Annotated in this window: 209 protein-coding genes and 1 tRNA gene (2 of these 210 cut by a window edge); 136 read left to right on the forward strand and 74 right to left on the reverse strand. The window is 63.5% G+C overall.

The features are described from left to right. From polA to OIN59_RS06440, 5 genes are all read left to right on the forward strand, one after another. A protein-coding gene (gene polA / locus OIN59_RS06420; protein ID WP_274108284.1) for a DNA polymerase I crosses the window boundary here: on the forward strand, positions 1-1,817 show its 3' portion. Its footprint begins 982 nt before the window's first position; only the last 1,817 of its 2,799 coding nucleotides appear in the window; the start codon falls outside the window, past its left edge; it ends in the stop codon at positions 1,815-1,817. A gap of 292 nt (positions 1,818-2,109) precedes the next feature. Next, positions 2,110-2,397, forward strand: coding sequence for a hypothetical protein (locus OIN59_RS06425; RefSeq protein WP_274108286.1), 288 nt, complete (start codon positions 2,110-2,112; stop codon positions 2,395-2,397). Between the two features lie 147 nt (positions 2,398-2,544). Then, positions 2,545-3,456: a glutathione-dependent disulfide-bond oxidoreductase gene (yghU, locus tag OIN59_RS06430; protein WP_274108288.1), complete on the forward strand. Its 912-nt coding sequence runs from the start codon at positions 2,545-2,547 to the stop codon at positions 3,454-3,456. Between the two features lie 20 nt (positions 3,457-3,476). Then, complete coding sequence (locus OIN59_RS06435; RefSeq protein ID WP_274108290.1) at positions 3,477-4,109, forward strand: glutathione S-transferase family protein; 633 nt, start codon at positions 3,477-3,479, stop codon at positions 4,107-4,109. Between the two features lie 97 nt (positions 4,110-4,206). Then, entirely contained in the window at positions 4,207-5,136 is a 930-nt protein-coding gene (locus tag OIN59_RS06440; RefSeq protein WP_274108292.1) for a LysR family transcriptional regulator, read from the forward strand. A 68-nt stretch (positions 5,137-5,204) separates the two neighbouring features. Here the strand turns inward: OIN59_RS06440 and OIN59_RS06445 are convergent, their stop codons facing one another. After that, positions 5,205-6,419, reverse strand: coding sequence for a D-amino acid dehydrogenase (locus OIN59_RS06445; protein ID WP_274108294.1), 1,215 nt, complete (start codon positions 6,417-6,419; stop codon positions 5,205-5,207). Positions 6,420-6,770: 351 nt separating this feature from the next. Here OIN59_RS06445 and OIN59_RS06450 point away from each other — a divergent pair, with 351 nt between their 5' ends. Next, positions 6,771-7,661: an amino acid ABC transporter substrate-binding protein gene (locus OIN59_RS06450; RefSeq protein ID WP_274108296.1), complete on the forward strand. Its 891-nt coding sequence runs from the start codon at positions 6,771-6,773 to the stop codon at positions 7,659-7,661. Between the two features lie 11 nt (positions 7,662-7,672). Then, positions 7,673-8,461: an aspartate/glutamate racemase family protein gene (locus tag OIN59_RS06455; protein ID WP_274109048.1), complete on the forward strand. Its 789-nt coding sequence runs from the start codon at positions 7,673-7,675 to the stop codon at positions 8,459-8,461. Positions 8,462-8,511: 50 nt separating this feature from the next. Here OIN59_RS06455 and OIN59_RS06460 read toward each other — a convergent pair whose 3' ends face one another. Together OIN59_RS06460 and OIN59_RS06465 are read right to left on the reverse strand one after the other, a co-directional pair. Next, entirely contained in the window at positions 8,512-9,402 is an 891-nt protein-coding gene (locus OIN59_RS06460) for an NAD-dependent epimerase/dehydratase family protein (RefSeq protein WP_274108298.1), read from the reverse strand. Positions 9,403-9,495: 93 nt separating this feature from the next. Further along, positions 9,496-11,769: a sensor domain-containing diguanylate cyclase gene (locus tag OIN59_RS06465; RefSeq protein WP_274108300.1), complete on the reverse strand. Its 2,274-nt coding sequence runs from the start codon at positions 11,767-11,769 to the stop codon at positions 9,496-9,498. A 376-nt stretch (positions 11,770-12,145) separates the two neighbouring features. Here OIN59_RS06465 and OIN59_RS06470 point away from each other — a divergent pair, with 376 nt between their 5' ends. Then, positions 12,146-13,042 (forward strand): dienelactone hydrolase family protein, encoded by an 897-nt coding sequence (locus OIN59_RS06470; RefSeq protein ID WP_274108301.1) that lies wholly within the window; start codon positions 12,146-12,148, stop codon positions 13,040-13,042. 133 nt (positions 13,043-13,175) lie between these two features. Beyond that, positions 13,176-14,012, forward strand: a complete 837-nt coding sequence (locus OIN59_RS06475; RefSeq protein ID WP_274108303.1) for a ZIP family metal transporter — start codon at positions 13,176-13,178, stop codon at positions 14,010-14,012. 31 nt (positions 14,013-14,043) lie between these two features. On the opposite strand, the gene OIN59_RS06480 is transcribed toward OIN59_RS06475, so the two are convergent. Continuing rightward, positions 14,044-14,985, reverse strand: coding sequence for a LysR family transcriptional regulator (locus tag OIN59_RS06480; protein ID WP_274108305.1), 942 nt, complete (start codon positions 14,983-14,985; stop codon positions 14,044-14,046). 69 nt (positions 14,986-15,054) lie between these two features. On the opposite strand from OIN59_RS06480, the gene add reads away from it, so the two are divergent. From add to arsA, 3 genes are all read left to right on the forward strand, one after another. After that, the gene (add, locus tag OIN59_RS06485; protein ID WP_274108307.1) at positions 15,055-16,140 is read left to right on the forward strand and encodes an adenosine deaminase; all 1,086 of its coding nucleotides are present in this window, start codon (positions 15,055-15,057) and stop codon (positions 16,138-16,140) included. 12 nt (positions 16,141-16,152) lie between these two features. Continuing rightward, on the forward strand, positions 16,153-17,196 hold the full coding sequence (locus OIN59_RS06490) for a Bug family tripartite tricarboxylate transporter substrate binding protein (protein WP_274108309.1): 1,044 nt from the start codon (positions 16,153-16,155) through the stop codon (positions 17,194-17,196). Positions 17,197-17,333: 137 nt separating this feature from the next. Then, positions 17,334-19,157: an arsenical pump-driving ATPase gene (arsA, locus tag OIN59_RS06495; protein WP_274108311.1), complete on the forward strand. Its 1,824-nt coding sequence runs from the start codon at positions 17,334-17,336 to the stop codon at positions 19,155-19,157. Between the two features lie 73 nt (positions 19,158-19,230). Here arsA and OIN59_RS06500 read toward each other — a convergent pair whose 3' ends face one another. Both OIN59_RS06500 and OIN59_RS06505 read right to left on the reverse strand, forming a co-directional pair. Further along, complete coding sequence (locus OIN59_RS06500; RefSeq protein WP_274108313.1) at positions 19,231-19,980, reverse strand: LytR/AlgR family response regulator transcription factor; 750 nt, start codon at positions 19,978-19,980, stop codon at positions 19,231-19,233. After that, positions 19,961-21,211 carry a sensor histidine kinase gene (locus tag OIN59_RS06505; protein WP_274108315.1) on the reverse strand — a complete coding sequence of 417 codons (1,251 nt, stop codon included), beginning with the start codon at positions 21,209-21,211 and terminating at the stop codon, positions 19,961-19,963. The genes OIN59_RS06500 and OIN59_RS06505 overlap by 20 nt, the downstream gene beginning before the upstream one ends. A 52-nt stretch (positions 21,212-21,263) precedes the next feature. Between OIN59_RS06505 and argH the strand changes: the two genes are divergently transcribed. From argH to OIN59_RS06520, 3 genes are all read left to right on the forward strand, one after another. Further along, entirely contained in the window at positions 21,264-22,751 is a 1,488-nt protein-coding gene (argH, locus tag OIN59_RS06510) for an argininosuccinate lyase (RefSeq protein WP_274108317.1), read from the forward strand. 185 nt (positions 22,752-22,936) lie between these two features. After that, a complete protein-coding gene (locus OIN59_RS06515) occupies positions 22,937-23,926 on the forward strand; it encodes a Bug family tripartite tricarboxylate transporter substrate binding protein (RefSeq protein WP_274108319.1) in 990 nt (329 codons plus the stop codon). A 177-nt stretch (positions 23,927-24,103) separates the two neighbouring features. Continuing rightward, positions 24,104-25,579 (forward strand): diguanylate cyclase domain-containing protein, encoded by a 1,476-nt coding sequence (locus OIN59_RS06520; protein ID WP_274108321.1) that lies wholly within the window; start codon positions 24,104-24,106, stop codon positions 25,577-25,579. A gap of 204 nt (positions 25,580-25,783) precedes the next feature. Here OIN59_RS06520 and OIN59_RS06525 read toward each other — a convergent pair whose 3' ends face one another. Then, complete coding sequence (locus OIN59_RS06525; protein ID WP_274108323.1) at positions 25,784-27,907, reverse strand: catalase; 2,124 nt, start codon at positions 27,905-27,907, stop codon at positions 25,784-25,786. A gap of 221 nt (positions 27,908-28,128) precedes the next feature. Here OIN59_RS06525 and OIN59_RS06530 point away from each other — a divergent pair, with 221 nt between their 5' ends. The 11 genes from OIN59_RS06530 to OIN59_RS06580 all read left to right on the forward strand — a co-directional run bounded on the left by OIN59_RS06530 (position 28,129) and on the right by OIN59_RS06580 (position 45,377). Beyond that, positions 28,129-34,113, forward strand: a complete 5,985-nt coding sequence (locus tag OIN59_RS06530) for an alpha-2-macroglobulin family protein (RefSeq protein WP_274109050.1) — start codon at positions 28,129-28,131, stop codon at positions 34,111-34,113. Between the two features lie 55 nt (positions 34,114-34,168). Continuing rightward, entirely contained in the window at positions 34,169-34,537 is a 369-nt protein-coding gene (locus OIN59_RS06535; protein ID WP_274108325.1) for a hypothetical protein, read from the forward strand. A 55-nt stretch (positions 34,538-34,592) separates the two neighbouring features. Next, the gene (locus OIN59_RS06540; RefSeq protein WP_274108327.1) at positions 34,593-35,462 is read left to right on the forward strand and encodes a methylglyoxal synthase; all 870 of its coding nucleotides are present in this window, start codon (positions 34,593-34,595) and stop codon (positions 35,460-35,462) included. A 60-nt stretch (positions 35,463-35,522) separates the two neighbouring features. After that, positions 35,523-37,826, forward strand: a complete 2,304-nt coding sequence (gene pbpC / locus OIN59_RS06545) for a penicillin-binding protein 1C (RefSeq protein WP_274108329.1) — start codon at positions 35,523-35,525, stop codon at positions 37,824-37,826. An 84-nt stretch (positions 37,827-37,910) separates the two neighbouring features. Beyond that, on the forward strand, positions 37,911-40,199 hold the full coding sequence (locus OIN59_RS06550) for a sensor domain-containing diguanylate cyclase (RefSeq protein WP_274108331.1): 2,289 nt from the start codon (positions 37,911-37,913) through the stop codon (positions 40,197-40,199). Between the two features lie 154 nt (positions 40,200-40,353). Then, positions 40,354-41,517, forward strand: a complete 1,164-nt coding sequence (locus OIN59_RS06555) for an alpha-hydroxy acid oxidase (RefSeq protein ID WP_274108333.1) — start codon at positions 40,354-40,356, stop codon at positions 41,515-41,517. 149 nt (positions 41,518-41,666) lie between these two features. Continuing rightward, positions 41,667-42,242, forward strand: coding sequence for an RNA polymerase sigma factor (locus OIN59_RS06560; RefSeq protein WP_274108335.1), 576 nt, complete (start codon positions 41,667-41,669; stop codon positions 42,240-42,242). A 7-nt stretch (positions 42,243-42,249) separates the two neighbouring features. Continuing rightward, positions 42,250-43,041, forward strand: a complete 792-nt coding sequence (locus tag OIN59_RS06565) for an anti-sigma factor (protein ID WP_274108337.1) — start codon at positions 42,250-42,252, stop codon at positions 43,039-43,041. A gap of 141 nt (positions 43,042-43,182) precedes the next feature. Continuing rightward, positions 43,183-44,127 carry a DUF3034 family protein gene (locus OIN59_RS06570; protein WP_274108339.1) on the forward strand — a complete coding sequence of 315 codons (945 nt, stop codon included), beginning with the start codon at positions 43,183-43,185 and terminating at the stop codon, positions 44,125-44,127. A 10-nt stretch (positions 44,128-44,137) separates the two neighbouring features. Then, the gene (locus OIN59_RS06575; protein ID WP_274108340.1) at positions 44,138-44,608 is read left to right on the forward strand and encodes a group I truncated hemoglobin; all 471 of its coding nucleotides are present in this window, start codon (positions 44,138-44,140) and stop codon (positions 44,606-44,608) included. Between the two features lie 79 nt (positions 44,609-44,687). Next, positions 44,688-45,377, forward strand: a complete 690-nt coding sequence (locus OIN59_RS06580; protein WP_274108342.1) for a cupredoxin domain-containing protein — start codon at positions 44,688-44,690, stop codon at positions 45,375-45,377. Between the two features lie 136 nt (positions 45,378-45,513). Here the strand turns inward: OIN59_RS06580 and OIN59_RS06585 are convergent, their stop codons facing one another. From OIN59_RS06585 to OIN59_RS06620, 8 genes are all read right to left on the reverse strand, one after another. After that, on the reverse strand, positions 45,514-46,497 hold the full coding sequence (locus tag OIN59_RS06585; protein ID WP_274108344.1) for a c-type cytochrome: 984 nt from the start codon (positions 46,495-46,497) through the stop codon (positions 45,514-45,516). A gap of 193 nt (positions 46,498-46,690) precedes the next feature. Next, positions 46,691-47,761, reverse strand: a complete 1,071-nt coding sequence (locus OIN59_RS06590; RefSeq protein ID WP_274108346.1) for an ABC transporter substrate-binding protein — start codon at positions 47,759-47,761, stop codon at positions 46,691-46,693. A gap of 50 nt (positions 47,762-47,811) precedes the next feature. Beyond that, positions 47,812-48,969, reverse strand: a complete 1,158-nt coding sequence (locus tag OIN59_RS06595) for an NAD(P)/FAD-dependent oxidoreductase (protein WP_274108348.1) — start codon at positions 48,967-48,969, stop codon at positions 47,812-47,814. Continuing rightward, positions 48,966-50,366 carry an FAD/NAD(P)-dependent oxidoreductase gene (locus OIN59_RS06600; protein WP_274108350.1) on the reverse strand — a complete coding sequence of 467 codons (1,401 nt, stop codon included), beginning with the start codon at positions 50,364-50,366 and terminating at the stop codon, positions 48,966-48,968. Before OIN59_RS06600 ends, OIN59_RS06595 begins: the two co-directional genes overlap by 4 nt. Continuing rightward, the gene (locus tag OIN59_RS06605) at positions 50,363-50,659 is read right to left on the reverse strand and encodes a (2Fe-2S)-binding protein (RefSeq protein ID WP_228896682.1); all 297 of its coding nucleotides are present in this window, start codon (positions 50,657-50,659) and stop codon (positions 50,363-50,365) included. The genes OIN59_RS06600 and OIN59_RS06605 overlap by 4 nt, the downstream gene beginning before the upstream one ends. A gap of 15 nt (positions 50,660-50,674) precedes the next feature. After that, complete coding sequence (locus OIN59_RS06610) at positions 50,675-51,469, reverse strand: ABC transporter permease (protein ID WP_274108353.1); 795 nt, start codon at positions 51,467-51,469, stop codon at positions 50,675-50,677. 4 nt (positions 51,470-51,473) lie between these two features. Then, positions 51,474-52,346, reverse strand: coding sequence for an ABC transporter permease (locus tag OIN59_RS06615; protein WP_274108355.1), 873 nt, complete (start codon positions 52,344-52,346; stop codon positions 51,474-51,476). Beyond that, a complete protein-coding gene (locus OIN59_RS06620; protein ID WP_274108357.1) occupies positions 52,343-53,452 on the reverse strand; it encodes an ABC transporter ATP-binding protein in 1,110 nt (369 codons plus the stop codon). Before OIN59_RS06620 ends, OIN59_RS06615 begins: the two co-directional genes overlap by 4 nt. A 285-nt stretch (positions 53,453-53,737) precedes the next feature. On the opposite strand from OIN59_RS06620, the gene OIN59_RS06625 reads away from it, so the two are divergent. From OIN59_RS06625 to OIN59_RS06635, 3 genes are all read left to right on the forward strand, one after another. Further along, a complete protein-coding gene (locus tag OIN59_RS06625; RefSeq protein ID WP_274108359.1) occupies positions 53,738-54,619 on the forward strand; it encodes an IclR family transcriptional regulator in 882 nt (293 codons plus the stop codon). A 234-nt stretch (positions 54,620-54,853) separates the two neighbouring features. Continuing rightward, entirely contained in the window at positions 54,854-55,240 is a 387-nt protein-coding gene (locus OIN59_RS06630; RefSeq protein WP_274108361.1) for a TipAS antibiotic-recognition domain-containing protein, read from the forward strand. Positions 55,241-55,256: 16 nt separating this feature from the next. Continuing rightward, a complete protein-coding gene (locus OIN59_RS06635; RefSeq protein WP_274108363.1) occupies positions 55,257-55,898 on the forward strand; it encodes a GNAT family N-acetyltransferase in 642 nt (213 codons plus the stop codon). A 16-nt stretch (positions 55,899-55,914) separates the two neighbouring features. On the opposite strand, the gene OIN59_RS06640 is transcribed toward OIN59_RS06635, so the two are convergent. Continuing rightward, positions 55,915-56,601 (reverse strand): DUF4336 domain-containing protein, encoded by a 687-nt coding sequence (locus OIN59_RS06640; protein ID WP_274108365.1) that lies wholly within the window; start codon positions 56,599-56,601, stop codon positions 55,915-55,917. Positions 56,602-56,861: 260 nt separating this feature from the next. On the opposite strand from OIN59_RS06640, the gene OIN59_RS06645 reads away from it, so the two are divergent. Next, on the forward strand, positions 56,862-57,347 hold the full coding sequence (locus OIN59_RS06645; protein WP_274108367.1) for a hypothetical protein: 486 nt from the start codon (positions 56,862-56,864) through the stop codon (positions 57,345-57,347). A 146-nt stretch (positions 57,348-57,493) separates the two neighbouring features. On the opposite strand, the gene OIN59_RS06650 is transcribed toward OIN59_RS06645, so the two are convergent. After that, a complete protein-coding gene (locus OIN59_RS06650; RefSeq protein ID WP_274108369.1) occupies positions 57,494-57,877 on the reverse strand; it encodes a hypothetical protein in 384 nt (127 codons plus the stop codon). 203 nt (positions 57,878-58,080) lie between these two features. Continuing rightward, the gene (locus OIN59_RS06655; protein ID WP_274108371.1) at positions 58,081-58,992 is read right to left on the reverse strand and encodes a LysR family transcriptional regulator; all 912 of its coding nucleotides are present in this window, start codon (positions 58,990-58,992) and stop codon (positions 58,081-58,083) included. Between the two features lie 255 nt (positions 58,993-59,247). On the opposite strand from OIN59_RS06655, the gene amaB reads away from it, so the two are divergent. The 5 genes from amaB to OIN59_RS06680 all read left to right on the forward strand — a co-directional run bounded on the left by amaB (position 59,248) and on the right by OIN59_RS06680 (position 65,929). Further along, a complete protein-coding gene (gene amaB / locus OIN59_RS06660) occupies positions 59,248-60,783 on the forward strand; it encodes an L-piperidine-6-carboxylate dehydrogenase (RefSeq protein ID WP_274108372.1) in 1,536 nt (511 codons plus the stop codon). Between the two features lie 23 nt (positions 60,784-60,806). Further along, the gene (locus OIN59_RS06665) at positions 60,807-62,003 is read left to right on the forward strand and encodes an NAD(P)/FAD-dependent oxidoreductase (protein ID WP_274108374.1); all 1,197 of its coding nucleotides are present in this window, start codon (positions 60,807-60,809) and stop codon (positions 62,001-62,003) included. Positions 62,004-62,079: 76 nt separating this feature from the next. Then, positions 62,080-62,997, forward strand: coding sequence for an amino acid ABC transporter substrate-binding protein (locus tag OIN59_RS06670; protein WP_274108376.1), 918 nt, complete (start codon positions 62,080-62,082; stop codon positions 62,995-62,997). Then, positions 62,994-64,220, forward strand: a complete 1,227-nt coding sequence (locus OIN59_RS06675; RefSeq protein ID WP_274108378.1) for a pyridoxal phosphate-dependent aminotransferase — start codon at positions 62,994-62,996, stop codon at positions 64,218-64,220. Before OIN59_RS06670 ends, OIN59_RS06675 begins: the two co-directional genes overlap by 4 nt. 23 nt (positions 64,221-64,243) lie before the next feature. Continuing rightward, entirely contained in the window at positions 64,244-65,929 is a 1,686-nt protein-coding gene (locus OIN59_RS06680) for a thiamine pyrophosphate-binding protein (RefSeq protein ID WP_274108380.1), read from the forward strand. Positions 65,930-65,987: 58 nt separating this feature from the next. Here the strand turns inward: OIN59_RS06680 and OIN59_RS06685 are convergent, their stop codons facing one another. Continuing rightward, complete coding sequence (locus tag OIN59_RS06685) at positions 65,988-66,869, reverse strand: LysR family transcriptional regulator (RefSeq protein ID WP_274108382.1); 882 nt, start codon at positions 66,867-66,869, stop codon at positions 65,988-65,990. 159 nt (positions 66,870-67,028) lie between these two features. Here OIN59_RS06685 and OIN59_RS06690 point away from each other — a divergent pair, with 159 nt between their 5' ends. The 4 genes from OIN59_RS06690 to OIN59_RS06705 all read left to right on the forward strand — a co-directional run bounded on the left by OIN59_RS06690 (position 67,029) and on the right by OIN59_RS06705 (position 71,511). Next, positions 67,029-67,952 carry a DMT family transporter gene (locus OIN59_RS06690; RefSeq protein ID WP_274108384.1) on the forward strand — a complete coding sequence of 308 codons (924 nt, stop codon included), beginning with the start codon at positions 67,029-67,031 and terminating at the stop codon, positions 67,950-67,952. A gap of 19 nt (positions 67,953-67,971) precedes the next feature. After that, positions 67,972-69,309: a Y-family DNA polymerase gene (locus OIN59_RS06695; protein ID WP_456057486.1), complete on the forward strand. Its 1,338-nt coding sequence runs from the start codon at positions 67,972-67,974 to the stop codon at positions 69,307-69,309. 146 nt (positions 69,310-69,455) lie between these two features. Continuing rightward, a complete protein-coding gene (locus OIN59_RS06700; RefSeq protein ID WP_274108386.1) occupies positions 69,456-69,722 on the forward strand; it encodes a hypothetical protein in 267 nt (88 codons plus the stop codon). A 220-nt stretch (positions 69,723-69,942) separates the two neighbouring features. Then, complete coding sequence (locus tag OIN59_RS06705) at positions 69,943-71,511, forward strand: methyl-accepting chemotaxis protein (protein ID WP_274108388.1); 1,569 nt, start codon at positions 69,943-69,945, stop codon at positions 71,509-71,511. Positions 71,512-71,535: 24 nt separating this feature from the next. Here the strand turns inward: OIN59_RS06705 and queF are convergent, their stop codons facing one another. The 4 genes from queF to OIN59_RS06725 form a co-directional block, all read right to left on the reverse strand. After that, on the reverse strand, positions 71,536-72,381 hold the full coding sequence (gene queF, locus OIN59_RS06710; RefSeq protein WP_274108389.1) for an NADPH-dependent 7-cyano-7-deazaguanine reductase QueF: 846 nt from the start codon (positions 72,379-72,381) through the stop codon (positions 71,536-71,538). A gap of 57 nt (positions 72,382-72,438) precedes the next feature. Next, positions 72,439-73,350 carry a 2OG-Fe(II) oxygenase gene (locus OIN59_RS06715; RefSeq protein WP_274108391.1) on the reverse strand — a complete coding sequence of 304 codons (912 nt, stop codon included), beginning with the start codon at positions 73,348-73,350 and terminating at the stop codon, positions 72,439-72,441. Positions 73,351-73,384: 34 nt separating this feature from the next. Next, a complete protein-coding gene (yaaA, locus tag OIN59_RS06720; protein WP_274108393.1) occupies positions 73,385-74,170 on the reverse strand; it encodes a peroxide stress protein YaaA in 786 nt (261 codons plus the stop codon). A 228-nt stretch (positions 74,171-74,398) separates the two neighbouring features. Continuing rightward, positions 74,399-77,548, reverse strand: a complete 3,150-nt coding sequence (locus OIN59_RS06725) for an Rne/Rng family ribonuclease (protein WP_274108395.1) — start codon at positions 77,546-77,548, stop codon at positions 74,399-74,401. Between the two features lie 598 nt (positions 77,549-78,146). Between OIN59_RS06725 and OIN59_RS06730 the strand changes: the two genes are divergently transcribed. From OIN59_RS06730 to OIN59_RS06745, 4 genes are all read left to right on the forward strand, one after another. Beyond that, a complete protein-coding gene (locus OIN59_RS06730) occupies positions 78,147-79,148 on the forward strand; it encodes an RluA family pseudouridine synthase (RefSeq protein WP_274108397.1) in 1,002 nt (333 codons plus the stop codon). A gap of 25 nt (positions 79,149-79,173) precedes the next feature. Next, positions 79,174-79,848, forward strand: coding sequence for an HAD family hydrolase (locus tag OIN59_RS06735; protein ID WP_274108399.1), 675 nt, complete (start codon positions 79,174-79,176; stop codon positions 79,846-79,848). Positions 79,849-79,875: 27 nt separating this feature from the next. Further along, on the forward strand, positions 79,876-80,253 hold the full coding sequence (locus OIN59_RS06740; protein WP_274108401.1) for a Rieske (2Fe-2S) protein: 378 nt from the start codon (positions 79,876-79,878) through the stop codon (positions 80,251-80,253). A 92-nt stretch (positions 80,254-80,345) separates the two neighbouring features. Next, on the forward strand, positions 80,346-81,392 hold the full coding sequence (locus OIN59_RS06745) for a S49 family peptidase (protein ID WP_274108403.1): 1,047 nt from the start codon (positions 80,346-80,348) through the stop codon (positions 81,390-81,392). A 265-nt stretch (positions 81,393-81,657) separates the two neighbouring features. Here OIN59_RS06745 and OIN59_RS06750 read toward each other — a convergent pair whose 3' ends face one another. Both OIN59_RS06750 and OIN59_RS06755 read right to left on the reverse strand, forming a co-directional pair. Beyond that, positions 81,658-82,434, reverse strand: a complete 777-nt coding sequence (locus tag OIN59_RS06750; RefSeq protein WP_274108405.1) for an SAM-dependent methyltransferase — start codon at positions 82,432-82,434, stop codon at positions 81,658-81,660. Then, entirely contained in the window at positions 82,431-83,030 is a 600-nt protein-coding gene (locus OIN59_RS06755; RefSeq protein ID WP_274108407.1) for a Maf family nucleotide pyrophosphatase, read from the reverse strand. The genes OIN59_RS06750 and OIN59_RS06755 overlap by 4 nt, the downstream gene beginning before the upstream one ends. Before the next feature lie 25 nt (positions 83,031-83,055). Between OIN59_RS06755 and OIN59_RS06760 the strand changes: the two genes are divergently transcribed. The 21 genes from OIN59_RS06760 (at position 83,056) to nagZ (ending at position 102,729) form a co-directional block, all read left to right on the forward strand. Beyond that, a complete protein-coding gene (locus OIN59_RS06760; protein ID WP_274108409.1) occupies positions 83,056-83,604 on the forward strand; it encodes a YceD family protein in 549 nt (182 codons plus the stop codon). 111 nt (positions 83,605-83,715) lie between these two features. Then, positions 83,716-83,898 (forward strand): 50S ribosomal protein L32, encoded by a 183-nt coding sequence (gene rpmF, locus OIN59_RS06765; protein ID WP_005794249.1) that lies wholly within the window; start codon positions 83,716-83,718, stop codon positions 83,896-83,898. A gap of 107 nt (positions 83,899-84,005) precedes the next feature. Further along, complete coding sequence (gene plsX / locus OIN59_RS06770; protein WP_274108449.1) at positions 84,006-85,058, forward strand: phosphate acyltransferase PlsX; 1,053 nt, start codon at positions 84,006-84,008, stop codon at positions 85,056-85,058. Then, positions 85,058-86,035: a beta-ketoacyl-ACP synthase III gene (locus OIN59_RS06775; protein ID WP_274108451.1), complete on the forward strand. Its 978-nt coding sequence runs from the start codon at positions 85,058-85,060 to the stop codon at positions 86,033-86,035. Before plsX ends, OIN59_RS06775 begins: the two co-directional genes overlap by 1 nt. A gap of 59 nt (positions 86,036-86,094) precedes the next feature. Further along, positions 86,095-87,045: an ACP S-malonyltransferase gene (gene fabD / locus OIN59_RS06780; protein WP_274108453.1), complete on the forward strand. Its 951-nt coding sequence runs from the start codon at positions 86,095-86,097 to the stop codon at positions 87,043-87,045. Next, on the forward strand, positions 87,042-87,791 hold the full coding sequence (gene fabG / locus OIN59_RS06785) for a 3-oxoacyl-ACP reductase FabG (RefSeq protein WP_274108455.1): 750 nt from the start codon (positions 87,042-87,044) through the stop codon (positions 87,789-87,791). The genes fabD and fabG overlap by 4 nt, the downstream gene beginning before the upstream one ends. A gap of 103 nt (positions 87,792-87,894) precedes the next feature. Beyond that, positions 87,895-88,134 (forward strand): acyl carrier protein, encoded by a 240-nt coding sequence (gene acpP, locus OIN59_RS06790; protein WP_003058049.1) that lies wholly within the window; start codon positions 87,895-87,897, stop codon positions 88,132-88,134. A gap of 48 nt (positions 88,135-88,182) precedes the next feature. Continuing rightward, positions 88,183-89,427, forward strand: coding sequence for a beta-ketoacyl-ACP synthase II (gene fabF / locus OIN59_RS06795; protein ID WP_274108509.1), 1,245 nt, complete (start codon positions 88,183-88,185; stop codon positions 89,425-89,427). Positions 89,428-90,070: 643 nt separating this feature from the next. Beyond that, on the forward strand, positions 90,071-90,697 hold the full coding sequence (gene rpoE, locus OIN59_RS06800; protein WP_056646232.1) for an RNA polymerase sigma factor RpoE: 627 nt from the start codon (positions 90,071-90,073) through the stop codon (positions 90,695-90,697). 9 nt (positions 90,698-90,706) lie between these two features. Continuing rightward, positions 90,707-91,357, forward strand: a complete 651-nt coding sequence (locus OIN59_RS06805; protein WP_274108512.1) for a sigma-E factor negative regulatory protein — start codon at positions 90,707-90,709, stop codon at positions 91,355-91,357. Positions 91,358-91,393: 36 nt separating this feature from the next. Next, positions 91,394-92,455: a MucB/RseB C-terminal domain-containing protein gene (locus tag OIN59_RS06810; protein WP_274108514.1), complete on the forward strand. Its 1,062-nt coding sequence runs from the start codon at positions 91,394-91,396 to the stop codon at positions 92,453-92,455. Positions 92,456-92,615: 160 nt separating this feature from the next. Next, positions 92,616-94,085 carry a Do family serine endopeptidase gene (locus OIN59_RS06815; RefSeq protein WP_274108516.1) on the forward strand — a complete coding sequence of 490 codons (1,470 nt, stop codon included), beginning with the start codon at positions 92,616-92,618 and terminating at the stop codon, positions 94,083-94,085. Between the two features lie 511 nt (positions 94,086-94,596). Then, positions 94,597-96,405, forward strand: a complete 1,809-nt coding sequence (gene lepA, locus OIN59_RS06820) for a translation elongation factor 4 (protein WP_121943428.1) — start codon at positions 94,597-94,599, stop codon at positions 96,403-96,405. After that, entirely contained in the window at positions 96,405-97,379 is a 975-nt protein-coding gene (gene lepB, locus OIN59_RS06825; protein ID WP_274108519.1) for a signal peptidase I, read from the forward strand. The genes lepA and lepB overlap by 1 nt, the downstream gene beginning before the upstream one ends. Positions 97,380-97,416: 37 nt before the next feature. Continuing rightward, positions 97,417-97,779, forward strand: a complete 363-nt coding sequence (locus OIN59_RS06830) for a DUF4845 domain-containing protein (protein WP_274108522.1) — start codon at positions 97,417-97,419, stop codon at positions 97,777-97,779. Further along, positions 97,780-98,463 carry a ribonuclease III gene (rnc, locus tag OIN59_RS06835; protein WP_274108524.1) on the forward strand — a complete coding sequence of 228 codons (684 nt, stop codon included), beginning with the start codon at positions 97,780-97,782 and terminating at the stop codon, positions 98,461-98,463. Next, complete coding sequence (gene era, locus OIN59_RS06840) at positions 98,460-99,464, forward strand: GTPase Era (RefSeq protein ID WP_274108526.1); 1,005 nt, start codon at positions 98,460-98,462, stop codon at positions 99,462-99,464. The genes rnc and era overlap by 4 nt, the downstream gene beginning before the upstream one ends. Positions 99,465-99,563: 99 nt before the next feature. After that, complete coding sequence (gene recO / locus OIN59_RS06845; protein ID WP_274108528.1) at positions 99,564-100,328, forward strand: DNA repair protein RecO; 765 nt, start codon at positions 99,564-99,566, stop codon at positions 100,326-100,328. Continuing rightward, complete coding sequence (locus OIN59_RS06850; protein WP_274108530.1) at positions 100,325-101,107, forward strand: pyridoxine 5'-phosphate synthase; 783 nt, start codon at positions 100,325-100,327, stop codon at positions 101,105-101,107. The genes recO and OIN59_RS06850 overlap by 4 nt, the downstream gene beginning before the upstream one ends. 58 nt (positions 101,108-101,165) lie before the next feature. Further along, positions 101,166-101,567, forward strand: a complete 402-nt coding sequence (gene acpS / locus OIN59_RS06855; protein ID WP_274108531.1) for a holo-ACP synthase — start codon at positions 101,166-101,168, stop codon at positions 101,565-101,567. 70 nt (positions 101,568-101,637) lie between these two features. After that, positions 101,638-102,729 carry a beta-N-acetylhexosaminidase gene (nagZ, locus tag OIN59_RS06860; RefSeq protein ID WP_274108533.1) on the forward strand — a complete coding sequence of 364 codons (1,092 nt, stop codon included), beginning with the start codon at positions 101,638-101,640 and terminating at the stop codon, positions 102,727-102,729. A gap of 60 nt (positions 102,730-102,789) precedes the next feature. On the opposite strand, the gene OIN59_RS06865 is transcribed toward nagZ, so the two are convergent. The 3 genes from OIN59_RS06865 to lysS all read right to left on the reverse strand — a co-directional run bounded on the left by OIN59_RS06865 (position 102,790) and on the right by lysS (position 106,161). Beyond that, positions 102,790-103,449 (reverse strand): mechanosensitive ion channel family protein, encoded by a 660-nt coding sequence (locus tag OIN59_RS06865; protein ID WP_274108535.1) that lies wholly within the window; start codon positions 103,447-103,449, stop codon positions 102,790-102,792. Positions 103,450-103,511: 62 nt separating this feature from the next. After that, positions 103,512-104,546: a GGDEF domain-containing protein gene (locus tag OIN59_RS06870; RefSeq protein ID WP_407655066.1), complete on the reverse strand. Its 1,035-nt coding sequence runs from the start codon at positions 104,544-104,546 to the stop codon at positions 103,512-103,514. A 70-nt stretch (positions 104,547-104,616) separates the two neighbouring features. Next, positions 104,617-106,161 carry a lysine--tRNA ligase gene (gene lysS / locus OIN59_RS06875; protein WP_274108537.1) on the reverse strand — a complete coding sequence of 515 codons (1,545 nt, stop codon included), beginning with the start codon at positions 106,159-106,161 and terminating at the stop codon, positions 104,617-104,619. A 119-nt stretch (positions 106,162-106,280) separates the two neighbouring features. Between lysS and OIN59_RS06880 the strand changes: the two genes are divergently transcribed. From OIN59_RS06880 to OIN59_RS06970, 19 genes are all read left to right on the forward strand, one after another. After that, positions 106,281-107,807 (forward strand): lipid II flippase MurJ, encoded by a 1,527-nt coding sequence (locus tag OIN59_RS06880; RefSeq protein WP_274108539.1) that lies wholly within the window; start codon positions 106,281-106,283, stop codon positions 107,805-107,807. A 13-nt stretch (positions 107,808-107,820) separates the two neighbouring features. After that, complete coding sequence (locus OIN59_RS06885; protein WP_274108541.1) at positions 107,821-108,654, forward strand: aldolase/citrate lyase family protein; 834 nt, start codon at positions 107,821-107,823, stop codon at positions 108,652-108,654. Next, positions 108,651-109,205: a sugar transferase gene (locus OIN59_RS06890; protein WP_274108542.1), complete on the forward strand. Its 555-nt coding sequence runs from the start codon at positions 108,651-108,653 to the stop codon at positions 109,203-109,205. The genes OIN59_RS06885 and OIN59_RS06890 overlap by 4 nt, the downstream gene beginning before the upstream one ends. Before the next feature lie 180 nt (positions 109,206-109,385). Next, positions 109,386-110,762, forward strand: a complete 1,377-nt coding sequence (gcvPA, locus tag OIN59_RS06895) for an aminomethyl-transferring glycine dehydrogenase subunit GcvPA (protein ID WP_274108544.1) — start codon at positions 109,386-109,388, stop codon at positions 110,760-110,762. Position 110,763: 1 nt separating this feature from the next. Beyond that, complete coding sequence (gene gcvPB, locus OIN59_RS06900) at positions 110,764-112,188, forward strand: aminomethyl-transferring glycine dehydrogenase subunit GcvPB (protein ID WP_274108546.1); 1,425 nt, start codon at positions 110,764-110,766, stop codon at positions 112,186-112,188. A 9-nt stretch (positions 112,189-112,197) separates the two neighbouring features. Continuing rightward, entirely contained in the window at positions 112,198-113,952 is a 1,755-nt protein-coding gene (gene asnB / locus OIN59_RS06905; protein WP_274108548.1) for an asparagine synthase (glutamine-hydrolyzing), read from the forward strand. A 27-nt stretch (positions 113,953-113,979) separates the two neighbouring features. Beyond that, on the forward strand, positions 113,980-115,287 hold the full coding sequence (glnT, locus tag OIN59_RS06910) for a type III glutamate--ammonia ligase (RefSeq protein ID WP_274108550.1): 1,308 nt from the start codon (positions 113,980-113,982) through the stop codon (positions 115,285-115,287). Between the two features lie 365 nt (positions 115,288-115,652). Then, positions 115,653-116,840, forward strand: coding sequence for a UDP-glycosyltransferase (locus OIN59_RS06915; RefSeq protein ID WP_274108552.1), 1,188 nt, complete (start codon positions 115,653-115,655; stop codon positions 116,838-116,840). Positions 116,841-116,907: 67 nt separating this feature from the next. Further along, positions 116,908-118,224, forward strand: coding sequence for an N-acetyl sugar amidotransferase (locus OIN59_RS06920; protein ID WP_274108554.1), 1,317 nt, complete (start codon positions 116,908-116,910; stop codon positions 118,222-118,224). Positions 118,225-118,233: 9 nt separating this feature from the next. Then, on the forward strand, positions 118,234-118,989 hold the full coding sequence (gene hisF, locus OIN59_RS06925) for an imidazole glycerol phosphate synthase subunit HisF (protein ID WP_274108556.1): 756 nt from the start codon (positions 118,234-118,236) through the stop codon (positions 118,987-118,989). Next, positions 118,986-119,636 (forward strand): imidazole glycerol phosphate synthase subunit HisH, encoded by a 651-nt coding sequence (gene hisH, locus OIN59_RS06930; RefSeq protein ID WP_274108558.1) that lies wholly within the window; start codon positions 118,986-118,988, stop codon positions 119,634-119,636. The genes hisF and hisH overlap by 4 nt, the downstream gene beginning before the upstream one ends. Continuing rightward, positions 119,636-120,610 (forward strand): Gfo/Idh/MocA family protein, encoded by a 975-nt coding sequence (locus tag OIN59_RS06935; RefSeq protein ID WP_274108559.1) that lies wholly within the window; start codon positions 119,636-119,638, stop codon positions 120,608-120,610. The genes hisH and OIN59_RS06935 overlap by 1 nt, the downstream gene beginning before the upstream one ends. Next, positions 120,607-121,296 carry an acylneuraminate cytidylyltransferase family protein gene (locus OIN59_RS06940; protein WP_274108560.1) on the forward strand — a complete coding sequence of 230 codons (690 nt, stop codon included), beginning with the start codon at positions 120,607-120,609 and terminating at the stop codon, positions 121,294-121,296. Before OIN59_RS06935 ends, OIN59_RS06940 begins: the two co-directional genes overlap by 4 nt. Beyond that, positions 121,293-122,081 carry an SDR family oxidoreductase gene (locus tag OIN59_RS06945; RefSeq protein ID WP_274108562.1) on the forward strand — a complete coding sequence of 263 codons (789 nt, stop codon included), beginning with the start codon at positions 121,293-121,295 and terminating at the stop codon, positions 122,079-122,081. The genes OIN59_RS06940 and OIN59_RS06945 overlap by 4 nt, the downstream gene beginning before the upstream one ends. After that, positions 122,075-123,109, forward strand: a complete 1,035-nt coding sequence (locus OIN59_RS06950; protein WP_274109057.1) for an N-acetylneuraminate synthase family protein — start codon at positions 122,075-122,077, stop codon at positions 123,107-123,109. The genes OIN59_RS06945 and OIN59_RS06950 overlap by 7 nt, the downstream gene beginning before the upstream one ends. After that, positions 123,106-124,260, forward strand: coding sequence for a UDP-N-acetylglucosamine 2-epimerase (gene neuC, locus OIN59_RS06955; protein ID WP_274108564.1), 1,155 nt, complete (start codon positions 123,106-123,108; stop codon positions 124,258-124,260). Before OIN59_RS06950 ends, neuC begins: the two co-directional genes overlap by 4 nt. Further along, a complete protein-coding gene (locus OIN59_RS06960) occupies positions 124,250-124,882 on the forward strand; it encodes an acetyltransferase (RefSeq protein ID WP_274108566.1) in 633 nt (210 codons plus the stop codon). The genes neuC and OIN59_RS06960 overlap by 11 nt, the downstream gene beginning before the upstream one ends. Beyond that, on the forward strand, positions 124,879-126,384 hold the full coding sequence (locus OIN59_RS06965) for an aminotransferase class I/II-fold pyridoxal phosphate-dependent enzyme (RefSeq protein ID WP_274108568.1): 1,506 nt from the start codon (positions 124,879-124,881) through the stop codon (positions 126,382-126,384). The genes OIN59_RS06960 and OIN59_RS06965 overlap by 4 nt, the downstream gene beginning before the upstream one ends. Beyond that, positions 126,371-128,179 (forward strand): polysaccharide biosynthesis protein, encoded by a 1,809-nt coding sequence (locus OIN59_RS06970; RefSeq protein WP_274108570.1) that lies wholly within the window; start codon positions 126,371-126,373, stop codon positions 128,177-128,179. The genes OIN59_RS06965 and OIN59_RS06970 overlap by 14 nt, the downstream gene beginning before the upstream one ends. 21 nt (positions 128,180-128,200) lie before the next feature. Here OIN59_RS06970 and OIN59_RS06975 read toward each other — a convergent pair whose 3' ends face one another. Continuing rightward, positions 128,201-128,836, reverse strand: a complete 636-nt coding sequence (locus OIN59_RS06975) for an LON peptidase substrate-binding domain-containing protein (protein WP_274108572.1) — start codon at positions 128,834-128,836, stop codon at positions 128,201-128,203. An 80-nt stretch (positions 128,837-128,916) separates the two neighbouring features. Between OIN59_RS06975 and OIN59_RS06980 the strand changes: the two genes are divergently transcribed. Next, entirely contained in the window at positions 128,917-129,468 is a 552-nt protein-coding gene (locus OIN59_RS06980) for a YggT family protein (protein WP_274108574.1), read from the forward strand. A gap of 107 nt (positions 129,469-129,575) precedes the next feature. Here the strand turns inward: OIN59_RS06980 and accD are convergent, their stop codons facing one another. From accD to grpE, 16 genes are all read right to left on the reverse strand, one after another. Then, on the reverse strand, positions 129,576-130,448 hold the full coding sequence (gene accD / locus OIN59_RS06985; protein ID WP_274108576.1) for an acetyl-CoA carboxylase, carboxyltransferase subunit beta: 873 nt from the start codon (positions 130,446-130,448) through the stop codon (positions 129,576-129,578). Positions 130,449-130,563: 115 nt separating this feature from the next. Beyond that, positions 130,564-131,373, reverse strand: coding sequence for a tryptophan synthase subunit alpha (gene trpA, locus OIN59_RS06990; protein WP_274108578.1), 810 nt, complete (start codon positions 131,371-131,373; stop codon positions 130,564-130,566). After that, the gene (trpB, locus tag OIN59_RS06995) at positions 131,374-132,657 is read right to left on the reverse strand and encodes a tryptophan synthase subunit beta (protein ID WP_274108580.1); all 1,284 of its coding nucleotides are present in this window, start codon (positions 132,655-132,657) and stop codon (positions 131,374-131,376) included. Further along, complete coding sequence (locus OIN59_RS07000) at positions 132,635-133,435, reverse strand: phosphoribosylanthranilate isomerase (protein WP_274108582.1); 801 nt, start codon at positions 133,433-133,435, stop codon at positions 132,635-132,637. Before OIN59_RS07000 ends, trpB begins: the two co-directional genes overlap by 23 nt. Then, a complete protein-coding gene (truA, locus tag OIN59_RS07005) occupies positions 133,432-134,253 on the reverse strand; it encodes a tRNA pseudouridine(38-40) synthase TruA (RefSeq protein ID WP_274108584.1) in 822 nt (273 codons plus the stop codon). Before truA ends, OIN59_RS07000 begins: the two co-directional genes overlap by 4 nt. 53 nt (positions 134,254-134,306) lie before the next feature. Continuing rightward, positions 134,307-136,910 carry a FimV/HubP family polar landmark protein gene (locus tag OIN59_RS07010; protein ID WP_274108586.1) on the reverse strand — a complete coding sequence of 868 codons (2,604 nt, stop codon included), beginning with the start codon at positions 136,908-136,910 and terminating at the stop codon, positions 134,307-134,309. A gap of 289 nt (positions 136,911-137,199) precedes the next feature. Then, positions 137,200-138,330 carry an aspartate-semialdehyde dehydrogenase gene (gene asd, locus OIN59_RS07015; protein WP_274108588.1) on the reverse strand — a complete coding sequence of 377 codons (1,131 nt, stop codon included), beginning with the start codon at positions 138,328-138,330 and terminating at the stop codon, positions 137,200-137,202. A gap of 395 nt (positions 138,331-138,725) precedes the next feature. Further along, entirely contained in the window at positions 138,726-139,799 is a 1,074-nt protein-coding gene (gene leuB, locus OIN59_RS07020) for a 3-isopropylmalate dehydrogenase (protein ID WP_274108589.1), read from the reverse strand. Between the two features lie 89 nt (positions 139,800-139,888). Further along, a complete protein-coding gene (leuD, locus tag OIN59_RS07025) occupies positions 139,889-140,539 on the reverse strand; it encodes a 3-isopropylmalate dehydratase small subunit (protein ID WP_274108591.1) in 651 nt (216 codons plus the stop codon). Between the two features lie 11 nt (positions 140,540-140,550). Next, a complete protein-coding gene (locus OIN59_RS07030) occupies positions 140,551-140,676 on the reverse strand; it encodes an entericidin A/B family lipoprotein (protein ID WP_005795904.1) in 126 nt (41 codons plus the stop codon). A gap of 69 nt (positions 140,677-140,745) precedes the next feature. Next, positions 140,746-142,167: a 3-isopropylmalate dehydratase large subunit gene (gene leuC / locus OIN59_RS07035; protein ID WP_274108593.1), complete on the reverse strand. Its 1,422-nt coding sequence runs from the start codon at positions 142,165-142,167 to the stop codon at positions 140,746-140,748. Between the two features lie 21 nt (positions 142,168-142,188). Next, a complete protein-coding gene (locus OIN59_RS07040) occupies positions 142,189-143,166 on the reverse strand; it encodes a LysR family transcriptional regulator (RefSeq protein ID WP_274108595.1) in 978 nt (325 codons plus the stop codon). Between the two features lie 224 nt (positions 143,167-143,390). Continuing rightward, positions 143,391-144,755 (reverse strand): MBL fold metallo-hydrolase, encoded by a 1,365-nt coding sequence (locus tag OIN59_RS07045; RefSeq protein ID WP_274108597.1) that lies wholly within the window; start codon positions 144,753-144,755, stop codon positions 143,391-143,393. 153 nt (positions 144,756-144,908) lie between these two features. After that, complete coding sequence (gene dnaJ / locus OIN59_RS07050; RefSeq protein WP_108626873.1) at positions 144,909-146,054, reverse strand: molecular chaperone DnaJ; 1,146 nt, start codon at positions 146,052-146,054, stop codon at positions 144,909-144,911. An 84-nt stretch (positions 146,055-146,138) separates the two neighbouring features. Further along, positions 146,139-148,091 (reverse strand): molecular chaperone DnaK, encoded by a 1,953-nt coding sequence (dnaK, locus tag OIN59_RS07055; RefSeq protein WP_274108600.1) that lies wholly within the window; start codon positions 148,089-148,091, stop codon positions 146,139-146,141. Positions 148,092-148,184: 93 nt separating this feature from the next. Continuing rightward, positions 148,185-148,736 (reverse strand): nucleotide exchange factor GrpE, encoded by a 552-nt coding sequence (grpE, locus tag OIN59_RS07060; RefSeq protein ID WP_274108602.1) that lies wholly within the window; start codon positions 148,734-148,736, stop codon positions 148,185-148,187. Between the two features lie 310 nt (positions 148,737-149,046). Here grpE and rpsF point away from each other — a divergent pair, with 310 nt between their 5' ends. From rpsF to dnaB, 5 genes are all read left to right on the forward strand, one after another. Continuing rightward, positions 149,047-149,454, forward strand: coding sequence for a 30S ribosomal protein S6 (rpsF, locus tag OIN59_RS07065; protein WP_055399389.1), 408 nt, complete (start codon positions 149,047-149,049; stop codon positions 149,452-149,454). A 14-nt stretch (positions 149,455-149,468) separates the two neighbouring features. Further along, the gene (gene priB, locus OIN59_RS07070) at positions 149,469-149,759 is read left to right on the forward strand and encodes a primosomal replication protein N (RefSeq protein ID WP_274108604.1); all 291 of its coding nucleotides are present in this window, start codon (positions 149,469-149,471) and stop codon (positions 149,757-149,759) included. Positions 149,760-149,776: 17 nt separating this feature from the next. Continuing rightward, a complete protein-coding gene (gene rpsR / locus OIN59_RS07075) occupies positions 149,777-150,058 on the forward strand; it encodes a 30S ribosomal protein S18 (protein ID WP_005795932.1) in 282 nt (93 codons plus the stop codon). Positions 150,059-150,070: 12 nt separating this feature from the next. Next, positions 150,071-150,523, forward strand: a complete 453-nt coding sequence (rplI, locus tag OIN59_RS07080) for a 50S ribosomal protein L9 (protein WP_010463838.1) — start codon at positions 150,071-150,073, stop codon at positions 150,521-150,523. Positions 150,524-150,707: 184 nt separating this feature from the next. Then, positions 150,708-152,123: a replicative DNA helicase gene (gene dnaB / locus OIN59_RS07085; protein WP_274108607.1), complete on the forward strand. Its 1,416-nt coding sequence runs from the start codon at positions 150,708-150,710 to the stop codon at positions 152,121-152,123. 92 nt (positions 152,124-152,215) lie between these two features. Here dnaB and OIN59_RS07090 read toward each other — a convergent pair whose 3' ends face one another. The 4 genes from OIN59_RS07090 to OIN59_RS07105 all read right to left on the reverse strand — a co-directional run bounded on the left by OIN59_RS07090 (position 152,216) and on the right by OIN59_RS07105 (position 155,694). Continuing rightward, positions 152,216-152,602: a hypothetical protein gene (locus tag OIN59_RS07090; protein ID WP_274108609.1), complete on the reverse strand. Its 387-nt coding sequence runs from the start codon at positions 152,600-152,602 to the stop codon at positions 152,216-152,218. Between the two features lies 1 nt (position 152,603). Beyond that, positions 152,604-154,364, reverse strand: a complete 1,761-nt coding sequence (locus OIN59_RS07095) for a PhoH family protein (RefSeq protein WP_274108611.1) — start codon at positions 154,362-154,364, stop codon at positions 152,604-152,606. 240 nt (positions 154,365-154,604) lie between these two features. Then, a complete protein-coding gene (locus OIN59_RS07100; RefSeq protein WP_274108613.1) occupies positions 154,605-155,090 on the reverse strand; it encodes a peroxiredoxin in 486 nt (161 codons plus the stop codon). Between the two features lie 232 nt (positions 155,091-155,322). Further along, the gene (locus OIN59_RS07105) at positions 155,323-155,694 is read right to left on the reverse strand and encodes an Mth938-like domain-containing protein (RefSeq protein ID WP_274108615.1); all 372 of its coding nucleotides are present in this window, start codon (positions 155,692-155,694) and stop codon (positions 155,323-155,325) included. Between the two features lie 149 nt (positions 155,695-155,843). Between OIN59_RS07105 and OIN59_RS07110 the strand changes: the two genes are divergently transcribed. The 7 genes from OIN59_RS07110 to moaD all read left to right on the forward strand — a co-directional run bounded on the left by OIN59_RS07110 (position 155,844) and on the right by moaD (position 163,213). Continuing rightward, positions 155,844-157,088 (forward strand): pyridoxal phosphate-dependent aminotransferase, encoded by a 1,245-nt coding sequence (locus tag OIN59_RS07110; protein ID WP_274108617.1) that lies wholly within the window; start codon positions 155,844-155,846, stop codon positions 157,086-157,088. A gap of 39 nt (positions 157,089-157,127) precedes the next feature. Next, positions 157,128-158,156 carry a DUF1176 domain-containing protein gene (locus OIN59_RS07115; protein ID WP_274108619.1) on the forward strand — a complete coding sequence of 343 codons (1,029 nt, stop codon included), beginning with the start codon at positions 157,128-157,130 and terminating at the stop codon, positions 158,154-158,156. Between the two features lie 71 nt (positions 158,157-158,227). Continuing rightward, positions 158,228-159,562 carry a homoserine dehydrogenase gene (locus OIN59_RS07120; protein WP_274108621.1) on the forward strand — a complete coding sequence of 445 codons (1,335 nt, stop codon included), beginning with the start codon at positions 158,228-158,230 and terminating at the stop codon, positions 159,560-159,562. Next, positions 159,562-161,001: a threonine synthase gene (gene thrC, locus OIN59_RS07125; RefSeq protein ID WP_274108623.1), complete on the forward strand. Its 1,440-nt coding sequence runs from the start codon at positions 159,562-159,564 to the stop codon at positions 160,999-161,001. Before OIN59_RS07120 ends, thrC begins: the two co-directional genes overlap by 1 nt. A 135-nt stretch (positions 161,002-161,136) precedes the next feature. Continuing rightward, positions 161,137-161,706 (forward strand): molybdopterin-guanine dinucleotide biosynthesis protein B, encoded by a 570-nt coding sequence (gene mobB / locus OIN59_RS07130; protein ID WP_274108625.1) that lies wholly within the window; start codon positions 161,137-161,139, stop codon positions 161,704-161,706. Further along, on the forward strand, positions 161,691-162,965 hold the full coding sequence (locus OIN59_RS07135) for a molybdopterin molybdotransferase MoeA (RefSeq protein ID WP_274108627.1): 1,275 nt from the start codon (positions 161,691-161,693) through the stop codon (positions 162,963-162,965). Before mobB ends, OIN59_RS07135 begins: the two co-directional genes overlap by 16 nt. Further along, positions 162,962-163,213 (forward strand): molybdopterin converting factor subunit 1, encoded by a 252-nt coding sequence (gene moaD, locus OIN59_RS07140; RefSeq protein ID WP_274108629.1) that lies wholly within the window; start codon positions 162,962-162,964, stop codon positions 163,211-163,213. The genes OIN59_RS07135 and moaD overlap by 4 nt, the downstream gene beginning before the upstream one ends. On the opposite strand, the gene dapA is transcribed toward moaD, so the two are convergent. From dapA to OIN59_RS07155, 3 genes are all read right to left on the reverse strand, one after another. Further along, entirely contained in the window at positions 163,200-164,123 is a 924-nt protein-coding gene (gene dapA, locus OIN59_RS07145) for a 4-hydroxy-tetrahydrodipicolinate synthase (protein WP_274108631.1), read from the reverse strand. The genes moaD and dapA overlap by 14 nt on opposite strands. Before the next feature lie 283 nt (positions 164,124-164,406). Beyond that, entirely contained in the window at positions 164,407-164,769 is a 363-nt protein-coding gene (locus OIN59_RS07150) for a hypothetical protein (protein WP_274108633.1), read from the reverse strand. Positions 164,770-164,778: 9 nt separating this feature from the next. Beyond that, complete coding sequence (locus OIN59_RS07155; protein WP_274108635.1) at positions 164,779-165,033, reverse strand: hypothetical protein; 255 nt, start codon at positions 165,031-165,033, stop codon at positions 164,779-164,781. 89 nt (positions 165,034-165,122) lie between these two features. Between OIN59_RS07155 and OIN59_RS07160 the strand changes: the two genes are divergently transcribed. From OIN59_RS07160 to OIN59_RS07275, 24 genes are all read left to right on the forward strand, one after another. Further along, the gene (locus tag OIN59_RS07160; RefSeq protein ID WP_274108637.1) at positions 165,123-165,353 is read left to right on the forward strand and encodes a hypothetical protein; all 231 of its coding nucleotides are present in this window, start codon (positions 165,123-165,125) and stop codon (positions 165,351-165,353) included. Between the two features lie 48 nt (positions 165,354-165,401). Beyond that, positions 165,402-165,878, forward strand: coding sequence for a molybdenum cofactor biosynthesis protein MoaE (locus tag OIN59_RS07165; RefSeq protein ID WP_274108639.1), 477 nt, complete (start codon positions 165,402-165,404; stop codon positions 165,876-165,878). A gap of 741 nt (positions 165,879-166,619) precedes the next feature. Continuing rightward, positions 166,620-166,886 carry a 30S ribosomal protein S15 gene (rpsO, locus tag OIN59_RS07170; RefSeq protein ID WP_005793232.1) on the forward strand — a complete coding sequence of 89 codons (267 nt, stop codon included), beginning with the start codon at positions 166,620-166,622 and terminating at the stop codon, positions 166,884-166,886. Positions 166,887-167,093: 207 nt separating this feature from the next. Next, entirely contained in the window at positions 167,094-169,337 is a 2,244-nt protein-coding gene (gene pnp / locus OIN59_RS07175; protein WP_274108655.1) for a polyribonucleotide nucleotidyltransferase, read from the forward strand. 95 nt (positions 169,338-169,432) lie between these two features. After that, positions 169,433-170,419 carry an NAD(P)H-quinone oxidoreductase gene (locus OIN59_RS07180; RefSeq protein WP_274109059.1) on the forward strand — a complete coding sequence of 329 codons (987 nt, stop codon included), beginning with the start codon at positions 169,433-169,435 and terminating at the stop codon, positions 170,417-170,419. Positions 170,420-170,421: 2 nt separating this feature from the next. Beyond that, positions 170,422-171,171 carry a triose-phosphate isomerase gene (gene tpiA, locus OIN59_RS07185; protein ID WP_274108657.1) on the forward strand — a complete coding sequence of 250 codons (750 nt, stop codon included), beginning with the start codon at positions 170,422-170,424 and terminating at the stop codon, positions 171,169-171,171. Positions 171,172-171,213: 42 nt separating this feature from the next. Next, positions 171,214-171,579 (forward strand): preprotein translocase subunit SecG, encoded by a 366-nt coding sequence (secG, locus tag OIN59_RS07190; RefSeq protein WP_274108659.1) that lies wholly within the window; start codon positions 171,214-171,216, stop codon positions 171,577-171,579. A 115-nt stretch (positions 171,580-171,694) separates the two neighbouring features. Then, a tRNA-Leu gene (locus tag OIN59_RS07195) sits at positions 171,695-171,779 on the forward strand. A 73-nt stretch (positions 171,780-171,852) separates the two neighbouring features. Then, positions 171,853-172,212 carry an NADH-quinone oxidoreductase subunit A gene (locus tag OIN59_RS07200; RefSeq protein ID WP_274108661.1) on the forward strand — a complete coding sequence of 120 codons (360 nt, stop codon included), beginning with the start codon at positions 171,853-171,855 and terminating at the stop codon, positions 172,210-172,212. A 24-nt stretch (positions 172,213-172,236) separates the two neighbouring features. Next, a complete protein-coding gene (locus OIN59_RS07205) occupies positions 172,237-172,716 on the forward strand; it encodes a NuoB/complex I 20 kDa subunit family protein (protein WP_007849129.1) in 480 nt (159 codons plus the stop codon). A gap of 10 nt (positions 172,717-172,726) precedes the next feature. Next, positions 172,727-173,335 carry an NADH-quinone oxidoreductase subunit C gene (locus OIN59_RS07210; RefSeq protein ID WP_274109061.1) on the forward strand — a complete coding sequence of 203 codons (609 nt, stop codon included), beginning with the start codon at positions 172,727-172,729 and terminating at the stop codon, positions 173,333-173,335. A 27-nt stretch (positions 173,336-173,362) separates the two neighbouring features. After that, positions 173,363-174,616 carry an NADH-quinone oxidoreductase subunit D gene (locus OIN59_RS07215; RefSeq protein WP_274108669.1) on the forward strand — a complete coding sequence of 418 codons (1,254 nt, stop codon included), beginning with the start codon at positions 173,363-173,365 and terminating at the stop codon, positions 174,614-174,616. Then, the gene (nuoE, locus tag OIN59_RS07220; RefSeq protein ID WP_274108671.1) at positions 174,613-175,101 is read left to right on the forward strand and encodes an NADH-quinone oxidoreductase subunit NuoE; all 489 of its coding nucleotides are present in this window, start codon (positions 174,613-174,615) and stop codon (positions 175,099-175,101) included. Before OIN59_RS07215 ends, nuoE begins: the two co-directional genes overlap by 4 nt. Beyond that, complete coding sequence (nuoF, locus tag OIN59_RS07225) at positions 175,101-176,456, forward strand: NADH-quinone oxidoreductase subunit NuoF (protein WP_274108673.1); 1,356 nt, start codon at positions 175,101-175,103, stop codon at positions 176,454-176,456. The genes nuoE and nuoF overlap by 1 nt, the downstream gene beginning before the upstream one ends. Positions 176,457-176,470: 14 nt before the next feature. Continuing rightward, positions 176,471-178,603 (forward strand): NADH-quinone oxidoreductase subunit NuoG, encoded by a 2,133-nt coding sequence (gene nuoG / locus OIN59_RS07230; RefSeq protein WP_274108675.1) that lies wholly within the window; start codon positions 176,471-176,473, stop codon positions 178,601-178,603. Next, entirely contained in the window at positions 178,600-179,682 is a 1,083-nt protein-coding gene (gene nuoH, locus OIN59_RS07235) for an NADH-quinone oxidoreductase subunit NuoH (RefSeq protein WP_274108678.1), read from the forward strand. The genes nuoG and nuoH overlap by 4 nt, the downstream gene beginning before the upstream one ends. A 12-nt stretch (positions 179,683-179,694) precedes the next feature. After that, entirely contained in the window at positions 179,695-180,207 is a 513-nt protein-coding gene (gene nuoI / locus OIN59_RS07240; protein ID WP_274108680.1) for an NADH-quinone oxidoreductase subunit NuoI, read from the forward strand. Positions 180,208-180,257: 50 nt separating this feature from the next. Further along, positions 180,258-180,926 (forward strand): NADH-quinone oxidoreductase subunit J, encoded by a 669-nt coding sequence (locus OIN59_RS07245; protein ID WP_274108683.1) that lies wholly within the window; start codon positions 180,258-180,260, stop codon positions 180,924-180,926. Further along, positions 180,923-181,231, forward strand: a complete 309-nt coding sequence (nuoK, locus tag OIN59_RS07250) for an NADH-quinone oxidoreductase subunit NuoK (RefSeq protein ID WP_005793248.1) — start codon at positions 180,923-180,925, stop codon at positions 181,229-181,231. Before OIN59_RS07245 ends, nuoK begins: the two co-directional genes overlap by 4 nt. 31 nt (positions 181,232-181,262) lie before the next feature. Then, a complete protein-coding gene (gene nuoL, locus OIN59_RS07255) occupies positions 181,263-183,302 on the forward strand; it encodes an NADH-quinone oxidoreductase subunit L (RefSeq protein WP_274108688.1) in 2,040 nt (679 codons plus the stop codon). 12 nt (positions 183,303-183,314) lie between these two features. Next, positions 183,315-184,790 (forward strand): NADH-quinone oxidoreductase subunit M, encoded by a 1,476-nt coding sequence (locus OIN59_RS07260; protein WP_274108690.1) that lies wholly within the window; start codon positions 183,315-183,317, stop codon positions 184,788-184,790. Positions 184,791-184,819: 29 nt separating this feature from the next. Next, positions 184,820-186,313 carry an NADH-quinone oxidoreductase subunit NuoN gene (gene nuoN / locus OIN59_RS07265; RefSeq protein ID WP_274108692.1) on the forward strand — a complete coding sequence of 498 codons (1,494 nt, stop codon included), beginning with the start codon at positions 184,820-184,822 and terminating at the stop codon, positions 186,311-186,313. A gap of 73 nt (positions 186,314-186,386) precedes the next feature. Beyond that, positions 186,387-186,692 (forward strand): DUF2818 family protein, encoded by a 306-nt coding sequence (locus OIN59_RS07270; RefSeq protein ID WP_274108694.1) that lies wholly within the window; start codon positions 186,387-186,389, stop codon positions 186,690-186,692. Positions 186,693-186,856: 164 nt separating this feature from the next. Beyond that, the gene (locus tag OIN59_RS07275; protein ID WP_274108696.1) at positions 186,857-187,342 is read left to right on the forward strand and encodes a DUF1178 family protein; all 486 of its coding nucleotides are present in this window, start codon (positions 186,857-186,859) and stop codon (positions 187,340-187,342) included. A gap of 50 nt (positions 187,343-187,392) precedes the next feature. On the opposite strand, the gene OIN59_RS07280 is transcribed toward OIN59_RS07275, so the two are convergent. Then, on the reverse strand, positions 187,393-189,228 hold the full coding sequence (locus OIN59_RS07280; protein ID WP_274108698.1) for an ABC transporter transmembrane domain-containing protein: 1,836 nt from the start codon (positions 189,226-189,228) through the stop codon (positions 187,393-187,395). A 374-nt stretch (positions 189,229-189,602) separates the two neighbouring features. On the opposite strand from OIN59_RS07280, the gene OIN59_RS07285 reads away from it, so the two are divergent. The 5 genes from OIN59_RS07285 to OIN59_RS07305 all read left to right on the forward strand — a co-directional run bounded on the left by OIN59_RS07285 (position 189,603) and on the right by OIN59_RS07305 (position 194,376). Further along, entirely contained in the window at positions 189,603-190,373 is a 771-nt protein-coding gene (locus OIN59_RS07285) for an ABC transporter ATP-binding protein (RefSeq protein WP_015013285.1), read from the forward strand. After that, a complete protein-coding gene (locus OIN59_RS07290; RefSeq protein WP_274108701.1) occupies positions 190,373-191,086 on the forward strand; it encodes an ABC transporter ATP-binding protein in 714 nt (237 codons plus the stop codon). The genes OIN59_RS07285 and OIN59_RS07290 overlap by 1 nt, the downstream gene beginning before the upstream one ends. Positions 191,087-191,147: 61 nt before the next feature. Then, positions 191,148-192,344: an ABC transporter substrate-binding protein gene (locus OIN59_RS07295; protein WP_274108703.1), complete on the forward strand. Its 1,197-nt coding sequence runs from the start codon at positions 191,148-191,150 to the stop codon at positions 192,342-192,344. 133 nt (positions 192,345-192,477) lie between these two features. Continuing rightward, positions 192,478-193,362 (forward strand): branched-chain amino acid ABC transporter permease, encoded by an 885-nt coding sequence (locus OIN59_RS07300; RefSeq protein ID WP_274108705.1) that lies wholly within the window; start codon positions 192,478-192,480, stop codon positions 193,360-193,362. A 12-nt stretch (positions 193,363-193,374) separates the two neighbouring features. Further along, complete coding sequence (locus OIN59_RS07305; RefSeq protein ID WP_274108707.1) at positions 193,375-194,376, forward strand: branched-chain amino acid ABC transporter permease; 1,002 nt, start codon at positions 193,375-193,377, stop codon at positions 194,374-194,376. 59 nt (positions 194,377-194,435) lie between these two features. Here the strand turns inward: OIN59_RS07305 and OIN59_RS07310 are convergent, their stop codons facing one another. The 4 genes from OIN59_RS07310 to OIN59_RS07325 all read right to left on the reverse strand — a co-directional run bounded on the left by OIN59_RS07310 (position 194,436) and on the right by OIN59_RS07325 (position 200,781). Then, on the reverse strand, positions 194,436-195,605 hold the full coding sequence (locus tag OIN59_RS07310; RefSeq protein ID WP_407655067.1) for a lipocalin-like domain-containing protein: 1,170 nt from the start codon (positions 195,603-195,605) through the stop codon (positions 194,436-194,438). A gap of 20 nt (positions 195,606-195,625) precedes the next feature. After that, entirely contained in the window at positions 195,626-196,681 is a 1,056-nt protein-coding gene (locus OIN59_RS07315; RefSeq protein WP_274108709.1) for a PLP-dependent cysteine synthase family protein, read from the reverse strand. A 151-nt stretch (positions 196,682-196,832) separates the two neighbouring features. Beyond that, the gene (locus tag OIN59_RS07320) at positions 196,833-197,780 is read right to left on the reverse strand and encodes a hypothetical protein (protein ID WP_274108711.1); all 948 of its coding nucleotides are present in this window, start codon (positions 197,778-197,780) and stop codon (positions 196,833-196,835) included. Positions 197,781-198,120: 340 nt separating this feature from the next. Beyond that, positions 198,121-200,781 (reverse strand): FtsX-like permease family protein, encoded by a 2,661-nt coding sequence (locus tag OIN59_RS07325; protein WP_274108713.1) that lies wholly within the window; start codon positions 200,779-200,781, stop codon positions 198,121-198,123. 170 nt (positions 200,782-200,951) lie between these two features. On the opposite strand from OIN59_RS07325, the gene OIN59_RS07330 reads away from it, so the two are divergent. Beyond that, positions 200,952-201,380, forward strand: a complete 429-nt coding sequence (locus OIN59_RS07330; protein WP_274108715.1) for an Hsp20/alpha crystallin family protein — start codon at positions 200,952-200,954, stop codon at positions 201,378-201,380. 47 nt (positions 201,381-201,427) lie between these two features. On the opposite strand, the gene OIN59_RS07335 is transcribed toward OIN59_RS07330, so the two are convergent. The 3 genes from OIN59_RS07335 to OIN59_RS07345 are packed head-to-tail and all read right to left on the reverse strand — an operon-like array spanning position 201,428 to position 204,304. Beyond that, positions 201,428-202,078 (reverse strand): ABC transporter ATP-binding protein, encoded by a 651-nt coding sequence (locus OIN59_RS07335; RefSeq protein WP_274108718.1) that lies wholly within the window; start codon positions 202,076-202,078, stop codon positions 201,428-201,430. Beyond that, positions 202,075-203,076 (reverse strand): tRNA (adenosine(37)-N6)-dimethylallyltransferase MiaA, encoded by a 1,002-nt coding sequence (gene miaA, locus OIN59_RS07340; RefSeq protein ID WP_274108720.1) that lies wholly within the window; start codon positions 203,074-203,076, stop codon positions 202,075-202,077. The genes OIN59_RS07335 and miaA overlap by 4 nt, the downstream gene beginning before the upstream one ends. Next, positions 203,063-204,304: a multidrug effflux MFS transporter gene (locus tag OIN59_RS07345; RefSeq protein WP_274108722.1), complete on the reverse strand. Its 1,242-nt coding sequence runs from the start codon at positions 204,302-204,304 to the stop codon at positions 203,063-203,065. Before OIN59_RS07345 ends, miaA begins: the two co-directional genes overlap by 14 nt. A 307-nt stretch (positions 204,305-204,611) precedes the next feature. Between OIN59_RS07345 and OIN59_RS07350 the strand changes: the two genes are divergently transcribed. Further along, a complete protein-coding gene (locus OIN59_RS07350) occupies positions 204,612-205,901 on the forward strand; it encodes a serine hydrolase domain-containing protein (protein ID WP_274109064.1) in 1,290 nt (429 codons plus the stop codon). A gap of 23 nt (positions 205,902-205,924) precedes the next feature. On the opposite strand, the gene OIN59_RS07355 is transcribed toward OIN59_RS07350, so the two are convergent. From OIN59_RS07355 to gdhA, 3 genes are all read right to left on the reverse strand, one after another. After that, positions 205,925-206,758 carry an alpha/beta hydrolase gene (locus tag OIN59_RS07355; RefSeq protein WP_274108724.1) on the reverse strand — a complete coding sequence of 278 codons (834 nt, stop codon included), beginning with the start codon at positions 206,756-206,758 and terminating at the stop codon, positions 205,925-205,927. Positions 206,759-206,852: 94 nt separating this feature from the next. Then, a complete protein-coding gene (locus tag OIN59_RS07360; RefSeq protein WP_274108726.1) occupies positions 206,853-207,986 on the reverse strand; it encodes a PilT/PilU family type 4a pilus ATPase in 1,134 nt (377 codons plus the stop codon). Between the two features lie 133 nt (positions 207,987-208,119). Continuing rightward, positions 208,120-209,463, reverse strand: coding sequence for an NADP-specific glutamate dehydrogenase (gdhA, locus tag OIN59_RS07365; protein ID WP_274108728.1), 1,344 nt, complete (start codon positions 209,461-209,463; stop codon positions 208,120-208,122). 276 nt (positions 209,464-209,739) lie between these two features. On the opposite strand from gdhA, the gene OIN59_RS07370 reads away from it, so the two are divergent. After that, positions 209,740-210,903 (forward strand): glycerophosphodiester phosphodiesterase, encoded by a 1,164-nt coding sequence (locus tag OIN59_RS07370; RefSeq protein WP_274108730.1) that lies wholly within the window; start codon positions 209,740-209,742, stop codon positions 210,901-210,903. An 89-nt stretch (positions 210,904-210,992) separates the two neighbouring features. Here the strand turns inward: OIN59_RS07370 and OIN59_RS07375 are convergent, their stop codons facing one another. Both OIN59_RS07375 and mutL read right to left on the reverse strand, forming a co-directional pair. Then, complete coding sequence (locus tag OIN59_RS07375; RefSeq protein ID WP_274108732.1) at positions 210,993-211,682, reverse strand: hypothetical protein; 690 nt, start codon at positions 211,680-211,682, stop codon at positions 210,993-210,995. 67 nt (positions 211,683-211,749) lie between these two features. Then, positions 211,750-213,819 carry a DNA mismatch repair endonuclease MutL gene (gene mutL, locus OIN59_RS07380; RefSeq protein ID WP_407655070.1) on the reverse strand — a complete coding sequence of 690 codons (2,070 nt, stop codon included), beginning with the start codon at positions 213,817-213,819 and terminating at the stop codon, positions 211,750-211,752. Between the two features lie 98 nt (positions 213,820-213,917). Here mutL and OIN59_RS07385 point away from each other — a divergent pair, with 98 nt between their 5' ends. Next, on the forward strand, positions 213,918-214,565 hold the full coding sequence (locus OIN59_RS07385) for a DedA family protein (RefSeq protein ID WP_274108736.1): 648 nt from the start codon (positions 213,918-213,920) through the stop codon (positions 214,563-214,565). A 113-nt stretch (positions 214,566-214,678) separates the two neighbouring features. On the opposite strand, the gene OIN59_RS07390 is transcribed toward OIN59_RS07385, so the two are convergent. Next, positions 214,679-214,918, reverse strand: a complete 240-nt coding sequence (locus OIN59_RS07390; RefSeq protein ID WP_274108738.1) for a glycine zipper 2TM domain-containing protein — start codon at positions 214,916-214,918, stop codon at positions 214,679-214,681. Between the two features lie 244 nt (positions 214,919-215,162). Here OIN59_RS07390 and OIN59_RS07395 point away from each other — a divergent pair, with 244 nt between their 5' ends. Further along, on the forward strand, positions 215,163-216,743 hold the full coding sequence (locus tag OIN59_RS07395; protein WP_274108740.1) for a methyl-accepting chemotaxis protein: 1,581 nt from the start codon (positions 215,163-215,165) through the stop codon (positions 216,741-216,743). A gap of 36 nt (positions 216,744-216,779) precedes the next feature. Here the strand turns inward: OIN59_RS07395 and OIN59_RS07400 are convergent, their stop codons facing one another. The 3 genes from OIN59_RS07400 to tsaE form a co-directional block, all read right to left on the reverse strand. After that, positions 216,780-217,121, reverse strand: a complete 342-nt coding sequence (locus OIN59_RS07400) for a cupin domain-containing protein (RefSeq protein ID WP_274108742.1) — start codon at positions 217,119-217,121, stop codon at positions 216,780-216,782. Positions 217,122-217,240: 119 nt separating this feature from the next. Beyond that, positions 217,241-218,707, reverse strand: a complete 1,467-nt coding sequence (locus tag OIN59_RS07405; protein ID WP_274108744.1) for an N-acetylmuramoyl-L-alanine amidase — start codon at positions 218,705-218,707, stop codon at positions 217,241-217,243. Between the two features lie 6 nt (positions 218,708-218,713). After that, positions 218,714-219,241, reverse strand: a complete 528-nt coding sequence (gene tsaE / locus OIN59_RS07410) for a tRNA (adenosine(37)-N6)-threonylcarbamoyltransferase complex ATPase subunit type 1 TsaE (protein WP_407655068.1) — start codon at positions 219,239-219,241, stop codon at positions 218,714-218,716. A gap of 12 nt (positions 219,242-219,253) precedes the next feature. Between tsaE and queG the strand changes: the two genes are divergently transcribed. Beyond that, on the forward strand, positions 219,254-220,303 hold the full coding sequence (gene queG, locus OIN59_RS07415; protein ID WP_274108746.1) for a tRNA epoxyqueuosine(34) reductase QueG: 1,050 nt from the start codon (positions 219,254-219,256) through the stop codon (positions 220,301-220,303). A 95-nt stretch (positions 220,304-220,398) separates the two neighbouring features. On the opposite strand, the gene OIN59_RS07420 is transcribed toward queG, so the two are convergent. Together OIN59_RS07420 and OIN59_RS07425 are read right to left on the reverse strand one after the other, a co-directional pair. Continuing rightward, on the reverse strand, positions 220,399-221,046 hold the full coding sequence (locus tag OIN59_RS07420) for a GDSL-type esterase/lipase family protein (protein WP_274108748.1): 648 nt from the start codon (positions 221,044-221,046) through the stop codon (positions 220,399-220,401). Next, entirely contained in the window at positions 221,043-221,948 is a 906-nt protein-coding gene (locus tag OIN59_RS07425; protein ID WP_274108750.1) for an AEC family transporter, read from the reverse strand. The genes OIN59_RS07420 and OIN59_RS07425 overlap by 4 nt, the downstream gene beginning before the upstream one ends. A gap of 186 nt (positions 221,949-222,134) precedes the next feature. Between OIN59_RS07425 and OIN59_RS07430 the strand changes: the two genes are divergently transcribed. From OIN59_RS07430 to OIN59_RS07440, 3 genes are all read left to right on the forward strand, one after another. Continuing rightward, positions 222,135-223,100: a tripartite tricarboxylate transporter substrate binding protein BugE gene (locus OIN59_RS07430; protein WP_274108752.1), complete on the forward strand. Its 966-nt coding sequence runs from the start codon at positions 222,135-222,137 to the stop codon at positions 223,098-223,100. 93 nt (positions 223,101-223,193) lie between these two features. Beyond that, entirely contained in the window at positions 223,194-224,093 is a 900-nt protein-coding gene (gene xerD, locus OIN59_RS07435) for a site-specific tyrosine recombinase XerD (protein ID WP_274108754.1), read from the forward strand. A 54-nt stretch (positions 224,094-224,147) separates the two neighbouring features. Next, on the forward strand, positions 224,148-225,113 hold the full coding sequence (locus OIN59_RS07440; RefSeq protein WP_274108755.1) for a Bug family tripartite tricarboxylate transporter substrate binding protein: 966 nt from the start codon (positions 224,148-224,150) through the stop codon (positions 225,111-225,113). Between the two features lie 89 nt (positions 225,114-225,202). Here OIN59_RS07440 and OIN59_RS07445 read toward each other — a convergent pair whose 3' ends face one another. From OIN59_RS07445 to OIN59_RS07455, 3 genes are all read right to left on the reverse strand, one after another. After that, on the reverse strand, positions 225,203-226,483 hold the full coding sequence (locus OIN59_RS07445; RefSeq protein WP_274109068.1) for an EAL and HDOD domain-containing protein: 1,281 nt from the start codon (positions 226,481-226,483) through the stop codon (positions 225,203-225,205). A gap of 102 nt (positions 226,484-226,585) precedes the next feature. Further along, on the reverse strand, positions 226,586-227,851 hold the full coding sequence (locus OIN59_RS07450) for an EAL and HDOD domain-containing protein (protein ID WP_274108757.1): 1,266 nt from the start codon (positions 227,849-227,851) through the stop codon (positions 226,586-226,588). A 102-nt stretch (positions 227,852-227,953) separates the two neighbouring features. Further along, positions 227,954-228,757 (reverse strand): ferritin-like domain-containing protein, encoded by an 804-nt coding sequence (locus tag OIN59_RS07455; RefSeq protein ID WP_274108759.1) that lies wholly within the window; start codon positions 228,755-228,757, stop codon positions 227,954-227,956. Between the two features lie 113 nt (positions 228,758-228,870). Between OIN59_RS07455 and OIN59_RS07460 the strand changes: the two genes are divergently transcribed. Both OIN59_RS07460 and hslO read left to right on the forward strand, forming a co-directional pair. Then, positions 228,871-229,395: a gamma carbonic anhydrase family protein gene (locus OIN59_RS07460; protein WP_274108761.1), complete on the forward strand. Its 525-nt coding sequence runs from the start codon at positions 228,871-228,873 to the stop codon at positions 229,393-229,395. 35 nt (positions 229,396-229,430) lie between these two features. Next, positions 229,431-229,488 carry the 5' portion of an Hsp33 family molecular chaperone HslO gene (gene hslO / locus OIN59_RS07465; RefSeq protein ID WP_274108763.1) on the forward strand. It continues 935 nt past the right edge of the window, so the window shows 58 of its 993 coding nt (coding positions 1-58); the start codon lies at positions 229,431-229,433; its stop codon lies off the right edge, out of view.

The following is a 229,488-nucleotide window of genomic DNA, read 5'->3' on the forward strand; positions in this document are numbered from 1 at the left end:
AAGCCCTGCACCGCACCGTGGTGTACGACACCATCCTCAACTGGGCCGACTTTGACCAGTGGCTGGAGCGCCTGCACAAAGCCCCGCTGGCGGCCATCGACACCGAGACCGACTCTCTCGACGAAATGCGCGCGCAAATCGTCGGCATCAGCTTCAGCGTGCAGCCCGGCGAAGCCGCCTACATCCCCCTGCGGCACGAAGGCCCCGACGCCCCCGCGCAACTACCGCTGGATGAAGTGCTCACCCGCCTCAAGCCCTGGTTGCAAGACCCCAAGCACCACAAGCTGGGCCAGCACATCAAATACGACCGCCATGTGTTCGCCAACCACGGCATCGAGGTGCAGGGCTACGCGCACGACACCATGCTGCAAAGCTACGTGCTCGAAGTGCACAAGCCCCACAACCTGACCAGCCTGGCCGAGCGCCACACCGGCCGCAAAGGCATCACCTACGAAGACCTGTGCGGCAAAGGCGCGCACCAGATTCCATTTGCGCAAGTGCCGGTGGACAAAGCCGCTGCGTATTCGTGCGAAGACTCTGACCAGACCCTGGACGTGCACAACGCCCTGTGGCCCCTGCTGCAGGCCGATGACAAACTGCGCTTCATCTACGAGCTGGAGATTGCCAGCAGCGAAGCCCTGTACCGCATCGAACGCAACGGCGTGCTGATCGACGCCCCCACGCTGGCCGCACAAAGCCACGAACTGGGCCAGCGCATCTTGCAGCTAGAAACCGAGGCGTACGAGATTGCAGGCCAGCCCTTTAACCTGAGCAGCCCCAAGCAGCTGGGCGAAATCTTTTTCGACAAGCTGGGCATGCCCGTGGTGAAGAAGACCGCCACCGGCGCCCGCAGCACCGACGAAGAAGTGCTGGAAAAGCTGGCCGAGGACTACCCCCTGCCCGCCAAGCTGCTGGAGCACCGGGGCCTGGTCAAGCTCAAAGGCACCTACACCGACAAGCTCGCCCAACTGGCCCTGCCACGCACAGGCCGCGTGCACACCCACTACGCACAGGCCGTGGCCGTCACAGGCCGCTTGTCCAGCAACGACCCCAACCTGCAGAACATCCCCATCCGCACCCCCGAAGGCCGCCGCGTGCGCGAGGCCTTTGTGGCCCCTGCAGGCCGCGTGATTGCGAGTGCCGACTACTCCCAGATCGAGCTGCGCATCATGGCCCACCTGAGCGGCGACCACTCGCTGCTGCACGCCTTCCACGCCGGTCTGGACGTTCACCGCGCCACCGCTGCCGAAGTGTTTGGCGTGGAGGTCGATCAGGTCACCAGCGAGCAACGCCGCTACGCCAAGGTCATTAACTTTGGCCTCATCTACGGCATGAGCAGCTTTGGCCTGGCCAAGAACTTGGGTATCGAAACCAAGGCCGCAGCCGCCTACATCGACAAATACTTCCAGCGCTACCCCGGCGTGAAGCAGTACATGGACGACACCAAGGCCGCCGCCAAATCCATGGGCTACGTCGAAACCGTGTTTGGCCGCCGCCTGTACCTGCCCGAAATCAACTCCCCCAACGGCCCCCGCCGCGCCGGAGCCGAGCGCGCCGCCATCAACGCGCCCATGCAAGGCACGGCGGCAGACCTCATCAAGCTGGCCATGGTGGCCGTGCAAAAAGAGCTGGACGCCCACAAGCCGGATATCAAGATGATCATGCAGGTGCACGACGAACTGGTGTTCGAACTGCCCGAGAGCGAGGTGGACTGGCTCAAGACCCACATCCCGCGCCTGATGGCGGAGGTGGCGGCGCTGAAGGTGCCGTTATTGGCTGAGGTGGGGGTGGGGGCGAATTGGGATAAGGCGCACTGAAGCGGGCAGCCTGGCGTGTGGGGCAGGAATTTGAGTTTTTTGCCTCTGGCGCCTGTCTGGTAAGCGCTGGATGCTATTAAATCTGAAGTGATTGCCTCCTGCGCTTTTCTTCCTTCTCACCGTGGGTAAAGTGCCTGCCCCTCGTGTGGCCCAAGCGGTGATGTTCAACCCTGCTCCCGGTAGCGCGTATCACGGGTATGTTGGTCAGATCCCTTTGGCACTCGCATTGACCAACCTCGCCTTCGTTTCGTGAAACAAACCTATGCTGCGATTGGGTATGCAACCGAAAAACATGACTTCGCAAGAACAGAAGAAAAGCATCGAGCAGTCTTTGAAAAAATTCAAAGAGCTCAGAAGAAATCTCAGCCCGGATGCCAGCGTTGACAAAAAACGATATCTCGACGAGATGATCTTGATGGGCGAAAAAGCGCTGGGCGGTGTGGTTCAGCACAGCCGAAAGGCCCACCAACACGTGTCGCCGTTTTCCTTGAGCTGGCGGCGGGTGGGGCAGCGTCTGCTTCTGATTGCTGTGGTATCGATCGTGACATTTGGTGCCTACGCTTTCTTGGGCTGGGTGTGACCTGAGTTTTGCCATCACAAACCCCGGGGTAACCCCCTCCGCAGCGCATTCGCCCCAGCCCGGCGGCGAATCAATCGCATCGCTAAACTCATCTGGCAACCGCTGGCGCCCCCGCCACTGTCCCCCTCATTTGCCTGGAGTCCTCGCATGCCTGATTCTTCGACTTACACCCCCCCCGCCATCTGGCAATGGAACAAGGAAAACGGCGGCCATTTCGCCAGCATTAACCGGCCGATTGCCGGTGCCACGCACGATAAGGAACTGCCCGTAGGCCGCCACCCGATGCAGCTGTATTCGCTGGGCACGCCCAATGGCGTGAAGGTGACGGTGATGCTGGAAGAGCTGCTGGCACTGGGCCACAGCGGGGCGGAGTACGACGCGTGGCTGATCCGTATCAACGAGGGTGAGCAGTTTGGCAGCGGGTTTGTGTCTATCAACCCCAACTCCAAGATCCCGGCCCTGCTGGACCGCACCGACGCCGCCACCCCGGTGCGGGTGTTCGAGTCCGGCGCCATCCTGATGTACCTGGCCGAGAAGTTTGGCAATGCCTTCTTGCCCAAGGACGGTGCGGCGCGGGCGGAGTGTCTCTCGTGGCTGTTCTGGCAGATGGGCAGTGCGCCGTTTCTGGGTGGCGGGTTTGGGCATTTTTATGCCTATGCACCGGAGAAGTACGAGTACCCGATCAACCGGTATGCGATGGAGGTCAAGCGCCAGCTTGATGTGCTCAACCAGCGTCTGGCCGTCAATGAGTATGTGGCGGGTAGCGAATACACGGTGGCGGATATCGCGGTCTGGCCCTGGTATGGCCTGCTGGTGAAGGGCCAGGCCTACAACGCGGGCGAGTTTTTGCAGGTGCATGAATACACGCATGTGGTGCGCTGGGCCGACCAGGTGGCCAAGCGCCCGGCGGTGCAGCGGGGTCGCAAGGTCAACCGCGTCAATGGCGACCTGGCCAACCAGTTGCGCGAGCGGCATGACGCCAGCGACTTTGACACCAAGACGCAGGACAAGGTCGAAGCGGCAGCGTCGGCCAGCGCATCGTCGTCACCCGCACGGTGAGTGTTTCGCAAGGCGTCACCATGATCACTTTGTACGACTGCGCTACTGCGCCCAGCCCGCGCCGTGTGCGCATTTTGTTGGCAGAAAAGGGCGTGGCCCACGATACCGTGCAGGTGGATCTGCGCAATGGCGAGCAACTGGGCGAGGCGTATCGCCAGATCAACTCGCAGTGCACGGTGCCTGCATTGCGCACCGAAGACGGCTTGCTGCTGACCGACAACGCGGCGATCACCGCGTATGCGGAGGCGCGCTATCCGCAACCGGCTCTGCTGGGCGAAACGCCCGCAGAAAAGGCCGAGATCGCCAGCTGGAACTGGCGCATGGAGTTCGAGGGCCTGCAGGCTATTGCCGAGGCACTGCGCAACAGCGCGCCCGCCATGGCCAACCGGGCCTTGCCCGGCGCGGTGGACTACCCACAAATCCCGGCCCTGGCCGATCGTGGGCTGGTGCGTGTGGGGCAGTTCTTTCAGCTGCTCAATGAGCGCTTGGCGGGCCGCGACTTCATTGCCACCGACCGCTTCAGCGTGGCCGACATCACGGCCGTGGTGGCGGTGGACTTTGCGCGTGTGGTCAAGCACAAGCCCGGCGAGCAGCACCCGCACCTGCTGCGCTGGCGTGCTGCCATGGCCGCGCGGCCGTCGATGTCGCTTTAGCTACAAGCGCGTGCGAGTCGCGCGGTTGGAGTGCGCGATTTCGCAATGGGTACATGCAAGGATTGCGCTTGCGGCCCATTCCTTGCATCGTCAGCATATGCGCCTTCGCCACATAGAAGTCTTCAACGCCGTCATGCTCACCGGCAGCGTGAGCGCGGCGGCCCGCCTCATCAACGTCACGCAGCCTGCGGTCAGCCGCATCCTGGCGCATGCTGAATTGCAACTGGGCTTTCCGCTGTTCCATCGGCTCAAGGGCAAGCTGGTGCCCACCACCGAGGCACAGACGTTGTACCCGCACATCGAACGCCTGTTCACCCAGCTCGATGATGTGCAGCGCCTGGCCAACAGCCTCAAGAGCGACCGGCGTGAAGGTGAGCTGCACATCCTGAGCGTGCTGGCGCTGAGCTACGAGGTGCTGCCGCGCGCATTGCGTTTCTTCAGGCAAAAGCACCCGGATGTACAGGTGACCATCGATGCGCTGCACTCGCCCCAGATCGTCTCGGCCCTGGTGCTGCAGGAGGCGGATGTGGGCTTTGTGTTTAGCGCCATTGCCCACCCCGCGCTCACGCAGGAGCACTTGGCCGATGGCCGCATGGTGTGTGTGGCGCCCAAGGGCATGCTCAGTGCTGCGCTGGTGGTGGCCGGGGTGGTGCATCTTGCCGATCTGGCCGGCACGCCGGTGGTGCGGCTGGATGTGCGCGACCCCATCGGCACGCTGGTCAACCACGCGTGCCGAGAGGCGAGCGTGGGTTTGCAGACGGCGTTCACGGTGCAGACCTACCATGCTGCGTTGGCGCTGGCACACCACGGCCACGCGGTGGCAGTGGTGGACACCTGCACCGCCGCATCGGCCGACCGCAGCAAGGTCGATGTGCTGGCGCTGGCGCCACACATTGCCGTGCCCATCAAGTCGTTGCGTACCGTCAATCGCCCCAGCTCATTGCTGGCCAGTGCCATGACGCAGTGTATGCGCCAGGCGGTGGGCGAGACGCTGGAGGCGGTAGGCCTGCAGCCCGAGGTGGAGTGAACACGTCCTCGGCTGGGGAGGGGCGTTGCGGAGCTACCGACCGACGGAGTCGGTGCCGTGAATGCAGCTCAGGCGGGCGCCAGCAACTCGGCCACTTGTGCAGCAGTGCCAAACGCCAACGTGAACCCCAAAGAACCATGGCCTGTGTTGAGCAGCAGGTTGTCGGGTGCACCCGCCCACCGGCCCACCACCGGCAGCCCGGTGGGCGTGGCAGGGCGCATGCCGGTCCAGGCATGCAGGTCTCCGCCCTGGTTGCAGCCCGGGAACACAGCGCGTGTGGCATCGCGCAGGGTGTGAATGCGTGCGGCGGGTATGCGGGCATCGTGCCCCACCAGTTCGGCCATGCCAGCCACCCGCAGGCGCTGGCCAATGCGTGCAAACACCACCTTGCGCGCTGCGTCGGTCACGTTGACGCGTGGCGCGGCGGATGGTGCAGGGCTGGTGTCGAGTGTGACGCTGTAGCCCTTGAGCGGGTACACCGGCAAGCTGAACCCCAACGTCCGCGCCACCTGGTGGCTGCCACTGCCCAGGGCCAGCACAAACTGCTGTGCTTCGATGGTGCCCGCGCTGGTGTCTACGGCGGTGATGCGGGAACCCTGGCGCACAAAACCACGGACCGTGGTGCCCAGCACAAATCGCACTCCCCGCGCAGCCAGCACGGCCTGCAAGCCTTGGCAGACCATGAGACAGTCGGCCGCGCATTCGCTGGGCGTATAGATGGCACCGGCGATGTGTGCCTGGTAGTGCTGCAGCGCGGGCTCGATCTCGACACAGCGCTGGGCCGACACCGCCTGTTGTTGGCTGCCCCAGGTGCGCTGCAGGTCCATCTGCCGCTGTGCAGCGGCCAGGCCTGCAGCGGTGTCGTACAGCACCAGCTTGCCGGTGGCAGAAAAGTCGCAGGCCATGGGCTCTGCCTGCAGCATGGCTTCGAGCCGGTGGCGGCTGAGGGCGGCCAGGGCTAGCAGCTGCGCAGTGCTGCGCTCGGAGGTCTGTCGGTTGCACGCGCGCAGAAACTCCAGCCCCCAGCGCCACTGATGAGGGTCCCACTGCAGGCGCAGCTTGAGCGGGGAGCGTGGCGACAGCAACAGCCGGGGCAGTTGCCGCCAGATGCTGGCGTCCGCCAGGGGTTGCACATAGCTGTAGCTCAGTTGCGCGCCATTGCCACCGCTGGCGCCTGCGCCGGGCTGTGCCTGGTCGATGACGGTGACCTGCATGCCACGTTGCTGGAGTTCATACGCCGTGGCCAGGCCGACAATGCCTGCGCCCAATACACATACCTGCATCGGAAAGAGTGGAAAGTTGGGAGGAGATGCCAACGAATGTAGGGCGCGATGCGCGCGCTGAACAATGCCAAAGCAGCGCCCTGCTATGTCGGCAAGTTATGTGCTTGTAGGCACTCCGAAGACCGCAAAGGGGATTGAGCTGGGAGGCGCCTGATGGACTGATGCAATGGCCCGAATGCGGGCATGGCGGGCCATGATGGTGCATGGGACCGCACCGAAACGAAGCCATAACTTTTCATCATGGTGGACCCGTGCAAATGAATTGTTCAAGACCGCCGCGAGTTTTTACAGTGCCCCTGCGTCTTGCATTTTTTGTCCACCCGTTCATCTGCTTTTTGCAAAGGGATTCCCATGAAGCTTTCCGCTGTCACCGCTGCTGCCCTCGTGGTCGCCGGTGTGCTGGCCAGTACCGTGACCAGCGCCGACACCCTCAAGAAGATTGCCGACAACGGCAAGATCACGCTGGCCTACCGCGAGTCGTCCGTGCCCTTCAGCTACCTGGCGGGCCCTGGCAACCCGGTGGGTATGTCGGTGGACATCTCCAACGCCGTGGTCGATGCGGTGAAGAAGCGGTTGAACAACCCTGCCATCAAGGTGGAGCTGCAGGCCGTCACCTCGCAGAACCGCATTCCGCTGCTGACCAATGGCACCGTGGACCTGGAGTGCGGATCGACCACCAACAACACGGCCCGTGGCAAGGACGTGCAATTTGCCATCAACTATTTCTACACCGGCACCCGGCTGCTGACCAAGAAGGAATCGGGCGTCAAGAACTACGCCGACCTGGCCAAGAAGAAGGTGGCCAGCACCTCGGGCACCACCAACGCGCAGGTGATCCGCAAGTACAACCGCGACAACAACCTGGACATGGACATCGTGCTGGGCAAGGACCACGAGGACTCGCTGCTGCTGGTGGACACCGGCCGGGCAGAGGCCTTTGCGATGGACGACATCCTGCTGTTTGGCCTGATGGGCAACACACGCAACCCCGCCGACTGGGTGGTGGTGGGCGACTCGCTGCAGGTTGAGCCCTATGCCTGCATGTTGCGCAAGGACGACCCGCAGTTTCAGGCTCTAGTCAATGGCGTGATCGGCGGGATGATGAAGTCGGGTGAGTTCGACAAGCTCTACACCAAGTGGTTCATGTCGTCGGTGCCCCCGCGCGGCCAGAACCTGAGCCTGCCCATGAGCAAGGAGCTGCGCGACAACCTGGTGGCCCAGAGCGACAAGCCTGCGCTGTGACGACCGTGAGCATGTTGCCATGCACCTCGCTTCCGCAGGCCCCGCAGGTGGTGGGCATTCTGGGCGGTATGGGGCCTGCTGCGGGCGCCGACTTTGTGCGCCTGTTTGTGCAGGCCTGCACCGATCGCATGGGGGCCCTGGGCATCCCCGTGCATGACCAGGCCTACCCCGAGCATTGGCTGGCGCAGGTGCCCATCCCTGACCGCACGGCGGCCTTGCACGACACCCGCCCCGGTGCCCACCAGCCTGCCGACCCGATGCTCCAGGCCACGGGCCGCCTGGCGGCGCTGGGCGCGCGGGTGGTGGCCATCGCCTGCAACACGGCGCACGCCTGGCATGGCCTGCTGCAGCAGCGCTTTCCGCAGATGACGGTGCTGCATGGTGTGCAGGAGGTGGCTGCAGACCTGGCGCTGCGCCATGTGCATGGTGTGGGCTTGCTGGCCACGCAGGGGGCCTATGAGGCAGGCTTGTACCAGCGCGAGCTGAAGCACCGCGACATTGATTGCTTTGTGCCAGAGCCCCCGGAGCGCGACCAACTGATGCAAGGCATCTACGACGGTGTGAAGGCTGGCAACTATGCGCTGGCTCGCCAGCGGTTCGAGTCCGTGTCGCTGGTGCTGCAGCAGCGTTATGGGGTCTCCACGCTCATCATGGGCTGCACGGAGATTCCGCTGGCATTGTCAGAGCACCCCCGACTGGAGGGGCTGACGCTGGTCAACCCGTCCCTGGTGCTGGCGGCCGCTCTGGCGCGGCATGCGTACGGAAACGTTGCCCAGGACTTTCTGCCCGCTGCCCAGTGATGGGGGGGCACGGGGGCGGGCCGTGCGGGTCTCCTGATTCCGCGGACGGGTCAGCGCCAGGCGGTTGCCACCAGCTGGCTGTAGTGCACTGCCTTGCGGCCCAGCAGTTGCTCGAACACTGCGGGGTTGCCCACGTTGTCGCTGCCCAGCATGTTCAGGGTTTCAGTGCACCAGGGCACACCGGGTACCGCGTCGCCCAGGCGGGCGCTCAGCTGGGTCATTGGGTCGGGCAGGCGAAGCACGTGGGCCTTGCCATGGCCCAGTTGCTGGCGCAGGCTGGCAATGAAGTCGCCCATGCTCAGGGCCTCGGGCCCGGTGCACTCGATGATGCCCTGGGTGGCGATGGCAGGCCCCAGCAGCGCAACGATGGCGGCGGCCAGGTCGTGCACCGACACCGGCTGCACCCGCGCCGTGAGCATAGGGCCGGGTAACAGTGCGACTGGCAGGCGTGCCAGGTTCATGAACAGCGCGCTGCTGTCACCGCCTTTGCCAAACACCACGCTGGGGCGCAGGATGGCGGGGTGCAATGCCCCTTGCCGGGCCAACGCCAGCAGGTGCGTGTCTGCCGCACGCTTGGTGGTGGCATAGCGGGTGGCACTGCCTTCAATGCCCAAGGCCGAGACGTGGACCACGCGCCGTACGCCTGCCTGGGCGCAGGCGTCAAACAGCGCGACCGGCGTGTGCTGGTGCACGGCATCAATGGGGCGTGCACGGCTGTCGCGCAGCACCCCCACAGCATTCACCACGGCATCGATACCCGCCAAGCGCGGCAGCCAGGCCTGGGCCGAGGTGTCCCGCGCAAAGTCCATGGGCACTTGCAAGGCGCCGGGCGACCGGTGCCGGGGCGATACGCCGCCGTGCACCTGGTGTCCTGCACGGGTGAGTGCGGCAGCCACGGTGCGGCCCACAAAACCGGTGGAGCCGGTGAGCAAAATGTTCATCAGCGTTGTCCTGCGAAGAAGGTGAAGCGTGCAAAAACCGGAAGGCCCGGCGCGGACCTGCTCAGGCTGTCGCCACCCCTGCAGGCAACACGATCACTGCGCAGGCGTGAAGACCTCGAAGCGGTTGCGGCCCCCGCGCTTGGCGCGATACAGGGCGGCATCGGCCGCGCGCACCAGTGTGTCAGAAGGGGTGCCGGGGCGTGGCACCAGGTCGGCAATGCCCATGCTGAGCGTGATGTAGGGCGCTGTAGGGGAGCGGGGGTGGGTCAGTGCGGCCTCGCTCAGGCTGGCCATGCAGCGTTCGGCCACCGTTACTGCCTCAGACAGTGGCACATCCGGCAGCAGCAGCACAAACTCTTCGCCGCCGTAGCGCGCGGCCACCTCGTCGGCACGGCGGATGGTGCCTTGCAGCAGCTGGGCGACACGGCGCAGGCATTCGTCACCGGCCAGGTGGCCGTAGTGGTCGTTGTAGAGCTTGAAATGGTCGATGTCGATCAGGATCACGGCCAGCGGCAGCTGGTGCCGTCCGCAGCGCATCCACTCGGTGGCCAGCCGCTCGTCAAAGCGTCGGCGGTTGCTGATGCCGGTCACCCCGTCGGTGGTGGACAGCAGGGCCAGCTTGGCGTTGGCGGCAGCCAGCTCCTGCTCTTTGCGCACCAGTTGCGTCACGTCGGTGCGCACCCCCGCAATGCCGCCTTGGGGTGTGCGCCGTTCGTCTGCCTGCAACCAGCGGCCTTCGGGCAGGCGCTGCAGCACGGCGTGGTTGGCGGACCGGTGGTCGGCCATGCGCTGAGCCAGCCAGGTTTCTTCGTTGCCGATGGCGTCGGGGTACTGGCCGCGTTCGGCCCCATAGCGCGCAATTTGTTCAAACGTGTTGCCGGGCACGATCAAGGGGGCAGAGATCGGGTACAGGCGCCGGTACTGGGCGTTGCAGACGACCAGTTTGTCGTCGGCATCGAACAGTGCAAACCCTTCGGGCAGTGATTCAACAGCGTCTTGCAGTAGCTGGCGGGCTTGCTGGGCGGCTTGTTGGGCTGCCTCCAGCGCCTGGCGCTGCTCGATGAGGTTGGTGATGTCCAGGCGCACGGCCACCACGTAGTTTTCGGGGGTGCGGGTTTCGTAGATGTTGATCCAGCGGCCATCGCTCAGGCGCTGCACCAAGGTAGAGGTGCTGCTGCCATGTTCCGACAGGCGCTCGGCGATCCAGGCCTCTTCGCGCCCCTGCGCCGACGGGATCAGCCCGCGCGAGACCGAATAGCGCAGGATGTCCGCAAAACCCTTGCCCAGGTGGTCCACGTAGTTGATGTGCGGATACATGCGCGACAGCTGCTGGTTGTAGAGCACCAGCCGGTCCTGTTCGTCAAAGATTTCGATGCCCACGGGCAGGGCCTCTACCGCGCGCTCCAGCAGCTGGCGCATGCGCTGGCTCTCGTGGCGGGCAGCCTCGACCTTCTGGCGCTGTTCGATCAGATCGCTGATGTCCAGGCGCACACATACCGTCATGCCCGAAGGGGTTCGGCATTCGTGCATGTGCATCCATGTGCCGTTGGGGTAGTGGTGCACCTCGGGGCCGGGCCGGTGGCCCCGGATGGCCAGCTCGTGGGCCAGCCACAGTTCTTCCTGGCCCTTGGCCTCCTCGGGGATGCCGTAGCGCAGGCCTTCGCGCAGCAGTTCTTCGTAGGTCTTGCCCAGGGACTCGGCCACGGGCAGGTGGGGGCGCAGACGGACCATCTGGTCATTGCTCAGCACCAAGCGGTCGTTCTCGTCGTAGATGTCCAGCCCGGCGGGCATGGCGTTGACAGCTTCGCGCAGGCTGCGCTCGGCGCGCTCGGCGTCGTGCAGGGCCTGTTTGAGTGCGCGCTCCTTGTGCACTGCGTCGGTGATGTCGGAGCGCAGCACCACCATTCCGCCCCCGTCTTGCAGGCGCTCGGTGATGAGCATCCAGCGGTCGCCCTCGATCTCTTGCATCTCGGGGTGGCCAGGGGCGCGGTGGCGGGCTATGCGGTCGGCCAGCCAGGCATTGGTGTCTTGCCGCGCAGCCACGATGTGGCCCGATTCGGCGGCGCGGCGCAGCACGTCTTCAAAGCGGGTGCCGTGGTCCAGGGCCATGGTGGTGCCTGGGCTTACCTCCCGGTACCTGGCATTGCACAGCACCAGGCGGTCATCGGCGTCATAGATGGCCAGCCCGTCGGGCAGGATGTCGAGCGTGGCGCACAGCTGGGACGTGGCCCGGTGGGCGGCGTCCTGGGCGGCGCTGGCCGTTGCATGCGCTGCCAGCAGCCTGAGACTGAGCCACCAGCACAGCGCTGCACTGGCCATCAGCCCCAGCCCGGCCCCCGCGCTGACCAGGCGCATGGCGGAGTCCATGCTTTGGCGGGCCAGGGCCCAGGTCAGCAGCCCCAGTCCACCAGCACCGCAAATTCCTGCCACCAGTCGGACCAGCAGTTGTCCGCTTGGGGGGAATGGTGTTGGGTTAGGGGGCATGCGCTCGGGCCGGTGCGATGGTCTGCGGGAGGTGGTCGGGCGGGTGGATGAAAGAAGAAAAGTAAAAAGGGGCGGGCAAACCTACGTCTGCGTGGTGGTGGACTGCTGGTGCATGCCCACGGAGACGGTGCTCGCAGAAAGTCTAGCAGTGCTCCCCGTTTTTCGGTACCCGAAAATGCGGAGCCGCTGCAAACCCCATAGACTCCGGGGCTTGCACCTTCCACCCTGTGGCCCATCCCCCTTTTTTTGGAGAAAACCGATGTTCAATGACGACCTCCATGCTGACGCCCAGGCGCTGTTGCCGGGCCGCTCCACCGAAGCGGGGGCTACCCGCCGCACTGCGCTGCAGGCCGCGTTGGGCATTGGCTATGCGGTCGCGGCCGCGCCCATCATGGCGCAGACGGCCATTGCCACATCGGCAGACGGCCTGACGGTGGGGGAAGTGAGCTTTACGGTCAACGGCTTCAAGGTGCCGGCCTACCGCGCGGCACCGGCGGGCAAGACCGGCCTGCCCGTGGTGCTGGTGATCCAGGAAATTTTTGGCGTGCACGAGTACATCGCCGATACCTGCCGCCGCTTTGCCAAGGCGGGCTACCTGGCCATTGCCCCGCAGCTGTATGCGCGCCAGGGCGATGCAACCACCTACACTGACATTGCCAAGCTGATGGCCGAGGTGGTGTCCAAGGTGCCCGATGCCCAGGTGATGGCCGACCTGGACGGCGCCGTGGCATGGGCCACGGCCAACGGGGGGGATGCCACCCGGGTGGGGGTGACCGGCTTTTGCTGGGGCGGCCGCATCACCTGGCTGTATGCCGCACACGGCCCCGTCAAGGCTGGCGTGGCCTGGTACGGGCGGCTGCTGGGGCAGGCGAGCGAGCTCACCCCCAAGCATCCCGTGGATCTGGCGCCCATCCTCAAGGCGCCGGTGTTGGGCCTGTACGGCGAAAAAGACACCGGCATCCCTCTTGACACGGTTGATAAGATGAAAGCGGCCTTGTCCAGTGGCTCGCCACAGGCCAAGGCGTCGGATTTTGTGGTGTACCCCGATGCACCGCACGCCTTCCATGCCGACTACCGTGCCAGCTACCGCAAGGAAGCGGCCGAAGACGGCTGGAAGCGTGCGCTGGCCTGGTTCAAGACACACGGCGTGGTTTGATGCACAGACCCCCGCGCCAGCCAGGTCACCCACAGCCGCCCCAGACCCGGGGCGGCTTTTTTAATCTTGCATCGGGCGTGCAGGGTTTGAATAAAAATAAGCTCCAAGGCTTATAGATAAAGCGCAACAAGCTATGACTTTGGTAGCAATCATTCTGGCCACCCTGGCCTCCGGTATTGGCAGTGTGTGGCTGGCCGCCTTGCTCATGCGGTTGGGCCTGGGGGGCGGGGGCGACAGTGTGGGCCCACAGCACCTGTTGAGCCTTGCGGCGGGTGCCTTGCTGGCCACGGCCTTCATGCACCTGCTGCCCGAGGCGTTCGAGAGCCAGGCGGGCGCCCATGACCTGTTTGCCACCCTGCTGGTGGGCGTGGTGTTTTTCTTTTTGCTGGACAAGGCCGAGCTGTGGCACCACGGGCACGAGCACAGCCACGCAGAGCCTGCCGCGCACAGTCATGCCCATCACGACCACGGCCACGCCCCTGGCCACGGCCATGGGCACCAGCATCACCACGGCCCGCGCGCGGGCGGCTGGGCGGTGCTGACAGGCGACAGCGTGCATTGCTTTGGCGACGGCATCCTGATTGCCTCGGCCTTCATGGCCGACATCCGCCTGGGCGTGATCGCTGCCGTGTCGGTGCTGGCGCACGAGGTGCCGCACCACATGGGCGACCTGGTGGTGCTGCGCCAGACCAGCCCCAACCGCCGCATGGCGTTGGTGAAGGTGTCGCTCGCAGGCGCCGTGACGGCGCTGGGCGGGGTGGTGGGCTACTTCTTGGTGGGGCAGTTGCAAGACTTCCTGCCGTACTTCCTGGCCGTGGCGTCGAGCAGCTTTGTGTATGTGGCGCTGGCCGATTTGATCCCCCAGTTGCAAAAGCGCCTCACGGCCAAGGAGACCATCGCGCAGATTGCCTGGCTGATTGCGGGCATGGTCGTGGTCACTATGGTGAGCGGGGCGGCGCATAGCCACTGAGGCTGTCGAACGGGTTGGGCAGGCACCCAGCTCAAGCGTTGCGCAGAGCCTGGGTGAGGAACTCCAGGCAGTTTTGCACCAGGGGGGGCCTTGCGTCCTGGGCGGCATGCACCATGAGCGCTACCTTGCGCGAGATCACCGGGGCCTGCAGCGGGCACACCTTCACGGTGCCTTCGTGCAGGCTGTGGGTGTACAGCCGCGAGATCACGCCCACCGCCAGCCCGCAACGCACCAGGCTGTAGAGCGATTCGCTGTACAGCAGCTGGTCGGCACGCGCCAGATCGGCACCATGCTGGCGCAGGGTGGCCATGGCCAGCTCATAGGTGCTGCCGCGTGCAAACAAGGCCAGCCGTTCGCCCGCCAGGTCTTGCCACGTTAGGCGTGCACGGGGTGCCAGCCGGTGGCCCACGGGCAGCACCGCAACCAGGTCGTCTTGCGCCACGGCGATGGCTTCGATCTGCGGCGGCAAGTCCAGGGCCACACCTAGCGCTAGGTCCACTTCACCGCGCTGCAGCGCGGCCAGCAGGTCGTCGTTGAGTGGGTCGTACAGGCGCAGGTCCACATCGGGGTGCTGCGCCAGCCATTGCTGCAAGGGCGCGGCCAGCAGGTGCATGGCCGAGGGCAGGGCGGCCACGCGCAGGACGCGCTTGTCGTCGTGGAGCGTGCGAAACAGCCCATCGACCCCTTGCTCATAGCCATTGACCAGCCGCTCGACCTGCGGCAGCAGCAGGGCACCCTGCGCGGTAAGGCGCACATGGTGCGTGCTGCGCTCCAGCACTGGGGCGCCCAGCACGGCCTCCAGCTCGCGGATGGAGGCCGACAGCGCGGGCTGCGTGAGCGACAGGGCCTCGGCCGCTTGCCGAAAGCTCATGGCCCGGGCCACGGCCTGAAAGCTGCGCAACTGGCGCAGCGTAGGCGCACGGTGCGCGGGAGCGGGTTCAGCAGCGAGGGGCTTGGTAGGGGGCTTGCTCATAAATTGCATTTATTGCGCCATCAAATTAAATCACTTCCGTTATCACCCTGCGCTGCATAGCATGCGGCCATGCCCACCTTTGTCGCGCCCGCAGACCCGCTGTACACCTTTCTCCACGCCCTGCCCAAGGTGGAGCTGCACTGCCATTTGCTGGGCACCGTGCGGCGTGACACGTTCACCCACCTGGTGCGCCGGGCGGGCGCGGCCATCAGCGATGCCGAGATCGAGGCCTTCTACACCCGGGGCGAAAAGCCCGTGGGCGTGCTGCGGGTGCTGCGTGCGCTGGACGCCGAACTCATCCGCAACCCCGACGACCTGCATCGCCTGACCTACGAATACCTGCAGGATGCCGCAGCGCACCAGGTGCGCTATGCCGAGTTCTTCTGGAACCCCACGGGCACCGCCCAGCAGTCGGGCCTGGCCTACCCGCAGGCGCTGGGCGGCATCGTGCGCGCCATTGCCGATGCCGAGGCCGATTTCGGCATCACCGGCCGTTTGATTGCAGCGATTGACCGCGAGGCCCCGCCCGCAGCTGCCACCGAGATGGTCGAATGGGTGCTGGCCCACCGGCGCGACGAGGTGATTGGCATTGGCATTGATTACCGCGAGGTAGACCACCCGCCCGAGTGGTTTGCCCCGGCCTATGCGCTGGCGCGCCGTGGGGGGCTCAAGACCACGGCCCATGCGGGCGAGTTCGGCATGCCCTGGAACAACGTGCGCACGGCCATCGATGTGCTGCAGGTGGACCGCATCGACCACGGCTACACTGTGCTCGACAACCCGGCGCTGGTGCGCGAATGCGCCGACCGGGGCATTGTCTTCACCGTGGTGCCCACCAATTCGTACTACCTGCGCACCCTGGCCCCCGAGCGCTGGGCGCTGGACCACCCCATCCGCCACATGCCTGCGGCGGGCCTGCGCATTCACCCCAACACCGATGACCCGACGCTGCACCATGTAAACCCCACACAGGCCTGGGCCATGATGGTGCGTGACTTTGGCTTTGGCGCGGCCGACCTGCGCAGTTTTCTCGTCAATGGGCTGGATGCCGCCTGGATCGACGATGGCACGCGCCGTGCGTGGCTTGCGCAGTGGCTGGCCGCGTTTGACCAGCAACTGGCGCAGACCTCTGCTTTTTCTGCCGCACCGCTCTGAAGGAGTTTCTTGATGTCTTCCCGTTTATCGCGCCTATCGGCACTGTCTTCGTCGCAATCTGCCGTGTCTTCGCGCACCCGGCGCCTGGCGGTGCACCTCGCCGCAGCCTTGCTGGCGGGCGGCTGCGGTGTGGCCGTGCAGGCGCAGCCCGCCTGGCCTGCCGCCAAGCCCATCACGCTCATCGTGCCGTTCAGCGCTGGGGGCAGTGTGGATGTGACGGCGCGGCTGATTGCCCAAAAGCTGGGCGAGCGCCTCAAGCAAAGCGTGGTGATTGAGAACGTGGCCGGGGCTGGCGGCGTGATCGGCATGGAAAAGGCCGCAAAGGCTGCGCCGGACGGCTACACCTTCGTCCTGGGGGCCGACAGCCCCGCTGCCATTGCGCGGCTGGTGAACCCGGTGGCGGTGCGCTACGACACCCTCAAGGACCTGGCCCCGGTGGGCTTGGTCACCACGGCCCCCATGGTGATCGTGGCGCGCCCCGGCCTGCCTGCCAACAACCTGGCCGACGTGATTCGCCTGGCGCGCGAAAAGCCGGGGCAGCTGAGCTACGCCACCTCGGGGGTGGGCACGGTGCTGCACCTGGCCATGGAGCGCGTCAAGGACCAGAGCAAGACCTTCATGGTGCATGTGCCCTACCGGGGCGGCGCCCAGATCGTGACCGATGTGATCGGCAACCAGGTGGACCTGGCCGTGCTCATTAGCGTGACAGCGGCGCCGCACATCCACAACAAAAAGCTCAAGGCCATTGCGCTGACGGACGACCAGCGTCTGCCCTCGTTGCCCGATGTGCCGACCGTGGCCGAGACCGCAGGCTTCAAAGGGTTTGACATGGTCTCGTGGACGGGCCTGTTTGCCCCCGCGCAGACGCCCCCCGCCGTGGTCGAGCGCCTGAACCGCGAGCTGGGCGAAGTGCTGCGCATGGACGAGGTGCGCGCCAAGCTGGCCGACGGCGGCGCCGTGGCGGGTAAGGGCAGTGCGGCGGAGTTTGCGCGGTTTGTGCAGACCGAAAGCGCCCGGTATGCCGCAATCGTGAAGGCCGCGAACATCAAGGAATGACCCGCCGACGGGGTGGTGCCTGCCGTGCAGCGCCATGCCCACCTAGCTCTTGACGCAAGTCAATGGGTTGGCGGGTGCGAGGGCCCTGGGGCGATTTGCGTCAGACAAAAGATGGGGGTCTGTGCCATGCTGATGGCATGAACTCTGCCGCATCTGCCCCGTCCCATTCCGCTGTGGTGCGTCTGGGCCTGCTCGCCCAGCCCACGCGTTTCCTGTTCTTCACCGGCAAGGGCGGGGTGGGCAAGACCTCGCTGTCCACCGCGGCGGCCATTGCCCTGGCGGATGCTGGCCGACAGGTGCTGCTGGTCAGCACCGATGCGGCCTCCAATCTGGATGAAATGCTGGGTGTGCCGCTGTCCAACCAGCCCGTGGCCGTGCCCGGCGTGCCGGGGCTGCACATGCTCAACATCGACCCCGATACTGCGGCCGAAGCCTACCGCCAGCGCGTGCTGGCGCAGTTGGAGGCCACCGCCACCAGCGATGAACGCGCCACGGTGCGTGAGCAACTCTCGGGTGCCTGCACCACCGAGATCGCTGCGTTCGATGAATTTGCGGCATTGCTGGCCAGCGAGGGCGATGCGGCGGGCCACCGGTTCGACCATGTGGTGTTCGACACTGCGCCCACCGGCCACACGCTGCGCCTGCTGAGCCTGCCCAAGGCCTGGACCGGATTCCTGGCGGGCAACGACCGGGGGGCGTCGTGCCTGGGGCCGCACTCGGGGCTCAAGATGCAGGAGGCCCGCTTCAACGCCGCCCTGGCCGCGCTGAGCGACCCGGCCCTGACCACCGTGGTGTTGGTCACCCGCCCCGACCCCCGCCCCATGCAAGAGGCCGCGCGCACCGCTGTGGAGCTGCGCGCCTTGGGCCTGGCCAACCAGCGCCTGGCCGTCAACGGCGTGTTCCATGCCAACCCGCCGGGGCAGGACGCCGTGGCCGATGCCATCGAGGCCCTGGGCCGCCAGGCCATGGACCAGATGCCCGATGCCCTGGCGCAGTTGCCGCGCGACGAGGTGCCGCTGCGTGCCTTTGACACGGTGGGGCTGCCTGCGCTGCGGGCGTTGCTGGGGGGCGGAGATGTGTCATTGGGCGCGCCTGCCGCCACGGCGGGCGTGTCGTTGCAGGCAGAACCTCTCTCGTCCCTGGCCGACGCGCTGGCCGCCAAGGGCCACGGCCTCATCATGGTGATGGGCAAGGGCGGCGTGGGCAAGACCACCATCGCCGCTGCGCTGGCCGTGGGCCTGGTGCAGCGCGGGCACAGTGTGCACCTCACCACCACCGACCCGGCGGCCCATGTGCAAAGCCAGCTCGACGGCAGCCTGCCGGGGCTGAAAGTGGGGCGCATCGACCCACATGCCGAAACCCAGGCCTACATCGACAAGATCATGGCCACGCGCGGCAAGGCGCTGGACGACGCGGGCCGCGCCCTGCTGCTGGAAGACTTGCAATCGCCCTGCACCGAAGAAGTGGCCGTGTTTCACGCCTTCAGCCGCGTGGTGAACGAGGCTCGCAGCGCTTTTGTGGTGCTGGACACCGCGCCCACCGGCCACAGCCTGCTGCTGATGGACGCCACCGGCGCCTACCACCGGCAGATGACGCAGCAGTACGAAGGCAGCGCCAACTCCAAACACATCATCACCCCTCTGATGCGCCTGCAGGACGCGGATATGACCCACGTGGTCATCGTCACCCTGCCCGAGGTCACGCCCGTGAGCCAAGCCGCCGCGCTGCAGGACGACCTGCGCCGCGCCCGCATCGAGCCCTGGGCCTGGGTCATCAACAAAAGCGTGGCGGCTACGGGCACCAGCGACCCTTTGTTGCAGGCCCGCCTGGTGGGCGAGCAACAGCAGGCCGCACGCATTGCCAACGGCCTGGCGCAGCGCACCTACGTGCTGCCTTGGCTGGCCACGCCGCCGGTGGGGGTGGAGGCGCTGGGGCAGTTGGCGGCAGCGCCCCGGCCATGATCAGCCAAATGCTATTAAAATTATAGCTATTGGCGCTTTAAGAATAAGCGCTAGAGGCCAAAATGACCAGAAATCAGCGCGCCAACTCCTCTCGCACGGCGGTGACTTGTCGGCGTGACACCGCCAGCAGTTCGGTCGATCCCTGCAGCCGCACCGCCCAGCCTTCGCCTTCCTCGGGGTCGTAGTGTTTCTCCAGCGCGCGCACTGCGCGGCGGGCCACAAGGGCGTTGCGGTGGATGCGCAAGAAGCGCGGCGCAAACTTGGTTTCCAGCTCGCTCAGCGAGCCGTCCATGATGTAGCTGCGGGTGGTGGTGCGTACGGTCACGTACTTTTGCTCGGCCTTGAAGTACAGCACCTCGGCCAGGGGCAGGCGTTCGGTGCGGCCCCGGTCTTGGATGAGCAGGGTTTCGCCTTCGGGCAGGCCGGGCGTGGCGCTGGGCCCTGCGGTGCGGCTGGTGCGCTGTACCTTGGCCAGGGCCTGCTGCAGCCGCTCGCGGCGCACGGGTTTGGTCAGGTAGTCCACGGCATCCAACTCAAACGCGCTCACCGCGTGGTCTGCGTGGGCCGTCACAAACACCACGGCCGGGGGCTGGGGCAGGGCCTGCAGCGCATGGGCCAGCGCCAGGCCGTCCTGGCCGGGCATGTGGATGTCCAGCAGCACCAGGTCGTACGCGCGCCCCCCCGTGGGGCCCAGCAGCGCCATGGTCTCGGCGGCGTTGGAGGCCTCGGCCACCGTGCAGCGCTGGATGTCCGAGCAGTCGGACAGCAGGGTGCGCAAGCGGCTGCGCGCCAGGGCTTCGTCGTCAACGATCAGGATGTTCATGGGGTTTGGAGGGGGTAGGTTCGGTTGGCGCGACCACGCCACGGCGGGAACTGCCGCGTGGGTTGCCACGCCCGCGCGGGGCCGTGCGCTGGCGGGAGGTGGGCGTGGGGTCGGCAGCGGGCAGGGTGATGCGCACCTGGTACAGCCCATCCTGCACGCCGGCGGTGAACTCGCCCTGCACGTCGTGTAGCAAGGCCAGCCGCGCGCGCACGTTGGCCAGTGCGATGCCATGGCCCCGGGTGCTGGGCTCGTCGTGCCTGCCGGGTTTGCCCTCTTTGGGGGGCAGAGTGTTGGTGATGCGCACGACCACGCGGTTGCCGCGCAGCTCGGTCAGCACGCGCAGCTTGCCGCCTCGGGCGCTGGGCTCCACGCCATGTTTGACGGCGTTTTCCACCAGCGGCTGCAGCAGCAGCGGGGGCAGGCGGGCGCTGTCGGTGCGCGGGTCCAGGTTCCACTGCACTTGCAGGCGGTTGCCAAAGCGCACTTGCTCAATGCCCAGGTAGCGGCGCGCCAGCGTGATCTCTTCGGCCAGAGTGGTGGACTCGCCTTGCTCGATGAGCGCGACCCGGAACAGGTCCGAGAGGTCTTCGAGCAGCGACTCGGCCTTGGCTGGTTCTTCGCGCACCAGCGCAATGGCGCTGTTGAGCGTGTTGAACAAAAAGTGCGGGCGGATGCGCGACTGCAGCTCCGTCAGGCGCGCGGTGGTGGCGGCCGGGGTGCGGCCCCGGGCGCGCAGCACCAGCGCGGCCACCAGCATGGCTGCCAGCAACGCGCCCGTGGCGGCGCTGGCCAGCCAGGGCGGCGATGCAGACAGGCCTACCAGCGCCAGCATGGCGCAGGCATAGGTACCGGCCACCGCACCCAGCAGCACCCCGGCGGCATACTGCTGCGCGGTGGGCAGGCGCTGCAGCACCGTCTTGAGGCTGCAGGCCGTGATCAGCCACACCAACGTGGCGGGCAGCGCACCGCCGGTCAGCAGCGCCAGGCTGGCCAGCCATTCGACGGGGCTGCTGGCGCCATACATGGCGCCCACGCCCACCACCACCTCCACAAACAGCACGGCCCGCAGCACCACACCGACCTGGCAGGCATCGAACACCAGGGCCCGCCCGCGTGGCGGTTGCCCGCCCGGCCCGGCGCCAGCGGCGGCCCGCACGCTGCGCGCAGGCCTGTCTGGCAGGGCGGAATCCGGCGGCGGGGGCTGGGTCGATAAAATTTGGGTGTTTTGCATTGCGGCATCCGGGCAGTCCGGGTGTCTGAACCACCGGATTATTGCCCTCCTTATGTCCAAAGCCCAAGCCACCAGCGCTGACTCTGCGCCGTCCCACAACCAGCTCGACACCAAGGCCCAGGCCTGGTCGGCGCTGTTTTCCGAGCCCATGAGCGACCTGGTCAAGCGCTACACCTCCAGCGTGTTCTTCGACAAGCGCTTGTGGCAGGCCGACATTGCGGGCAGCCTGGCGCACGCCGAAATGCTGGCCGCGCAGGGCATCATCAGCGCCGAAGACCACGCCTCCATCCAGCGCGGCATGGCGCAGATCACGCAGGAAATCGAATCCGGCGCTTTCGAGTGGAAGCTGGACCTGGAAGACGTGCACCTGAACATTGAAGCCCGCCTGACCCAACTGGTGGGCGACGCTGGCAAGCGCCTGCACACCGGCCGCAGCCGCAACGACCAGGTGGCCACCGACGTGCGCCTGTGGCTGCGCGGCGAGATCGACCTGATTGGCGACCTGCTCAAAGAACTGCAGGTGTCCCTGGTCAATGTGGCCGAGCAGAACGTCGAGGTGATCCTGCCCGGCTTCACCCACCTGCAGGTGGCCCAGCCCGTAAGCTTTGGCCACCACATGCTGGCCTACGTGGAGATGTTCAAGCGCGACGCCGAGCGCATGGCCGACGTGCGCCGCCGCACCAATGTGCTGCCCTTGGGCAGTGCGGCGCTGGCTGGCACCACCTACCCGCTGGACCGCGAGCGCGTGGCCAAAACCTTGGGCATGGTGGATGCGAACGGAACCCCCGTGGTCTGCCAGAACAGCCTGGACGCCGTGAGCGACCGCGACTTCGCCATCGAGTTCACCGCCGCCGCCAGTCTGTGCATGGTGCACGTGAGCCGCCTGTCTGAAGAACTCATCATCTGGATGAGCCAGAACTTCGGCTTCATCAAGATCGCCGACCGCTTCACCACCGGCTCGTCCATCATGCCGCAGAAGAAGAACCCCGACGTGCCTGAACTGGCGCGCGGCAAGACCGGTCGCGTGGTCGGCCACCTCATGGGCCTGATCACCCTGATGAAGGGCCAGCCCCTGGCCTACAACAAGGACAACCAGGAAGACAAGGAGCCGCTGTTCGACACCGTGGACACGCTCAAGGACACGCTGCGCATCTTTGCCGAGATGGTGGGTGGCCAGCTGAACCCCGCCACGGGCCAAAAGGAAGGCGGCATCACCGTCAACCCGCAGGCCATGGAGCAGGCCGCGCTCAAGGGCTACGCCACTGCCACCGACCTGGCCGACTACCTGGTCAAGAAGGGTCTGCCCTTCCGCGACGCGCACGAAACCGTGGCGCATGCGGTAAAGGCGGCCGCCACGCACGCATGTGACCTGTCGGAGCTGCCTTTGACGGTGCTGCAGAGTTTTCACCCGCAGATCGAAAAGGATGTGTACGAGTGCCTGAGCCTGCGTGGATCGCTCAATGCGCGCAATACGCTGGGCGGCACGGCTCCTGCGCAGGTGCATGCCCAGCTGGCGCGCCACCGCACCCGCCTGGCCTGAAGGTTGACGACAACCCCCCTGTGGCGCTGCGCGCCTTCACCCCTTCTCTCGCATTGCTGCGCAATGCGGGAAGGGGGACGCCGCCAGCGTGGCGGGGCGGCCCTTACGCGGCGGCCGCTGGCAGGGATCGTGCTAGTTTCAATGGCGTGTCGCCTATCAACGGATCTCAAAAACTGGAGCTTTTCATGACAACTTCTCGCCGCAGTCTGCTGTCTCGCCTTGTGCGCACTGGTGCCTTTGTGGGGGCGGCCTTGGCCGTGGGCCTGGCCTCGGCCCAGTCGCCCAAGCCCATCCGCCTGCTGGTGGGTTTTCCGCCCGGTGGTGGCACCGACGCTATCGCGCGCACGCTGTCCGAGAAGCTCAAGGATGAGCTGGGCCAGCCCGTCGTGGTCGAAAACCGCCCCGGCGCGGGCGGCCAGATCGCCGCGCAGGCGCTCAAGGCCTCGGTGCCCGATGGCACCACGCTGTTCCTCACGCACGACCACACCATCTCCATCCTGCCCCAGGTGGTGAAGAACCCCGGCTACGAACCCGCGCGCGACTTTGTGGCCGTGGGCGGTTTTGCCACCTTTGTGAATGCGTTTGCCGTCTCGGGCGGCACCCCCGCGAAGTCGTTCACCGAGTACGTGGGCTGGGTCAAGGCCTCTGGCGGTGGCAAAGGGGCGGTGGGCATTCCTGCCCCGGCGTCTACGCCGGAGTTCCTGGTCAAGCTGCTGGGCCAGAAGTACCAGCTGGATCTGGTTTCTGCACCCTACCGGGGCAGCGCGCCCATGATGGCTGACATGCTGGGCAACCAGATCAGTGCGGGGGTGGCTTCGGTGCAGGACTTCATGGAGAACCACAAGGCCGGCAAAGTGCGCGTGGTGGGCGTGCTGGGCACCAAGCGCCAGGCCGCCATGCCGGACGTGCCCACGTTCGACGAGATGGGTCTGAAGGGCTTTGAAGACCTTCCGTACTACGGCATCTACGCGCCCACCGGCACGCCGCAGAAGTTCATCACCGACTTCTCGAACGCGCTGGCCAAAGTGGTGGCCCAGCCCGATGTGCGCGAGCACCTCACCGCCATGGGCTTGACCGTGGGCTACATGTCGCCCCAGCAACTGGCCACGCGCGAGAAATCCTACACCGAGGCCTGGACGCGCATCATCAAGACCAGCGGGTTCGTGGCGCAGTAGTCAGTAGGGGGCGTCAGCGGCCTGCTGCCCCTGCCGGGGTGTGCCGTGGGGCGTTTGCCACAAGGGCCGCCCCACCGGCGAGGGCGTATGGGCTGAGGCTGACCCCACCAGCACACCGGGCGCTGGCTGCAGCGCGCAGACCATGGCACCATCCGGCACCTACCCCGGACCTCATTCATGCCCACCAGCCGCCTCCCTTCCAACTGGATCCATCACAGGTACCTGCCCCTGGCGGTTGGTGTTTGCAGCGGCGCACTGGCCGCATTGCTGGCCTGGGCGGTCATCGATATCTCGCACACCAAGGCGCGTGCCGAGATTGCAGCGCAAGCGCAAAGCCACCTGCTGCAGATTCGCGATCGCCTGGATCGGCAACTGCAAAGCACGCTGTCAGTGCCTGAAACGGTGTCCGCCTTCATCGCTGCGCAGGGCAGCATGTCGCCCGACATCTTTGCCACCGTGGTGGGCCGCCTGCTGGAGCACCAGCGCAACATCCGCAACCTGGCTTTGGCGCCCGACAACGTCATCAGCGATGTGTACCCGCGTGTGGGCAATGAGCGCGCGATTGGCCTGCGGTACCTGGACAACCCTCAGCAGCGTGGCGCGGTGGAGCGGGCCATTCAGACCCGCCGCACCGTCGTTGCGGGCCCCATCACGCTGGTGCAAGGGGGGCTGGGCATCATCAGCCGCACCCCGGTTTTTCTGGCCCACCCGCCAGGGCGTGCGCCCGTGGGCGGGCCGCGCTACTGGGGCATTGTGTCGTTGACCGTCAATGCCGACAGCCTGTTTGCCGATGTGGGACTGAACTCCGACCAGATGGGTTTTCAGGTGGCGGCACGCGGCCTGGATGCCATGGGGGCGCAGGGGGCGGTTTTCATCGGCCGGCCCCAGTTGTTCGACGAGGCCCCGGCCACGCTCGATGTGCCTTTGCCCGGTGGCGGCAGCTGGATTTTGGGCGCGGTGCCCACGGGCGGATGGGCGGCGGCAGGCCGTGCGCCCGCGCTGGTGGTGATGCTGGCCTACGCATTTGCGCTGCTATTGGGTCTGTTGAGTGCACGGTTGGTGCGTGCCCATCAACAGGTGCTGGCTCTGGCCAGCCACGACCGCCTGACGGGTCTGCCCAACCGGCGCCTGTTTGAAGACCGCTTGTCGCAGGCTGTTCTGACGGCCTACCGTGACCACCGCGCTGGCGCGCTGCTGCTGGTGGATCTGGATGGCTTCAAGGCCGTCAATGACAGCCTGGGGCACGGCAGTGGCGACCAGGTGCTGGTGCGTGTGGCCCAGCGCCTCGCTGGGCTGGCGCGCGCCAATGACACCGCCGCCCGGCTGGGCGGCGACGAGTTTGCGCTGGTGCTGAACGCCGTGGCATCCCCCGAAGCCGCCATGGAACTGGCCCACAAGGTGCTGGCGGCGCTGGTGGCGCCCATCGGCCTCGACAGTGGCCAGCACGTGCTGACCGGCGCGAGCATTGGGGTCGCCTTGTTCCAGGGGCCCGCCGTGGAGTCCATGCCAGCGCTCATAGACCGTGCCGACCGCGCTCTGTACACGAGCAAGCGCAGCGGCAAAGGGCTGGCCACGTTGGCCGAGGCCCCCGGAGCTGCTGAGTTGCCGCAGGGGCCTGCACAGCCCCTGCAGCCCCAGCAGCCATCGGCGTGATGTCTCGGTGACGAAGGCGAAGCCGCTGGACGGGTTTTGCGTGAAAAATCAAGCCAAAATGGCCGATAGCGCTTGTAAATAAAGCGCTGATAGCTATTATTTTGGGAGCATCATTGGGCGGAGCGTCTGCCGTCTCGCCCGCAACTACGTCACCGCATGGCCGTACGCTGCTGCTCCGCGCGCGATGCGCGGTGCGGCCAATCTTCACGCCAGCGTGCGCACCTTGGGCTCGCGGCCCCACTGGCGGGTCTGGGCGGCGGCGATGAAGCCCTGGGCGTCAGCCGGGTCCACCACGCCGGCATCGGGCTCAATGCCACCGGCTTGCAGGATGGCCTGGGTGCCCTTGCAGGCGGCAATGGCCTTCAGGTGGCCGAACGCGTCGCGGAACCAGTCCACGGCCGCCGCCTCTTTGGCCAGCTGCGCGCCCATGGCGGGCGACAGGACGGAGGCCACGGCGTCAAACACCACCGACGGCGTGCCCGCCAGCTGGCCGTCGGCGGGCAGCAGCGTGCCGTCTTTCAGCACGGCGCCGCCCACCTTGGGGGCCACGATCTTCACGGTGGCGCCGACTTTCTCCAGCGCCTTGCGTAGGTTGGCCACCGAGGTGCCGTTGGAGCCGTCGGCCACCAGAATGCCGATGCACCGGCCCTGCAGCGTGGGCTTCATGCGGTCGATGATGCGCAGCGCGGGCGACAGGGGCAGGTCCTGCACGGGCTCGGTGGTCGCAGGGGCGGGGGGCAGCGTCTGCAGGCCCAGACCATCGGCCACGCGCTGGGCGAGGTCCGGGTCCACATGCTGCAGATGGCCCACTGCAGCTTCGCGCACATGGGGTGTGCCCACCTTGGACAGCTCGAACACCAGCGCCGACGCCATGTGGGCTTGCTCCAGCGGGCTCTGGCTGCGGTAGAACATGCGCGCCTGGCTGTAGTGGTCGGCAAAACTCTCGGCGCGCACGCGGCCCTTCACACCGTCGTCGGCCTGCGCGAAGTGGCGGAAGCCTTGCGCCTGTGATGCGCGCGGCGTGTCAGCCAGCAGGCTGCTGGGCTCGTAGTTGACGCGGCCTTTTAGCGCCTGCACCTGCATCTGCATGTGGCCGTCGCGCTGCATGTTGTGGAACGGGCACTTGGGTGCGTTGATGGGGATCTGCGTGAAGTTGGGCCCGCCCAGGCGCGACAGCTGTGTGTCCAGGTACGAGAACAAGCGGCCTTGCAGCAGCGGGTCGTTGCTGAAGTCGATGCCCGGTGGCACGTTGGCGGGGCAAAAGGCCACCTGCTCGGTCTCGGCAAAAAAGTTGTCGGGCCAGCGGTTGAGCACCATGCGGCCGATGGGCTGCAGCGGCACCAGTTCTTCGGGGATGAGCTTGGTGGGGTCGAGATGGTCGAACGGGAAACGTTCGGCGTCCTGCTCAGTGAACAGCTGCACCGACAGCTCCCATTCGGGGAAGTCGCCCGCTTCGATGGCTTCGAATAGATCGCGCCGGTGAAAGTCGTTGTCGGCCGATTGCAGCTTGACGGCCTCGTCCCACACGGTGGACTGGATGCCCAGCTTAGGCCGCCAGTGGAACTTCACAAACGTGCTTTCGCCCGCCGCGTTCAGCAGGCGAAAGCTGTGCACGCCAAACCCTTCCATCATGCGCAGGCTGCGGGGGATGGTGCGGTCGCTCATGGCCCACATCACCATGTGCAGGGTTTCGGGCATCAGTGAGACAAAGTCCCAGAAGGTGTCGTGCGCGCTGGCCGCCTGCGGAAAGCCCCGGTCGGGCTCCATCTTCACGGCGTGCACCAGGTCCGGGAACTTCATCGCGTCCTGGATGAAGAACACCGGGATGTTGTTGCCCACCAGGTCCCAGTTGCCCTCGGGCGTGTAGAACTTGACGGCAAAGCCGCGCACGTCACGTGGCGTGTCCACCGAGCCCGCCCCACCGGCCACGGTGGAAAAGCGCGTGAACACCGGGGTGTGCCCGCCGATATCGGTCAGCACCTTGGCGGTGGTGTACTTCTTGAGCGAGTGCGTGAGTTCAAAGAAGCCATGGGCTGCCGTGCCCCGTGCATGCACGATGCGCTCGGGAATGCGTTCATGGTCAAAGTGCGTGATCTTCTCGCGCAGGATGAAGTCTTCGAGCAGCGTGGGGCCGCGCGGCGCAGTGCGCAGCGAGTTCTGGTTGTCGGCGACCGGGATGCCCTGCTGGGTGGTCAGCACGGGGTGTTTGCCGCCAGCCTGCTGCTGCAGCTCGCCCGCGTTGCCGCGAAAACTGTTGGACTGGGTGGATGAGGGCAGGGCAGGCGGCGATTTGTGGGCCGCGCTGCGCGAGGTAGGGGGTCGTGCCATGGGCGCTCCTGGGGGTGCGTGGGGTCAAGCGAAGCCACCATCTTTGGACGCCGAGCGTTCGTAGCGGGTAGGACATGGCCCCATTGGCGCGTCGTCGGGCGCGGGTGATGATGGCTTGCCCGGCCGATACGTAAGTGCTTGCAACACGCACCCGGGCGACATGGCACTTTGTTACGCTTGCCGGTTCCTTCGGAGGGGATCGCGTGAACGCAAAAAAATGGATGTTGGCCGCCAGCCTGTGTCTGGTGGCCTGGGGGGCCCAGGCCCTGCAGATCACCAGCTTCTCGCCCCAGGGCGAGGTGGCGCGCGTGCGCCAGGTGGTGGCCAAGTTCGATACCGCTGCGGTCAATTTTGGCGACCCCAAGGCGCCCGCGCCTATCAGCCTGAGCTGCAGCGATGCCAGCGTGACCAAGGGCACGGGCCGCTGGACTGGCGAGCGCGAGTGGGTGTTTGACTTCGAGCGCGACCTGCCGCCGGGCGTGCGTTGCACAGCCAGCGTCAAACCGGGCTTCAAATCGGCCGCTGGCGCAGAACTGACGGGCGCTAAAAGCTATCAGTTCAATAGCGGCGGACCGTTTGTGCAGAACCTCCGCCCCAACACCTACGAGCAGATCGACGAAGAGCAGTTCTTTGTGCTGTTTCTCAATGGCGCTGCCACCACGGCCAGCGTGCAGGCCAACGTGTGGTGTACGGCCGAAGGCGTGGGCGAGCGCATTCCCGTGCGTTTGATCGAGGGTGTCCAGCGCGCCGAAATCCTCAAGGGCCTGGGTTTGGAGAAAGACGCGGCACGCGATCCTCTGTCTTTTGCCACGCTGGCCTGCAACCGCCGGTTCACCTCGGGTTCGCGCATGCAGATCGTGTTCGGCAAAGGCGTGGCCACCCCCAGCGGGGTTGCCAACACGGTGGAAAAACGCTTCGACTTCAAGGTGCGCGAGCCGTTCTCGGCCGAGTTCAGCTGCGAGCGCGAAAACGCCCAGGCGGCCTGCCTGCCGATTCGCCCCATGATGTTGTCCTTCAATGCGCCCGTGCCGCGCAAGCTGGCGGCTGCCATCCGCCTCAAATCCGGCAAGGAAACCCTCAAGCCCCAGATCGATGGCGGTGCAGAGGGCGCACAGGCTGACGCCCTGGTCAACAGCCTGCAGTTCAGCGCCCCGTTGGCCGAGAACACGGCCTTCACCATCGAGCTGCCCAAGGACTTCAAGGACGCCTCGGGCCGCCCATTGCGCAATGCAGACAACTTCCCGCTCAAGGTGTCTACCGGCGGCATGCCGCCGCTGGCCAAGTTTGCGGCGGCGCCGTTTGGCATCGTCGAGCGTTTTGCCGAAGGCCCTGCGTCTGACAACCCGCCTGCGCTGCTGCCCGTGACGCTGCGTAACGTGGAGGCTGCCCTGCGTGTGCAGGGCCTGCAAGCGGGTGTTGCGACAGCCACCGCACCAGCGGGCAAGGTGAGCACCCTCAAGCCCCGCACCGACGCGGACATCATTGCTTGGTTCCGCAAGGTGCAGCGCTATGACAGCTATGTGGTGGATCGCAAGCAGGCGCGCCAGGACGTGACCGGCCCCCTGCCCAAGGTGCTCGACAACGACAAGGACTACGTGCAGTCGCGCATGCTGTCGCTGCTGGCGGGCAAGGGTGGCGTCAAGACGCTGGACCTGCCCAAGCCATCGAGCAACGACCCGCGCCCGTTCGAGGTGGTGGGCATTCCCCTCACACCCGGCTTCCATGTGGTGGAGATTGCGTCGCAAAAGCTCGGCGCGTCGCTGCTGGACGACCGCCATGGCGAAGACCGCACGATGTACGTGCGCACCTCGGCGCTGGTGACCAACCTGGGTGTGCATTTCAAGCTGGGCCGCGAAAACGCGATGGCCTGGGTGACCACGCTGGACAAAGGGCAGCCCGTGCAGGGCGCCACGGTGCGTGTGTCGGACTGCCGAGGCAATGAACTGGCGCAGGCCGTGACCGACGCACAGGGTATTGCCCGTGTGGAGGGCCTCTCGTCCGAGCCGCCCGGCTGCAATTCCAACTCTGAGGAGGATGGCGGTCAGTCCTACTTTGTGAGCGCACGCCACAAGGGCGTGGATGGCGTGGAGGACATGGCCTTCACCTGGAGCGACTGGCAGCGCGGCATCGAGCCCTGGCGCTTCAACGTGCCCACCAGCCGGACTCCATCGCCGGACGAGCGCGCCCACACCATTTTTGACCGCACGCTGTTTCGCGCTGGCGAAACCGTGTCGATGAAGCACCTGCTGCGCGCCGAAACGCGCCAGGGCTTTGCCCTGTCGAAGTCGCGCCCCGACACCCTCGTCATCACCCACCTGGGCAGCGGCCAGCAGTTCACCCAGCCACTGGCGTGGCGCGGCACGGCCACGGGGGGGCTCAGCGCGCAAAGTACCTTTGCCATCCCGCCCGCCGCCAAGCTGGGCGTGTACCAGGTCGAGCTGGGGGGCAATGGCACGGTGAATGGCAGCCTGGCGTCGGGCTCGTTCCGCGTGGAGGAGTTCCGCCTGCCGGTGCTGGAGGGGCGCATTGCCCCGGTCGAGAAAAAGGCGCTGGTGCGCGTACGTTCGGTGCCCACCGACGTGCAGATCAACTACGTGGCCGGTGGCGGTGCGGCCAACCTGCCGGTGCGTGTGTCGGCCCTGGTGCGCGGCAAGTCCCTGGAGTTCAGCGACTACGACACCTTCCGCTTCAGCCCGCCCCGCAAGCGCGAGCAGAGCAACGCCAACAGCGACGACGAAGAAGCCACCGCCAGCCAGGACGCGCGCGTGATCGCTGACAAGCTGCCGCTCACCCTCGACAAGAATGGTGCGGGCAAGGTCACCATCGACAACGTGCCCCAGGCCCGCCAGCCACAGGAGCTGCTGCTGGAGGCCACCTACGCCGACCCCAATGGCGAGGTGCAGACCATCCGCAGCACGCAGGCGCTGTGGCCCGCCGGTGTGGTGGCGGGCATCAAGACCGAAGGCTGGGTGTCTGCCCGCCAGAAGATCCGCTTCCAGGCGCTGGCGCTGCAACACAACGGCAAGCCCGCGGCCGACACCTCGCTGCAGGTGCAGGCCATGGCCCGCATCACCACCACCACGCGCAAGCGCATGGTGGGCGGCTTCTACAGCTACGACAACCAGACCGACACCAAGGACCTGGGCACGCTGTGTAGCGGCAAGAGTGACGCGCGCGGCCTGTTGCTGTGCGAATCCAAGCTCGACGAGGCGGGCGAGGTGGAGCTGGTGGTCACTGCCACCGACAAGGACGGCAACACCAGCGTGGCCGCGTCGTCGGTGTGGGTCACGCGCCAGGGCGAGCTGTGGTTTGGTGGCGAAGACCACGACCGTATCGATCTGCTGGCCGAGAAGAAGAGCTACCAGCCCGGCGAGACCGCCAAGTTCCAGGTGCGCATGCCGTTCCGCTTTGCCACGGCGCTGGTGGCGGTGGAGCGCGAAGGCATCATCGACACGCAGGTGGTGCAGCTCAACGGCCAGGACCCCACGGTGAGCCTGAAGGTGTTGCCCGATTGGGGCCCCAACGTGTACGTGAGCGTGCTGGCCCTGCGTGGCCGCTTGCGCGAGGTGCCGTGGTACAGCTTCTTCACCTGGGGCTTCAAGGCGCCGCGCGAGTGGTGGACCTCGTTCTGGTACGAAGGCAAGGAATACCAAGCGCCCACGGCGCTGGTGGATCTGTCCAAGCCCGCCTACCGCCTGGGTGTGGCCGAAATTCGTGTGGGCACGCAGGCCCACCAGATCGATGTGAAGGTGACGGCAGACAAGGAGAGCTACGCCGTGCGCGGCAAGGCGCAGGTCACCATCACCGCCACGCTGCCCGGTGGCAAGCCCGCTGCCAATGCCGAGGTGGCGCTGGCCGCTGTGGACCAGGCCCTGCTGGAGCTGATGCCCAACAACAGCTGGAACCTGCTCGAAGCCATGCTGCAGCGCCGCAGCTGGGGCGTGGAGACATCGACCGCACAGATGGAAATCATCGGCCGCCGCCACTACGGAAAAAAGGCCGTGCCCGCAGGCGGTGGTGGCGGCAAGGCGCAAACGCGCGAGCTGCTGGACACGCTGCTGCTGTGGGAGCCCGCCCTCAAGCTTGACGCCAACGGCCAGGCCAAGGTGACCGTGCCGCTCAACGATGCACTGACCACCTTCAAGATCGTGGCGGTGGCCGATGCGTCCACGGGCCTGTTCGGTACCGGCAGCACCAGCATCCGCGCCACGCAGGACCTGCAGATCATCAGCGGCCTGCCGCCGCTGGTGCGCGAGGACGACCAGTTCCGCGCGCAGATCACGCTGCGCAACACCACCAAGGCCGCCATGAAGGTGGAGGTGGCACCACGCGCCACGCTGCTGGACCTGAAGCCACAGACCATCGACATCCCGGCCGGAGAGGCGCGCGAGGTGGCTTGGGATGTGACGGCCCCCGCGCAGCTGGCGCAAACGCGCGCCGAGGCCATCCTGTGGGAGATCGAAGCCAAGGACCAGGTCAGCGGTGCCCGCGACGCCCTCAAGGCCCGCCAGCGCATCGTGCAGGCGGTGCCGCTGACGGTGCAGCAGGCCACGCTGGTGCAGGTGGACGGGAGCTACAACCTCGATGTGAACCCACCCGCTGACGCATTGCCCGGCCGGGGTGGCCTCAAGATGTCGCTGCAGCCCAAGCTGGCCGAAGGCCTGCCCGGCGTGCGCGACTGGTGGGCGCGCTACCCGTTTGCCTGCCTGGAGCAAAAGACCAGCAAGGCCGTGGGCCTGCGTGATGGCGCGCTGTGGCAGACCGTGGTGGCGCAGTTGCCCACCTACCTCGACAGCGATGGCTTGGCCAATTACTTCCCGCCACGCGATGGCGACGCCAACCGGGGCAGCGACACGCTCACGGCCTATGTGCTGGCCGCCACGCACGAAGCTGCCAGCATCAACCCCGCGTTTGCCCTGCCCGATGAAGCCCGCGCGCCCATGGAGCGTGGCCTGATCGCGTTTGTGGAAGGCCGAATCCAGCGCAGCTTCTGGAGCCCGCGCAAGGACCTGGACATGCGCAAGGTGGCGGCGCTCGAAGCGTTGTCGCGCTACGGCAAGGCGCAGGGCCGCATGGTGAGCAGCATCACCATCGCGCCCAACCAGTGGCCCACGCACACCGTGATCGACTGGGTCAACGTCTTAAAGCGCGTGGCCGATGTGCCCGAGCGCGACAAGCGCCTGGCCGAGGCGATGCAGATCCTGCGCGCGCGCCTGTCGTACCAGGGCACCAAGCTCATCTTCAGCACCGAGCAGGACGACTACTGGTGGTGGCTGATGCAAAACGGCGACGTGAACACCGCCCGCCTGATGCTGGCCGTGATGGACGACCCCACCTGGAAGGACGACATGGGCCGCCTGGCCAACGGCTTCATCAGCCGCCAGCAGGCAGGTGCCTGGCACACCACCACCGCCAACCTGTGGGGTGGTCTGGCGCTGGAAAAATTCAGCGCCAAGTTCGAGGCCACGCCGGTGTCGGGCACCACCAAGGCCAGCATGGGCGGCAACACCGCCAGTGTGGACTGGAGCAAGGTTGATCGCGTGAAGGCGTCGGACGCCACCGGCGCGCCCAACCAGATCACCTGGTTTGGTGCGCCTGCATCGCCGGGCAACCTCAAGAACAACGGCATGTTCCTGCCTTGGGCAAGTGCGGCAGGCAAGGCGGGCGGCAAGGAGCAACTGGCCGTCACGCACCAAGGCCCAGGCAAGCCCTGGCTCACGCTGCAGTCGGTGGCGGCCGTTGACCTCAAGGCGCCGTTCGCGGCGGGCTATGCGATCAAGAAGACCATCACGCCGGTGGAACAGGCCAACAAGTCGCTGCCTGCGGGCCAATACACGCGAGGCGATGTGCTGCGCGTGACGTTGGAGGTCAATGCCAGCGCCGATATGACCTGGGTGGCCATCACCGACCCCATCCCCGGCGGCGCCACCATCCTGGGCAGTGGTCTGGGCCGCGACTCCGAGATCGCCACGCAGGGCGAAAAGAAGAGCGGCGCAGGCTGGCCGGCATTCGAGGAGCGCAGCTTTGAATCCTTCCGCAGCTATTACGAGTACCTGCCCAAGGGCACGGTCAAGATGGAGTACACCGTGCGCCTGAACAACGCGGGTGACTTTGCGCTGCCGCCGAGCCGCGTCGAGGCCATGTATGCGCCCGAGGTGTTTGGCGAGTCGCCCAACGCGCGGGTGAAGGTGCAGGTGGCCAAATAAGCTGCAACACCACCATGCCCCGCCACGTCCACCGTCCACCCCAGGCCCGCACGCCATGAGCCTCAGCGTCTTTGTGGAGCTGCGGTTCTGGCTGCTGGTGGGGTTCTCGCTGGTGCTGCCGGTGGGCATCTATGCGCTGCTGCTGGTCACCCGGTCGATCTCGCGCTGGGCGGTGCTGGGGTTTGGGGTGGCGCTGGTGTTCATTGCGGGCGTGGATGTGTATCTGTTGCAGTCCATTGCCGCGCAGGCCAAGAGCACGCCGTCGCTGGCCGATGATGCGTGGTTCAGTTCCGAGCTGACGATTGCGCTGTACCTGCTGCCGGTGGTGTTCGGCGGCATCGGGGTCAACCTGATCTCGCACGTGCTGCTGCGCCACCTGACCGAGGCCGAGGGGCGGTTTGATCGTGAGCACTCCGATCGCTGAGTCGTTAGGGGCTTACGATGCTCCGATCCCTTCGTTTTCAGAAAGTCAACCCGCCATGATCCTGGGTCTCGCTGCCAACCGCCTGCACCACCTCACCGAAGATGCGGCGCTCTTTTCCTGGCTGCGCGCCTGCGAGGCTGGCATCCGGGAACTTCAGCTGGGGCTGCACGCCGTGGGCCGTACGCACGATGCCATCGTCGCTGCGGGCATGCTTCAGGGGTACCGCCCGCTGGTGCGCTACCCCTACGGGCGAGAAGGTGGGTTGATGAAAGTGGTGGCAGAGGTGGTGGGCATGGGGGAGGGGCGCACGCTCGATGGCGCGATTTACCTCACCGACCCCGTGGACCCTTCTTCCATATTCCCTGAGGCGCTGGCCCTCAAGCGGCAGTGTGTGATCCATGGCAAGCCGTTTCTCTCCACCGTTGCCAGCGCACGCGACTGGATCGAGATGGAGCGTATCCACGCCGGGCTGCCGCGCGACCCGCAGGCCGACCGGTTTTATGACCACGGCACCCAGACGTTGGCCCTGATTGCGCACGACGCGTGCAAGCAGGCCATGCTCGACTTCGCCGATCACAACTTTGATGTGCTGTCGCAGTTTCGCCACCGGGTGGCCACCGGCACCACGGGCCAGCGACTGAACGCCCTGGCGTGGAGCAAGGGCTGGCCTGAGGGGCAGCCGTGGGTGCAGCGTTTTAACAGCGGGCCGCTGGGGGGCGATGCGCAGATTGCCGACCTGGTGCTGGAGCGCCGCTGTCACCGCGCCGTTTTTTTTGAGGACCCGCATGTGGCGCGCCAGCACGAGGCCGACATCCAGCTGCTAGAGCGCGCCGTGACCACCACCACGCACGATGCGGTGTGCGTCACCGTGCCAGCCTTGGCGCAGCGTTGGTGCGACGCCGTGCGCCTGCGCGCAGCGCGCTGATGGCACTTTCATTTCTGTGCGTTTGTGTTCCTTCCCTTCGCTTTCTTCTTCACCTTGCGCATGCGCACACAGGCCGCCGCTTTGGTGCTGGCGGCCTGCGCCTCGGGCGCTTGGGCCATTCCCATGTTTGACGAGGTGCGCGCGGACTTCAAGCCCTCGGACACCCTGATCCTCTCGCGCGAAGGCGAAGTGTTGCAGCGCCTGCGCACCGATGTCACGGTGCGGCGCGGCCAGTGGGTGCCGCTGGCCGATGTGTCGCCCGCGCTGCGCCAGGCGCTGGTGCTGAGCGAGGACAAGCGTTTTTTTGAACACAGCGGCGTGGACTGGCGTGCTGCGTCGGCCGCAGCCTGGGGCAACTTGTGGAACCAGCGCACGCGCGGGGCCAGCACCATCACCATGCAGCTCGCGGGCCTGCTTGACGGGGACTGGCGCCAGGGACCGGGGGGCCGCACCGTGGTGCAAAAGTTGGGCCAGACGGTGGCGGCCCAGGTGCTGGACCGGCGCTGGCGCAAGGACCAGATCCTGGAGTCCTACCTCAACCTCGTGCCGTTTCGCAGCGAGCTGGTGGGCATTGATGCCCTGAGCCGCACCTTGTTTGGCAAGGCGCCCCATGGTCTGGACGACCGCGAGGCCGCGGTGGCCGCAGCCCTGGTGCGTGCGCCCAATGCCCGGCCTGCGCTGGTGGCGCAGCGCGCCTGCGGGGTGCTGCGCGACATGCAGCAGCGCCCCGGTGCCAAGGCGGTGCGTGTGGACTGTGATGCGCTGGACCTGTTCACCACCGCCGCGCTGCAGCGCCGCGCGTTCGACGCGAGTGAAGGCGTGGCGCCACACTTTGCGCGTTACCTGCTGCGCCAGCGCTTCAAGGATGGGGCGGTGCCCGAACGGGTGACCAGCACGCTGCGCGCGCCGTTGCAGCGGTTTTCCATGCAGAGCCTGCAGCAGCACCTGCGCGAGCTGCGCGGGCGCCATGTGGAAGACGGCGCGGTGCTGGTGCTGGACAACGCCACGGGCGCCGTGCTGGCCTGGGTGGGGTCATCCGGCCAGCTCAGCCAGGCCAGCGAGGTAGATGGGGTGCTGGCGCTGCGCCAGCCGGGCTCCACGCTCAAGCCGTTCTTGTACGCCCAGGCGATTGCAGAAAGGCGGCTCACGGCAGCGTCGCTGGTGGAGGACTCACCCGCGCAGATCACCACGGCTGGGGGGCTCTACATTCCGCAGAACTACGACCGCCAGTTCAAGGGCTGGGTGTCGGTGCGCACGGCGCTGGCGGCGTCGCTCAACGTGCCGGCGGTGCGCACGCTGGTCATGGTCACGCCCGACGCGTTCCACCGCCAGCTTGGCGCTGTGGGTTTGCCGCTGCGCGAGAGTGGCGACTACTTTGGCTATAGCCTGGCACTGGGCAGCCCCGAGGTGCCGCTGCTGCACCTGACCAATGCCTACCGCACGCTCGCCAACGGCGGGCGGGCCAGTCCTGTTGCAGGTACGCTGGCCAACGGTGGGCGGCTGAGCGCCGTGGCGCTGGCCGATGCCAAACCCCGCTTCACTCCCGCCATCGACGCGCACGCCGCCTTCGTCGTGGGCGACATCCTGTCGGACGGCAATGCACGCGCACGCACGTTTGGCACCGACAGCGTGCTGGCCACGCGCTTCTGGTCGGCCGTGAAAACCGGCACCAGCAAGGACATGCGCGACAACTGGGCCGTGGGCTGGTCCGAGCGCTACACCGTGGGCGTGTGGGTGGGCAACGCCAGTGGCGCTGCGATGCACGAGGTCAGCGGTACCAGCGGCGCAGCGCCCATCTGGGCGGCGGTGATGGGTTTTTTGCATGCCCGCGAGCCCAGCAGGGCGCCCAAGGCCCCTGCGGGCCTGGCGCGCGCGGCGGTGCGCTTTGGCCCGGGGCCGCTGACCTCCGCAGGCAGCCCCCAGCCGCTGGAGGCCGCGCGCGACGAATGGTTTGTACCCGGCACGCAACAGGTTTTGTTTGCTATTGATTCAATAGCTGCTGAGCCATACTTTACGGGCACATTTGACCAAAAAACCTCTAAAAATTCTGCATACACACCCGCACCGCTTGCAGCGGGTGCTCCGGCTCGCATCACTGCCCCTGCATCCGGTACGGTGATTGCGCTGGACCCGGACATCCCGCCCACACGCCAGCGCCTGCAGTTCACCGCCACGGGCGACGCGGTGCAGTGGCGGCTGGACGGCAAACCCTTGGGCCGTGGACACCGGGTGGCGTGGCTGCCCTGGCCTGGGCGGCATGTGGTGCAGATCACCAACGCGCAGGGCAAGGTGCTGGACGAGGTGCGGCTGGAGGTGCGTGGCGCCGGTGTGGTGGCCGCGCCCGCCCGGGCTGGTGCGCATTGACGGTGGCCAATCCGAGGAATACGGTGTGAATTCGGGCTAAGTCCCGGTTAAGGCGGTTGTTTAAAATAGTCGCAAACTATCCCTATGCCCTCGCTTCGCCAGTTTCTCTCTCACCGCCTGATCTGGCTGGCCTTGCTGGTGGCTCTGGGTATTGGAGCGTTGTTTGCCCGCACCATCTGGACCATTCGCAACGACGAGTGGAGCTACGCGGTGCAGACCAATGCCAACCTAGCCCGCACCCTGGAGCAGGGCTTGGCGTGGTCGCTGGACTCGTTCGACAAATCCCTGGAGGGCGTGGCCCGCGAGGTGGCGCGGCCCGAGGTGTGGGCATTGCCTCCCGACCTGCGCTCGCGGGTTGTGTTTGACAACTCCCTGCGCGCACGCGGCGCGGGCGATGTGCTGGTGCTGGACGCGCAGGGTAGCGTCATTCTGGACTCTGGAACCCTGACCCCCCGCCGCGCCAATTTTGCCGACCGCGACTACTTTCTGGCGTTCCGCGACCGGGGTGAAAGCGGGCTGTTCTTTGGCAAACCCGTGCCTTCACGGGTGACGGGCCTGAACATCCTGCCCATCTCGCGTGCGTACTTCAATGCAGACGGCAGTTTTGCCGGGGTGGTGGTGGGTGCCATCCGCCTGAGCTATTTCAACGAGCTGTTTGGCTCGCTGGACCTGGGGTCCAACAGCGGGATCAACATGTTCCGGCAGGACGGGGTGGTGATCTCCCGTTTTCCGTATGGTGATGCCGATGTGGGCAAAACCATTGCCGGCTCCTCCAACCTGCTGCGCTTTCAGACGGAGGGAACAGGTTCGTTTGTGGGCAAGGCTGCGCTGGACGGCGTGGAGCGCCTGTACTCGTTCCGGCCCGTGGGCAACTACCCTCTGATCTTGAACGTGGCCCAATCTGCCGACACCATCTTGGCCAAATGGAGGAGCAGCGCCTGGGGGCTGGGCGGGTTTGCGGTGCTGCTGATGTTGGGTTGCCTGGGGCTGGCCCTGCTGTTCGTGCGGGAGCTGGTGCTGCGCCAGCAGGTTTCGGTGCGCTTGGCCGAGGCCGAGCACGACCTGCGCACCACCCTCGACAACGTGCCCTCGATGATTGCCTATTGGGATGCCAATATGCGCAACCGCTTTGCCAACCGTGCGGTGTTGGAGGAGTTCGGCACCTACCCGGTACCGGTGCACGGTCGGCACATCAGCGAACTGCTCGGCGAAACCCGCTACGCCGCCAGCAAGCCTTACTACGATCTGGCTTTGTCAGGGGCGCCGCAGCGCTTTGAGCGCACGGACAAGGACCCGCAGGGCCTGCCGCGGCACAGCATCGTCTCCTACCAGCCCGACGCTGACCCCAGCGGCGTGGTCACCGGGCTCTTCGTGCAGGTGACGGACATCACCGAGCGCAAGCGCATGGAGGACGAGTTGTTCGACGAGAAAGAGCGCGTGCGCCTGACGCTGCAGGCCATTGGCGACGCCGTGGTCTGCTCGGACGCCAAGGGCATGGTGACCTACCTCAACCCCGTGGCAGAGCGCCTGACCGGCTGGCAGGCTTTTGACGCCGCAGGCCACAACGTGGATGAGGTGGTGAGCCTGCGAAGCCCCCACAACGACATGCCCTTGGCCAACACGCTGCGCACGGCCATCCTCAAGGACGTGGCGACAGACCCCGTGCGTGGTGTGCTGGTGCACCGCACCAGCGGCCAGCGCTTCCAGGTCGAGGAGACCGCCAGCCCCATCAACGACCGCCATGGGGTCGTGACCGGTGCCGTGGCGGTGCTGCGCGACGTGACCGAGGCTGTGGCCATGGCCGAGCGCATGGCCCACCTGGCCCAGTACGACGCACTCACCGACCTGCCCAACCGCGTGCTTCTGCAAGACCGCGCCCAACTGGCCATGGCCCAGGCGCGGCGCGACAGCAAGTCGCTGGCGGTGATGTACCTGGACCTCGATGGCTTCAAGGAGGTCAACGACCGCCTGGGCCACGACGTGGGGGACATCCTGCTGGTGCAGTTTGCCCAGCGCCTGCAGGCGGCGGTGCGCGCGTCCGACACGGTGTGCCGACAAGGGGGCGATGAGTTTGTGGTGTTGCTGCCTGGGCTGGACGGGGTGGAGCCTGCCTGCCTTGTGGCACGCAAGATCCTGGCGGCCTGTGATGCAGCGTTTGATCTGGCCGGGCAACCGGCGCGGGTGGGTGTCAGCGGTGGTATTGCGCTGTTCCCTCAGCACGGCAGCACGATCGATGAGCTGTCGCGCCATGCCGACGGCGCTATGTATGCGGCCAAGCGCAGTGGGCGCATGCGCTTCATGCTCTACCGGGGCCCCGATGCCGAGCCCGAGGTGGTGTTGCCCGGGCCCACCCTGGCGGCCACAGCCCAATAGGTCATCCGCAGACGTCTGGGCGTTTGGGTGTTGGCGCGGTGGGCCCCTGTGCCCGTCCGCTGGAAATTTGTTGCAAGCCGCCGAAAAAATTTTGATGGCTGGCCCCCGCGCCACCGCCTACCATTCGCCGCATCCCTCATTCTGGAGAGCCTGCGTGCCCAATCTGTCCAAAATCACCTGCATCGAAGACCTGCGTGTCATTGCCCAGCGCCGCGTGCCGCGCATGTTTTATGACTACGCCGATTCGGGCTCGTACACCGAGGGCACCTACCGTTCCAACGAAAGCGACTTCCAGCGCATCAAGCTGCGCCAGCGCGTGGCCGTGAACATGGAAGGCCGCACCACCCGGACAACCATGGTCGGCCAGGACGTGGCCATGCCTGTGGCCATTGCGCCCACCGGCCTCACCGGCATGCAGCATGCCGACGGCGAGATCCTGGGCGCCAAGGCGGCCAAGGCGTTCGGCATTCCGTTCACGCTCTCGACCATGAGCATCTGCTCCATCGAAGACGTGGCCCAGCACACGGGCAACCACCCGTTCTGGTTTCAGGTGTATGTGATGCGCGACCGCGACTTCATCGAGCGCCTGATCGACCGCGCCAAGGCTGCCAACTGCTCGGCGCTGCAGCTCACGCTGGACCTGCAGATCCTGGGCCAGCGCCACAAGGACATCAAGAACGGCCTGTCGGCCCCACCCAAGCCCACCATCGCCAACCTCATCAACCTGGCCACCAAGCCGCGTTGGTGCCTGGGCATGCTGGGCACCCCGCGTCGCTCGTTCGGCAACATCGTGGGCCATGCCAAGGGCGTGGGGGACCTTTCGTCGCTGTCGTCGTGGACGGCCGAGCAGTTCGACCCGCAGCTCAACTGGGGCGATGTGGAATGGATCAAAAAGCGCTGGGGCGGCAAGCTGATCCTGAAGGGCATCATGGACGCCGAGGACGCACGCCTGGCGGTCAACAGCGGCGCTGATGCGCTCATCGTCAGCAACCACGGCGGGCGCCAGCTCGATGGCGCGCCATCCTCCATCGCCGCGCTGCCGGGCATCGCCGCAGCGGCGGGCAAAGACATTGAGGTGTGGATGGACGGCGGCATCCGCAGCGGGCAAGACGTGCTCAAGGCCCGCGCGTTGGGCGCGCAGGGCACGCTGATTGGCCGCAGTTTCTTGTATGGCCTGGGCGCCTATGGCGAGGCGGGCGTGACACGTGCGCTGCAGATCATCCAGAAAGAGCTGGACATCACCATGGCGTTCTGTGGCCACACCAACATCAACAACGTGGACCAGTCCATTCTGTTGCCAGGCACGTATCCGACCTGAGTCTTTCAGACCTGTCCCCGAGAAGGCCGCGCTGCGGCCTTCGTCGTTTCTGACCCCTGTTTGAATCCATTGGCCGGTTTGTGGCGTATTCAACGACAGCAAACCCCCGCAATCCCGTGGGAGCCGACCAATCCCAGAGAATGGGCGCCATGAGCACCCTCCACCCAGATCGTGAACTGATGGACCTCCTCGACCGCATTGCCGCGCAGGATGACTCTGCGCTCAAAAGGCTGTACGAGCGCACCTCGTCGCAGCTTTTTGGCCTGGCCCTGCGCATTGTCCGCAACCGCGATGCAGCGGAGGATGTGCTGCAGGAGGCCTTCTTGACCATCTGGCGCGGCGCGGGCAGCTACCGTGCATCGCTGAGCCCGCCCATGGCCTGGATGGGCCTGATTGTGCGCAGCAGGGCGCTGGATGCCCTGCGCAAGCGCACCAGCGACCGGGCCGGCCTGATGAATGATCTGGACGACGAGATGGCGCAGACATTGGAAGGCGATGCGCCCAACCCCATGGACGCTGCCGACGCCAGCGAGCAGGCCTTTGCGCTGCACCACTGCCTGGGCAAGCTCGACCACAAGCAACGCGAGGTAGTGAGCCTGGCTTACCTGCGCGACCACAGCCATGGTGAGCTGGCCGAACAACTCAGGCTGCCGCTGGGCACTGTCAAAACCTGGATCCGCCGGGGCCTGGAACAGTTGCGCACCTGCATGGCGCGTTTTGCGTGAGGCGGCGATGAACATCACCCAACACCCCGAACTGCTCGACCGCCTGGCCGCCAGCTACGCCCTGGGCACCCTGCGCGGTGGCGCCCGCCGCCGTTTTGAAACCCTGGCCCGTGAACACGCCACGGTGCGCGCCGCCGCCCTGGTGTGGCAGACCCGCTGGTCCGGCCTGACCGAGTTGCAGCCCGCCATCAACCCTGCACCCGCTGTGTGGGCGCGCATCGACAACCTGGTGCAGGCCGACAAGGCTGCAGCGGCCATGCAGGCTGCCCGTGAGCCCCAAGCCGCTGCGGCCACAGGCGGCTGGTGGCGCAACCTGCTGGTGTGGCGCGGCGCTGCGGCGGCGGGCGCCATGGCCACGCTGGCGGCCGTTGTGGTGGGCGTGCAGGTCAACGGCGGCCTGCGTGCCACCACCGGCGCGCAGATGGCAGCGCTGCAGCAGCAACTGCAGGCCACACCACAGATCCAATACGTGGCCGTGCTGGCCGACGACAAGGCCACTGCGTCGATGCTCGTCACCTTTGACCCCAAGAACAACCAGCTGGTGTTGCAGCGCGTGGGCGGCTTTCAGGAGGGCGCCGACAAGTCGCTGCAGCTGTGGGCGCTGCCGCCCGCTGGCGGCCCCCGTTCATTGGGGGTGCTGGGGCAGGACAAACTGCTCAAGCTGGCCGCAGGCGAGGCCGATGTGCGCCAGGTGCCAGCGTTGGCCATCAGCCTGGAGCCCAAGGGCGGCGTGCCCAGCGAGACCGGGCCTACTGGGCCGGTGCTGTTCAAGGGCGAGCTGATCCAGCGCATGTTGTGAGCGGCTGAGCGCCCGTGTGTCTGAGCGACGGGGTGCGGCAGCCCGTCACAAAATTTTGAGATTCGTGAATCCGGTTTGCATTGGTGGCCGTATGTAAGTTGCAACAGCTTCTTGCCCCTTGTTTCTTACCCGGAGACCGCGATGACACACAGCCCCCCTTTCACCCTGCTGGCTTCTGCCGCAGCGCTGGCCCTTGCCACCGCCAGCCTGGCCCACGCTGACACCGGCAAGCTGCTGCTTACCGGCGGCGTCAGCACCATTGCCGGATCGGCCGGTGGTGGGCTCACCCCCTGGGCGGTGATCGGCAGCAACGCCACCGAGGGCGAGGTGGGTGTCAGCGCCTACGCCACCCGCGCCGCCACGCAGGACTACGGCCTGAACGGCTACGGCGTTGCCGTGGGCCTGCACGACCGTGTGGAGCTGTCGCTGGCGCGGCAGGACTTTGATGCCTCGCCCGCCATTGCGCTCAACGGCATTGCGCCGTTTGGTGTCACGCCGGGCCAGCACATCCAGATGGATGTGGTGGGCATCAAGGTCAAGGTGGCGGGTGACGCGGTGCTGAACACCGACAGCTGGATGCCGCAGATTGCGGTGGGGGTGGAGCACAAGCGCGTGCACCCCGACTCCATCGGGTCGGTGCTGGATTTTTTGGGTACCAAAACCAGCGGCACCGATGTGTACGTGAGCGCTACCAAGCTGCTGCTGGCGCAAAGCCTGCTGGTGAACGGCACGCTGCGCTACACCAACGCTAACCAGAACGGCCTGCTGGGTTTTGGCTCTGCCGCACCCGGCAAAAACAGCCGCAGTCTGCAGCCTGAGTTTTCGGTGGCATACCTCATCAGCAAGAACCTGGCGGTGGGGGCCGAATACCGCTTCAAGCCCAACAACCTGCAGGCGCTGGGTGCAGCGGCGGGCCTGGGCACAGCGTTGCGCGAGGACGACTGGAAGGACATCTTTGTGGCCTGGGCGCCCAGCAAGAACCTGTCGCTGACGCTGGCCTATGTGGATATGGGCCGGGTCGTGCCCGGCATCACCAACAACCGCCGCCAGACCGGTTACTACCTGTCGGCCCAAGTCGCTTTTTGAGGAGATTGTCATGATGCACCCCAAAACCCTCAACGCCCAGGTCGTCGCCCTGGCCATCGCCCTGAGCGGCTTGCTGGCCCAGCCAGCGTTTTCCCAGACTGGCGCCGTCATGACCACGGCTCCGGCAGGCCTGTACCAGGCCCTGGGCGAAAAGCCTGGCATCACCCGCCTGGTGGACGATTTTGTGAACCGTGTGGTCAAGGACCCGCGCATCGGCAGCCACTTCAAGGACACCAAGCCCGCCGCCCTGAAGGAGAGCCTGACCGACCAGTTTTGCCAATTGAGTGGCGGCCCTTGCAAATATGAAGGCGCTGACATGAAATCGGCCCATGCCGACATGGACATCAACAAGGGCCATTTCAACGCCCTGGTGGAGGTGCTGCAAAGCGCCATGGATGCCCAGGGCATACCGTTCGCTCAACAAAACCGCCTGCTGGCCTTGTTGGCGCCCATGCACCGTGATGTGATCACCCAACGCTAAAACGATGAAAAACGCTATTATTATCATAGCTGTTAGCGCAATATTCACGAGCGCTACAGCCGGAAACGTTCAGATCCAGGTGCTGGACCGCGAGGGCAAGCCCGTGCCCGACGCCGTGGTGGTGGTGTACCCCGGCGCCACGGCGGGCACTGCGCCCAGCCTGCTGCAGGCCAGCCCCACCATCGAACAAGAGCGCATGCGTTTTGTGCCCGCCGTTACGGTGGTGATGCCCGGCACCACCGTGCGGTTCACCAACCAGGACCGGTGGGACCACCATGTGCGCGGCAATCCTGCGGGCGCGGCCGTTGCGGCTGCCCCTGCTGCGGCCAGTTACAACTTCGAGCTGCGCCTGGCCGGAAAGACCGACGGTAAGCCTGCCAACTTTGCCGAGGTGAAACTCGATACTCCCGGCGTGGTGCTGCTGGGCTGCCACCTGCACGGTTCCATGCGCGGCCACGTGTTTGTGACCGATTCGGCCTGGACGCTCAAGACCGACAACGATGGCCTTGCCCGTTTTGCCAGCGTGCCCGATGGCGCCGCGCAGGTGCGCGTGTGGCACGCCGAGCAACTGGTGGACCTGCCGCTCAAGGCGCTGAATGTGGTTCCCGGCCCGGTGCTCGATACCGTGCAGCTCAGCGTGGTGCCACGGGTGCGGAGGGCTCCTCCTGCTCCGCCTGCGGGCCCTACCAACAGCCCCGGCGGACCCATGGGGTCGTACAGCCTGGCGCCCGTTTCGCCTCACCACATACATTTGCACCCTGGTAGCTGACCCGCCACCACAGCGGGTGGTCCACTGGGTGGCAGGTCAGCGGGGCAACCATCTTTTGGAGCCGAGGGCGCTCTGTCTTCTTTGCGCCTGAGCATTTGTGGACGATCTTCTGCGAGGCCGTCTACAGGCGCTGAGATCAACCGGGTAGCTTGAGCCCACCGGGCCCTGAAGGCAGTGTGTTGGCGCTGCTTTTTTGTCCGCTGGGCGCTGTGCTGCCTACGTCCTGCTTCACGCTGCCAGGGGGTGCGTTCAGGTACAGGTACAGCGCCTGCGCATCCACATCGCTGAGCTGCCCAAGCGACTCGAAGGGCATCACCTGAATGGGCGTACCGTCCGGCCGCTTGCCCGTGCGCAGCATGGCCACAAAACTCGCGGCATTGGGGTAGCGTGCCAGGGCGCTGTCGGCACTGTGGGTGCCGGGGCGGATGTCTGCAGCCGCAGGCCAGTCGGGCGGGCCGCCGGGGATCTTGCCGCCCGACAGGTTGGCGCCGTGGCAGCCGATGCACATGTTGGCCACGTACTGGCCGTTGGCCAGCGTCACGCCTGCAGGGGTCGGACGCAAGGGGGCCAGTTGGTGGTCGATGCGAGAGGCTGCATCGGGGATCGCCCCCAGCCCATAGAGCACCCAGGCGGGGTGGGGCAGCTCGATGACGGCGGGCGTGCCCTCCTTGGCGGGGAACTGGCGCACGTACGACACCAGAGCGTTCAGGTCGTCGTTGGTAAAGCGGTTGTAGTCCTCGCTGGGCATCACCAATACCGGCCGGCCATTGGGCTTGACGCCGTGGCGGATCACGCTGTTCCAGTCTTCAGGCTGGTAGCGCGCCACCACCCCGGCGGGCGTGATATTGGGGCCCGCCAGGCGCGTGCCCTTGCCATCGTTGACGAACTCGCGGCCCGTGCCTTGTGCGCCATGGCAGTCGGTGCAGCCGCGCGACGCATACAGATAGCGCCCGCGTTCGATAGTCTGCGCATCGGTGGTGTAGGCCACGGGGCGGGGCTTGATGTCGATGTATCGGTTGCGTTTTTGCTCGGCCAGGTACAGGCCGCTGGCGGCTGTGGCGACAACGATCACGCCCAGCAGCAACGCACTGCCTGCGGTCCATTTGATCCAGCGTTTCATGGTGGTATCCCTCTTCTTCGATTGGTGACGGACTGGCCGAACGAATCAGCGTGCCCAGGCGCCGGATTCTGAAGTCGAAGAAGGGGTTTGTGACACCCCACCACCGCAGGGTGAGGCAGGGCCGGTGACATTTGTCACAAACGGCCCGTTGGTGTGAGGGGGCGTGGCCCGCCCACACCCTCTCAGCATCTTCTCAGCGCTCGATGGTCTTGTTCCAGCGCGCGTTCCAGGCGGGGCGGTTCGCGTTCACGCTGTCCCAGTCCAGCGTCACGGCGTTCTTCATCCATTGGTTGATCTTGGCCACCTGCTCGGCCCCTTCGCCCACGGCAGGCGCCTTGGGGTTGGTGGGGATCTGCGCGCCAAACTGCAGCACATTGGCCTGGGCCAGGGGGCTCAGCAGAAATTCGGCCAGTTTTTGCGCCAGCTCGGGCTCGCTGTTCTTGGCGATCACACACTGGCCTGTCATCAGTACCACCGAGCCTTCCTTGGGCTGGGCGTATTCCACCGGAATGCCCTTGGATTTGAGTGCAGCCACGGCCGTGGGCGTGAGCGGGAAGATCGCAGCCTCGCCCGTTTGCACCATCTCCGAAATCTTGGCCGAGCTGGGGATGTACTCCAGCACATTCGGGCCGATGGTCTTGGCCCAGTTGGCAAAGCCGGGTTCCACGTTCTTGTCGTTGCCGCCCTGGATGCGGTTGAACATCAAGAAGCCGTGCAGCCCGAACGATGAGGAGGGCATGGACTGGAACACCACCTTGCCCTTGTACTTGGGGTCGGCAAAGTCCATCCACGAGGTGGGCGCGGCCCAGCCCTTTTCGGCAAACATCTTGGTGTTGTAGGCGATGCCCGTCATACCCACGCTGACTCCGCTGGCCAGGTCGTCCTTGAAGCGGGCGGCGGGGTAGATGTCGTTCAGATGCTGGTTGGGCTTTTGCTTTTCGCACAGGCCCATGCCCATGGCGCGCACCATGATGCCGTCGTCCAGAAACATCACGTGCATCTGGGGCTTGTCCTTGTTGGCCTGGGCCTTCGCCAGGATGTCCGAGGACGTGCCGGGCACCACCACCACTTTCACACCATGCAGCTTTTCAAACGCCGGGAACACGTACTGCGTATACGCCTTCTCCATGGTGCCGCCGTTCATGCCGATGTACAGCGTCTTGGTCTGCGCGGTGGCAGTGCCTGTGGCGGCCACGGCGGTCAGTGCAGCGGCCGTCACAAGGGCGCGGCGGGTGCGGCTGGCAAAGCGGGGGGAGAAGGTCATGGTGGTTTCCTTTCTGGTGGGGAGGGGAGTTTTTTCGGTGGCAAACGGAGTCAGTGGGCAGCGGCAGTGCTGGCCACGTCAGCCACCGTCGTTGGGAGAAATCGCTCAATCGCAAAGGCATCAATCGGCGTGGTGCTGCGGCCATCGCGTACCAGTTCTGCCAGCACCTCGCCCACACCGGGGCCGATCTGAAAGCCCGCACCGGCAAAACCAAAGCCATGGATCAGGCCGGGCGTGGTGTGGCTCTTGCCCAGCACCGGCTGGCGGTCAGGCAGATAGCCTTCGGTGCCGCTCCAGGTGCGAATGAAATGCGCATTCTTGAGGGCGGGCAACAGCTCTACGGCCTGCACTGCCAAGGTAGCGATGGCGCTGCGCTCGGAGCGGGCGCGGTCGGCATCCAGCGCCACACCTGCGCCACCACCCAGAACCAGATTGCCACGCGCTACCTGTCGGCAGTAGATGCCGCCGCCTTCCACACCCAGGCTCCAGTGCATGAAAAAGGGCAGGGGCTCTGTCACGGCCATGGCCGGATGGCCGGAATGGATAGGCACAGCCTCGCCAAACTGCGCGGCCAGCGCACCGGCCCAGGCACCAGCGCAGTTGATGAGCACGGGTGCACGCACCGCCACGGTGGTGCCCGAGCGCACGGTGAACCGCTGGCCGTCGTGCTCCACCGAGGTCATCGGTGTGCGCTCCAGAATCTGCGCGCCCGCGCGTCGTGCTGCCAGTGCGAATGCGGGCGACACTAGGCGCGGGTTGGCCTGGCCGTCGTCGGGGCACAGCGACCCACCCACGGCGTGCCCGCCCAGCCATGGGCAGCGCTCGCGCAGCGTGGTGCCCGAGATGAGTTGAATGCCCAGGTCGAAGTCTCTGCTCAGGTTGGCGTAGCCTTCCAGCGCGGCCATGTCCGCCTCGCTGCGGCCAATCTTGAAGTGCCCGCTGCGCTGGTATTCCCCATCGGTGCCAATCAGCGCGGGCAGGTCGGCCCACACCTGGTGGGCGCGCTGCGCCAGCGGCAGCTGGCTCACCGGGCGGCCCTGGCGGCGCACGCCGCCATAGTTCACGCCGCTGGAGCGCGAGCCGCACAGGTCACGTTCCAGCAGCACCACGGCCACGCCTTTGCGGCGCAGTGCCAGCGCGGCCGATGCGCCCATGATGCCGCCGCCCACAATGGCGACGTCGGTGTCAATCGTTGGGGTGGCGGTCATGCGCGGGCCTCCGCCTGGCGTTGCAGGTGGATGGGAATCGGCTTGATCGGCGCCTGTCCGCGCAGCCGTCCTACCGTGTCAATCGGCTTGCCTGTGGCGTGGGCCAGAATTTCTGCAGCGGCCACACCGCACATGCGGCCTTGGCAGCGGCCCATGCCCACGCGGGTCAGGGCTTTAAGACGGTTCATCTCGTCTGCGCCCGCATCGCGGGCACAGGCGCGCAGCTCGCCGGCCGTGATGTTCTCGCAGCGGCACACCACCAGCGCGTCGGGGGCGTGCGTTGCCCAGTCTGAAGGGAAGGGGAAGGCGCGCTCCAGCCCTTGGCGGAAGGGCATCAAGTCCGCGAGCTTGCGTTCCAGCTCTGCAGCGCGTGCGGTATCCACCTTCACGCCATGGTCTGCCAGCAGCGCCAGCGCAGCGCGCTCACCCGCCCATTCGGCCGCATCGGCGCCCATGATGCCCGCGCCATCCCCCGCCAGGTACACGCCTGCCACGCTGGTGCGCCCTGCGCTGTCGCGCTCGGGCAGGTGGGCGCGGTGCATGGGCGCCCAGGCAAAGCGGCAGCTCAGCAGGTCTGCCAGTTGGGTTTCGGACCGCAGTGCGTAGCCAAAGCCAACGGCATCGCAGGGCACGGTGTGCTCGGCCTGGCCGTCACTCCACACCACGGCATTCACCCGCGTTTCGCCCTCCACGCGCAAAGGCCGCACGCCGGTGTGCACCGCTACGCCATGCGCGCGCAGCCAGCCCACGTAGTACATCCCTTTGGCCAGCACGGCAGGCTGGGTGAGCATGCCGGGCAGCGCGGCCAGTTGGTCGGCAAAGCGGGCGGTGTCTAGCACTGCAGCCACCTTCACGCCCGCCTTGGCACCCGCCTTGGCATATTGGTACGCCACCAGGTACAGCAGCGGCCCGGTGCCCATCAGCACCACGTTGCGGCCGATGGTGCAGCCCTGAAACTTCAGCGCCACTTGTGCTCCACCCAGCGTGTACACCCCTGGAAGTGTCCAGCCCGGCACGGGCAGCACGCGGTCAGTCGCACCACTGGCCACGATAAGCTGGCCGTAGGGCACCGTGCGCGTGGTCTGCGTGGGGCCGTGCAGCACATCGAGCTGGCCACCCTGGGCGTTCCACACCAGGCTGTCGGGTTGATAGTCGATGTGGGCGGCCAAGCCATCCAGCGTGCTGTGCAATGCCGTGGCGCGTGATGCTTCGGTGCCGTACAGCGTTTGCGGGCTGCGGGCAAAGTGGGCGGGCGGGCGGCGGTAGATCTGCCCGCCGCCGCGCGCGGCCTCGTCTATCACCATGGGCCGCACGCCATGCGCCACCAGGGTTTGCGCCGCACGGATGCCCGCAGGGCCTGCGCCCACGATCACGGGTTGCAAGGTGGGGGCGGTCATGCGGCCCCTCCGGTAGTCAGCTGCATGCCCGCCTGGATGAAGGTGGCGCAAGACCGTAGGCGTTCGCCGGTAGCCGTCATCACCCAGCAGTCCTGGCACGCGCCCATCAGGCAAAAGCCTGCACGCGGCTCGTGGCTGAACTCGTTGCGGCGCAACTGGGCGCGGTGGGTGAGGATGGCGGTCAGCACCGTGTCGCCTTCGAGCGCAGCGGCGGGTTCGCCATCGAGCACGAAGGGCACGGGTGTGCGGTCTTTTTCGGCCACGCGGTGGAGCAGAGGTTGGCTGGAACTCATGGTTGCGGTGCTCATTTATTTCCGGCCGACCAGAACGCGATCGAGTCCATACACCCGGTCGAGAATCACCATCGCGCAGGCCGTCAGGGCCACCATCAGTGCCGACACCGCAGCCATCAGCGGGTCAATCGACTCGGTGGCGTACATGTACATGCGCACCGGCAGCGTCACCGTGCTGGGCGAGGTGACAAAGATCGACATCGTCACTTCGTCAAAGCTGTTGATGAAGGCCAGCAACCAGCCGCCCGTCACGCCGGGCAGGATCATCGGCAGCGTGATGCGCGTGAACACCGTGGCCTGGCTGGCGCCCAGCGACAGGGCGGCGTACTCGGCGCTGCGGTCAAAGCCCACCAGCGCCGCCACCACCAGCCGCAGCGTGTAGGGCGTGACGATGAGCGCATGCGCAAACACCAGCCAGCCAAAGCTGCCGGTGCCGCCCAGCAGCGCAAACAGCCGCAGCAGGGCCACGCCCAGCACCAGATGCGGAATGATGAGCGGCGACAGAAACAGGCCGTTGAGAAAGCCGCGCCCCGCAAACTCGTAGCGCGTGATGGCAATGCCCGCAGGCACGGCCAGCACCGTGGCCAGCGTGGCCGAGGCCAGCGCCAGCCACAGGCTGTTCCAGAACGACTGCACAAAGTCCGAATGCTCGAACACCGCCTTGAACCAGCGCAGCGAGAACTCGGTGGTGGGCAGCGTCAGCGTGTTGTGCGGCGTGAACGCCACGATGCACACCACCAGCAGCGGCGCGAGCATGAAGGTAATGACCAGCGCGTTGAACGCGAGGGCCAAAGGTCCGTTCTTCTGCATAACTTCAGCCCAACGCTTTCTTGTACCGGCCCTCAACCAGCCGGTTGTAGCTCAGCATCACCACCAGGTTGGCCACCAGCAGCGTCAGCGCAATCGCTGCGCCCAGGGGCCAGTTCAGCTCGTGCAGGTATTCGTCGTACACCACCGTGGCCACCATCTTCAGGCGCCGCCCCCCCAGCAGGCCGGGGATGGCAAACGAGCTGGCCGCAAGGCCAAACACGATGAGGCTGCCGGACAGGATGCCGGGCAGCACCTGCGGCAACACAATGCGCCGCAGCGTGGTGAAGGGCGTGGCCTGCAGTGAAAGGGCGGCGTTTTCCACACCGGGGTCTAGCTTCTGCAGCGAAGTCCACACGGGGATCACCATGAAGGGCAGCATCACATGCACCAGGGCGATGACCACCGCGATCTCGGTGTAGAGCATCTTCACCGGGCCGATGCCAACGAGTTGCAGCGCGCCATTCACCAGCCCCTCGGGGCCCAGCAACATGCTCCAGCCAAAGGCGCGCACCACCACCGACACCAGCAGCGGTGCCAGCACCACCAGCAGCAGGATGGAACGCCAAGGGTTGCCCATGCGGCTCAGGATGTAGGCCTCGGGTGCGCCAATCAGCACGCAGATCAGCGTGACCAGCCCCGCGATCCAGAACGTGCGCCAGAAGATCGTGTGGTAGTACGAATCGGTGAACACATGGGCGTAGTGCTCCAGCGTGAACTCGCCCGCCTTCACTCCCGTGGCCGGGTCGAACGCGTTGAACGACAGCACGGCCGTGAGTGCCAGCGGCACCAGCAGCAGCACCGTGAACAGCAGCAGCGCCGGGCCGGACAGCCACCAGGGCGCGGCCTTTTTGTGCAGCAAGGTGGTGGCCAGGCTCATGGCGCCACCTCGGCGGCGGTGTTTTCGGCCTCCAGCTCGGCCAGGGCGGTCTCATCGGCGGGCAGCAGGCGCATGCAGTGGTCAGGCCAGTCCACGCCCATGCGCTCGCCCTCGGCCAGCGCGGGGCGGCCGTCGTTGGGCGCCAGCACCATCAGGTCGCCCACGGGCGTGCCGATGCGATACAGCCACTGGCTACCCAGAAAGAAACGCTCGCACACCTGGCCATCCATCCGGCCTTGCACGGCAGGCACCAGTTGCACTTTTTCAGGCCGCACGCTCAGCAGCACGGCGGCGCCGGGGCGGTAGCGGGCACCATCCACCTCCATCGTGAGGGCGCCCACCTTCACCTGCGTGTGCATGCCACTTGCATGCGTTACCTGACCGGGCAGCAGGTTGGCCTTGCCCACAAAGGTGGAGATGAAGCGGGTGCGCGGGTGCTCGTATACGCGATGCGGGTGGTCGATTTGCGTGGCGCGGCCCGCCTCCATCACCACCACGCGGTCGCTGATGGACATGGCCTCGCTCTGGTCGTGCGTGACCATGATGGTGGTGGTGCCCACCTTGCGCTGAATCTGCCGCAGCTCAAACTGCATCTCTTCGCGCAGCTTGGCGTCCAGGTTGGACAGGGGCTCGTCCAGCAACAGCACCGGCGGCTCGATCACCAGCGCGCGCGCCAGTGCCACCCGCTGGCGCTGTCCGCCCGACAACTCACGCGGGTAGCGCGTGGCGTGCGCCTCCAGGTGCACCAGTGCCAGCGCCTGGGCCACGCGCTCGGCGCGCTCAGCCTTGGGCACCTTGCGCATCTCCAGCCCAAAGCTCACATTGGCCGCCACCGTCATGTGCGGGAAGAGGGCATAGCTCTGGAACACGATGCCCAGCCCGCGCGTGTTGGCCTTGGCGTGCGTGATGTCCTTGCCATCGAGCTCAATGCGCCCGCTGGTCACCGCCTCAAACCCCGCCACCATCTGCAGCGTGGTCGTCTTGCCGCAGCCCGAGGGGCCCAGCAGCGACACAAATTCACCCTTTTGCACCGTGAGGTTCATGGCCTGCACCGCGCAGGTGCTGCCGTAGAACTTGGTCACATCCGTGAGCTTGAGAAACGACATGGCGAAAGCCTTTCCGGTGGTGGCATCGCACGGGTTGCCTGGGGGCGGTGCGTGCCACCTGCTGTGGAGTTGCATGGAGGGGCTGCGGGCCTTTGGGGTGTTTGCACCGGGGTGGTGCAGGCACTGCACAAAGATTGAAGCAGCCGCTTGTTTCAATTGAATCTATTGCAATAAACAAACCAGAACGCTTCGGGTATTCCACTAAACGGAAGTTTTATTGAATTTATTCCGTTCAATGAAATATGATGCCTTCAGTTTGAACAAGCAATTCCACAGGAGCGAGGTATGGAAGCAGCATCAACCGCACCCATCGCTTCAGGCGGCGTACCCCGGGTGTTTGCCGTCATCCGGGCCCTGTCGGCCGTACAGGTCGAGGGCGGGCGAGTCACCCAATTGGCGCGTGCCGTGGGCCTGACGCAGGGCACCACGCACCGTTTGCTGCAATCGCTGGTGGCAGAGGGCATGGTCGAGCAGGACGAGCGCAGCAAGCTCTACCGCCTGAGCATGGACTTCTTCGCATTGGCTGCGAAAGCTGGCAACCCCGGCGACCTGCGCAGCCTGTGCCGCCCCGCATTACTGCGCCTGTGCGCCAGCCTGGGCGACAGCATCTTTCTCTTGGTGCGCAGCGGGTTCGATGCCGTGTGCCTGGACCGCAGCGAGGGCCCGTTCCCCATCCGCTCGTTCACCGGCGACATCGGCGGCCGCGTGGCCCTGGGCGTGGGGCAGGGCGCGTTGGCCATCCTGGCGTTTTTGCCCGAAGCCGAGCGAGAAGAGGTCATCCGCTTCAACCTGTCGCGCGTGCGGGAGTACGGCGTGTTTGACGAGGTGTACCTGCGCACCGAAATCGAGCGAGTGCGCCAACTGGGTTATGCGGGGCGCAATACTGGGTTGCTGGAAGGCATGGCTGGCGTGGCCGTGCCCATCCTGGACCGCGAAGGCCGTGCTGTGGCTGCGCTGAGTGTGGGCACGATCTCGGCCCGTCTCAACGACGACCGCCTGCCGACGGTGGTGGAGCTGCTCAAGCGCGAGGCTGCGGCGATTGGGCCGAAGATCAATCCGTTTGATGTGACGTTGAGAAGGCCGGCGCAAAGCCTGGGGGGCTCGACCCCGGAGCAGCGGGTAGTGCCTGGTGTAGACCGAGGGAGTGTTGTAGATCCCCTGGGTTGAGGGGCTGGCGTGGCGAAGTGAGATTCACGCGCGGCTCAGACCATCCGCACCGTCCGCACCACCAGCAAGTCCTGATCGCAGGCCCGTGTAGCACCCGTATGGCCCACAAAGTAGTTTTCCAGCGCAATGGTGGGCCGCACCGCTATAGTCCGCGTTCCCCCTGGCGGGTTGCGTGCCGACGATGTGCGCGGAGATCATCGACTCGCCACTTCTTCGAGAAAAAGAACGAACACCATGGGCCTCCAACAAACCACCCCCGACTACCTTGATCAATGCCGCTCCGCACAGCGTGCCGAGCAAGAGCAATCTCTGGCCAGCACAGACAACTGGGCCCATGTGGACAAACTCCAGGTGCATGCCGACTTTGATGCCGTCTACCAAGAGCTGGCGCCGCTGATCGATGCCAATGTCCCGGAGTCCGAGGCGATCCAGGCCCTGATGGAAAAACACTTTGCCATCGTTGCGCGTTTCTACGTGCCATCGCGCGATGCTTATGTGGGCACTGTGCTGTTCTATGCCGACAACGCCGACATGAAGGCGTTTCACAATGCCTACCACCCACGCATGGTGGAGTTTCTGGGCGACGCCGCGTACACCTACGCGCTGCAGAACCTGCAATAGCGCTCTTTGGCTGCCCATGCAACCACACACCAATTCCTCGCGGCCCCTCACCAGTGCCCTTGAACCTTTTCTGTCTGTGTGTGGCGCGCTGGCCGAAGCGCTGAAGGACGACGCGTTCTACCAAGCAGTCACCATCGACCACGCCGCCGACCCCGCCCTGCGCCACCGCGTGCTGGCCCACTACTTTGAGCTGGCGCTAGACGAAGCCCGTGCGGTGGGTGAGGTGCATCTGGCCGGTGATGACGGCGCGGCCCTGTGGCTCACCCCCGAGGCCCCGGCAAGCGACCGCGCCCTGCACGGCGAGCGCCGCACCCAGGCGCTGTCGTGCCTGCTCGGCCCCCTCGGGTTCGGCAACTACCAGCACATCGGCGCCGCCATGGAGGCACAGGTGCCCGCCGACCTGCACGGCGCCTGGTACCTCTCCATCCTGGGCGTGCGCCCCGCAGCGCAGGGCCAGGGACTGGCGCAGCGGCTGCTGCAGCCAACGCTGGCCCGCGCAGACCAGGCGTGCGCCACCTGCTACCTGGAAACCTTCAACCCCCTCAGCCTGTCGTTCTACCGGCGCCTGGGTTTTGTGCTCGCAGTCGAATGTGTGGAGACCGTCTCTGGCCGCCCATACTGGCTGATGGCGCGCGAGGCCGCGTATCTACCGCCCTGACGCTTGCCTACCGGGGTCAGAACACTGCCAGCGCCCGAGCCACCTGCGCGTGCGCATCGCTGTCAATCACTTGGTTGTGGGCCATCACCACCCGTGTGAACGGCCAGCGCAACACGCGCTCTGCACTGCGGGCTGCCGCTGCGCGGTCGCGCACCAGAGCGCGCACTGTAAGCGGCACCGCTAGCTTGCGCCGTACCCCCGTCAGCGTGGCGTAGGCCCGCGTGGGCCAGGGCAGATCGCCCGCCATCCACTGCAGCAGGTCCGTCACGATGAGCGTGGCCGACGGCCGGTGAAACCACACCGACTCATTGCCCGCCGGAATCCCTTCAAACGCGAGGTGCTCCAGGTCCGGCAGCCATTCAGTCACATCCCCCGCAGGCAATTCGCGCAGCCTGGCGGCAAGGTCCGGCCGCTTGTGTGCCAGCCCTTGGGGACCATACACCACAGCATCCGGGAAGGCGGCTGCACAAGGTGCCAGAAACAAATGGTGCATCTTGTTCGGTGCCACGACGAAGGCTACTGTGCCGAGGCCTTGCATTTGTCTCCATAGTTCGCTGTCTGGCGGCATGGGAACGGGCGAGTGGACGAGGAGCTTGCGCCCTGGCAGGCGCACCACCGTCATGCGGGTGGTGATGGGAAGACCGTTGGCCTTGAAGGCGTGGGTGGCGTGCCAGAGGTGGGTATCGATGGATTCAAGTTGCATGGCGCGGGATGGTGCACGGGCCTGAGGGCGGGGTCTTGAACGAAGTCGACATGGGGCGGGGTTCTGATTTGGGCCCGAAGGCGACGGTGAGCTTTGCTTCGCAAAGCGGTCAGAACGACCGGTTTATCCTGCGGGTTGCTAGAACAAAATCATCATAGATTTCAATGCCAAAACGCCGCGTCAAAAGAGTCAGCTGGGAGGTCGAGAGCGAGCGTCTTTTGATAACACCGTCTATGCAGCGGCGTATGAGGAAGGCGCGTTTGGCGAAGGCTACCGATTCGTTCTCCAAGTGGGAAAAGGCAACTACTCAACAAGAAGCCTTCTATGCGGTCGCTGCTGCTGCTTTTGGTGCCTACGACCTGGAAAATTTTTCTGAAGCAGAGGCTATCGCGCATAGGGCTATTCAGCTTGCTTCATTGTTTGAAGAGAACTGGAACGTCGGAAATGCACTGTTTGCGGGCCACACGGTTCTTGGTCTCCTTGCATTGCGTCGAGGCGATGTTGAGCTAGCGATCCAAGAACTCGACACTTCTGCGAAGAACCGGGGCTCGCCGCAACTAGGATCATTTGGCCCAACGATGCGCCTAGCCAAAGAATTGGTAGAGCTAGGAAAAACAGAGGAAGTAATTGCATTCCTCCATCAATGCCTAGCTTTCTGGAAGATAGGCAGCCCGTGGGTCGAAGTTTGGGAGAAGAAGATTCGGCGTGGGCTGGTGCCTAATTTCTTCATGAACCTCCATACGTAGAACGCCAGTGGCTCAGCTTGTTGCAAGCTGTTTGCCTTCGAAGTTGAGCGTCTGTTTCACTTGGCTGTCGTGGGCTGCTCCTGGCCGAATTCTGCCCCATGGCGAGGGACGCTAGCGGGCCCATTCCGGACGTCAGTCGATAGTGATCAGTACCAGCTTGCTTGGTTAACTGCCACTTCTTTGAATAGCACCCAAGGACAATTGACCGCAAAGGCCCTCAGCATTTGTTTCGCTTCGCTGCGAGATGTGTCCTTCACGTCATCGGCCCGAATCAATGCCGCTTGCAGCGCGTGATTCCACTCCCTCTCGTTGCCTCTAAGGCCAACCACGAGAGCGACTATCTCTCGCGGCGTAGCGCGCTCTGGAATTGAGCAATCTGCAACGTGATTGCGAACAAACTCCGCCAAGTCGCTCACGTAATCCGTGCCAGCCCAGGCGAGCAACTCGCCCTCCGAAAACGCTGCAAGTTGATGGAACCATTCGACTTGATCATCTCGTGAGATAGGCAGGCCTGTACCGCGCTGATTCATGTGATGCTTCTAAGAGGATGGTTGAACGATAGCTCTTGGCCGATAGCTGCCGCGCAAGCTCCCGATACGGGCATGAAATATCAGGTGTTTTGCGCCAATTTTGATAGCTATCGTCACTTTGCAATATGGGGTTGCAGGTCATTTTGATCGCTGCCTCATCCGCTTGCGATGTGCGGCGGCCACCCATTACGCGCACTCAGTCCTCACCCTTGCCGCTGCCCCGCACACTCCCCCACGACCCAATCCCTGAACGCTTTCACCAACGGCGTCTGCGCCCGCGCCTCCGGGTACACGAGGTAATACGCATCGGTGCTGGTCAGCACCTGGTCTGACAGCTCCACCAGGCTCCCTGCCGCCAGCTCCTGCTCAATCAAAAAGCGCGGCAGTAGCGCCGCCCCCAGGTGCGACACGGCCGCCTGCGCAATCATGGCGAAGTGTTCTGACTGCGGGCCGCGCAGGGCCAGGGCCGTGGGCGCGCCCACCAGCTCAAACCATTCGGCCCATTGGGTGGGGCGGGTGCTTTGCTGCAGCAGCACCACGCGCGTGAGGTCTTGCGGCGTGTGGATGTTGTTGCGGTCGCGGTAAGCGGGGCTGCACACGGGCACGGTTTCTTCGTGCATCAGGTATTCGCACACGGCGCCTGCCCAGTGCGGCGTGCCGAAGTGGATGGCGGCGTCAAACGGTGTGCCCGCAAAGTCAAACGGCTCGGTGCGGGCCGAGAAGTTGACCATGGCCTCGGGGTGCAGCGCCATGAAGCCGCCCAGGCGCGGGATGAGCCAGCGGGTGCCCAGCGTGGGCAGCACGGCCAGGTTGAGCAGGCCGTCGGTGCTGGAGAACGCCATGGCTTTTTGCGTGCTGGCTGACAGCTGCTGCAGCACGTTTTGCACGTCGGCCGCGTAGACCCGGCCCGCGTCGGTCAGCACCACGCGCTGGCGCACGCGGTGGAAGAGGGCGGTGCCGATTTGCTCTTCCAACTGGCGGATCTGGCGCGACACCGCACTTTGGGTGAGGTGCAGCTCTTCGGCCGCGCGCGACACGCTCTGGTGACGGGCGGCGGCCTCAAACGCCAGCAGGTCGGCAGTGGAGGGCAGGAAGGTGCGGCGCAGCAGGGTCATGTGGAGTGATGGCGAGGATCATGCGCAGGGGGAATGAGCGGCGTGTGCGGCCTGTGCACTGTTTTGGGTTGTAGCGCTTATGGGGTAAGCGCTAGCAGCTCTGCAATTTTCAAGCACTTCATGCTGATTTGTGATCAAGTAGTTCCATTTTTTTGCTATCCAGCACCCTGAGATTGGCGGATATTGGCGCATGAGTTGCGTAGGTTCTCTTGCGCCGATCTGTTTTCTGCACCTCCCTTACCTTTGCGAGCCGCCATGTCTGTCACCCCTGCTGCCACTCCCCTCGTGCCCGAAGTCGATCAACTGCTGCAACGCCTGGGCGTGCCCCGCGCGGCCTACACGGGCGGCACACTGGCTGCGCGCTCGCCCATCACGGGCGAGGTGCTGGCCCAGGTGCCACAGCAAAGCGCGGCCGACGCCACCGCTGCCATTGGCCGTGCGCATGCGGCCTTTTTGGCGTGGCGCAATGTGCCCGCACCGCGCCGGGGCGAGCTGGTGCGCCTGTTGGGCGAAGAGCTGCGCGCCGCCAAGGCCGACCTGGGCTTGCTGGTGACCATCGAGGCGGGCAAGATCCCGTCCGAAGGTCTGGGCGAGGTGCAGGAGATGATCGACATCTGCGACTTTGCCGTGGGCCTGTCGCGCCAGCTGTACGGCCTGACGATTGCCACCGAGCGCCCCGGCCACCGCATGATGGAAACCTGGCACCCGCTGGGCGTGTGTGGCGTGATCTCGGCCTTCAACTTCCCCGTGGCCGTGTGGTCGTGGAACGCCGCGCTGGCGCTGGTGTGCGGTGATTCGGTGGTGTGGAAGCCTTCGGAAAAGACCCCGCTCACCGCCCTGGCCACGCATGCGATTGCGCAGCGCGCCATCGCACGCTTTGGCAGCGACGCACCCGAAGGCCTGCTGGAGCTGATCGTGGGCCAGCGCGACATTGGCGAGGTGCTGGTGGATGACGCCCGCGTGCCCGTGCTCTCGGCCACCGGCTCCACCGCCATGGGCCGCGCCGTGGGCCCGCGCCTGGCAGCGCGGTTTGCGCGCGGCATCCTGGAGCTGGGCGGCAACAACGCGGCCATCGTGGCACCCACGGCCGACCTGAATCTGGCCCTGCGCGGCATTGCGTTTGCCGCTATGGGCACGGCGGGCCAGCGCTGCACCACGCTGCGCCGTCTGTTTGTGCACGAAAGCATTTACGACCAACTGGTGCCCCAGCTCGCCAAGGTGTACGCCAACGTGCAGGTGGGCGACCCGCGCACGCCCGGCACGCTGGTGGGTCCGCTGATCGACCGTATGGCCTTTGACGGCATGCAAAAGGCGCTGGAGCAAAGCCGCGCGCTGGGTGCCACGGTGCACGGCGGCGGCCGTGTGGAGGGCGTGGGCGGTGCCGATGCGTACTACGTGCGCCCCGCGCTGGTGGAACTGCAAAAACACGAAGGCCCCGCGCTGCACGAAACCTTTGCGCCCATCCTGTATGTGGTGCGCTACAGCACGCTGGATGAAGCCATCGCCATGAACAACGCCGTGGGCGCGGGCCTGTCGTCGTCCATCTTCACGCTCAATGTGCGCGAGGCTGAACAGTTCATGTCGGCAGCAGGCTCGGACTGCGGCATTGCCAACGTGAACATTGGCCCCAGCGGCGCCGAGATTGGCGGCGCATTTGGCGGCGAGAAGGAAACGGGCGGTGGCCGCGAAGCGGGCTCGGACAGTTGGAAGGCCTACATGCGCCGGGCGACCAACACCATCAACTACTCCACCGCACTGCCGCTGGCGCAGGGCGTGACGTTTGACGTGTAACCCACGCGCTGGTTGCCCTGCTCATGTTGATTGCTAAGGACTCACACTCCATCGTCATCATCGGCGGTGGTGTCATCGGCAGTGCCATTGCGTACTTCCTTACGCTGCAGCAACCGGGCTGCGAGGTGGTGGTGGTCGAGCGCGATCCGACCTATGCACGTGCATCGTCGGCGCTGTCGGCCAGCTCCATCCGTCAACAGTTTTCGACCGACATCAATATCCAGATATCGGCCTACGGTATTGGCTTCTTGCGCAACGTGGGCACGCTGCTGGCCTGCAACGGCGATGTGCCCAATATCGGTCTGCACGAAGGCGGCTACCTGTACCTGGCCACCCAGGCGGGCGAAGCCACGCTGCGCGAGAACCATGCGTTGCAAAAGCAGTACGGTGCCGATGTGGCGCTGCTCAGCTCCCAGCAACTGGCAGAGCGTTTTCCGTGGCTGGCATTGCAGGATGTGGCGCTGGGCTCGTTGGGCCTGTCGGGCGAGGGCTGGTTTGATGGCTACCTGCTGCTGACGGCTTTGCGTAAAAAGGCGCAGAGCCAGGGCGTGCGCTATGTGGCCGATGATGCGGTGGGGCTGGACACGGCGGCCAGCGACGGCGTGCTGCATGTGAACGCATTACGCCTGCAAAGCGGCGCCGTGCTGCCTTGCCGCTACGCTGTGAACGCCGGTGGCCCCTGGGCGGCAGCCATTGCGGGCTGGGCGGGAATTGATTTGCCCGTGGTGGGCAAGCGCCGCACGGTCTTCAACTTCGCCAGCCCAGCAGCGCTGCCGGGCTGCCCATTGCTCATCGACACCAGTGGCATCTGGCTGCGGCCCGAGGGCAAAGGCTTCATCTGCGGTTTTGCGCCCAACGCCGACAACGACGCCGACTTTGCCCCGCTGGAGCCCGAGTACGACGCGTTTGACAACCTCATCTGGCCCACGCTGTCCGAGCGCATTCCTGGCTTTGAAGCGCTGCGCATGCAGGGCGCCTGGGCGGGCTACTACGAGATGAACACGTTCGATCACAACGCCATCGTGGGCCTGCACCCGGCGTGCGACAACCTGGTGTTTGCCAACGGCTTTTCGGGCCACGGCCTGCAGCAGTGCCCGGCCGTGGGGCGGGGCGTTGCCGAGCTGTTGCTCACAGGCCGCTACCAAAGTCTGGACTTGTCGCCGCTGTCCATCGAACGCATTGCGCGCAATGCGCCGCTGCTCGAAAAGAACGTGATCTGAGCGTCACCCCAGCCGCCCGATTTCTCTTTCACCGATTCATCCACCTGCCAACCACAAAACACACGGAGACAACGACATGGCAATTTCCCGCAAGACCTTCACTGCGCTCGCCGCAGGCCTGGCCCTGGCCTGCATGGCCACGGTACCCGCGCTGGCGCAGACGGTCACCCAGCCCACGCTGGAGAAGATCAAGGCTTCCGGCAAGGCCGTGCTGGGCGTGCGCGAGACTTCGCCGCCCATGGCCTACGCGCTGGGGGCCAATGAAAAATACGTGGGTTACCACGTCGAGCTGTGCGAGCGCGTGCTGAAAGAAATCGCGCCCGACGCCAAGCTCGAATACATGGCCGTGACGGCGCAGAACACGCTGCCGCTGGTGCAGAACGGCACTCTGGACATCGGCTGCGGCCCCACCACCAACAACACCGCGCGCCAGCAGCAGGTGGCCTTTGCTGTGACGACCTATGTGAGCGAAGTGCGCATGGCGGTGCGCAAGGATTCGGACCTGAAGTCCATCAGCCAGCTCGCAGGCCGCACTATTGCGGCATCCACCGGCACCACCGCCGTACAGCTGCTGCGCAAGCAAGAGCGCGCGCTGGGTGGCGCGCCCATCAAGACCGTGCTGGGCAAGGACCACCATGAGAGCTTCTTGCTGCTGGAAACAGGCCGTGCCGATGCGTTTGTGCTCGACGACAACTTGCTGGCCGGGATGATTGCCAACTCCAAGGACCCCTCGGCCTACCGCATCGTGGGCGAGCCCTTGGGTGCTGAGCCCATTGCTCTGCTGTTCCGCAAGGATGACCCTACCTTCAAGGCCGCGGTGGACGGTGTGCTCACCAAGCTCATGCAGTCCGGCGAGATGGAAAAGATCTACACCAAGTGGTTTGTGAACCCCATCCCGCCCAAGAACATGAGCCTGAACCTGCCGCTGGGCACCACGCTGCGCCAGCTGTTTGCCACCCCCAACGACAAGCCCCTGGAGACTTACCAGCAATGAACGCTCCCATCCCCGCCACGGCTTTCCGCGCGGCCGACCGCCTGGGCGCCATCGGCGTTTCGGAAATCGTGCGCCTGACGCAAGAGGCCAACCAGCTCAAGCGCCAGGGCCAGCCCGTGATCGTGCTCGGCCTGGGCGAGCCCGACTTCGACACGCCCGCGCACATCCTGGAAGCCGCGCAGCAGGCCATGGCGCGGGGGGAGACGCACTACACGGTGCTGGATGGCACGGCCGAACTCAAAGCCGCCATCCAGCACAAGTTCAAGCACGACAACGGGCTGGAATTTGCGCTCAATGAAATCACTGCGGGTGCTGGCGCCAAGCAAATTCTCTACAACGCGCTGATGGCCAGCCTGAACCCCGGCGACGAGGTGATCCTGCCCGCGCCGTACTGGACGTCGTATGCCGACATGGTGCTGATTGCAGGCGGCGTGCCGGTGGTGGTGCCCTGCACCGAGGCCAACGGCTTTCGCATCACACCCGAGCAGCTGGGGGCAGCCATCACGCCGCGCACGCGCTGGGTGCTCATCAACTCGCCCTCCAACCCCAGCGGCGCGGCCTACAGCGCCGAGCAACTGCGGCCCGTGCTGGAAGTGGTGGAGCGCCACCCGCAGGTGTGGCTGCTGGCGGACGATATCTATGAACACATCCTGTACGACGGCCGTGCGTTTGCCACGCCCGCCGCCGTGCTGCCCTCGCTGCGCGAGCGCACGCTGACGGTGAACGGCGTCTCCAAGTCGTACGCCATGACGGGCTGGCGCTTGGGTTACGGCGCAGGCCCCAAGGCGCTGATTGCGGCTATGGCTGTGGTGCAGAGCCAGGCCACGTCGTGTCCCTCGTCCATCAGCCAGGCGGCGGCCGTAGCGGCGCTCACGGGGCCGCAAGATGTGGTGCGCGAGCGCTGCCAAGCGTTCCAGGACCGGCGCGATCTGGTCGTGGCCGCGCTCAATGCCTCGCCGGGCCTGCGTTGCCGCGTGCCTGAGGGCGCGTTCTACACCTTTGCCAGCTGCGAAGGTGTGTTGGGCCGCACCACGCCGGGCGGCATGCTGCTGCGCACCGATGCCGACTTCTGCGCCTACCTGCTGCGCGAGCACCATGTGGCCGTGGTGCCTGGCGGGGTGCTGGGGCTGGCGCCATACTTTCGCATCTCGTACGCAGCATCTACCGCCGATTTGCAAGAGGCCTGCGCACGCATCCAGCGCGCCTGCCAAGCCCTGTTCTGAATTTCTGACCCGATACCGTTGATATGAACACGACCTCCCTCACCCCCCGCACCGGCGGCCAGATACTGGTGCAGCAGCTCATCACCCATGGTGTGAAGCAGCTCTTTTGTGTGCCCGGCGAAAGCTACCTGGCCGTGCTGGATGCGCTGCATGACGCTGATATCGGCGTGACCGTGTGCCGCCAGGAGGGCGGTGCGGCCATGATGGCCGAGGCGCAGGGCAAGCTCACCGGCCAGCCCGGCATCTGCTTTGTGACGCGCGGTCCGGGGGCCACCAATGCCTCGGCAGGTATTCACATCGCGCACCAGGATTCGACGCCCATGATCCTGTTCGTAGGCCAGGTGGCACGCGGTGCAATGGGGCGCGAGGCGTTTCAGGAGCTGGATTACAGCGCGGTGTTTGGCACCATGGCGAAGTGGGTGGTGCAGATTGACGACCCGGCGCGCGTGCCTGAGCTGATCTCGCGCGCATTCCATGTGGCCACCTCGGGCCGTCCTGGCCCCGTGGTGGTGGCACTGCCCGAAGACATGCTGACGGAAGCCGCTACGGTGGCTGATGCGCTGCTCTACCAGGTGACGGAAACGCACCCCGGCGCTGCGCAAATGGCCGAGCTGGCCCAGCGCCTGCAAGCCGCCCAAAGCCCCGTGGCCATCCTGGGCGGCAGCCGCTGGTCTGAGCAGGCAGTGCGCGAGTTCACCGCGTTTGCCGAAGCGTGGTCGATTCCCGTGTACTGCTCGTTCCGCCGCCAGATGCTGTTCCCGGCCACCCACGCCTGCTACGGCGGCGACCTGGGCCTGGGCGTCAACCCCAAGCTGCTGGCGCGCATCAAGGCGTCGGACCTGGTGCTGGTGGTGGGTGGGCGACTGTCCGAGGTGCCGTCGCAGGGCTACGAGCTGTTCAACATTCCCACCCCGTTGCAGCCCCTGGTGCATGTGCATGCCGATGCGGACGAACTGGGCAAGCTCTACCGCCCCACACAGGCCATCCACGCCACACCGCAGGCATTCACCGCAGCGCTCAATACGGTGCGCCCCACGGCCGCTGTGCCCTGGAAGGCGCACGCTGAAGCTGCCCATGCCGAGTATCTTGCCTGGAGCGACCCGGCGCCCATCCGCATCCCCGGCAACCTGCAAATGGGCCAGGTGATGCAGCACCTCAAGGAAGTGCTGCCCGCCGACACCATCTTCTGCAACGGCGCAGGCAACTTTGCCACCTGGATTCACCGCTTCTGGCCCTTCACCACCTACGCGAGCCAGCTCGCGCCCACCAGTGGCTCCATGGGCTATGGCCTGCCTGCGGGCGTGGGCGGCAAGCGCCTGTGGCCGCAGCGCGAGGTGGTGATTTTTGCGGGCGACGGAGACTTCCTGATGCACGGCCAGGAGTTTGCGACCGCCGTGCAATACGGCCTGCCCATCATCGTGGTGCTGCTGGACAACGCCATGTACGGCACCATCCGCATGCACCAGGAGCGCGAGTACCCCGGTCGCATCAGCGCCACGCAGCTCAAGAACCCCGACTTCAAGGCCTATGCCCAGGCCTTTGGGGGCCATGGCGAGCGGGTGGCTCGCACCGAAGACTTCGCCCCCGCCTTGGCCCGCGCCCGCGCCAGCGGCCTGCCCAGCGTGCTGCACTGCCTGATCGATCCCGAGGCGATCACGCCCACGGGCACGCTGCAGGGCATTCGCAGCGCTGCGCTGGCTAAAAAGTAAGGAGTCTTGGGCTTCTTTCCAACCTTTTGGCGACCTCTGCGAGCTCGTCCACAGACTCTTACAGAGCGGCCCGTGCGCCGCCCGACTGCCGCAGGGTCTGCTCCAACAGGCTCTGCAGGCTGTCCACCGCCTTCGATCCGCGCGATGCGCGGCTGCGGTACACGGCCACCTCCATCGGTGCCAGCGGCCCCAGGCCGTGCTCGGTGCCGAGTACCTGCAGCTGCGGTGGCACGCTGCAGTGGGTGAGGGCGGCCACGGCCAGGCCGCTTTCCACCGCCGCGATTTGCCCGGCCAGGCTGGAGCTGTGATAGACCACCTTGTAGCGGCGGCCCTGTTGCGCCAGCGCGTGGATGGCGCCGCGCCGCGCCAGGCTGGTTGATTCGTACACCGCGATGGGCAGCGGGTCACGCCTCCATAACTCGAACTGCGCCGATCCGACCCACACCATGGGTTCATGGAACAGCAGCGTGCCACGGCGCGTGTGGTCGCGCGAGACAAGGGCCAGGTCCAGGTCGCCACTGGCCACGCGCGGGATGAGGGCGGTCGATTGCTCGCAGTCCAGCTCAATCTCCACCGCACTGTGCCGGGGCGCAAAGCGTTTGAGCACGGGCGTGAGGTAGCGCGCTGCGTAGTCATCCGGAACCCCTAGCCGCACGCGGCCTGTGAGCGCATCGCCGTTCAGTGCGTCGTGCGCTTCGGCATGCAGCGCGAGGATGCGGCGGGCGTATCCCAGCAGGGTTTCGCCCTCGGGGGTGAGGTGCTGCTTGCGTGCATCGCGTTCCAGTAGGCGGTGGCCCACGGCGTCTTCTAGCTTCTTGAGCTGCATGCTGACCGCCGACTGGGACCGGTGCACCTCAGCCGCCGCGCCAGAGAGCGAGCCCGCATCCACCACAGCCACCAGGCACTGGAGCCAATCGAATTGCAAGTCGCGGTAGCTCATGGATTGCCCCAGGAATGATGTATTCGATGATCGAATAGTTAATCCACAAATTATGCGCTTTGGATTGCATGGACTGGCAGCCACACTGCAGGCATGCAGCAGTCTTCATCCACCGTTTCAGGCACATCCGCACCATTGGTTCCACCGCCCGCTTCACCAGTGGCTGTTGCCCATGTGCTGCCGGCTGCCCACCGGCTGGATGGCTGGGTCGCCTTCGTGCTGGGCAACGCGCTGCTGGGCACCATCGGCGTGTTCGTGCATGAGGCGCAGGCGGCGCCGTTGACGGTGACCTGGTTCAGGTGTGCGTTTGGCCTCGTAGGGCTCACGTTGTGGATGGCCTGGCGCCACCCGTCATGGTTTGGACTTTGGCGGGGGCTCTGGGTGGGCTGGGCTGCGTTGCCTTGGGTGTTGCTGGTCAGTGGGCTCATGCTGACGAGCTGGTGGCTGTTTTTCACCGCGATCCAGCAGGTGCCCACAGGGGTGGCGGTGGTGCTGTTTCATGTGCAGCCTTTGTGGGTGTTGCTGCTGGGGGCCTGGTGGCTCCAGGAGGCCGTGCCCCGGCAACGCGTGGTGTCGGTCCTGGTCGCCATGGTAGGGCTGGTGCTGGCCACGGGCGTGGCCGAGGGGCTGACTACGTCGGGCGGCGGACATGTGTCTGGCTACTGGTTGGGAGTGGGGCTGTGCCTGGCGGGCGCGCTGTGCACAGCCACCGTCACGGTCGTGGCCAAGCGTCTGGGGGTACTGCCCGTGGGTACTCTGGCCTGGTGGCAATGTGCGCTGGGTGCGGCCGTGCTGTGGGTGGCACCCATGGGGCAAGGCTGGCCCGCCTGGGGCACCTCATGGGCATGGCTGGCGGGGCTGGGGTTGATCCACACCGGCCTGGCCTATACCCTGATGTATGCAGGCATGGCCCGGTTGGCAACAGCCCGGGTGGCGGTGCTGCAGTTTGCTTACCCAGTGGTCGCCATCGTGGTGGACTGGGTTTACTTTGAGCACGCTTTGGGCGATTTGCAACTGGTGGGTGTAGTGCTGATGCTGGGGGCCATCGGGGCGGGGGAGCGTGGCGCGCGGCGTGACCGCTAATGCAACCACCTGCGGTGGAATGGCGTCGCCACGCACAATATCGGGTGTGACCGCCATTGAGCCCGAATCTCCCGACCCACAACCGCCTGCGCAGGCCGCCTCCCACGGCAAGCTGCGCCGCATCGCGCACCTGGACATGGACGCGTTCTTCGCGTCTGTCGAGCTGCTGCGCTACCCCCAGCTCAAGGGCTTGCCTGTGGTAATTGGCGGCGGGCGGCGCAAGGTGGACGAACTGCTGCTGCGCAGCCCGGATGGAGCTGAAGAGCGCGAGCGGCGTTTCATACCTGTGGAGGACTTTCCTCTGCTCAAGGACTATGTGGGCCGGGGCGTCATTACCACCGCAACCTACCCCGCGCGGCAGTTTGGCGTGGGCTCGGCCATGGGCATGATGAAGGCCGCCAAGCTGTGCCCGCAGGCGATTGTGTTGCCGGTGGATTTTGAAGAGGTGCGGCGGTTTTCACGCCTGTTCAAAAGCACCATCACCGAGATCGCACCGGTGATGCAGGACCGGGGCGTGGACGAGGTGTACATCGACTTCACCGACGTGCCCGGTGGCCAACGCGAAGGCGGGCGGGTGCTGGCGCGGTTGATCCAGAAAAGCATTTTTGACGTGACTGGGCTGACCTGCTCGATTGGCGTGGCGCCCAACCGGCTGCTGGCCAAGATGGCCAGCGAGTTCAACAAGCCCAACGGTATCTCCATCGTTTACGAGGAAGACCTGCAGAGCAAAATCTGGCCGCTGCATGTCCGCAAGATCAATGGCATTGGTCCGAAGTCGGGCGAGAAACTGACGCGGCTGGGCATTGAAACCATTGGGCAACTGGCCGCGCAGGACGAGCAATGGCTGATGGGCCACTTTGGCAAGTCCACCGGGGCGTGGATGCACCGCGTGTCATGGGGGCGCGACGACAGCCCGGTGGTGACAGAGAGCGAGCCCGTGAGCATGAGCCGCGAGACCACGTTCGACCGCGACCTGCATGCGGTGCGCGACCGGGCCGAGCTGTCGCGCATCTTCACCGACCTGTGTCTGCGCGTGGCTGAGGATCTGCAGCGCAAGGGCTACGTGGCGCGCACCTTTGGCATCAAGCTGCGCTACGACGACTTCACGATCGCGACGCGCGACCACACGGCGCACATTTACACGGCCGACGGGGCTTCCATCCGCCAACTGGCCGGGCAATGCCTCAAGCGCGTGCCGCTGGACAAGCGCCTGCGGCTGCTGGGTGTGCGCGCCAGCGGGCTGGCGCGCGTGGGGGACGCGGCAACGCTGGCGCCGCAGGGGGCTACGGGGCGGGGCGTCGGCCTGAACAGGCCCGGTGGGGCTGGCACTCAGGGCGCGACGGCATCGTTGTTCTGAACTGCGGCTGCCGCGTGGCCGGGCATGGTGGAGCATGTGCCTGGGGCGCGTTGATTGCAGGTGTCGGCCCCCGATGTTCTGTGCCGTCCTTGACGATTTCTTACGTCATGCTTACAGTAAATCCCCAGAGGTCCCGGGAGATCGCCATGACCGTGAACGAACTGCAGCGCATCAAGCGGTGGCACGTGGAGCACCGGGTGGAGCACCCGCTGGAGTACCACGCCTGGGACTTGGCCCTGACGGCCTGGATGCTGGGCTGGGTGGGCTGGTTTCCCATCTGTGCGTTTGGGCAGCCCTGGACCGCGCCGGTGAGCCTGCTGGGTATCTTTACTCCCAGTCTGTACGTCGCCTGGCGCAAACGTGCGCACCTGCGACACATCCTGCGGTGCGACTGGATCGAAGCAGTCACCTGAACGCTCCCAGGGCTATTGCGCCGTCGCCCTTGTGCAGTGCTGCACTGACGCTCTCTCTGCAGGTGCAACCGTTGTATTCGTGCGCCAGGAACGTCATGCGCAGGGGCGTGGTTTATTGATCCAAGGCAAAGGCTGTCGCAAGTAAGAATTGCTCTGAAAGCATTCCTTGATACTGTCAATGTTGCATTTGGTAACGGGCCAACCACCCGACGGACCTTCCATGAGAACAAATCTTCCCGTCACCCAGCGCGAGTACCACTTCCCGGAAACCAGCCTGCTGGTGTCCACCACCGATGCGAAAGGGCGTATCTCTCACTGCAACACAGCTTTTGCCGAGGTCAGCGGCTACAGCTATGACGAACTGATGGGGCAGCCGCATAACCTCATCCGACACCCCGACATGCCCCCCGAGGCGTTTGCCGACATGTGGGCCACCATTGGGCGAGGGCGTCCGTGGACGGGTGTGGTCAAGAACCGTCGTGCCAACGGCGACCACTACTGGGTGGAAGCCAATGTGACGCCCATCATGGACCAAGGCAAACCGGTGGGCTACATGTCCGTGCGTTTTCGGCCCAGCCGCGAACAAGTGGCGGCGGCCGAAGCGCTGTATGCGCGCGTGGCCGAGCAGCGTGCCAGCGGGCGCCACACCTTCAAGTTGCACGCTGGCCACGTGCGCTATCTGGGCTGGCGCGACGGGCTGGGCAAGTTGCACCGCGTCACGTTGACCCAGCGCGTCGCCCTGGGCTTGCTGCTGGTCGGCTGTGTCGGCCTGATCCCACCGCTGCTGGGCTTGCCTGCGCAGCTGGCGTGGTGGTTGCAACTGGCGGTCTGGCTGCTGGGCGGGGCGGCCATGCTGGGGGCTTTCCATTGGGGCGTGGCCCGGGTGCTGGATGAAGTGGATGAGTTCGCCGGGGCCCTGGCCGCCTGCAACCTCAAGGCCGTCATGCCGCGGCGCCATCCCCATGTGCTGAGCTCGCTCATCCGGCGCATCTGGCAGGTGCAGGTCAACTTGCGCGCCGTGATCGGTGATGTGCGTGCCGAGGCGGGCGTGTTTGCACAAGCCACCGCAGCGATTGCCGACAGCGCGAGCCAACTCTCGGAACGCACCGAGGACCAGGCCGCCAGCCTGGAGGAGACGGCAGCCTCGATGGAGCAATTGGCCAGCACGGTCCGGCAGACGGCCGAGGCGGCCCAGCAGATTGCCGACCAGAGCCACCGCAGCAGTGCCATCGCCCAAGAGGGCAGCGCATCGGTGGGGCATGCGAACCATGCCATGCAGGCCATCGAAGCGTCTTCGAGGCAGATGGCGGACATCATCGGGATGATCGAAGGCATCGCGTTCCAGACGAATATCCTGGCCCTGAACGCCGCCGTGGAAGCCGCCCGCGCCGGTGAACAGGGCCGTGGCTTTGCCGTGGTGGCCTCGGAGGTGCGGAGTCTAGCGGGCCGTAGCGCCGAGGCGGCCCGCGAGATCCGCGCGCTGATCGGTGCATCGGCGCAGGAGGTGAGCGCGGGAGCCGGCTATGCCGCCCAGGCCCAGGCCACGATCGCCAGCGTGGAGCATTCAGTGCAGCAGGTCACGGCGCTGATGGCGCAGATCACCAGCGCTACCAGCGAGCAGTCCACCGGCATCTCTCAGGTGAACGATGCGGTGAACCGCCTGGACACGGTCACCCAGCAGAACAAGACCATGGTGGAGGACACGGCGGCCTCGGTGGCGGTGCTGCGCGAGCGCACCAAGACCTTGTCGCGAGCGGTGCAGGTGTTCCACATGCATGGCGACCACTGACGTTCAGCCGCGCTATCGGCTGACCTACTGCCGGGCCGTGCGCACGTTGCGCGGCAGGGCCTGCGGGTGGCTGGTGCGCAGGGGGTTGATGTCCAGCCCGCCCCGGCGTGTGTAGCGTGCATACACCGTGAGCTTGATGGGTTTGCAGCGCGTCCACACGTCCATGAAGATGCGTTCCACACACTGCTCGTGGAACTCGTTGTGGTTGCGAAAGCTCACCAAGTATTGCAGCAGCCCTTCCTGGTTGATCTGCGGGCCGCTGTAGCTGATCTGCACGCTGCCCCAGTCGGGCTGGCCGGTCACCAGGCAGTTGCTCTTGAGCAGGTTGCTGGTCAGCGTCTCGGTCACGGGCGTCTCGTTGAACTCTGCCGTCAGCAATTCGGGGGCGGGTTGGTACTGCGTGCATTCCACGTCCAGCCGGTCCAGGCTCAGGCCGTCCACCTCGTGCACGGGCTCCTGGTCAAACAGCTCCGGCGCGATGAGCTTCACACCCACGGTGGCCGGGTGGTCCGCGCCACGCCACACGGCTTCGCTGATGTCGGTGCGGATGCGCGCCTGTACTTCGGCGGCGTCCGCAAAGCGCGTGTTGTTGAAGCTGTTGAGGTACAGCTTGAACGACTTGCTCTCGACGATGTTGGGCGTCTCGCACGGCACGGTGATGTGGGCCAGCGCCACCTGCGGCTTGCCGCGTGGGTTGAGCCACGACAGCTCGAACGCCGTCCACAGGTCGGCGCCGAAGAACGGCGCGGCGCCGGTGATGCCGATCTCGGCCCGCTTGCCTGCGCGCGGGATGGGGAACAGCAGCGAGGCGTCGTACTGGTCGATGTAGGCCGATGCCTTGCCGAGTTGGGATTGTTCCGGGGTGTTCATAGATACTATTAAATTGATAGCTGGTGGCGCAATATGGATAAGCGCTACGGCCTGTTTTTACTTGAATTCCCGCTCGCGCAGCCATTTGGTGGCAATCCACTTGTCTCCGGCGATCACAGGGGCGCCGCCGTGCAGGGTGCGGGTGGAAGGGTGCGGACGCTCGTAGCTGAAGAACACCGCATTGCCGCGCTGCGGCGCGACCTCCAGGTGCACGTCGGGGAAGGTGGTGCCACCACCTTTGTCCGGCGTGTTCAGGTACATCACCAGAGTGCCCACGCGCTGGCCGCCGCGCTGGATGATGCTGGGCGTGCCGGGCTCGGCGGGGTCGAAGTAGTCGTAATGGGGCTTGTATTCGGCCCCAGGGCGGTAGTGCAGCACCTGCAGGCCTTCGCCGTTTTCGATGGGCCAGTGGAGCAGGCGCGCAATGCGCTCCTCGATGCGCTGGATCAGTGGGCTTTGGCCGCGCTGAAAGAACATGCCGTCGCTGGTGCGGTCGGCGTTGATCTCTTCGCCCCCCGTCTTGGTCGCCACTGTGAGCGAGCGTGCCATGCGGGGCTCTGCGGCGGCGATGAGGGCATCACATTCCTCAGGCGACAGCAGGTTGCCAAACACCACGATGCGCGGCTGGGCCATGGCCAGCAACACGTTGACAACACGATCGCCACAGTCCACCTGGGCAGGCGATTCATCCAGCCGGGGCTCGGGCACCGGCAAGGCAGAGGGCAGGCCCTGCTGCACGGCCAGGTCGTTCAGGTGCTCTTGCAGCGTGATCTCCAGCGCATCGGCGGCCACATCTTCGTCCCAGCCCGCGTCACGCATGGACTGCAACACCACGGGCGCGGCGTAACCTGCCTGGGCCTGCTCGATGATCCAGCGGCGCAGCTCGGGCGTGATGGCCTGCCGCGCTGCGCTGGCGTGCTGGATGGTGGCGCTGGTGCCGTTGGGGTGCTGGTCAGAACGCGATGTCATGGCGGTCCTTCAACAAAAGAAACTGGGGGCGCCCTCATGCGCTGGGTGCGGACTTTCGCCGGAAGACCAGGCGCTCGGGCTCGGAGGATGCCGGTGCAAACGCATAGCCGTCCAGGTCAAACCCTTCCAATTGGTGGGGTGTCGCAAGGCGGTGGGTGATGGCATAGCGCGCCATCAGCCCCCGCGCGCGCTTGGCATAAAAGCTGATGATCTTGTAGCCATCGCCCTTCCAGTCCTCAAACACGCATTCGATCACACGGGCCTTGAGCGCCTTGCGGTCCACGGCCTTGAAGTATTCCTGCGAGGCGAGGTTGACCACCACCGGCGTGGTGTCGGCGCGCAGCCGGGTGTTCAGGTGCTCGGCAATCTGGCGGCCCCAGAACTGGTACAGGTTGCTGCCCGCCTCGGTGGCCAGACGCGTGCCCATCTCCAGGCGGTAGGGCTGCATGCGGTCCAGTGGCCGCAGCACGCCATACAGGCCGCTGAGGATGGCGACGTGGCTCTGCGCCCAGCCCAGGTCGTCCGCGCTCAGGCTGCGGGCTTGCAGCCCCTCGTACACGTCGCCATTGAAGGCCAGCACTGCCTGGCGCGAGTTGGTGGCCGTGAAGCGGGGGCGCCAGGCCTGGTAGCGCGCCACGTTCAGGGCTGCGAGCGCGTCGCTCAGTTCCATCAGCGAGGCGATCTGCTGCGGCGACTGCTCGCGCAGCACTTCGATGAGGGCGGTGGACTGCGGCACAAACTGGGGCGTGGTGTGCGACAGCCCCTCGGGCACGGGCGTGTCGTAGTCGAGCGATTTGGCGGGAGACAGCAGGAACAGCATGGGGGCGAAGGGTCCGTGGATCTCGGAGGGTAAGGCAGGGCCTGGCACGCGGGCGGGGGCTACTGGCTGGGCCAGCGACCCGAAATGGTACCTGCTGGTCGGCTGTCTTTGGCCGCTTGCGGGTATTGCGCCAGAGGGTGTGCCCGCCCAGGCGCAAAAAAAGAAGGCGGCCTAGGCCGCCTTCTTTGCGTAGGCTGCGGCCCTGAGGGCAACAGCCATTGCAGCGCATCAGGCTGCTGGGGGCTGCTCAAACGGCAGCGCCATGGCCGACAGGTCGCGGCGGGTCTCCACCAGCACCAGCGGGCCTTCGTCCAGCACCACAGCCGGTGGGCGCTCACGGGGCACGCGGATGGGCTTGGGTTCGGCTGCGATGGCGGCTTGCACGGCAGCGATCTTGTCGGCATCAGAGTTCACCCACTGCAGGCCCGATGCGGCAGCCACTTGCTGCAGTTCATCGATGGGCAGCGTGAACGCCTGGACGCGGGGCAGACCCTTGGCTTGTGCTGCTGCTGGCGCAGTTGGCGCTGCGGCGGTCACCGCAGGTGCGGGTGCTGCGACTGGGGCCGGGGCGGCCACCGGGGCGGCTGCAGGCACTGCAACAGGCGCTGCAACGGGCGCCACCGCAACAGGCACAACTGCTGGCTCGCTGGCTACAGCGGCAGGGGAAACCACGGGGGTTGCCGTCGGTGCTGCGGGTTCGGCGGCGGGCGCGTTGCTGAAGTAGCTGCGGCGTGGCGCTTCGTCCTGTACCGGTGCTGGCTCGGCCTGGGTGGGGTCCAAATCCAGCATTGCTGGTGCCGCCGCTTCGGCATTGCCGTTGTTGTCGCGCGGACCACGCTCGCCACGTTCGCGGCGGTCACGGCCATAGCGGTCGCGGGAGCGACGCTCGCGGCGCTGCTCTTCGGTGGCGCCATTGCCGTTGGCAGGTGCGTCATTGCTGCTCAGGTCCAGGTCCGGCAGCGAGGCCAGCGGAGCGGTGTCGGCAAAGTCGCCAGCAGCGGCTGCGGCGCCTGCCTCCTGGGCTTCGACCGCGCGGGGAGCGCGTTCACCGCGCTCGCCACGGTTGCCACCGCGATCACCACGTTCGCGGCGTGGACCACGTTCGCCACGGGGTTGCTGGGCGGGTTGGCCTTCTGCGCTGCTGCCGGTGTTGCCCGCGTTGGGGCCTTCCACCTGGGCGGTCACGGCGGTGGTGTTGTCACCGTTCACGCCAGCGTTCTGGTTGCGCGGTTCGCTGTCGCGGCGACCACGGCCACCTTCACGGCCTTCGCCACGTCCGTTGCGGCCACCTTCACGGGCTTCGCCTTCGGGGCGGCGCTCAGCGTCGCGTGGTGGACGGCTGTCTGCATCGCGGGGTGCGCGGCCTTCGGCCGAGCGTTCGCCACGGCGGCCTCGGCCTTCGCCGGAGCCGCCTTCGCGGTTGCCGTCACGCGCTGCGCCTTCGCGCTGACCGTCCCGGTTGCCATCGCGGCCACCACGGCGGCCACGGCCTTCACCGTTGCGGCCTTCGCGGCGGGGCTCGCCGCGGCCGGTGGTTTCAGCGGCGGCAGGTGCGGCTGCGGGCGATGCCGTTGTCACCGGGGCGGGTGCTGCCGGTGCGCCGCCAAAGCCAAACAAGCTCTTGAGCCAGGCGAAGAAGCCTTGCTCCTGAGGCGCCGCAGGGGCGGGCGCTGGGGCCGCCACCGGGGCGGGGGCAGCGGCTGCAGGGGCTGGGCGTTGGCCACCACGGGGTGGGCGTGCGGCGCCTTCGGGGCGGGGCTCGGCCACGGGGGCGGGTGCGTCAGGCAGCACGCCCTTGATCACCGGGGTCTGCTTGTTGGTGGGCTCCTGCGAACGGCGCGTCACGGCCGTGGGGTCTTCCACTTCTTCGGCGAGCTTGTAGCTGGCTTCGATGTGGTCCAGGCGCGGGTCGTCGTGCTTGAGGCGTTCCAGGCGGTAGTTGGGGGTTTCCAGCGTCTTGTTGGGCACCATCAGCACGGCCACGCGCTGCTTGAGTTCGATCTTGGCGATCTCGGTGCGCTTCTCGTTCAGCAGGAAAGAGGCCACTTCCACCGGCACCTGGCAGTGCACAGCGGCCGTGTTGTCCTTCATGGACTCTTCCTGAATGATCCGCAGGATCTGCAGGGCCGACGATTCGGTGTCGCGGATGTGGCCCGAGCCGCCGCAGCGTGGGCAGGGGATGGACGAGCCCTCGCTCAAGGCGGGCTTGAGGCGCTGGCGGCTCATTTCCATGAGGCCGAACTTGCTGATGGTGCCGAACTGCACGCGGGCGCGGTCCTGGCGCAGCGCGTCGCGCAGGCGGTTTTCCACTTCGCGGCGGTTCTTCGACTCTTCCATGTCGATGAAGTCGATCACGATCAGGCCGCCCAGGTCGCGCAGGCGCATCTGGCGGGCCACTTCGTCGGCGGCTTCCAGGTTGGTGCGGGTGGCGGTTTCTTCGATGTCGCCGCCCTTGATGGCGCGGGCCGAGTTCACGTCCACGCTGACCAGCGCTTCGGTGTGGTCGATCACGATGGCGCCGCCCGAGGGCAGCTGCACGGTGCGGGCGTAGGCCGATTCGATCTGGTGCTCGATCTGGAAGCGGCTGAACAGGGCGGCGTCGTCGCGGTAGCGCTTCACGCGGGCGGCATGCTCGGGCATGACGTGCGCCATGAACTGCTGCGCCTGTTCGTAGATGTCGTCGGTATCGATGAGGATGTCACCGATGTCGTTGTTGAAGTAGTCGCGGATCGCGCGGATCACCAGGCTCGATTCCTGGTAAATCAGGAAGGCGCCCTTGCCACCCTTGGCCGCGCCGTCGATGGCGTTCCACAATTTCAGCAGGTAGTTCAGGTCCCACTGCAGCTCGGGCGCGGTGCGGCCAATGCCGGCGGTGCGCGCGATGATGGACATGCCGTTGGGGTATTCCAACTGGTCCATCGCCTCCTTGAGCTCGGCGCGGTCCTCGCCCTCGATGCGGCGCGACACGCCACCACCACGGGGGTTGTTGGGCATCAGCACCACGTAGCGGCCGGCCAGCGAGACGAAGGTGGTCAGGGCCGCGCCCTTGTTGCCGCGTTCTTCCTTTTCGACCTGGACCAGCAGTTCCTGGCCTTCCTTGATCACTTCATTGATGCGGGCCTGGCTGGGCGAGACACCGGGGGTGAAGTAGCTGCGCGAGATTTCTTTGAATGGCAGGAAGCCGTGGCGGTCTTCGCCGTAGTCCACAAAGCAGGCTTCCAGCGAAGGCTCGACGCGCGTGACAACGGCCTTGTAGATATTGCCCTTGCGCTGTTCGCGCCCTTCGATTTCGATTTCGTAGTCGAGGAGCTTTTGTCCGTCGACGATGGCCAGGCGCCGTTCTTCGGGCTGCGTGGCGTTGATGAGCATCCGCTTCATGATGCGATTCCTTCAGTGTTTCGCGGACAGCAGCGGCGCAGCCAACCTGACCTACAGGGAGGGCTGCGCGGGCTGCCGCCCACAGTTTCCAAACCAATACAACAAGCTCTACAGGAGCTGTGAATGCCTGGACTGACGCATCGAAACGAAGGGAATTGCCGGGAATGCCAATGATCTGCCGCGCTCTAGCGCAGCATCGTGAGGCAGGGGCGCGTGGATGGGGGCGAGTGGTAGGAACGCAGTTTTGCTAGCAAAAAAGTAGCTGATTGCGCTTGCTGGCTGTGCGCTGAGGGCGATTTTGAGCATGCAGCCAAAGGCCACAGCCTCCGCCACAGGGTCTCTATCCATGCCATCAACAACCACATGCTCGCTTTGATCCGCTGACAGGCTGCGCCCGGGTAGGGAACATCTGCCAGCTTGGGGGATTCCGTATCAGTGTTTCAATCTGTCAGCCCGCCGCACGGCGTGCTGGCCACCACAGGCATCTGGCCTGCAATCTGCGCGCACGACGCCCGCTGGCATCGACCTCTCTGCGCAGATGCAAGGGCTGTGTGGACTAAACTCCAGACAAATCAACCACTTACATAACAACGCGCAGGTGAAACACATTATAGGGGCCAAACCGCCCACAGCCCCTGCGGGGCTTCCCGCAGCCCGCCTGGTGGAAGTGGATGCTGACTCCGCCGGCCAGCGGCTCGATAACTTTTTGATACGCCACTTGAAGGGTGTGCCAAAAACGCATGTCTACCGCATCATCCGCAGCGGCGAGGTGCGCATCAACAAAGGGCGCGTGAGTGCCGACACCCGCGTGGAAGCGGGCGACGTGGTGCGCCTGCCGCCCGTGCGCATCTCTGACAAGGTGGCCGAGAAGGCCGAGCGCCCGGCGCCCGCGCGCGAATTTCCCATCCTGCTCGAAGACGAGCACCTGATCGCCATCGACAAACCCGCCGGTGTGGCGGTGCATGGCGGCAGTGGCGTGAGTTTTGGCGTGATCGAACAATTGCGCCAGGCGCGGTCGGCTTCCAAGTTCTTGGAACTGGTGCACCGCCTGGACCGCGAGACCTCGGGCATCCTGTTGGTGGCCAAGAAGCGGTCAGCGCTTACCCACCTGCAGGACCAGTTCCGTGAGCGAGAAACGGGAAAGACCTATCTGGCACTGGTCACGGGCGCCTGGCCTGCCAACAAAAAGGTCATCGACCTGCCACTGCACAAATACCTGCAGGCCGACGGTGAGCGCCGCGTGCGGGTGACCACGGCCGACGACCCGGATGGCATGCGCTCCATCACACTGGTCAAGGTGCGCAGCACCGTGCCCGCGCGCGCTGCGCAGGGCCTGCCGACCATGTCGTTGCTGGAGGTGACCATCAAGACCGGTCGCACCCACCAGATTCGTGTTCACCTGGCCAGCCAGGGCCACGCCATCGTCGGGGACGACAAATACGGCGACTTTGACCTCAATAAGCGCCTTCAGAAGCTCTCGATGAAGCGTATGTTCCTGCACGCATGGCGGTTACAGTTCAATCACCCCGCTTCGGGCGAGCGTGTGCAGCTGATTGCCGAGCTGCCCCCCGAGCTGGCCGATTTTGTGTCCCCTGCCTGACGATCCTGCGCGAAGAACCCCCTCCATGTCTGCCAAAAACTTCCGTCCGCGCCGCTTCGACCTCATCGCCTTTGACTGGGACGGCACCCTGTTTGACTCCACCGCCATCATCGTGCGCTGCATTCAGGCGGCGGTGCGCGATGTGGGGGGCGCCGTGCCTACCGACAAAGAGGCGGCCTATGTGATTGGCATGGGCCTGATGCAGGCACTGGCCCATGCGGCGCCGGATGTGCCGCCCGAAAAATACACCGAGCTGGGCAACCGCTACCGCTTTCACTACATCCAGCACCAGGACGACCTGAGCCTGTTTGAGGGCGTGTTGCCCCTGCTGAACGACCTGCGCGAGCGCGGCCATCTGCTGGCCGTGGCCACGGGCAAAAGCCGGCGCGGGCTGGATGATGCGCTGCATTCGGTGGACTTGCGCGGCGTGTTCGACGGCTCGCGCACTGCCGACCAGACCGCAGGCAAGCCCCACCCCTTGATGCTGCAGGAGCTGATGGCCGAATTTGACGTGGCGCCCGACCGCCTGCTAATGATTGGCGACACCACCCATGATCTGCAGATGGCGGTCAACGCGGGCTGTGCGAGTGTGGGGGTGAGCTATGGTGCCCATGAGCCAGACGCCTTTCACGCGCTCAAGCCGCTGGCGATCGTGCATTCGGTGCGCGAGCTGCACGACTGGCTGTTGCACAACACGTGACGCTGGATATCGGAGCGGGATGCGCCCATGACCACACCACCCGATCAGCTCATCGCGCTGTGCAACAGTGCCGACCTCGTGGATGGGGGGCTGGCCGTGCCGTTTGATGTGCAGTACGCAGGCCAGACCTGCCGGGCCTTTGCGATCCGCTACCAGGGTCTGCCGCATGCCTACCTCAATCGTTGCACCCATGTGGCGATGGAGATGGACTACCAGCCGAATCGCTTTTTTGACGGCACGGGCCACTGGCTGCTGTGCGCGACCCACGGGGCGGCCTATCTGCCCGGCACCGGTCAGTGTGCGGGCGGCCCCTGTCGGGGCGGGCTGGTGAAAATTGCCCTGTCGGAGAGCGATGGTGTGGTGCGCTGGCATACTGCCTACAACCTGCAGCCCGTAGAGTTCTAGAAAATCCAGATGAACTACCCTAGTGCGCTGTTGCCTGGCGCCAGCCAGCGTGACGCGCGGGCTGCAGTGGTGCAATGCCCAGGACGCATGACATGACAGACCCCCAGCAGCCCGGCTCGCCGGGCTTTGACCCTAAAAACAACTCCGCGCCCGATCTGTGGGCGCAAGCAGCTACTAATTCAGGAGCATCTGTGAGCGATTCATCGCGTGAACCCGGCTGGGAACGCGCCACGCTGGAAAAGCTGGCCTTTGCAGCCCTCAACGAGCAACGCAGTACCCGCCGCTGGAAGATCTTTTTCCGCCTGGCCTGGCTGGTGCTGTTTGTCACTGTCGCGTTCGTGGCTCTGCGCCAGGCATCGCCCAGCACCAGCATAAGCACGCCGCACACGGCGGTGGTGGACATCAAGGGCGAGATCGCCAGCGGTGCCGAGGCCAGCGCCGAGTTTGTGGTGGCCGCCATGCGCAGCGCGCTGGAGGATGAGGGCTCGCGGGCCCTGGTGTTGCTCATCAATTCGCCTGGCGGTAGCCCGGTGCAGGCTGGCATCATCAACGATGAGATCGTGCGCCTGAAGGCCAAGCACAACAAGCCGATCTACGCCGTGGTGGAAGAAACCTGCGCGTCGGCTGCGTACTACATCGCCGCCGCCGCCGACGACATCTACGTGGACAAGGCCAGCATCGTGGGCAGCATTGGCGTGCTGATGGACGGTTTTGGTTTTACGGGCGTGATGGAAAAGGTGGGTGTGGAGCGCCGCCTGCTTACGGCGGGTGAGAACAAGGGTTTTCTGGACCCCTTCAGCCCGCAGACCGAAAAGCAGCGCGCCTATGCGCAGACCATGCTCGACCAGATCCACCAGCAGTTCATTGCCGTGGTGAAGGCCGGGCGCGGTGACCGCCTCAAGACCACGCCCGACACGTTCAGCGGCTTGTTCTGGACCGGCCAGCAGGCCGTGGAAATGGGCTTGGCGGACAAGCTGGGCAACCTGGACTACGTGGCCCGCGAAGTGGTCAAGGCCGAAGACATCATTGATTACACCCGCCGAGACAACGTGGCCGAGCGCCTGGCCAAGCGGTTTGGCGCTGCCGTGGGCATGGGCGCAGTCAAGTCGCTGGCCGTCTCGGGACCGCAGTTGCGCTGACATCCGTTGGGGAGTCGGCAGGGGGGCGTGATCAACGCAAGACCTTGACTGCGGACCCTTCCACACGATTCAAAGCCCCGGCAGAGCTATCTCCCGGGGCTTTTTTGTGGGTGCGTGTTGCGCAGTGCCTCGGTCCTGGTGTGGGGGCGTTGTGAAGCGGTTTGAGGTGTTTTTGGGAGATTGCGCTAGTGTCATATGTCTCAGATGCTCCTAAATATGTAGCATTTAATGCGCAACTCCCTTGCCGTGCCGTGCCGCTTCTGTCTCAACGTCCCAGCGCAAACACCACGGGGGTACGGTTGTCCGGCGGCGCGGGCTGCTGTTTCCATTGGCGCATCAGCTGGCTTTGCACTCGTGCGTCGGGCAGGGTCAATCCGCTGGCCAGCGCCAGGCGGGTGTGGGGCTGCAGGGTCTGTACCAGTGCCTGCCACAGGGCAGGGTTGCGGTACGGGGTCTCGATGAACAGCTGGGTCTGGCCGGTGCGCAGCGCGATGCCCTCCAGCTCCTTGATGCGCTGTGCGCGCTCTTGCCCGTCTTGTGGCAGGTAGCCGACGAAGGCGAAGTTCTGCCCATTGAGGCCACTGGCTGCCAAGGCCAGCAGCAGCGATACCGGCCCCACCAGCGGTACCACGCGCAGGCCCAGGTCGTGGGCCGCCCGTACCACCGAAGAGCCAGGGTCGGCCACGGCGGGCATGCCGGCTTCGCTGACCAGTCCAATGTCATGCCCGTTCAGTGCTGCAGCCAGCAGGGGGCGGGCGTCGAACGGGGCCGAGCCTTTGTCGCCATGGTCCCCCTTCTTGTGGACTTCGCGGGGAAGTTCGGTGATCTGTTGCTGCTGCAGGGGGGCTGCCAGGGGGTGTAGCGCGTCGATGCGTTTGAGATAGGCTCGCGTGCTCTTGGCGTTTTCGCACACCCAATGGGTCAGGCGTGCTGCCGTCTGCAGGGTGGCCGAGGGCAGGGCGTCCTGCAGTGGGGCCTGGGTGTCGCAGCCAAAGTCGAGGGGGGCGGGCACCAGGTACAGCGTGCCGGTTTTTACGTTCATGGCAGCACCAGCCCCGCCGCGCGCAGCATGCGGCATGTCCGGATCAGCGGCAGCCCGATGAGGGCCGTGGGGTCGTCGCTGTGGATGGCGTCCAGCAGCGCAATGCCCAGGCCTTCGCTCTTGGCGCTGCCCGCGCAGTCGTAGGGCTGTTCGGCGCGCAGGTAGCGCTCGATTTCTTCGTCAGACAGGTCGCGGAACTTGACCTCCACCGGGGCGAGGTCCACCTGCTCAAAGCCGGTGGCGGCGCACACCACGGCCAGCGCCGTCTGGAACACCACGGTCTGGCCGCGCATCTGGCGCAGCTGTTGCACGGCGCGATCGTGCTGGCCTGGTTTGCCCAGCGGCTCGCCAGCAAGGTCGGCCACCTGGTCGGATCCGATCACAACCGCCTCGGGGTGTTGCCGCGCCACCGCATGCGCTTTGGCCAGTGCCAGGCGCAACGCCAGGGCGCGCGGGGCTTCGCCGGGCAGAGGGTTCTCATCGACATGGGGGGCTGCTACGTCGAAAGGCAGGTTCAGCCGCTCAAGCAATTCGCGCCGGTAGCGCGAGGTTGAGCCCAATACCAGAGGGCGTTGCAGGGAGGGGGATTGATGCATGCGCCGATTCTCTTACACTGCCGCCATGACTAAGGAATTCTCCGCACAGCGCCTCGACGTGAAAGCCTTCGCACAGGCTGGCGGTCGGCTGGCGGGCCACGACTCACTGCTGAAGTACGAACGCCTGGCGCAAGAGGCCAAAGGCCTGCACCCCGACTTGCTGGTGGACTGGGAGGCGACGGGCGAGGTGCGTACCGCGCTGGGAGGCATGGGGCAGGTCTGGTTGCACATCAAGGTGCGCGCCAGCTTCCCCATGGAGTGCCAGCGCTGCCTGACTCCGGTGGATGTCCCCCTGGAGGTGGATCGTGAGTTCCGCTTTGTGGCGGACGAAGCCACGGCCGAGGCGTTGGACGATGAGAGCGAAGAAGACCTGCTGGCCTTGAGTCGCGAGTTTGATTTGCATGAACTCATTGAAGACGAACTGCTGATGGCGTTGCCCGTGGTTCCCAAACACGACGAGTGCCCGAGCTCGGTGCCGCTGGCGTCTTCGGACGATGATTTTGAAGAAGCCAATGCCGAAAAGCCCAACCCCTTCGCGGCGCTGGCAGCCCTGCGCAAGGACGCCAAAGACTGATTCATCGACCCAAAAAGCATTTGGGTTATAATCGTGGGCTTCACGCGAACCCCATCGTGTCTTTTTGGGCTGATCGCGTTTTTACCAACCTATTCCAGATCAGGAGCCATCATGGCCGTTCAGCAAAACAAAAAGTCCCCTTCCAAGCGCGGCATGCACCGCTCGCACAATGCCCTGAACGTGCCAGGCATTGCTGTGGAACCCACCACCGGTGAAACGCACCTGCGTCACCACATCAGCCCCAACGGTTTCTACCGTGGCCGTCAGGTGCTGAAGAACAAGTCTGAAGCCTGACCTTCACTCCATCCAAAGGCCCGTTGCTACAAACCCTGTAGCGCGGGCCTTTGTTTTGACCGTCGTATTCATCTCTCGGCCCCCTGGGCCGGCCGGACAAGTCGCCCATGATCACACTGGCTGTTGACTGCATGGGGGGCGACCATGGCCCCCGCGTCACGCTCGCGGCGTGCCGCCAGTTTCTCGAACACCACCCCGATGCCCGTCTGCTGCTCGTTGGCCTGACGGACAGTCTGCAATCGTTTTCCCACGACCGTGCCACCATCGTTCCTGCCTCCGAAGTGGTGGCCATGGACGACCCGGTGGAGGTGGCCTTGCGCAAGAAGAAGGATTCTTCGATGCGCGTGGCCATTCAGCAAGTCAAGGATGGCACGGCTTCGGCGGCTGTCTCTGCTGGCAACACCGGTGCCTTGATGGCCATTGCCCGCTATCTGCTCAAGACACTGGACGGTATCGACCGCCCCGCTATTGCCACCCAGCTGCCCAACGCCACCGGTGGGGCCACCACGGTGCTGGACCTGGGGGCCAATGTGGACTGCTCGGCCGAGCATCTGCTGCAGTTTGCCGTGATGGGCTCGGCCCTGGTGTCGGTTCTTCAGGAGGGCGGCGAGCCCACCGTGGGGCTGCTGAACATTGGCGAGGAAGTCATTAAGGGCAGCGAAGTCATTAAAAAAGCGGGTGAATTGCTTCGATCTGCGGCTAATTCTGGCGATTTGAACTTCTACGGCAATGTTGAGGGCAACGACATCTTCAAGGGCACGGTGGATATCGTGGTCTGCGACGGCTTTGTGGGCAATGTGGCGCTCAAGGCCAGCGAAGGTGTCGCCTCGATGATCATTGGTGCGCTCAAAACCGAGTTTTCGCGTCATATTTTTACCAAAATCGCTGCCATCGTTGCTTATCCGATCCTAAAAGCTTTGATGAAGCGCATGGATTACCGCCGTTACAACGGCGCAGCGTTGCTGGGTCTGCGCGGCCTAGTGTTCAAGAGCCACGGATCGGCGGACGCCATGGCTTTCGAGCAGGCGTTGAACCGGGCGTATGATGCAGCCCGCAACAACCTGCTCGACCGTGTCCGGACCCGGATTGCGCATGCGGCGCCCCTGCTGGCGCCTGCAAATGCCCAGCCCCTGCCTGGCGTTGCGGCGACCGCACAATAATGAGACGTTATTCCCGTATTACCGGCACTGGCAGCTATTTGCCTCCCCGCCGGTTGACCAATGCCGATCTGGTTGCCGAACTCGGCCAGCGCGGTATCGAAACCTCCGACGAATGGATTGTGGAGCGCACCGGCATCCGGGCGCGCCACTTTGCTGCACCCGACGTCACGGCGAGTGACCTGGGTCTGGAGGCTGCGCGCAATGCCTTGCAGGCAGCCGGCTTGCAGCCGACCGATATCGATCTGATCATCGTGGCCACGTCCACGCCGGACATGGTGTTCCCGTCCGTTGCTTGTATCTTGCAGAACAAGCTGGGCGCGAATGGCTGCCCAGCCTTTGATGTGCAGGCGGTGTGCAGCGGTTTTGTCTATGCCTTGTCGGTGGCGGACGCCATGATTCAGACGGGGGCAGCGAAGCGCGCGCTGGTGGTCGGTGCGGAGGTTTTCAGTCGCATCTTGGACTTCAACGACCGCACGACTTGCGTGTTGTTTGGTGATGGGGCCGGTGCTGTGGTGCTGGAGGCTTCGGAGATCCCCGGCATCCTGTCGAGCGACCTGCACGCCGACGGCAAGCATGTCGATATCCTGTGCGTGCCGGGCAATGTGTCCGGCGGCCAAGTGCTCGGAGACCCGGTCCTCAAGATGGATGGACAGGCGGTCTTCAAGCTGGCCGTAGGGGTGCTGGAGAAGGCAGCCCACGCTGCTCTTGCCAAAGCAGGGCTGACCGAGGCTGATATCGACTGGCTGATCCCGCATCAGGCCAATATCCGCATCATGCAGGGCACTGCCCGCAAGCTGAAGATGTCCATGGACAAGGTGGTGGTCACTGTGGATCAGCACGGCAATACCTCGGCAGCGTCCATTCCTCTGGCGTTGGACCACGCGGTGCGCTCTGGTCAGGTCAAAAAGGGCGAGACCTTGCTGCTCGAAGGTGTGGGCGGTGGCTTCACCTGGGGCGCGGTGCTCCTGAAATTGTAGCTGCTAGCGCAATAAAGACGGGCGCTGCCGGCCAATTTCATCATAAATCTGGATTTTTCATGAAGTCTTTTGCATTTGTCTTTCCGGGGCAGGGCTCGCAGTCTGTGGGCATGCTCGACGGCTGGGGTGAGCACCCGGTGGTGGCGCAGACCCTGCAGGAAGCCTCGGATGCCCTGGGTGAGGATGTGGGCCTGCTGATCAAGGAAGGCCCCAAGGAGGCTTTGGCCCTGACCACGAATACCCAGCCGGTGATGCTGGTAGCGGGTGTAGCTGCTTGGCGCGTCTGGTGTGCCGAGGGGGGCGCAGCCCCGGTGGCCGTTGCTGGGCACTCGCTGGGTGAATACTCGGCCCTGGTGGCGGCTGGTGTGTTGACGCTGGCGCAGGCGGCTCCGCTGGTGCGACTGCGTGCTGCGGCCATGCAGGAGGCGGTGCCGGTCGGCACTGGCGCCATGGCTGCCATTTTGGGTATGGAGGCTTCCAGGGTCATCGCTGGCTGTGCCGAGGCCTTGGCATCGTTCGGGCCCGGTACTGCCGAGGTGGTCGAGGCGGTCAATTTCAACGACCCGATCCAGACCGTGATCGCTGGTACCAAGGCCGGTGTGGATAAGGCCTGCGAGGTGCTCAAGGCGGCGGGTGCCAAGCGTGCATTGCCACTGCCGGTGTCGGCGCCTTTTCACTCCAGCCTCATGAAGCCTGCTGCGGAAAAGCTGCGCGTGGCCTTGGCGGAAGTGGCTCTTGCTGCCCCGCAGATTCCGGTGGTCAACAACGTGGACGTGGCGGTGCAGCAAGACGCTGATGCCATTCGCGACGCGCTCTACCGCCAGGCCTTCGGCCCTGTGCGCTGGGTTGAATGCGTGCACGCGCTGAAGGCGCGCGGCGTGACGCATATTGTTGAATGTGGCCCCGGCAAGGTGCTGGCGGGCCTCACCAAGCGCATCGACCCCGAACTGGTTGGAGCGGTATTGTTTGACTCGGCCACGCTGGCCGAAACCAGGGAGTTGTTGGCATGACGGAATCGACCCAGACGGCAGCGCAAGTAGCGCTGGTGACCGGTGCATCACGCGGCATTGGTGCAGCCATTGCCCTGGAGCTTGCCGCGCGTGGCTACCACGTCGTTGGCACTGCCACTACCGATGAGGGCGCTGCGCGCATCAGTCAGGCGCTGTTGGCCTACTCCGGTTGCCGGGGTGCCAACCTGAATGTGAACGACGCCGCCGCCGTGGAGATGCTGATGGACGCCATCGTCAAGCAGCAAGGGGGGCTGCATGTGCTGGTGAACAATGCAGGCATCACGCGCGACACCCTGGCCATGCGCATGAAGGACGACGACTGGGATGCGGTGCTGGATACCAATCTCAAGGCCGTGTTTCGCGTGAGCCGCGCTGCGATCCGTCCGATGATGAAGCAGCGCTTTGGGCGCATCATCAGCATCACCAGCGTGGTGGGTGCGTCGGGCAATCCGGGTCAGGCCAACTACGCGGCTGCTAAGGCGGGCGTGGCGGGCATGACGCGCGCATTGGCCCGTGAGCTGGGCAGTCGCAACATCACTGTGAACTGCGTGGCCCCTGGTTTCATCGAGACCGACATGACCTCTGTGTTGCCCGAAGACCAGCAAAAAGCGCTCAATGCGCAGATCCCGCTGGGCCATATGGGCAAGCCTGCGGACATCGCACACGCAGTGGCATACCTCGCCTCGCGCGAGGCTGGCTATGTGACGGGGCAGGAGTTGCACGTCAATGGCGGCATGTACATGTAGTTGTTGAAAGTTAACGCCGGTTCATCCGGACGGCGGGTCGTTTAGGGGCTTCTCCTTAAGCGGCTAGAATCGCGGATTCATTCACAACCCCCAGAGGGAAACCATGAGCGATATCGAAGCACGCGTCAAAAAAATCATTGCCGAACAACTCGGTGTGGAAGAGTCCCAAGTCACCAATGAAAAGGCCTTCGTGGCAGACCTCGGTGCCGACTCGCTCGACACGGTGGAACTGGTGATGGCTCTGGAAGACGAATTCGGCATCGAGATCCCGGACGAAGACGCCGAGAAGATCACCACGGTGCAAAACGCCATCGACTACGCCAACACTCACCAGAAGGCCTGAGCGGCGCCCTGCGCCTGACTCAAGCGATCAGCAGAAGGTTTTATACGCATGAGCCGTCGTCGCGTTGTCGTGACCGGCCTGGGTTGCGTCAGCCCCGTGGGTAACACGGTGGCCGAGTCCTGGGCCAATCTCCTTGCCGGCCAGTCCGGCATTGATCTCATCACCAAGTTCGATGCGTCGAACTTCGCCTGCAAGATTGCGGGAGAGGTCAAAGGTCTTGACCTGGAGTCGTACATCAGCGCCAAGGATGCGCGCGCGATGGATGCCTTTATCCACTACGGCATCGCTGCTGCGGCGCAGGCCGTGCAGGACGCGGGGCTTCCCACGGGGGAAGCGCTCAGTGAGGAGTTCGCTACACGCATAGCCTGCGTGATCGGCTCTGGCATTGGTGGCCTCCCGCTGATCGAAAACACCCACGCCGAACTGGTCAGCCGCGGACCACGGCGTATCACGCCATTTTTTGTGCCTGCGTCCATCATCAATATGGTGGCAGGGCATGTGTCCATGCGCTTTGGCTTTAAGGGCCCCAACCTTGCTGTGGTGACTGCCTGCACAACAGGCCTGCATTGCATCGGCGAGGGCGGGCGCATGATCGAATACGGCGATGCAGACGTGGTTGTGGCGGGCGGTACCGAATCCACGGTATCCCCGCTGGGCATTGGCGGATTTGCCGCCATGCGGGCACTGTCCACCCGTAACGACGATCCCAAGACGGCATCCCGCCCCTGGGACAAGGACCGAGACGGTTTTGTGCTGGGCGAAGGCGCTGGTGTGATGGTGCTCGAAGAGTACGAACACGCCAAAGCCCGTGGTGCCAAGATTTATGCCGAACTCAGCGGTTTTGGCATGAGCGCAGATGCGGGTCACATGACGGCACCCAGCATGGATGGGCCCCGGCGTGCCATGCTCAATGCGCTGCGCAATGCCAGGATGAATGCCGATCAGGTGGACTATCTCAACGCCCATGGCACCTCCACTCCCCTGGGTGACATCAACGAGACCAACGCGATCAAGGCGGCCTTGGGCGACCATGCCTACAAGACCGTTGTGAGCTCGACCAAATCCATGACGGGCCATTTGCTCGGCGGTGCGGGGGGTATCGAGAGCGTGTTCACCGTGCTGGCACTGCACGAACAAAAAGTGCCGCCCACCATCAACCTGTTCAACCAGGATCCGGAGTGTGATCTTGACTACTGCGCCAATACGGCACGGGACATGAAGATCGATGTGGCTGTCAAAAACAACTTCGGTTTTGGCGGCACCAACGGAACGCTGGTGTTCAAACGCGTCTGATTTCGCTTCGATATCACGGGCTCGGTCGCAGCCCGCGTTGTTTGCTGGCCTCTAGCCAGCGGACCTGCGGCCGTGGTGTCGGTTTGGCATCGCGCTGGGGCTTGACCTATCGGCCGAAGAGGGCGGGCTTGTGACACAGCTTTCGCGGCGACCCCCTGCTGTGCGGTATTTGCTGCGGCGCAGTCGGGTCTTGGGCGTGCTGTTGGCTGCTTTGGTGCTAGCCGGTGCTTTCGTTTTGGTTGCCTGGGTGGCTCTGGGAACCCGTGCTGCCCATCCGTCCATCTTGGTGGCCCTCGGCCTGTGGGTATCGGCATTGGCGGGGGCGACGCATTTTTGGTGGAGCCAACCCCGTGGAGTGCTGCAGTTTGATGGCCAAATCTGGATGTTGAACCGCGTGTTGCCCACCAGCATGCTGCTGGCGCTTTCAGCGCCCCCTGAGGTGCTTTTGGACTTGCAGGGGTATCTGTGGGTGCGCGCCTTGCCCGTCGGACATTCGCCTCTGTGGTTGTGGCTGGAGCGCTCCAGTCAGCCAGAGCGCTGGATGGACTTGCGTCGTGCGGTATATTCGCGCGCCAGATCGGGCGTTGTCAACGCTGACGAAACCGCCCGGCAAGCTGCCGCAGGGCGTGAATCCTGAGTATCCATGACTGTCATTCCGCCTTCCCCCTCCGAAGATAGCGACCTCCAACTGGTGGAGCGCACGGTAGCGGGCGACCAGCGCGCCTATGAATTGCTGGTCATCAAATACCAACGCCGCATCGAACGTCTGATTGGGCGCATGGTGCGCGACACGGACTCGGTTCAGGACATTGCGCAGGAAACCTTCATTCGCGCCTACCGGGCGCTGCATCAGTTTCGTGGCGACGCCCAGTTCTACACCTGGCTGTACCGGATTGCCGTCAACACAGCCAAGAAGGCGCTGATGGACATGAAGCGCAATCCGGTCATTTCCGAAAATGCCTTCCGGGGTTCCGAGGACGAAGATGAAACTTCCCGCCTTGGACACGAACTAACCAGCGACGAAACCCCCGAAACTGTCTTGGCGGCCCAGGAAATTGCCCAGGTCGTGAATGCAGCCATGGAGGCCTTGCCCGACGATCTGCGCCAAGCGGTCACGTTGCGGGAGATCGAGGGGCTCAGTTACGAAGAAATTGCCACCGCGATGGGGTGTCCCATCGGTACGGTGCGATCTCGAATTTTCCGGGCGCGCGAAGCCATTTCGGCCAAAGTGCGTCCCTTGCTCGAAAACCAGTCGGGCAAACGGTGGTGAGGTGATCGAATGAACAAGGCGGAAACAGGTATCAATGCCTCGGCGGGTGTCAGCTTGCCCGGGGGGGGGCGGGGCGAACAGCTATCGGCGCTGGCGGATGGACAACTGCAAGGCGATGAGTTCGCGGCGGCGCTGGCCTGGGCGGCAGAAGATGAGGGACGCGACACGTGGGAGGTATATCACCTCGTGGGAGATGTGTTGCGCTCTTCGGACTTGGCGCGGCCAGCGAATCCAGCGTTTCTCTCCCGCTTGCGCGAAGAGCTTGCCAAAGAGGCTCCGCCACAGCGTCCCCAGGTTCCCGCCCAACTGGACATCGTGGCGGCCAATCTGCCTGTGGCCGCCAACGCTTCGGTGTTCCGTTGGAAGATGGTGGCGGGTTTTGCGTCACTGGCCGCCGTGGCAGCCATTGGCTGGACTTCGTTCTCCCAACTCCAGGGCGTGGGCGGGGCGGGGGCGCAGTTAGCTGCTGCCCCTGAGCGCGCGGCGTCCCAAGGGGCACCCGTTGTGGCTGTTGCGGATGCAGACGGCCAGCAGGTGATGATCCGGGACCCTCGGTTGGACGAGTTGCTGGCGGCTCATAAGCAGTTTGGCAGTACATCGGCCTTGCAAATGCCTGCTGGCTTCTTGCGCAACGCCACCTTTGAGACCCCCGGCCGCTGAATCGTGGATGGTAATTTCTGGCGCTGAGATGGTGTGATGAACCCCTCTGGAGTAGCGAAGGTCTTTGGAATTCCCCGGGTTCGACGGCTTGGCTCGTTGATAGCGGCCGCGCTGTGCGGGTTGTGTGTGGCGCCTGCTGCGGGGGCTCCCGCTGCATCTTCCGAGTCACCTGCCAGCGCAGTGGCAGAGCGCGATATGGTGCAGTGGGTCGAGCGCATGCACAACGCACCCTGCAGCCGCGCCTATGCCGGGACCTTTGTGGTGTTGTCGGCCAACGGGGCCATGTCCAGCTCGCGCATCTGGCATGCATGTGATGGTCGGCAACAACTAGAGCGGGTCGAATCGCTCAGTGGCACACCGCGCACGGTCTATCGCCGTAATGACGAGGTTCGTACCTTCCTGCCCCAGGCGCGTGTTGTGCGGTCAGACCGTCGCGATGCGTCCGGGCTCTTTCCGCGCGTACCTGTGGTCAGTGGCACATCGATCGCCCAGTTCTACACACCCCGCCTGCTGGGGCAGGAGCGGGTGGCTGGCTTTGTGTCGGACGTGGTCTGGTTTCAGCCTACGGATACCCTGCGCTTCGGTTACCGGCTCTGGAGCGAGCGCGAAACCGGGCTGGTGGTGAAACTGCAGACGTTGGCTGCTGACGGTAGGGTCTTGGAGCAAGCGGCTTTTTCCGAGCTGGATCTCAATGCTCCGGTGAAGGTCGATCAGCTGTCGCGTCTGATGGATGCCATTTCGGGCTACAAGGTGGTGGCACCTTCCGTGGTCAAGACGACGGCCAAGGCCGAGGGCTGGGCCTTGCGGCAGCCCGTCGCGGGTTTTGTGCCTGTCAGTTGCCACCGAAGGGCGGTGTCTGATGCGCCGGATGCCCCCAGTGTTCTGCAGTGTCTGTATTCCGACGGGCTGGCCTCGGTATCTTTGTTCATGGAGCCCTTCGACCCACAGCGCCATCCCGTGCAGCCCCAGCTGTCCAGCATGGGTGCCACACAGTTGCTGGCCCAGCGTGGGCCGTCAGACATGTGGCTCACTGCGGTGGGAGAGGTTCCATTGCAGACCTTGCGTCTTTTTGTGGGCCAACTGGACCGCCTGCGCTGACGGCCGTAGTGCAGATTCTTGGGCCCACCACATTCGGGTCTGTTCCGGGCTGTGGGGACATGAAGCGCGCCACACGCCCGGGGAACCATTTGGCGCCACACTCTTCACAGTCACACACAATTCATGAACAGCATTCGCCAAGAATCAAGAAAGGTCGAAGATGCCGAAGTTTGATGGAAGTATGTTGCGTTCGGTGGCAGTGGCATGCCTGATGGGCGGTCTGGTCACCGCCTCGGTAGTGCCTCATGCGGCGTTGGCACAATCCGCGCCGTTGGTTCGAGGTTTGCCGGACTTCACCGATCTTGTGGACCAGGTGGGGCCTTCAGTGGTCAATATCCGCACCGTGGAGAAAGCGTCCAGTCGGGCCAATGCCAATGGCATGGACGAAGAGATGCTGGAGTTCTTTCGCCGGTTCGGAGTGCCCATCCCCAATGCTCCACGTCAGCAGCGGCCCCAACGGCCTCAGCAGGAAGAAGAGCCGCAACCACGCGGCGTAGGCTCGGGGTTCATCTTGACCTCCGATGGTTTTGTGATGACCAACGCGCATGTGGTTGAAGGTGCCGACGAGGTCATCGTGACCTTGACCGACAAGCGCGAGTTCAAGGCGCGCATCGTGGGCGCAGACAAGCGCACCGACGTTGCCGTGGTGAAGATTGAGGCGTCTGGGCTGCCTGCTGTGAAAGTGGGGGATGTGAGCCGCCTGCGCGTGGGTGAGTGGGTAATGGCGATCGGCTCGCCCTTTGGGCTGGAAAACACGGTCACTGCGGGCATCGTCAGTGCCAAGCAGCGTGATACGGGAGACTATCTGCCCTTCATCCAGACAGACGTGGCTATCAACCCCGGAAATTCTGGTGGGCCGCTCATCAACATGCGTGGGGAGGTGGTGGGCATCAACAGCCAGATCTATTCCCGCTCGGGCGGGTTCATGGGTATCTCGTTCGCCATTCCCATGGACGAGGCCATCCGTGTGAGTGAGCAGCTGCGAGCGTCGGGTCGTGTGACGCGTGGCCGTATCGGTGTACAGATCGGGCAAGTCACCAAGGATGTTGCTGAGTCGATTGGCCTGGGCAAGGCGCAAGGTGCCCTGGTGACTGGTGTGGAGGCAGGGTCGCCTGCCGATAAAGCGGGCGTGGAGGCGGGCGACATCATCACGCGCTTCGATGGCAAGCCCATCGAGAAAGTGGCAGACCTGCCGCGCCTGGTGGGGAACACCAAACCAGGCAACCGCAGTTCGGTGACGGTGTTCCGTCGCGGTGCGTCTCGTGATCTGGCCATCACCATCGCGGAGATTGAGCCTGACAAGCCAGCCACCAAAGTGACCGAGCGCGAGGAGAAGCCCAAAGCCTCTGCCGCTGCGCAGCAAATCGGCTTGTCGGTGACGGACCTGACGGATGTCCAGAAGAAAGAACTCAAGCTCAAGGGCGGAGTGGTGGTGGCTACCGCCACAGACGCGGCAGCACGCGCCGGCCTGCGGGAGGGGGACATCATCTTGTCGGTCGCCAACACCGAAGTGTCGGGCGTGAAGGAGTTTGAGTCCGTGCTGTCTAAGGCCGATAAGAACAAGTCCATCAACGTGCTGTATCGCCGTGGTGAGTGGGCGCAGTACGCGCTGATTCGTCCCGGCAAGTGAGCGTCACGCTACCCAAAAGTGGATGGCTCGGCACCGGGCGATTCCCTACCTCGTGAGGGGGCCATTGCGGTAGGTGATGACCTTTTTGCGGAGCATTTGGCAGTGTCTTGATCTGTCTAGATGTTAGCTTTTGCTAACTTTTTAGAGGTCCATCAACCAGTTTCGATAGAATAGAGACTTGCGTTCAACGCTTATCTGCATATCGACTGGCTCTCTGTTCACGATGTGGGATGTTTTTGTGCCATACACAGTTGATCCACAGCTCACCCACAAGTTGTCCAGCGTTGTACTTGTGCAGACTGTGTATAAACTGTGCATAAAATTCCTGTTGCACCCTGGCAACTTCCCTCGGATACCGAAGGGTGGGCTTTTTCGGGCGGCCTTTTTGCCTACAATGAAGCTCCAACTATCGCAGTTGCCAATGATTGTTGGTTCAGGGCGCGTCGCCACTCGACGCGCCCTTTTTTCTTGTGCGCGCTGTTTTAATTCAATCACTTGACGCTTTCCGTTGATGAATCACATCAGAAATTTTTCCATCATTGCGCACATCGACCATGGCAAGTCGACGCTTGCCGACCGCTTGATTCAGCGGTGCGGAGGTCTTGCAGACCGTGAGATGGAGGCCCAGGTTCTGGACTCGATGGATATCGAAAAAGAGCGTGGGATAACCATCAAGGCGCAGACCGCTGCGCTGCAGTACAAGGCTCAAGATGGACAGGTCTACAACCTCAATCTGATCGACACGCCGGGGCACGTGGACTTTTCTTATGAAGTGAGTCGTTCGCTGTCTGCATGTGAGGGCGCGCTGTTGGTGGTGGATGCATCGCAAGGGGTTGAAGCACAGACCGTGGCCAACTGCTACACCGCGCTGGACTTGGGTGTGGAAGTGGTGCCGGTGCTCAACAAGATGGATCTGCCCAATGCCGACCCGGACAACGCCAAGGCCGAAATCGAAGATGTGATTGGCATCGATGCCACCGACGCGATTCCTTGCTCTGCCAAGACCGGTATGGGCATCGATGAGATTCTGGAAGCGATTGTGGCCAAGGTGCCCGCACCACGTGGCAATGCCGACGGTCCACTGCGCGCGATGATCATCGACAGCTGGTTCGACAGTTATGTGGGCGTGGTCATGCTGGTGCGTGTGGTGGATGGCCGTTTGCTTAAGGGCGAACGCATCAAGATGATGGCCACGGGCGCGGTGTACAACGCCGACAACCTGGGGGTGTTCACCCCTGCCAACGAGCCGCGCAACTCACTCGACGCGGGGCAGGTGGGCTACATCATTGCTGGCATCAAGGAGTTGCAGGCCGCCAAGGTGGGCGACACCATCACGCTCGAAAAGAAGCTCCCCAACAACGCGGGACCCGCCACCGAAGCGCTGCCGGGCTTCAAGGAAATCCAGCCCCAGGTGTTTGCAGGTCTTTATCCCACCGAAGCCAGCGAGTACGACTCGTTGCGCGACGCCCTGGAAAAGCTCAAGCTCAACGACGCCTCGCTGCACTACGAGCCCGAGGTAAGTCAGGCGCTGGGCTTTGGGTTCCGCTGCGGCTTTCTGGGACTGCTGCACATGGAGATCGTGCAAGAGCGGCTGGAGCGCGAGTTCGACCAGGACCTCATCACGACCGCACCCAGCGTGGTCTATGAAGTGGTCAAGGCCGATGGCGAAGTGATCATGGTCGAGAATCCTTCCAAAATGCCCGACCAGGGACGTTTGGAGGAAATCCGCGAGCCCATCGTGACTGTGCACCTCTATATGCCGCAGGACTATGTGGGGCCGGTGATGACGCTGGCCAACCAGAAACGTGGTGTGCAGATGAACATGGCGTACCACGGTCGCCAGGTCATGCTCACTTACGAAATGCCGCTCGGTGAAATCGTGCTGGACTTTTTCGACAAGCTCAAATCGGTCTCGCGCGGCTACGCCTCCATGGACTATGAGTTCAAGGAGTACCGCGCCTCCGATGTGGTGAAGGTCGATATCCTGCTCAACGGTGAAAAGGTGGATGCCTTGTCCATCATCGTGCACCGCTCGCAGTCGCAGTACCGTGGACGCGCGGTGGTTGCCAAGATGCGCGAGATCATCAGCCGTCAGATGTACGACGTGGCCATCCAGGCCGCCATCGGGGCCAACATCATTGCGCGCGAGACCATCAAGGCGCTGAGAAAGAACGTGTTGGCCAAATGTTATGGGGGCGACATCACCCGCAAACGCAAGCTTCTTGAGAAGCAGAAAGCAGGCAAAAAGCGCATGAAACAGATCGGATCGGTCGAGGTGCCACAAGAGGCGTTTTTGGCCATTTTGCAGGTGGAAGACTGATGCAATTCATGCAAATTTTGACGTCACTGGTGCTGGCGGGCTTCGTTGGCTATATCGGTGCCTGGTATGCCGGCGCTATCGAGGGCAACTTTGCGCTGCTCCTGTTTCTGGCGACGGTCGTCACCGGCGTTTACTGGTTGGCTGAGCGCATTTATTTTCTGCCCCGGCGGCGCCGGGCGGCGCAGGCCATCGAGGATGCAGCCATCGAGCGGCGTGCAGAACTTGATCGTATGGGGATCCAGAAGGTAGATGTGGATGTGCAGGAAGCCAAGGGCCACATCCTCATGCAACCTTGGTGGTTGGACTGGACGGCGGGGTTGTTCCCGGTGATCGCTGCGGTGTTCTTCTTGCGCTCGTTTCTTTTCGAGCCCTTCAAGATTCCATCCGGCTCCATGATCCCAACCCTGCTCGTGGGCGACCTGATTCTTGTGAATAAATTCACTTACGGCATCCGGTTGCCTGTCATCAACACTCGATTGACCGAGGGCACCAGGCCAGCGCGCGGCGATGTTCTGGTGTTCCGTTATCCACCACAACCCAGCATGGACTACATCAAGCGCGTGGTAGGGGTGCCGGGCGATGAGGTGGCCTACATCAACAAGCGCCTCACCATCAACGGCAAAGCCGTTGACACCAAGGCCTTGCCCGAATTCTTTGAAGAAGACTCGATGCGGTACTTCAAGCAATTTGAAGAGCAACTGGGAGACCAGCCACATCGGCTGTTGAACAACCCTGATGTACCCGCCTTTGTGCAAGGCGCCAGCAATTTTGCCTATCGTGAAAACTGCCGCTACAGTGTGGAAGGCGTCACCTGCAAGGTACCGGAGGGGCACTACTTCATGATGGGCGATAACCGCGATAACTCGCTGGATTCCCGTTACTGGGGGTTCGTGCCTGAGGGCAATATTGTGGGCAAGGCCTTTTTTGTCTGGATGAATTTCGGTAGTCTCAAGCGCATCGGCGCGTTCCATTGAGCGCGAGCGGTCATACACAACATTGAGGGGGTCATTGATGAAGACACATCGCACCGCAAGCCGCTCGCGCCAGCGCGGGCTGTCGTTTTTTGGGCTGATTTTTGTGGGGCTGATTGCGGTGGCCGCGTTTGCCATCGGCGGGCAGTCAGTGCCAATTTTCCTGGAGTACACCTCTGCGAAGAAAGCGATTGAAAAGGCCAAGGTGGAGAGCACAGTGCCTGGGGTGCGCGCGGCGTTTGACCGTGCTGCGGCCATTGACGACATCAAGTCCATCAAAGGGTCAGACCTTGAGGTGACCAAGCGGGGCGACAAGGTGGTGGTGTCGTTCAAATACTCGCGCGAGATTCCCCTGGCGGGCCCAGCCTATCTGGTCTACCGCCTTGAAGCGCAGACCAACTAGGTGCAGCCCGGTCTCTTAGCGCTGCAGGATCGACTGCAGCATGTGTTTGCCGATCCTTCGCTGCTCCAGCGTGCCACCACACACCGCAGTTTCTCTGCGGACCATAACGAGCGGCTTGAATTCCTGGGCGACTCCGTTTTGAACCTGGCGGTGGCCAGCCTGCTGTACCAGCGGTTGTCCGCCTTGCCCGAGGGAGACCTCTCGCGGGTGCGTGCCAATCTGGTCAAGCAGGACACCCTGCACCAGTTGGCACTGCGGCTCAAAGTGTCCGAAGTGCTGCGTCTGGGCGAGGGTGAAGCCAAGTCGGGGGGGCAGCAGCGTCCCTCCATCCTGGCGGACGCATTGGAAGCCCTGATTGGGGCGGTGTATCTGGACGCAGGCTACGCTAGCGCAGAAGCCCTGGTGCACCGTCTTTTTCAGGGTGTGGAGATCAACCCGCAGATGCAGGCGGCGTCCAAGGACGCCAAAACCGCGTTGCAGGAGTGGCTCCAGGGCCGCAAAATGAAACTGCCGCAGTACAAGGTGGTGGCGACGGTGGGTGCGGCCCACCGCCAGACCTTCGACGTCGAGTGCGATATTCCCGAACTGGGCCTGACCGAGCGTGGCATCGGCGGGTCCCGCCGGGCGGGCGAGCAAGCCGCCGCTGCGGCCATGCTGGTCACATTGAAAGCAAAGAATTTATGAATGACGCTACCAAAGATGTAGCTGCTGACGAGGGCGCTGAAGGCGCCCCGGTGCAAAACGATCTGGAAGCCATGCTGGCTGCTGCAGGGGCTCCGGCTGCTGTGCCCGGCCAACGCTGTGGTGTGATCGCTATTGTCGGCAAGCCCAACGTGGGCAAGTCCACACTTCTCAATGCTCTGGTCGGTCAGAAGATCAGCATCACCTCGCGCAAGGCGCAGACCACGCGCCACCGCATCACGGGCATCCGCACGCTGGAGCAGACGCAGTTCATTTTTGTGGACACCCCAGGTTTCCAGACCCGGCATGCCACTGCGCTCAACAAGTCGCTGAACAAGACCGTGATGGGCGCGATTGGCGACGTGGACCTGATCCTCTTTGTGGTGGAGGCAGGCAACTTCACGCTGGCTGACGCCAAGGTGCTGTCGCTGTTCAAGCCCGGCATCCCGACGCTGCTGCTGGCCAATAAGCTGGACATGGTGCACCGCCGTGCAGAGCTGGCCCCCTGGCTCAAGAGCATGCAGGAGCGCCACCCGTTTGCCGAGTTCGTGCCCATGTCGGCCAAGAACAAGGGCGACATCGAGCGCTTGTTTGGCATCTGCGCCAAATACCTGCCCGAGCAAGCCTGGTGGTACGGCGAGGACGAACTGACCGACCGCAGCGAGAAGTTCCTGGCCTCCGAAACCGTGCGCGAGAAGCTGTTTCGCTTCACGGGCGACGAACTGCCCTACACCTCGACCGTGGTCATCGACAAGTTCGACGAAGAAAAGAGCAAGCAGCACAAACGCTTGGTCAAGATTGCCGCCACCATCGTGGTTGAGCGCGACAACCACAAGATGATGGTCATCGGCGACAAGGGCGAGCGTTTGAAGCGCATTGGCACCGAGGCCCGCCAGGAGCTGGAAAAGCTCATGGATGCCAAGGTGTTCCTGGAGTTGTGGGTCAAAGTCCGCTCCGGATGGGCGGACGACGAAGCCCGTGTGCGCTCCTTTGGCTACGAGTGAGTCCTGAACCCTGACCTTCCTGCCTGGCTGGCGGCCAGCCCGCACGACGGCAGGTGTCAGGGGCGATGATCCCTCCACACCACCTCTCCCTGCAGCACCGTGGCCGTTGCCAAACGCATCTCCGATGAACCTGCGTTCGTGCTGCACAGCTACGACTGGAGCGAGTCCAGCCTGATCCTGGAGGTCTTCTGTCGCCAGCAAGGGCGAACCGCACTGGTGGCCAAAGGGGCCAAGAAGCCCAGCTCCAACTTCCGCCCGGTGCTGCTGCCGCTGCAGCCCTTGCTGGTGACGTACACGCTCACAGGCGATGGCCATGCGGACATCCATACGCTCAAGGGCGCCGAATGGGTGGGGGGGCATGTGATGCCCACGGGCGACGCACTGCTGTCGGGCATGTACCTCAACGAACTGCTGCTGCGCCTGCTGGCAAGGGCAGACCCGCACCCGGCATTGTTTGATGCCTATGCCGGGGTGGTGCGCGTGTTGGCCAGCGAACACGGCGATGCGCTGGAGGCGGTGCTACGCAGTTTTGAGCTCCTCCTCCTGCGAGAGATCGGCTTGTTGCCGGGCTTGGACGTGCAGACCATGACCTTCGCCCCCTTGAAGCCCGACACCCGCTACACCCTGGTGCCCGAAGGGGGCTTGCGCGCGGCGTCTGCAGCGGACCGCGCAGGCCTGCTGGGCCGCCAGTGGCTGGCTTTGCAGCGTGGCCTGGATGATGTGGCCAGCTACACCGCCACCTTGCGCGCATGTGCCCCCGTGGCAACCGAGCTCAAGCCGCAGCTGCGTACCCTGCTGCAATACCATTGCGGCAGCCCGATGCTGCGCACCCGCCAGCTCATGATCGATTTGCAGGCCCTATGAACCCATCTTCCCATTCTCCTCAGCGCACCGCCTTGTCTGTCAACGTCAACAAGGTGGCCCTGTTGCGCAACACGCGGCACCTGGGCATTCCCAGCGTCACCCGCGCGGCTGAGCTGTGCCTGCAGGCGGGGGCACAGGGCATCACGGTGCACCCCCGGCCCGACGAACGCCACATCCGCGGCCAGGACGTGTATGAGCTGGCGGCGCTGATGAAGGCCTGGCCCGACCGCGAATACAACATCGAGGGCAATCCGTCGCAGAACCTGATGGACTTCATCCGCCAGGTTCGCCCCCACCAGGCGACCTTTGTGCCCGACAGCGAAGACCAGTTCACCAGCGACCATGGCTGGAGCTTTCCGCAAGATACCGAGCGCCTGGCGCCGCTGGTGGCCGAATGCAAGGCGCTGGGCGTGCGCGTGAGCCTCTTCATGGACCCGGTGCCCCAGCAGATGGCCGCCGCCAAGGCTGTGGGCGCTGACCGGGTGGAGCTGTACACCGAGCCCTACGCCGCCGCCTGGGGCTCGCCACAGCAGGCGATGGAGCTGAAACGCTATGCCGCAGCCGCCCAGGCGGCGCTGGACGCAGGGCTGGGCGTGAACGCGGGCCATGACCTCAACCGGGACAACCTTGCAGCCTTTGTGCGCGACGTGCCGGGCGTGCAGGAGGTCTCGATTGGCCATGCGCTGATCGCCGATGCGTTGGAGCTGGGCTACGCCGCAACCGTGCAGGCTTACCTGGGCTGCATTGCCCAAGGCTTTGTCGGTGCTGATAACTCCTGATTTGATAGCTGCAGGTGCATATTCTTCGGGCGCTACCAGCTATTTTTATTGATATTTCATGATCTACGGCATCGGTACCGACATCTGCGACGTGCGCCGCATTGCGGCCAGCCTGGCCCGTCATGGCGACCGCTTTGCCGAAAAAGTGCTGGCCGAGGGCGAACTGGCCACTTGGCGCGAACGCAGCGCGCGCTGGCCCGACCGGGGTTTGCGCTACCTGGCCACCCGGTTCTCTGCCAAGGAGGCTTTCAGCAAAGCCATTGGCCTGGGCATGCGCATGCCCATGACGTGGCGCCACTGCGAGGTGGCCAAACTGCGCAGTGGCCAGCCCGTGATCGTTCTGCACGGCGCGCTCAAGGAGTGGTTTGAGGCCCAAGGCCTGCAGGCGCACCTGAGCGTGACCGACGAGACTGACTACGCCGCCAGCTTCTGTGTGGTAGAAAAAATTCAAGCCAAATAGCACTGAAGCGCTTTATTTATATGCGCTATTAGCTATTAATAATGTAGCAAATTGATTCTTGAAGCCTCCCATGACTGAACACGCCCCCCTCATCCTCGACGTCGCTGGCACCACCCTCAGCGCCGACGACCGTCGCCGCCTGGTGCACCCACTCACTGGTGGCGTCATCCTGTTTGCTCGCAACTGGGAAAACCGTGCGCAGCTGCTGCAGCTCACCAGCAGCATCAAGGCCGTGCGCGACGACCTGCTGATCTGTGTGGACCACGAAGGCGGCCGAGTGCAGCGCTTTCGCACCGACGGCTTCACGCACTTGCCGCCCATGCGCGCCCTGGGCGCGATGTGGATGGATGACGGCAAGGGCGCCAAGGCTGTGCCCGGCAGCGGCGCGCTGCGGGCCACTAACGCAGCCACGGCGGCAGGTTACGTGCTCGGGGCCGAGCTGCGTGCTTGCGGCGTGGACTTCAGCTTCACACCGGTGCTGGACCTCGATTGGGGCGAAAGCGGTGTGATCGGCGACCGCTCGTTCCACCGCGACCCCCGTGTGGTGGCGCTGCTTGCCAAGAGCCTCATGCACGGCCTGCTGCAGGCGGGCATGGCCAACTGCGGCAAACACTTCCCTGGCCACGGCTTCGTCAAGGCCGATTCGCATACCGAAGTGCCTGTGGACAAACGCAGCCTCAAGGCCATCCTGGCCGATGACGCCGCTCCGTACCCCTGGCTGAGCAGCACGCTCACCAGCGTGATGCCCGCTCATGTGATCTATCCCAAGGTGGACAGCCGTCCTGCTGGTTTTTCGCAGCGCTGGCTGCAAGACATCCTGCGCCGCGAGATGCGTTTTGACGGTGCGATCTTCAGCGACGACCTCAGCATGGAAGGCGCTCGACGCCTGGACGGCCAGGTGGTCAGCTACGCCGACGCAGCTGTGGCAGCGCTACAGGCAGGTTGCGACTTGGTGCTGCTGTGCAACCAGAGCGTGGGTGATGGCAAGGCCGTGGATGAGCTCATCGAAGGTCTGTCAGAGGCCCGAAAGCAGGGTAGCTGGCAGCCGAGTGTGGACAGCGAATCCCGCCGCCTGGCGCTGCTGCCCGAAACCTTGCCACAGGCCTGGGACGAACTGATGTACCAGCCCGCCTACCTGCAGGCGCTGGACCTGTTGCCCTGACCTGCCGATGGTGGTGTGCCCGGTACGGCGCCACCCCGTGCGGTGCCGCGCGGTTACCCGCTAGGGCGTGTTGAAAGGCCCTGGCGTAACAGGCGTCGGTGCGGCCGGTGAGGCGTTGGCTACCGCATCCGTAGCAGTGGCAAGTGGGGCCGTGGGTGGTGGCTCCCCCTGAAACCTGCGCACCACGCGCTGGAACACCAGCGCATTCGGAATCTGCAGCCAAGCCGCGTGACCGGCTGCTGCGCCGTGGTCTTCCAGTGTGGTGTAGAGCAGGTTGATGTCCACCACGCGCCCCTTCGCGCCAGGCTTTTCGGCGGTGTCGAGCACCTCGATGTAGTCGCCAATCTTGAAGGGCCTCACGGTGAAGATCAGCAGCGCACAGAACAGGTTGGACAACACGCTCCAGGCCGCGAAAAACGCCACGGCCCCCACGGTGGCAAACCCGGTGAAGGCGGTCCATAGCACGGTGGCCGACACCCCCATCCGCTCCAATATCAGCAGCAGGGCGCTGGCAATGATGAGCCAGCGGATCATGCCGTTGATGGGCACCAGCAGTTCATTGGGCAACTGGTAGTGCGCGCTGGCACGGCGCACCAGACGCCGCAGTGTGCGCTGCAACAGCCAGGCGGCAAACAGGATCAGCAGGATCTGCGAACCAGGAATGATGACCTCAAGCCAGTCCTGCATCCATTCGGGCAGTCGGGTTTTCAGAACTTGCATGCGGGAGACGGCGGTATGGGCGCTGCGTTCGGTCGCGTCAAACGAAAAGAAGTGAAAGAAACTCAATTGCGCAGTTGCTCCACGGTGTCCATCTGCATTTCAAAACTGAAAAAGCGGTTGCGGCCCTGGGCCTTGGCTGCATAGAGCGCTTGGTCGGCACGCATGATCATGCTTTCGGCGTTGGTGTTGTTGTCGGGCACGCAGGTGGTGATGCCACCCGACAGCGTCAGTGTGTCACCCAGCGGGGACGCAGCGTGCGCAATGGCACGTACCTTGAGTAGCTGCCCCAGGGCGCGTGCAAAGGTCATGGCCCCCGAGCGCGGCGTGTTGGGCAGGATGAGGGTGAATTCTTCGCCCCCGTAGCGCGAAGCCACATCCCGGGGGCGCACGCAGACCTCGCGCAACAGGCGTCCCACCTCTTTCAGGCAGGCGTCGCCTTGCAGATGGCCGCTGGCATCGTTGAAGAGCTTGAAGTAGTCCAGGTCGCACAGCATCAGGGTGAGCGGCGTACCGTCCCGGCGCGCGGCCAGGATCTCGTTGTGCAGGATGCGGTCGAACCCTCGGCGGTTGACGAGGCCCGTGAGGGCATCGATTTCCACCATCTCATTGAGCCGCTGGTTGGCGGCATGCAGTTCGGCCGACATCGACACCAGTCGGCGGCGCATGTCTAGCAGGCGCCGCATGGCGCGCAGCTTGGCCATGAGCACGATGGGTTTGACGGGTTTGACGAGGTAGTCGTCGCCTCCTACCTCAATGCCGCGCCACACATCCAGCTCGTTGTCCAGGCCCGACAGGAAGATGATGGGCGTCCAGTCACCCGCCTCGCTCTCGCGCATCTGCTGCGCCACCCAGTAGCCATCCTGGCCCGGCAGTTTGATGTCCAGCAGTACCAGATCGGGCCGATGCTTCTTGAACAGGTGTAGCGCGGCCAGGCCCTCGGGCGCCTCAAAGATGTCTGACACGCCTGCTCGCCGCAGTTCGGCCACCAGCACCGCGCGCACGGAGCGCTGGTCTTCGACCACCAGCACCGAAAAGGCATTGCCCGAAGGCGGGTGCTCATGGGCCGGGTTGGGGGCGATGCTGGCGTTGAAGGGCACGGTGTGTCTCCTTGGTGCCTGTTGACCTGGGATGGGCGATCAAAGACCGCCCTCCGACGCAAACCAGGCCTCAGGACTCGCGGCGCAGCGCAGGGAACAGGATCACGTCGCGAATGCTGGGGCTGTCAGTCAGCAGCATCATGAGGCGGTCAATACCAATGCCGCAACCCCCCGTGGGTGGCATGCCGTATTCCAGCGCGCGCACGAAGTCATGGTCGTAGAACATGGCTTCGTCGTCGCCACTGTCTTTGGCGGCCACCTGGGCATGGAAGCGTGCGGCCTGGTCTTCGGCGTCATTCAACTCGCTGAAGCCGTTACCGAACTCGCGGCCGGTGATGTAAAGCTCAAAGCGCTCAGTCACCTCAGGGCGGGTGTCGTTGGCACGCGCCAGGGGCGATATTTCGGTCGGGTGCTCCATGATGAAGGTGGGCTGCCAGAGCTTGTCTTCCACCGTTTCTTCAAAGTACAGCACCTGCAGGCTGGCCAGCGTGCGTGCCGAGAGCTTGTCTTTCTCTTCGGTCATGCCCAGCTTCTTCAATGCACTGATGAGCCAGGCGGCATCATCCACATGGGCACCGGCCTCGGTGTACTGGAAGATGGCTTCGCGAATGGTGAGGCGGGCAAACGGCTGCGACAGGTCCACGGGGCGGCCCTGGTAGGTTAGCTGCAGCGATCCCGTCGCCTTGAGGGCCACTTCGCGGATCAGCGTCTCGGTGAAGTCCATCAGGTCCAGGTAGTTCCAGTACGCCGCGTAGAACTCCATCATGGTGAACTCGGGGTTGTGGCGCACCGAGATACCTTCGTTGCGGTAGCTGCGGTTGATCTCGAACACGCGCTCAAAACCGCCCACGATCAGGCGCTTCAAGTACAGCTCTGGCGCGATGCGCAGGTACATCTCCTGCTCAAGCGCGTTATGGTGCGTGACGAACGGCTTGGCGTTGGCACCGCCGGGGATCGGGTGCAGCATGGGCGTCTCGACTTCAAGGAAGCCATGGCTGACCATGAAATCGCGCAGGCCGCTCACGGCCTTGCTGCGAGCCACGAAGCGCTTGCGGGCCTGCTCATCGGTGATCAGGTCCACATAGCGCTGGCGGTACTTCTGCTCCTGATCGGCCATACCGTGGAATTTGTCGGGCAGGGGGCGTAGGCTCTTGGTGAGCAGGCGCAGGCTGGTCACCTTGACCGACAGCTCGCCGGTCTTGGTCTTCATCAGCGTGCCTTCGGCACCCACGATGTCGCCCAGATCCCAGTGCTTGAAGGCCGCGTACAACTCTTCGCCCACGGCGTCACGGGTCACATAGAGCTGGATACGCCCACCCACTTCGCCTAGCGAGCCGTCCTGGATCGTCGCGAAGCTGGCCTTGCCCATCACCCGCTTGAGCATCATGCGGCCTGCGACGGAGACGTTTACCGGCGTGGCTTCCAGGGACTCGTTTGTGGCAGCGCTGTGTTCCAGGTGCAACTGGGCAGCCTTGTGGGCAGGCTTGAAATTGTTGGGGAAGGCAACGCTACCGCCGCTGGCCTGGGCTTCGCGCAGAGCGCGGAGCTTTTCGCGGCGCTCTGCGATGAGCTGGTTGTCGTCCTGGGAGGGGAGGGGGGTGGTGTTGTCAGACATGGAGATCCGCCCGCAAATGGAGGCGTTCAGAGGCGTTGTTCGAACCAAAACCCGTGATTTTAGTTTTTTGCACGTGCCGTGGGGAGCTTGTGCCCGCCTGAGCCCGGATAATTTGCCGCATGTTCCTTAAAGCTGGCCTCCTTTCGCTGCTATTGCTGCTTGCCAGCCGCGTGTTGGGGGTGTTGCGCGAAACAGCACTGGCTGCTGCTTTTGGCAGCTCAGGCATGGCAGACGTGGCCATCGTCATGCTGACCCTGCCTGATTGGCTTGCAGGCGTGCTCGTCAGTGGCGCGTTGGCCTATGTTCTGCTGCCGCATTGGGCGGGGGCGTCGGCTGCGCATCAGAACGCCACACAAAATCGGGTGGCCAGATACCTGCTGTGGGGAAGTATCCTGCTGGCAGGCGTGATGGTGGCGGCCCATGGTTCATTGGGGGCCTTGCTGGTGCCAGGGGTATCGGTTTCCCTTCAGAGCTCAGTCAATCAAGCTATGGTCTGGAGTGCTCTTGCCTTGCCAGCAGCTATGCTGGCGGGGCTATGGGCAACGCGGCTGCAGCATGAGAGGGATTTTCTAGGCCTGTATAGCGCGAACTTGGTGGTCAACAGCGTGCTGATTGTTGCGCTGTTCTTCTGGAGTACGCGTGGATCAGCGACGGGCGCAGGGGCGGTACCAACTTTGGGTGTATTTCTGTTGGTCGCAGTTTTCATGAGGCTGTTGTGGCAAGGATGGCGCATGCGACCGCTGTACCACCACAGCAAGTTTTCGGTATCTTCTTCCACAACGCTTGGCTCATTGCCCGGCTGGCGCATCTGGATGTGGGCAGTCTTGGGTGCAGGTCTGCCGCTGACCTTGCCCTTCGTGGCCCGTACTTTCGCCTCCGGTACGGGTGAGGGGGCTCTAGCCACCTTCAACTATGCATGGAAACTGGTGGAGTTGCCGTTGGTTTTGGCAATCCAATTGGTAGCTTCGCTGGCTTTCCCCGCCATTGCCCGCGCCTACGGGAGGCAAACCGACTCCGATAACTCCAATGCGGACGCGATGACAGCCGCCGTGCGCGGTGCCCTGACATTGGCCTGGACATTGGCCTGCGCAGCGGCGGCAGCGCTGTTGGTGGGCGCGCCCGCTATTGCCAGTGTGCTCTTCGGCTGGGGGCGCATGCAAGCCTCATCGTTGGTGCAGATTGCAGCCTGGGGCAGCGTGGGCGCATGGGGCTTGTTGCCGCAAGCGCTTTTAGCCGTGGCTTTGACGATTCTGGCCACCATAGGGCGCATGCGCTTTGCGGTGCTGGCCTATGCGCTGGCCCTGGCGGTAGTCCTCGTTGCGGGGGGCGTGGGTCGTACGGCGGGGCATCAGCTGATGTGGGCGCTTAACGCGGGTTTCCTTGCTGCCGCTGTGGTGGCCTGGGGGGCGTTGGGCGTGTCTGCCATGCGGCGCTGGGTGCCGGTGAGGGCATTGTTGGCACCCTTTGTCGTGCTGATGGCCTTGGTGGCCGTGACGCATTGGCTGGGTCTTGCTGGAGATGCATCTGCTGAAATTTCTGGATCGAAACAGGTTCAAGCGCTTTTTCAATGCGCGGGAGCTGCTCTTGTTGTTATAGCGTCTGGATGGTTCGCCGGCCCCGCATTGCGCCAAGCCCTGCGGTCATAATCTGGATCCAGCTATGATGGATTTTCTACAGATCACCAATGACCCAGATCTGGCACGCCGTTGCGATGCGCTGCCTGGTATGCGCTTGTTTGTCGATTTGGAAAGGCATGGCAAGGCCGCACGTCAGACCGGGCGGAATACTTTCATCAGCACGCACCAGCCTGAGGACGTTGGCCGCATCAAGGCCCAGTTGCAGCGGTCGCAGCTCATGGTGCGGGTGAACCCATTGCACGAAGGCACAGCCGTGGAGCTGGCTACTGTGCTGGCGCAAGGTGCCGACTCGGTGATGTTGCCCATGTTCCAGACCCCCGACGAGTTACGGGCCTTCAGCCGCATCGTGGCGGGGCGGGCTCCCATCGTCGCATTGCTGGAGACAGCGGGTGCGCTGCAGTCTCTGGATGCTTGGGTTGATGCCCCTGGTCTGTGTGAAGTGTTCGTAGGGCTCAATGACTTACATCTGTCGCTGAGCTGCGGATTCATGTTTGAGCCCTTGGCGCAGGGTCTGCTGGACAGAGTGTCAGCTAGGGTTCGAGCGCAAGGCTTACGCTTTGGCTTTGGCGGAGTTGCTCGGCTGGACGAGGGGCTGGTGCCGGGGCGCGATGTGCTGGCTGAGCATCTTCGTCTGGGCTCGCAGGCGGTGATCTTGTCGCGCACTTTCCATAGGCCCAGCGAGCCTAGTGCCGCAGCAAACAGCTTCGAGGCCGAGGTGGCTGTCCTGAGGCAGGCTGAGCGAGATCTGTCCGCGCGCACCTCCCAGCAGGTGGCGGCAGACCAGTTGCGCATCTGCAATTTGATCGGCTCGGTCGCTGCGTCCATTGCAGGTCGCACTGCGGAGGGGGTTGTTTGAAGCGGGTCATCGATATCGTGCTGTCTTTATTGGCGCTCCTGGTCTTGGCTCCGCTGCTCTTGGGTGCGGCGCTGGCGATTGCTTTAGAAACGGGGTTTCCGGTTCTTTTCCGACAGACCCGCCTGGGTCTGAATGGACGCGAATTCGGCATGTACAAATTTCGCAGCATGGTGAAAAACGCCGCGCAGATGGGCCCCTATTTCACCACCGACCACGACCCGCGCATCACCCGCGTTGGCCGCTTCATCCGCAGCACTAGCATCGACGAGTTGCCTCAGCTCATCAATGTGCTAACGGGCGACATGAGCCTGGTTGGCCCGCGTCCCGATGTGCCTGTACAACGCAGCCTCTACGTGGAAGCCGACTGGGCACGGCGGTGCAGCGTGCGCCCTGGCATCACTGGGCTGGCTCAGGCGCTTTACCGGTCTGATGCGACCTATGAACAGCGGCTCAATGCGGATTTGCGCTACGCTCGCGAAATTAGCGTTTGGCTGGACCTCCGGATACTAATCTGGACTATCAAGCGGCTTTTGGGGAGGGCCTCAAATTAGCTTTGCCATGCTGCAACAGCGAAACTGTACATGCTACTCTTGAAACCATGGGGTATGGATTCGTTACCTGAGGGTCTCGAAATAGGCGCCTGCCTATAATCTTTTTTACCCACTTGTTCGTCCAACCTCGCGCCTTTGAGTAGGTGCTCTGATCCCGTGAACCAAAGACGGAATGAATCTGTGACGGAGCAAACGCCCGCTGGCTTTAACGTGCACACGGGCTCGGATGTCCAAGCCATGCTGGCAGTGATGGGGCTTCATTCGATAGAGCAGCTGTTTGCTGATGTGCCCGCTCAGGTGCGGTTGCGCCGTGCGCTTAGCTTGCCTTCTGCGCTTAGTGAATGGGAGCTCATGCGCGACATGCGGGCCATGGCTGATATGAACGCCACGGTGCTGACCCACTCTAGTTTTCTCGGTTGTGGTGCCTACGAGCACTACATCCCTGCAGTGGTGGATGCCATGGTCTCACGCGGGGAATTTTTGACCGCATACACCCCCTACCAGCCGGAAATGAGCCAAGGTTTGCTGCAGGCGCTGTTTGAGTTCCAGGTGCTGGTAGGGCGTCTTTTGGGGCAGGACTGCGTGAACTGCTCAGTCTATGACGGCGCCACTGCGTTGGCTGAATCTTGCTGGATGATGTGCTCTGCCAGCGGCAAACGCCGTGTGGTGGTTGCTCAAGCGGTCTGGCAGCAATACCGCGAAGTGCTCGACACCTACCTGTTGCCCCGTGGCGTGCAACTGGTTTATGTGGGGCAGGATTTACAAACCGGTATGGCTGACACCGCTGCGATTGCGGATCTGATCATGGCAGGGGACGTGGCTGGCGTCGTTTTGCAAAGTCCGAATGCTCTGGGGGTGATTGAGGATTTGCAGGCGGTTGCACAGGTTTGTCAATCAAGCAAAGCGCTGCTTGTTGTGTGTGTCAACCCGTTGCTGTGTGGTTGGCTGGAGGCGCCTGGCAGGCTGGGAGCAGACATCGTGGTGTGCGAGGGGCAACCTCTGGGATTGCCGTTGAGTGCAGGCGGGCCCTACGTCGGCATTATCGCTTGCACCAAAACCCTTGAACGTTACCTGCCTGGCCGTCTGGTCGGCCGCGTGCATGACCTTAATGGGAAACTTGGTTATGCATTGGTGAAGGAGGACCGAGAACAGCATGTGGCGCGTGACAGGGCCACCAGCCACATCTGCTCCAACCAAGCCCTCAATGCCATTCGTGTTGCAATCTATCTGGCTTGTCTGGGCGAACGTAATTTCATGCGTATCGCTCAAATGAATGTCGCCAAAGCGGCGCAGTTGCGCGAGTTGCTCACTGCGCAGGCGGGCGTCAAACTACTGCGCCGCGGCTCCCATTTCAATGAGTTTGCGGTTGAGTTGCCGATGGATGCGGTCATGTTCTGTGCCCGTATGCGCAATCTCGGTATTTTTGCAGGCGTGCCGATCGATAAGGCGCTGGTCGGCCATGAGAGAGGCTTGCTGATCGCCGTGACAGAGACAAAGAGTCTTGCCGACCTGCAGGCGTATGTGAAACATGCATGCGCGTGCCTGCAGGAATTTTAATATGTCTGTCACGTCTCCGTCTCAATCCATTGTCGATTTGCACCGCCCCGGCGCTGCCAGCGACGTTTTTGCGGGTGAGGCTCTTATGGTCCCACCACCGCCGCCATCGTTTGCTCGTCAGCGTACTGCAATTGGGTTGCCCGAAGTGAGCGAAGTGGATGTGGTGCGCCACTTCACTCGCCTGAGCCAGGAATCCCATGGGGTGGACAACGGGCCTTACCCGCTGGGTTCGTGCACGATGAAATACAACCCCAAGCGCAACGACGAACTGGCCCGCTTGTCCGGTTTCGCGAATGCTCACCCCATGCAGGATGCAGACACTTTGCGCGGCGTGTGGGAGGTGTACGAGCGGCTTCAGGTGATGGTGAGTGAGGTCACCGGCATGGATGCCTGCTGCCTGGCCCCGGCCGCTGGCGCCCACGGCGAGTTGGCTGGCTTGCTGGTACTACGTAGGCACTTTGCCGATTTGGGAACCCCTCGTTCGGTGGTGTTGGTGCCGGATTCGGCCCATGGCACGAACCCCGCATCTGCCGCCATGGCCGGGTTCGAGTGCCGGATCGTTCCCTCTGATCTTAAAGGCCGCGTGGACATGGTGTCTCTGCGCGAGATGCTGACGTCCGATGTGGCCGCCTTTATGTTAACCAATCCTTCCACTCTGGGATTGTTTGAAGACCAGATCGTGGAAATTGCCGATGCTGTGCACGCTAACGGATCTTTGCTGTACTACGACGGCGCCAATCTGAATGCGCTGATGGGTATTGTGCGCCCTGGCGACATGGGGTTTGACGTGGTGCATGTGAATGTACACAAGACGTTCTCTACACCACACGGTGGCGGTGGCCCGGGGGCGGGCCCTGTGGCCGTGAAGGCGGCACTGGCGCCGTATCTTCCTCGTCCGGTGGTGATTCGGAAAAATGGCGTTGCACAGCCTGACGAGGATCGCCCGCTGTCCATTGGTCGAATGAAAAGCTTTCATGGCCATGTGGGCGTGCTGCTGCGCGCATACGGCTATCTGCGCACTATGGGCGCGCGGGGTTTGCGTGAGGCTTCTGAAAATGCGGTGCTCAACGCCAACTATTTGCAGCACCAACTGGCCCACATTTTGCCCCCGGTGTACAACCAGTTCTGCAAGCACGAAACCTTGTTGTCTGGCGAAAGACTCAACACTTCAGCGCGCCAGTTTGCCAAGCGGCTCATTGATTACGGCATACACCCGCCCACGCTGGTGGGGGCTGGTTGCGTGTACTTTCCGGGCGATCTCAAGTCGGCCATGCTGATCGAACCCACCGAGACCGAATCGAAGGCTAGCCTTGACTACCAGGTTGAGATATTCCAGCGCGTCTTTGATGAAGACTCTACGGACGAGGCATTGGTCGAAAGTGCCCCTTTGAGCCGCAAGATTGCACGGCTCGATATAAAAATTTAAGGATTTGCCATGTGTGGAATTGCAGGTGTGATCAATGCTGCGGGCGTGACGAAAGACGACGTCTGGAAGATGATCGACTGCATCAAATACCGAGGAGTTGACGAGCAAGGTGTCGAGGATCTGGGTGGCGCGGTTCTGGGGCACGCACGACTTGCAGTGGTTGATCCCGAAAACGGTATGCAGCCCATGTCGAGCACCGATGGCAAGGTCTGGGTGGTCTTCAATGGCGAGATTTTCAACTTCATCGAATTGCGCGAACAGCTCAAGGCCAAGGGTTATAAGTTCAAGTCGCGATGTGACACCGAGGTGCTGGTGCATTTGTGGTGTGAAAGGGGTGAAAAGATGCTTGACGATCTTGTCGGCATGTTCGCCTTTTTCGTATGGGATCAGCGAACACAGACTGGCATGTTGGCCCGTGATCGCCAGGGTATCAAGCCCTGCTTTTATGCGCCGTATCAAGGTGGTATTGCATTTGCCAGCGAGATGAAGGCCATCCTTGCGCTGCCGAAGTTCGAGCGTAAGGTGAACGAAGCGGCTTTGGGCAACGTGTTCACTTTCAACTACTGCCCGCCACCAGAGACCTGCTTTGAAGATATCTGCCATCTGATGCCTGGCTTCTTCATGCGCTTTAGCAACGGAAGTTGCTCCGAGCCCGTGCGCTACTGGAGCTGGCCAATTGATAGCGATCGGGTCGATGCGTCGCAGGCTGATCTAGAGCGTGCCCTGGACGAAGCCGTCAAACTGCAGATGCGGTTTGATGTGGATGGCGGCCTCTTTTTATCGGGGGGCGTTGATTCTGCTGTTATTGCCAACCGGTTGGTTCCTCAATGGAATCGACCTCAACTGGATGCCATTGGTCTGCGCATCGAGGACAAGGGTTTTTCTGAGTACGCCTATGCCGAACGCGTGGCCGAAGACCTGAATATCAACCTGAGCGCACTGGACATCCAGCCTTCCGATATCCCGGAAATCGCGCGCTCGGTGGTCAAGCACGCGGAGCAACCACACGGGGATTTTTCCTTCTTCCTGTTCTACCTGCTGTCGCGCAAGGCGCATGAGATGGGCAAGATCGTCATGTTCACCGGAGATGGCCCCGACGAGGTCATGTTGGGCTTTCGCCATAACGAGCAGTTCTTCTCGGAGATGATGCGTGCCAATTTTTCGATGCGTAGCTATTTCGACCTTATCAGTTACAGCACCGAAAAAGACCGCAAGCGCATGATGAGCCCGTCATTTCTGCCCCATACAGAAGGCGCGCTCGACAAGTTCATGGGCATCATCGAGCCATTTCGCGACCTGGAACCGATGGAGCAGGTTGCCGCATATGAGTTGACGTCGCTCATGCCCGGTAACAACGCGGTCAAGGGTGATCGCATGGGCGCTTGCTGGTCCATTGAAGGGCGGGCACCTTTCCTGGATCATCGGGTGAGTGAGTTGTTCGCACGCTTGCCCATTACGTCCAAGTTCTATCAAGGTGTCGGTAAACACTTCCTAAAGAAAGCGGCAGAGAGCTACTACGACCATGATTTTGTGTTCCGACCCAAGACCATGCCAACGCTGCCCATCGGCGAGTGGATCAAAGGCCCGCTATTTCAATGGGCGCGGGAGGTTCTTGCTCTGCCTGATGGCGGGCGTTTTGATCGTAACGAGCTGCAGGTCATGTTGGAGGAGCACCGCAGTGGCCTGCACAACCACACCAAGCAACTGCGCACAGTGCTTGTGGCCAAGCTTTGGCTGCAAGAGTTCTTCCCAGAACACGTTTAAGAATCACCAGGCGGAGACGTCAGGACTATGGCCGAATTTGATTACTATCTTGCGCAGTTCGTGGACATCCACGGTCGGCCCAAAGCGAAGCTGGTGCCGGGTAAGCACAAGGAAACGATTTTTGGTGCGGGCGCAGGTTTCGCGGGTTTTGCCATCGCTGGCATGGGCATGGGTCCACATGGCAGGGAGTTCATGGCCGTTGGCGACCGTGACTCGATTCGTCCCGTGTCCTGGATGACCTCAACGGCCAGCGTTACTTGCGACGGGCATGTGGGTGGGAAGCCCCATGCGTTCGACTCACGGGTGATCGCCAAGAAGGCTTTGGCCGATTTTCGTGAAGTGACTGGTTTGGAGTTTTTCACGGGCCTGGAGCCGGAGTTCTTTCTGCTCAAGCCAGGGGCAACGGCCGGTAGCTGGGTCGTTGCAACTGAATCGGAGTCCCTGGACAAACCATGCTACGACTTTCGTCACCTGTCCTCGGTATCTGATTTCCTCATGGAACTGTGTGCCGCATTGGGCAGTGCTGGTATCGACGTTTACCAGATCGACCATGAAGACGCCAACGGCCAGTTCGAGATGAACTTCACCTACGCTGATGGCCTGCGAACGGCGGATAACCTTACTTACTTCAAGATGGCATCCCAGGCGATTGCGCGAAAGCATGGCCTCCTGTGCTCTTTCATGCCCAAGCCGTTTGCAGAGCGCTCGGGCAGCGGCTTGCATATGCACATGTCGGCTGGCAGGCAGTTTGGGGACAATGCTTTCGAAGATGAATCCGATCCGCGCGGTATGGGCTTGTCACAGATGGCGTACCACTTCCTGGGCGGACTGGTCGCGCACGCGCCGGGTCTCACCGCAATTGCAGCGCCCTGCGTCAACTCCTACCGTCGTTTGGTATCGCGCGGTTCGCGCTCGGGCGCAACTTGGGCGCCGATCAACATCGCTTGGGGAGACAACAATCGCACCGCATTTGTACGCATCCCTGGTGGGCGACTTGAGTTGCGGGTGCCGGACGCATCGGCTAACCCCTACTTGCTAACTGCGGCCATTGTTCATGCCGGTCTGGATGGTATACAGCGAAAGCTTAACCCGGGTCCGCCTTGCAATGAGAACCTCTACCAACTCAGCTTGGCCGAACTTGCTGCGCGCGGTATCAAGCGCCTGCCAGCAAGCTTGCCTGATGCACTCGATGCGCTGGAGGCTGACCAAACGCTTTGTGAAGGCTTGGGCGCTGATTTTGTCGCAGCGTTCACTGAGATCAAGCGTGCTGAGTGCGATGAGCTGCTACTCATGGTGCCGCCTGCGGAATTCAGGCGTTATGTGGATTTCTTCTGAAGGGATGACACCCTCGGGACGGGAAAGCTTGCATATGAATCTGGACATCAAGATAACTAGTAGCATCCAATTCATGAACTGCGGAAACGGGCCCATCACAAAGATCGTCCCTGCTATTGGTGGGTATCTGGCGTACGGCGCAAAGCAGGTTTTTACTTTATCAGTAGGCGATTGTCGCCTCCATGAGCGCCTTGCGTGGCTGAAGGGCACGTTGCAGTTGAATGAACTGGTCGCAAGATATTTTGAGCCGGTGGTACTGGCGGCGGTCTTTGGGCCGCGACATCCGGGTTACTCTAAATTCACGCACGAGGGTGGGTATGGGCGTTCAGTGACTTGGCCGGACTAGTGCGTCGATGAAAAGAGTCTTGTTCGTTGCCTATGGTAGCGGTCACATCAATATGGTTGTGCCTGTCGCCAAGGCATTGGCAGCCAAGGGAAAGGCAGCGCCTGTGGTGTTGGCACTGACGACGGCCGCGCCCGTGGCCCGTGCGGCTGGCCTGGATGTACGTCAGTTCAAGGATTTCGCAACCGACGCCGATAGTGCTGCATTGGCGCAGGGACAGCAGTTGATGCAGGGGCTGGGTCGGCCGATGGTTGATCTCCAAGAAACAGTAGCATACCTGGGTTTGTCGATGGCTGACTTGATCGCCTGTGCTGGCCTTCAAGAGGCGGAGCGGGCCTATCGGCAATTCGGCCGTCAGGCTTTTTTGCCTGTTCCGACGATGTTGCGCATCCTTCGGCAAGTAGCACCAGATCTCGTGGTCTGTACGAATTCACCGCGGGCGGAACGCGCGGCGGTGCTGGCGGCGCGCCAACTCGGTATCCCGTCGATCTGTATGGTTGACTTGTTCGCGTTGGACGAAGTGAAGTGGATAGGAGCGCCGGATTATGCGGACCTCGTTTGCGTCCTTAACGACTCGGTCCGGGAATTCCTTGTCGCTGCCGGGCGCGCGCCGGAGCAGGTTGTCGTAACTGGAAATCCTGCGTTTGACGCATTAAATGGGCCCGAAGTCCAAGCTCAGGGTCAGCACATGCGCCTTGTGCAGGGTTGGGGGGGGCGACGCGTCATCCTTTGGCCTACTCAGGTCGAGCCGACCCAGCATCCGTTCGATGGTCGACCGGGTGACCCGACACTGCCGGCTCGGGCGCTGGACTCGGCGCTTGAGTGGGTGCGTGTCCGTACCGACACCACACTATGTCTCCGTGCGAGGGCCGGTGAGTCCCCGCCGGTAGTGCCCTCAGACTCTCGTATTGTGCTAACGGGACAGGATTGGCCTCTGGCGCCGCTGTTGCATGCGACAGATCTGGTTCTTACGCTTAATTCGACAGTCGGGCTGGAGGGCCACATGGCTGGTTGTCGGCTGGTTCAAGTGTTAGGGTCGGTGTTCGACGATGCTATGCCGCTCGCTCGTTACGGCATTGCCGATGCAGCCGTGCCGGTGGATTCGATCGAGCAGGCGCTTGATCGTTGGATCGACGCACCACGTCGTGCGATGCATGAGAAGACAACCGCCACCCAGAAGGTGCTGGCGATGGTCGACCGATTCCTATAATTCATCATCCTGCTTACAGGTTCGTTATAAGCCCCACCATCCGGTCACCGCCCTTCACTAAAGCCGAATGCCACTCATCCCCGCCCCTCCCCGCGTTGACCTTTCGGCCTTTGACACCAGCGATGACGATGCCCGCGTGATGTATGGCCTACCGCGCTACGTGCACTTCTGTAAGAAGTGCGTGATATCCAACCAGCGGCCAAACTCGGCCATTGAATACCAGCATACCAAGGCTAGCAAGAAGGCGACGATTGCGTTCGATGAAGGGGGTGTCTGTGACGCCTGTCGCTTCGCTGAGCTGAAGCACGGCTCCATTGACTGGAGAGACCGGGAAGATCAGTTAGCCGTACTTTGCGATAAGTTTCGTAGCAAGTCTGGCTATGACTGCTTGTTACCGGGCTCCGGCGGGAAGGATAGTTTCTATGCCTCGCACATTCTCAAAACACGTTTTGGCATGCACCCGTTGACCGTGACCTGGGCGCCTCATGTATACACGGAGTGGGGCTGGAAGAATTTCCAATCGTGGCTGCACGCGGGTTTCGACAATTACCTCATGACGCCAAATGGTCGGGTGCATCGACTGCTGACCCGCCTCGCTGTAGATAACCTTTTTCACCCCTTCCAAGCCTTTATGTTCGGCCAGAAGTCCTTAGCTCCCAAGATGGCTTTGCTTCACGATATTCCGTTCGTGGTGTACGGGGAGAACGAGGCGGAGTATGGCAATCCGATTGGTGATACGACGAGTGCCCAGCGTGATTGGTCATACTTCACAGCGGCCAACAAGTCCGAGATTTACTTGGGTGGTACCTCAGTGCAAAGCCTGTACGAGGATTTTGGTCTTGAAGAACAGGATCTTTTGCCCTATCTGCCGGCCGATCCAGCGCAAATGAAGCGTAAGCAGGTTGAAGTGCATTACTTGGGCTATTACCTAAAGTGGCATCCCCAGAGTTGCTACTACTACGCGGTAGAGCACGGTGGGTTTGAGGCAGCGCCCGAGCGTACTCCCGGTACTTACAGTAAATACAACAGTATCGATGACCGCATCGACGATTTTCATTACTACACAACTTTTACCAAGTTCGGCATTGGGCGCGCTACCTACGACGCAGCGCAGGAAATCCGGTCGCGGGATGTCACTCGGGACGAAGGCGTTGCTTTGGTCCGCCGGTACGACGGAGAGTTCCCCGATCGCTTTGCAGAGGAAATCTTCCGCTACATCAGCATTCCCGAAAAGGAATTTGGACGCGCCAGTAAGATGTTCGAGTCCCCGGTGATGGACCGCGACTATTTCATGCGCCTGACCGACACCTTCCGCTCACCCCATTTGTGGAAACTCGAGAACGGCCAATGGACGTTGCGCCACACGGTTTACGAAGGCATCTGACAGTTACACATGGCTGGTTTGCGCATCATTCCCCGATTGGACATCAAGGGCCCGAATCTCATTAAGGGTATCCGGCTGGAGGGGCTTCGTGTCGTGGGTGACCCGCACGAGTTCGCTCTGCGCTATTACGCGCAAGGTGCCGATGAGTTGGTGTTCATGGATATTGTGGCCAGTCTGTACCAGCGTAATAGTCTGTCTGACATCATTCGGCGTGCCGCCGATCAGGTCTATATCCCCATCACCGTCGGTGGTGGCATCCGCTCGCTGGACGACGTACACCACACGCTGCGTTCGGGTGCTGACAAGGTGGCCATCAACACCGCCGCCATTGCACGCCCCGAACTGATTGGCGAGGTGGCCAGCCGGTTCGGTTCGCAGTGTATGGTGTTGTCGGTGGAGGCCAAGCGCACTGGGCCAGGGTGCTGGGAAGCTTATACGGACAACGGCCGTGAACACACTGGACTGGACGTGCTGGATTGGGTTGCTCAAGCGGTGGACCGTGGTGCTGGCGAGATCCTGCTAACAGCTGTGGATCAGGAGGGCACTCGTAAAGGTCTGGATATCGAGCTACTGCGTGCGGTCAACGCTCGGGTCAATGTGCCGGTGATCGCGAGCGGAGGGTTCGGTGATTCCGTTGACCTCAAGCGTGCCAGCGATGCGGGTACCTCTGGTGTGGCGATTGCTGATGCTCTGCACTGGGGGCGGATGACGGTGCCCGATATCAAGCAACAGGCGCGTGGGTTAGGCTTGGAGGTGCGTCTGTGAGTGATCGTGATGTGACGGTGATCGACTTCGGTACCGGTAATCTTCTCAATGTGGTACGTGCTCTGGAGCATTGCGGCGCAAGCGTCCGCGTGATCGATCAGGCAACGCAGGTATCTACCATGCCAGACAGACTGGTACTGCCCGGTGTAGGGGCCTTTTCGGATGCTATAGCCGAATTGAACGTGCGGGGCTTTGATGACTTGATAAAACGCTATGTGGATACAGGGCGACCTTTTCTTGGGATTTGCGTTGGTGCGCAACTGTTGTTTGAGGTGGGCGAGGAGTACGGAGTCCATTCCGGTTTGGGGTTGATTCCTGGCCGTGTACAGCTTATCCCGGCGGTGGATTCCGTTGGCCGCTCTCTGCGTGTGCCGCATATCGGGTGGAGCAACTTGGTGCGCCCGCCTATGCGTGCGGCATGGGATGACACCATCCTTGCAGCAGTGAAGCCCGGCGAATCTATGTATTTCGTACATTCTTACGCGCCAGTTCCGACGCATGAGGTGCACAGGCTCGCAGACACCTACTATCACGGCGTGCGAATCTGTGCAGCCGTAGCACGTGACCAGATCTTTGGGTGCCAGTTCCATCCCGAGCGGAGTGCCACAATGGGTTTGGGCATTCTCTCGGCCTTTCTGAAATTCTGATGAGCATCCGTATTCTCGTAACGGGGCGTGGATCGATCGCATTGCGCCATGTCCGTTGCTTGCGGGACGAACTTCCGGGGCTTGAACTCGCTGTGCTATCGAGCACTGGCGAGGTGGATGCGGATTTCCAACCTTGCAGCGTATTTACGACGCTATCGCATGGCTTGCAATGGAACCCAGATGCCGTGGTCATCGCGAGCGTTTCCAGCCGACACGGCGCAGAGCTGCGAGCCTGCTTGAAGAGAGGGCTTCATTGCCTGGTCGAGAAGCCGCTGGTGGTGACTCGTGCAGAGCTGGACGATCTGCGAGCTGCCCTGAGCACCAACGAGCAGCGATCCGCAATCGTCGTAGGTTGCAACCTGCGTTATCTCCCTGTGGTTCGGCAACTGGCCGCTGCTTTGGCCGATGTCCGTATTGGCGCGGTCGTTCGCGCCCATCTGGAGGTTGGGCAGAATCTTACGCAGTGGCGCCCCAACCGCGAACTTGTCCATTCCTATAGCGCCCAACCTGAACTGGGTGGAGGTGTGGTGTTCGATCTGGTGCACGAGATCGACATGGCGCGTTGGCTGCTTGGACCGTTGCAGGTTCAGGCCGCAGTGGGGGGGCGCCTTGGTCACTTGCCGATCAAGTCCGATGACGTGCATGTGGCGCTACTTACTCGGTTCAATGGCGCCCCTGTAGTAATTAGTCTGGACTACCTCTCGCAGCAGGCTGTACGTCGTTACGCCATCGTGTGTGAGGGCGGGTCATTGACCTGTGATGTTGTGGCTAAGCGGCTTACATTCGCTGATGGAAGCGAGACCCGGCTCATCGCTGATATGCCTGCGGACTTCGATGTGGCGCAGTCTTACCGTACGCAGATGAAAGACTGGCTGGCGGCATGGCACGATTCATCGCACGCTGTGGCCTCCTCACTGGCGGATGCCTTAGAAAGTGCCGAACTCATGCTAGCGATGAATGAAGCTTTGACATGAACATCATCACCATTTGTGCACGGGGTGGCTCTCGAGGTGTGCCAGGGAAAAATATCCGGCATCTGCTGGGCAAGCCCCTGATTGCCTGGACGATCGAGCAGGCGCTGGCAAGTGGTACGGCGGATCATGTATACGTGTCCACTGACAGCGAGGATATTGCCCGGGTTGCGGTAGATTTCGGGGCCCAGGTGCCTTTCCTGCGACCGGCCCATCTCGCTACTGACCTTGCTGGTAAGTTGCCAGTGATCCTTCATCTGGTCGAATGGGTGGAAGCGCACAACGGGCCAGTCACGCGGATTATCGACTTGGATCCGACTTCGCCGCTGCGCGATGTGGGCGACATCCGTGCGTGCGCCATGATGCTGGATAGTGACACGGATGTGGTGATCACCGGCTACATATCGGACAAAAATCCGTACTTCAATATGGTCGAGAAAAAAAATAGTGGCTATTTCGAGAGGGTTTGTAGACCTGAGGGTGAGGTGCTCGGGCGGCAAGCGGCGCCAGCGGTCTATGCAATGAATGCTTCCATTTATGCGTGGCATAGGTCCAGTCTGGCTTCTTCTTTGTGGGACCGGCCGAGAATCCAATTGCACGAGATGCCCCGAGAGCGTTCGGTAGACATTGACCATGCAATAGATTTTGAGCTGGTCGAACTTTTGATGAGGAAAAAGAGCCAAACATGAGCGACTTATTTCGTCTAGACGGCAAGGTCGTCGTGCTCACCGGCGCCGCAGGCATCATCGGTGCTGAAGTTACCCGGCTGTTTTTGAACTCCGGCGCACGAGTGTTCGCTGTTGACCGCGAGGAGGCCCTGCTAGAGCAAAGGCTGGGTAAAGCGCATGATTCCTTGATGACATGTGTGGCAGACGTTTCCAGCAAGGAGTCGGTCGGCCGGGCCTTTGCACAACTGAGTGGAAAGTGGGGCGTACCACATGTGTTGCTGAACAACGCTGCGGCCAAGTCTGCCAATTTCTTCGAATCTTTTGAAACATTCGCACTGGACGAATGGAATGAGGTGATGGCGGTCAACTTGACCGGCGCCATGCTTTGCGCCCAGGTGTTTGGAGGTGCCATGGCTGAGCGGGGTTCGGGGAACGTCGTCAACACACTGTCCATCTATGGAATCGTCGCGCCAGACCAACGGATCTACGAAGGGTCTGAGTACCTCGGGCGGGCCATCAATACGCCGGCCATATACGCCGCGAGCAAAGCGGGATTGTGGGGATTGACCAAGTATCTGGCTGCTTACTGGGGCCATCGTGGCGTGCGTGTCAACGCTGTCACACCTGGGGGCATATTCAGCGGCCAGAATGACGCTTTCGTCAAAAACTACTCCGATCGGGCACCACTTAGCCGCATGGCGGAGGCCAATGACATAGCGAATGCAATGCGTTATTTAGCCAGCGATGCAGCGAAATATGTAACTGGCCATAACCTGGTGGTAGACGGTGGGTGGACGACATGGTGAGCCCTGGCGTGTTTGTCATTGCGGAAGCTGGTGTCAATCACAATGGCAATGTGGCTCACGCCCTGGCCCTATGCGATGCTGCTAAGGCTGCAGGCGCCGATGCTGTCAAATTCCAGACATTTTGCGCTGCTGACCTTGCGGTACGCGGTGCGCCTGCGGCAGAGTACCAGACTCGCCAGACTGGCGAACTGGACCAATACTCTATGTTAGAGCGGCTGGAGCTTACCGAAGCGCAGCACATACAGATTCAGGCACACTGCAGGGCCATCGCGATCGAATTTTTCTCCACACCGTTTTCTGTGCCTGCAGTCGATATGCTGGTTCGCCTGGGTGTCCAGCGACTCAAACTGTCGTCCGGTGAGCTCACGCATCGTCAGCTGGTTGAGCACGCCGCAGCGACCCAGTTGCCGCTGCTGGTGTCTACCGGCATGGCCACCATGAAAGAGATCGTTGAAGCTCTGGCCTGGATGCGCAAAGCCCGTGGCCACCTCAATGGAGTGGTGGTAATGCACTGCACCTCCGCCTATCCCGCAGCAGACGACACTCTGAATTTGACCGCGATGGCGCAGATGCGCCGCGAACTCGGTGTGCCGATCGGTTACTCAGATCACAGTCTGGGAGTTGAAGCCCCGCTGGCGGCCGTGGCCTTGGGTGCATGTGCAATCGAAAAACATCTGACGCTGGACCGCAGTTTGCCCGGCCCAGACCACAGTGCGTCGCTTGAGCCCGCAGGGTTTGCCGAGATGATCCGTGGCATACGGCGTGTGACGGCTATGCGCGGCGATGGCGTTAAGGTTCCCCGTTCAGAAGAGTTGGATGCTGCTCGTGTGGCGCGCCGCAGTGTTGTGGCGCTGCAAGACATTGCGGCGGGCGAGCCACTGTGCGCGGATATGCTGGGTTGCCGCCGCCCTGCGATAGGCATCGCTCCGAGTGACCTGGACAGTTTGGTGGGGCGGCAATTGCGTCACGCGGTTACGGGCGGCACCGTGTTGAACTGGTCCGATTTGACCCCAGAGTTTGGCCCATGAACCCTGCGCACTCGGCAGCAACCCGTCGTGTGTTGTACCTCAGCGGCACACGAGCTGACTTCGGACTAATGCGCGGCACACTGCAACGTGCCGCAGCCAACCCGGCTCTGGCGTTGAACGTGGCCGTGACCGGAACTCACCTGGACGCGGCACACGGAAACACGGTGGACGACATCCGTGCAGCCGGTCTGCCGGTGGTGACGGAGTTGCCGGTGGATGTGCTCACTCGCACTCCGGCGAGTATGTCAGTGGCTGTGGCGAAGTGCTTGCAAGGCATGGCAGCGTTGCTGGAACAGCAGCGACCAGATATCCTGCTTCTGCTAGGTGACCGTGGTGAGATGCTGGCCGGTGCAATTGCTGCCTTGAATCAAGGGGTGGTAACTGTGCACATTCACGGTGGTGAGCGTTCGGGGACGGTCGACGAGCTCATGCGCCATGCCATCAGTAAGCTATGCAGCTACCATCTGGTTGCTACCGAAGAGTCGCGTGACCGTCTGATCCGCATGGGCGAAGCGTCAGAGCGTATTCATGTAGTCGGTGCTCCCGGGCTCGACGGCCTGACCGATTTGGCTTCGGGCGCGCGCGAAGAAGTTCTGGCAGCGCTGGATTTGCCCAGCGACCAGCCGTTCATTCTGGTGGCGTTTCACCCGGTGGTGCAACAGGCTGGTCTTGCCTATGAACAGACCCGGGCCTTGATGCAGGCACTGCAGCAGCAAGTGTGTCCCTTGCTTTGGCTTGAGCCAAACGCAGACGCGGGCGCACTGGGCGTACTGCAGGCGCTCGACGAAGGGCCGCTTCCTGCTGGCTCGCGTCGTGTCACCCACCTGAGCCGTGTGTTGTTTGCACAGGCCATGCGCCATGCAGCGGTGATGGTGGGTAATTCGTCATCAGGCATTATTGAAGCGGCCAGTTTTGGAACCCCAGTCATCAACATCGGCGACCGCCAACGGCTACGCCAACGCAATGCCAACACGGTGGACGTGCCCGCTGAAACCGAAGCCCTGTCCTCAGCCCTGCGGCAAGCCTTGGCCTGCGAGCGGCTTCCGCTCCACAACCGCTATGGCGATGGGCAGGCGGGTGCCCGCATTGTGGAACTGTTGATAAGGCTGCCACTCACGCCTTCGGTGCTGGAGAAAACCAATGCCTATTGAGGCTTCCCAGCGCCTATCTCTGCTGATTTTTGGTGCGGGCGGACATGCGCGTGTCGTCGCCGATGCCTTGCAACAAGCTCATGCCGACTGGCTGTTGGTCGCGTCCGATCGCAACGATCAGCTGTGTCGGGGTGAGTTGTTGCCCGGCATTCCACTGGAGGCAGTGAACTCCTTGGAGCCATGGTCCGGCGCTTTGCATGTGGCTATTGGAGACAACCGAGCGCGTGAAAAGGAGAGTATGCAGCTGGGGCTGCATCAGCTAGTCTCAGTGGTTCACCCGAGGGCCAGCGTTTCGCCCCACTCGACGGTGGCTGAAGGCTGCTTTGTGGCGGCACAGGCGGTGATCGCGCCCGGCGTGGTGCTAGGACGCAGTGTTATCGTCAACCACGCTGCGGTGGTGGACCATGACTGCACGGTGGGGGCCTTCACTCATATTGCTCCCGGCGCCGTGCTCGGCGGTGGGGCGTATATCGGTTCGCGGGTCCTGATCGGATCCGGTGCCACGGTGCTACCTGGGCGCGTGATCTGTGACGGTGCGGTGATCGGTTCCGGTGCAGTGGTTTGCCATGACATTCAACAAGCCAGCACCTACATTGGTGTTCCGGCCAGGAGCGTTTCATGAATCAGGCAGAGTTCAACGCCTTGTGCGTTGCACCCAGTTGCACGTTGCGGGAAGCTCTGCTGCGGCTGAATACCATGGCCAGAGGCTTTTTGATGGTGCTCGGCGAAGACAGGCGGTTATTGCGCACACTGACTGATGGCGATCTGCGACGTGCCCGCTTGGCCGGTCTCAGCGATGCTGCCTTGGTTCTTGAGCTCCCGGCACAGCCACCCAAGGTGGTGAATGAGGACGCTACCGCCGCGGTTGTGCTCGAATTGATGGACCGCCACCAGATCGATCACGTCCCGGTACTAAATGCGCAGGACCACCCGGTGGATGTAGTGTTGCGGAGGGAGTTGTCGCAGCGCATCTGGCTTTCTTCGCCTCATTTGGGCGAAGAGGAAACTGCCTTTGTCGAAGAGGCCTTCCGCACCAACTGGATCGCTCCCCTCGGACCGCACGTGGATGCCTTCGAGCGTGAACTCGCTGAGCATGTGGACGTGGGTCATGCTGCAGCCCTGAGTTCCGGCACGGCGGCCATCCACCTTGGCCTATTGCTGCTGGGCGTACAGCCGGGCGACACTGTGTTTTGCTCGTCGCTTACCTTCGTAGCCAGCTGCAATCCCATCCTATATTGCAATGCACTGCCGGTGTTCATCGACTCGGAGCCTGGCTCGTGGAACATGTCACCGCAGGCGCTGGAGCGAGCCTTTGAATCGGCGCGCCGAAAAAACTGCATGCCGCGCTGTGTGGTGCTGGTCAATCTGTATGGTCAGAGTGCCGATATGGACGCGCTGCTGCCCATTTGTGAGCGTTACAACGTGCCCGTGCTTGAAGACGCTGCAGAGTCCCTGGGGGCTCGGTACAAAGGGCGCGCCAGCGGAAGCTTCGGCCACTTAGCGGTGTACTCGTTTAATGGTAATAAGATCATCACAACATCGGGCGGTGGCATGCTGGTTTCCAGTGATGCTGCGCTGATTGCCCGAGCCAGGAAGCTTTCTACCCAGGCGCGCGAGGCAGCCCTCCACTACGAGCATGTGGGGGTGGGCTTCAACTACCGTATGAGCAACGTGCTCGCTGGCATTGGCCGAGGTCAACTTCGTGTCCTGGACGAGCGGGTGCGGCAGCGTCGGCGCGTGTTTGAGCGCTATCAGGAAGCCCTCGCCGACATTCCTACCGTTCGCTGGATGCCTGAGCCCACCGGCTATCTATCAACCCGTTGGTTGTCGTGCTTTGCGCTTGAAGGCGAAGGCGCCGCCGCCCAATGCAATGTCCTCATGCGGTTGATGGAGCGGCATTCGATCGAAGTGCGGCCCGTCTGGAAGCCCATGCACCTGCAGCCGCTGTTCAGGAACGCCCCCTATTTCCCTCACGCTGACGGGGTGGATGTGTCGCGCCAGTTGTTTGCAACCGGCTTGTGCCTCCCATCGGGATCCAACTTGTCTGAAGTGCAGCAAGATCGGGTGATTGCCCATCTGCGGCGTGCCTTGTCGTCATCTGTGGATACTCGTGCGCTGGCATAAGAGCAATTTTCTGGCATTTGTATTGGACCTGATGCTGGTCGCATTCGGGTGGTGGCTCGCTTTCTGGTTGCGCTTCAACCTGGACATGCCTGATGAATTCCAGGTCATGATGGTTGGTACTCTCCCTTGGCCACTGCTCGGGTTTGGCGCGAGCTTGCTGGTCTGGGGGGTATACCGCCACATCTGGCGCTATACCAGCGTGGCAGAACTTACGCGCCTTTTTTATGGTGTGGTGTTCGCCGGTTTGTTGTCTGCCTCTGCAGTGCTGATGCTGCGAGTCGGATCCTTCCCGCGTTCGGTGTTGCTATTGCACCCCATGCTGGTGTTGTTGCTTCTGGGCGGCGCGCGAGTAAGCGCTCGACTACTGCTGGTCAACCGTGCGCAAAGTGCTCTCACGGGCAAGCCCTTGTTGCTGGTGGGCTCGGTTCAGGACGCAGCAGCGGCCTTGTCCGCCTTGCGCGGCGCGCGCCTGTGGTCGCCGGTTGGTATTGTCAGCCCCATCGCTACCGAAAAAGGCCGCAACTTGCAAGGACTAAGCGTGCTTGGAGGCTTGGCAGATCTACATCGTATTGCTGAAAGCACCCAAGCGGCTGCAGCTCTCGTGGTTTTAGCCGTAGGGTCTGATGCGAGGCGTGAGGTGCTGATGGGGGCTAGCGAAGTGAGCCTTCCTCTGTTGACCATGCCGCGGCCGGACGAGTGGCTGCGTTCTGAAGATGGTCAACCAAGACGCATTGAGCTTGAGGATTTGTTGGGTAGAGTGCCTGTGGTACTGGACGAAAAGGGGCTGTCCGATCTCATTGCTGGAGAGACGGTGCTGGTCACCGGTGCCGGAGGCTCGATAGGATCTGAATTGTGCCGCCAGATCGCACGCTTTGGCGTTGCGCGACTTGTGTGTGTGGATGTGTCCGAATACGCTATCTATCAGCTTGAGCAAGAGTTGCGTAGGGCTCATCCCCAGATGCAGGGGCTCTACTACACGGCCAACGTACGAGAAAATGAGCGATTGCTTGCCATCGCTCGGCTCCATAGGCCGACGGTGGTGTTTCATGCCGCCGCCTACAAGCATGTCCCCCTGATGGAGTCTTTGAATGAGGTCGAAGCCCTGCGCACCAACGTGTTGGGAACATTGAATGCCGCCCGCGTCGCTGGTGCCGTTGGAGCTACACGCTTTGTGCTGATATCCACAGACAAAGCTGTCAATCCGACGAATGTGATGGGCGCGAGTAAAAGGTTGGCTGAACTGGTCATGCAGTCAGTGGCTACCGAGTACGACAGCACGCGTTTCGTAGCCGTGCGTTTTGGAAACGTATTGGGCTCCAGTGGTTCTGTTGTTCCTTTGTTCACTGCACAGATCGCGCGTGGCGGTCCTGTGACCGTCACGCATCCAGACATCGTTCGGTATTTCATGACAATTCCTGAAGCGGCCCAACTGGTTTTGCAGGCTGGTTTGATGGGACAGTCGGGGCAGATTTTCGTGTTGGATATGGGGGAACCTGTCAAAATTCTCGACCTTGCGAAGATTTTGATACGGCTATCCGGAAAAAATGAGCAGGAAATTCCTGTGGTGTTTACAGGGCTCAGACCTGGGGAGAAGCTCTACGAAGAACTTCTCGCCAACGGCGAAACCACCGCGCCGACACCACATTCCAAACTGCATGTGGCAAAAACCAGCTCGCCGGATCGCCTGAATCCAGATGCGGTCCTCAAAGATATCGAGAGTTTAGGGGGGGCTCCGGTGCCCTCATCGCTGCGCGCTTGGCTGCAGAGCCTGGTACCTGAATACTCAGTGCGTTGACCGGGTCTTCGCCTTTTTGCGCTACTGCGCTATCCCGGTCCGCTCCAACACATCTCCCACCAGCTCCAGGCGCACCAGAGGATTCTCCAGCTCCATCAGCCGTTGTTTCAGTTCCAGCGGTACAGGCAATAGTTCGCACCATCGGTTCGCCACCCAGCCGCAATCATCCAGTTGCGCCGCAGTGGGGGTGAGCAGGTGTGGCATGTCCGGGTCGCGCAATTGCAGTGTGCGCAAAACCTGCGCCAAAGTGGTGGATGCCTTCTTGAGATCGTCGGGAACCGGTATCGGCAGATCCTTTTCGATGTGGCCGACGTCGGCAACCCACAGGCCGTGTGGCAGGTGGTGGCGCTGGGTGATACGGAAACGCTGGCTGCCTCGGCACAGTAGCGTGATCAGTCCTGGTTGAGGGGTGTCGATCTGCTCGATCCCGGCCAGGGTGCCGACGTCTTTGAAGCGTTCTTCCGGCGCGCCAGCCTGGCGCACTTCCTGGCCTTGGGTGAGCGCGACCACGCCGAAGGGGGCGCCAGCCTGGTGGCACTTGCGCACCATGTCCAGATAGCGCACCTCAAACACCCGCAGCGCTAACACTCCGTCCGGGAACAGGACGGAGCCCAGGGGGAAAAGCGGCAGGGACGACAAGGTAAGGGGTGGGGTCATGGGCGCGTGGGTGCCTTCGCCCGCTATCATCCCATGACACCGTCGGCTTTTTGCTGCGCACCACTGCTTTTGTCTCATCCATGCTCTATCAGATCGCCTCGTTCTTGCTTGATGTTGTTGGCGGCTTGCTGACCGGGGCCTGCCTCTTGCGGCTGTATATGCAGTGGCAGCGGGTGCCGTTTTCAAACCCTGTAGGGGGGGTGGTGTTTGCGTTGACCGACTGGCTGATCATGCCGCTGCGCCGGGTCATTCCGCCTGTGGGGCACTGGGATGTATCCAGCCTGGTGGCTGCGATGTTGGTGCAGCTGGTGCAGTACGCGTTGTTGACGTTGCTGCTCGGTACGGGCTCGGCATGGGCGTGGTTGCCCTGGCTGGCCTTGTTTGGGCTGCTGCGCGTGGCGGTCTCGGGGCTGATCGGCCTGCTGATTGTCTATGCCGTCCTGTCCTGGGTACAGGGTGGCCGTTCACCGCTGGCCGATGTGATCGCACGCCTGTGCGAGCCGGTGTTGCGACCGTTTCGCCGGGTGATTCCGCTGATGGGTGGCTTTGATCTGTCACCCCTGGTGGCGCTGGTGGTGCTGCAGGTCGTGATGATTGTGCTGGGCCATTTGCAGGCCAGCGTGATGCGTTGAGCATCTTAAAGGCCCGATGCGCTAGCCAAATATGTCCTGTTTGCTATTAAAAATATAGCAATTACGTGGTGAGGCCTCACTCAGTCCCCCTTTCAGGGACCGGATATTTACATCACCGCGTCAGCAGGCAGTCGCTGCAGCATGGCCAGGCTGCTGGCCACTGTGTTGCGCAGCTCTCGGCGGTCGCAGATGAAGTCCACGGCGCCCTTGGTCTGCAGGAACTCGGCGCGCTGGAAGCCCTCGGGCAGGGTCACGCGCACGGTGGATTCGATCACGCGGGGGCCGGCAAAGCCGATCAGCGCCTTGGGCTCGGCAATCACGATGTCGCCCACAAAGGCAAAGCCAGCGCTCACGCCGCCCATGGTGGGATCGGTCAGCACGCTGATGTAGGGCAGGCCCTTCTTGGCCAGACGGGTCAGCGCCGCATTGGTTTTGGCCATTTGCATGAGCGACAGCAGGCCTTCTTGCATGCGGGCGCCGCCGGTGGCGGTAAAGCAGATGAAGGGCACCTTCTGCTCAATGGCGGTTTCCACGCCACGCACAAAGCGCTCGCCCACCACGGAGCCCATGGAGCCGCCCATGAAGTCGAACTCGAAGCACGCGGCCACCACGTTAATGCTCTTGACCGCGCCGCCCATGACGATGAGTGCATCGGTCTCACCCGTGTTCTCCAGGGCTTCCTTCAGGCGCTCGGGGTACTTGCGGCTGTCCTTGAACTTGAGGGCGTCTACGGGCAGCACTTCCTGGCCGATTTCATAGCGGCCTTCGGCGTCCAGAAAAGCGTTCAGCCGAGCACGTGCGCCAATGCGGTGGTGGTGGCTGCAATGGGGGCAGACGTTCTGGTTTTGCTCCAGATCGGCCTTGTAGAGCACCGTTTCGCAGCTCGGGCACTTGATCCACAGGCCTTCGGGCACCTGGCGGCGCTCGGTGGGGTCGGTTTGCTGGATTTTGGCGGGCAGAAGTTTTTCGAGCCAGGACATGGTGTTCTCCTCTTCATTGGCGCGACCTGTTGCAAAGCCCGTGGGCGTTGGCGGGGCAGGCCGGGTGTGAATCTGTCGGCGCACCCCGCAGGATGCGCCGGGCTGCATTATGCGACTAGGCGTCCAGGGCCTTGCGGATGCCGCGCAGGAAGTCGATGGTTAGGGGCACCACCTTGGCGTGCTCCTGGTCTTCGATCAGCTGGATGATGCGGCTGCCGATGACCACGGCATCGGCCACCTTGCCAATGGCTTGGGCGGTGGCTGCGTCGCGGATGCCAAAGCCCACACCCACGGGGATGGTTACATGCTGGCGGATGCGGGGCAGCATCTGCTCCACGGCAGCCGTGTCCAGCGCGCCCGAGCCCGTCACGCCTTTGAGCGACACGTAGTAAACGTAGCCGCTGGCCACGCGCGCTACTTGGGCCATACGCTCGTCCGTGCTGGTGGGTGCCAGCAGGAAGATCAGGTCCATGCCGTACTCACGCAGACTGGCTGCAAAGGCTTCACACTCTTCGGGCGGGTAGTCCACGATGAGTACGCCGTCAACACCGGCAGCAGCGGCGTCGCGCACAAAAGCGCCTGCGCCGTGCTTCTGGTCGTAGCGTTCCACGGGGTTGGCATAGCCCATCAGCACCACGGGCGTGGTGCTGTTGCGCTTGCGGAACTCACGCACATGGTCGAGCACTTGCACCATGCCGATGCCCAGACTGAGGGCCTTCTCGCCCGCCTTCTGAATCACCGGGCCATCGGCCATGGGGTCGGAAAAGGGCACGCCCAGCTCGATCACGTCGGCACCGGCCTCGACCATGCCGTGCATGAGTGCGGGGGTGATGTCTGCGAACGGGAACCCGGCGGTCACATAGGGAATCAGCGCTTTGCGGCCCTGCGCTTGCAGGGCAGAGAAGGTGGATGCGATACGGCTCATTTATTTCACCACCTTGATGGGTTGCTCGCCGCCCTTGACGGACTGCCCCTGGCAGCTGGGTCGGCAGTAAAAGTCGGCGCCACTGAGGTCGGCCACGGTACCGATGTCCTTGTCGCCACGGCCCGAGAGGTTGACCAGGATGGATTGGTCAGGGCGCATGGTCTTGGCCAGCTTCATGGCGTAGGCCACAGCATGGCTGGACTCCAGCGCAGGGATGATGCCCTCGGTGCGGCACAGGTAGTGGAAGGCGTCCAGCGCTTCCTTGTCGGTAATGCTGACGTATTCGGCACGACCGATCTCTTGCAGCCATGCGTGCTCCGGGCCCACACCGGGGTAGTCCAGGCCGGCGCTGATGCTGTGGGTTTCAGTGATCTGGCCGTTGTCATCCTGCAGGATGAAGGTGCGGTTGCCATGCAGTACGCCCGCGCTGCCTTTTTGCAGGGATGCCGAGTGTTTGCCCGACTCCAGCCCTTCGCCTGCGGCTTCCACGCCGATGAGGCGCGTTTTCTCGAACGGAATGTAGGGATGGAAGATGCCCATGGCGTTGCTGCCGCCGCCCACGCAAGCGATGACGGCATCGGGCTGGTCGCCCAGCACCTTTTGCTCGGCCAGCATGGTTGGCATCTGCTCGATGCATTCCTTGCCGATCACGCTCTGGAAGTCGCGCACCATCATCGGGTAGGGGTGCGGGCCCGCCACCGTGCCGATGATGTAGAAGGTGTTGTCCACATTGGCCACCCAGTCGCGCATGGCTTCGTTGAGCGCATCTTTGAGCGTCTTGCTGCCTGAATCTACCGGCACTACGGTGGCGCCCAGCAGCTTCATGCGATACACGTTGGGGCTTTGGCGCTTCACGTCCTCGGCGCCCATGTACACCACGCATTCGAGCCCATAGCGGGCGCAGATGGTGGCCGTGGCCACGCCGTGCTGGCCTGCGCCAGTCTCGGCAATCACGCGGGGTTTGCCCATGCGCTTGGCGAGCATGGCCTGGCCGATGACGTTGTTGATCTTGTGGGCGCCCGTGTGGTTCAGGTCTTCGCGCTTGAGGTAGATCTGCGCGCCACCCATTTCGCGGCTGGTACGGGCTGCGTGGTAGATGGGAGAGGGGCGACCGACGAAGTGCTTGAGTTCGTAATGGAATTCGGCCAGAAACTCGGGGTCGTTTTGGTAGCGGGCGTAAGCCTCGCGCAGTTCCTGGATGGCGTGGGTCAGGGTTTCGCTGACGAAGCTGCCGCCATAAGGGCCGAAATGGCCGGAAGCATCAGGTTGTTGATAGGAATTCATGGGGGTTCTTTGCAAGTTGGGCATCGGCCGCACGCACGGCGGCAACGAAGCGTTGGATCTTCACGGCGTCCTTGATGCCCTTGATGGTTTTGCCATCAGGGCCATCGGCTTCGACGCCGGAGCTGACATCAACCGCCAGCGAGTAGCCTCGCGGGCGGACTTGCAAAATGCCATCGGTCACGTTTGCAGGCGTGAGTCCACCAGACAAAACGAGGTGAGAGCTGACGCTTGGTGGAAGGAGTGACCAATTGAATGCCTTGCCGCTGCCGCCAAAACCTTCGACATGGGCGTCGAGCAGGATGGCTTGGGCGTGAGAGTAATCGTGTGCGTATTTTACGAGGTCAAACTGCGCCGCTCCGTCGCCCAGGGGAATTCGGGCTGCGCGCAGGTACGGCCTTGCGCCATCGTGGGTGGCGGCCAGGCAATCCTGCGGAGATTCATCACCATGAAATTGGATTGTGGCGCCCGCTATCAAAGCACTAGCTGCTATCACATTAGGAGTTGACTCGTTCACGAACAGCAGCACGGGTGTGACAAACGGCGAAAGGCGCCGAGCCAGCTGTGCGGCCCGCTGGGGAGTGACCGCGCGTGGGCTGGGGGCGTAGAGCACAAAGCCCACGGCGTCAGCGCCCGCGGCCACTGCTGCATCCACGTCTTCCTCTCGGGTCAGCCCGCAGATCTTGATGCGGGTGCGAACGTTGGCGGGCGCCTGGAAAGGGGGGTGGAGGTGTTGGCTGGCAACAGGGGCGGTTGTGGTCGGTGCGGGGGCCTGGTTCATGGAAGCCAATCATACGCAGCCGTGCGCTGGGGCAGCCCCCAGGCGGCGTCGTACACGGGCCCTTGAAAGTACAGCCCGTCTGGCGAAAACGTCGGTGCCGCCACCTTGCGGGACCGAGCTGCAAGCACCTCGGCCATCCACTCAGGAGGCTGTGTGCCCTGGCCGATGGCGATCAGGCAACCCATGATGTTGCGGATCATGTGGTGCAAGAAGGCGTTGGCTTCGAACTCGAACCGCCAATAGCAAGGGCTCCAGCCCAGCTCCGGGTGCGGTGCGGTCGCGCCCCGCCGGACGATATCGATGCGTTGCAAGGTCTTGAAGGGAGTTTTGGCCTGGCAGGCAGATGCGCGGAACGAGGTGAAGTCATGCTCGCCGATCAGGTAGTCTGCAGCCTGCCGCATGGCGTCGTGGTCCAACGGGTGGAACACCCAGCCCACCCGCCCGGCATCTACGCTGGGCCGCACTGGCGACTGCAGCAGCACATAGGCATAACGCCGTGCCACGGCACTGGCGCGTGCATGAAAATTGTCAGGGATGGTCTGCGCCCACTGCACCGCAATATCAGATGGCAAGAAGGTGTTGGTACCCCGGACCCAGGACGCCGCAGGGCGGTCCAGCGGGGTGTCAAAGTGCACCACCTGCATCAGGCCGTGCACACCGGCATCCGTACGGCCCGCGCAGAGAGTGCTGACCGGGTGTGTAGCAAAGCGGCCCAAGGCCGCTTCGAGTTTGTCTTGTACGGTGTTGCCAGACAGCTGGCTTTGCCAGCCGCTGTAGGCTTGGCCGTTGTAGCTGACACCCAGCGCCACCCGGGTCATGGGGCGGCCTGGAGACGTGCTGGGGGCGGGATCAGCAGAGGGGCTGAGTGGCATCAGCCCAGTTCGGCCAGCATGCGCTGGGCGCGGGTCTTGAGGGCGCCGCTGGACTCTGCCACGACCTCTTCGATCAGCGTGCGAGCGCCATCGGTGTCGCCAATGGCGTTGAACTCTTCGGCCAGTGCCAGTTTGGTGGCCAGTGGGTCGTCCTGCGCTGCTGCCGATCCATCGTCGGCGAATTCCGGTGCGGGGGCTGGAGCCTTGGCGGCAGGAGCTGCCATGGGCTTGGAGGGCGCGTTCAGGTCCAATGACAGGTCACCCAGGTCAAACTCCATCGGGCCGGAGTCCAGGGGCTCGCCGCTCAGTGGCATGGGGCCCGACGGTGCCATGGTCAGGTCGCCACCGCTGGGGAAGTCCAGATTGGCCACCGGTGGTGGCGCCATCATGGGACTGGGGGCGGTTTCCGGGCTGTTCCAAGCTGCGGCGGGTTCGTCGGGGATGCTGGGCAGATCCAGCTCGGGGCGCAGTGTCTCCGGTTCACTGGCTTCGCTGCGGTTGTTGGCTGCAGCGGCCGCAGCTGCTGCGGCAAAACCACCGGCTGCGGCAGGGGGGGCGTCTGTCAGTGCGTCATCGGGCAGGTCCAGATCCAGGTCGAGGTCCAGGTCGGGCGGCAGGGCGGCTGCAGGGCTGCCCGACCCGGTGAAGGTGCTGGCGAAACCGCCTGGTGGCACGGAGGGGTATTCGTCCTCCGCCATGCCAGGGCGGCCGCCGGGCTGGTACAGGCGGTTTTCTGGTTCCAGGTCACGACCGAGTTCGGCAATGCGGTTCCAGTCAGGCCCTTCGCCCTGCGTCAGCTTGAACACTTCGCCCGCGACGGCCTCCAGGGCTTTGCGGTCCTGGCGCTTGGCGTAGATTTCACCCAGCTTGACGTGCACCGAGACGCGGCCAGGGTTGTGGCGCACGGCTTCTTTCAGGATTTCTTCGGCTTGGAGATCGCGGCCATAGGCCAGATAGACGTCGGCTTCGGCCACGGGGTCCACATCGCCGCCAGCGTCAAGCTGGCTGGGTGAATAGGCCATGGACGAGCCGGTGGTCATGTCGCTGTTGGCCGTGTCTACACGCTGGCCGCCGCTGGCACCAAAGAACGAGTCGGGTTGAATGCGGCTTTCCAGGAAGGAGCTGTCCACTCCGCCGTTCTGGCGACGGCGCTGGACCAAGCGGTAAGCGCCAAAACCGAGCAGGGCAGCCACCAGGAGGCCGCCGCCGATGGGCAGCAATGGGTCGTCCATGAGGGTGGACAGGAAGCTGGGCTCTTCCACGGGGACCGGAGCAGGTTTGGGTGTGGGCGCTGGCTTAGGGGCAGGCGCCGGTGCAGCTGCCTCGGCGGCGGATGCCGAGGCGGCTGCTTCTGCTGCCACTGCGGTGTCTGCCGGGGCACTGGCTGTCGCTGCGGAGGCCGGGGCTTCAGGCGCAGGTGGCGCGGTCGGTGTTGCGGGAACGGCTGGAGCCTGCACCGCCACCCCTGCAGGAGCGCTGGCTGCACCCGCTGCGGCAGGCGCAGGGCTGCTTCCGGCGGCTGCGGATGCCGAGCTTAGCTTGTTCAGGTCGGTGATGTTCTTGGACAACTCCGCCATCCGTGTGGCGGATTCATTGGCCTGCTTGTCCTTGGCGACCTGCTCTTCGGCCGCCTTTTGGCCCTTGATGGAGCCCTTGGACAGGGTGAGCTTGTCGGGTGCTGCGGTGGCGGGCTTTTTGTCTTCGACGCGTGTCTGGACGGAGCCAGAAGCGGACCGCTGGGCCGCTGCCACTTCGGTCGAGGGGGCTGCACCTGCGAGTTTGCGGCGGAAGTCGTTGAAGTCACGGGCCTGTGCGGCCAGGATCTGGCGTGCCTCGGGGGCCGTGGTGGATTGCGCTGTGGCCTGGTCGGGCATCTGCAGCACGGCACCTGCCTTGAGACGGTTGACGTTGCCCTGGATGAATGCGTCCGGGTTGGAGCGCATCATGGCGACCAGCATCTGGTCGAGCGAGACACCTGCTGGCTTGTACGCGTTCGCAATGCGGCCAGCGGTGTCGCCTGACTGCACTGTAACGCCATCGGCGGGAGTGGGGCGTGGGGCCGCAGCGCGGGGAGCGGCTGGAGCAGCTGCTGGCTCGCTGGCGCGGGCGGTCACTGCGGGGCGCACCGCAGGCACCTGGGGCGCCGCGGGTGCAGAAATCTGGGGCGCTGCTGTGACGGCAGGCGCCGCGCGGCGCATGCTTGGCGGGTCAAACAGCATGGTGTAGCTGCGAACGATGCGGCCCGAGCCCCAGTTGGCGTCCAGCACCAGATCCAGGAAGGGTTCGTTCACGGCCCGGTCGCTTGAAAGGCGCAACACGGCAGAGCCGTCGGCACGGCGCTGCAGCTGGATCTGCAGGTTGTTCATCGTCTGCGTGTATTCCATGCCCTGGGCACGGAAGACCTCAGGCGTGGCCGTCGTGGCACGCAGTGAGTCGGCTTCGGCGGGAGTGATCTGTGGCAGGTCGATTTCGGCGCGCAGCGGCTCGCCCAGGGCGGACTGCACGGTGATGCGGCCCAGTGCCAGCGCAGACGCATCGCTGGTGTAGAAGCCAGCACAAGCCACGGCCGCGGCCGCCAGGACAGAAAATTTCCAACGATGCATGTTTGCCAACAACTGATTAGGATTTTTTGCGGCTCGGACGAGCGGTGCTTTTGTTCTCATGGTCTGATCCCCGCCCCGGCGCGTGAAAATATGTAAAAAGCACCATAGCATCAATGTTTTGCACTGACAAGCTGAGGTGGCTCCGAAGCTTTGAGTGGGGTCCCGGCGCCCCAAATTGGGGCGCGCACATGTTGCCAATTGCCAACGCGGCGTAACTGAGTGTGTCAGGGCGCCAGGCGCAAAAAAGCGCGCGCAATGGGGTTTGCGCGCGCTTTTGGGGGTAGGCCGATCAGGCGTCGAGCAGGATGCGCAGCATGCGGCGCAGTGGCTCTGCCGCGCCCCACAGCAACTGGTCGCCGATGGTGAAGGCGCCGACATACTCAGGGCCCATGGCCAGCTTGCGGATGCGGCCTACCGGGATGGTCATGGTGCCGGTCACGGCCACGGGGGTCAGGTCCTTGATGGTGGCTTCGCGGGTGTTAGGCACCACCTTTACCCACTCATTGTCGGCGGCGATCATGGCTTCGAGGTCGGCCACGGGCACGTCCTTCTTGAGCTTGAAGGTCAGGGCCTGGCTGTGGCAGCGCATGGCGCCCACGCGCACGCAGAAGCCGTCCACGGGAATGGCCGCAGAGCTGAAGCCCTCGCCCAACCCGAGAATCTTGTTGGTCTCGGCCATGCCCTTCCACTCTTCCTTGGACATGCCGTTACCCAGGTCCTTGTCGATCCAGGGGATCAGCGAGCCGCCCAGGGGCACGCCAAAGTTGGCGGTTTCAGCGCCGGTCAGTGCGCGCTGCTTGGCGATGACCTTGCGATCGATTTCCAGGATGGCGCTCTTGGGGTCGTCGAGCAGGGCCTTCACTTCGGCATTCAGTGTGCCGTATTGGGTGAGCAATTCGCGCATGTGCTGTGCGCCGCCGCCCGATGCGGCCTGGTAGGTCTGGGTGCTCATCCACTCGACCAGACCGGCCTTGTACAGTGCGCCCACGCCCATCAGCATGCAGCTCACGGTGCAATTGCCGCCCACCCAGTTCTTGCCGCCGTTGGCCAGCGCGTCCTTGATGACGGGCATGTTGACGGGGTCAAGGATGATGACCGCGTCTTTTTCCATGCGCAGGGTGGATGCGGCGTCGATCCAGTGGCCGTTCCAGCCCGCAGCGCGCAGCTTGGGGAAGACTTCGGTGGTGTAGTCGCCGCCCTGCGCGGTGATGATGATGTCGCAGCGCTTCAAGGCGTCAACGTTGAAGGCGTCTTGCAGGGTGGTTTCGTTCTTGGCCTGCGCAGGGGCTTTGCCGCCAGCGTTGGACGTGGAGAAGAACAATGGCTCAATCAGGTCGAAGTCTTTTTCCTCGACCATGCGGTCCATCAACACCGAGCCGACCATGCCGCGCCAGCCGACCAAACCTACCAACTTGCTCATTTCAACGCCCTTTCAGATTAACAAACAGTGCCAGACCAGACTGTTTGCCCCGGCTCGTCTGGCCGGGGGAGGGCGCACGACGGTACCGGAGCTGGATCAGCCCTTAATAATGGTCGTGGTTTTGGTGGTGATTGCGCGCGCAGCCACGCCTGCCAGGGCGGCAGTCACGGTGTTCAAGGAGAACGGGCGGGCGGCAAACATGGCGACGATTGTAATGGATCGTGGCTTGCACGGGGCTTGCAGCGTTGCTTGGACGCCATGCGCTGCTTGGGTGCGGTGCACATTGCGCGCCAGTCGGGCGTGTGAATCGGCTCCCGGCAGTAAAAAAGGCGACCGCAGCGGGTCGCCTTTGTATTCACGCCACGCGCCGCAGCGGCGGGCAGATGGCTGGTCGCTTAGCCCTTGAGCGCCGTCACCACCGCATCGCCCATTTGCGCCGTGCCCACCTTGGTAGTGCCTTCGCTGTAGATGTCGGGCGTGCGCAGGCCTTGGGCCAGCACCTTTTGCACGGCGGCTTCGATGCGCTGGGCGGCGGCTTCCTGGTTCAGGCTGAAGCGCAGCATCATCGCTGCCGAGAGGATGGTGGCCAGCGGGTTGGCCACGCCCTTGCCTGCGATGTCGGGTGCGCTGCCGTGGCTGGGTTCGTACAGACCCTGGTTGCTGCTGTTCAGGCTGGCCGAGGGCAGCATGCCGATGGAGCCAGTGAGCATGGAGGCTTCGTCGCTCAAGATGTCGCCAAACATGTTGCCGGTCACCACCACGTCAAATGCCTTGGGGGCCTTGACCAGTTGCATGGCGGCGTTGTCTACGTACATGTGCTGCAGTTCGACGTCGGGGTATTCCTTGTGCACGTCGGTGACCACGTCCTTCCAGAACTGGAAGGTTTCGAGCACGTTGGCCTTGTCCACGCTGGTGACCTTCTTGCTCCGCTTGCGGGCGGCTTGGAAGGCGACGTGGGCGATGCGCTCGATCTCGGGGCGGCTGTAGCGCATGGTGTCGAAGGCTTCTTCGGCACCGGGGAAGTGGCCGTCCACGGCCGTGCGGCGGCCGCGCGGCTGGCCGAAGTAAATGTCGCCCGTCAGCTCGCGGATGATGAGGATATCGAGGCCCGCGATCAGCTCGGGCTTGAGGCTCGAAGCGCCCACCAGCTGCTCGTAGCAGATGGCGGGGCGGAAGTTGGCGAACAGGCCCAGGTTCTTGCGCAGGCCCAGGATGGCTTGCTCGGGGCGCAGGGGGCGGTCGAGCTTGTCGTATTTCCAGTCGCCCACGGCGCCGAACAGGATGGCGTCGGCTTCCTTGGCGAGCTTGAGCGTGGACTCTGGCAGGGGGTGGCCGTGGGCCTCGTACGCGGCGCCGCCGACCAGGGCGGATTCCATTTCAAACTTCAGGTCGAGTGCCTTGAGGACCTTGACGGCCTCGGCCACGATTTCGGTACCGATGCCGTCACCCGGCAGAACTGCGATTTTCATTGAATTTGCTTTGATTTTGATAGCTGTTAGCGCTTATGAGTAAAGCGCTAGAGGCCAATTTGACTGATATTTCTGACGCCTGCGGTGTCTCACGACACCATGGTGTGCGCCAGCCAGGGCTTGGTCGCCAGGCGCTGCGCTTCAAACGCCTTGATCTTGTCGGACTGGCGCAGGGTCAGGCCGATGTCGTCAAAGCCGTTGAGCAGGCAGTACTTGCGGAAGGCCTGCACCTCGAACGGGATCTCTTCACCCTGGGGGCGCACGATGACCTGGCGCTCCAGGTCGATGGTGAGCTGGTAGCCGGGGAAGGCGTGCACTTCGTCGAACAGCTGGGCCACTGTGGCCTCGGGCAGCACGATGGGCAGCAGGCCGTTCTTGAAGCAGTTGTTGAAGAAGATGTCGGCAAAGCTGGGCGCGATCACGGCGCGAAAGCCGTACTGGTCCAGCGCCCACGGGGCGTGCTCGCGGCTGGAGCCGCAGCCGAAGTTCTTGCGCGCCAGCAGCACGGACGCGCCTGCATAGCGCGGCTGGTTCAGCACAAAGTCGGGGTTGGGCTTGCGGCTGGCGGGGTCTTGGCCGGGCTCGCCGTGGTCCAGGTAGCGCCATTCGTCAAACAGGTTCACACCAAAGCCGGTCTTTTTGATCGACTTGAGGAACTGCTTGGGGATGATCGCGTCGGTGTCGACGTTCTCGCGGTCCATGGGGGCCACAAGGCCCTTGAGCAAGGTGAATTTTTGCATGGCGGTATCGGTTACTTGGCGGCCCGCTCGATGGCGCTGCCGGCTTTGCCAATGTCCTGGCCCACACCCTTGACGGTGTTGCAGCCGGCCAGCACAAAGGCCAGGGACAGGGCGATGAGGGTGGCGGTCTTTTTCATGACAAGGCTCCTTCAGGCGGTTGGGGCAGTAGAGAGGACAACGGGCGGATGATGGGATGAGTGTTCAGTTCAGGAGAACTGGCGGATGTCCACAAAGTGGCCATGCACGGCTGCGGCGGCAGCCATGGCGGGGCTCACCAGGTGCGTGCGGCCACCAGCGCCCTGGCGGCCTTCAAAGTTGCGGTTGCTGGTGCTGGCGCAGCGCTCGCCCGGCTCCAGCCGGTCGGCGTTCATGGCCAGGCACATGCTGCAGCCGGGCTCGCGCCACTCAAAGCCTGCGGCCACAAAGATCTTGTCCAGGCCTTCGCGTTCGGCCTGCTCTTTGACGAGGCCAGAGCCGGGCACCACCATGGCCAGTTTGACGTTGCTGGCCACCTTGCGGCCCAGGTTCTTGACCACGGCGGCGGCTTCGCGCATGTCTTCGATGCGGCTGTTGGTGCAACTGCCGATGAACACCTTGTCGATGGTGATGTCGTTGATCGGTTTGCCGGGCTGCAGGCCCATGTAGGTCAGCGCGCGCTCGATGGCGCCGCGCTTGTTGGCGTCCTTTTCCTTGTCGGGGTCGGGCACGCGGGCGTCCACGCCCAGCACCATCTCGGGCGACGTGCCCCAGGTGACCTGCGGCACGATGTCGGCGGCGTCGAGCTTGACCACGGTGTCGAACTTCGCGTCGGCGTCAGAGTGCAGCGTCTTCCAGTACGCCACGGCCTGGTCCCACTCCACGCCCGTGGGCGACAGGGGGCGGCCCTTCACATATTCAATCGTCTTGTCGTCCACCGCCACCAGGCCCGCGCGTGCGCCGCCTTCGATGGCCATGTTGCACACGGTCATGCGGCCTTCCATGCTCATCGCGCGGAAGACGGAGCCTGCAAATTCAATGGTGTAGCCCGTGCCGCCCGCGGTGCCGATCTTGCCGATGATGGCCAGCACCACGTCCTTGGGCGTTACGCCCTTGGCGAGCGTGCCGTCCACCTGCACCAGCATGTTCTTGGCCTTCTTGGCCAACAGGGTCTGCGTGGCCATCACGTGCTCGACCTCGGAGGTGCCGATGCCGTGGGCCAGCGCGCCAAACGCGCCGTGTGTGCTGGTGTGGCTGTCGCCGCAGACCACGGTCATGCCGGGCAGCGTGGCGCCGTTTTCAGGGCCAATCACGTGCACGATGCCTTGGCGCTTGTGCATGAAGGGGAAGAACGCCGCCGGTGTGATCTGCGCGATGTTGTCGTTCAGCGTGGTGATCTGTTCTTTGCTGATCGGATCGGTGATGCCGTCGTAGCCGTTTTCCCAACCCGTGGTGGGGGTGTTGTGGTCGGCAGTGGCCACGATGGAGCTCATGCGCCAGACCTTGCGGCCCGCCTCGCGCAGGCCTTCGAAGGCCTGGGGGCTGGTCACTTCATGCACCAGATGGCGGTCGATGTAGAGGATGGAGGTGCCGTCCTCTTCGGTGTGGACGACATGCTCGTCCCAGATCTTGTCGTACAGGGTGCGTCCCATGGCGTGGCTTTCTTTCTGCTTTCAGGTGGGTGATTGGATTTTAGTGTCGGGGGCTGGTTGCGCCGAGGGCGGCTCCGGCCGTGGTGAGAGGTGTTCCACCAGCAAACGCGCCGTGACGGGCAGGGCGTCAAAGTCGCGGGCCACCACCCGCAGTTCGCGGTGGGCCCAGGCATCGGTCAGCGGGATGGCTTGCAGGTTGCCCACACCGCGCATCAGCGCAAACGCCCGGTCGGGCAGCAGGCCCACGCCCAGGCCGTTGTCGATCATGCGGCACATGGCGTCCAGCCCCGTCACCTGGATGCGCTGGCGCAGGGGGCGCCCGGCGGCGGCAGCGGCTGCGCGCATGGCCAGGCTGATGCTGCTGTTGGCGTGCAGGCCCACAATGTCCCAGTCCAGGACTTCTTCAAAATTGATAGCATCGAGCGCAGATAAATCGTGCGCTCGGGGCACAACCAGCACCAAATTGTCGGCGCGGTAGGGGCGGCTTTGCAGCTCCAGGGTTCCCCCGCCGTTCGCCATGCCGATGTTGCAGATGCCCAGGTCGGCGGCTCCTTCCTGCACGGCGTGCAGCACATCGCTGGAGAGGTGCTCCTGCAGGTCGATCTTGATCTGGCTGTGCTCGCGCGCAAAGGCGCCCAGGTCTTCGGGCAGAAACTGGAAGATGGCCGAGATGTTGGCGTGCATGCGCACATGGCCGCGCACGCCGTCGGCGTATTCGCTGAGCTCGCCCTGCATGCGCTCCAGACCAAACAGCACGGTGCGGGCGTGGTGCAGCAGGCTCTCGCCTGCGGGTGTGAGCGTGACGCCCCGGCTGTGGCGGTAGAGCAGGGCGGTGTCCACGGCCGTTTCCAGGTCCGACAGGCGCTTGCTGACGGCCGATGCAGCGATGAATTCGCGCTCGGCCGCGCGGCCGATGCTGCCGAGTTCGCACACCGCCACAAACAATTGCAGCGAGGTCAGGTCGATACGGCGCGCAAAACTGCGCTCGGAGCTTTTCATGGGGGCTTAGTCTTCTTGTTCTGAGAAGACTAAGTATTTTCCACCCATTTTTTTAGGTTTGTCATCGCTGAACGCGATGGCATTCATCGTGCAAGGGGGCTGTTGATTGAAAAAAGTGAGCGGCTAGCGCTTTATCTCAATAGGTTTCAGGTACTTATTGTTCTGAAAGCTAATGAATGCGGGCGCAAGCAGCTCCTCTTTTTGATGCGTCGGGTGACTTGAGCCTACGCCACCAGTGTGCTGCCATGTTCCGGCACTGCCGCTCGCCAGCGCAGCTCGTGCTCAATGCGCTGGCGCAGCAGGTCCGAGGCGCCCATTTCGCCATGCACCACATACACTTGGTCCGGCGCGTGCCCCATGCTGCGCAGCCAGGCGATGAGCTGGTTGCCGTCGGCGTGGGCCGACGCGGAGGACAACTTCACCACCTCGGCGCGCACGGCCACATCCTGGCCGTGGATGCGGATGGTCTTTTCTCCCTCTGCCAGGCGCGCGCCGCGGGTACCCGGGGCCTGGTGACCGGTCAGGATGATCATGTTGCGGTGGTCGCCCGCGTGCAGCGCCAAGTGGTGCAGCACGCGCCCGCCCGTGGCCATGCCGCTGGCCGACAGAATGACCATGGGGCCGTGCAGCTTGGCCAGCCCCTTGGATTGTTCGGGCGTCTGGACCATGGTGGCGCCATGCTCCAGCGCCTGCACCTCACGGCCGCTCAGGCGGTGTTCCTGCATGTGGTGCTGGAACAGCCCGGTGGTGCTGACGGCCATGGGGCTGTCCAGAAACACCTTGAGCGACGCAGGCACCACACCCTGCGCCTTGAGCAGGCCAATGGCGTGCAGCACCACCTGAGCGCGCCCTACGGCAAATACGGGCACCACGGCAATGCCGCCGCGCGCAGCCAGCCGCTGGAGGGCTGGGCCCAGCTCTTCGAGCAGGCTTTCGCGCGGGTGCTCGCGGTCGCCGTAGGTGGATTCGATGAGCACGGTGTCGGCCTGGGGCGGCGCATCGGGCGGGTTCATGAGCAGGTCATCGGGCCGGCCCAGGTCGCCCGAGAAAAGAATGCGCCGTCCCCCCACTTCCAGCAGCACGCTGGCCGCGCCCAGGATGTGGCCAGCGGGTGAAAACGTCACGCGCCAGCCGGGCAGGGGCTCAAACGCCTTGCCGAATGCATGGATCTGGAACTGCTTGAGGCAGTGCAGCGCGTCCAGCCGGGTGTACAGGGGCAGGGCGGGGCTGTGGCTGCTGAGTTGGTGGCGGTTGAGGAAGGCCGCGTCCTCTTCTTGCAGGTGCCCGCTGTCGGGCAGCAGGATGGTGCACAGGTCGCGCGTGCCCGGCGTGCAGTGGATGGCATGGGTGTAGCCGTCGCGTGCCAGCAGGGGCAGGTAGCCGCTGTGGTCCAGGTGCGCGTGGGTCAGCACCACGGCGTCGATCTGGTGGGGCGTGACAGGCAGGGGCTGCCAGTTGCGCAGGCGCAGTTGCTTGTAGCCCTGGAACAGGCCGCAATCGACCAGCATGCTTTTGCCGTTGTAGCGCACCAGGTACTTGGAACCGGTAACGGTGCCGGAGCCGCCCAGGAAGGTGATGTTGACGTTCATAGGCCCAAGCTCCCGGGTGATCATCGATAGGGCCCATCCTACTTTGCCGATGGCGCCAGTGGATGTCGCCAGGGAGTTTCTTGCCTTGCATCAAGAAAAAACCGCCGGGGCCCAAAGGCCACAGGCGGTTTTCGGTGGGATGCCAGTGCGTGGTCAGCTGAAGAAATTCTTCAACCGGTCCGTCCAGCTCTCGCCGCTGGGCGAGTGGCGGGCGCCGCCCTTCTTGAGCGAATCCTCCAGCTCACGCAGCAGCTTGCGCTGGTGCTCGGTCAGCTTCACCGGTGTCTCGACCGCGATGTGGCAGTACAGGTCGCCGGGGTAGCTGGCGCGCACGCCCTTGATGCCCTTGCCGCGCAGGCGGAACTGCTTGCCGGCCTGGGTGCCTTCGGGGATGTCGATGGCGGCCTTGCCTGCGAGCGTGGGCACCTCGATCTCGCCCCCCAGGGCTGCCGTGATGAAGCTCACCGGCACCTGGCAGTGCAGGTCATCGCCGTCGCGCTCGAAGATGTCGTGTTTCTTCAAGCGGATTTCGATGTACAGGTCGCCCGGCGGGCCGCCGTTGGTGCCCGGTTCGCCGTTGCCGGTGCTGCGGATGCGCATGCCGTCGTCGATGCCCGCAGGAATCTTCACTTCCAGCGTCTTTTGCTTCTTGAGCTTGCCCTGGCCATGGCAGGTGGTGCAAGGCTCGGGAATGATCTTGCCCGTGCCGCGGCAATGCGGGCAGGTCTGCTGCACGCTGAAGAAGCCCTGGCGCATCTGCACCGTGCCCGCACCCTGGCAGGTGCCGCAGGTCTTGGCGCTGGTGCCGGGCTTGGCGCCACTGCCATGGCAGGTGTCGCAGGTGTCCCACGACGGGATGCGGATCTGCGCGTCTTTGCCGCGAGCTGCTTCTTCGAGCGTGATCTCCATGGCGTAGCTGAGGTCGCTGCCCCGGTAGACCTGGCGGCCACCGGCTCCGCGCCCGCGCCCGCCTTGCTGGCCGAACATGTCGCCAAAGATGTCGCCGAAAGCCTCGGCAAAACCGCCAAATCCTTCTGCACCTGCGCCGCCAGGGCCGCGCATGTTGGGGTCTACCCCGGCGTGGCCGTACTGGTCGTACGCGGCCCGCTTTTGCGGGTCGGAGAGCATCTCGTAGGCCTCTTTGGCCTCCTTGAACTTCTCTTCGGCAGGCTTGGCTGCATCCCCCTGATTGCGGTCAGGATGGTGCTTCATCGCCAGCTTGCGATAGGCCTTCTTGATTTCTTCATCCGAGGCGTTTTTCGGAACGCCCAGGATTTCGTAAAAGTCTCGTTTGGACATAGTGATTCGGAACCCAGTTGGAACAGGAACGCCGCGCAGCCCATTACGAGCATTGCGCGGCGGCTCGGGTCAACGGGGGCTCGCTCAGCCCTTCTTGACTTCCTTCACCTCGGCATCGACGACGTTGTCGTCGTCTGCGGGCTTGCTGGATGCACCACCGGCCGATGCGCCTGCGGCATCTGCACCACCGGCTGCCTGAGCAGCTTGTGCTGCCTGGGACTCGGCGTACATCTTTTCGCCCAGCTTCTGGCTTGCGGCCATCAGTGCCGTGGTCTTTTCGTCAATCGCGGCCTTGTCTTCGCCCTTCAAGGCTTCTTCCAGCGCCTTCACGGCAGCGGTGATCGCGTCCTTCTCGCCCGCGTCAAGCTTGTCGCCGTGTTCGGTCAGGCTCTTGTTCACGCTGTGCACGGCGGCTTCACCCTGGTTGCGGGCTTGCACCAGTTCCAGCTTCTTCTTGTCGTCCGCAGCGTTCAGCTCGGCGTCCTTCACCATCTGCTGGATTTCTTCTTCCGACAGGCCCGAGTTGGCCTTGATGGTGATCTTGTTTTCCTTGCCGGTGCCCTTGTCCTTGGCGCCCACATGCAAGATGCCGTTGGCGTCGATGTCGAACGACACCTCAATCTGTGGCACGCCGCGCGATGCGGGTGGAATGCCTTCCAGGTTGAACTCGCCCAGCAGCTTGTTGCCGGTGGCCATTTCGCGCTCGCCCTGGAAGACCTTGATGGTCACTGCAGGCTGGTTGTCGTCGGCCGTCGAGAAGGTCTGTGCGAACTTCGTCGGGATGGTCGTGTTCTTCGTGATCATCTTGGTCATCACGCCGCCCAGCGTCTCAATGCCCAGCGACAGGGGCGTCACGTCCAGCAGCAGCACGTCCTTGCGGTCACCCGACAGCACCTGGCCCTGGATGGCGGCGCCCACGGCCACGGCTTCGTCAGGGTTCACATCCTTGCGGGGGTCCTTGCCGAAGAATTCCTTGACCTTCTCCTGCACCTTGGGCATGCGCGTCATGCCGCCGACCAGGATCACGTCGTGGATGTCGGACACCGACACGCCCGCGTCCTTGATCGCCATGCGGCAAGGAGCGATGGTGCGCTCGATCAGCTCTTCCACCAGCTGCTCCAGCTTGGCGCGGGTCAGCTTGATGTTCAGGTGCTTGGGGCCCGAGGCGTCTGCCGTGATATAGGGCAGGTTGATGTCCGTCGAGGCCGAGTTCGACAGTTCGATCTTGGCCTTTTCAGCGGCTTCCTTCAGGCGCTGCAGGGCCAGAACGTCATTCTTGAGGTTGACGCCCGATTCCTTCTTGAACTCGTCAATGATGAAGTCGATGATGCGCTGGTCGAAGTCTTCACCGCCCAGGAAAGTGTCGCCGTTGGTCGACAGCACTTCAAACTGCTTTTCGCCGTCCACATCGGCGATTTCGATGATGGACACGTCGAACGTGCCGCCACCCAGGTCATACACAGCAATCTTGCGGTCGCCCTTTTCTTGCTTGTCCAGGCCGAAGGCCAGGGCTGCAGCGGTGGGCTCGTTGATGATGCGCTTGACATCGAGGCCTGCAATGCGGCCAGCGTCCTTGGTGGCTTGGCGCTGGGCGTCGTTGAAGTAAGCGGGCACTGTGATGACGGCTTCCGTCACGGCTTCGCCCAGGTAGTCTTCGGCCGTCTTCTTCATCTTGCGCAGGATGTCGGCAGACACCTGCTGGGCCGACAGCTTGTTGCCGCGCACTTCGATCCAAGCGTCGCCGTTGTCGGCGGCCACGATCTTGTAGGGCATCAGGTCGATGTCCTTTTGCACTTCTTTTTCGGTGAACTTGCGGCCGATCAGGCGCTTGACGGCATACAGCGTGTTCTTGGGGTTGGTCACGGCCTGGCGCTTGGCCGAGGCGCCGACGAGGATCTCGCCGTCTTCCTGGTAGGCCACGATGGAAGGCGTGGTGCGCGCACCTTCGCTGTTTTCGATCACGCGGGTCGTGTTGCCCTCCATGATGGAAACGCAGCTGTTGGTGGTGCCCAGGTCAATGCCGATGATTCTTCCCATGATTTTTCTCCGAATGCTTGAATGGTTTGGATGGCTAGTAACTTGTGGATAACTTGGTTTGGTTCAAGTCTTCCGGGTCGATTTTTTTGAGGCTTACTTGGGCGCCGTCACGGTGACCAGGGCCGGGCGCAACACGCGTTCCGCGATCACGTAGCCCTTTTGCAGCACAGCCACCACCGTGTTGGCTTCTTGCTCGGCAGGCACCACGCTGATGGCCTGGTGCTGGTGGGGGTCGAACTTGGCACCTGCGGCGGGGTTGATGGCCACCACCTTGTTGCGCTCCAGCGCAGATGTCAGCTGCCGTAGGGTGGCGTCAGCGCCTTCGCGCAGTTGCTGGGGCGTGGCTTCCTTGATGGCCAGGGCGGCATCCAGGCTGTCGGCCACGGGCAGCAGGCTTTCGGCAAAACTCTCGATGCCGAACTTGCGGGCCTTGGACACTTCGTCTTCGGCGCGGCGGCGGGCGTTTTCCGCCTCGGCCTTGGCGCGCAGGAACTGGTCGGCCAGATCGGCGCTCTTGGCCTTCAGCTCGACCAGCTCGCCTTGCAGGCGGGCCAGCTCATCGGAGGCGTGGGCGGCCATGGCGGCTTCGACTTCTTCTGGGGCGGGGGCGCTCGGGGCGGGGTTGGTTTGGCTGTGGTCTGACATGTCAGGATCTGAAGAGGTGAAAAAAAGCGGTACGCGCGGCATCTGGGGGCTTGCCGGGCTATATCAAGGTCTGCGCCAGGGATATGCCATTGTGAAGGCCCCTGTATGGCGCGCTTTGTTGTAACGCATGTCGGCCCAACCGCCGTTTTTGCAAGGGCCGGACCTCCGCTGGGCGAGGCAATTGGGCGTGGCGGATGCGGTTGGGAGTGCCTTGAGTGTACAAGCGCAAGCGGCCGGGCTATAATCGCAGGCTTTCCCTTGCCACACCACTTCTAGACGCGGTGGGTGGTCTCACCCAAAAGGAGTCTGCATGCGTCATTACGAAATCATTTTGTTGATCCATCCGGATCAAAGCGAACAAGTTCCAGCGATGCTGGAGCGCTACAAGGGCATGATCACCGCTGGCGGTGGCAAGGTGCACCGCGTGGAAGACTGGGGTCGTCGTCAACTGGCGTACCTGATCAACAAGCTGGCCAAGGCCCACTACCTGTGCGTGAACATCGAAGCCGACCAGGCTGTGATGGCTGAACTGGAGCACGCCTTCAAGTTCAACGACGCCGTGCTGCGCCACCTGACGGTTCAGAAGAAGAAGGCCGACACGGGCCCATCTTCCATGATGAAGACCGTCGAGCGTGAAGAAGCCCGCAAGGCCAGCCAAGCTGAATACGCAGCTGCTGGCGGTGAGCGTGGCGAGCGCCCAGATCGCGCCGAGCGCTGATCCAGCCCGTTGGAGTGGAGAACCGCGTAGTCTTGACCGCTTGTATCGCAGAGGCTGAACCCCTGCGCTACACGCCCGCCGGATTGCCAGCCCTCACGCTGCGCCTCGAACACGAGTCCCAGCAAACCGAGGCAGGCCACCCCCGCGAAGTCAAGGCCGCCATGAAAGCCATCGCGTTTGGTGCGATGGCTGAACGCCTGGCAAGGCAGAACATCGGAAGTCTCTGGACTTTCCATGGATTTCTGGCCAACCCACGCAATGGCAAGACCGCAGTGCTGCACATCCAGGATATTCAACAAAATTAATTTTCAAGGGGTCCGCAATGGCCACGTTCAAGAAGTTCAACAAAGACAAGCGCCCAAAGCGCAACACCCAGTCCCTGCTGTTCAAGCGCAAGCGCTTTTGCCGCTTCACGGTGACCGGTGTTGAAGAAATCGACTACAAGGATGTCGACACGCTGCGCGACTTCATCGCCGAAAACGGCAAGATCATTCCCGCACGCCTGACCGGCACGCGCGCCATCTTCCAGCGTCAGCTGAACACCGCCATCAAGCGTGCGCGCTTCCTGGCCCTGGTGCCTTACAGCGACCAGCACAAGATCTAAGGAGCACAACCCATGCAAATCATCCTGCTCGACAAGGTTGTGAACCTCGGCAACCTCGGTGAAATCGTCAAGGTCAAAGACGGCTACGCCCGCAACTTCCTGATCCCCGCTGGTCGCGCCCGTCGCGCCACCGAAGCTGCCAAGGCAGAGTTCGAAGCCAAGCGCGCCGAACTCGAAAAGGCCGCAGCTGCCAAGCTGGCAGAAGCCCAAGCCCAAGGCGAAAAGCTGGCCGGTACCACCGTCAAGCTGACGCAAAAGGCTGGCGTGGACGGCCGTCTGTTTGGTTCCGTGACCAACCACGACATCGCCGAAGAGCTGAACAAGCAAGGCTACAAGGTCGCTAAGGCCCAGATTCGCCTGCCCAACGGCCCTATCAAGGTCGTGAGCGAAAGCACCGTGAACGTTGCTCTGCACACCGATGTGGTGGTGGAAGTGACCGTGTCGGTCTACGGCGAAACCGCCTGATTCACCTCGGTGTTTCACCAGAAGCCGCCCTCGGGCGGCTTTTGTCTTTTGGTTCGCGCTATTTGTACATGATTGCCCACCGGTAATCCACGGATTACCCACAGGCTTGTCCCCCGGCCATTGCTCTGATGTGGCAAGGCAAGTGCCGGGAATGTATTTCGTCAGGCTCTGTCCGGAGAAAACCATGTCTGCTGTCTTTCCCCCGTTGGATGACCAAGGCTTCGCGCCCTCTCCCGACCGCGAAATCGCCCAGTTGCGCGTGCCGCCACACTCCATCGAGGCGGAGTCCAGTGTGCTGGGTGGCCTGCTGCTGGACAACAACGCCTGGGATCGCGTGGGTGACCTGCTGGTGGAGAGCCACTTCTACCGGCACGAGCACCAGATGGTGTATTCGGCCATCGGTGCGCTGATCAATGCCAGCAAGCCGGCCGACGTCATCACCGTCTTCGAGCACCTGCAGAACCAGGGCAAGGCGCAGGAAATGGGTGGGCTGGCCTACCTGAACAACCTGGCCCAGTACGTACCCAGCGCCAGCAACATCCGGCGCTATGCGGAAATCGTGCGCGAGCGAGCCATCCTGCGCAAGCTGGTCACGGCCAGCGACGAAATCTCCACCAATGCGTTCAACCCACAAGGCAAGACGGTCGAGCGCATCCTGGACGAGGCCGAGGCCAAGATCTTTGCGATCGGGGAAGAGGGTTCCCGCACCAAGCAGGGCTTCCAGTCGCTCGACACCCTGGTGATCGACCTGCTCGACCGGGTGCAGGAGATGGCGGACAACCCGGTGGACGTGACCGGCGTTCCCACCGGCTTTGCCGACCTGGACCGCATGACCTCGGGCCTGCAGGCGGGCGACATGGTGGTGCTGGCGGCGCGCCCGTCCATGGGCAAGACCTCGTTCGCGGTGAACATCGCCGAGCACGTGGCGCTCAACGAAGGCCTGCCGGTCGCCATCTTCTCGATGGAAATGGGCGCCGCCCAGCTGGCGGTGCGTATCGTGGGCTCCATCGGCCGCGTGAACCAGGGCAACCTGCGCACAGGCAAGCTGACTGACGACGAGTGGCCTCGCCTGACCGAGGCGATCGAAAAGCTGCGCACCGTGTCGCTGCACATCGACGAGACGCCGGGCCTGACGCCGGGCGAGCTGCGCGCGAACGCCCGGCGCCTCGCGCGCCAATGCGGCAAACTCGGACTGATCGTGGTGGATTACCTGCAGCTCATGAGCGGCTCGGGGGCTGGCAGCTCCGACAACCGTGCCACCGAGCTGGGCGAAATCTCCCGGGGCCTCAAGATGCTGGCCAAGGAGTTGCAGTGCCCGGTGATCGCGCTGTCGCAGCTCAACCGCTCGGTGGAGCAGCGCACCGACAAGCGCCCCATGATGTCCGACCTGCGCGAATCGGGCGCCATCGAGCAGGACGCGGACATCATCATGTTCATCTACCGGGACGACTACTACAACAAGGACTCCAAGGAGCCCAACGTGGCCGAGGTCATCATCGGCAAGCAGCGTAACGGCCCCACGGGCACCGTGAAGCTGTTCTTCCAGAAGAACCAGACGCGCTTCGAAAACCTGGCGATGGGCTCGGGCGACGATTTCTAATAAAAATAGCCGCTAGCGCTTATTGAATGGGCGCATGCAGCTATTAAATTAGGAGTAATCACTCGGAATGAGTGGTGTTAGGCGGCGCTGAATTACTGTCGGAGCGCCCACGCCAGCAATCCCACGCAGACCATTGCAAGCACACCTGCGGCCACAGTGAGCTGCCTCTGGCGTCGGCGCAGCACTTCCACGGCCTGCACTACCTGGGCATTCTGTTCGGCCAGCGACTGGATCAGCACGGCGGATTCCTGCTGCTCTTGCTCCAGCATTGCCACCCGCTCGCGCAGGTGTTGCAGCTGCAAGGCCACGGGAATGGCGGGCTCGCCACCGGCGCCTTCAAGTGCGCCAGCAGCGGCTTCGGCATTCCCTTTTTGTGTGGTGCCCAGTAGCTTCTTGGCCGCTTGCAGGATCTGGGGTGTCGCCTCGATGACGTCGCCCCAGGGCACCAGTTTCAGCGCTGCAACCCAGCCCGCTGCCAACTCAAAGCACCTCGCTGGCGAAGTCCGCCAGGCGCGAGCGCTCGCCGCGCGCCAGCGTGATGTGACCGCTGTGTGGCCAGCCCTTGAAGCGGTCCACGGCAAAGGTCAAGCCCGACGAGCCCTCGGTGAGGTAGGGCGTGTCGATCTGCGCCAAGTTGCCCATGCAGATGATCTTGGTGCCTGGGCCCGCCCGGGTGATCAGCGTTTTCATCTGCTTGGGCGTCAGGTTCTGGGCCTCGTCGATGATCACGTACTTGTTCAGGAAGGTGCGCCCGCGCATGAAGTTCATGCTCTTGATCTTGATGCGGCTGCGGATCAGTTCGTTGGTCGCAGCACGACCCCACTCGCCCGCATTGCCGCCATCGCCCTTGGCCAAAAACTCCAGGTTGTCGTCCAGCGCGCCCATCCAGGGGCCCATCTTTTCCTCTTCGGTGCCCGGCAGGAAGCCGATGTCCTCGCCCACGCTCACGGTGGCGCGGGTCATGATGATCTCGGTGTAGCGGCGGTCGTCCAGCACCTGGGTCAGGCCCGCGGCCAAGGCCAGCAGGGTCTTGCCGGTGCCGGCGGTGCCGGTCAAGGTCACGAAGTCGATCTCGGGGTCCATGAGCAGGTTCATGGCGTAGTTCTGCTCGCGGTTGCGGGTGGTCACGCCCCACACGGCGTTCTTGGCCGAGCCATAGTCCTTGAGCGTCTGCAGCACTGCCGTTTTCTCGCGGATTTCACTCACGCGCGCGAACAGGCTGGGCTCGCCGGGGGCCTCAAAGTACACAAACTGATTGATCATCAGGTGGGGCACGATGGGGCCGCCGATGCGGTAGTAAGTGTGGGCGCCACTCTGCCAGCTTTCCACGTTCTTGCCGCTCTTGGCCCAGAAGTCGGGGGGCAGGGCGAGCACACCGGCATAGAGCAGGTCGCCGTCTTCCAGCGTCTTGTCGTTCTGGTAGTCCTCGGCGTTCAGGCCCAGGGCGCGCGCCTTGACGCGCATGTTGATGTCCTTGGACACCAGCACCACTTCGCGCGGGGCATGCAGCTTGCGCAGGGCTTCGACCACACCCAGGATCTGGTTGTCGGCCTTGCCTGGGGGTAGGCTGGTGGGCAGGCTGTAATCCAGCGGCACCGTCTGGAAGAACAGGTGTCCGCCCGCAGCGCGCTGGCCGGTGGAGTCGAGCTTGAGGCCCTTGGCCATGTCGGCGCCCTGGGCTGCCGCCAGTGCATCCAGCGTGCGGCTGGCTTGGCGGCCGTTGCGGGCCACTTCGGTCATGCCCTTCTTGTGGCCGTCGAGTTCTTCCAGCACGATCATCGGCAGGAAGATGTCGTGTTCTTCAAATCGGAACAGACTGGTCGGGTCGTGCAGCAGCACGTTGGTATCCAGCACAAAGAGCTTGGTCGGGCCTTGCGACGCGGATTTGCGGGTGCGTGTGGTGGTCGCGGTGGCTGGCGCGGCGCTGGCGGTGACGGCAACAGGAGTGCCGGTGCTGCGCGCCTTGCGCGTGCCGGTGCTGCGGGCCACTGGGGCGGCGGAGGGTTCGGGTGTGCGGGCGCGGGTCTCGACCTGGGCCAATGGAGCTGCGCCGGGCGCTGCCAGCGACGAGGTCACGCTGTCTGCCTTGCGTCCGGCGCGGGTTGGGGTTGTGGCGGTGCGCTGAGGTGTGGCTACGGCTTCGTTGGCCGAGGTGGTGGCTACGCGGGGGCGGGCGGCGACTTCAAAGGCTTCTGGCGCGAGGAGTGCAGCGCGCCGGCTGGGGGCGGGGGGCAGGGGCATGGTGGCAGGGCCTCGGTCGGTAAAAGGGAACGGATGGGTGTCAGAAAGCAAAAAGCCGCCTGGAGGCCAAGGCGGCTTTTTGGGTGGGTGCTAACGGTGCAATAACCAGGGGCATTGATCCATTATGCCCACTCCGTGTGTCTTGCCAGGGCAAAACGGCCGGTGTGTCGCGCGGATGCTCCAGTGCCTCGGGGTGGATTGCAGTGGGTACAACGAACCTTGTGCAATCAGGTCGTCAGCTCAGGCGGCTTTTTTCAGGGCCTTGAGGGATTTGACGGTCTTGAGGACTTCGTCCACATGGCCTGGCACCTTGAGGCCGCGCCACTCTTGCACCAGCAAGCCGTCAGGGCCGATCAGGAAGGTGCTGCGCTCAATGCCCTTGACCTTCTTGCCGTACATGATCTTGTTCTTGACCACGCCGAACATGTGGCACATCTTCTCTTCGGTGTCGGCGATCAACTCGAAAGGCAGTTCCAGCTTTTCCTTGAAGTCGTCGTGCGACTTCATGTTGTCGCGCGATACGCCGAACACGGCAGCGCCAGCCTTCACGAAATCTTTGTACTTATCGCGAAACTGCATGGCCTCCGTGGTGCAGCCCGGCGTGTTGTCCTTGGGATAGAAGTAGAGAACCAGAATTTGGCCAAGGTGAGAGGTGTTGGAGACCTTGAGTCCACCGGTCGCGTTGGCTTCAAATTCAGGGAGGGGTTTGTTGACAACGATCGCCATATCACTTCAATCTCTCAGGATGTAGTCGTTGGTAAGCCGGGGGAGTGGGTGTGTTATTGCTCTTGGTGGTGCCCCCGACCGCAACCCGTGATTTTACCCTGAAATCGGTTCCCGGCCAAATGTAAGACAGTGTGTCCTGCATGGGGCTGCGGGCACTTTGGCAAGGCTGTGCATAGGTCGTAGTTCGTGTGGGTCGCTACGCTAGGCTTGTGGGTAGGCGATGGGTTGGCGCTCAGACTTCCAGAATCAGGGCAGCAACCACGTTGCGCCCTTCGCTGGCCAGGATGTTGTATGTGCGGCAGGCTGCCTGCGTGTCCATGGTCTCCAGCCCGAGTCGTCGCGCGATCAGGGGTGCCAGCCACGCGGGCGGTGGAAAGCGATTGCGCAGTCCGCTGCCAAAAATGACCAGTTCGGTTTCCAGTTCGGCCAGTTGGGCGAAATGCTCAGGGGTCAGGTCCTCGAAGCGGGTGCAGGGCCAGGGCTGGCGCAGCCCCGCCGAGCCGATGATGACGCTGTGGGTGATTTTGTCGGCGTCGATGCCGATCCAGCCGGGGCCGTAGCCGCTGATGGTCTGTGCGTTGGAGCGGTCGGGCTGGAATTTCATGGCGGGAGATGGTGGGCCGTAGGTGCTGCGGGGTGCGGCAGCGGCGCTTGGCGCCAGGGGAGGGCTGCGGTTCTGTGGTCAAATTATAGGTTTCGCCTGAGGGCGCCGGTTCCGGCTACCTCCTGACCCCACCGCACTACTGTCAGCGCATGAAAACCGTCCAAAAATCCGCCAAGCTCGCCAATGTTTGCTACGACATCCGGGGCCCGATCATGGACGCGGCCAAGCAGATGGAGGAGGACGGGCACAAGATCATCAAGCTCAATATCGGCAATCTGGCGGTGTTCGGCTTTGACGCCCCCGAGGAGATCCAGCAGGACATGATCCGCAACCTGCCGAACTCGGCGGGCTACTCGGACAGCAAGGGCATCTTTGCGGCCCGCAAGGCCGTGATGCACGAGACGCAGAAGCAGGGCATCAAGGGCGTGACGCTGGACGATATCTACCTGGGCAATGGTGCGAGCGAGCTGATCGTGATGGCCACGAATGCGCTGCTGGACACGGGCGACGAGTTGCTGCTGCCTTCGCCTGACTACCCGCTTTGGACCGCTGCGGCCAGCCTGTCGGGCGGCACGCCGGTGCATTACCTGTGCGATGAGGCCAATGGCTGGATGCCTGACCTGGATGACATCCGCGCCAAGATCACGCCGCGCACCAAAGGCATCGTGGTCATCAACCCCAACAACCCCACGGGTGCGCTGTATTCGGACGAGCTGCTCAAGGGCATCGTCGCCATTGCCCGCGAACACGGCCTGGTGATCTTTGCGGACGAGGTGTACGACAAGGTGCTGTACGACGGTGCCAAGCACACGGCCATCGGCTCACTGAGCGAGGATGTGCTCACACTCACCTTCAACTCGCTGTCCAAGAGCTACCGCTCCTGCGGCTACCGGGCTGGCTGGCTGGTGGTGTCGGGCGACAAGAAGCCCGCCAAGGATTACATCGAGGGTCTGAACATGCTCTCGAACATGCGCTTGTGCGCCAATGTGCCGGGTCAGTGGGCGGTGCAGACGGCGCTGGGTGGTTACCAGAGCATCAACGAACTGGTGTGCGAAGGCGGTCGCCTGCGCAAGCAGCGTGACCTGGCCTATGAACTGATCACGGCCATTCCGGGCGTGACCTGCGTGAAGCCCCAAGCAGCGCTGTACATGTTCCCGCGTCTTGACCCTGCGGTGTATCCCATCGAGGACGACCAGCAGTTCTTCCTCGAACTGCTGCAGGAAACCAAGGTCATGCTGGTGCAGGGCACGGGTTTCAACTGGCCTGCTCCGGACCATTTCCGCATCGTGTTCCTGCCCCATGAAGACGATCTGCGCGATGCCATCGGCCGCGTTGCGCGCTTCCTGGAGCAATACCGCAAACGCAAGCAGTCCGCCGCGGCCCTCGCGGCCTGATCCGCGTCGCGCTGCCCACAAGACAAGGCAATACGCTCCATGCGCAGCCCCCTCACTTTTGACCTGGTTCGGCTTGCCGCTGCCTGTGTGCTTGTGGTGACGGGGTTCCTCGGCCCTGTGCAGGCTGCCGACAAGGGCAAGGAGCCCGTCAGCTTTCAGCACAAGGATTGGGCCTTGCAATGCGACAACACCCGTACCTGCCGGGCCGTGGGCTACCAGTCGGAGAGCGGTGAGTCAGAGCCTGTCTCCCTGCGGCTGACCCGCGAGGCGGGGCCCGATACACCGGTATTGGTGGACCTGCAGGTGTCCACCGAGAAAGCCTCTCCCGCGTCGCTGCATCTCAAGGTGGGCGCGCTGTCGTTGCCGGGGCTCAAAGGCGACACACCACGTGTGCCCGCGGCGCAGGTGCCCCGCCTGTTGCAAGAGCTACTCAAGAACGAAGAGGCCACCGTCGCCGCTGGCAAGGACCGCTGGGTGCTGTCGCTGGCCGGGGCCACTGCCGTGCTGCTCAAGATGGACGAGGCTCAGGGCCGGGTGGGCACGCCCAGTGCACTGGTGCGCAAGGGCGTGAAGCCCGAGGCTTCCGTGCTGTCTCCCTTGCCAGCTCCAGTGATCAAGGCTGTGGCCCCGTTGCCTGCGCGCAAGGGGGATGCCGCGCTGGCCAAGCCGCTGGTTGCTGCGCTGGACCGCGCCAGCACCGAGGGGCAGTGCAATGGCGACGATGCGTTCAACCCCGCGAACGTGCAGGTCTATCGCCTGACGGAGCGCAAGGTGCTGCTGTCTGTGCCGTGTGGCATGGGCGCCTACAACTTCAGCAGCCTGCTGTGGGTGGCCAATGACCGCCCTCCCTATAAGCCAGAGCCCTTGCAGGACGTGGATGGAGATTTCGATCCGGCCTCGGGCACCGTGCACTCGGCGATGAAGGGCCGTGGCATTGGCGACTGCTGGTGGGTGCGCGAGTGGCAGTTCGACGGTCAGGGCTTTGTGCTGAGCGGCGAGTCTGGCGACGGCATGTGCCGTGGCTTTGCGGGCGGTGCCTGGCAACTGCCGACCTATGTCACGCGCTGATGGAGTCTTTGCACCGTACCGCGCCTTCTTCGTCCCTCCCGAAACATTTTTTTATTTCTCTTCCCATTGCTATGAAACCCATCCAAGTAGGCCTTCTGGGCATCGGCACCGTCGGCAGCGGCGTGTTCAACGTGTTGCAGCGCAACCAGGACGAGATCAGCCGCCGTGCTGGCCGTGGCATCCAGATCACCATGGTGGCCGACCTGGACGTAGCACGTGCCAAGGCCGTGGTGGGTGATGGCGTCCAGGTTGTCAACGACGCCCGCGCCATCATTGCCAACCCCGACATCGACATCGTCATCGAGTTGATTGGCGGCTACGGCATTGCCCGTGCGCTGGTGCTGGAAGCCATTGCGGCTGGCAAGCACGTGGTCACCGCCAACAAGGCGCTGCTGGCCGTGCACGGCACCGAGATTTTTGCCGCCGCATCGGCCAAGGGCGTGATGGTGGCCTTCGAGGCCGCCGTGGCCGGTGGCATCCCCATCATCAAGGCCCTGCGCGAAGGCCTCACCGCCAACCGCATCCAGTGGATCGCCGGGATCATCAACGGCACCACCAACTTCATCCTGTCCGAGATGCGCAGCAAGGGCCTGGACTTTGACGTGGTGCTCAAAGAAGCCCAGCGCCTGGGCTATGCCGAGGCCGACCCCACCTTCGACATCGAAGGTGTGGACGCCGCCCACAAGGTCACGCTGATGAGCGCCATTGCCTTCGGCATCCCGGTGCAGTTTGACAAGGCCTATGTCGAGGGCATCACCAAGCTCGGCGCGGCCGACATCAAGTACGCCGAGCAACTGGGCTATCGCATCAAGCTGTTGGGCATTACCAAGCGCGCCGAGAAGGGTGTGGAACTGCGTGTGCACCCCAGCCTGGTGCCGTCCAAACGCCTGATTGCCAACGTGGAAGGCGCCATGAACGCCGTGGTGGTGCAGGGTGATGCCGTGGGCACCACGCTGTACTACGGCAAGGGCGCGGGCTCTGAGCCCACCGCCAGCGCCGTGATCGCCGACCTGGTGGACATCGCCCGCCTGCACACGGCTGACCCCGAGCACCGCGTGCCGCACCTGGCCTTCCAGGCCAACACCTTGGCCGACGCCATGGGCACGCTGCCCGTGCTGCCCATGAGCGAAGTGGTCACCAGCTACTACCTGCGCCTGCGCGTGGCCGACCAGGCTGGCGTACTGGCCAAGGTCACGGGCCTGCTGGCCGAGGCGGGTGTGAGCATCGACGCCGTGCTGCAGCGCGAAGCCGACGAAGTGGGTGGCGAGGGCTCCACCCAGACCGACCTCATCATCCTGACCCACGACACCCGCGAAGGCACCATGGACGCCGTCATCGCCCAGATGCAGGCGCTGCCCACGGTGCTGGCGCCCATCACGCGCATCCGCAAGGAGGAACTGAACTGATGCTGTACATCTCCACGCGCGGCCACGCCGACCGCAAACATTTCTGCGACATCCTGCTCGAAGGCCTGGCGCCCGATGGCGGCCTGTATCTGCCCGAGCAGTACCCGAAGGTCAGCGACGCCATGCTGACCAAGCTGCGCACGGCTTACCACGAGCAGGGCTACGCCGAGCTGGCGTTCCAGATCCTGTCGCTGTACATCGATGACATCCCTGCTGCGGACCTCAAGGCCATCTGCGCCAAGACGTATACCGCTGAGGTGTTTGGCACCGGCGAGATCGTGCCCCTGCGCCACCTCGAAGACGGTCTGTGGCTCGAAGCCTTGTCCAACGGCCCCACGCTGGCCTTCAAGGACATGGCCATGCAGCTGTTGGGCAACCTGTTCGAGTACGAACTCAAGCGCCGTGGCGAGCAGCTCAACATCCTGGGTGCCACCAGTGGCGACACCGGCAGCGCCGCTGAGTACGCCATGCGTGGCAAAGAGGGTGTGCGCGTTTTCATGACCAGCCCGCACGGCCGCATGAGCGCGTTCCAGCAGGCCCAGATGTTCAGCCTGCAGGACGAGAACATCCACAACATCGCCATCGAAGGCGTGTTTGACGACTGCCAGGACATCGTCAAGGCCGTCAGCAACGACCTCGCCTTCAAGCGCAAGTACAAGATCGGCACCGTCAACTCCATCAACTGGGCGCGCCTGCTGGCGCAGGTGGTGTACTACTTTGCGGGCTACATCCAGGCCACCGAGACCAACAACCAGAAGGTCAGCTTCACGGTACCCAGTGGCAACTTCGGCAACGTCTGCGCTGGCCATGTGGCGCGCATGATGGGCCTGCCCATTGCCAAGCTGGTGGTTGCCACCAACGAGAACGATGTGCTCGATGAGTTCTTCCGCACCGGCGCATACCGCGTACGCACCGCTGCCGACACACATGAGACCTCAAGCCCCTCGATGGATATCAGCAAAGCCAGCAATTTCGAACGTTTCATCTTTGACCTGCTGGGCCGCAACGGCCAGCGCACGAACGCGTTGTTTGCCAAAGCGCTGCCCGCCTATGGCAGGTTCGACTTGAGCACCGAACCGCTGTTTGCCGATGCCGCCGCCAAATACGGCTTTGAAAGCGGCAAGAGCACCCACGCAGACCGCCTGGCCACCATCAAGGACAACTTCGAGCGCCACGGCGTCACCATCGACACCCACACGGCCGACGGCGTAAAGGTGGCACGCGAACATCACCAAGATGCCAAGGTGCCCATGATCGTGCTGGAGACGGCGCTGCCCATCAAGTTTGCCGAGACCATCGTCGAAGCCCTGGGCCATGCGCCGGAGCGGCCCGCCAAGTTCGCGGGCATCGAAGACCTGCCCAAGCGTGTGCACGTCCTGCCTGCCAATGTGCAGTTGGTCAAGCAATACATCGAGCGCCACTGCGCGCCCGCCCTCTAAGGGCAAATCCGTGGCCGCTCCGTCGCAGCGTATGCGGGAGCGGCTCAGGAGTTGGGTTTGAATAAAAAATGCCCCTGGCGCTTATCTGGTAAGCGTTAGCAGCTATAAATAGAATAGCTAATAAAGGAGCAGTGGATGAAGGTTGTCGGTTTTGCCGGTTTTTCCGGCAGTGGCAAGACCACGCTGGTCGAGCAGTTGATCCCCGAGCTGCGGCTGCGCGGGCTGCGGGTGTCGGTGGTCAAACATGCCCACCACAGTTTCGACATCGACCACCCGGGCAAGGACACGTACCGCCACCGCGAGGCAGGGGCCTTCGAGGTGGTGGCCGCCTCCGACAAGCGCCTGATGCTGGTGCGCGAGTTCGAGCAGCCCGCCACGCTCAGCGTGCACCACCTGCTGGCCGAGCTGTACCAGGGCGTGGACTGGGTGCTGGTGGAAGGGTTCAAGGACAGCGATCTGCTCAAGGTCGAAGTCTGGCGCGCCCCCGAGCCCGGCCAGGTGGCCAAGCCCGTGCGCTACCCCGAAGACGATTTTGTGGTCGCCGTGGCCACCGATGCCCCGCAGGGCCTGCCCGTGCCTACCCAACTGCCTTTGCTGGACCTCAACAGCCCGGCGCAGGTGGTGGACTGGCTGCTCCAGTACGAGCACCGCTTTGAATACCACTGGGATCTGCACGGAGGCCTGGTGCCATGCGCCCCCCAATGAAGCCCCTGAAGCCACTCGACGAGGCGCTGGCCGACCTGTTGGCCAAGGCCGCGCCGTTGCCAGAGACCGAGACGGTCACCACGTTTGACGCCGACGGCCGCGTGCTGGCGCAAAACTGTGTTTCGGCCCTGCAGGTGCCGCCGCAGGACAACAGCTCCATGGACGGCTACGCCGTGCGCTGCGCCGATGTGATGGCCGTGGGCGGGGGGCTGCCGATCACCTTGCCTGTTTCGCAACGCATTGCGGCAGGTAGCTCCGGCGACCCGCTGCTGCCGGGCACCGCCGCCCGCATCTTCACCGGCGCGCCCGTGCCCGAGGGGGCCGACGCGATCCTGATGCAGGAAGACTGCGAGGCCCTTGCCGCTGCCACCGACGGTGGTGGCTTGGGCGACGTGCGTATCAACGCTGTCCCCCAACCCGGCCAATGGATTCGCAGCGCGGGCGAGGACATCACCCGGGGTGCCGTGGTGTTGGCTGCGGGTACACGTCTGACCCCGGCCGAGCTGGGCCTGGCAGCCAGCATCGGCTTGCACGAACTGCAGGTGGCCCGGCGCCCGCGCGTGGCGCTGTTCTCTACGGGCGATGAACTGGTCATGCCTGGCGAGGTGCCGCCTGAGCAGATGCGCCCTGGCGCCATCTACAACAGCAACCGCTTCTTCCTGCGCGCCATGCTGCTGCGCCTGGGCTGCGAGGTGACTGACTTTGGCATCGTGCCCGACCGGCGCGACGCGACCATCGACGCACTGCGCAGCGCGAGCGCGGCGCATGATCTCATCCTGACCAGCGGCGGTGTGAGTGTGGGCGAAGAAGACCACATCAAGCCTGCCGTGGAGACGCTGGGCTCGCTGGACCTGTGGCAGATCGCCATGAAGCCCGGCAAGCCGTTTGCCTACGGACAGATTCCGCGTGAAGGCGGTGCCGCGCATTTCATGGGCTTGCCCGGCAACCCGGTGTCGAGCTTTCTGACGTTTGCGCTGCTGGTGCGGCCGTTTGTGTTGCGCCTGCAAGGTGTGCAGGAGGTTGCTCCTCAATCCATAGCTGCTCGCGCTGATTTCACATGGCCCAAGGCCGATAAACGCCGCGAATTTCTGCGCGTGCGCCACAACGCGGCGGGCGGGCTGGACCTGTTCAACAACCAGAGTTCGGGCGTGCTCACCTCGGCCGCCTGGGGCGATGGTGTGGTGGACAACCCGGCAGGCCAGACGATTGCACCGGGCGATACGGTGCGGTTCATTGCGTTTTCGGAGTTGCTGGCATGAAGGTCTCTGTGCGTTACTTTGCCTCGATTCGTGAGGCCATTGGGCAAGGCAGTGAGGCGGTCGAAACCTCTGCCGTCACGCTGGGCGCCTTGCGCGATGAACTCACTGCACGCGGCGGCGCCCACGCCAGCAGCCTTGCGCGTGGCCGGGCCGTGCGCATGGCGCTCGACCAGACCTTGAGCGATGAGTCCGCCACCCTGGCCGAGGGGGCTGAGGTGGCATTTTTCCCTCCGGTTACCGGGGGCTGAGCCCGTGCAGGGTTTGCAGGCGCTGCTCCAGGGCGGCTGAAGCTGCCATCATCGGCGCGCGCAGTTCGTTGCGCATCCAGCCCGCCTGTGCCAGCACGGCCTTGAGGGGGGCGGGGTTGGGTTCGGCAAAGCAGGTCTCAATCCATGGCAACAAGGTCTGCCATACACGGCGGGCCTCGGGCAGATCGCCCTGGCGCAGCAAGGCCGTCAACTCCACAAAACGCGGCGTCTGCCAGTGTGCGCAGGCAGAGATGGCACCTGCACCGCCCAGGGCCAGCGTATGAAAGATCTGCGCGTCTTCACCCGTCAGTACCTGCAGTCGACCATCGGCGATCAGGGCCTGCGTCTTGGTCGTGTTGCCGCCACAGTCCTTGATGGCCTGTATGCGCGGATGTGCCGCCAGCGTCAGCAGCGTCTCGGTGGTGAGCGTGGCGCCCGTGCGGTACGGAATGTCATAAACAAGCAGGGGTGCCTCGCTGGCGTCGGCCAGTGTGCGGAACCAGTGCAGCAGGCCTTCTTGCGACGGCCGGATGTAGTGGGGCGCGGACACCAGCAGGCCCGCAACCGGATAGTGCGCAAGGGCCCGCACCTGCTCCAGCACGTGACCCTGGTGGTAGCCCGATACGCCTATCACCACGGGCAATCCCTGGGCCGCGCCGAGCACTGTCTCCAGCACCTGTAGTTGCTCGGCCTTGTCGAGGGCTGCCGCCTCGCCGGTCGAGCCGCAGGCAACGAAGCCCGAAACACCGTCGGCACGCAGCCGGGTGGTGAGGGCGGCAAGGGCTGGGTGGTCCACGGCACCATCCTTGAACGGTGTGACCAGCGCGATCCAAAGCCCGCTGAAGGGAGTGCAGGTGGGCGCAGAGAGAGGTGCTGCGGGAGCTGCGGAGGGTGTCGTCAGTATGGGCATGCGTAGCGTCCTTTGAAGGTTCGACCAAGGGAAGAACCGTCCAGGGAGTGCGCGCGGAATGCCGGGAAGGGAAGAGACAAAAAGAAGAGGGAGCTTGCTGTTTCTCTGCCAGGTGGTTCCGTCGCTCATCCGGACGGAACCACAGCTCCGGTCAGATGAGCTCTGGTTTTTTGGCTTTGACCACACACTGCAGTGCCACCGCAGGAGCGGTAGTCATGGCAAAGAGGGTGTGCGTGGGCATAAGGCGCAGTATAGCCAGGCCTCAGCGGGCGCCACAGGCCGTTCAGCGCGCGGGCGGCGGGGGAGGCGCTTCGCCCTCCGGCTGTGGCTGTGGTGCCATGAGCACCGGGCACTGCCATACCAGCAGCTCGGCCAGTCGGGTGACGATCCACGTCGCTTCGGCCACCGACACGCCAGATTCGGCTGTGCACAGCCCTGCGTGGATGCGCTGCAGGATCTCGGTCTCAGACGGTGCCTGCACGTGGTACAGCGTCTGCGCGTGTTCCACCAGGTGGCCCGCAAGGTCTTCGCACAGCTCGTAGCGGGTGCGCACTCCGTCTGCCTTTTCTGTCAGGCGCCCCCGCGCGTCGGTGTACACCGCCATGAAGGAGGGCGGCACGTGGATCTGGTTGTCGTCGTCGTACATGCGCGGGTTTCAGTCCGGCGTGAACAGCCGCTCAAACTTGGCCTGGTCGGAAGCTAACTCGAAGGTCACCACCTGGCCCATCTTCATGTCCGACAGGCGGCAGGCGCCAAACAGCGTCGTTTTGCCCGCCAGCTCCATCACATCCAGGTCAATGATGGCGTAGGGGTGGGGCACGAAGACCTGGTGCTCGAACACATCGCGGACCGCATTGCGCGGGGACGGGTAGAGCTTGTAGAGATCGGTCTGAATCGTTTGTGTGGCCATGGGCTTTGAAGGGCTGAGAAGATCGCGTACAGGGTCGCATGCGGGTACAGTGCGGGCGAATCGTACAGACAAACGTTTTTTCCCAATCTATGGCACGCAACAAAAGTGAATGGCCCGCCAAGGTGCTGGCGCTGGTCCGGGGCGGCAACCTGCCTGCCGCTATTGCACAGATCAAGGTGGCGCCCACCGTGGGCGACGTCACGCGTCTGCAGGCATTGCTGGTCCAATTGCCTCCATCGCCCGCACTGGCGCAGCTGAACAAGGTGGTGGAAGAGGAGCGCGCCCTGCTGGCTGCGCCACGGCTGCATCGTTCGCCTTGACGCCTCTTTCTGCCTGAACTTCACACGCCCCGCTGAGAGCCTCTTGCCATGACCTTGCCCCGCGTTTCCATCCAGACCGAGGACTTTGACCTGTCCGCCGAAATCACAGCCTTGCGCCGCGAGAACAAGGGCGTAGGTGCTGTCTGCAGCTTTGTGGGCACCGTCCGTGATCGCAACGAGGGTGACCAGGTGTCGTCCATGGAGCTGGAGCACTACCCCGGCATGACCGAAAAGTCCATCGAAGCCATGGTGGACGAGGCCTTGCGGCGTTTCGATATTTTTGGCGCCCGCGTGATCCATCGCGTGGGGCTGCTGCAGCCGCTCGATCAGATCGTACTGGTGGCGGTGACCAGCGCCCACCGAGGCCAAAGCTTTCAGGCCTGCGAGTTTTTGATGGACTATCTGAAGACCCAGGCGCCGTTCTGGAAAAAAGAAGAAACCGCCCAGGGGGCGCGCTGGGTGGATGCAAGGGTGAGCGACGACGCGGCGCTGGCGCGCTGGGGAATCACGGTGGCAAATGCCTGAATCAAGGGATGTTGCCGCGCGGCGCAGCATTGGCGGGAAAGCCCAACGTGGGGTCTTCAGTTAGGTCGCGGGGTGTGGGGCGCTAGATTGACTCATGGCTTTTGCGTGTACCCCAGGCACGCACCTGCATTGGCGCGGCCCTTGCACTCCCGATAAAGTCGGCGATCACGCTCGGAGCGGCTTTCCTCGGAAGAGCTTCGTGCTTGTTTCACTTTGGTGGATTTCTTCTGTTTGCTGACTTCGCTGTGGACGCTTTTGGTCGAGTCCTTGGTGGAGGCATGGCTTGTTCCCGGCAGTGGCGTCAGGCATAGGGCCAGAACCAACAAAAGCAGGGAGGCCGACCTCGCGCGAGGGCTGGTTTGGGGCGCGAGCTGTTGAGCCAAGATAGGTGGCATGGCGAGTTCTCTGGGGTATGGAGTTGTTTGGAGTCGAGGGTGCCGGATCATCTTAAGGGGCCCCGTGGTTGCCGGGGTGTGGTGTTATCACGCGCATCCACGATGTTTTGGGAGCGGCTGTGCCCGTTGCGCGACAGCCTGTGTGAGCGGCGTTCCGTCCGCGTAGGGTCCGGCGGGGTCGCGAAAGCATGGCGCTAGGGACCGGGCTGTATATGAAATTGGGGGCTCAGGTTATAATCCGCGAGTTTTGCATGGTGCAAGACGCACGCCCGCGGCCGTTCCAGCTGCTGGCGCAAGTAAAAACCATGGTCTTCCGCCAGCGGCAGGCCACATTCAAGGAAAAAACATGATCGCATCCTCCATCAAGGCCGAAGTCGTCAAGGCGAACGCCCGTGCTGCCAATGACACTGGTAGCCCAGAAGTGCAAGTGGCCCTGCTGACCGCTCGCATCAACGAACTGACCCCCCACTTCAAGACGCACGCCAAGGACCACCATGGTCGCCGTGGCCTGCTGCGTATGGTGAGCCGTCGTCGCAAGCTGCTGGACTACCTGAAGGCCAAGGACGCTGACCGTTACACCGCGCTGATCGCCAAGTTGGGTCTGCGCAAGTAATCTTCATTGCATGCCAAAACGCCTGGGTTAGTCCGCTAGCTCAGGCGTTTTTTACTTCGGAGCCGCAAAACAGAGCGAAGCTGTGTCATTCCAATGAAGTGATTGTTACTGCCCGGTGCAGCACTTCCCTGGAATGGCATCGTGTTCTGAATTGCTCTCCAAGACAATCTGGTAGGGCACTACCAGCTACTAAAACAGGAGCTGAACATGAGCATTTTCAACAAAGTCACCAAGACCTTCCAATGGGGCGACAAGACCGTCATCATGGAAACCGGCGAGATCGCCCGCCAGGCCTCCGGCGCCGTGCTGGTGAACATTGACGACACCGTGGTGCTGGCCACCGTGGTGGCCTCCAAGGGGGCCAAGCCCGGCCAGGACTTCTTCCCTCTGACGGTGGACTACATCGAGAAGACGTACGCTGCCGGCAAGATCCCTGGCAGCTTCTTCAAGCGCGAAGCCAAGCCCAGTGAGCACGAAACCCTGACCAGCCGCCTGATCGACCGCCCGATCCGTCCGCTGTTCCCCGAAGGTTTCTTCAACGAAGTGCATGTGGTCATCCACACAGTGTCGCTGAACCCTGAAGTGGACGCTGACATCGCAGCCTTGATCGCTACCAGCGCCGCCCTGGCCATTTCTGGCATTCCATTCAACGGCCCCATCGGTGCCGCGCGCGTGGGTTACATCAATGGCGAATACGTGCTCAACCCTGGCCAGACTGCGCGCAAGAACTCGCAGATGGATCTGGTGGTGGCGGGTACCGAAGCTGCTGTGCTGATGGTTGAGTCCGAAGCCCAGCAGCTGTCCGAAGAAATCATGCTGGGCGCTGTGGTGTTCGGCCACGAGCAAGGCGGCGTGGCCATCAATGCCATCCACGAACTGGTGCGCGATGCAGGCAAGCCTGCTTGGCAATGGGAAGCCCCTGCCAAGGACGAAGCCCTGATCGCCAAGGTGGTGGCCCTGGCTGACGACAAGCTGCGCGCTGCCTACCAGATCCGCAACAAGCAAGCCCGTACCCAAGCGTGCCGCGAAGCTTACGCCGCCGTGATGGCCAGCCTCAAGGCCGATGGTGTGGAGTTCGACTCCGTCAAGGTCGAAGGCATGTTGTTCGACATCGAAGCCGGTATCGTGCGCAGCCAGATCCTGGCTGGCGAGCCCCGCATCGATGGTCGCGATACGCGCACCGTGCGCCCCATCGAGATCCGCAGCAGCGTGCTGCCCCGTGCCCACGGCTCTGCCCTGTTCACGCGTGGTGAAACCCAGGCGCTGGTGGTGACCACGCTGGGCACCGAGCGCGATGCGCAGCGCATCGATGCGCTGGCGGGCGAGTATGAAGACCGCTTCATGATGCACTACAACATGCCTCCCTTTGCCACTGGCGAAGTGGGCCGCATGGGTTCGACCAAGCGCCGCGAAATTGGCCATGGCCGTCTTGCCAAGCGCGCTCTGGTTGCTGTGCTGCCTACCAAGGAAGAGTTCCCCTACACCATGCGTGTGGTGTCCGAAATCACCGAGTCCAACGGATCTTCGTCGATGGCTTCGGTGTGCGGCGGCTGCCTGTCGCTGATGGACGCTGGCGTGCCGATGAAGGCGCATGTGGCCGGTATTGCCATGGGCCTGATCAAGGACGCCAGCCGTTTTGCCGTGCTGACCGACATCCTGGGTGACGAAGATCACCTGGGTGACATGGACTTCAAGGTGGCGGGTACTACTGGTGGTATCACTGCTCTGCAGATGGACATCAAGATCCAGGGCATCACCAAGGAAATCATGCAGGTGGCGCTGGCCCAGGCCAAGGAAGCCCGCATGCACATCCTGGGCAAGATGCAAGAGGCGATGGGTGAAGCCAAGACCGAAGTGTCGAACTTCGCGCCCAAGCTGTACACCATGAAGATCAACCCCGAGAAGATCCGTGACGTGATCGGCAAGGGCGGCGCTGTGATCCGTGCGCTGACCGAAGAAACCGGCTGCCAGATCAACATCGAGGAAGACGGCACCATCACCATCGCCGCCACCGACGCTGCCAAGGCTGACGAAGCCAAGAAGCGCATCGAGCAGATCACGGCAGAGGTCGAGATCGGCAAGATCTACGAAGGCCCTGTCACCAAGATCCTCGACTTTGGTGCGCTGATCAACCTGCTGCCCGGCAAGGATGGTCTGCTGCACATCAGCCAGATCGCCCACGAGCGCGTCGAGAAGGTGTCCGACTACCTGACCGAAGGCCAGATCGTGAAGGTCAAGGTCATGGAAACCGACGAAAAGGGCCGCGTCAAGCTGTCCATGAAGGTGCTGGCCGAGCGCCCCGCCGGTGGCAGCGACCGTCCTGCGCCCGCAGAGCGTGGTGATCGCGAACCACGCCGCGACCATGGTCGCGATGGTGGCCGTCATCCCGCAGAGCAGCAACAGCAGCAGGCCTTGCCTGCAGATGGTGCGTCTGCTCAGGTGAACGGCTAAATCGTTGATTTGCTATTGATTTGGTAGCTGCTGGTGCATGTAAATAGTGCGCTAGCGGCCTAAATCATCTCTATCCATCTTCGGTGAACTCCGTTATGCATGCTGTCGAGATCACATCTTTTGGTGGGCCTGAAGTGCTGCGTCTGGGTGAGCGCTCGGTGCCTGTGGCGGGTGCGGGTGAGCTGTTGATCCGCGTTACGGCCAGTGGCATCAACCGCCCTGATGTCTTGCAGCGACTGGGTCACTATGCGCCGCCTCCCGGGACCTCGGATCTTCCGGGGTTGGAGGTGGCGGGTGTGGTCGAGTCGGGTGATGCGTCGGCCATGGCTGCGGCCGGTATTCGTGTGGGTGACCGTGTTTGTGCGTTGGTGGCAGGCGGTGGTTATGCGCAGTGGTGTGTTGCACCGGTTGTGCAGTGCCTGCCGGTGCCCGATGGTTTCAGTGATGTGGAGGCAGCATCACTGCCAGAGACGTTCTTCACGGTGTGGAGCAATGTCTTTGACCGTGCCCGGTTGCAAGCGGGTGAAACGCTGCTGGTGCAGGGCGGGACGAGCGGGATTGGCGTGACCGCCATCCAGTTGGCCCGTGCCTTTGGTGCCACTGTGATTGCCACCGCTGGCAGCGATGACAAGTGTGCGGCTTGCCTGACGCTGGGGGCGCATCACGCCGTCAACTACAAGTCGCAAGACTTTGTGGTGGAGGCGAAGCGCATCACCGACGGGCGTGGCGTTGACGTGGTGCTCGACATGGTCGCTGGCGACTATGTCGCTCGCGAGGTGGAATGCCTGGCGGAGAATGGCCGTATCGTCATCATCGCGGTTCAGGGGGGTGTGCAGAGCGGCTTCAATGCAGGGCTGGTGCTGCGCAAGCGGCTCACCATCACAGGGTCCACATTGCGTCCGCGTCCCGTGGCTTTCAAGGGGGCGATTGCACGGGCATTGCGCGAGCATGTCTGGCCCCTGCTGGCAGCGGGCAAGGTGCGCCCGGTCATCCACAGCACATTTGCTGCTGAGAATGCAGCCCAGGCCCATGCACTGATGGAGTCCAATCAGCACATCGGCAAAATTGTTTTGACGTGGTAATCATGAGCAACAAGAAAAAACTCATCGCAGGCAACTGGAAGATGAACGGCAGCCTGGCTGCCAACGAGGCATTGCTGAAAGCCTTGATTGCTGGTGCGGCGAATGTGGCTTGTGATGTAGCCGTCGCAGTGCCCACACCCTACCTGGCACAGGTACAGGCGCTGACGGCTGGCACCGTCATTGCGGTGGCAGCACAGGATGTGTCTTCGCAAGAGGCGGGGGCCTACACCGGTGAAGTATCGGTGGCCATGCTCAAGGATTTTGGCGTGCGTTACGTGCTGGTGGGGCACTCTGAGCGCCGTCAGTACCATGGCGAGACGGATGTGGTTGTGGCGGAGAAGGCTCAGCGTGCATTGGCGGCGGGTGTAACCCCGGTGGTCTGTGTGGGTGAGACGCTGCAGGAGCGCGAAGCAGGGCTGACCGAGGCCGTGGTCAAGCGGCAACTCGCGGCGGTGATTCATCTCAACGGCCATTGCATCAGCGAGATTGTGGTGGCTTATGAGCCTGTGTGGGCGATTGGCACGGGCCGTACGGCATCGCCGGAGCAGGCGCAAGCCGTGCATGCGGTGCTGCGCACTCAGCTTGCTGCGGCGAGCGAGCATGCGGACCGCATCCGGTTGCTGTACGGCGGCAGCATGAATGCGGCCAATGCGGCTCAGCTGCTGGCGCAGCCGGATATCGACGGCGGACTGGTCGGCGGTGCATCGCTGAAGGCGCCCGACTTTCTACAAATCATTGCAGCAGCCCGTTGAGGCGGCTGCGAGGCAAACAATTCAATCAGGAGTGAACAGAGAATGAACGTGATCGTGAATGTGATTTTGGCGGTGCAGATGTTGGCAGCCCTGGCCATGATTGGCCTGATCCTGATTCAGCATGGCAAGGGTGCCGACATGGGCGCAGCCTTCGGTAGCGGGAGCTCGGGCAGCCTCTTTGGTGCCAGCGGCAGCGCCAACTTCTTGTCCCGCACCACGGCCGTTTTGGCTGCAGTGTTCTTTGTTTCTACGCTGGCATTGGCTTACTTTGGCAACGCCCGTCCCGCCAGTTCGGGCAGCGTTCTGGAGACGCCTGCCGCTGTGGTGCCTGCTGGCGCGCCTGCTTCTGAAGCTCCGGCGGCGCCTGCTGTCCCCGCCTCGGGCGCGGCGCAGATTCCGACCAAATAATTGAACTGAATTTCGGCCTGGAGGGCCGAAGCAGGGTTTTTCCGGAGTAGAATTCTGGATTGTCTGGAAAGCCAAAAGCCGCAAGGTTCCTCATGCCATCCAGATACAAAAATCAGCCGTCGTGGTGAAATTGGTAGACACGCTATCTTGAGGGGGTAGTGGCGAAAGCTGTGCGAGTTCGAGTCTCGCCGACGGCACCAAAACAAAGGCCTGCCTGCATGACCCGGCTTGGGTCCTGACGGGCAAGGCCACAGCGGTGAGCACATCCTCAAGATGAACCTCGATCAGTACCTCCCCGTCCTTTTGTTCATCTTGGTCGGCATCGCCGTAGGCGTTGTCCCCCTCGTACTCGGCTACATACTGGGCCCTAATCGCCCAGATGCCGCAAAGAACTCCCCCTACGAATGTGGCTTTGAAGCCTTCGAGGATGCGCGCATGAAATTTGATGTGCGCTACTACCTCGTGGCCATCCTCTTCATTTTGTTTGACCTCGAAATCGCATTCCTTTTCCCGTGGGCGGTGACGCTGCACGAGGTGGGTGTGGCTGGTTTTGCGGCGGTCGTGATTTTCCTGGCCATCCTTGTCGTGGGCTTTGCCTACGAGTGGAAAAAGGGCGCCCTGGATTGGGAATGAGCGGACTTCAACAAGGACAATGCAATGATTGAAGGCGTGATGAAGGAAGGCTTCATCACCACGAGTTACGACTCTGTGGTGAATTGGGCCAAGACCGGTTCCTTGTGGCCGATGACGTTTGGTCTGGCCTGCTGTGCTGTTGAGATGATGCACGCTGCAGCGGCTCGGTATGACATTGGCCGTTTTGGTGCGGAAGTGTTCCGTGCCAGCCCCCGCCAGTCCGACCTGATGATCGTGGCGGGCACCCTGTGCAACAAGATGGCACCGGCGCTGCGCAAGGTGTACGACCAGATGTCCGAGCCACGCTGGGTCTTGTCGATGGGTTCGTGCGCCAATGGCGGTGGTTACTACCACTACAGCTATTCGGTGGTGCGCGGTTGTGACCGCATCGTGCCAGTGGATGTCTATGTGCCAGGTTGCCCTCCAACGGCAGAAGCCCTGATCTACGGGATCATCCAGCTGCAGCAGAAGATTCGCCGCACCAACACCATTGCTCGTGTCTGAAGGGTTGATGATGACAGCTGTTGCCATTCGGCCTGAAAAGCTCAAGGACAATATTTCGGCGGCGCTGGGTGCCAAGGTGCGCCAGATTTCGGTCGCTCTCGATGAGGTCACTCTGGTGGTCGCCGCTGCGGACTATCTGGATGCGATGCGCTTGCTGCGCGATTCGGAAGGTTGCCGTTTTGAGCAGTTGATCGATTTGTGCGGTGTGGACTATTCTGCGTATGGCGATGCAGTCCACGAGGGTGCCCGCTACTGCGTGGTGTCGCACCTGTTGTCGGTCAGCCTCAACCAGCGTGTGCGCGTGAAGGTGTTTTGCCAGGACGATGATTTCCCGGTCGTTGCCTCGGTGGCTGAGCTGTGGAATGCGGCCAATTGGTACGAACGCGAAGCCTTCGACCTGTTTGGTATCGTGTTTGACGGTCACAACGACTTGCGCCGCATTCTTACCGACTACGGATTTATCGGACACCCTTTCCGCAAGGATTTCCCATTGTCTGGCCATGTCGAAATGCGTTACGACGCAGAGCAGCGCCGCGTGGTGTACGAGCCTGTGTCCATCGAGCCGCGGGAAATCACGCCCCGCATCATCCGCGAAGACAAGTACGGAGGCCTGCACTGAGCCGCCCCGCGCCTCATGTGATCCATCATGGCTGAAATCAAGAACTATTCCCTGAACTTTGGTCCGCAGCACCCTGCGGCGCACGGTGTGTTGCGCTTGGTGCTGGAGTTGGACGGTGAGGTCGTGCAACGCGCTGACCCGCACATCGGTCTGCTCCATCGCGCCACCGAAAAGCTGGCCGAGCACAAGACCTACATCCAGTCGCTGCCTTACATGGACCGGCTGGACTACGTGTCGATGATGTGCAATGAGCACGCCTACTGTCTGGCGATTGAAAAACTGCTGGGCCTCGAAGTGCCGGTGCGCGCGCAGTACATCCGTGTGATGTTCTCCGAGATCACGCGTTTGCTCAATCATCTGATGTGGCTCGGCTCGCACGGTAACGACTGCGGCAGCTCTACCATCCTGATCTATACCTTCCGCGAGCGTGAAGACCTGTTTGACATGTACGAGGCGGTCTCTGGCGCGCGCATGCATGCGGCCTATTTCCGTCCGGGTGGCGTGTACCGTGATCTGCCCGACAGCATGCCGCAGTACAAGGTCAGCAAGATCAAGAACGCCAAGGCGCTGGAGGCTCTGAATCAGAATCGCCAGGGATCTCTGCTGGACTTCATTGATGATTTCACTCAGCGCTTCCCCGGCTGCGTGGATGAGTACGAGACGCTGCTTACCGACAACCGCATCTGGAAGCAGCGCACCGTGGGTATTGGCGTGGTGCCGCCTGAGCGCGCGTTGAATCTGGGCATGACTGGTCCTATGATCCGCGGCTCCGGTATTGCCTGGGACCTGCGCAAGACCCAGCCGTACGATGTGTACGACCGTATGGACTTCGATGTACCTGTGGGCAAGACTGGCGATTGCTATGACCGCTATCTTGTGCGCGTACAGGAGATGCGCGAGTCCAACCGCATCATTAAGCAGTGCGTGGACTGGCTCAGGGCCAATCCCGGTCCGGTGATTACCGACAATCACAAGGTGGCTGCGCCTGCACGTGAGTCCATGAAGTCGAACATGGAGGAGTTGATCCACCATTTCAAGCTCTTCACGGAAGGTTTCCATGTTCCAGAGGGCGAGGCCTACGCGGCAGTGGAGCATCCCAAGGGTGAGTTTGGTATCTACTTGGTGAGTGATGGCGCCAACAAGCCTTACCGTCTCAAGATCCGCGCGCCAGGTTTTGCGCATCTGGCCACGCTCGACGAAATGGCGCGTGGCCACATGATCGCGGACGCTGTCGCCATCATTGGCACCATGGATATCGTGTTCGGAGAGATTGACCGATGATTACCGAAGCGACCAAGGCGCGGTTTGCGCGCGAAGTGGCCAAGTACCCTGCGGACCAGAAACAGTCTGCGGTCATGGCTTGCTTGTCCATCGTTCAGCAGGAGCAAGGCTTCGTCAGCGTCGAGAGCGAAGCAGTGATCGCCGACTATCTGGGCATGGCGCAGATCGCCGTGCACGAAGTCACGACCTTCTACAACATGTACAACCAGCAACCGGTGGGCAAGTACAAGCTCAACGTCTGCACCAATTTGCCTTGCCAGTTGCGCGATGGGCAAAAGGCGCTGCATCACCTTGAAAAGAAGCTGGGTGTTTCCATGGGAGAAACAACCCCAGACGGAATGTTCACCTTGCAGCAATGTGAGTGCCTGGGTGCCTGTGCGGATGCCCCGGTGATGTTGGTGAACGATCGCACGATGTGCAGTTTCATGGACAACGACAAGCTTGACCAGCTCGTGGACGGCCTTCGGGCTGCAGGGGGCCAGTGATGACCACGGCAGCACAAATACTCTCCCAGTTCCAGGCTACGGGCGTTCAGACCTGTTTCCATGACCGTCATCTCAATCCCCAGATCTATGCGGGCCTGAATGGCAGCAACTGGAGCATTAAGGACTACGAAGCGCGCGGTGGCTACCAGGCGTTGCGTCGCATCCTTGGTAAAGACGGCGGCGAGGGTCTTACCCAAGACCAGGTCATTGCCACCGTCAAGGAATCCGGTCTGCGTGGGCGCGGCGGTGCGGGCTTTCCTACCGGCCTCAAATGGAGCTTCATGCCCCGTTCGTTCCCTGGCCAGAAGTACCTGGTGTGCAATTCCGATGAAGGCGAGCCAGGTACCTGCAAGGACCGCGACATCCTTCAGTTCAACCCGCACATCGTCATCGAGGGCATGATCATCGCTGCCTACGCGATGGGCATTTCTGTGGGTTACAACTACGTCCACGGCGAGATCTTCCAGACCTACGAACGATTCGAGGCGGCTCTGGAAGAAGCTCGTGCTGCGGGTTACCTGGGTGACAACATCCTGGGCGGCAGCTTCAGTTTTCAGCTGCATGCAGCCCACGGTTTTGGCGCCTACATTTGCGGCGAAGAAACCGCCTTGCTCGAATCGCTGGAAGGCAAGAAGGGCCAGCCCCGATTCAAGCCGCCATTTCCGGCCAGCTTTGGTCTGTATGGCAAGCCCACGACGATCAATAACACGGAAACGTTTGCTGCCGTGCCATGGATCATCCGCAATGGCGGTGCTGCGTACCTGGAGTGCGGCAAGCCCAACAACGGCGGTACCAAGATCTTCTCGGTGTCTGGTGACGTCGAGAAGCCTGGTAACTACGAGGTGCCGCTCGGTACGCCGTTTGCCAAGCTGTTGGAACTGGCTGGTGGTGTGCGCAAAGGTCGTCAGCTCAAGGCGGTGATTCCTGGTGGCTCGTCGGCGCCAGTCTTGCCTGCATCCATCATCATGGAATGCACGATGGACTATGACTCCATCGCCAAAGCGGGTTCCATGCTGGGGTCTGGCGCTGTGATCGTCATGGACGATTCGCGGAGCATGGTCGAAAGCCTGCTGCGCCTGTCGTATTTCTATTCGCACGAATCCTGCGGCCAATGCACGCCTTGCCGTGAAGGCACAGGTTGGATGTGGCGCGTGATCGATCGCATCCAGCATGACCAGGGCCGCGAAGGTGACCTGGATCTGCTCAACTCCGTGGCGGACAATATTCAGGGTCGCACCATCTGTGCGTTGGGCGATGCCGCTGCCATGCCCGTGCGCGCCATGATCAAACACTTCCGTCCCGAGTTTGAGGCACTGATCCGGAACAAGGCTCCACAAGCCGCGACTTCCGTCTGATCGCGAGAGAACATATGGTTGAAATTGAACTGGACGGTCAGAAAGTAGAAGTCGCCGAAGGCTGCATGGTGATGCATGCAGCCGAAAAGGCTGGCACTTACATTCCGCATTTCTGCTACCACAAGAAGCTTTCGATCGCCGCCAACTGCCGCATGTGCCTGGTGGACGTGGAGAAGGCTCCGAAGCCCATGCCAGCCTGCGCCACACCGGTCACGCAAGGCATGATCGTGCGCACCAAGAGCGACAAAGCCATCAAGGCGCAGCAGTCGGTCATGGAGTTTTTGCTCATCAACCACCCTCTGGATTGCCCCATCTGCGACCAAGGTGGCGAGTGCCAGTTGCAAGACCTGGCCGTGGGCTATGGTGGTTCCTCTTCGCGCTATGAGGAAGAAAAGCGTGTGGTGCCTGTTAAGGATGTGGGGCCTCTGATTTCCATGCAGGAAATGAGCCGCTGCATCCACTGCACCCGCTGCGTGCGTTTCGGTCAGGAAGTGGCCGGTGTGATGGAACTCGGCATGATCCATCGCGGTGAGCATTCCGAAATCACCACGGTCACCGGCGACACGGTGGATTCTGAGCTGTCGGGCAACATGATCGACATCTGCCCCGTGGGTGCGTTGACCAGCAAGCCTTTCCGTTACAGCGCCCGTACCTGGGAGTTGTCACGCCGCCGCTCGGTGAGTCCACATGATTCCACCGGTGCCAACCTGATTGTTCAAGTCAAGAACCACAAGGTCATGCGCGTGGTGCCGTATGAAAACGAGGCCGTCAACGAATGCTGGATTGCAGACCGTGACCGTTTTTCGTACGAATCGCTCAATGGTGATGACCGTCTGACCCAGCCCATGCTCAAGCAGGGCGGGGTGTGGAAAGAAGTTGACTGGCAGACTGCGCTGGAATATGTGGCCAATGGCCTCAAGAACATCAAGAACGACCACGGCGCCGGTAGCATTGGCGCGCTGGTGAGTCCGCACAGCACGGTCGAAGAGCTCTATCTGGCCAGCGCCCTGGTGCGCGGCCTTGGCAGCGACAACATCGACTATCGCCTGCGTAACGCCGAGTTCGCTGCTCCTGAAGGCATTCGCTGGCTCGGCACGTCTATCGCTTCGTTGTCCACGCTGCAGCGCGTGCTGGTCGTGGGCTCCAACCTGCGCAAGGACCATCCACTGTTTGCGCAGCGCATCCGCCAAGCCGCCCGTCATGGCTGCCAGGTCAGTGCCATCGCTTCGGTGACCCATGACTGGGCCATGCCGGTGCAGGAGTTTGTGGCGCAGGGTGCTGGCGAATGGGTACAGACGCTCGGAGGTATTGCTTCTGCCATCGCCAAGGAAAAGGGTGTCCCCGCTCCGCAAGGTGCTGCTGCTGCCAACGACGTTGCCCAAGCCATTGCTCGTTCGCTGCTCGGTGGCGAGCGCAAGGCTGTGTTGCTGGGCAATGCGGCCGCTCACCATGTGCAAGCTACGCAATTGTTGGCATTGGCCAACTGGATTGCCGAGAACACCGGCGCCACCGTCGGTTACCTGACAGAAGCGGCCAACACAGTGGGCGCGCAGTTTGCGGGTACTCACCCCGTCAGCGGTGGTCTGAATGCGGCTCAAATGCTCTCCGGTGGTTTGAAGGCTGCCTTGTTGCTGAACACCGAGCCGGTTCATGATTCCGCTGCGGGTGCTCAGGCGGCAGTTGCCCTTGCTGGTGCAGAGATGGTGGTCACTTTCAGTCCCTTCAAGGCCAATATGGAGTTCAGTGACGTTCTGTTGCCAATTGCTCCATTTACGGAAACATCGGGCAGCTTTGTCAACGCCGAAGGCCGCATACAGAGCTTCCATGCCGTGGTGCGCCCCTTGGGGGATACTCGCCCCGCATGGAAGGTCCTGCGCGTGCTGGCCAATTTGCTGGGTGTGCCAGGCTTCGATTTTGAAACCTCGCAGGACGTGCTGGCCCGTGCCACCAATGCCCCTGCCGGAACGGTCACGCAAGTGCCGACGGAACAACTGTCAAATGCCGTGAAGGCGGTGCCTGCTGCGACTGCAGCGGTTGGTGAACCTGTCGTGGCTTCCATCTATCAACTGGACGGGCTGGTGCGCCGTTCCACGTCGCTGCAGCTCACTGCCGACGCGCGCATGGCACGCGAAGGAGTGGCCGCATGATCGACGCGATCTACAACGCGGGCCTGAACCTGCTCTCCTTTGGCTGGTGGACCGGCATTGTCTGGCCGGTGCTTTGGATACTGATCAAGATCGTCTGCATCCTGGCGCCGCTCATGGGTGCTGTGGCGTACCTCACGTTGTGGGAGCGCAAGCTGCTGGGCTTCATGCAGGTGCGTCATGGCCCCAACCGCGTGGGGCCCATGGGACTGTTGCAGCCTATCGCTGACGCTCTGAAGCTGCTGACCAAGGAAATCATCCAGCCCACGGCTGCCAGCAAGGGCTTGTTTGTACTGGGCCCCGTCATGGCCATCATGCCCGCCTTGGCTGCCTGGGTGGCGATTCCTTTTGGTCCCGATGTGGCTTTGGCCAATGTAAATGCTGGTCTGCTGCTGGTCATGGCCATCACCTCCATTGAGGTTTATGGCGTGATCATCGCTGGCTGGGCCTCCAACTCCAAGTACGCATTCTTGGGCGCGCTGCGTGCGTCGGCACAGATGGTGAGCTACGAAATCGCGATGGGGTTCTGTTTCCTCGTCGTGATCATGGTGTCGGGCAGTATGAACCTGACCGAAATTGTGCTGGGGCAGGGCAGGGGTATGGCCGCAGACAAAGGTCTGACCTTCCTTTCCTGGAACTGGCTGCCTCTGCTGCCGATTTTCCTCGTGTACTTGATCTCGGGCGTGGCAGAAACCAACCGCCACCCCTTTGACGTCGTCGAAGGCGAAGCGGAAATCGTGGCGGGTCACATGGTCGAGTATTCGGGCATGGGTTTCGCTATCTTCTTCCTGGCGGAGTACGCCAGCATGTGGCTCGTATCCATTCTGGCCGCTCTCATGTTCCTGGGGGGGTGGCTGCCCCCGATCGACAGTGCCGTGTTCAACTGGGTTCCAGGCTGGATCTGGCTGGGGCTCAAGACCTTCCTCGTGGTATCCATGTTTATCTGGATCCGGGCAACCTTCCCCCGATTCCGCTATGACCAGATCATGCGCCTGGGCTGGAAGATCTTCATTCCGGTCACGTTGGTGTACTTGTTGTTTGTCGGCGGGTGGTTGCTCTCGCCTTGGAATATCTGGAAATAGGCGGGGACACAAATGACTGCTGTTGCTGCTGCTGCACCTTTTTCGTTCAAGGATTTCTTCAAGAGCTTCATGCTCGTGGAGTTGCTCAAAGGGATGGCCCTGACCGGCCGCTATGCATTTCGCCGCAAGGTGACCGTGCAGTTCCCCGAAGAGAAGACGCCTTTGTCGCCGCGTTTTCGTGGCCTGCATGCACTGCGCCGTTATGACAACGGCGAGGAGCGTTGCATTGCTTGCAAGCTGTGCGAGGCCGTATGCCCCGCGATGGCCATCACCATCGAATCGGATGTGCGTGCTGACGGTTCGCGTAGGACCACGCGCTACGACATCGACCTGACCAAGTGCATCTTCTGTGGCTTTTGCGAAGAAAGCTGCCCGGTGGATTCGATCGTCGAGACGCACATCTTGGAATATCACGGTGAAAAGCGTGGTGATTTGTATTTCACGAAGGACATGCTCTTGGCCGTGGGCGACCGGTACGAAGGTGAAATTGCGGCAGCCAAGGCTGCAGACGCCAAGTACCGCTGAGCGGTGCAGGGTTCAGCCTCTTTGCCAGATTTTCTATAAAGACCCGATTCATGGACGCCAAGACTGGTTTCTTTTATCTCTTTTCGGTGGTGCTGCTGTTTGCAGCCTTCCGGGTGATCACTGCACGCAACCCTGTGCATGCGGTGCTGTACCTCATCCTTGCGTTCTCGCAGGCAGCGGCTGTCTGGCTGTTGCTCAAGGCGGAGTTCCTGGCTATCGCGCTGGTGCTGGTGTACCTGGGCGCGGTCATGGTGCTCTTCCTGTTCGTGGTGATGATGTTGGACATCCACATCGATACCGTGCGCAAAGGATTCTGGAAGCATTTCCCATTGGCAGCCACGGTGGGTGCCCTGATCGCTCTTGAAATGGCGGCTGTGTTGATGGGCGGTTTCCGCAGCATTGACGAACCCAAGGCGGTTGCGGCGGTGGTGGATGCTGCAGGGCATGTGGTGCAATATTCAAATACCAAGGCGCTGGGCAAACTGCTGTACACCGAGTACCTGTATCCCGTTGAGATCGCTGCAGTCATTCTTCTGGTTGCGATGGTCGCAGCCATTGCATTGACACTGCGCCAGCGCAAGGACAGCAAGGCCATCAATCCTGCATCGCAGATCCGTGTACGCGCTGCTGATCGTCTGACGGTGATCAAGGTGGCTGCTACCCAAAAAGCTGCTGCCGAGGAGCCGGTGCAAGCTGCCGCCGAGGAGAAAAAAGCATGACATTGACTCTGGGCCACTTTCTGTCGCTGGGCGCAATGCTGTTTGCTCTGGCTGTGATCGGCATCTTCCTGAATCGCAAGAACCTGATCGTGCTGCTGATGGCGATCGAGCTCATGCTGCTGGCGGTGAACATGAACTTCGTGGCGTTCTCCCACTACCTGGGAGATATGCACGGTCAGGTGTTCGTGTTCTTTATCCTGACCGTGGCCGCCGCTGAATCGGCGATCGGCCTGGCCATCCTGGTGCTGCTGTTCCGCAACAAATCCAGTATCAACGCGGAAGACCTCAACACCCTCAAGGGTTGATGGGTCACGAGTATTCCCAAGGTTCTCAAGAATGAGTCAAACCCTCTCTGCTTCAACGCTCCTGGCTGTGCCGTTGGCACCGCTGGCGGGCGCCGTGCTGGCCGGCGTCTTCGGTACGACCTTTGGTGGTAACTGGATCGGCCGTCGCCTGAGTCACACCCTGACCATCCTCGGGGTGCTGATTGCATTCATCCTTTCGGCAATGACGCTCAAGAGTGTTGCGCTGGATGGTGCCCGCTTCAATGAAACCCTCTACACCTGGATGGTGGTGGGGGGCTTGAAGATGGAGGTGGGTTTCCTGATCGACAGCCTCACAGCGATGATGATGGTGGTGGTGACCTTCGTGTCGCTAATGGTTCACCTCTACACCATCGGCTACATGGAAGAGGACGAGGGCTACAACCGCTTTTTTGCCTATATCTCGTTGTTCACGTTCTCCATGCTCATGCTGGTCATGAGCAACAACCTGCTGCAACTGTTCTTCGGCTGGGAGGCTGTGGGGCTGGTGTCCTATCTGCTCATCGGGTTCTGGTTCAACAAACCTTCCGCCATCTTTGCGAACATGAAGGCATTCCTGGTCAATCGAGTGGGTGACTTTGGTTTCATTCTGGGCATTGGCCTGATCGCGGCCTATACCGGCACCTTGAACTATGGCGAGATCTTCGCCAAGGCAGGCGACTTGGGCGCACTGTCGTTCCCCGGAACCAGCTGGATGCTCGTCACCGTGATCTGCATCTGCCTGTTCATCGGCGCCATGGGCAAGTCGGCACAGTTTCCTCTGCACGTCTGGCTGCCTGATTCGATGGAGGGTCCCACCCCCATCTCCGCGCTGATTCACGCCGCCACCATGGTGACGGCCGGCATCTTCATGGTGTCGCGCATGTCGCCGCTGTTCGAGCTATCTGACACTGCGCTCAATTTCATCCTGGTGATCGGCGCTATCACGGCACTGTTCATGGGTTTCCTGGGCATCATCCAGAACGACATCAAGCGTGTGGTGGCGTACTCGACGCTGTCGCAACTGGGCTACATGACTGTGGCGCTTGGCGCCTCGGCCTACTCGGTGGCTGTGTTCCATCTGATGACCCATGCGTTTTTCAAGGCCTTGTTGTTCCTGGGGGCAGGCTCGGTCATCATGGGTATGCACCACAACCAGGACATCCGCTGGATGGGCGGGGTGCGCAAATACATGCCCATCACGTGGATCACTTCGCTGCTGGGCTCCATGGCGCTGATCGGCACCCCGCTGTTCTCGGGCTTTTACTCCAAGGACAGCATCATTGAGGCTGTGCACTTCAGCCATCTGCCTGCGGCTGGGTTTGCGCATTTCGCGGTGCTGGCGGGCGTTTTCATCACCGCGTTCTACTCCTTCCGGATGTACTTCCTGGTGTTCCATGGCAAGGAGCGTTATGACCAGAACCCGGACGCGCACCACGACGATCACCATGGCCACGGCCATGACGAGCACCACGAGCCGCACGAGTCTCCATGGGTGGTGACCGTACCTCTGGTGTTGTTGGCCATTCCTTCGGTTGTTGTGGGTTTTCTGTTCATCCAGCCCATGCTGTTTGGTGACTTCTTCAAGGATGTCATCTTTGTAGATGCGGCCAAGCACCCCTCCATGGCGCACATGACAGAGCATTTCCACAGCGCCTGGGCCATGGCATTGCATGGTTTGCAGACGGCACCGTTCTGGCTCGCGTTGGCGGGTGTGGCTCTGTCGTACTACATGTACATGATCAATCCTGCGTTGCCCGCCGCGATCAAAGCGCGCGTACAGCCCATCTACACGTTACTTGAAAACAAGTATTACCTCGACTGGATCAATGAGAACATTCTGGCCCGTGGCGCACGTGCTCTGGGCGTAGGGCTCTGGAAGGGCGGAGACCAGGCGGTAATCGATGGTGCCTTGGTCAATGGTTCTTGGAAACTTGTGCGTGGAGTGTCTGGCATCGTCCGTTGGATGCAGTCGGGCTTTATCTTCCACTATGCGCTGGTGATGATCCTGGGTGTATTCGCACTGATGACCTGGTTTGTCTGGGGCGATGTTTTCATGCAGCTCATCAAATAAGGAAAACAACAAATGGGTCTGTTGAGTCTTGCAATCTGGACACCGATTGCGTTCGGCGTGCTCTTACTCGCCATAGGACGTGATGAGCATGCGCGCGCCGTACGCTGGCTGGCGCTGGTGGGTGCCCTTATCGGGTTCTTGGTCACCTTGCCTCTGTACGACGGCTTCAAGCTGGGTACGGCAGCTATGCAGTTTGTGGAGAAGGCCGACTGGATCGAGCGCTTCAATGTCCACTACCACCTTGGGGTGGACGGCATTTCCTTCTGGTTCGTACCGCTTACAGCTTTCATTACCGTGATCGTGGTGATTGCCTCTTGGGAGTCCATCACCGAGCGCGTGAATCAGTACATGGGCGCTTTCCTGATCCTTTCGGGGCTCATGATCGGCGTGTTCAGTGCACTCGACGGCATTCTGTTTTACGTGTTCTTCGAGGCGACGCTGATTCCGATGTACCTCATCATCGGTATCTGGGGGGGACCGAACAAGATCTACGCAGCGTTCAAGTTCTTCTTGTACACCTTGCTTGGGTCTCTGATGATGCTGATCGCGCTGATCTACCTGTACAACCAGTCGGGTGGCAGCTTCGATATCGCGACCTGGCACCAATTGCCTCTGAGCGGCCGGGCGCAGACCTTGTTGTTCTTTGCCTTCTTTGCCGCCTTCGCCGTGAAAGTGCCCATGTGGCCCGTCCACACTTGGCTGCCCGACGTGCACGTGGAGGCTCCCACTGGCGGTTCTGCGGTGTTGGCCGCCATCATGCTGAAGCTGGGTGCCTATGGTTTCCTGCGATTTTCGCTACCCATTGCCCCTGACGCCGCGCGGCAGTGGGCTTGGTTGATGATTGCTTTGTCGCTGATCGCTGTGATCTATGTGGGCCTGGTGGCCATGGTCCAGAAGGACATGAAGAAGCTGGTGGCCTATTCGTCGGTGGCGCACATGGGATTTGTGACCCTGGGCTTCTTCATCTTCAACGACCTTGGCGTATCGGGCGGCCTGGTCCAGATGATTGCGCACGGTTTCGTGTCAGGCGCAATGTTCCTGTCGATTGGCGTGTTGTACGACCGCGTGCATTCTCGCGAGATCGCAGCCTATGGCGGCGTGGTCAACACGATGCCCAACTTCACGGCATTTGCGCTGTTGTTTGCGATGGCCAACTGTGGCTTGCCGGGAACGGCCGGTTTTGTGGGCGAGTGGATGGTGATCCTCGGAGCCGTCAAAGCCAACTTCTGGATTGGACTGGCCGCCGCTACTGCGCTGATTTTTGGTGCCGCTTACACCCTGTGGATGTTCAAGCGCGTGTACCTGGGCCCTGTGGGCAACGACAACGTCAAGGGCTTGACGGACATCGACAGCCGTGAGTTCCTGGTGCTGGCGGTGCTGGGCATTGCGGTGCTGGCCATGGGTCTTTACCCCCGTCCTTTCACCGACGTGATGGACACCTCGGTGGCAGAACTGCTCAAGCATGTGGCGCTGACCAAGCTGAACTGAACAGACCAGACTGAACTGAGAGATTCGAGATGATTGACAACATCAGCTGGCTAGCGATTTACCCCGAAATTGTGCTGTTGACGATGGCCTGCGTGATTGCGCTGGTCGATCTGGGTGTTCGCAGCCCCCGCCGTACCAGTACCTATGTGCTGACCATGCTCACGCTGGCCGTGGTGGCCGCCCTGCAGGCTATGTACGCCAGCAGCGGCAATACCTTCTATGGCTTCGGCAACATGGTGGTGAGCGACGCCATGGGCAACTGGCTCAAGTGTTTTGCCACTGTGGCCATGATGGCCACCCTGGTGTATGGCCGCCCCTATGCGGCTGACCGTGACATGTTGCGGGGTGGCGAGCTCTTCACGTTGTCCATGTTTGCCTTGCTCGGCATGTTCATCATGATTTCGGGTAACAACTTCCTGGTGATCTACCTGGGACTTGAGTTGCTGACATTGTCGAGCTATGCCCTCGTGGCATTGCGTCGAGACAACGCCACCGCCACAGAAGCAGCGATGAAGTATTTTGTGCTGGGTGCTATGGCCAGCGGCTTTCTGCTTTATGGCTTGTCCATGGTTTATGGCGCCACAGGCTCGCTGGACATTGGCCAGGTGTTCAAGGCTGTCAACTCCGGTCAGATCAAGCACCAGGTGCTGGTGTTTGGCTTGGTGTTTGTGGTGGCGGGCCTGGCCTTCAAGCTGGGCGTGGTGCCCTTCCACATGTGGATTCCCGATGTGTACCAGGGCGCGCCTACGGCCGTGACGTTGATGATTGGTGGTGCGCCCAAGCTGGCCGCGTTTGCCATCACCATCCGTTTGCTCGTGGATGGTCTGCTGCCTTTGGCCATTGACTGGCAGCAGATGCTGGCTGTGCTGGCGATTGGCTCGCTACTGGTCGGTAACCTGGCTGCCATCGCGCAGACCAACCTCAAGCGGATGCTGGCGTACTCCACCATTTCCCAAATGGGTTTTGTGTTGCTGGGCCTGATGTCGGGTGTGATCAATGGCAATGTGGATGCCACTGCGGTGGAGAACGCTTACAGCGCCTCCATGTTCTACGTCATCACCTATGTGCTGACCACCCTGGCAGCCTTTGGCGTGATCCTGCTGCTGGCCCGGGAAGGTTTTGAGAGCGAAGAAATCTCCGATTTCGCAGGTCTCAACCAACGCAGCCCCCTGTACGCAGGTGTGATGGCTGTCTGCCTGTTCTCGATGGCTGGTATTCCTCCGTTGGTGGGTTTCTACGCCAAATTGGCAGTCTTGCAGGCCCTGGTGGCTTCGGGCCAGACGATCTACATCGCAATGGCCGTGTTTGCCGTGATCATGTCGTTGATTGGTGCGTTTTACTACCTGCGGGTGGTGAAGGTCATGTATTTCGATGCGCCCTTGACTGCAACCAGCGTGTCGGCACCCGCCGATGTGCGCGTGGTGTTGACCATCAACGGTGCGCTGGTGCTGGTGTTGGGCCTATTGCCAGGTGGTTTGATGGCCCTGTGTGCCGACGCAGTGGTGCGCGCACTGGCGACCTGACCGGTAGCGCAAGCGCATACATCGCGCGGGCTGCTGCTCTCATTCCCAATCTACTGCCTCGATCAGTTCCTCTGTGTCACTTACCGGTTCGGTTTGGCTTGTGATTGTGGCGGCGCTGATTGCCGCCAACCTGCCCTTCGTCAACCAGCGCTGGCTGGTGATGGGCCCGGTTGCGGCTACTGGCAAGCCTTTGGTAGGGCGCTTGGCTGAGTTGATCCTGCTGTACTTTTTGGTGGGCGGGTTGGCCTTGTTGCTGGAGCGTCGTGCAGGCCAGATTGCACCGCAGGGCTGGGAGTTTTACGCCATCACCGGCACCATGTTTCTCACGTTGGCTTTCCCCGGGTTCGTCTATCGGTATCTGTTGCGCCGCCACGGCTGATGCAGTGGTCGATTCGGTGCGGAGTCCGGCGACCAAGCTTTAAGGGCTCTTGCCGACTGTAGGCTCACCTATTTGGGTAAGCACATTCTGAATGTAACCCTGCACCTTGATGTACCCGATGGCGTTGATCACTGGATTGTGCTCACCGGCGTACGATGCTTGATATGAAGGTACTGGATCTCCAATGTCAGCACGGCCATGTCTTTGAAGGCTGGTTTGGTTCTGAAGACGACTTTCAGAGCCAGAAGCAGCGCGGCCTGGTTCAGTGCCCCTTTTGTGCCGACGACCACATCGACAAGCGCTTGAGCGCACCGCGCCTGAATCTGGGCGCGCGCGAACCTGCCGCGTTGGTGGCTGCGTCCAACCTTCCGTCCGCCGCGCATCCTGTCTCCAGTGCTTCGGCCGAGACGTCAATGCCGTCCCCCGTACTGCAGGCCGCATGGCTGGAACTGGCACGAAAAATGGTCGCCAGTACGGAGGATGTGGGACCCCGGTTTGCCGAGGAGGCCAGGCGCATGCACCATGGTGAGGTGCAGGAGCGTGCCATTCGTGGCCAGGCCACCGCGCATGAGGCGTTGCAATTGCTGGACGAGGGCATTGCCGTCATGCCTCTACCCATGCCTGCGGCAGCCAAGGAGACGCTGCAATAGCGATTGCGCCCGTCCCCTGGATCCAGACCCCTTCTGGCGGGGGACCTGAATCAAGTGGTGAACTGCAGCGCTGCCAGACGTGCATACACGCCGCCTTGTGCCAGCAACGTGCTGTGTGTGCCTTGCTCCACGATCTGCCCATGGTCCAGCACCACGATGCGGTCCGCGTTTTGCACGGTGGCTAGGCGATGGGCGATCACCAGCGTGGTCCGTCGGCCGGTATGGCGCTGCATGGCAGTGTCCAGCGCTGCCTGCACCATGCGTTCGCTTTCTGCATCCAGGGCGCTGGTGGCTTCGTCCAGCAGCAACAGGGGTGGGTTTTTGAGCATTGCACGGGCGATGGCGATGCGCTGGCGCTGACCGCCCGACAGGCGCACGCCCCGCTCGCCCAGAAACGTGTGGTAACCCTCAGGCAGGGCCATGATGAAGTCGTGCGCAAAGGCGGCTTGGGTGGCCGCCTTGACCTCCTCGTCGGACGCGTTGGGGCGTCCGTAGCGGATGTTGTCCATGGCAGAGGCGGAGAAGATCACAGCATCCTGGGGCACAGTGCCCGTATGGGTTCGCAGCGAGTCCAGCGTCAGGTCGCGGATGTCCACACCGTTCAACAGAATGCGTCCTCCTGCTGAACCTTGTGCACCCGCCGCCCTGTCTCCATCCACGTCATAAAAGCGCTGCAGCAACTGAAACACCGTGGTTTTGCCTGCCCCGCTGGCGCCCACCAGTGCCACGGTCTCGCCGGGCGCCAGGTGCAGCGAGAAGTCCTGTAGCGCTGGTTGGTCCGGGCGCGATGGGTAGTGAAACTGGACCTGGTCAAACTGCACCTCCATGCCTTGCCCGGAGGTTGGAAGCCGTTTGGGCGTCGCAGGATTTGCTACGGGTGAGCGGCTGGACAGCAGTTCCATCAAGCGCTCGGTGGCACCTGCGGCACGCAGCAGATCCCCATACACCTCGCCCAGAACCGCCACCGCACTCGCCAGCAGAATGACGTACACCACGGTCTGACCCAGATGGCCCGCACTCATCTGCCCGGCCAGCACGGCTTCCGTGCCACGGTATAGCCCCCACAGCAGCAGGGCTGCGTTGGCAATGATGATGAAGGCCACAAGCAAGGCGCGCGCCTTGGTGCGCTTGACCGCCGTGTGAAAGGCGTCCTCAGTGGCCCGCGCAAACCGCGTGGCCTCGCGCGGTTCTGCGGTGTAGCTCTGCACCACGGGGATGGCGTTAAGCACCTCTGCCGCGATGGCGCTAGAGTCCGCCACCCGGTCCTGGCTGTCGCGCGACAGTCGGCGTACCCTTCGCCCAATCCACATCGTGGGCAGTACCACCAATACCACGGCCAGTAGCACCACCGACATCACATAGGGATTCGTCCACACCAGCATGACCAGGGCGCCGAGGCCCAGAACCGCATTGCGCAGCCCCATGGACAGCGATGAGCCGACCACGGTCTGCACCAGCGTCGTGTCGGACGTCAGCCGCGAGAGCACCTCCCCGGTCTGTGTGGTCTCAAAGAACTGCGGGCTTTGCTGCAGCACATGGCTGTAGACAGCGTTGCGCAGGTCAGCGGTGACGCGCTCGCCCAGCCAACTCACCATGTAAAAACGTGCGGCCGAAAACCCGCCCAGTGCCATGGCAACGGCAAACAGTTCTTCAAAATGTCCGCGAAGTGCCATGGCCTGTGCTCCCCGGTCGCCGGTGCCGCTGACCAGCCCCCCATCAATGAGGTTGCGCAGTGCCATGGGAAACGCCAGTGTGGCCAACGCTGCCAGCACCAGGAACACCAGCGACAGCGCGATGCGTGCCCGGTAGGGGCGCAGAAATGGCAGCAGCCCCGTGAGCGAGCGGGGCGCGCCCCGGGTGGGCGTGGAAGAGAGTAGGGATGCCATCGTGTCAGTGTAGAGCGCGGTGACGAGCGCCGGGCAACCGGGCGACGGCCCCACGTCCGGCGCGGCGGAAGCATCCGCTGTGAAAGGCTGGGGATGTCAGCAAAAAGTCAGTGATGGGTTCGGGGCTGCACGACCTGCGCATGCGGGTCTCCAGGTCTGGTGTAGCGTCAGATTGAGCGCTGGCGCGCCGCACGTGCCGGTGCCGCCACTTAGCCGTGGAACCTCAGGGCGGGTACGTAGGCATTTATACATAGGCATTAGTCCCAGTATCTACTGCAGGGTAGGGAGACATACCATGCGTTGCGATCCAATCTTCCTGGAGACCTTGTCGCAAGGCTCCTCTTTTCAGCACCCTACGGAGCGGCCAAGGCGCAATGAGCGACGTCATTCTTGAAACCAACAGCCTGACCAAAGAGTTCAAGGGCTTCACTGCCGTCAGCGATGTGAACCTGGCCGTTCGGCGCGGTTCCATCCATGCGCTGATCGGTCCCAATGGTGCGGGCAAGACCACGTGCTTCAACCTGCTCACCAAGTTCCTGGAGCCGACCTCGGGTGTCATCCGCTTCAACGGGCACGACATCACGCGAGAGCAGCCCGCGCAGATTGCGCGTCGTGGTGTGATCCGCTCGTTCCAGATCTCGGCCGTGTTCCCGCATCTCACACTCATCGAGAACGTGCGCCTGGGCCTGCAGCGCAAGCTGGGCACGTCGTTCCACTTCTGGCGCAGCGAGCGCACCTTGCGCCAGCTCGACGACCGTGCCATGCAACTGCTGACGGAGGTGGGGCTGGAAGACCTCGCCGATGAAGTGACTGTGAACCTGCCCTATGGCCGCAAACGCGCGCTGGAGATCGCCACCACGCTGTCGATGGAGCCCGAGCTGATGCTGCTGGACGAGCCCACGCAAGGCATGGGCCACGAAGATGTGGACCGCGTTACCCAGCTCATCAAGAAGGTCTCTGCGGGCCGCACCATCCTGATGGTGGAGCACAACATGAAGGTGGTCTCAACAATAGCCGACCGCATCACCGTGCTGCAGCGCGGCGCCGTGCTTGCCGAAGGGCCCTACGCAGAAGTCTCCAATAACCCCCAAGTCATGGAAGCCTACATGGGCACGACCGACGGCCAACTGCAGGGAGCGCACTGATGGCTGGCGTTCCCGCACTCGAAATCAAGAACCTCGAAGCCTGGTACGGCGAGTCGCATGTGCTGCACGGTGTGGACATCGTCGTCCAGCCGGGCGAGGTGGTCACGCTGCTGGGCCGAAATGGCGCGGGCCGCACCACCACCATGCGCGCCATCATGGGCCTGACTGGCGCGCGCAAGGGCTCGGTCAAGATCAACGGCGTAGAAACCGTGAACATGCCCACGCACCGCATCGCGCATCTGGGCGTAGGCTACTGCCCCGAAGAGCGTGGCATCTTCTCCAGCCTGTCGTGCGAAGAAAACCTGCTGCTGCCGCCCGCCCTCAAAACGGGCACACCCGGCATGTCGGTGCAGGAGATCTATGCCATGTTCCCCAACCTGGCAGAACGCAAGAACAGCCAGGGCACACGCCTGTCGGGCGGCGAGCAGCAGATGCTGGCCGTGGCCCGCATTCTGCGCACCGGGGCCAACCTGCTGCTGCTCGATGAGATTTCTGAAGGCCTCGCGCCGGTCATCGTGCAGGCACTGGCCCGCATGATCAAGATGCTTCGCGAGAAGGGCTACACCGTGGTCATGGTGGAGCAGAACTTCCGGTTTGCTGCGCCGCTGGCTGACCGTTTCTACGTCATGGAGCATGGCCGCATCGTCGAGAAATTCGGGGCCTCCGAGCTTGAAGAAAAGATGCCCGTGCTGACGGAGCTGCTGGGCGTCTGAGCCCCGTGTAGATACCTTTCCCCCACCGTTTTCTTCCACCACACCCACAGGAGACAAATCCATGAAGAAACAACTCAAAGCTCTGGCTCTGATGCTGGCCGCTGCCGGCCTGGCTACCTCGGCCGCGCACGCGCAAGACAAGGTCAAGATCGGTTTCATCACCGACATGTCCAGCCTGTATGCGGACTTGGAAGGCAAAAACGGCGCGATGGCCATTCAGATGGCGATCGACGACTTTGGCGGCAAGGTGCTGGGCATGCCCATCGAACTGCTCACCGCAGACCACCAGAACAAGGCCGACATCGCAGCCTCCAAGGCTCGCGAGTGGATTGACACCCAGGGGCTGACCATGGTGTTTGGTGGCACCAACTCGGGCACCGCGCTGGCTACAGCAAAGGTGGCTGCAGAGAAGAAGCGCGTGTACATCAACAATGGTGCGGCCAGCTCGGCGCTGACCAACGACCAGTGCACGCCCTATACCGTTCACTACGCCTATGACACGGTCGCTCTTGCCAAAGGCACCGGTTCGGCCATTGTCGACACGGGCGGCAAGAGCTGGTACTTCCTGACTGCCGACTACGCCTTTGGCCATGCGCTGGAGGCCGACACCAGCACCGTGGTCAAGGGCAAGGGTGGTACCGTGGTCGGTGGCGTCCGCCATCCACTGAACGCGTCGGACTTCTCGTCCTTCCTGCTGCAAGCGCAAAACTCCAAGGCGCAGATCCTGGGCCTGGCCAATGCGGGTGGCGACACCATCAATGCCATCAAGGCCGCTAAGGAGTTCGGCATTGGCAAGACCATGAAGCTGGCCGGTCTGCTGATCTTCTTGAGCGACGTGCACAGCTTGGGCCTGCGCAATACCGAAGGCCTGCAGTTCACCACCAGCTGGTACTGGGACCTGAACGACGACACACGCAAGTTTGCCGCCAGGTTCTTCGAAAAGGCCAAGCGCATGCCGACCGAAATTCAGGCCGCTGACTACTCCGCCACCATGAACTACCTCAAGGCCGTGGAAGCCGCCAAGACGGTGGACGCCGACAAGGTGATGACGACCTGGAAGGGCATGAAGATGAACGACTTCTTCGGCTCGGGCCAGATCCGCGCCGACGGCCGCTATGTGCATGACATGTACCTGATGGAAGTGAAAGCCCCTGCTGCCTCCACCAAGCCTTGGGACTACTACAAGCTGGTCAAGAAGCTGCCTGGTGACTCCGTTTTCACCACCAAAGCCGAGAGCAAGTGCGCGCTCTGGAAGTAAACCTCTGAGAGAGAACGCCCTAGGGTGCGCGTACGCGCGTGCCCTGGGGCTGATCCGGGGCTCGTAGAGGTTGCCCGAAACACCCTCTCCTCGCCCGACCTGACCCCTTCACCACCACCTGCAGCTGCCTCCCATGGAAATCTTTGGTGTCTCATTGCCCGGCCTGTTGAGCCAGCTCCTGTTAGGGCTGGTCAACGGATCGTTTTATGCAATTCTCAGCCTGGGGCTGGCCGTGATCTTTGGCCTGCTCAACGTCATCAACTTCGCGCACGGGGCGCTGTTCATGACGGGAGCGCTGATGACCTGGATGGCGATGAATTATTTCGGCATCAACTACTGGTGGATGCTGGTGTTGGCGCCGCTGGCGGTGGGGTTGTTCGGGGTGCTGATCGAGCGCTTGCTGCTGCGCTGGATCTACAAGCTCGATCACCTGTACGGCCTGCTGCTCACGCTGGGTCTCACGCTGCTGATCGAAGGCGTGTTCCGCTCTATCTACGGCGTGTCGGGCCTGGGCTACGACACGCCCGAGTTGTTGGAGGGCGCGACCAACCTCGGCTTCATGATCATGCCTAACTACCGGGCTTGGGTGGTTGTGGCGTCGGTGGTCGTGTGCCTGGCCACCTGGTATGTGATCGAAAGAACCAAGCTCGGTGCGTACCTGCGCGCCGGCACCGAAAACCCACGTCTGGTGGAAGCCTTCGGCATCAACGTGCCTGTGATGGTGACCCTGACCTACGCCTTCGGCGCAGCGCTGGCGGCCTTCGCTGGCGTGCTGGCGGCCCCTGTGTACCAGGTCACACCGCTCATGGGCCAGAACCTCATCATCGTGGTGTTTGCCGTGGTGGTGATTGGTGGCATGGGCTCCATCATGGGCTCCATCCTCACCGGGCTGGGCCTGGGCGTCATCGAAGGCTTCACCAAGGTGTTCTACCCCGAAGCCTCTTCCACCGTGGTGTTTGTCATCATGGTCATCGTTCTTCTCATTCGCCCCGCCGGCCTGTTCGGCAAAGAAAAATAAGGGGCCGTCAGCATGAATTCCAAGAACACTGCCACCATTGGTTACGGCCTGCTGCTGCTGGCCCTCATTGCCGCGCCTTTCCTCGGCGCCTATCCTGTCTTCGTGATGAAGCTCATGTGCTTTGCACTGTTTGCTTCGGCGTTCAACCTGTTGCTGGGTTACACCGGCCTGCTGTCCTTTGGCCATGCAGCCTTTCTGGGGGGGGCCGCCTACGTGGCCGGGCATGCCATCAAGGTCTGGGGGCTGACCCCGGAGGTCGGCCTGCTGCTCGGCACCGCTGGTGGCGCGCTGCTGGGCCTGCTGTTTGGTTGGCTGGCCATCCGCCGCCAAGGCATCTACTTCTCGATGATCACACTGGCGCTGGCGCAGATGTTGTTCTTTGCCTGCCTGCAAGCCCCCTTCACGGGCGGTGAGGACGGCCTGCAGGGCGTACCGCGCGGCAAGCTGTTTGGCTTGATCGATCTGCAAAGTGACCTGGTCATGTATTACGTGGCGCTTGTGGTGGTGGTGCTGGCCTTTTTGGTCATCGTGCGCACCATCCATTCGCCGTTTGGCCAGGTGCTCAAAGGCATCAAAGAGAACGAACCCCGCGCCATCTCGCTGGGCTACGACACGCACCGCTTCAAGCTCTTGGCCTTTGTGTTGTCGGCGGCACTGGCGGGTCTGGCTGGTTCCCTCAAGACCTTGGTGCTGGGCTTTGCCACGTTGTCGGACGTGCACTGGACCGCCTCGGGCCAGGTCATCCTGATGACGCTGGTGGGTGGCCTGGGCACATTGTCGGGCCCGCTCATCGGCTCTGCGGTGGTGGTGTTGCTGGAGAACAAGATTGGCGAATTCGGCAACCTGCTGGCCGCACTGACCAGTGTGGAGTGGTTCAAGACCCTGGGTGAATCGGTCACCATGGTCACGGGCCTGATCTTCGTGGTCTGCGTGCTGGCTTTCCGCCGGGGCATCATGGGCGAGATCATTGCGTGGCTGGCTCAGCGCCGCGCGGGCAACTCCAACAAACATTGAGCAAGTGACCCCGCCGCCTTGTGGTGGGGCACCCTTCAGACATCAGGCCGCTGCAGCCTTCACAGGCGCAGCGGCTTTGTGTATCCGGTCATCTCCAGGTAGCCCTTGCCCACGGACTGGCCCGTGGGGGCCATCAGGTCAGACAGCCCCTCCCAATAGATCGCACCCGTCGATCCGCTGCTGTCCAACTCCTGGTTGTCCAGCAGCGCGTTCACCTCAAAGGCGCCGGTCGGCGTCTGCACCCGCCACTGCACCGGGTAGCGCGCGCCGCTGCGCGGGCTGGTCCACCAGCGCAGAGGGGTGAACACCACAGACTGCGCATCAAACACTTGCACAGGCTGCCCTGGTGCCCGCCACGACCCGCCTGCCCACAACGCAGCGCCATCTGCCCGCCGCAGGCGAAACGCCGTGAGCGCGCTGCCGTCGTGCAGGTTCATCCCGATCCAGTCCCACCCCTGGGCCTCGGGGTGCAGCAGCGCCTCGCTCCATTCGTGGTCCATCCAGGCGCGGCCGGTGTCGGGCGCGACTGCCATGCGTTTGCCCCTCACTGTCAGGGTGCCGCTGACAGCAAGTTGAGGCTGGCTGTAGTAGTAACTGGCCTGCTCCGCATCCGGCCCCTTGCGGGACAACCCCTGCAGCCCTTGCAACAGCACGGGCTGGGTGCTGTCGAACACCAGGTCCAGCCCAAACTCGCTGCCCGCAATCTGGGCGGTGTAACGGCTGGTCATAAAGTCCGGCTTTTCGCGTGCGGTGTCACTGCGCTCCAGCGTCCAGTCCTGCAGCCGGATGCGGGTGTCCTGTTCGCTGGCTTGTGCCACCCCAAACCCTGCACGCGCAATACGCTGGTCGTGCATCAGCCGCTGGCCGCGCACATCGGTGATGGCGGCATGCGCAAACAGCAGCTGTTTGGCCGCAAACGCAGACTGCAGCTGTTGCGTGCCATCGACCCGCGAACGAAAGAACGTGAGTTGAAACCCCCAGGGCTGCCCCTGCGTCTGCATGTGACCGGTGATGTACCACCATTCGGTGCGCAGCTCCGGGTGGCTGCCGTGGTCGCGTGGAAAGGTCAATGCGCGCGCGGGCAAGGCATGCGCCGCATCCGGTAACCACCCTGCAGCAACTATTGCCGCCAGACCCATGGGTACCTGCGTAGTCAGCCATTGGCGGCGCGTGGCCACAGGGCCGTGTTGTGACGCGAAGGGACCTGAAGGCAAAGCACAAGAGGGCATGGGGCGGAACGTGGCTGGCGTCAGCCGAGCAGTGCGTCCATCTTCTGCTGCGCCGCCGAGCAGTCACCAAATGTGCGGTCCACCCACGCGGTGTCGAAATACGTGGGCAGATACCGCTCGCCCGCATCACACAGCAGCGACAGGATGGAGCCGCGCTCGCCCCGTTCGCGCATCTCGCTGGCCAGCGCGAGCATCGCGACAAAGTTGGTGCCGGTGGACGGCCCGACGCGCCGCCCCAGCAGTTGTGACAGCGCACGCATGGCGGCAATGGATTCGCAGTCCGCCACATCCACCATGCGGTCCACCAGTGTGCGGATAAAACTCGGTTCCACACGCGGGCGCCCAATGCCCTCGATGCGCGAGCCCGGTGCCGTCAGCTGCGCATCGCCCGTGCGGTGATAGGCGCTGAACACCGATCCAGCCGGGTCGGCCACACACACCTGCGTGGCATGGCGCTGGTAGCGCACATAGCGGCCAATGGTGGCGCTGGTGCCGCCCGTGCCCGCACCCACCACAATCCAGCGCGGAACCGGGTGCGGCTCGCGCGCCATTTGCGTGAACATGCTCTCGGCAATGTTGTTGTTGCCGCGCCAGTCGGTCGCACGCTCGGCATAGGTGAACTGATCCATGTAGTGGCCGCCCGTCTCTTCGGCAATCGCACGGGCTGCGTCGTACACCGCGCCCGCGCTGTCCACAAAATGGCAACGCCCGCCGTGGAACTCGATCTGCGCGACCTTCTCGGGCGAGGTGCTGCGCGGCATCACCGCCACAAACGGCAGCCCCAGCAGACGCGCAAAGTAGGCCTCACTCACCGCCGTGGAGCCGCTGGACGACTCGACGATGGTCGAGCCCTCATGCACCCAGCCATTGCACAGCGCATACAAAAACAGCGACCGCGCCAGCCGGTGCTTCAGGCTGCCCGTAGGGTGGGTGGATTCGTCCTTGAGGTACAGGTCAATGCCGTGCGCGGCAAAGGCGGGCAGCCGCAGCGGGATCAGGTGCGTGTCGGCACTGCGCTGGTAGTCGGCTTCGATGCGGGCGATGGCTTCGTGGAGCCAGGGGGAGGGGAGGGGCATGAGGGATGTATTGGTAGTTGGGCTGGGTTCACAAGACGCTGGAAGGCAAATTGGGCACATCTTGAGCTGCTGGCTTCCCATCTGAATTCTTGTGTTGCGCTCAGGGAGCGAAAACGCTGTGTGCTAGAACATGCGCACGAGCTTCCGGGTTCTACCGTGTTGCTTCAAAGTAGATCGGCAGCATGCGCAAGGGACCGTCCTGTGTTTGTGCTGTGGCCACTGCGTCTGGCAGATGCGGGGACCCCAGACTAATCGCATTGGCAAGCGGGATACTCACATCGCAAGATGCTCCTGGGTTTAGGAGCAACTCGTGCTGCCCCTCTGTCAGCTCGACGCAGCCTTTATTTGCATGAAGGTAGACATCGCGGTGTTCACCCCTTGCTTTTTGATAGACCAGTGCATATGTGTTGCCACCAACGGTGAGGGACTGAATGAAGTCGGGACGAATCTTCACAGGTCGATTTGTTCGGTTCTCAAGCTTCATCTCGATGCCTCCGTTGACCATGTAGCTCACGGAATGCACAGCACTCGACACCTTTTGCGCTGTATAGCTTCGAACCTTCGGTTTGGCGTCCTCTATTTTCTGCTTCGCGGCCATTTCTTGTAGTGCTGATTCGTTGGTGCCGATGAACTCATCGCTCAGAAGCTTGGCCAAATTGTTGGCGTTGAATTGCACTAAGGCGCCGGACGGCGCGTAGATGAAATTGACGGTTTCGACCACGCCTGAGAGTTCCCTACCCACAAAACCTGCATAGAAGACGACTTGACGAAATCCTAAAGGGCCGAAATCAACGCAAGCGAACGGCTGTATGTCGGCAACCCAACTCATTTCTTTGGGCTGAATATTCAGTCGTTGAGCAAAACTCTCAACCACGACCTCTGACGCAAGTCGAACCTTCGTCCCCTTTTTGAGCGCTGCGGTACGTGCTGCCTTGACGCGCTCAGCCGAAACGTTCGCTTCCCTCAACGCTTCCTGAGATGGCTCGTTGTCCCATCCCAGGGGCTTTTCGTAAACGTTCCATAGCGAACCTGCCTTGTGTGCTTGGGCTTCGCTACCGCGAGTTCTGCAGGCTGCTCTCAGCCGTTCGTAAACTACCACCGTAGACGGCGTATTGCGCTTCGTCCTGACGTCGCGGATGACTGTGGAACCATCTGGGGCGATGTCAGGGTCGCGTTCAAATGCTTCACTGACTATGCGAACTATTGGGTCCGAGTTCGTCGACGGGTTTGTGGAGGCGTACGCTAGTCCTGTTGAGGTTAACAATAGGACTAACGTTATCAGTAGTTCATGGCGCATTATTTGAGGTGTGTCTAGGTTGTGAAGTGTGCTAATCGCGGCGGGGGAGCTGAGAAAAGTTTAACGAAGAGATCCGTGCGAGATACGCCGCTTGCGGCGTGTACTGATTCTTGCTGATCTCATTTAGCGAGCGTTATTCAGTTCACCAGTCTTCTTTCACCGCCATCACCGCATCCTTCCCCGCCGCTGCCCTCCCCGCCAGCCAGGCCGTCGCTGTGCCGGACACGATCACCGCCAGGCACAGGCCCAATAGCCGACCACCGGGCACATTGAGGTTCATCGTCCAGTGAAAACTCTGCGGGTTGACCACATGCACCAGCACCACGGACACGGCCAGCCCCAGCAGCACGCCCGCAGCGGCGCCCACTGCCGTCCAGGCGGCGCCTTCGCTGGCGACCACGGTCAGGATCTGCCGCCGGGTGAGGCCCAGGTGGGCCAGCAGGCCAAACTCTTTGCGGCGGGCCAGCACCTGGGCGCTGAAGCTGGCGGCCACGCCGAACAGGCCGATGCCGATGGCCACGGCCTGCAGCCAGTAGGTGACGGCGAAGCTGCGGTCAAAGATGCGCAGCGAGCGTTCGCGGATGGCGCTGGCGGAGCTGAATTCCACCAGTGCCTCGTTGTCGCCCGTGGCGGCACCCGCCCCAGTGGAGGGCTGGCGGCCGACTTGCGCCGCTGCCAGCGCGCGGATGGACTGCTGCAGGGCGGATAGATCGGTGCCTTCGCTGGGCCACAGGGCCAGGTCGCTGGTGCGGGCGTCGCCGGTCAGGCGCAGCCACACGGCGCGGTCCATCACCACGGCGCCGGTTTGCCGGGCGTAGTCCCGCCAGATGCCTGCTATATAAAAGATAGCTGCTGGTGCTTTATTCTCTTGCGCTTGAGGGCTAAAAGCCTTGGAAAGTGCGGGCCACTCCATGCCGGGGCGCAGGCCGTACAGGTCCACCACGGCTTCGCTGATGTACACGCCGGTGCGACCGGGGGGCACGGGCAGAGCCTCATCCACCAGGGGCAAGCGCTGTGCGGGGTCGTCACCCAGCGGGCGGCTCAGCAGCATCAGGGCTGGCAGGGTGGGCGACAGCTGCAGTGGGCTGGCACGCAGGGCTTGTACACGGGCCAGGCCTGGTAGCTGGGCCACCGCTTCTGCAAAACCCGCAGGCAGCAACGCGGCCTCGGTACCGCCCGTGCTGCCCGCACTGATGGCCGAGCGCACATACAGCGGCGACGGCAGCACCGCGTCCAGCCACTGCGTGACCGAGCCGCGAAAGCTCGCCACCATCACCGTCAGCGCCACGGCCAGGCTGAGGGATGTGACCACACCGCCCACGGCAATGGCCGCGCTGCCACGCATGCGCCGTGCGCGCTCCAGCGCCAGCAGCGGCAGCACATGCCGCGCGGCCAGGGGCTGCAGCCACGCCAGCAACCTGGCCATGCCCCATGGCAGCAAGGCGATGCCGCCCACCAGCAGCAGCGCGATGGCCAGGTAGGCAGCCAATGGGATGCCAAATACGGGTGGAGCGAAAGTCAGTATTGCGCCGGTAGCTATCAAAACGATACCAATCATGCCGTTGTCCGTCTGGCTGGCTGCGGCGCCAAGGCCCTTCAAGGTTTGGGCGGGGGGCAGGGTCTGAGCGGCGCGGGCAGGCCACCAGCCGCCCACCAAGGCTGCCGCTACGCCCAGTGCGCCATACACCAGGGCTGCGGGGGCGCTCCATTGCAGCGCGGGCCGCACGCCCGCAAAGTAGCCGCCGCCCAGGTCGCCGCCCAGCAGTTGCAGCGCGGTGGCCGCCAGCGCGGTGCCCAGCGCAATGCCCATCACGCTGCCCAGCAGGCCCAGCGCTGCCGATTCGGCCAGCACCAGCGCCAGCCGCTGGCGCGGCGTGGCGCCCAGCACAGCCAGCAGCGCAAACTGCGGCCCGCGCTGCGCCACGCTGAGCGCCAGCACCGAGAACACCAAAAACGCCCCGGTGAACAGCGCCACCAGCGCCAGCACGGTCAGGTTGACCCGGTAGGCGCGTGACAGGTTGCTGATGCGCTGGGTGGCATCGCCGGGCTGCGCTAGCACCAGATTGGTCGGCCAGTCGGGCTGCGTGCGCAGCGTGGCCTCCCACGCGATGCGGTCGGTGCCGGGCTGCAGTTGCAGGTCGATGCGGGTGAGTGCGCCCGCGCGGCCAAACAGGTCCTGCGCGGCGCCGATGTCCATCACGGCCAGCGGGGCGCCGCCTGCCGTCACGGTGCCCGCCACCTGCACGGTGAGCGTTTGTTGCAAGCCCACCTGCAGCGTGAGCTGGGGCAGGGGGGACGCGGCCGCAGGAGACAGGCCCAGCGCCTGCAGGGCAGCCGTGTTGAGGAACACCGTGGCGGGTGCAAAGAGGGCGAATCGGTCTGTGCCGTCCCAAGGGCGTGGCATGAGCGCGGGGGCCGTGGTGGGCAGCAGCAGTGCATCGGCGCCCAGCACGCGCAGCGGGGTGCGCCCGGGGCTGGCATTGGCGTTGGTAGTGCCCACCTGCGCCACGGCCGACAGCTCCAGCAGCGGGCTGGCGCGAGCCACCTGCGGGTCAGTGGCCAGGCGTTCGTACAGCGCCTCGGGCAGGTGGCCCTGCATGGCGCGCAGCTCCAGGTCGGGCTGGCCGTTGACGGCGCGCACGGCCTGCGAGAACTCGTCCAGCGCCGACGCATTGATCACATGCACCGCAAACGCCAGCGCCACGCCCAGCATGACGGCTGCCACCGCCGCCGCACTGCGCCAAGGGTGGTGGCGCAGGTCTTGCCAGGAGAAAGTGCGAAGCAGGGCGAGCATGGCCTGCATTGTGGCCGCAGGGGCTGTTAGCGGCGGCGTTTGATGCGCATCAACCTTGCGTTGTGCACCCTCTTGAAGTGCCGAAAGGTTGCGCCTATCTTGGCAGCGGGGTCTGCACTCCTGCGCAGGCCCGGTTGTCTGTACCAACCCCTTTCAACCTCTTTTCAGGAGCCAAAACCATGAACTCTCTCGTGAACCGCGGCAGTCTGTTTGACGACTTCTTCAAGGACATTGCCCCCGGTTTTTATGTGCGCCCGCTGCATGGAGACAACCTGCCGTCGCCTGGTCAGATCAAGGTCGATGTGAAGGAAACCGAAAGTGGCTACACGGTGCAGGCTGAGGTGCCCGGCGTGGCCAAGGAGGACATCCATGTCTCGCTCGAAGGCAATGTGGTGAGCCTGCGCGCCGAGGTGCGCCAGCACGATGAAAAGCGCGAGGGCGAAAAGGTGCTGCGCAGCGAGCGCTATTACGGCGCCGTGGCCCGCAGCTTCCAGCTGCCCGCCGATGTGGACGCCGCGCAGGCCAAGGCCAAGTACGACAACGGCGTGCTGACGCTGACACTACCCAAGAAGGTGAACAAGGCGGCGCAGCGGTTGAATATCGAATGAGCCAGCCCGCGCTGAGGCTGCCTCTTTAGGGGCCCGGCGTGGAGGGCCTATGCAGCGATGCCGCTGGCCGTGAGCCGCAGCACCCGGTCCGCCCGCGCCGCCGCTGCGTCCGAGTGTGTGACCAGCACCAGCGATGCCCCATGCTCGCGCGTCTGCGCCAGCAGCAGGTCCATCACACGCGCTGCGGTGGTGGGGTCGAGGTTGCCGGTGGGCTCGTCGGCCAGCAGCAGGGCGGGGCGGTGCACCAGCGCGCGGGCAATGGCCACGCGTTGCAGCTGGCCACCGCTGAGCTGCTGCGGCAGCCGCTCGCCCAGGCCCTCCAGGCCCACGGCAGTCAGCATGTGCGGCACGCGATCAGGCTCGCTCTGGCCCAGCAGCATCAGCGGCAGGGCCACGTTTTGCGCCACGTCCAGGTGCGGCAGCACGTGGAAGGCTTGGAACACAAAACCCACATGGGCACGGCGCCACAGTGCGCGCTGTGTGTCATCGAGCTGACCGAGGTCGGTGGTGCCATGCGTGATGTGGCCGGCGTCCCAGGTATCAAGGCCGGCCAAGCAGTTGAGCAGGGTGGATTTGCCCACGCCCGAATCGCCCACGATGGCCACAAACTCGCCCGGCGCCACGGTGAACTGCACGTTGGCAAACACCGGCGTGCTGCCGTAGTGTTTGCCGAGGCCCTCCACACGCAGCAGCGTCATGGCGTGCGCTGCTTCAGGCGCTGCAGTACGGCCTGCACCAGGGTGGCCACTGCATGGGGCTGGTCGCAGGCGATGGCTTGGCGCTGCGGCATGCTGCGCAGCCAGGTGATCTGGCGCTTGGCCAGCTGGCGCGTGGCAGCAATGCCGCGCTCGCGCAGGAAGGCCGTGTTCAACGGCGTGCCAGCGGGGCGGCTGGCCTGGAAGTCCAGCTCTTCCCACACCTGCCGGTAGCCCACGCAGCGCATGGAGGGCAGGTCGGGGTGCAGGTCGCCGCGTGCACGCAGGGCCACCACCTCATCGATGAAGCCGCCGGCCAGCATGGCGTCAAAGCGCAGGGCGATACGCGCATGCAGCCAGGCGCGGTCATCGGGTTCCAAGGAAAAAAGGGCGCTGGCGCCCGTATTGTTTGCGCTGTCAGCTATCTTTTTGGTAGCGTGGAAGCTCGACAGCGGCTGGCCTGACACATGCCATACCTCCAGCGCTCGCTGGATGCGCTGGCTGTCGCCGGGTGCCAGGCGTGCGGCCGTCACCGGGTCCACACGTCCCAGCTCGGCATGCAGTGCTGGCCAGCCCTGCTCGGCCGCCTGGGCTTCAAGCCGCGCGCGCACCTCGGGGTTGGCGGCGGGCATGTCGTCAATGCCGTCGAACAGCGCCTTGAAGTACAGCATGGTGCCGCCTACCAGCAGGGGCAGTGCACCCCGCGCGCGGATCTCGCCGATGAGCCGTGTGGCGTCTTGCACAAACTCGGCCGCGCTGTAGGCCTGCAGCGGGTCGCGGATGTCGATGAGGTGGTGCGGCACGGCGGCGCGCTCTTCGGGCGTGGGCTTGGCGGTGCCAATGTCCATGCCCCGGTACACCAGGGCCGAGTCCACGCTGATGATCTCGACCGGTTGGCCTTGTTTGCCCAGCACAGCGGCCAGCGCCAGCGCGCCTGCGGTCTTGCCCGACGCGGTGGGGCCCGCCAGGGCGATGGTGGGAAGGGTGTCAGGCGTGCTCACGGGGCGCTCCAAACTTTTGCACCAGTGTCCAGGAGATCACGGCCAGCACCACCGACCAGAACCAGATGCCGCTGACCAGCGGCCACACCGTGCCATCAAGCCGCATGCCCAGCCAGCCACCAATGGCAAAGGCCGCCAGCATCATCATGAAACCGTTGAGGGCCGACGCCACGCCCGCCGCCTTGGGGAAGGGCCCCACCGCACCACTTTGCCCGCAGGGCTGGTGGATGCCGTGGGCCACCATGAACAGGTAGAACGGCAGCGTCAGCGCCCAGGGGTGGTGCCAGCCCATCCACGCCACCAGTGCCATCAGCGTGCCACCGCTGGCGCTCAAGGCCCCGGCGATGGCCACCGTGCGCTGCAGCCCATGGCGCGCCAGCAGTGCGCGGCACACAAAGGTGCCCGCAAAGTAGGCCACGCAGGCCGACGCCATGACCCAGCCGTACATGGTGCGCGTGAGGCCCAGCACGTCGATGTAGACAAACGAGGACGAGGCCAGAAACGTGAACAGCCCGCCGTAGGTGGCCGTGGTCTGCAGCGAAAACGCCCAGAAGGTGGGGCTGCGCAGCACATGTTGCCAGGTGCCCACCAGCGCGCGGGGCTGCAGGGCCTGCGGGTTGCGGTGGGCCAGGGTCTCGGGCAAGCGCAAGGCCACCAGCGCCAGCGTGACCACGGCGTACACCGTGAGGGCCAGCAGCGCCGCACGCCACCCCAGCCATTCGCTGAGCAGGCCCCCCATGGGCGCGCAGATGCAGGCCACGATGCCCAGCCCCGTGAGCGCCTTGGACATGGCGCGGGCGCCCTCCAGCGGGGTGTAGAGGTCGCGCACAATGGCCCGAGCGCACATCACCACGGCCCCCATGGCGGCACCCTGGGCGATGCGCCACAGAATCAACAGGCCCATGGTCGGCGCCATGGCGCTGCCCAGCGAGGCCACGGTGTAGATGGCCAGGCCCGCCAGCAGGATGGGGCGGCGGCCAAACCGGTCAGACAACGGGCCCCACACCATCTGCGAGCAACCAAACGCCAACAACAGCCCGCTGAGCGTGAGCTGCGCTGCCGCCATGGGTGCACCCAGGCTGCGGGTGAGCGCGGGCAGGGCGGGCAGGTACAGGTCGGTGGTGACGGGCTGGATGGACAGCAACAAGGCCAGCACCAGAATGGCCAGGCCGGGGGGAATCGAGACGGGGGCGGCCGCAGGCGCTGCGGTGGCGGAGGGGGCAGACATATCTGTCTGAGCGTACCAGAAGGGGGTGTGGTGCCGCCCCGCTGGGGCCGCTGCCTGGAGTCGTGGGCGCTCGTGCGGATTGGCGTGTAAAGAGCGTCGCACGGGTGACATCCCGCTGGCCAGGGGGCGCCGCTACATTGTGCGGTGGTGGTCGGTGGTCAGCCCCTGCTTGTAGAGGGGCCTCACCGGGACACCACACAACACAACAAGGAGACAAGCCATGCACATGATCCATCGAGCCTCTGCTGCGCACCCTGCACACCCCGCGCATCCGGCACGGCCACAGCGCCCAAGGGCGCTTCCCGCAATGCTGTGGCGGGCCGCCTGCGCTACCGCTGCACTGGGCGCAGCCTTTGCGGCCCAGGCCCAGGCCCCCGCGCTGCCCGCACCCGAGACCGTGGCGCTGGACAAGCTGGGCTACATGAGCAGCTTCCCGCCCGAGGGTGCGCAGCGTGTGGACCTGAGCAACTCCTACAAATACCCGCAGCTGCGCTGGACGGTGCAGCACCTGCGGGAGCTGCAGCCCACGCACAACATTCGCAGCGGCGGCGCTGCACCATCGGCCTTGTCGGCTGACCCCCGGCCGCTGGGTGGCGTGACGTTTGACGACGACAAGGGCCAGCCCATCACCGTGGACCAATGGTTCACCCGCACCTACACCGATGCCCTTGTGGTGTTGCACAAGGGCCGCGTGGTGTACGAGCGCTACGACAACCAGATGAAGCCCCACTCGCCCCACCTGCTGTTCTCTGTGACCAAGTCGTTCACCGGGCTCATGGCGGCGCAACTGGCGCACGAGGGCAAGATCGACCCGGAAGCCCTGGTGACCAAGTACGTGCCCGAGCTGGCCGACTCTGCCTGGGGCGACATGAAGGTGCGCGATGTGATGGACATGACGGGCGCCGTGCGCTTCCGCGAGGTCTACACCGACCCCACCACCGAGATCTTTGGCTACAGCTGGTCCAGCGGCCTGCTGCCACGCCCACCGGGCTACCAAGGGCCGACCAATGTGTACGACTTCTTGAAGACGCTCAAGAAAGAGGGCGAACACGGCGCGGGTTTTGTGTACCGCACGGTGCATTCCGAGGTGCTGGGCTGGATCGTGTCGCGCGCAACCGGCAAACACTGGGCTGAGCTGATGAGCGACAACATCTGGCAGAAGCTGGGCACCGAGGAAGATGCGCACGTGATGGTGGACAGCGTGGGCACACCGCTGCAGGGCGCGGGCCTTAACGCCACGGCGCGCGACCTGGCGCGATTTGGCGAAATGCTGCGCCTGGGCGGCAGCTACAACGGCCAGAAGATTTTTGACAAGGCCGTGATCGACGACACCGCCAAGGGCGGCGACCGCGAGAAGTTCAAGATGGGTGGCATGGCCTTTCGCCCCGGATACAGCTACCGCAACCAGTGGTGGGTGCTGCACAACGCCGACGGCGCCTACGAGGCCGCAGGCATCCATGGCCAGTTCATCCACGTGAACCCGGCTGCCGAGATGGTGGTGGTCAAGCTGTCGTCGCACCCGGTGGCCGGGGCCGGCTTTACCCACCCGCTCACGCTCAAGGCCTGGGCGGCGCTGGCACAGGCGGTGCGCCGCTGAGACTGCGCGGCGAGCCGCTGCGCTTACTTGAGGTGAAACAGCGAGGCCACCGCCTCGCGGTATTGGCGATGCCCCACGGCGTTGGTGCTGTGGTGCGAGCCGCCTTCTACCAGCACAAACTGCTTGGGCTCCTTGGCGGCCTCGTACAGCTGGCGGCCCAACGCAGGGCGGATCAGGCTGTCATTGCTGCCGTGCACCACCAGCAGCGGCGAGCCGATGTCGGCCACCTTGCGGATGGATTCAAACCGCTGCGTGATGAGGGGCGACACCGGCAGCCAGCCCCATTTGAAGGTGCTGACCACGTCGGGGATGCTGGTGAAGGTGCCTTCGACGATGGTGCCCTTTTCATCCGGCACCTGGCGCGCCAGGTCGATGGCGATGGCGCCGCCCAGCGAGTGGCCGAAGATGTAGCGGGGCTTGCCCGGCTGCTGCGTGGCCAGCCAGTCCCAGGCGGCGCGGGCGTCTTCAGCGGCGGTGGCCTCGGACGGCAGGCCCGCACTGCTGCGGCCAAAACCTCGGTAGTCGATGGCCAGCACCGAAAAGCCCAGCTTCTGCATGCTCCGGATGCGGCCCGACGAGCCCGCCACGTTCCAGCGCGCACCATGCAGGTACAGCAGCACCGGCGCGCTGGCCTTGCCGTGGGGTAGCCACAGGCCGTGCAAGCGCTCGGCCTTGCCGCTGGCGTCGGAGGTGAACTCGATCCACACGTCCTGCATGCCTTCGGTGGACTGTGTGCCGCCCCAACTGCGGTCGCTGGGCTGAAAGATCCATTCGCGCTGCTTGGCGTCGAGGGTGGCGCAACCCGCGCTCACAGCCACTGCCAGCGCGAGGGAAAGGAGCAGCGTGGTTCTTTTCATCAACAAACAGACTCACGCATGGACACAAAGTTCTGACACGGGTTGCCGGGCATTCCCAAGAAGGCTGCGGCCCATGCGCCAGGGGGCAGGGTGCTCAAGACAGCCGCGAGGCCGACTGCATGGGCGAGGATGTGTCGATGGAAAGCTCCCCCGCATCTTGAGTGCTGACGCCCGCCGCCAGGCGCACGCGCAGCGCCAGGTCGGTGCGTGAGTCCGCGTTGTGCAGGGCCTCGTCCAGCGAGATCCGGCCCTCGGTGTAGAGCTGGTACAGCGCCTGGTCAAACGTGCACATGCCGATCTCGGTGCTGTGGCCCATGGCCTCCTTGATGCCCGAAAACTCCCCTTTGGCGATGAGGTCTGCAATGTAGGGCGAAGTGAGCATCACCTCCACCGCAGGCACCAGCTTCTCGTGCAGGCCAGGAATGAGCCGCTGCGACACCACGCCTGCCAGGTTCAGGCTCAGGTCCATCAGCAGTTGGTGGTGCGCGTCTTCCGGGAAGAAGTTGATCACCCGCTCCATGGCCTGGTTGGCGTTGTTGGCGTGCAGGGTAGACAGGCACAGGTGGCCGGTCTCGGCATAGGCAATGGCCTGCTTCATGGTGTTGCGGTCGCGGATCTCGCCGATCATGATCACGTCCGGCGCCTCGCGCAACGCGTTTTTCAGCGCTTCTTCGTACGACTGCGTGTCAATGCCCACCTCGCGCTGGTCCACCACCGAGCGCTTGTGCGCGTGCAGAAATTCGAGGGGGTCCTCGATGGTGAGGATGTGGCCCGTGACGTTCTCGTTGCGGTAGTTGATCATCGACGCCAGCGTGGTCGATTTGCCCGAGCCGGTGGCACCCGTCACCAGCACCAGGCCGCGTTTGCGCAGCACCAGCTTTTCCAGCACCGGGGGCAGGCCCAGCGCGGCCAGCGGCGGGATCTTGTTCTTGATGTAGCGCACCACCATGCCGGTTTCGCCACGCTGAACAAACACGTTGACCCGAAAGCGCCCCAGGTTCTCGGCCGAGATCGACAGGTTCATCTCCTGCTTGGCCTCAAACTCGCCGATCTGCTTTTCGTTCATCACCGAGTACGCCAGCTGCTTGACCTGGCCGGGCAGCAATGCAGGCATCTTCAACGGGTGCGTGACCCCTTCGATCTTGAGATTGACCGGCGCACCGACACTGAAAAAGAGGTCCGAGCCTCCCTTTTCAACCATGACGTTCAAGAAGCTGAAGATTTCCACGGCGGACTCCCTAAATGTGCATATTTGTTGCGATGTGCAGCATAGCCTGCACTGCGCCGCGCGCCAAAAACAAAAGGGGCCGAAGCCCCTGTGATTTGTTGCGTGACCGGCAGCTCAGGTCGTCAACACATCCTTACACAACACCTTGCGCCAGCATGGCGTCAGCCACCTTCACAAAACCGGCGATGTTGGCGCCGTCGATGTAGCTCACGCTGCCATCGGCGCGCTTGCCGTAGTGCAGGCAGGCTGCGTGGATGCCCTGCATGATCTGCAGCAGACGGGCGTCCACCTCTTCGCGGGGCCAGGACAGGCGGGCCGAGTTCTGGCTCATCTCCAGGCCCGATGTGGCCACACCACCGGCGTTGCTGGCTTTGCCGGGGGCGTACAGCACCCCTGCAGCCTCGAACGCCTTGGCTGCGTCAATGGTCGAGGGCATGTTGGCGCCTTCGGCCACGCAAAGCACGCCGTTCTGGATGAGCGTTTTTGCGTCGTTCTCGTCCAGCTCGTTTTGCGTGGCGCAGGGCAGGGCCACGTCCACCTTCACGTGCCAGGGGCGCACACCGGCTTCAAACTTCACACCCGTGCGGGCGGCGTAGTCGCTCACGCGGCCGTACAGGTGGTTCTTCACATCCATCAGGATGGCGAGCTTTTCGGATGTGAAGCCGTCTTCGTCCACCACCGTGCCGCTGGAGTCCGACACCGTGACGACCTTGGCGCCCAGCTCCATCGCCTTTTGCACGGCGTATTGCGCCACGTTGCCCGAGCCCGACACAGACACGCGCAGGCCGTCGAACGAACGGCCTCGGGTTTTGAGCATCTCCTGCGCGAAGTACACGGTGCCGTAGCCCGTGGCCTCGGGCCGGATCAGCGAGCCGCCGAACGACAGGCCCTTGCCGGTGAACACGCAGTCCGAGCGGTTGCTGAGCTTTTTGTACATGCCCGCCATGTAGCCCACCTCGCGGCCGCCCACGCCGATGTCGCCCGCTGGCACATCGGTGTCGGCGCCCACATGGCGGAACAACTCGGACACGAACGCCTGGCAAAAGCGCATGACCTCGCCAGGGCTCTTGCCCTTGGGGTCGAAGTCGGAACCGCCCTTGCCGCCGCCCATGGGCAGCGTGGTCAAAGCGTTCTTGAAGGTCTGCTCAAACGCCAGGAACTTGAGCACCGACAGGTTGACCGACGGGTGAAAACGCAGGCCGCCCTTGTAGGGGCCAATGGCCATGCTGTGCTGGATGCGGTAGCCCCGGTTAACCTGCACGCTGCCATGGTCGTCCACCCAGGACACGCGGAACATCACGATGCGCTCGGGCTCCACCAGTCGTTCCAGCAGGCCATGTTCGGCATAGCGCGGGTGCTGCGCGATGAACGGCCACAGGCTTTCCATCACTTCGGTGACGGCTTGCAGGAATTCCGGCTGGCCGGGATTGCGGAGCGCCACGTGGGAAAGGAAGCTCTCGGCGGTCGCGTGTTTCATGGTTTAAAGGGCTTTCAGCATTAAAGGGGTCAACAACATCGAAGGCAGTAATGCACCGGTTTGGCGCACTGCAACATCGAATTATGTTCAAAAGTTATACGTTCATGCCGATGCCTATGCACAATGGTGGGGAATGTGGCTGGGATATTTGCCACATATTGGTGCGGTTGGTGTGTGGCGCGGCCGTCATGCGTTTGCAAAACGGACGTCATGACCTTGTCACATGCCGACCCCACAGTTCGGCGGTTCTACCAACAACATAGCGAGGAGAAGAGCATGCATATCACTGGTGTGAAATGGGGAGCGCTGGCCTTGGTGGCCACGCTGGCAGCCTGCGGCGGCAGCGACGACTATCCCTACCCCACGTTGAACGGCGACAAGCCCCTGGTGATTGGCCACCGGGGCACGGCGGGCTACCGGCCCGACCACACGCTGGAGGGCTACAAGCTGGCCATCGACATGGGCGCCGACTTCATCGAGCCCGACCTGGTCGCCACCAAGGACGGTGTGCTGGTTGCCCGCCACGAGCCCAACATCACGGGCACCACCGATGTCTCCACCCGTGCCGAGTTTGCGAGCCGCAAGACCAAGAAGGTGGTGGATGGCGTGGAAGAAGAAGGCTGGTTTGTTTCCGACTTCACCCTGGCCGAAATAAAGACCCTGCGCGCCGTGCAGCCCCTGTCTGACCGCGACCAGTCGTACAACGGCAAGTTCCAGATCCCCACCTTTGAAGAAGTGCTGGACCTGGCCAAGAGCGAAGGCGCCAAGGCCGGCCGCACCGTGGGCGTGTACCCCGAGACCAAGCACCCCACCTTCCACGTCAAGCAAGGCCTGCCGCTGGAAGATCGCCTGCTGGCCATCCTGGCCAAGTACGGCTACACCTCCAAGGGCTCGCCGGTCATCATCCAGTCGTTCGAGGTCTCCAACCTCAAGTACCTGCGCACCAAGACCCAGGTGCGCCTGGTGCAGCTGGTGGACGCGGACGATGTGAACCCCGATGGCACCATGTCGCTGGTGGCCCCATACGACAAGCCCTATGACTTTGCCGTGGCAGGTGACTCGCGCACCTTCGCCAGCCTGCTGACCCCTGCGGGCCTCAAGGAAGTCAAGACCTACGCCGACGGCATTGGCCCCTGGAAGCCGTACCTGATCCCCTCCAAGCAAGTGGACGCCAACAAGGATGGCAAGGCCGACGACCTGAACGGCGACGGCAAGATCGACGAGCGTGACCGCGTGATGATGCCCGCCACCGCAGTGGTGAAGGACGCCCACGCAGCAGGCCTGTTCGTGCACGCCTACACCTTCCGCAACGAGGCCAAGCGCCTGGCGTCGGACTTCAAGGGCGACCCCAAGGCCGAGTACAAGCTGTTCTTCAACCTGGGCGTGGACGGCGTGTTCAGCGACTTTGCCGACACCGCCAAGGCCGCGCGCGACAACTGACAGCGACATCCGACCGCGACAGTGCGGCGTACCGCAAGCTCACAAAAAAGCCCGCATTCGCGGGCTTTTTTTTATGCATCGCGCGTGTGTCAGAACCCCAGCGCAAACCCCAAGCTCAACAGGGTGCGCCCTTGCTGGCGGCCCACGGTAGCGTCGAGCTGCTTGCCGGGCGCCCACTCCCACCGGGCGCCCGTCTGAAAGGTGGGGGCGCTGCCCTGGGTGCCAAAGGCCTCCAGATGCGGCGTGATGGCGCCCCAGCTGCGTTCCACCGATGCCCCCCAGGTGGCGCGCCAGGATTGGCCGCGCTCGCGCTGGCTGCCCAGGTTGGCGTTGGCCGTGCCCCAGGTTGCGGCGCAGGTGCCGATGAGGTTGAGTGCCACCACGCTGCCCGCACTTTGCCCGGCGCTCTGGCGCCGGTGCACGACTCCGGCACTGCTGCCTGCGTTGCAGCCCTGCTCCTGTGCGGGGCTCCACAGCCACTTGGCCTGCAGGCCTTGCAGGGTGTGGCGCTCGTTGCGGTCACGCGCGAGCACAGCGCCCAGCTCCAGTCCCGCGATGGGGGTGAAGGCCGGGGCCGCGTACACGGTGCCCGGCTGACCGCGTAGGCCCTCCCACCACATTTCCACGTGTCCGTGGCCCACCTCGTCCACGCCAGCATCGTCCACCGACAGGGGGCGCCCTGCGTGGGCGGACCAGGCCATGCACAGGGCTGTGGTGGCCGCCAGCATGCGCAGTGCGGGGACGTGGGCGGGGTGGTGGCGGCTGCGGCGCTGGGTCATGGAGGCGATGGGGCAATGGCTGGAGGAAAAGGCTCTGGCTATGTCGCGGGCGGTGTTGTGCTCGCCGCTACCGTCCGCGCAGGAACAGCGCGTCCAGCTCCTTCATGCTCAACTGCCGCCAGGTGGGGCGGCCATGGTTGCACTGGTCCGATCGGTCAGTGGTTTCCATTTGGCGCAGCAGGGCGTTCATCTCGTCGATGGTGAGCTTGCGGTTGGCCCGCACGGCGCCGTGGCAGGCCATGGTGCCCAGGATTTCATTGCGGGCGCGCTGCACCACGGTGGTGGCGTCGTGGGCGGCCAGTTCGGCCAGTACGCTGCGGGCCAGCTCCACGGGGTCGCCCTGGGCCAGGGTGGTGGGCACGGCGCGCACGGCCAGGGTTTTGGGGGAGAAGGGCACCACCTCCAGGCCCAGCGTGGTCAGCACCTCGGCAGACTCTTCGGCCGTGGCGACTTCCTGCGGAGTGGCGGCGAAGGTGGCGGGGATCAGCAAGGGTTGGCTGGCAATGCGGGCGCCGCTGTCCACCTGGGCCTTGAGGCGTTCGTAGACGATGCGCTCGTGGGCGGCATGCATGTCCACGATGACCATGCCCTGGGCGTTTTCGGCCAGGATGTAGACGCCGTGCAACTGGGCCACGGCCTTGCCCAGTGGCCAGGCGGTGTCGTTGCCGGTTCCTGTACCGTTGTGGCCGTGGCCCTGGGGCCAGGCGGGTTCAGTGGCTGTGTCGGTATGGCCCCAGGCCGCAGCAGGGGGTGTGAATGATGCGGCAGCGATGGTCTGTGGCACGGCGTCTGCCTCAGCGGTGTTGGCCGCAGCCCCCCAGTTCACCAACGGCGCCGTGGGCCCTGCAGTTGTGGTGCCCGCGTCGTCTTTCCTGGGGCCCCACAGGGCCTGCAGGTCGGCCACGTGGTGACCACGTTCTTCAAATTTGATAGCTGCTTGCGCTTGTCTGTTAAGCGCTAGAGGCTGATTTGGCTTGAAATTCTCGGTGTGGCCCTGTGTCGCGGCGCCTGTGTCTGCAGAAGCGGCGGCCCCTGCCGCAGCTGCCAGCGCGGCAGCGCGGGGCGCGGCCAGCGCGTTTTCTACAGCGTGGCGCACGGCCTGGTGCACCTCGCGGCTGTCGCGAAAGCGCACCTCAATCTTGGTGGGGTGCACGTTCACGTCCACGCGCGCCGGGTCGATCTCGACATACAGCGCATAGATGGGCTGCTTGTGCCCGTGCAGCACGTCTTCGTAGGCGCTGCGCGCGGCGTGGGTGAGCACCTTGTCGCGCACAAACCGGCCGTTTACGTAGCAATACTGGTGGTCGGGGCGTGAGCGGGCCGCGTCGGGCAGGCCTGCGCGGCCGGTGACGGTGACGGGGCCTACGCGGTGCTGCACGGCGACCGACTGGGTGACGAAGTCTTCGCCCAGCACGTCCGACAGGCGGCGGGCCAGCGCATCTTGGGCATCGCCCTGGCCGGGCACAAAGGTGGCGCGCCATTGCTCCACCAGCTTGCCTTCGTGCCAGATCGCAAAGCCCACATCGGGCCTTGCCAGCGCGTGGCGGCGCACCGATTCAATGCAGTGCGCCAGCTCGGTGGCGTCGGTCTTCAAGAACTTGCGGCGCGCGGGGGTGGAGAAGAACAGCTCTTTCACCTCCACCGTGGTGCCGGTGCTGCGCGCGGCGGGGCGCAGCTCGCCACTTCGGGCGTCCAGCAAGAAGGCGCTGGCCTGGGCGATGGGGCGGGAGAGCAGCGACATCTCCGACACTGACGCAATCGCGGCCAGCGCCTCGCCCCGAAAGCCCATGGTGGCCACGGTTTCCAGGTCGTTCAGGTTGGTGATCTTGCTGGTGGCGTGGCGGCGCAGGGCCACGGGCAGTTCTTCTTGTGGGATACCGCCACCGTCGTCTTCTACCGTGATCAACCGCACCCCGCCCGCCGACAGCCGCACGGTGATTTGTGTGGCGCCCGCATCCAGCGCGTTGTCCACCAACTCGCGCACCACCGAGGCGGGGCGCTCCACCACCTCACCGGCCGCGATCTGGCTGATGAGTTCATCCGGCAAGTCGCGGATGGGGCGGCGTGTGATGGCGAGGGGGCTGGAGGCGGGCTGCGCCGCTGCGAGGGAGGGGGTGGTGTCGTTCACCCCAAGGATTTTAGGGCGGGGGCTGCGCAGGGGTATCGGGCTGGGTGGGGCGTGATGGGGATAATGCGCCCACCTTTTTTTCGCGCCGCGCCCGGGCCCGCCTTTTCATGGAACTTGTCACTTTTCTCATCGACTTCATCCTGCATGTGGACAAGTACCTGGAGGCGTTTGTGCAGGCCTACGGCATGTGGGTGTACGCCCTGCTGTTTGCCATCGTGTTCGTCGAGACAGGCCTGGTGGTAATGCCGTTTTTGCCGGGCGACTCGCTGCTGTTCATCGTGGGGGCGCTGTGTGGTGCAGGCATGATGAACTTTCCGCTGGCGTGCGCAGTGCTGCTGGCGGCGGCCATTTTGGGCGACCAGTGCAACTATTCGATCGGCCGCTACTTTGGGCCCAAGGTGTTCCAGTGGGAGGACTCGCGCTGGTTCAACCGCCGGGCGTTCAACCAGGCGCACGAGTTTTACGAGCGCTACGGCGGCATCACAATCGTGATTGCGCGGTTCATGCCTTTCATCCGCACGTTTGCGCCCTTTGTGGCGGGCGTGGCGGACATGAGTCGCGCCAAGTTCACGGCCTACAACGTGGGCGGGGCGCTGTTGTGGGTGCTGGGCATTGCCACGGCGGGGTACTTCTTCGGCAACTTTGCCTGGGTCAAGGAGAACCTGGACAAGATCATCTGGGCCATGATTTTTGTGCCCGGCCTGATCGCTATCTTTGGTGCCTGGCGCGCCGGGCGCCAGGCACGCACTGCCTGATGTTGGGTTAATTTGCTATCAAAAAAAGAGCGGCAGGCGCATGTGGATCATGCGCCTGCCGCTCTTTTTATGCCCAGACCAACGCTCTGGACAGGGGGCGGAGTCCCCAGGGCTTAACGGCGGTACGGGCGGCGTTGGTCGCGGTCTTCACCGATTTCGTGGCCGATGAGGGCACCAGCCGCCGCGCCGCCAATGGTGCCCACGGGGCCGCCAAACACGGCATTGCCAGCAACGCCGCCGACCACAGCGCCAACGCCGGTGCCGATCTGGGCGCCCGACGGATTCGAGGCGCAACCACCCAGTGCCAGGGCCGCAGTGCAGGTGGTTGCAAGAAGGATGTGACGGATGTTCATGGCGAAATTCCTTGAGGGTTATGGAGTCAGGCCGTGGCCCCCAATCCGCAGTGGCGGCTGAGGCTCGACCTGTGCCTCTACTGTCGGTGCCACTCTCAGGTGCCGGTGTAGGCAGGCAAGGGCGCTGGCTGTAGGACAGGCGGCACTGGGGAACTAAGGGTTTCCCTGCGCCCCGCGCTGTTGCCAATCGGGTTGCGCAGGCAGATCATTTCTTCGCCGCACAAAACTTACACAAGGACACGCAATGACCCAGCACATCCAGCAAGTCGGCCGGGGGGCCGTGGGCGCCCAGCTGACGGTGGCGCAGCAGATCGGGTTGATTGTGGGCGTGGCAGTGCTGGCGCTGGTGGTCGTCCTGGCGCTGAGCCTGGTGCGGGTGCAACGCCTGGGGGCCACGGTGGACCAGCTGGCGACCGAGCAGGTGGAGCGGCTGCAACTGGCCCTGCGCTGGCGCAGCAACATTGCCGTCAATTCCACGCGGGTATTCTCCATCGCCCAGACCGAGGGTGACGACCTGCAAAATTACTTCAAGGCCACGATGGCCGCCACCACCGCCGACACCAGCAAGGTGCAAAAGCGCTACACCGAGCTGGAGAACAGCCCCGAGGGTCTGCGTATCCAGGAGGAGCTGGCCACCATCCGCAAGTCTTACCTGGAAACGCGCGACAAGTCTCTGGAGCTGAAAAAAGCGGGCGATATGGCCCAGGCGCGCGCCTATGCGCTGGGCACGTTTGCGCCGGTGCTGGACAAGTACAACGCCATTGCCGACAAGATGGTGGATTACCAGGTGCGCCGCTCGGCCGAACAGGCGGCCGAGGCGGCAGAGCTCATCCAGTCCTACCGCATGACCGTGCTGGTGGCGGGTTTGGCGGGGCTGGGGCTGCTGGTGGTGCTGTCGTGGGTGGTGGTGCAGCGCACCCGTCGCTCGCTGGGCGCGGTGAGCGCGGTGGCACAGCGCATTGGCGAGGGCGATCTGTCCCAACCCATTGAGGTGCAAGGGCGTGGCGAGGTGGCCGAGATGATGCGCGCCATGCAGGGCATGCAGACCTCGCTGGTGCGCATCGTGGGCGACGTGCGGCACAGCAGCGACAGCATTGCCACAGGCTCCAGCGAGATCGCGATGGGCAACGCCGACCTGAGCCAGCGCACCGAAGAGCAGGCCAGCAACCTGGAGGAGACCGCCGCGTCCATGGAGCAGATCACCAGCACCGTGAAGAACAATGCCGACACCGCGCGCAAGGCGGCCACGCTGGCTGGCACGGCATCGCAGGCGGCGGTGAAGGGCGGGGAGGTGGTGGGCCAGGTGGTGACCACCATGCAAGACATCTCGGCCGCATCCAAAAAGATCACCGACATCATCAGCGTGATCGACGGCATTGCGTTCCAGACCAATATCCTGGCGCTGAACGCGGCGGTAGAGGCAGCCCGTGCCGGTGAACAGGGCCGGGGCTTTGCCGTGGTGGCCAGTGAAGTGCGCAGCCTGGCCCAGCGCAGCGCCGAGGCGGCCAAGGAGATCAAGGCCTTGATTGGCGCGAGTGTGGAGAAGGTAGAGAACGGCACCCAACTGGTGAGCAACGCCGGGCAGAGCATGGAAGACATCGTCGCCCAGGTGCAGCGGGTGAGCGACCTGATTGGCGAAATCTCCAGCGCCACGGGCGAGCAGACCATTGGCATCAGCCAGGTGGGCGAGGCGGTGATACAGCTCGACCAGGTCACTCAGCAGAACGCTGCCCTGGTGGAGCAGAGCGCGGCGGCAGCCGACAGCCTCAAGCACCAGGCCGCGCGGCTGGCAGAGATCGTGAGCGTGTTCCGGCTGGGGCGCTGACTGCCTTGGCAGGCTTCGAGGACTAGCTCACCTTGCTTAAGCCGCCTCGGTACGCTTGAGGCACATCGTGACCAGCAGCGACGCGGCCTCCACCGCCTTGAGGGAATGCAGCGCGCGCGGTGCCAGGTGCACAAAGTCGCCAGGGTGCAACTGCTGCACGCCCTGCTCGCTCACAAACTCCACCACACCCTCAATGCATTGCACCGTGGCTTCGCCGGGCGTCTGGTGTTCTTTCAGGGATTTGCCTACGGGCAGGACCACCCGCATGACTTCGAGCTGGCCTGCTTTGAGGACGGCGGTGGTGACGGTGTCGGCCAGTCGCGCCCCTAGCGGGCGCACGCTGACGATCTGGCCAGATTGGGCGTGGGGCAGTGCCATGGCGGTTCTCCTTGCTTGCCGAGGCGCGGTACGCGCCCGGCCGATGCAGGCTACTGTGCCTGCAGTTGGCAGTGCGCGCAAGGTGGGTACACCACCCCGCGCGCTGTGCCCCAGCGCGCCTACACCGACCGGCTGCGCGCCAGCGGCGGGTTCTTGGCGAAGTAGCGCGTGATGCCGCGCATCAGCGCGTCGGCCAGCTGCTCCTGGTACGCGCTGCTGCGCAGGCGTTTTTCTTCTTCGGGGTTGCTGATGAAGGCCGTTTCGACCAGCACGCTGGGGATGTCGGGCGCCTTGAGCACCGCAAAGCCCGCCTGCTCCACACGCGGCTTGTGCAGCTTGCCCACGTTGCCGATCTCGCCCAGCAGCACGGTGCCGAGCTTGAGGCTGTCGTTGATCTGCGCGGTGGTGCTCATGTCCAGCAGTGCGCGCTGCACATGCTGGTCCTTGGACTGCACGTTGATACCGCCCACCAGGTCAGCCTGGTTCTCCTTGTTGGCCAGCCAACGCGCTGCGGTGCTGGAGGCCCCGCCCTGGCTCAGCGCAAACACGCTGGCGCCGCGTGCCTCTGGCGTGGTGAAAGCGTCGGCGTGGATGCTCACGAACAGGTCGGCCTGCACGCGCCGGGCCTTTTGCACGCGGGTGCCCAGGGGCACAAAGTAGTCGCCGTCGCGCGTGAGGTAGGCGCGCATGGGGTTGCCGCCCACGGTGGTGGCGTTGATGCGGTCACGCAGCAGGTGGGCTACACGCAGCACCACGTCTTTTTCGCGGGTGCCTGAGGGGCCGATGGCGCCTGGGTCTTCCCCGCCGTGGCCGGGGTCCAGCGCCACGATGATGATGCGGTCGGTCTCGGTGGCTGTGGCGCGGTTGCCGGGGCGTAAAGGCGCGGCGGGTGCTGCACCTGGCGCGGGCGCTGCGGCCACTACCGGCGGCTGTGCGGGTGGCTGTGCAGCGGTGTTGCCAGGCGCGGGGCCGCTGGCGCGCTGCGCGATCAGGTCGCCCAGCGGGTCGTGCTCGGCGGCGGGCGTGGGGGCGCGGGCTGTGGCGGGTGCGGGTGATGGTGCAGGCGTGGCAGCGGGGCTGTTGGCATCGCGCAGGCGTTCGGCGATCAGTGCCTCCAGCGGGTCCACGGGTGCCGCGGGGTACAGGTCAAACACCAGCCGGTGGCGGTAGGCGGCGACGGGTGGCAAGGTGAACACCTGCGGCATGGCCGGTTGCTTGAGGTCTACCACCAGCCGCACCACGCCGGGCGCGTTCTGGCCCACGCGGATGCCTGCGATGTTGGGGTCGTCGGGCTTGACCTTGGCCACCAGCTCGCGCAGCTCGGGGCTCAGGTCGATGCCCTCGATGTCCACCGCCAGGCGCGGCGGTGAGGTCACGAAGAACTGCTTGGCCACCAGCGCGCCATCGGACTCGATGGTCACCCGCGAGTATTCGGGTGCGGGCCAGACGCGCACGGCCACGATGGTGGCGCCGCGTGCGATCTGCTGTGCGCCCAGCAGTAGCACCAGGCTGCTGGCGCGCAGCACGGCACGGCGCGATGGCAGGGGCGCAACAGGGCGGCGGTCGGGCAGGGTGGGTTCGTTCACGGTGTCTCAGAGAGCTTGCAGCAGGCTGCGCCCGGTGGCGGTGTGGGCGTGCAGCGTGACCTTCCTTTCGGTGTCATCCATTGCTTCAATGTGGATAGCAAGGTCTGCAAGCGGGGTAAGCGCTGCAGCCTTTTCCGGCCATTCTGCCACCTTGAGGCCGGGGTTGGCAAAAATGTCCCTGAAACCCGCGTCTTCCCACTCGCGCGGGTCGTCAAAACGGTAGAAGTCGAAGTGCCAGATGGAGAGGCCCGGCGCTTCGTGGGGCTCCACCACGGCATAGGTGGGGCTCTTGATGCGGCCCTGCACGCCCAGGGCGCGCAGCAGGTGGCGCACCAGCGTGGTCTTGCCCGCGCCCAGGTCGCCGTGCAGGGTCACGAAGGCGTTGGCCAGCACGGGCTGTGCGGCCAGGCGCTGCGCGAAGGCGGCGGTGTCTTCCTCGCTGTGCCAGGTGAAATGGCGCGTGGCTTCGGCAGGGTGGGCGGCGGCGGGGTTGCCGCTTTCTACAATCTGGCCGTTATGTGGTGCAACAGTCAACTCGTTCCTCAAATGCGGGAGTGGGCCCGCGAGCTGGGATTTTCCCAAATCGGCGTGGCGGGGGTGGACTTGTCTGCGGCAGAGCCGGGTCTTGCGGCCTGGCTGGCGCAGGGCTTTCATGGTGACATGCATTACATGGCATCTCACGGCATGAGGCGCGCGCGCCCGGCCGAACTGGTGCCCGGCACCGTGAGCGTGATCACGGCGCGCATGGATTATTTGCCGCGCGACACCGCCATGGACGCCCCCGAAGGCTGGCAGGCCGCCGAATTGTCGCGCCTGTCGCGCCCGCAGGAGGGCATTGTCTCGGTCTATGCCCGGGGCCGGGACTATCACAAGGTGCTGCGCGCCCGCCTGCAAAAGCTCAGCGACCGCATCGGCGAGGCCATCGGCCCGTTTGGCCACCGCGTGTTCACCGACTCCGCCCCGGTGCTGGAGGCCGAGCTGGCCGCACGCAGCGGCCAGGGCTGGCGCGGCAAACACACGCTGGTGCTGAACCGCGAGGCGGGGTCCATGTTCTTCTTGGGCGAAATCTACGTGGACATGGCGCTGCCCGAAAGCGAACCCGTTACCGCGCACTGCGGCAGCTGCAGTGCGTGCATCGACATCTGCCCCACGCAGGCCATCATTGCGCCGCACCGCATCGACGCGCGCCGCTGCATCTCGTACCTCACCATCGAACACGCCGGGCCCATCCCTGTGGAGCTGCGCCCGCTGATGGACAACCGCATCTATGGCTGTGACGATTGCCAGCTGATTTGCCCGTGGAACAAGTTTGCGCAGGTCAGCCGCCTGCCGGACTTTGACGAGCGCAAGGGCCTGGCGGGCCAGCAGCTGGTGCACCTGTTTGCGTGGGATGAAGCCACGTTTTTGCGCATGACCGAGGGCGGCCCCATTCGGCGCATTGGCCATGAGCGCTGGCTGCGCAATGTGGCGGTGGCGCTGGGCAATGCGCTGCGCGCCACCGGCGACGAGGCCTTGCGCACGGCGTTGCTGTCACGCGCCGACGATGCCAGTGCGCTGGTGCGTGAGCATGTGGCCTGGGCGCTGGACGCGGGTTAAATAAAAATATTATTTAAATGAAATAGCCAGATGGCGCTTGTGCAATATGCCTGAGTAGCTATCAAAATGTGAGCAATGGCTTTGGTGTCTGGGGCTCACTGCACCAGCAGCCCCGTCTGCTGCAAGGTACCCACTAGCCCTTGGGCAAACTCAGCGTAACCGGCGGCGTTGGCGTGGATCTGGTCCGACCGCAACCGCTCTTGCGCCAGCACGCCCGACCAGCCCTTGGCATGCAGCGGGATCTTCAGCTCTTCGGCAATCTCTTCGTACATCGGGTGGTCGCTTAGTCGGCCTGCGGCGGCCAGCAGCGACAGCTCGGGCACGGCCACCAGCAGCACCTGGGCGCCGCTGCTCTTGGCCTCGCTGCAGATGCGCAGGATGTTGGCGCGCGTGGTGGCCGCACTCTGGCGTCGCAAAAAGTCGTTGCCACCTATGCCCACGATGACCAGCGCGGGCTGGTGCTTTTGCAGCAGGCCCGGCAGGCGCTCCAGCGCCTGGGCCGAGGTGTCGCCCGACACGCCGCCGTTGACCACCTTCCAGCCCGTCAGGCGCGCCAGCTCGGCCGGGTAGGCAGTGTCGGCCGATGCGCCCACGCCCGACGTGAGCGAGTCGCCCAGCGCCAGCACGGTGGCGCCTGCCGGTACCGCTTGGGCACGAGAAGGTTTGCGGCCGCAGGCGACCAAGCCGAAGACGGAGGCGAGGCTGGCGCTGAGCAGCAGCCTGCGGTTCAGACCCTGGTTCATCGCAGCACCCCCAGCGCAAACGGCAGACTCACGATGCCCAGCAAGGTAGACAACGTGACCAGCCCTGCCACATACGGCCCGTTGTAGCCCATGCGTGCCGCCAGCACATAGCAGGTCGATGCCGTGGGCAGCGCCGCAAATGCCAGCAGCACGGTGGTCTGCACGGCGTCCAGCCCGAACATGTGCGCCATCGCAAATGCCACCAGCGGCTGCACCAGGTGCCGGATGGCCAGCACCGACACGCTCAGCGTCTTGCCCCGCGTGAGCAGGCCAAACTGCAGTCCCGCTCCGGCCGCCATCAGGCCCAGCGCGAGCGACGCGGCACTGATGCGGCTGACCGTGGGCACCGCCCATTCAGGGACCTGAAAACCCAGCAGGTTGGCCACCAGGCCCGAGGCGGTGGCGATGATCAGCGGGTTGCGCAGCAGCTCGCGCGCAAAGCTGTGCTGCCCGTGCCGGGCCATGGGCCACACGGCGGCCACGTTGAACAGGGGCACGCACACGCCGATCAGCACGGCAATCATCAGCAGGCCCTGCGTGCCTGCCAGCCGTTCGGCAATCGCCAGGCCAATGAAGGAGTTGAAGCGGAACGCCACCTGTGCGCTGGCCGCGTGGTCGCGCACATCAATGCGCTTGCCCACCCAGGGCCAGTGCGGCAGGCTATAGGCCAGAGCGATCCCGATCACGCCCGACAGCATGCCCGCCCCGATCAGTCCCGACGCCGCGCCAATATCCATCGGGCTTTTGACGATGGACTGGAACAGCAGCACCGGGAACAGCAGGTAATACACCAGGCTCTCGACCGGCTGCCAGACCGAGCGGTTCAGGGCGGTGTACCGGCAGATCAGGTAGCCCAGGAAGATGAGTGAAAAGTCGGGAAGCAGGAGTTGGGCGTAGTTCACACACCGAGAATACTTGATGCATGGCAAGCCGCCGGGGCGCTGTTGGGGTGTCGAAGGACGGCAGGGGCTCTGCCCGCCCGGTCCGTTTTTAGGGTTAGCCCTTATGTGGAATCCGCAGGGCGGTTTGGCGTGCGTTGGGCATACCATCGGCGCTGTTTGTTGTTACCCCGCACGAAGGAGATTTCCATGCATCGTCGTCAATGGCTCGCGCTGACCGTACTGGCAGCGGCAGCCGGATCGGCCGCCGCACAAGGCTACCCCAACAAGGTGATCAAGCTGCAGGTGCCGTTTGCACCGGGTGGCACCACCGACATCATTGCGCGCGTGATTGCCGACCCGCTGGGCAAGGCCCTGGGCCAGTCCGTGATCGTGGAGAACAAGGCTGGTGGCGGCGGCATCGTGGGTGCGGCAGAAACAGCACGTTCAGCGCCAGACGGCTACACGCTGGGCGTGGCCACGGTGTCCACCACGGCGGCCAACCCCGCCATCAACCCCAAGACGCCCTACAACCCGCTGACGGACTTCACGCCCATCATCAACATTGCGGCCACGCCCAATCTGATTGCCGTAAACCCCAGCTTCCCGGCCAAGGACTACAAGGCCTTCATCGCCGAAGTGCAGAAGAACCCGGGCAAATACTCGTACGCATCGTCGGGCACGGGCGGCATTGGCCACCTGCAGATGGAGCTGTACAAGAGCCTGTCCAACACGTTCGTCACGCACATTCCCTACCGGGGTGCGGGCCCGGCGCTGAACGACACCGTGGCCGGCCAGGTGCCGATCATCTTTGACAACATCCCTTCGGCGCTGCCCTTCATCAAGGACAACCGTCTGGTGGCCATTGCCGTGGCCGCGCCCCAGCGCGTTGCTGCACTGCCCAATGTGCCCACGTTCAAGGAACTGGGCCTGGAGCCCGTGAACCGCATGGCTTACTACGGCATCCTGGGCCCCAAGGGGCTGCCCAAGGACATCGTTGACAAGATCAATGCCGCCGTGCGCACCGCACTGCAAGACCCGGCCGTGAAGAAGCGCATTGAAGATACCGGCTCCATCGTGGTGGGCAACACGCCCGAGCAGTTTGCCGAACAGATCAAGGCGGAATTCGCGGTCTACAAACAAGTGGTCGCCAAGCAGAAGCTGACGTTGGAATAAGACCCACGGCCGCCCTCCCAAGCCGCCCCATTTGCGGGCGGCTTTTTTGCGTCTGTCGCTGGGGATGTTCGCGATACGTGCTATGGTTTTTGGATGCTTGCTCCCAGCCTCAATGCCATCGACACCTTTGTGGACGCCCTGTGGCTGGAGGACGGCCTGTCCCGCAATACGCTGGCTGCCTACCGGCGCGACCTGACGCTGTACGCGCAGTGGCTGGCTGACCAGCAGCCCGCCCAGGCGCTCGACGACACGGCCGAACACCACCTGCAGGCCTATTTCGCGGCCCGCCATGCCCAGACGCGTGCCACATCAGCCAACCGGCGCTTGACGGTGCTGCGCCGCTACTTTCACTGGGCGCTGCGCGAGCGGCGCATCACCGCCGACCCCACGGTGCGGCTGCAGGCCGCACGCCAGCCGCTGCGCGTGCCCAAGACGCTGTCGCAGGCGCAGGTGGAGGCGCTGCTGAACGCGCCCGACCTGGGCAACCCCCTGGGCCTGCGCGACCGCACCATGCTGGAGCTGATGTACGCCAGCGGCCTGCGCGTGACCGAGCTGGTCACGCTCAAGACCTTCCAGGTCGGCCTGAACGAAGGCGTGCTGCGCGTGATGGGCAAGGGCAGCAAGGAACGCCTGGTGCCGTTTGGCGAAGAGGCCCGTGCCTGGCTGGAGCGCTATCTGAACGAAGCCCGCAGCGCCATACTCGGCGGGCAGCAGACGGACGACCTGTTCGTCACCCAGCGCGGCAGCGGCATGACGCGGGTGATGTTCTGGGTCATTGTGAAGAAGTGGGCGCAGGTGGCGGGCATCACGGTGCCACTGTCGCCGCACACGCTGCGCCACGCGTTTGCCACACATCTGCTCAACCATGGCGCCGACCTGCGCGTGGTGCAGCTGCTGCTGGGCCATGCCGATATCTCCACCACCACCATCTACACCCACGTGGCGCGGGAGCGGCTCAAGTCCTTGCATGCGCAGCATCACCCGAGGGGCTAGTGTCCCGAGTTAGAAGTTCGTTTTTCCGTATCTTTGTTGACAAGAAAGTCCTGCATGAAGAAACAACTGATCGTTGGCGCCTGCCTGGCGGGCGCCACTGCGCTGGCCCTGGCGCAGACCTGGCCCACGGCCAAGCCCATCCGCATCGTCGTGGCCTACCCGGCCGGGGGCGTGAGCGACAACATCGCCCGCGCCCTGGCCGACAAGCTGGCCGTGCAGTTGGGCACCCCTGTGGTCATTGAAAACAAGGCGGGCGCCAGTGGCAGCCTGGGGGTGGACGCCGTGGCCAAGGCCGCGCCGGACGGCTACACCTTGGGCTTTGCGGCGGTGAGCCCCCTGGCGCTGAACCCGCACCTGGGAAAATCCCCCTTCGATCCGCAGAAGGACATCGCGCCGGTGGTCAGCGTGATGTATTCGCCCGTGCTGCTGTTGGGCACGTCCGCGAGCCGGGCGACCGACTTCAAGGACCTGATCGCCCGTGCGCGGGCCCAGCCCGGCACGGTGCGCTGGGCCACCTCGGGACAGGCGTCGCTGGGCCACATCATGCTGGAGCAGATCCAGTCGGTGGCGCAGGTGCAGATCACGCACATTCCCTACAAAGGCGGCGGCCAGCAGATGAACGACGCGCTGGGCGGGCAGTTTGAGGTGTTATCGACCAATGCCGGGCCTGCCGTGCTGCAGCACATCCAGGCGGGCAAGCTCAAGCCGCTGGCGGTGGGGGCTCCGGCGCGGCTGGATTCGCTGCCCCAGGTGCCCACGCTGGCCGAGCTGGGGCAGCCCGCAGCGAACCTGTCGTCCCTGTTCGGCATCTATGCCCCGGCGCAGACGCCCAAGGCGGTCATCACACGCATCAACACCGAGGTGAACAAAGCCCTGGCCCTGCCCGACATCCGAGCCAAGCTCGACGCCACCGACAACGTACCCACGGGCGGCACCACGGCCGAGTTCGCGCGCCAGATCGCGCAGGAGTCTGAGAACAACGCGCGCATCATCCGCGCAGCGGGAATCCAGGGCAACTGACCGGGCAGGGTGCCCCAGAAACACCACAGGCCCGGCAAAAGCAGGGCCTGTGGCTTGGGGTGTGGTGTTGGGGAATTGGGGAACGGGGGCTATTCCTCGTCCAGACTTTCTGCCCACGTCAGCGCCTGCAGGTGAGCCCAGTTCACTTGGCGGTTGGACAGGTGCAGCGCATCGGCGTTCTTGGCAAAGGCCGCTTCGTCACCGCTTTCGCAGGCCTTGGTCAGCTCCAGGAACGGGGCAAACACGCCGGTGCCACGCAGCAGGGCATCCATCACGGGCTCGGGCAGGGCCACGGACTCCAGCGCCTTTTCAAGCGGCACGCCCAGCATGGTGTCGAGCAGCGAGAACACGCCCACCACAAAGGCGTTGTCGCATTCTTCGGGCGGCAGCAACTCGGCGGCCAGCAGTTCCATCAGGCGGCCACGCACCACGGCGGTCTGGCCCACGGCCGGTGGCGCTCCGCCAGCGCGCGAGGTGGTCATCAACAGCGCGGCCCAGCGGAACAGCTTTTTCAGGCCCAGGATCATCACCGCATGGCGGAACGAGGTGATCTCGCACGACAGGCCAAAACCCGACGAGTTGATGAACCGCAGCAGATTGAAAGACAGCGTGGGATCTTTCTTGAGCAGGTCTTCGATCTCGGCCGTGCTCGCCTGTTTGCGCACCAGATTGATGAGCTGGATGATGGTGGCCTGCGAGGGGCGGATGGTGGTGGCCTTGACCAGCGAGGGCTGCGCAAACCAGTAGCCCTGAAACAGCTTGACGCCCAGGTCGCGCATCAGCTCGTACTGTGCGGCGGTCTCGACTTTTTCGGCGACCAGCGTGGCCTTGCTGTGGGTGGTGGCAAATTTGACCAGGGGCGCTGCCAGCTCGGGCTTGAAGGCCTGCATGTCCAGCTTGATGAAGGCCGCCATGGGCAGCCAGCTGGTGTAAGCGCGCTTGAGCGCCTGCTGGTCGAACGCGAGGCGAAACCCGCGCGTACGCAGCGCCTCCAGCGTGGGCAGGCGACCTTCGATCTCTTCAGGGGTGGCGCTGTCGGGCAGGGGGGGCACCTCCAGCACCACCTTTTCGGGGTGGATCAGTTCGAGGTGGCCGCCCGAGAGGCTGTCATGCGTGCAGTTGATGAATACCGTCTTCTTGCCGACCAGGGCTTCGGTGCCCGCATAGGACAGGGCATTGAACAGCAGGGCCGCATCGCTGGCTGCGGTGTGCGAGTCGGATGCGGTGGACCGGTCAAACAGCTCGTAGCCATAGACCGCGCGGCTTTCGTCCACGATGGCCTGGCGCGCAATGATGGCAAGGTTCTCGTCCACGGGGTCAACCGCAGGCGCAGCGGCGTCCTGGGTGTCTTGTTCGGGTGTGCTCGACATGGGGTCCACTGAAATGAAGGGCTGTGCGGTCATTCTAGACCGCTGGCCACAGGTAGAGAATCAAAGTCCAGCCACCGGCCACTGCGGTGGCTGTGGCGCTTGTCACTCGGTGATGTGGTCGGCCCAGGCCAGCGCCTGCAGGTGGGCAAAGTTGATCTGCTGGCTGGTCAGGTGCAGCAGGCCAGCGCTGCGGTCAAACACGGCGTCGTCGCTGGATTCGCAGGCCTCGGCCAGGGTCAGCAGGTCGCCCAGGAATCCTTCGCGCCGCAGCAGCGCAGCGGCCACGGGTTCGGGCACGTTGAGCAGGCCAATGGCTGATTCCATGGGCATGGACAACATCACGTCCAGCAGCGAGAAGATGCCCACCACAAAGGCCTGGTCGGCGTCTTCGGGGGGCTGTGTCTCCAGCGCCAGCAGCTCCATCAGGCGCCCGCGCACCACGGCGGTGTGGCCCACCGACGATGGCATGCCGCTGTTGCGTGACGCTGTCAGCAGCAGTGCCGCCCAGCGGAACAGCTTCTTGAGGCCCATGAGCATCACGGCTTGGCGGAACGACGTGATCTCGCGCGAGAGGCCGAACCCGGTCGAGTTGATGAGACGCATCAGGTTGAAGGCCAGGCCTGCATCCTTCTTGAGCACCTCTTCAATATCGTCGGTGCTGGCCTGTTTGCGCACCTGGTTGATCAGCTCGATGATGCTGGCCTGAGACGGCGTGAGCAGCTTGGTCTCGACCAGTGCGGGGCGGGCGAACCAGTAGCCCTGGAACAGTTGCACCCCCTGGCTGGACACCATGTCGTATTGCTGGGCGGTCTCCACCTTTTCGGCGATCAACTCGGCCTTGCAGTGGCGGCCTGCGTAGCTGATCAGCACCGCCAGTTGGTCTGGCGCCAGCACCGACAGGTCGAGCTTGATGTAGTCCGCCAGCGGCAGCCAGGGCGCGTACCCCGACTGCAGCACCGTGTGGTTGAAGGCCAGGTGAAAGCCTCGGTCGCGCAGCTCGGTCAGGATGGGCAGGCGAGTGGTGACCTCTTCAGCGGCGGCATGGCCCAGCGGGGGGATCTCCAGCACCACCTTGTCTGGGTCCACCAGCTCCAGGTGGCCGCCCGACAGGCTTTCGTGGGTGCAGTTGACGAAGATCAGCTTCTTGCCCACCAGCTCTTCGGTGCCGGCATGCGACAGGGCCGTGAACACCAGGATGACGTCGGTGGCGGCGGTGTGGGCGGCAGCGCTGCGCGAGCGGTTGAACAGCTCGTAGCCAACCACCACATGCTGCGAGTTCACGATGGCTTGCCGCGCAATCATGGCGACCGACGATTGGTTGCTGGAGGGCGGCGCGGGGGGCGTGCCTGAGGTGGGTGCTTGGATCATGGGCGTGTTCGTGAGGTAAGGAGCGCTGGCCCATTGGGGGCATTGCCAAGAATTGTAGGAGCCATCGTATTTCGCTCAGATCGTCGTCACGTGGCTGGGTGTTCAGGCCTGCTGCAGCCAGCGCAGTTCGGCATCGCTGAAACCGGCGCTGCGTCGCGCGGCTTCATTGAACGGGGGCTTCAGGCGTGGGGCTTCGTACCGCTGTACCAGGGTGCCATAGAGGGTTTCGGGGTCCTGGCCTGCGCGGTCGCACAGCCAGCGGTACCAGTGGTTGCCGATGGCCACATGCCCCACCTCGTCCTGCAGGATCACGTCGAGAATGGCGACGGCGGCCAGGGCGTCAGGCGCGCCCACCTGGCGCAGTTTGGCCTGGATCTGTGGCGTGGCGTCGAGCCCTCGGGCTTCCATCGTGCGCGGCACCAGGGCCATGCGGGCCAGCACGTCGTGCTGGGTCTTCTCGCACATGGTCCACAGCCCTTGGTGGGCCGGAAAGTCTCCATAGTCATGGCCCTGGCCACGAAGGTGGTCGCGCAGCAGCCGGAAGTGCTTGGCTTCTTCGGCCGCCACGCGCATCCAGTCCAAGTAGTAGGCGCGGGGCATGCCGTCAAAGCGCCACACGGCATCGAGCGCCAGGTTGATGGCGTTGAACTCGATGTGGGCGATGGCGTGGATGAGAATGGCGCGGCCCTCGGGGGTGGCGGGCGAGCGGCGTGCCACCTGGGTGTGGCGCAGCAACAGGGGCCGCTCGGGGCGTCCGGGGAGGGCGTCTGGGTCAGAGGGGCCCGCAGGGGCGATTTTTGCTATTGAAAGCGTAGCTGCTTGGGTATGCAGATCAAGCGCTGCAGCCGCTTTTTGTTCAGGGTCTGCCAGGCACAAGACCTGCAGTGCACGGTGGCGAAGCTCCATCCTTACAATTCTAGGCCTTGCCATCGGCACCAAGGCTTGCGCTTTGTAACGATTGGCGACCTCTCAGGGCGCGCCATGGCGTGCCGCTTCTTTTGTTTCAGCGGAGTGGGTGCATGGCAATTTACGAACTCGACGGTGTGGCTCCCCAACTGGCAGCATCGGCCTGGGTGGCCGACAGCGCGCAGGTGATGGGCAATGTGGTGCTGGGTGAAGACGCCAGCGTGTGGTTTGGCACCGTGGTGCGCGGCGACACCGAGAGCATCACCATTGGCGCAGGCTCCAACATTCAGGACGCCAGTGTGCTGCACGCCGACATCGGCAAGCCCCTGGTGGTGGGCGAGCGCGTGACGGTGGGCCATCAGGTCATGCTGCACGGCTGCACCATCGGCGACGAGTCGCTGATCGGCATTGGCGCCGTGGTGCTCAATGGCGCCAAGATCGGCAAGCATTGCCTGGTGGGCGCTGGGGCGCTGGTCACCGAGGGCAAAGAGTTTCCGGACGGCTCCATGATCATCGGCAGCCCCGCCAAGGCCGTGCGCGAGCTCACCCTCGAGCAGATCGAGGGCCTGCGCCAGAGCGCCCAGCACTACATCGACAATGCGCGCCGCTTTCAACACGGCCTGCACAAGATCGGCTAAGCGCCGTCGCTGATTTTTTCTCCTGGAACCCCTGCGTGTCTGAACTCCACAAGTTTCTTTTCGATGGTCTTCCCGTGCGCGGCATGATCGTGC

Source organism: Acidovorax benzenivorans, from assembly GCF_028680575.1.
GTDB lineage: Bacteria > Pseudomonadota > Gammaproteobacteria > Burkholderiales > Burkholderiaceae_C > Acidovorax > Acidovorax benzenivorans.

Coding starts and splice junctions, on each gene's coding strand:
- add (WP_274108307.1), top strand. CDS start 15,055: ATGCCCACCTTTGTCGCGCCCGCAGACCCGCTGTACACCTTTCTCCAC.
- OIN59_RS06610 (WP_274108353.1), bottom strand. CDS start 51,469: ATGCAGAAGAACGGACCTTTGGCCCTCGCGTTCAACGCGCTGGTCATT.
- OIN59_RS07095 (WP_274108611.1), bottom strand. CDS start 154,364: ATGCCCCTGCCCCCCGCCCCCAGCCGGCGCGCTGCACTCCTCGCGCCA.
- OIN59_RS07355 (WP_274108724.1), bottom strand. CDS start 206,758: ATGAAAAGAACCACGCTGCTCCTTTCCCTCGCGCTGGCAGTGGCTGTG.
- OIN59_RS07040 (WP_274108595.1), bottom strand. CDS start 143,166: ATGAAAAGCTCCGAGCGCAGTTTTGCGCGCCGTATCGACCTGACCTCG.
- OIN59_RS07440 (WP_274108755.1), top strand. CDS start 224,148: ATGAAGAAACAACTGATCGTTGGCGCCTGCCTGGCGGGCGCCACTGCG.
- rpoE (WP_056646232.1), top strand. CDS start 90,071: ATGACTGTCATTCCGCCTTCCCCCTCCGAAGATAGCGACCTCCAACTG.
- acpS (WP_274108531.1), top strand. CDS start 101,166: ATGATCTACGGCATCGGTACCGACATCTGCGACGTGCGCCGCATTGCG.
- nuoH (WP_274108678.1), top strand. CDS start 178,600: ATGATCGACGCGATCTACAACGCGGGCCTGAACCTGCTCTCCTTTGGC.
- OIN59_RS06490 (WP_274108309.1), top strand. CDS start 16,153: ATGTCTTCCCGTTTATCGCGCCTATCGGCACTGTCTTCGTCGCAATCT.
- OIN59_RS06750 (WP_274108405.1), bottom strand. CDS start 82,434: ATGAACGTAAAAACCGGCACGCTGTACCTGGTGCCCGCCCCCCTCGAC.
- OIN59_RS06755 (WP_274108407.1), bottom strand. CDS start 83,030: ATGCATCAATCCCCCTCCCTGCAACGCCCTCTGGTATTGGGCTCAACC.
- OIN59_RS06455 (WP_274109048.1), top strand. CDS start 7,673: ATGTTGCCATGCACCTCGCTTCCGCAGGCCCCGCAGGTGGTGGGCATT.
- OIN59_RS07420 (WP_274108748.1), bottom strand. CDS start 221,046: ATGAACCAGGGTCTGAACCGCAGGCTGCTGCTCAGCGCCAGCCTCGCC.
- asnB (WP_274108548.1), top strand. CDS start 112,198: ATGTGTGGAATTGCAGGTGTGATCAATGCTGCGGGCGTGACGAAAGAC.
- glnT (WP_274108550.1), top strand. CDS start 113,980: ATGGCCGAATTTGATTACTATCTTGCGCAGTTCGTGGACATCCACGGT.
- dapA (WP_274108631.1), bottom strand. CDS start 164,123: ATGCCCATACTGACGACACCCTCCGCAGCTCCCGCAGCACCTCTCTCT.
- fabD (WP_274108453.1), top strand. CDS start 86,095: ATGAAGTCTTTTGCATTTGTCTTTCCGGGGCAGGGCTCGCAGTCTGTG.
- OIN59_RS06605 (WP_228896682.1), bottom strand. CDS start 50,659: ATGAGTTCCAGCCAACCTCTGCTCCACCGCGTGGCCGAAAAAGACCGC.
- OIN59_RS06445 (WP_274108294.1), bottom strand. CDS start 6,419: ATGCAGGTATGTGTATTGGGCGCAGGCATTGTCGGCCTGGCCACGGCG.
- leuB (WP_274108589.1), bottom strand. CDS start 139,799: ATGAAAATCGCAGTTCTGCCGGGTGACGGCATCGGTACCGAAATCGTG.
- OIN59_RS07370 (WP_274108730.1), top strand. CDS start 209,740: ATGCATATCACTGGTGTGAAATGGGGAGCGCTGGCCTTGGTGGCCACG.
- yaaA (WP_274108393.1), bottom strand. CDS start 74,170: ATGCTGTTCCTGCTGTCTCCCGCCAAATCGCTCGACTACGACACGCCC.
- OIN59_RS06585 (WP_274108344.1), bottom strand. CDS start 46,497: ATGAAACGCTGGATCAAATGGACCGCAGGCAGTGCGTTGCTGCTGGGC.
- lysS (WP_274108537.1), bottom strand. CDS start 106,161: ATGTCTGACAACACCACCCCCCTCCCCTCCCAGGACGACAACCAGCTC.
- OIN59_RS06740 (WP_274108401.1), top strand. CDS start 79,876: ATGACCACACCACCCGATCAGCTCATCGCGCTGTGCAACAGTGCCGAC.
- OIN59_RS06530 (WP_274109050.1), top strand. CDS start 28,129: ATGTTGGCCGCCAGCCTGTGTCTGGTGGCCTGGGGGGCCCAGGCCCTG.
- OIN59_RS07150 (WP_274108633.1), bottom strand. CDS start 164,769: ATGTACGACGACGACAACCAGATCCACGTGCCGCCCTCCTTCATGGCG.
- OIN59_RS06450 (WP_274108296.1), top strand. CDS start 6,771: ATGAAGCTTTCCGCTGTCACCGCTGCTGCCCTCGTGGTCGCCGGTGTG.
- OIN59_RS06830 (WP_274108522.1), top strand. CDS start 97,417: ATGAAGACACATCGCACCGCAAGCCGCTCGCGCCAGCGCGGGCTGTCG.
- OIN59_RS06425 (WP_274108286.1), top strand. CDS start 2,110: ATGACTTCGCAAGAACAGAAGAAAAGCATCGAGCAGTCTTTGAAAAAA.
- OIN59_RS07390 (WP_274108738.1), bottom strand. CDS start 214,918: ATGAACATCCGTCACATCCTTCTTGCAACCACCTGCACTGCGGCCCTG.
- OIN59_RS06630 (WP_274108361.1), top strand. CDS start 54,854: ATGGGCCTCCAACAAACCACCCCCGACTACCTTGATCAATGCCGCTCC.
- OIN59_RS06715 (WP_274108391.1), bottom strand. CDS start 73,350: ATGACATCGCGTTCTGACCAGCACCCCAACGGCACCAGCGCCACCATC.
- OIN59_RS06775 (WP_274108451.1), top strand. CDS start 85,058: ATGAGACGTTATTCCCGTATTACCGGCACTGGCAGCTATTTGCCTCCC.
- OIN59_RS06550 (WP_274108331.1), top strand. CDS start 37,911: ATGCCCTCGCTTCGCCAGTTTCTCTCTCACCGCCTGATCTGGCTGGCC.
- OIN59_RS07445 (WP_274109068.1), bottom strand. CDS start 226,483: ATGTCGAGCACACCCGAACAAGACACCCAGGACGCCGCTGCGCCTGCG.
- OIN59_RS06650 (WP_274108369.1), bottom strand. CDS start 57,877: ATGAATCAGCGCGGTACAGGCCTGCCTATCTCACGAGATGATCAAGTC.
- OIN59_RS06540 (WP_274108327.1), top strand. CDS start 34,593: ATGATCCTGGGTCTCGCTGCCAACCGCCTGCACCACCTCACCGAAGAT.
- OIN59_RS06575 (WP_274108340.1), top strand. CDS start 44,138: ATGATGCACCCCAAAACCCTCAACGCCCAGGTCGTCGCCCTGGCCATC.
- OIN59_RS07120 (WP_274108621.1), top strand. CDS start 158,228: ATGAAACCCATCCAAGTAGGCCTTCTGGGCATCGGCACCGTCGGCAGC.
- moaD (WP_274108629.1), top strand. CDS start 162,962: ATGAAGGTCTCTGTGCGTTACTTTGCCTCGATTCGTGAGGCCATTGGG.
- neuC (WP_274108564.1), top strand. CDS start 123,106: ATGAACCCTGCGCACTCGGCAGCAACCCGTCGTGTGTTGTACCTCAGC.
- OIN59_RS07430 (WP_274108752.1), top strand. CDS start 222,135: ATGCATCGTCGTCAATGGCTCGCGCTGACCGTACTGGCAGCGGCAGCC.
- OIN59_RS06805 (WP_274108512.1), top strand. CDS start 90,707: ATGAACAAGGCGGAAACAGGTATCAATGCCTCGGCGGGTGTCAGCTTG.
- OIN59_RS07180 (WP_274109059.1), top strand. CDS start 169,433: ATGCATGCTGTCGAGATCACATCTTTTGGTGGGCCTGAAGTGCTGCGT.
- OIN59_RS07335 (WP_274108718.1), bottom strand. CDS start 202,078: ATGACGCTGCTGCGTGTGGAGGGCCTCGGCAAACACTACGGCAGCACG.
- OIN59_RS06815 (WP_274108516.1), top strand. CDS start 92,616: ATGCCGAAGTTTGATGGAAGTATGTTGCGTTCGGTGGCAGTGGCATGC.
- rplI (WP_010463838.1), top strand. CDS start 150,071: ATGCAAATCATCCTGCTCGACAAGGTTGTGAACCTCGGCAACCTCGGT.
- OIN59_RS07210 (WP_274109061.1), top strand. CDS start 172,727: ATGACAGCTGTTGCCATTCGGCCTGAAAAGCTCAAGGACAATATTTCG.
- truA (WP_274108584.1), bottom strand. CDS start 134,253: ATGACCCGGGTGGCGCTGGGTGTCAGCTACAACGGCCAAGCCTACAGC.
- OIN59_RS06570 (WP_274108339.1), top strand. CDS start 43,183: ATGACACACAGCCCCCCTTTCACCCTGCTGGCTTCTGCCGCAGCGCTG.
- OIN59_RS07135 (WP_274108627.1), top strand. CDS start 161,691: ATGCGCCCCCCAATGAAGCCCCTGAAGCCACTCGACGAGGCGCTGGCC.
- OIN59_RS06640 (WP_274108365.1), bottom strand. CDS start 56,601: ATGCAACTTGAATCCATCGATACCCACCTCTGGCACGCCACCCACGCC.
- OIN59_RS07295 (WP_274108703.1), top strand. CDS start 191,148: ATGAAGAAACAACTCAAAGCTCTGGCTCTGATGCTGGCCGCTGCCGGC.
- OIN59_RS06735 (WP_274108399.1), top strand. CDS start 79,174: ATGTCTGCCAAAAACTTCCGTCCGCGCCGCTTCGACCTCATCGCCTTT.
- OIN59_RS07325 (WP_274108713.1), bottom strand. CDS start 200,781: ATGCAGGCCATGCTCGCCCTGCTTCGCACTTTCTCCTGGCAAGACCTG.
- OIN59_RS07305 (WP_274108707.1), top strand. CDS start 193,375: ATGAATTCCAAGAACACTGCCACCATTGGTTACGGCCTGCTGCTGCTG.
- OIN59_RS07155 (WP_274108635.1), bottom strand. CDS start 165,033: ATGGCCACACAAACGATTCAGACCGATCTCTACAAGCTCTACCCGTCC.
- gcvPB (WP_274108546.1), top strand. CDS start 110,764: ATGTCTGTCACGTCTCCGTCTCAATCCATTGTCGATTTGCACCGCCCC.
- OIN59_RS06980 (WP_274108574.1), top strand. CDS start 128,917: ATGCTCTATCAGATCGCCTCGTTCTTGCTTGATGTTGTTGGCGGCTTG.
- trpA (WP_274108578.1), bottom strand. CDS start 131,373: ATGAGCCGTATCGCATCCACCTTCTCTGCCCTGCAAGCGCAGGGCCGC.
- nuoL (WP_274108688.1), top strand. CDS start 181,263: ATGAGTCAAACCCTCTCTGCTTCAACGCTCCTGGCTGTGCCGTTGGCA.
- OIN59_RS06865 (WP_274108535.1), bottom strand. CDS start 103,449: ATGCAAGTTCTGAAAACCCGACTGCCCGAATGGATGCAGGACTGGCTT.
- OIN59_RS06685 (WP_274108382.1), bottom strand. CDS start 66,869: ATGAGCTACCGCGACTTGCAATTCGATTGGCTCCAGTGCCTGGTGGCT.
- rpmF (WP_005794249.1), top strand. CDS start 83,716: ATGGCCGTTCAGCAAAACAAAAAGTCCCCTTCCAAGCGCGGCATGCAC.
- OIN59_RS06505 (WP_274108315.1), bottom strand. CDS start 21,211: ATGCAAAACACCCAAATTTTATCGACCCAGCCCCCGCCGCCGGATTCC.
- nuoF (WP_274108673.1), top strand. CDS start 175,101: ATGACCACGGCAGCACAAATACTCTCCCAGTTCCAGGCTACGGGCGTT.
- lepA (WP_121943428.1), top strand. CDS start 94,597: ATGAATCACATCAGAAATTTTTCCATCATTGCGCACATCGACCATGGC.
- OIN59_RS06950 (WP_274109057.1), top strand. CDS start 122,075: ATGGTGAGCCCTGGCGTGTTTGTCATTGCGGAAGCTGGTGTCAATCAC.
- OIN59_RS06670 (WP_274108376.1), top strand. CDS start 62,080: ATGGCAATTTCCCGCAAGACCTTCACTGCGCTCGCCGCAGGCCTGGCC.
- nuoN (WP_274108692.1), top strand. CDS start 184,820: ATGATTGACAACATCAGCTGGCTAGCGATTTACCCCGAAATTGTGCTG.
- OIN59_RS07045 (WP_274108597.1), bottom strand. CDS start 144,755: ATGAACGTCAACATCACCTTCCTGGGCGGCTCCGGCACCGTTACCGGT.
- rpsF (WP_055399389.1), top strand. CDS start 149,047: ATGCGTCATTACGAAATCATTTTGTTGATCCATCCGGATCAAAGCGAA.
- era (WP_274108526.1), top strand. CDS start 98,460: ATGAATGACGCTACCAAAGATGTAGCTGCTGACGAGGGCGCTGAAGGC.
- queG (WP_274108746.1), top strand. CDS start 219,254: ATGCGGGAGTGGGCCCGCGAGCTGGGATTTTCCCAAATCGGCGTGGCG.
- OIN59_RS06665 (WP_274108374.1), top strand. CDS start 60,807: ATGTTGATTGCTAAGGACTCACACTCCATCGTCATCATCGGCGGTGGT.
- OIN59_RS07385 (WP_274108736.1), top strand. CDS start 213,918: ATGGAACTTGTCACTTTTCTCATCGACTTCATCCTGCATGTGGACAAG.
- OIN59_RS07400 (WP_274108742.1), bottom strand. CDS start 217,121: ATGGCACTGCCCCACGCCCAATCTGGCCAGATCGTCAGCGTGCGCCCG.
- dnaK (WP_274108600.1), bottom strand. CDS start 148,091: ATGGGAAGAATCATCGGCATTGACCTGGGCACCACCAACAGCTGCGTT.
- OIN59_RS06535 (WP_274108325.1), top strand. CDS start 34,169: ATGAGCCTCAGCGTCTTTGTGGAGCTGCGGTTCTGGCTGCTGGTGGGG.
- dnaJ (WP_108626873.1), bottom strand. CDS start 146,054: ATGTCCAAACGAGACTTTTACGAAATCCTGGGCGTTCCGAAAAACGCC.
- OIN59_RS06940 (WP_274108560.1), top strand. CDS start 120,607: ATGAACATCATCACCATTTGTGCACGGGGTGGCTCTCGAGGTGTGCCA.
- rpsR (WP_005795932.1), top strand. CDS start 149,777: ATGGCCACGTTCAAGAAGTTCAACAAAGACAAGCGCCCAAAGCGCAAC.
- OIN59_RS06525 (WP_274108323.1), bottom strand. CDS start 27,907: ATGGCACGACCCCCTACCTCGCGCAGCGCGGCCCACAAATCGCCGCCT.
- secG (WP_274108659.1), top strand. CDS start 171,214: ATGAACGTGATCGTGAATGTGATTTTGGCGGTGCAGATGTTGGCAGCC.
- OIN59_RS06615 (WP_274108355.1), bottom strand. CDS start 52,346: ATGAGCCTGGCCACCACCTTGCTGCACAAAAAGGCCGCGCCCTGGTGG.
- OIN59_RS07395 (WP_274108740.1), top strand. CDS start 215,163: ATGACCCAGCACATCCAGCAAGTCGGCCGGGGGGCCGTGGGCGCCCAG.
- nuoE (WP_274108671.1), top strand. CDS start 174,613: ATGATTACCGAAGCGACCAAGGCGCGGTTTGCGCGCGAAGTGGCCAAG.
- OIN59_RS06680 (WP_274108380.1), top strand. CDS start 64,244: ATGAACACGACCTCCCTCACCCCCCGCACCGGCGGCCAGATACTGGTG.
- hisF (WP_274108556.1), top strand. CDS start 118,234: ATGGCTGGTTTGCGCATCATTCCCCGATTGGACATCAAGGGCCCGAAT.
- grpE (WP_274108602.1), bottom strand. CDS start 148,736: ATGTCAGACCACAGCCAAACCAACCCCGCCCCGAGCGCCCCCGCCCCA.
- OIN59_RS06475 (WP_274108303.1), top strand. CDS start 13,176: ATGACTTTGGTAGCAATCATTCTGGCCACCCTGGCCTCCGGTATTGGC.
- pbpC (WP_274108329.1), top strand. CDS start 35,523: ATGCGCACACAGGCCGCCGCTTTGGTGCTGGCGGCCTGCGCCTCGGGC.
- OIN59_RS07450 (WP_274108757.1), bottom strand. CDS start 227,851: ATGATCCAAGCACCCACCTCAGGCACGCCCCCCGCGCCGCCCTCCAGC.
- OIN59_RS06705 (WP_274108388.1), top strand. CDS start 69,943: ATGAGAACAAATCTTCCCGTCACCCAGCGCGAGTACCACTTCCCGGAA.
- nuoK (WP_005793248.1), top strand. CDS start 180,923: ATGACATTGACTCTGGGCCACTTTCTGTCGCTGGGCGCAATGCTGTTT.
- OIN59_RS07350 (WP_274109064.1), top strand. CDS start 204,612: ATGCTGTGGCGGGCCGCCTGCGCTACCGCTGCACTGGGCGCAGCCTTT.
- xerD (WP_274108754.1), top strand. CDS start 223,194: ATGCTTGCTCCCAGCCTCAATGCCATCGACACCTTTGTGGACGCCCTG.
- OIN59_RS06850 (WP_274108530.1), top strand. CDS start 100,325: ATGAACCCATCTTCCCATTCTCCTCAGCGCACCGCCTTGTCTGTCAAC.
- OIN59_RS07205 (WP_007849129.1), top strand. CDS start 172,237: ATGATTGAAGGCGTGATGAAGGAAGGCTTCATCACCACGAGTTACGAC.
- gdhA (WP_274108728.1), bottom strand. CDS start 209,463: ATGAAACACGCGACCGCCGAGAGCTTCCTTTCCCACGTGGCGCTCCGC.
- OIN59_RS07460 (WP_274108761.1), top strand. CDS start 228,871: ATGGCAATTTACGAACTCGACGGTGTGGCTCCCCAACTGGCAGCATCG.
- OIN59_RS07315 (WP_274108709.1), bottom strand. CDS start 196,681: ATGCCCCTCCCCTCCCCCTGGCTCCACGAAGCCATCGCCCGCATCGAA.
- OIN59_RS06635 (WP_274108363.1), top strand. CDS start 55,257: ATGCAACCACACACCAATTCCTCGCGGCCCCTCACCAGTGCCCTTGAA.
- accD (WP_274108576.1), bottom strand. CDS start 130,448: ATGTCCTGGCTCGAAAAACTTCTGCCCGCCAAAATCCAGCAAACCGAC.
- arsA (WP_274108311.1), top strand. CDS start 17,334: ATGAACTCTGCCGCATCTGCCCCGTCCCATTCCGCTGTGGTGCGTCTG.
- OIN59_RS06565 (WP_274108337.1), top strand. CDS start 42,250: ATGAACATCACCCAACACCCCGAACTGCTCGACCGCCTGGCCGCCAGC.
- OIN59_RS07200 (WP_274108661.1), top strand. CDS start 171,853: ATGAACCTCGATCAGTACCTCCCCGTCCTTTTGTTCATCTTGGTCGGC.
- OIN59_RS06880 (WP_274108539.1), top strand. CDS start 106,281: ATGTTCCTTAAAGCTGGCCTCCTTTCGCTGCTATTGCTGCTTGCCAGC.
- OIN59_RS07310 (WP_407655067.1), bottom strand. CDS start 195,605: ATGCCCTCTTGTGCTTTGCCTTCAGGTCCCTTCGCGTCACAACACGGC.
- mobB (WP_274108625.1), top strand. CDS start 161,137: ATGAAGGTTGTCGGTTTTGCCGGTTTTTCCGGCAGTGGCAAGACCACG.
- OIN59_RS06480 (WP_274108305.1), bottom strand. CDS start 14,985: ATGAGCAAGCCCCCTACCAAGCCCCTCGCTGCTGAACCCGCTCCCGCG.
- yghU (WP_274108288.1), top strand. CDS start 2,545: ATGCCTGATTCTTCGACTTACACCCCCCCCGCCATCTGGCAATGGAAC.
- OIN59_RS07100 (WP_274108613.1), bottom strand. CDS start 155,090: ATGGCGATCGTTGTCAACAAACCCCTCCCTGAATTTGAAGCCAACGCG.
- OIN59_RS06620 (WP_274108357.1), bottom strand. CDS start 53,452: ATGTCGTTTCTCAAGCTCACGGATGTGACCAAGTTCTACGGCAGCACC.
- argH (WP_274108317.1), top strand. CDS start 21,264: ATGTCCAAAGCCCAAGCCACCAGCGCTGACTCTGCGCCGTCCCACAAC.
- lepB (WP_274108519.1), top strand. CDS start 96,405: ATGCAATTCATGCAAATTTTGACGTCACTGGTGCTGGCGGGCTTCGTT.
- OIN59_RS06695 (WP_456057486.1), top strand. CDS start 67,972: ATGGCGTCGCCACGCACAATATCGGGTGTGACCGCCATTGAGCCCGAA.
- OIN59_RS06760 (WP_274108409.1), top strand. CDS start 83,056: ATGACTAAGGAATTCTCCGCACAGCGCCTCGACGTGAAAGCCTTCGCA.
- OIN59_RS06520 (WP_274108321.1), top strand. CDS start 24,104: ATGCCCACCAGCCGCCTCCCTTCCAACTGGATCCATCACAGGTACCTG.
- OIN59_RS06465 (WP_274108300.1), bottom strand. CDS start 11,769: ATGGACTCCGCCATGCGCCTGGTCAGCGCGGGGGCCGGGCTGGGGCTG.
- OIN59_RS07275 (WP_274108696.1), top strand. CDS start 186,857: ATGAAGGTACTGGATCTCCAATGTCAGCACGGCCATGTCTTTGAAGGC.
- OIN59_RS06920 (WP_274108554.1), top strand. CDS start 116,908: ATGCCACTCATCCCCGCCCCTCCCCGCGTTGACCTTTCGGCCTTTGAC.
- OIN59_RS07330 (WP_274108715.1), top strand. CDS start 200,952: ATGAACTCTCTCGTGAACCGCGGCAGTCTGTTTGACGACTTCTTCAAG.
- nagZ (WP_274108533.1), top strand. CDS start 101,638: ATGACTGAACACGCCCCCCTCATCCTCGACGTCGCTGGCACCACCCTC.
- OIN59_RS06440 (WP_274108292.1), top strand. CDS start 4,207: ATGCGCCTTCGCCACATAGAAGTCTTCAACGCCGTCATGCTCACCGGC.
- fabG (WP_274108455.1), top strand. CDS start 87,042: ATGACGGAATCGACCCAGACGGCAGCGCAAGTAGCGCTGGTGACCGGT.
- OIN59_RS07280 (WP_274108698.1), bottom strand. CDS start 189,228: ATGGCATCCCTACTCTCTTCCACGCCCACCCGGGGCGCGCCCCGCTCG.
- OIN59_RS06600 (WP_274108350.1), bottom strand. CDS start 50,366: ATGACCGCCCCCACCTTGCAACCCGTGATCGTGGGCGCAGGCCCTGCG.
- OIN59_RS06960 (WP_274108566.1), top strand. CDS start 124,250: ATGCCTATTGAGGCTTCCCAGCGCCTATCTCTGCTGATTTTTGGTGCG.
- asd (WP_274108588.1), bottom strand. CDS start 138,330: ATGAGCAAGTTGGTAGGTTTGGTCGGCTGGCGCGGCATGGTCGGCTCG.
- OIN59_RS07000 (WP_274108582.1), bottom strand. CDS start 133,435: ATGAACCAGGCCCCCGCACCGACCACAACCGCCCCTGTTGCCAGCCAA.
- plsX (WP_274108449.1), top strand. CDS start 84,006: ATGATCACACTGGCTGTTGACTGCATGGGGGGCGACCATGGCCCCCGC.
- OIN59_RS06810 (WP_274108514.1), top strand. CDS start 91,394: ATGAACCCCTCTGGAGTAGCGAAGGTCTTTGGAATTCCCCGGGTTCGA.
- OIN59_RS06560 (WP_274108335.1), top strand. CDS start 41,667: ATGAGCACCCTCCACCCAGATCGTGAACTGATGGACCTCCTCGACCGC.
- OIN59_RS06945 (WP_274108562.1), top strand. CDS start 121,293: ATGAGCGACTTATTTCGTCTAGACGGCAAGGTCGTCGTGCTCACCGGC.
- OIN59_RS06655 (WP_274108371.1), bottom strand. CDS start 58,992: ATGACCCTGCTGCGCCGCACCTTCCTGCCCTCCACTGCCGACCTGCTG.
- OIN59_RS06435 (WP_274108290.1), top strand. CDS start 3,477: ATGATCACTTTGTACGACTGCGCTACTGCGCCCAGCCCGCGCCGTGTG.
- OIN59_RS06700 (WP_274108386.1), top strand. CDS start 69,456: ATGACCGTGAACGAACTGCAGCGCATCAAGCGGTGGCACGTGGAGCAC.
- OIN59_RS07300 (WP_274108705.1), top strand. CDS start 192,478: ATGGAAATCTTTGGTGTCTCATTGCCCGGCCTGTTGAGCCAGCTCCTG.
- trpB (WP_274108580.1), bottom strand. CDS start 132,657: ATGAATTCCTATCAACAACCTGATGCTTCCGGCCATTTCGGCCCTTAT.
- OIN59_RS07215 (WP_274108669.1), top strand. CDS start 173,363: ATGGCTGAAATCAAGAACTATTCCCTGAACTTTGGTCCGCAGCACCCT.
- OIN59_RS07245 (WP_274108683.1), top strand. CDS start 180,258: ATGGACGCCAAGACTGGTTTCTTTTATCTCTTTTCGGTGGTGCTGCTG.
- fabF (WP_274108509.1), top strand. CDS start 88,183: ATGAGCCGTCGTCGCGTTGTCGTGACCGGCCTGGGTTGCGTCAGCCCC.
- OIN59_RS06515 (WP_274108319.1), top strand. CDS start 22,937: ATGACAACTTCTCGCCGCAGTCTGCTGTCTCGCCTTGTGCGCACTGGT.
- rpsO (WP_005793232.1), top strand. CDS start 166,620: ATGATCGCATCCTCCATCAAGGCCGAAGTCGTCAAGGCGAACGCCCGT.
- OIN59_RS07290 (WP_274108701.1), top strand. CDS start 190,373: ATGGCTGGCGTTCCCGCACTCGAAATCAAGAACCTCGAAGCCTGGTAC.
- nuoG (WP_274108675.1), top strand. CDS start 176,471: ATGGTTGAAATTGAACTGGACGGTCAGAAAGTAGAAGTCGCCGAAGGC.
- OIN59_RS06725 (WP_274108395.1), bottom strand. CDS start 77,548: ATGAAGCGGATGCTCATCAACGCCACGCAGCCCGAAGAACGGCGCCTG.
- OIN59_RS07030 (WP_005795904.1), bottom strand. CDS start 140,676: ATGAAAAAGACCGCCACCCTCATCGCCCTGTCCCTGGCCTTTGTGCTG.
- amaB (WP_274108372.1), top strand. CDS start 59,248: ATGTCTGTCACCCCTGCTGCCACTCCCCTCGTGCCCGAAGTCGATCAA.
- OIN59_RS07115 (WP_274108619.1), top strand. CDS start 157,128: ATGCGCAGCCCCCTCACTTTTGACCTGGTTCGGCTTGCCGCTGCCTGT.
- OIN59_RS06590 (WP_274108346.1), bottom strand. CDS start 47,761: ATGACCTTCTCCCCCCGCTTTGCCAGCCGCACCCGCCGCGCCCTTGTG.
- acpP (WP_003058049.1), top strand. CDS start 87,895: ATGAGCGATATCGAAGCACGCGTCAAAAAAATCATTGCCGAACAACTC.
- dnaB (WP_274108607.1), top strand. CDS start 150,708: ATGTCTGCTGTCTTTCCCCCGTTGGATGACCAAGGCTTCGCGCCCTCT.
- OIN59_RS06935 (WP_274108559.1), top strand. CDS start 119,636: ATGAGCATCCGTATTCTCGTAACGGGGCGTGGATCGATCGCATTGCGC.
- OIN59_RS06885 (WP_274108541.1), top strand. CDS start 107,821: ATGATGGATTTTCTACAGATCACCAATGACCCAGATCTGGCACGCCGT.
- leuC (WP_274108593.1), bottom strand. CDS start 142,167: ATGGGACGCACCCTGTACGACAAGATCTGGGACGAGCATGTCGTCCAC.
- OIN59_RS07285 (WP_015013285.1), top strand. CDS start 189,603: ATGAGCGACGTCATTCTTGAAACCAACAGCCTGACCAAAGAGTTCAAG.
- OIN59_RS06975 (WP_274108572.1), bottom strand. CDS start 128,836: ATGACCCCACCCCTTACCTTGTCGTCCCTGCCGCTTTTCCCCCTGGGC.
- OIN59_RS07165 (WP_274108639.1), top strand. CDS start 165,402: ATGACCTTGCCCCGCGTTTCCATCCAGACCGAGGACTTTGACCTGTCC.
- OIN59_RS07260 (WP_274108690.1), top strand. CDS start 183,315: ATGGGTCTGTTGAGTCTTGCAATCTGGACACCGATTGCGTTCGGCGTG.
- OIN59_RS07345 (WP_274108722.1), bottom strand. CDS start 204,304: ATGTCTGCCCCCTCCGCCACCGCAGCGCCTGCGGCCGCCCCCGTCTCG.
- OIN59_RS06595 (WP_274108348.1), bottom strand. CDS start 48,969: ATGACCGCCACCCCAACGATTGACACCGACGTCGCCATTGTGGGCGGC.
- OIN59_RS06460 (WP_274108298.1), bottom strand. CDS start 9,402: ATGAACATTTTGCTCACCGGCTCCACCGGTTTTGTGGGCCGCACCGTG.
- OIN59_RS06500 (WP_274108313.1), bottom strand. CDS start 19,980: ATGAACATCCTGATCGTTGACGACGAAGCCCTGGCGCGCAGCCGCTTG.
- OIN59_RS06965 (WP_274108568.1), top strand. CDS start 124,879: ATGAATCAGGCAGAGTTCAACGCCTTGTGCGTTGCACCCAGTTGCACG.
- tpiA (WP_274108657.1), top strand. CDS start 170,422: ATGAGCAACAAGAAAAAACTCATCGCAGGCAACTGGAAGATGAACGGC.
- thrC (WP_274108623.1), top strand. CDS start 159,562: ATGCTGTACATCTCCACGCGCGGCCACGCCGACCGCAAACATTTCTGC.
- OIN59_RS07375 (WP_274108732.1), bottom strand. CDS start 211,682: ATGACCCAGCGCCGCAGCCGCCACCACCCCGCCCACGTCCCCGCACTG.
- pnp (WP_274108655.1), top strand. CDS start 167,094: ATGAGCATTTTCAACAAAGTCACCAAGACCTTCCAATGGGGCGACAAG.
- OIN59_RS06625 (WP_274108359.1), top strand. CDS start 53,738: ATGGAAGCAGCATCAACCGCACCCATCGCTTCAGGCGGCGTACCCCGG.
- leuD (WP_274108591.1), bottom strand. CDS start 140,539: ATGCAAAAATTCACCTTGCTCAAGGGCCTTGTGGCCCCCATGGACCGC.
- OIN59_RS07110 (WP_274108617.1), top strand. CDS start 155,844: ATGAAAACCGTCCAAAAATCCGCCAAGCTCGCCAATGTTTGCTACGAC.
- OIN59_RS07105 (WP_274108615.1), bottom strand. CDS start 155,694: ATGAAATTCCAGCCCGACCGCTCCAACGCACAGACCATCAGCGGCTAC.
- queF (WP_274108389.1), bottom strand. CDS start 72,381: ATGAACACCCCGGAACAATCCCAACTCGGCAAGGCATCGGCCTACATC.
- OIN59_RS07160 (WP_274108637.1), top strand. CDS start 165,123: ATGGCACGCAACAAAAGTGAATGGCCCGCCAAGGTGCTGGCGCTGGTC.
- OIN59_RS06675 (WP_274108378.1), top strand. CDS start 62,994: ATGAACGCTCCCATCCCCGCCACGGCTTTCCGCGCGGCCGACCGCCTG.
- OIN59_RS07010 (WP_274108586.1), bottom strand. CDS start 136,910: ATGCATCGTTGGAAATTTTCTGTCCTGGCGGCCGCGGCCGTGGCTTGT.
- OIN59_RS07455 (WP_274108759.1), bottom strand. CDS start 228,757: ATGGAGCTTCGCCACCGTGCACTGCAGGTCTTGTGCCTGGCAGACCCT.
- OIN59_RS06745 (WP_274108403.1), top strand. CDS start 80,346: ATGACAGACCCCCAGCAGCCCGGCTCGCCGGGCTTTGACCCTAAAAAC.
- OIN59_RS06470 (WP_274108301.1), top strand. CDS start 12,146: ATGTTCAATGACGACCTCCATGCTGACGCCCAGGCGCTGTTGCCGGGC.
- nuoI (WP_274108680.1), top strand. CDS start 179,695: ATGACTGCTGTTGCTGCTGCTGCACCTTTTTCGTTCAAGGATTTCTTC.